Source organism: Flavisphingomonas formosensis (assembly GCF_009755815.1).
Lineage (GTDB): Bacteria > Pseudomonadota > Alphaproteobacteria > Sphingomonadales > Sphingomonadaceae > Flavisphingomonas > Flavisphingomonas formosensis.
The window spans coordinates 227246-457931 of the sequence record NZ_WRPK01000003.1 but is presented as its reverse complement, the minus strand read 5'-3'; the positions used below and the strand labels follow the sequence as shown (position 1 = coordinate 457931).

The 230686-nt window shown below is 65.0% G+C and carries 215 protein-coding genes, 2 tRNA genes and 1 pseudogene (2 of these 218 cut by a window edge); 118 read left to right on the top strand and 100 right to left on the bottom strand.

Annotation, left to right across the window (positions count from 1 at the left end):
* Positions 1-9, top strand: the end of a protein-coding gene (gene mazG, locus GQY20_RS11570; protein ID WP_269769732.1) for a nucleoside triphosphate pyrophosphohydrolase. Its footprint begins 723 nt before the window's first position; 9 of the gene's 732 nt are visible here — the last part of the coding sequence; the start codon falls outside the window, past its left edge; its stop codon occupies positions 7-9.
* 27 nt (positions 10-36) lie between these two features.
* Here mazG and hflX read toward each other — a convergent pair whose 3' ends face one another.
* The 8 genes from hflX to GQY20_RS11530 form a co-directional block, all read right to left on the bottom strand.
* Positions 37-1344, bottom strand: a complete 1308-nt coding sequence (gene hflX, locus GQY20_RS11565; protein WP_157217215.1) for a GTPase HflX — start codon at positions 1342-1344, stop codon at positions 37-39.
* Entirely contained in the window at positions 1341-1826 is a 486-nt protein-coding gene (hfq, locus tag GQY20_RS11560; protein ID WP_157217214.1) for an RNA chaperone Hfq, read from the bottom strand. The genes hflX and hfq overlap by 4 nt, the downstream gene beginning before the upstream one ends.
* Positions 1827-1950: 124 nt before the next feature.
* The gene (gene ntrX / locus GQY20_RS11555) at positions 1951-3342 is read right to left on the bottom strand and encodes a nitrogen assimilation response regulator NtrX (protein WP_157217213.1); all 1392 of its coding nucleotides are present in this window, start codon (positions 3340-3342) and stop codon (positions 1951-1953) included.
* A 7-nt stretch (positions 3343-3349) separates the two neighbouring features.
* Positions 3350-5611: a sensor histidine kinase gene (locus GQY20_RS11550; RefSeq protein ID WP_198350922.1), complete on the bottom strand. Its 2262-nt coding sequence runs from the start codon at positions 5609-5611 to the stop codon at positions 3350-3352.
* Positions 5612-5706: 95 nt separating this feature from the next.
* Complete coding sequence (gene ntrC, locus GQY20_RS11545) at positions 5707-7152, bottom strand: nitrogen regulation protein NR(I) (RefSeq protein ID WP_157217212.1); 1446 nt, start codon at positions 7150-7152, stop codon at positions 5707-5709.
* Complete coding sequence (locus tag GQY20_RS11540; RefSeq protein ID WP_157217211.1) at positions 7149-8270, bottom strand: two-component system sensor histidine kinase NtrB; 1122 nt, start codon at positions 8268-8270, stop codon at positions 7149-7151. The genes ntrC and GQY20_RS11540 overlap by 4 nt, the downstream gene beginning before the upstream one ends.
* The gene (gene dusB, locus GQY20_RS11535) at positions 8246-9244 is read right to left on the bottom strand and encodes a tRNA dihydrouridine synthase DusB (RefSeq protein ID WP_157217210.1); all 999 of its coding nucleotides are present in this window, start codon (positions 9242-9244) and stop codon (positions 8246-8248) included. Before dusB ends, GQY20_RS11540 begins: the two co-directional genes overlap by 25 nt.
* Positions 9245-9597: 353 nt before the next feature.
* Positions 9598-10326, bottom strand: coding sequence for a nitroreductase family protein (locus tag GQY20_RS11530; protein WP_157217351.1), 729 nt, complete (start codon positions 10324-10326; stop codon positions 9598-9600).
* Between the two features lie 153 nt (positions 10327-10479).
* Between GQY20_RS11530 and GQY20_RS11525 the strand changes: the two genes are divergently transcribed.
* Positions 10480-11217, top strand: coding sequence for a dienelactone hydrolase family protein (locus tag GQY20_RS11525; protein ID WP_157217209.1), 738 nt, complete (start codon positions 10480-10482; stop codon positions 11215-11217).
* A gap of 19 nt (positions 11218-11236) precedes the next feature.
* On the opposite strand, the gene GQY20_RS11520 is transcribed toward GQY20_RS11525, so the two are convergent.
* From GQY20_RS11520 to GQY20_RS11510, 3 genes are all read right to left on the bottom strand, one after another.
* On the bottom strand, positions 11237-11392 hold the full coding sequence (locus tag GQY20_RS11520; protein WP_157217208.1) for a peptide ABC transporter permease: 156 nt from the start codon (positions 11390-11392) through the stop codon (positions 11237-11239).
* Positions 11385-11777: a SpoIIAA family protein gene (locus tag GQY20_RS11515; RefSeq protein ID WP_157217207.1), complete on the bottom strand. Its 393-nt coding sequence runs from the start codon at positions 11775-11777 to the stop codon at positions 11385-11387. Before GQY20_RS11515 ends, GQY20_RS11520 begins: the two co-directional genes overlap by 8 nt.
* Before the next feature lie 77 nt (positions 11778-11854).
* Positions 11855-12466: a 3'-5' exonuclease family protein gene (locus GQY20_RS11510; protein WP_198350920.1), complete on the bottom strand. Its 612-nt coding sequence runs from the start codon at positions 12464-12466 to the stop codon at positions 11855-11857.
* Positions 12467-12815: 349 nt separating this feature from the next.
* On the opposite strand from GQY20_RS11510, the gene GQY20_RS11505 reads away from it, so the two are divergent.
* Together GQY20_RS11505 and GQY20_RS11500 are read left to right on the top strand one after the other, a co-directional pair.
* A complete protein-coding gene (locus tag GQY20_RS11505) occupies positions 12816-13739 on the top strand; it encodes a DNA-methyltransferase (RefSeq protein WP_232476002.1) in 924 nt (307 codons plus the stop codon).
* A 61-nt stretch (positions 13740-13800) separates the two neighbouring features.
* The gene (locus GQY20_RS11500; RefSeq protein ID WP_232476001.1) at positions 13801-14745 is read left to right on the top strand and encodes a cation diffusion facilitator family transporter; all 945 of its coding nucleotides are present in this window, start codon (positions 13801-13803) and stop codon (positions 14743-14745) included.
* A gap of 9 nt (positions 14746-14754) precedes the next feature.
* Here GQY20_RS11500 and GQY20_RS11495 read toward each other — a convergent pair whose 3' ends face one another.
* Both GQY20_RS11495 and GQY20_RS11490 read right to left on the bottom strand, forming a co-directional pair.
* Positions 14755-15342: a hypothetical protein gene (locus GQY20_RS11495; RefSeq protein ID WP_157217206.1), complete on the bottom strand. Its 588-nt coding sequence runs from the start codon at positions 15340-15342 to the stop codon at positions 14755-14757.
* Between the two features lie 321 nt (positions 15343-15663).
* The gene (locus GQY20_RS11490; RefSeq protein ID WP_232476000.1) at positions 15664-16122 is read right to left on the bottom strand and encodes a MarR family winged helix-turn-helix transcriptional regulator; all 459 of its coding nucleotides are present in this window, start codon (positions 16120-16122) and stop codon (positions 15664-15666) included.
* A gap of 104 nt (positions 16123-16226) precedes the next feature.
* Here GQY20_RS11490 and GQY20_RS11485 point away from each other — a divergent pair, with 104 nt between their 5' ends.
* Genes GQY20_RS11485 through GQY20_RS11475 form a run of 3 tightly spaced genes read left to right on the top strand, consistent with a single transcriptional unit; the run spans position 16227 to position 20388 of the window.
* Complete coding sequence (locus tag GQY20_RS11485) at positions 16227-17372, top strand: HlyD family secretion protein (RefSeq protein WP_157217204.1); 1146 nt, start codon at positions 16227-16229, stop codon at positions 17370-17372.
* Positions 17369-18925, top strand: coding sequence for an MDR family MFS transporter (locus tag GQY20_RS11480; RefSeq protein WP_198350919.1), 1557 nt, complete (start codon positions 17369-17371; stop codon positions 18923-18925). Before GQY20_RS11485 ends, GQY20_RS11480 begins: the two co-directional genes overlap by 4 nt.
* 8 nt (positions 18926-18933) lie before the next feature.
* Positions 18934-20388, top strand: a complete 1455-nt coding sequence (locus tag GQY20_RS11475) for an efflux transporter outer membrane subunit (protein WP_157217203.1) — start codon at positions 18934-18936, stop codon at positions 20386-20388.
* 70 nt (positions 20389-20458) lie between these two features.
* Here the strand turns inward: GQY20_RS11475 and GQY20_RS11470 are convergent, their stop codons facing one another.
* The 3 genes from GQY20_RS11470 to GQY20_RS11460 form a co-directional block, all read right to left on the bottom strand.
* Positions 20459-21034, bottom strand: a complete 576-nt coding sequence (locus GQY20_RS11470) for a DUF2076 domain-containing protein (protein ID WP_157217202.1) — start codon at positions 21032-21034, stop codon at positions 20459-20461.
* 77 nt (positions 21035-21111) lie between these two features.
* A complete protein-coding gene (locus tag GQY20_RS11465) occupies positions 21112-21441 on the bottom strand; it encodes a hypothetical protein (RefSeq protein WP_157217201.1) in 330 nt (109 codons plus the stop codon).
* 244 nt (positions 21442-21685) lie between these two features.
* Positions 21686-21762 (bottom strand) — tRNA-Arg (locus GQY20_RS11460).
* A gap of 82 nt (positions 21763-21844) precedes the next feature.
* Between GQY20_RS11460 and GQY20_RS11455 the strand changes: the two genes are divergently transcribed.
* Positions 21845-22354, top strand: coding sequence for a hypothetical protein (locus GQY20_RS11455; protein ID WP_157217200.1), 510 nt, complete (start codon positions 21845-21847; stop codon positions 22352-22354).
* 51 nt (positions 22355-22405) lie between these two features.
* On the opposite strand, the gene GQY20_RS11450 is transcribed toward GQY20_RS11455, so the two are convergent.
* The 4 genes from GQY20_RS11450 to GQY20_RS11435 form a co-directional block, all read right to left on the bottom strand.
* Positions 22406-24664 (bottom strand): TonB-dependent receptor, encoded by a 2259-nt coding sequence (locus GQY20_RS11450; RefSeq protein WP_232475999.1) that lies wholly within the window; start codon positions 24662-24664, stop codon positions 22406-22408.
* Positions 24665-24973: 309 nt separating this feature from the next.
* Positions 24974-25969 (bottom strand): porphobilinogen synthase, encoded by a 996-nt coding sequence (gene hemB, locus GQY20_RS11445; protein WP_157217198.1) that lies wholly within the window; start codon positions 25967-25969, stop codon positions 24974-24976.
* A gap of 71 nt (positions 25970-26040) precedes the next feature.
* Positions 26041-26889, bottom strand: coding sequence for an S-formylglutathione hydrolase (gene fghA / locus GQY20_RS11440; protein ID WP_157217197.1), 849 nt, complete (start codon positions 26887-26889; stop codon positions 26041-26043).
* A 109-nt stretch (positions 26890-26998) separates the two neighbouring features.
* Positions 26999-28111 (bottom strand): S-(hydroxymethyl)glutathione dehydrogenase/class III alcohol dehydrogenase, encoded by a 1113-nt coding sequence (locus tag GQY20_RS11435; RefSeq protein WP_157217196.1) that lies wholly within the window; start codon positions 28109-28111, stop codon positions 26999-27001.
* Positions 28112-28217: 106 nt separating this feature from the next.
* Between GQY20_RS11435 and GQY20_RS11430 the strand changes: the two genes are divergently transcribed.
* The 4 genes from GQY20_RS11430 to GQY20_RS11415 all read left to right on the top strand — a co-directional run bounded on the left by GQY20_RS11430 (position 28218) and on the right by GQY20_RS11415 (position 33154).
* Positions 28218-28736 carry a MarR family winged helix-turn-helix transcriptional regulator gene (locus tag GQY20_RS11430; protein WP_157217195.1) on the top strand — a complete coding sequence of 173 codons (519 nt, stop codon included), beginning with the start codon at positions 28218-28220 and terminating at the stop codon, positions 28734-28736.
* A gap of 73 nt (positions 28737-28809) precedes the next feature.
* On the top strand, positions 28810-29706 hold the full coding sequence (locus GQY20_RS11425) for a diacylglycerol/lipid kinase family protein (RefSeq protein ID WP_157217194.1): 897 nt from the start codon (positions 28810-28812) through the stop codon (positions 29704-29706).
* 307 nt (positions 29707-30013) lie between these two features.
* On the top strand, positions 30014-32356 hold the full coding sequence (locus GQY20_RS11420; protein ID WP_198350918.1) for a TonB-dependent receptor: 2343 nt from the start codon (positions 30014-30016) through the stop codon (positions 32354-32356).
* A 111-nt stretch (positions 32357-32467) separates the two neighbouring features.
* A complete protein-coding gene (locus tag GQY20_RS11415) occupies positions 32468-33154 on the top strand; it encodes a GNAT family N-acetyltransferase (protein WP_157217192.1) in 687 nt (228 codons plus the stop codon).
* A gap of 305 nt (positions 33155-33459) precedes the next feature.
* Here GQY20_RS11415 and GQY20_RS11410 read toward each other — a convergent pair whose 3' ends face one another.
* The gene (locus GQY20_RS11410) at positions 33460-36054 is read right to left on the bottom strand and encodes a DEAD/DEAH box helicase (RefSeq protein WP_157217191.1); all 2595 of its coding nucleotides are present in this window, start codon (positions 36052-36054) and stop codon (positions 33460-33462) included.
* Positions 36055-36292: 238 nt separating this feature from the next.
* Here GQY20_RS11410 and GQY20_RS11405 point away from each other — a divergent pair, with 238 nt between their 5' ends.
* The 4 genes from GQY20_RS11405 to GQY20_RS11390 all read left to right on the top strand — a co-directional run bounded on the left by GQY20_RS11405 (position 36293) and on the right by GQY20_RS11390 (position 42081).
* Entirely contained in the window at positions 36293-37585 is a 1293-nt protein-coding gene (locus tag GQY20_RS11405; RefSeq protein ID WP_157217190.1) for an ABC-three component system protein, read from the top strand.
* A gap of 2 nt (positions 37586-37587) precedes the next feature.
* On the top strand, positions 37588-38073 hold the full coding sequence (locus GQY20_RS11400; protein WP_198350917.1) for a three component ABC system middle component: 486 nt from the start codon (positions 37588-37590) through the stop codon (positions 38071-38073).
* The gene (locus GQY20_RS11395; protein WP_157217188.1) at positions 38073-40043 is read left to right on the top strand and encodes a DUF3732 domain-containing protein; all 1971 of its coding nucleotides are present in this window, start codon (positions 38073-38075) and stop codon (positions 40041-40043) included. The genes GQY20_RS11400 and GQY20_RS11395 overlap by 1 nt, the downstream gene beginning before the upstream one ends.
* Before the next feature lie 1111 nt (positions 40044-41154).
* Complete coding sequence (locus GQY20_RS11390; protein ID WP_157217187.1) at positions 41155-42081, top strand: hypothetical protein; 927 nt, start codon at positions 41155-41157, stop codon at positions 42079-42081.
* Here the strand turns inward: GQY20_RS11390 and GQY20_RS11385 are convergent.
* The 7 genes from GQY20_RS11385 to tpiA form a co-directional block, all read right to left on the bottom strand.
* On the bottom strand, positions 42059-42349 hold the full coding sequence (locus tag GQY20_RS11385; protein WP_157217186.1) for a PqqD family protein: 291 nt from the start codon (positions 42347-42349) through the stop codon (positions 42059-42061). The two genes, GQY20_RS11390 and GQY20_RS11385, sit on opposite strands and share 23 nt — an antisense overlap.
* A gap of 20 nt (positions 42350-42369) precedes the next feature.
* Positions 42370-44241, bottom strand: a complete 1872-nt coding sequence (locus GQY20_RS11380; RefSeq protein ID WP_198350916.1) for an asparagine synthetase B family protein — start codon at positions 44239-44241, stop codon at positions 42370-42372.
* A gap of 25 nt (positions 44242-44266) precedes the next feature.
* Complete coding sequence (locus GQY20_RS11375; protein ID WP_157217184.1) at positions 44267-44791, bottom strand: lasso peptide biosynthesis B2 protein; 525 nt, start codon at positions 44789-44791, stop codon at positions 44267-44269.
* 127 nt (positions 44792-44918) lie between these two features.
* Entirely contained in the window at positions 44919-46553 is a 1635-nt protein-coding gene (locus GQY20_RS11370; protein ID WP_157217183.1) for a CTP synthase, read from the bottom strand.
* A 100-nt stretch (positions 46554-46653) separates the two neighbouring features.
* Positions 46654-47031: a preprotein translocase subunit SecG gene (gene secG / locus GQY20_RS11365; RefSeq protein WP_157217182.1), complete on the bottom strand. Its 378-nt coding sequence runs from the start codon at positions 47029-47031 to the stop codon at positions 46654-46656.
* Positions 47032-47144: 113 nt separating this feature from the next.
* On the bottom strand, positions 47145-48431 hold the full coding sequence (locus GQY20_RS11360; RefSeq protein WP_157217181.1) for a hypothetical protein: 1287 nt from the start codon (positions 48429-48431) through the stop codon (positions 47145-47147).
* A 19-nt stretch (positions 48432-48450) separates the two neighbouring features.
* Complete coding sequence (gene tpiA / locus GQY20_RS11355; RefSeq protein WP_157217180.1) at positions 48451-49200, bottom strand: triose-phosphate isomerase; 750 nt, start codon at positions 49198-49200, stop codon at positions 48451-48453.
* A 125-nt stretch (positions 49201-49325) separates the two neighbouring features.
* Between tpiA and GQY20_RS11350 the strand changes: the two genes are divergently transcribed.
* From GQY20_RS11350 to GQY20_RS11300, 11 genes are all read left to right on the top strand, one after another.
* Positions 49326-51269 carry a peptidylprolyl isomerase gene (locus GQY20_RS11350; protein ID WP_198350915.1) on the top strand — a complete coding sequence of 648 codons (1944 nt, stop codon included), beginning with the start codon at positions 49326-49328 and terminating at the stop codon, positions 51267-51269.
* Positions 51266-52774 (top strand): anthranilate synthase component I family protein, encoded by a 1509-nt coding sequence (locus GQY20_RS11345; protein ID WP_157217178.1) that lies wholly within the window; start codon positions 51266-51268, stop codon positions 52772-52774. The genes GQY20_RS11350 and GQY20_RS11345 overlap by 4 nt, the downstream gene beginning before the upstream one ends.
* Before the next feature lie 151 nt (positions 52775-52925).
* Complete coding sequence (locus tag GQY20_RS11340; RefSeq protein WP_198350914.1) at positions 52926-53861, top strand: AEC family transporter; 936 nt, start codon at positions 52926-52928, stop codon at positions 53859-53861.
* Between the two features lie 146 nt (positions 53862-54007).
* The gene (locus tag GQY20_RS11335) at positions 54008-54778 is read left to right on the top strand and encodes a bestrophin-like domain (protein ID WP_157217177.1); all 771 of its coding nucleotides are present in this window, start codon (positions 54008-54010) and stop codon (positions 54776-54778) included.
* 121 nt (positions 54779-54899) lie between these two features.
* Positions 54900-55487, top strand: a complete 588-nt coding sequence (locus GQY20_RS11330) for an anthranilate synthase component II (RefSeq protein ID WP_157217176.1) — start codon at positions 54900-54902, stop codon at positions 55485-55487.
* A gap of 5 nt (positions 55488-55492) precedes the next feature.
* Positions 55493-56479: an anthranilate phosphoribosyltransferase gene (gene trpD / locus GQY20_RS11325; protein ID WP_408641086.1), complete on the top strand. Its 987-nt coding sequence runs from the start codon at positions 55493-55495 to the stop codon at positions 56477-56479.
* Between the two features lie 51 nt (positions 56480-56530).
* Entirely contained in the window at positions 56531-57325 is a 795-nt protein-coding gene (trpC, locus tag GQY20_RS11320; protein ID WP_157217175.1) for an indole-3-glycerol phosphate synthase TrpC, read from the top strand.
* Entirely contained in the window at positions 57322-57792 is a 471-nt protein-coding gene (moaC, locus tag GQY20_RS11315; protein ID WP_157217174.1) for a cyclic pyranopterin monophosphate synthase MoaC, read from the top strand. Before trpC ends, moaC begins: the two co-directional genes overlap by 4 nt.
* Positions 57789-58973: a molybdopterin molybdotransferase MoeA gene (locus GQY20_RS11310; protein WP_157217173.1), complete on the top strand. Its 1185-nt coding sequence runs from the start codon at positions 57789-57791 to the stop codon at positions 58971-58973. The genes moaC and GQY20_RS11310 overlap by 4 nt, the downstream gene beginning before the upstream one ends.
* Positions 58974-59029: 56 nt before the next feature.
* Entirely contained in the window at positions 59030-59719 is a 690-nt protein-coding gene (gene lexA, locus GQY20_RS11305) for a transcriptional repressor LexA (protein ID WP_157217172.1), read from the top strand.
* 56 nt (positions 59720-59775) lie between these two features.
* Positions 59776-60285, top strand: a complete 510-nt coding sequence (locus tag GQY20_RS11300) for a GNAT family N-acetyltransferase (RefSeq protein ID WP_157217345.1) — start codon at positions 59776-59778, stop codon at positions 60283-60285.
* Here the strand turns inward: GQY20_RS11300 and GQY20_RS11295 are convergent.
* Entirely contained in the window at positions 60266-62488 is a 2223-nt protein-coding gene (locus GQY20_RS11295; RefSeq protein ID WP_157217171.1) for a ComEC/Rec2 family competence protein, read from the bottom strand. The genes GQY20_RS11300 and GQY20_RS11295 overlap by 20 nt on opposite strands.
* Before the next feature lie 55 nt (positions 62489-62543).
* On the opposite strand from GQY20_RS11295, the gene gltX reads away from it, so the two are divergent.
* From gltX to GQY20_RS11280, 3 genes are all read left to right on the top strand, one after another.
* Positions 62544-63983 (top strand): glutamate--tRNA ligase, encoded by a 1440-nt coding sequence (gene gltX / locus GQY20_RS11290; RefSeq protein ID WP_408641081.1) that lies wholly within the window; start codon positions 62544-62546, stop codon positions 63981-63983.
* A gap of 23 nt (positions 63984-64006) precedes the next feature.
* Complete coding sequence (locus GQY20_RS11285) at positions 64007-65293, top strand: citrate synthase (RefSeq protein WP_157217169.1); 1287 nt, start codon at positions 64007-64009, stop codon at positions 65291-65293.
* A 102-nt stretch (positions 65294-65395) separates the two neighbouring features.
* Positions 65396-65707, top strand: a complete 312-nt coding sequence (locus GQY20_RS11280) for a GIY-YIG nuclease family protein (protein WP_157217168.1) — start codon at positions 65396-65398, stop codon at positions 65705-65707.
* 81 nt (positions 65708-65788) lie between these two features.
* On the opposite strand, the gene msrA is transcribed toward GQY20_RS11280, so the two are convergent.
* Together msrA and msrB are read right to left on the bottom strand one after the other, a co-directional pair.
* Positions 65789-66295, bottom strand: coding sequence for a peptide-methionine (S)-S-oxide reductase MsrA (msrA, locus tag GQY20_RS11275; protein ID WP_157217167.1), 507 nt, complete (start codon positions 66293-66295; stop codon positions 65789-65791).
* A complete protein-coding gene (msrB, locus tag GQY20_RS11270) occupies positions 66292-66741 on the bottom strand; it encodes a peptide-methionine (R)-S-oxide reductase MsrB (RefSeq protein WP_157217166.1) in 450 nt (149 codons plus the stop codon). Before msrB ends, msrA begins: the two co-directional genes overlap by 4 nt.
* Positions 66742-66949: 208 nt before the next feature.
* Here msrB and GQY20_RS11265 point away from each other — a divergent pair, with 208 nt between their 5' ends.
* Positions 66950-67999, top strand: coding sequence for an aldo/keto reductase (locus tag GQY20_RS11265; protein WP_157217165.1), 1050 nt, complete (start codon positions 66950-66952; stop codon positions 67997-67999).
* Positions 68000-68138: 139 nt separating this feature from the next.
* Here the strand turns inward: GQY20_RS11265 and GQY20_RS11260 are convergent, their stop codons facing one another.
* The 3 genes from GQY20_RS11260 to GQY20_RS11250 all read right to left on the bottom strand — a co-directional run bounded on the left by GQY20_RS11260 (position 68139) and on the right by GQY20_RS11250 (position 71765).
* On the bottom strand, positions 68139-68921 hold the full coding sequence (locus GQY20_RS11260) for an enoyl-CoA hydratase-related protein (RefSeq protein ID WP_157217164.1): 783 nt from the start codon (positions 68919-68921) through the stop codon (positions 68139-68141).
* 298 nt (positions 68922-69219) lie between these two features.
* The gene (locus GQY20_RS11255; protein WP_157217163.1) at positions 69220-70629 is read right to left on the bottom strand and encodes a sensor histidine kinase; all 1410 of its coding nucleotides are present in this window, start codon (positions 70627-70629) and stop codon (positions 69220-69222) included.
* A complete protein-coding gene (locus tag GQY20_RS11250; protein WP_157217162.1) occupies positions 70626-71765 on the bottom strand; it encodes a DUF2336 domain-containing protein in 1140 nt (379 codons plus the stop codon). Before GQY20_RS11250 ends, GQY20_RS11255 begins: the two co-directional genes overlap by 4 nt.
* A gap of 282 nt (positions 71766-72047) precedes the next feature.
* Here GQY20_RS11250 and GQY20_RS11245 point away from each other — a divergent pair, with 282 nt between their 5' ends.
* On the top strand, positions 72048-72440 hold the full coding sequence (locus tag GQY20_RS11245) for a response regulator (protein WP_157217161.1): 393 nt from the start codon (positions 72048-72050) through the stop codon (positions 72438-72440).
* A 73-nt stretch (positions 72441-72513) separates the two neighbouring features.
* A complete protein-coding gene (locus tag GQY20_RS11240; protein WP_157217160.1) occupies positions 72514-72816 on the top strand; it encodes a hypothetical protein in 303 nt (100 codons plus the stop codon).
* A gap of 40 nt (positions 72817-72856) precedes the next feature.
* On the opposite strand, the gene GQY20_RS11235 is transcribed toward GQY20_RS11240, so the two are convergent.
* From GQY20_RS11235 to GQY20_RS11220, 4 genes are all read right to left on the bottom strand, one after another.
* Positions 72857-73132, bottom strand: coding sequence for a hypothetical protein (locus GQY20_RS11235; RefSeq protein WP_157217159.1), 276 nt, complete (start codon positions 73130-73132; stop codon positions 72857-72859).
* Between the two features lie 70 nt (positions 73133-73202).
* Positions 73203-75110 carry a hybrid sensor histidine kinase/response regulator gene (locus GQY20_RS11230; protein ID WP_157217158.1) on the bottom strand — a complete coding sequence of 636 codons (1908 nt, stop codon included), beginning with the start codon at positions 75108-75110 and terminating at the stop codon, positions 73203-73205.
* Between the two features lie 158 nt (positions 75111-75268).
* Complete coding sequence (locus tag GQY20_RS11225; RefSeq protein WP_157217157.1) at positions 75269-75598, bottom strand: DUF2218 domain-containing protein; 330 nt, start codon at positions 75596-75598, stop codon at positions 75269-75271.
* A 72-nt stretch (positions 75599-75670) separates the two neighbouring features.
* Complete coding sequence (locus GQY20_RS11220) at positions 75671-76249, bottom strand: PadR family transcriptional regulator (RefSeq protein ID WP_157217156.1); 579 nt, start codon at positions 76247-76249, stop codon at positions 75671-75673.
* Positions 76250-76369: 120 nt separating this feature from the next.
* On the opposite strand from GQY20_RS11220, the gene GQY20_RS11215 reads away from it, so the two are divergent.
* The 4 genes from GQY20_RS11215 (at position 76370) to GQY20_RS11200 (ending at position 79038) form a co-directional block, all read left to right on the top strand.
* Positions 76370-77683: a replication-associated recombination protein A gene (locus tag GQY20_RS11215; protein WP_157217155.1), complete on the top strand. Its 1314-nt coding sequence runs from the start codon at positions 76370-76372 to the stop codon at positions 77681-77683.
* A complete protein-coding gene (locus GQY20_RS11210) occupies positions 77680-78021 on the top strand; it encodes an MmcQ/YjbR family DNA-binding protein (protein ID WP_157217154.1) in 342 nt (113 codons plus the stop codon). Before GQY20_RS11215 ends, GQY20_RS11210 begins: the two co-directional genes overlap by 4 nt.
* On the top strand, positions 78018-78899 hold the full coding sequence (locus GQY20_RS11205; protein WP_157217153.1) for a hypothetical protein: 882 nt from the start codon (positions 78018-78020) through the stop codon (positions 78897-78899). Before GQY20_RS11210 ends, GQY20_RS11205 begins: the two co-directional genes overlap by 4 nt.
* 63 nt (positions 78900-78962) lie before the next feature.
* A tRNA-Thr gene (locus GQY20_RS11200) sits at positions 78963-79038 on the top strand.
* A 73-nt stretch (positions 79039-79111) separates the two neighbouring features.
* Here the strand turns inward: GQY20_RS11200 and GQY20_RS11195 are convergent.
* From GQY20_RS11195 to GQY20_RS11185, 3 genes are all read right to left on the bottom strand, one after another.
* The gene (locus GQY20_RS11195) at positions 79112-79495 is read right to left on the bottom strand and encodes a type II toxin-antitoxin system VapC family toxin (protein WP_157217152.1); all 384 of its coding nucleotides are present in this window, start codon (positions 79493-79495) and stop codon (positions 79112-79114) included.
* Positions 79492-79737, bottom strand: coding sequence for a type II toxin-antitoxin system Phd/YefM family antitoxin (locus tag GQY20_RS11190; RefSeq protein ID WP_232475997.1), 246 nt, complete (start codon positions 79735-79737; stop codon positions 79492-79494). The genes GQY20_RS11195 and GQY20_RS11190 overlap by 4 nt, the downstream gene beginning before the upstream one ends.
* A gap of 119 nt (positions 79738-79856) precedes the next feature.
* The gene (locus tag GQY20_RS11185) at positions 79857-80633 is read right to left on the bottom strand and encodes a ferredoxin--NADP reductase (protein ID WP_157217150.1); all 777 of its coding nucleotides are present in this window, start codon (positions 80631-80633) and stop codon (positions 79857-79859) included.
* A 91-nt stretch (positions 80634-80724) separates the two neighbouring features.
* Between GQY20_RS11185 and GQY20_RS11180 the strand changes: the two genes are divergently transcribed.
* Positions 80725-81624, top strand: a complete 900-nt coding sequence (locus GQY20_RS11180; protein ID WP_198350913.1) for a LysR substrate-binding domain-containing protein — start codon at positions 80725-80727, stop codon at positions 81622-81624.
* A gap of 199 nt (positions 81625-81823) precedes the next feature.
* Positions 81824-82636 (top strand): mechanosensitive ion channel family protein, encoded by an 813-nt coding sequence (locus tag GQY20_RS11175; protein ID WP_157217148.1) that lies wholly within the window; start codon positions 81824-81826, stop codon positions 82634-82636.
* A 101-nt stretch (positions 82637-82737) separates the two neighbouring features.
* Here the strand turns inward: GQY20_RS11175 and GQY20_RS11170 are convergent, their stop codons facing one another.
* From GQY20_RS11170 to GQY20_RS11160, 3 genes are all read right to left on the bottom strand, one after another.
* On the bottom strand, positions 82738-85677 hold the full coding sequence (locus GQY20_RS11170) for a M10 family metallopeptidase C-terminal domain-containing protein (RefSeq protein ID WP_198350912.1): 2940 nt from the start codon (positions 85675-85677) through the stop codon (positions 82738-82740).
* A gap of 350 nt (positions 85678-86027) precedes the next feature.
* Positions 86028-86399, bottom strand: coding sequence for a helix-turn-helix domain-containing protein (locus GQY20_RS11165; RefSeq protein ID WP_157217146.1), 372 nt, complete (start codon positions 86397-86399; stop codon positions 86028-86030).
* A 144-nt stretch (positions 86400-86543) separates the two neighbouring features.
* A complete protein-coding gene (locus GQY20_RS11160; protein WP_157217145.1) occupies positions 86544-87644 on the bottom strand; it encodes a calcium:proton antiporter in 1101 nt (366 codons plus the stop codon).
* A 274-nt stretch (positions 87645-87918) separates the two neighbouring features.
* Here GQY20_RS11160 and GQY20_RS11155 point away from each other — a divergent pair, with 274 nt between their 5' ends.
* The gene (locus GQY20_RS11155) at positions 87919-88152 is read left to right on the top strand and encodes a YdcH family protein (RefSeq protein ID WP_232475996.1); all 234 of its coding nucleotides are present in this window, start codon (positions 87919-87921) and stop codon (positions 88150-88152) included.
* A 2-nt stretch (positions 88153-88154) separates the two neighbouring features.
* Entirely contained in the window at positions 88155-88865 is a 711-nt protein-coding gene (locus GQY20_RS11150) for a Bax inhibitor-1/YccA family protein (protein ID WP_157217143.1), read from the top strand.
* 102 nt (positions 88866-88967) lie between these two features.
* Here GQY20_RS11150 and GQY20_RS11145 read toward each other — a convergent pair whose 3' ends face one another.
* Positions 88968-91037 (bottom strand): PAS domain-containing hybrid sensor histidine kinase/response regulator, encoded by a 2070-nt coding sequence (locus tag GQY20_RS11145; protein ID WP_198350911.1) that lies wholly within the window; start codon positions 91035-91037, stop codon positions 88968-88970.
* 151 nt (positions 91038-91188) lie between these two features.
* On the opposite strand from GQY20_RS11145, the gene tam reads away from it, so the two are divergent.
* Positions 91189-91965, top strand: a complete 777-nt coding sequence (gene tam / locus GQY20_RS11140) for a trans-aconitate 2-methyltransferase (protein WP_157217142.1) — start codon at positions 91189-91191, stop codon at positions 91963-91965.
* Between the two features lie 17 nt (positions 91966-91982).
* Here tam and rtcR read toward each other — a convergent pair whose 3' ends face one another.
* Positions 91983-93581, bottom strand: a complete 1599-nt coding sequence (gene rtcR / locus GQY20_RS11135) for an RNA repair transcriptional activator RtcR (RefSeq protein WP_157217141.1) — start codon at positions 93579-93581, stop codon at positions 91983-91985.
* Positions 93582-94090: 509 nt separating this feature from the next.
* Between rtcR and GQY20_RS11130 the strand changes: the two genes are divergently transcribed.
* The 6 genes from GQY20_RS11130 (at position 94091) to GQY20_RS11105 (ending at position 100576) form a co-directional block, all read left to right on the top strand.
* Positions 94091-95317 (top strand): RtcB family protein, encoded by a 1227-nt coding sequence (locus tag GQY20_RS11130; RefSeq protein ID WP_157217343.1) that lies wholly within the window; start codon positions 94091-94093, stop codon positions 95315-95317.
* Positions 95318-95416: 99 nt separating this feature from the next.
* Positions 95417-96214, top strand: coding sequence for a nucleotidyltransferase domain-containing protein (locus GQY20_RS11125; protein ID WP_157217140.1), 798 nt, complete (start codon positions 95417-95419; stop codon positions 96212-96214).
* Positions 96211-97227, top strand: a complete 1017-nt coding sequence (gene rtcA / locus GQY20_RS11120) for an RNA 3'-terminal phosphate cyclase (protein WP_157217139.1) — start codon at positions 96211-96213, stop codon at positions 97225-97227. The genes GQY20_RS11125 and rtcA overlap by 4 nt, the downstream gene beginning before the upstream one ends.
* A gap of 84 nt (positions 97228-97311) precedes the next feature.
* The gene (locus tag GQY20_RS11115; RefSeq protein WP_157217138.1) at positions 97312-99117 is read left to right on the top strand and encodes a diguanylate cyclase; all 1806 of its coding nucleotides are present in this window, start codon (positions 97312-97314) and stop codon (positions 99115-99117) included.
* 86 nt (positions 99118-99203) lie between these two features.
* Positions 99204-100127, top strand: coding sequence for a DUF808 domain-containing protein (locus tag GQY20_RS11110; protein ID WP_157217137.1), 924 nt, complete (start codon positions 99204-99206; stop codon positions 100125-100127).
* 188 nt (positions 100128-100315) lie between these two features.
* Complete coding sequence (locus tag GQY20_RS11105; protein ID WP_157217136.1) at positions 100316-100576, top strand: hypothetical protein; 261 nt, start codon at positions 100316-100318, stop codon at positions 100574-100576.
* A 3-nt stretch (positions 100577-100579) separates the two neighbouring features.
* Here GQY20_RS11105 and GQY20_RS11100 read toward each other — a convergent pair whose 3' ends face one another.
* Both GQY20_RS11100 and GQY20_RS11095 read right to left on the bottom strand, forming a co-directional pair.
* Positions 100580-101785 (bottom strand): MFS transporter, encoded by a 1206-nt coding sequence (locus GQY20_RS11100; RefSeq protein ID WP_157217135.1) that lies wholly within the window; start codon positions 101783-101785, stop codon positions 100580-100582.
* Between the two features lie 122 nt (positions 101786-101907).
* Positions 101908-102699, bottom strand: coding sequence for an SDR family NAD(P)-dependent oxidoreductase (locus GQY20_RS11095; RefSeq protein WP_157217134.1), 792 nt, complete (start codon positions 102697-102699; stop codon positions 101908-101910).
* A 188-nt stretch (positions 102700-102887) separates the two neighbouring features.
* Between GQY20_RS11095 and GQY20_RS11090 the strand changes: the two genes are divergently transcribed.
* Positions 102888-103736 (top strand): helix-turn-helix transcriptional regulator, encoded by an 849-nt coding sequence (locus GQY20_RS11090; protein WP_157217133.1) that lies wholly within the window; start codon positions 102888-102890, stop codon positions 103734-103736.
* A 217-nt stretch (positions 103737-103953) separates the two neighbouring features.
* Here GQY20_RS11090 and GQY20_RS11085 read toward each other — a convergent pair whose 3' ends face one another.
* Both GQY20_RS11085 and GQY20_RS11080 read right to left on the bottom strand, forming a co-directional pair.
* Positions 103954-105444: a DHA2 family efflux MFS transporter permease subunit gene (locus tag GQY20_RS11085; RefSeq protein ID WP_198350910.1), complete on the bottom strand. Its 1491-nt coding sequence runs from the start codon at positions 105442-105444 to the stop codon at positions 103954-103956.
* Positions 105441-105866 (bottom strand): MarR family winged helix-turn-helix transcriptional regulator, encoded by a 426-nt coding sequence (locus tag GQY20_RS11080; RefSeq protein WP_157217132.1) that lies wholly within the window; start codon positions 105864-105866, stop codon positions 105441-105443. Before GQY20_RS11080 ends, GQY20_RS11085 begins: the two co-directional genes overlap by 4 nt.
* Before the next feature lie 188 nt (positions 105867-106054).
* Between GQY20_RS11080 and GQY20_RS11075 the strand changes: the two genes are divergently transcribed.
* From GQY20_RS11075 to GQY20_RS11065, 3 genes are all read left to right on the top strand, one after another.
* Positions 106055-106903: an SDR family NAD(P)-dependent oxidoreductase gene (locus GQY20_RS11075; protein ID WP_157217131.1), complete on the top strand. Its 849-nt coding sequence runs from the start codon at positions 106055-106057 to the stop codon at positions 106901-106903.
* On the top strand, positions 106900-107766 hold the full coding sequence (locus GQY20_RS11070) for an SDR family NAD(P)-dependent oxidoreductase (RefSeq protein ID WP_157217130.1): 867 nt from the start codon (positions 106900-106902) through the stop codon (positions 107764-107766). Before GQY20_RS11075 ends, GQY20_RS11070 begins: the two co-directional genes overlap by 4 nt.
* Before the next feature lie 71 nt (positions 107767-107837).
* Complete coding sequence (locus GQY20_RS11065) at positions 107838-108464, top strand: murein L,D-transpeptidase catalytic domain family protein (RefSeq protein WP_332836087.1); 627 nt, start codon at positions 107838-107840, stop codon at positions 108462-108464.
* Positions 108465-108621: 157 nt separating this feature from the next.
* On the opposite strand, the gene glpK is transcribed toward GQY20_RS11065, so the two are convergent.
* From glpK to GQY20_RS11045, 4 genes are all read right to left on the bottom strand, one after another.
* Complete coding sequence (gene glpK, locus GQY20_RS11060) at positions 108622-110079, bottom strand: glycerol kinase GlpK (protein ID WP_157217129.1); 1458 nt, start codon at positions 110077-110079, stop codon at positions 108622-108624.
* Positions 110076-111518: a glycerol-3-phosphate dehydrogenase gene (gene glpD / locus GQY20_RS11055; protein WP_157217128.1), complete on the bottom strand. Its 1443-nt coding sequence runs from the start codon at positions 111516-111518 to the stop codon at positions 110076-110078. Before glpD ends, glpK begins: the two co-directional genes overlap by 4 nt.
* Before the next feature lie 42 nt (positions 111519-111560).
* Positions 111561-113342, bottom strand: a complete 1782-nt coding sequence (locus GQY20_RS11050; protein ID WP_332836090.1) for an AsmA family protein — start codon at positions 113340-113342, stop codon at positions 111561-111563.
* Positions 113343-113454: 112 nt separating this feature from the next.
* Entirely contained in the window at positions 113455-113610 is a 156-nt protein-coding gene (locus GQY20_RS11045) for a DUF3309 family protein (RefSeq protein WP_157217126.1), read from the bottom strand.
* 126 nt (positions 113611-113736) lie between these two features.
* Here GQY20_RS11045 and GQY20_RS11040 point away from each other — a divergent pair, with 126 nt between their 5' ends.
* The 5 genes from GQY20_RS11040 (at position 113737) to GQY20_RS11020 (ending at position 117704) form a co-directional block, all read left to right on the top strand.
* On the top strand, positions 113737-114039 hold the full coding sequence (locus GQY20_RS11040) for a polyhydroxyalkanoic acid system family protein (RefSeq protein ID WP_157217125.1): 303 nt from the start codon (positions 113737-113739) through the stop codon (positions 114037-114039).
* A gap of 118 nt (positions 114040-114157) precedes the next feature.
* Positions 114158-115162: an LLM class flavin-dependent oxidoreductase gene (locus tag GQY20_RS11035; protein ID WP_157217124.1), complete on the top strand. Its 1005-nt coding sequence runs from the start codon at positions 114158-114160 to the stop codon at positions 115160-115162.
* A 98-nt stretch (positions 115163-115260) separates the two neighbouring features.
* On the top strand, positions 115261-115686 hold the full coding sequence (locus GQY20_RS11030; RefSeq protein ID WP_157217123.1) for a GFA family protein: 426 nt from the start codon (positions 115261-115263) through the stop codon (positions 115684-115686).
* Positions 115687-115809: 123 nt separating this feature from the next.
* A complete protein-coding gene (locus GQY20_RS11025; RefSeq protein ID WP_157217122.1) occupies positions 115810-116373 on the top strand; it encodes a DUF4337 domain-containing protein in 564 nt (187 codons plus the stop codon).
* Positions 116374-116438: 65 nt separating this feature from the next.
* A complete protein-coding gene (locus GQY20_RS11020; RefSeq protein WP_157217121.1) occupies positions 116439-117704 on the top strand; it encodes a DUF763 domain-containing protein in 1266 nt (421 codons plus the stop codon).
* 11 nt (positions 117705-117715) lie between these two features.
* Here GQY20_RS11020 and GQY20_RS11015 read toward each other — a convergent pair whose 3' ends face one another.
* Positions 117716-118354 (bottom strand): cation transporter, encoded by a 639-nt coding sequence (locus GQY20_RS11015; RefSeq protein WP_157217120.1) that lies wholly within the window; start codon positions 118352-118354, stop codon positions 117716-117718.
* Positions 118355-118580: 226 nt separating this feature from the next.
* On the opposite strand from GQY20_RS11015, the gene GQY20_RS11010 reads away from it, so the two are divergent.
* Together GQY20_RS11010 and GQY20_RS11005 are read left to right on the top strand one after the other, a co-directional pair.
* Complete coding sequence (locus GQY20_RS11010) at positions 118581-119072, top strand: flavodoxin family protein (RefSeq protein WP_157217119.1); 492 nt, start codon at positions 118581-118583, stop codon at positions 119070-119072.
* A gap of 25 nt (positions 119073-119097) precedes the next feature.
* A complete protein-coding gene (locus tag GQY20_RS11005; protein ID WP_157217118.1) occupies positions 119098-119580 on the top strand; it encodes an SRPBCC domain-containing protein in 483 nt (160 codons plus the stop codon).
* Positions 119581-119601: 21 nt separating this feature from the next.
* Here GQY20_RS11005 and GQY20_RS11000 read toward each other — a convergent pair whose 3' ends face one another.
* The 5 genes from GQY20_RS11000 to GQY20_RS10980 form a co-directional block, all read right to left on the bottom strand.
* Positions 119602-121026: an ArnT family glycosyltransferase gene (locus GQY20_RS11000; protein ID WP_232475995.1), complete on the bottom strand. Its 1425-nt coding sequence runs from the start codon at positions 121024-121026 to the stop codon at positions 119602-119604.
* Positions 121027-121196: 170 nt separating this feature from the next.
* Positions 121197-126041 (bottom strand): response regulator, encoded by a 4845-nt coding sequence (locus GQY20_RS10995; protein ID WP_157217117.1) that lies wholly within the window; start codon positions 126039-126041, stop codon positions 121197-121199.
* A gap of 259 nt (positions 126042-126300) precedes the next feature.
* Positions 126301-126675 carry a hypothetical protein gene (locus tag GQY20_RS10990; protein WP_408641084.1) on the bottom strand — a complete coding sequence of 125 codons (375 nt, stop codon included), beginning with the start codon at positions 126673-126675 and terminating at the stop codon, positions 126301-126303.
* Positions 126676-126827: 152 nt separating this feature from the next.
* Positions 126828-127106, bottom strand: a complete 279-nt coding sequence (locus GQY20_RS10985; protein WP_157217115.1) for a hypothetical protein — start codon at positions 127104-127106, stop codon at positions 126828-126830.
* Positions 127107-127225: 119 nt separating this feature from the next.
* A complete protein-coding gene (locus GQY20_RS10980) occupies positions 127226-128461 on the bottom strand; it encodes a cytochrome P450 (protein WP_157217114.1) in 1236 nt (411 codons plus the stop codon).
* 218 nt (positions 128462-128679) lie between these two features.
* Here GQY20_RS10980 and GQY20_RS10975 point away from each other — a divergent pair, with 218 nt between their 5' ends.
* Genes GQY20_RS10975 through chrA form a run of 3 tightly spaced genes read left to right on the top strand, consistent with a single transcriptional unit; the run spans position 128680 to position 132325 of the window.
* Positions 128680-130419, top strand: coding sequence for a chloride channel protein (locus tag GQY20_RS10975; RefSeq protein ID WP_157217113.1), 1740 nt, complete (start codon positions 128680-128682; stop codon positions 130417-130419).
* 58 nt (positions 130420-130477) lie between these two features.
* Positions 130478-131080, top strand: coding sequence for a hypothetical protein (locus GQY20_RS10970; protein ID WP_157217112.1), 603 nt, complete (start codon positions 130478-130480; stop codon positions 131078-131080).
* 39 nt (positions 131081-131119) lie between these two features.
* Entirely contained in the window at positions 131120-132325 is a 1206-nt protein-coding gene (gene chrA, locus GQY20_RS10965) for a chromate efflux transporter (protein WP_157217111.1), read from the top strand.
* A 145-nt stretch (positions 132326-132470) separates the two neighbouring features.
* Here chrA and GQY20_RS10960 read toward each other — a convergent pair whose 3' ends face one another.
* On the bottom strand, positions 132471-132911 hold the full coding sequence (locus tag GQY20_RS10960) for a hypothetical protein (protein WP_157217110.1): 441 nt from the start codon (positions 132909-132911) through the stop codon (positions 132471-132473).
* A 522-nt stretch (positions 132912-133433) separates the two neighbouring features.
* On the opposite strand from GQY20_RS10960, the gene GQY20_RS10955 reads away from it, so the two are divergent.
* Positions 133434-133610 carry a hypothetical protein gene (locus tag GQY20_RS10955; RefSeq protein WP_157217109.1) on the top strand — a complete coding sequence of 59 codons (177 nt, stop codon included), beginning with the start codon at positions 133434-133436 and terminating at the stop codon, positions 133608-133610.
* A gap of 77 nt (positions 133611-133687) precedes the next feature.
* On the opposite strand, the gene GQY20_RS10950 is transcribed toward GQY20_RS10955, so the two are convergent.
* On the bottom strand, positions 133688-134203 hold the full coding sequence (locus GQY20_RS10950) for a MarR family winged helix-turn-helix transcriptional regulator (RefSeq protein WP_157217108.1): 516 nt from the start codon (positions 134201-134203) through the stop codon (positions 133688-133690).
* Positions 134204-134637: 434 nt separating this feature from the next.
* On the opposite strand from GQY20_RS10950, the gene GQY20_RS10945 reads away from it, so the two are divergent.
* The 3 genes from GQY20_RS10945 (at position 134638) to GQY20_RS10935 (ending at position 136272) form a co-directional block, all read left to right on the top strand.
* Positions 134638-134799 (top strand): hypothetical protein, encoded by a 162-nt coding sequence (locus GQY20_RS10945; protein WP_157217107.1) that lies wholly within the window; start codon positions 134638-134640, stop codon positions 134797-134799.
* Between the two features lie 155 nt (positions 134800-134954).
* Positions 134955-135452: a protein-tyrosine phosphatase family protein gene (locus GQY20_RS10940; RefSeq protein WP_157217106.1), complete on the top strand. Its 498-nt coding sequence runs from the start codon at positions 134955-134957 to the stop codon at positions 135450-135452.
* 70 nt (positions 135453-135522) lie between these two features.
* On the top strand, positions 135523-136272 hold the full coding sequence (locus GQY20_RS10935) for a phosphodiester glycosidase family protein (RefSeq protein ID WP_157217105.1): 750 nt from the start codon (positions 135523-135525) through the stop codon (positions 136270-136272).
* Between the two features lie 9 nt (positions 136273-136281).
* Here GQY20_RS10935 and GQY20_RS10930 read toward each other — a convergent pair whose 3' ends face one another.
* Complete coding sequence (locus GQY20_RS10930) at positions 136282-136962, bottom strand: SGNH/GDSL hydrolase family protein (protein ID WP_198350909.1); 681 nt, start codon at positions 136960-136962, stop codon at positions 136282-136284.
* Between the two features lie 239 nt (positions 136963-137201).
* Between GQY20_RS10930 and GQY20_RS10925 the strand changes: the two genes are divergently transcribed.
* From GQY20_RS10925 to GQY20_RS10915, 3 genes are all read left to right on the top strand, one after another.
* Complete coding sequence (locus GQY20_RS10925) at positions 137202-138941, top strand: ABC transporter permease (protein ID WP_232476018.1); 1740 nt, start codon at positions 137202-137204, stop codon at positions 138939-138941.
* An 11-nt stretch (positions 138942-138952) separates the two neighbouring features.
* The gene (locus GQY20_RS10920) at positions 138953-140260 is read left to right on the top strand and encodes an ABC transporter ATP-binding protein (protein ID WP_157217102.1); all 1308 of its coding nucleotides are present in this window, start codon (positions 138953-138955) and stop codon (positions 140258-140260) included.
* A gap of 205 nt (positions 140261-140465) precedes the next feature.
* The gene (locus GQY20_RS10915; RefSeq protein WP_157217101.1) at positions 140466-140846 is read left to right on the top strand and encodes a hypothetical protein; all 381 of its coding nucleotides are present in this window, start codon (positions 140466-140468) and stop codon (positions 140844-140846) included.
* Between the two features lie 46 nt (positions 140847-140892).
* Here GQY20_RS10915 and GQY20_RS10910 read toward each other — a convergent pair whose 3' ends face one another.
* Entirely contained in the window at positions 140893-141411 is a 519-nt protein-coding gene (locus tag GQY20_RS10910; RefSeq protein WP_157217339.1) for a glycine zipper 2TM domain-containing protein, read from the bottom strand.
* 279 nt (positions 141412-141690) lie between these two features.
* Between GQY20_RS10910 and GQY20_RS10905 the strand changes: the two genes are divergently transcribed.
* Both GQY20_RS10905 and GQY20_RS10900 read left to right on the top strand, forming a co-directional pair.
* Positions 141691-142482 carry an SDR family NAD(P)-dependent oxidoreductase gene (locus GQY20_RS10905; RefSeq protein ID WP_157217100.1) on the top strand — a complete coding sequence of 264 codons (792 nt, stop codon included), beginning with the start codon at positions 141691-141693 and terminating at the stop codon, positions 142480-142482.
* 2 nt (positions 142483-142484) lie between these two features.
* A complete protein-coding gene (locus tag GQY20_RS10900; RefSeq protein ID WP_157217099.1) occupies positions 142485-143297 on the top strand; it encodes a sugar phosphate isomerase/epimerase family protein in 813 nt (270 codons plus the stop codon).
* A gap of 20 nt (positions 143298-143317) precedes the next feature.
* Here the strand turns inward: GQY20_RS10900 and GQY20_RS10895 are convergent, their stop codons facing one another.
* The 5 genes from GQY20_RS10895 to GQY20_RS10875 all read right to left on the bottom strand — a co-directional run bounded on the left by GQY20_RS10895 (position 143318) and on the right by GQY20_RS10875 (position 146871).
* Complete coding sequence (locus tag GQY20_RS10895; RefSeq protein WP_157217098.1) at positions 143318-143764, bottom strand: hypothetical protein; 447 nt, start codon at positions 143762-143764, stop codon at positions 143318-143320.
* 139 nt (positions 143765-143903) lie between these two features.
* On the bottom strand, positions 143904-144635 hold the full coding sequence (locus GQY20_RS32535) for a L,D-transpeptidase family protein (RefSeq protein WP_157217097.1): 732 nt from the start codon (positions 144633-144635) through the stop codon (positions 143904-143906).
* A 424-nt stretch (positions 144636-145059) separates the two neighbouring features.
* Entirely contained in the window at positions 145060-145758 is a 699-nt protein-coding gene (locus tag GQY20_RS10885) for a hypothetical protein (protein ID WP_157217096.1), read from the bottom strand.
* Between the two features lie 116 nt (positions 145759-145874).
* The gene (locus GQY20_RS10880; protein ID WP_157217095.1) at positions 145875-146078 is read right to left on the bottom strand and encodes a hypothetical protein; all 204 of its coding nucleotides are present in this window, start codon (positions 146076-146078) and stop codon (positions 145875-145877) included.
* Positions 146079-146169: 91 nt separating this feature from the next.
* Positions 146170-146871 (bottom strand): DUF2490 domain-containing protein, encoded by a 702-nt coding sequence (locus GQY20_RS10875; protein ID WP_157217094.1) that lies wholly within the window; start codon positions 146869-146871, stop codon positions 146170-146172.
* A gap of 319 nt (positions 146872-147190) precedes the next feature.
* On the opposite strand from GQY20_RS10875, the gene GQY20_RS10870 reads away from it, so the two are divergent.
* Complete coding sequence (locus tag GQY20_RS10870; RefSeq protein ID WP_157217338.1) at positions 147191-147451, top strand: GlsB/YeaQ/YmgE family stress response membrane protein; 261 nt, start codon at positions 147191-147193, stop codon at positions 147449-147451.
* A gap of 83 nt (positions 147452-147534) precedes the next feature.
* Here GQY20_RS10870 and GQY20_RS10865 read toward each other — a convergent pair whose 3' ends face one another.
* Positions 147535-148299, bottom strand: coding sequence for a class I SAM-dependent methyltransferase (locus GQY20_RS10865; RefSeq protein WP_157217093.1), 765 nt, complete (start codon positions 148297-148299; stop codon positions 147535-147537).
* Positions 148300-148437: 138 nt separating this feature from the next.
* On the opposite strand from GQY20_RS10865, the gene GQY20_RS10860 reads away from it, so the two are divergent.
* From GQY20_RS10860 to GQY20_RS10850, 3 genes are all read left to right on the top strand, one after another.
* A complete protein-coding gene (locus GQY20_RS10860; RefSeq protein WP_232475994.1) occupies positions 148438-149202 on the top strand; it encodes an AraC family transcriptional regulator in 765 nt (254 codons plus the stop codon).
* Between the two features lie 56 nt (positions 149203-149258).
* On the top strand, positions 149259-150221 hold the full coding sequence (locus tag GQY20_RS10855) for an arginase family protein (RefSeq protein ID WP_157217091.1): 963 nt from the start codon (positions 149259-149261) through the stop codon (positions 150219-150221).
* A gap of 104 nt (positions 150222-150325) precedes the next feature.
* The gene (locus tag GQY20_RS10850) at positions 150326-151735 is read left to right on the top strand and encodes a B12-binding domain-containing radical SAM protein (protein ID WP_157217090.1); all 1410 of its coding nucleotides are present in this window, start codon (positions 150326-150328) and stop codon (positions 151733-151735) included.
* Positions 151736-151738: 3 nt separating this feature from the next.
* Here the strand turns inward: GQY20_RS10850 and GQY20_RS10845 are convergent, their stop codons facing one another.
* Positions 151739-152815, bottom strand: a complete 1077-nt coding sequence (locus GQY20_RS10845; protein WP_157217089.1) for a helix-turn-helix domain-containing protein — start codon at positions 152813-152815, stop codon at positions 151739-151741.
* Positions 152816-153009: 194 nt separating this feature from the next.
* The gene (locus tag GQY20_RS10840; RefSeq protein WP_198350908.1) at positions 153010-154305 is read right to left on the bottom strand and encodes a sulfotransferase family protein; all 1296 of its coding nucleotides are present in this window, start codon (positions 154303-154305) and stop codon (positions 153010-153012) included.
* Between the two features lie 379 nt (positions 154306-154684).
* Between GQY20_RS10840 and GQY20_RS10835 the strand changes: the two genes are divergently transcribed.
* The 4 genes from GQY20_RS10835 (at position 154685) to GQY20_RS10820 (ending at position 159514) form a co-directional block, all read left to right on the top strand.
* The gene (locus GQY20_RS10835) at positions 154685-156847 is read left to right on the top strand and encodes a TonB-dependent receptor (protein ID WP_198350907.1); all 2163 of its coding nucleotides are present in this window, start codon (positions 154685-154687) and stop codon (positions 156845-156847) included.
* Between the two features lie 16 nt (positions 156848-156863).
* On the top strand, positions 156864-158117 hold the full coding sequence (locus tag GQY20_RS10830; protein WP_157217086.1) for a hypothetical protein: 1254 nt from the start codon (positions 156864-156866) through the stop codon (positions 158115-158117).
* 145 nt (positions 158118-158262) lie between these two features.
* Entirely contained in the window at positions 158263-158643 is a 381-nt protein-coding gene (locus GQY20_RS10825) for a VOC family protein (RefSeq protein WP_157217085.1), read from the top strand.
* Positions 158644-158653: 10 nt separating this feature from the next.
* On the top strand, positions 158654-159514 hold the full coding sequence (locus GQY20_RS10820; protein ID WP_157217084.1) for an ion channel: 861 nt from the start codon (positions 158654-158656) through the stop codon (positions 159512-159514).
* Between the two features lie 3 nt (positions 159515-159517).
* Here GQY20_RS10820 and GQY20_RS10815 read toward each other — a convergent pair whose 3' ends face one another.
* From GQY20_RS10815 to GQY20_RS10805, 3 genes are read right to left on the bottom strand one after another with little or no spacing between them, the layout of a single operon-like run.
* On the bottom strand, positions 159518-160990 hold the full coding sequence (locus GQY20_RS10815; RefSeq protein ID WP_232475993.1) for an efflux transporter outer membrane subunit: 1473 nt from the start codon (positions 160988-160990) through the stop codon (positions 159518-159520).
* A gap of 2 nt (positions 160991-160992) precedes the next feature.
* Positions 160993-162519 carry a DHA2 family efflux MFS transporter permease subunit gene (locus GQY20_RS10810; RefSeq protein ID WP_157217083.1) on the bottom strand — a complete coding sequence of 509 codons (1527 nt, stop codon included), beginning with the start codon at positions 162517-162519 and terminating at the stop codon, positions 160993-160995.
* A complete protein-coding gene (locus tag GQY20_RS10805) occupies positions 162516-163610 on the bottom strand; it encodes an HlyD family secretion protein (RefSeq protein ID WP_232476017.1) in 1095 nt (364 codons plus the stop codon). Before GQY20_RS10805 ends, GQY20_RS10810 begins: the two co-directional genes overlap by 4 nt.
* A gap of 179 nt (positions 163611-163789) precedes the next feature.
* Here GQY20_RS10805 and GQY20_RS10800 point away from each other — a divergent pair, with 179 nt between their 5' ends.
* The 9 genes from GQY20_RS10800 (at position 163790) to GQY20_RS10760 (ending at position 174177) form a co-directional block, all read left to right on the top strand.
* On the top strand, positions 163790-164731 hold the full coding sequence (locus GQY20_RS10800) for a LysR family transcriptional regulator (protein ID WP_157217081.1): 942 nt from the start codon (positions 163790-163792) through the stop codon (positions 164729-164731).
* Positions 164732-165314: 583 nt separating this feature from the next.
* Entirely contained in the window at positions 165315-165668 is a 354-nt protein-coding gene (locus tag GQY20_RS10795; RefSeq protein WP_232475992.1) for a MarR family winged helix-turn-helix transcriptional regulator, read from the top strand.
* Positions 165665-167704, top strand: coding sequence for an FUSC family protein (locus GQY20_RS10790; RefSeq protein ID WP_157217080.1), 2040 nt, complete (start codon positions 165665-165667; stop codon positions 167702-167704). The genes GQY20_RS10795 and GQY20_RS10790 overlap by 4 nt, the downstream gene beginning before the upstream one ends.
* Positions 167701-167919 carry a DUF1656 domain-containing protein gene (locus GQY20_RS10785; RefSeq protein WP_157217079.1) on the top strand — a complete coding sequence of 73 codons (219 nt, stop codon included), beginning with the start codon at positions 167701-167703 and terminating at the stop codon, positions 167917-167919. Before GQY20_RS10790 ends, GQY20_RS10785 begins: the two co-directional genes overlap by 4 nt.
* Positions 167916-168797 (top strand): efflux RND transporter periplasmic adaptor subunit, encoded by an 882-nt coding sequence (locus GQY20_RS10780; protein WP_157217078.1) that lies wholly within the window; start codon positions 167916-167918, stop codon positions 168795-168797. Before GQY20_RS10785 ends, GQY20_RS10780 begins: the two co-directional genes overlap by 4 nt.
* Positions 168794-170200 carry an efflux transporter outer membrane subunit gene (locus GQY20_RS10775; RefSeq protein ID WP_157217077.1) on the top strand — a complete coding sequence of 469 codons (1407 nt, stop codon included), beginning with the start codon at positions 168794-168796 and terminating at the stop codon, positions 170198-170200. Before GQY20_RS10780 ends, GQY20_RS10775 begins: the two co-directional genes overlap by 4 nt.
* 118 nt (positions 170201-170318) lie before the next feature.
* Entirely contained in the window at positions 170319-171833 is a 1515-nt protein-coding gene (locus GQY20_RS10770; RefSeq protein WP_157217076.1) for a DUF4153 domain-containing protein, read from the top strand.
* A 71-nt stretch (positions 171834-171904) separates the two neighbouring features.
* Positions 171905-172612 carry a response regulator transcription factor gene (locus GQY20_RS10765; RefSeq protein ID WP_232475991.1) on the top strand — a complete coding sequence of 236 codons (708 nt, stop codon included), beginning with the start codon at positions 171905-171907 and terminating at the stop codon, positions 172610-172612.
* The gene (locus tag GQY20_RS10760; RefSeq protein WP_157217075.1) at positions 172609-174177 is read left to right on the top strand and encodes a sensor histidine kinase; all 1569 of its coding nucleotides are present in this window, start codon (positions 172609-172611) and stop codon (positions 174175-174177) included. The genes GQY20_RS10765 and GQY20_RS10760 overlap by 4 nt, the downstream gene beginning before the upstream one ends.
* 19 nt (positions 174178-174196) lie before the next feature.
* On the opposite strand, the gene GQY20_RS10755 is transcribed toward GQY20_RS10760, so the two are convergent.
* Positions 174197-175003: a SirB1 family protein gene (locus GQY20_RS10755; RefSeq protein ID WP_157217074.1), complete on the bottom strand. Its 807-nt coding sequence runs from the start codon at positions 175001-175003 to the stop codon at positions 174197-174199.
* An 83-nt stretch (positions 175004-175086) separates the two neighbouring features.
* Complete coding sequence (locus GQY20_RS10750) at positions 175087-175383, bottom strand: plasmid stabilization protein (protein ID WP_157217073.1); 297 nt, start codon at positions 175381-175383, stop codon at positions 175087-175089.
* 76 nt (positions 175384-175459) lie between these two features.
* On the opposite strand from GQY20_RS10750, the gene GQY20_RS10745 reads away from it, so the two are divergent.
* Entirely contained in the window at positions 175460-176167 is a 708-nt protein-coding gene (locus GQY20_RS10745; protein ID WP_198350906.1) for a class I SAM-dependent methyltransferase, read from the top strand.
* Here GQY20_RS10745 and GQY20_RS10740 read toward each other — a convergent pair.
* The 6 genes and pseudogenes from GQY20_RS10740 to GQY20_RS10710 all read right to left on the bottom strand — a co-directional run bounded on the left by GQY20_RS10740 (position 176136) and on the right by GQY20_RS10710 (position 183928).
* Complete coding sequence (locus GQY20_RS10740) at positions 176136-178256, bottom strand: calcium-binding protein (RefSeq protein WP_157217072.1); 2121 nt, start codon at positions 178254-178256, stop codon at positions 176136-176138. The two genes, GQY20_RS10745 and GQY20_RS10740, sit on opposite strands and share 32 nt — an antisense overlap.
* 196 nt (positions 178257-178452) lie before the next feature.
* A complete protein-coding gene (locus tag GQY20_RS10735) occupies positions 178453-179235 on the bottom strand; it encodes an SDR family oxidoreductase (protein WP_157217071.1) in 783 nt (260 codons plus the stop codon).
* A complete protein-coding gene (locus GQY20_RS10730) occupies positions 179222-180085 on the bottom strand; it encodes a sugar phosphate isomerase/epimerase family protein (RefSeq protein WP_157217070.1) in 864 nt (287 codons plus the stop codon). The genes GQY20_RS10735 and GQY20_RS10730 overlap by 14 nt, the downstream gene beginning before the upstream one ends.
* A gap of 23 nt (positions 180086-180108) precedes the next feature.
* Positions 180109-180648: a TetR/AcrR family transcriptional regulator gene (locus GQY20_RS10725; RefSeq protein WP_198350905.1), complete on the bottom strand. Its 540-nt coding sequence runs from the start codon at positions 180646-180648 to the stop codon at positions 180109-180111.
* Positions 180649-180791: 143 nt separating this feature from the next.
* Positions 180792-182171, bottom strand: a pseudogene (locus GQY20_RS32530) (APC family permease).
* Positions 182172-182305: 134 nt separating this feature from the next.
* Positions 182306-183928, bottom strand: a complete 1623-nt coding sequence (locus GQY20_RS10710) for a phytoene desaturase family protein (RefSeq protein ID WP_157217066.1) — start codon at positions 183926-183928, stop codon at positions 182306-182308.
* A gap of 89 nt (positions 183929-184017) precedes the next feature.
* Here GQY20_RS10710 and GQY20_RS10705 point away from each other — a divergent pair, with 89 nt between their 5' ends.
* From GQY20_RS10705 to GQY20_RS10685, 5 genes are all read left to right on the top strand, one after another.
* Positions 184018-185148 carry an aromatic ring-hydroxylating oxygenase subunit alpha gene (locus GQY20_RS10705; RefSeq protein WP_198350904.1) on the top strand — a complete coding sequence of 377 codons (1131 nt, stop codon included), beginning with the start codon at positions 184018-184020 and terminating at the stop codon, positions 185146-185148.
* Positions 185145-186404, top strand: a complete 1260-nt coding sequence (locus GQY20_RS10700) for a sarcosine oxidase subunit beta family protein (protein ID WP_157217065.1) — start codon at positions 185145-185147, stop codon at positions 186402-186404. The genes GQY20_RS10705 and GQY20_RS10700 overlap by 4 nt, the downstream gene beginning before the upstream one ends.
* Before the next feature lie 175 nt (positions 186405-186579).
* Entirely contained in the window at positions 186580-186861 is a 282-nt protein-coding gene (locus GQY20_RS10695; protein WP_157217064.1) for a sarcosine oxidase subunit delta, read from the top strand.
* Positions 186858-189575: a 2Fe-2S iron-sulfur cluster-binding protein gene (locus tag GQY20_RS10690; RefSeq protein ID WP_157217063.1), complete on the top strand. Its 2718-nt coding sequence runs from the start codon at positions 186858-186860 to the stop codon at positions 189573-189575. The genes GQY20_RS10695 and GQY20_RS10690 overlap by 4 nt, the downstream gene beginning before the upstream one ends.
* A complete protein-coding gene (locus GQY20_RS10685; RefSeq protein WP_157217062.1) occupies positions 189568-190068 on the top strand; it encodes a hypothetical protein in 501 nt (166 codons plus the stop codon). Before GQY20_RS10690 ends, GQY20_RS10685 begins: the two co-directional genes overlap by 8 nt.
* Before the next feature lie 247 nt (positions 190069-190315).
* On the opposite strand, the gene GQY20_RS10680 is transcribed toward GQY20_RS10685, so the two are convergent.
* Together GQY20_RS10680 and GQY20_RS10675 are read right to left on the bottom strand one after the other, a co-directional pair.
* Positions 190316-190879 (bottom strand): aromatic-ring-hydroxylating dioxygenase subunit beta, encoded by a 564-nt coding sequence (locus GQY20_RS10680; protein ID WP_157217061.1) that lies wholly within the window; start codon positions 190877-190879, stop codon positions 190316-190318.
* A complete protein-coding gene (locus GQY20_RS10675) occupies positions 190876-192207 on the bottom strand; it encodes an aromatic ring-hydroxylating oxygenase subunit alpha (protein WP_157217060.1) in 1332 nt (443 codons plus the stop codon). The genes GQY20_RS10680 and GQY20_RS10675 overlap by 4 nt, the downstream gene beginning before the upstream one ends.
* A 217-nt stretch (positions 192208-192424) precedes the next feature.
* On the opposite strand from GQY20_RS10675, the gene GQY20_RS10670 reads away from it, so the two are divergent.
* On the top strand, positions 192425-193582 hold the full coding sequence (locus GQY20_RS10670) for a bifunctional 2-C-methyl-D-erythritol 4-phosphate cytidylyltransferase/2-C-methyl-D-erythritol 2,4-cyclodiphosphate synthase (RefSeq protein ID WP_157217059.1): 1158 nt from the start codon (positions 192425-192427) through the stop codon (positions 193580-193582).
* Positions 193583-193640: 58 nt separating this feature from the next.
* Positions 193641-194171 carry a CinA family protein gene (locus tag GQY20_RS10665; RefSeq protein WP_157217058.1) on the top strand — a complete coding sequence of 177 codons (531 nt, stop codon included), beginning with the start codon at positions 193641-193643 and terminating at the stop codon, positions 194169-194171.
* On the opposite strand, the gene GQY20_RS10660 is transcribed toward GQY20_RS10665, so the two are convergent.
* Complete coding sequence (locus tag GQY20_RS10660) at positions 194105-194593, bottom strand: type II toxin-antitoxin system RatA family toxin (RefSeq protein ID WP_157217057.1); 489 nt, start codon at positions 194591-194593, stop codon at positions 194105-194107. The genes GQY20_RS10665 and GQY20_RS10660 overlap by 67 nt on opposite strands.
* A gap of 16 nt (positions 194594-194609) precedes the next feature.
* The gene (gene lipA, locus GQY20_RS10655; RefSeq protein ID WP_157217056.1) at positions 194610-195536 is read right to left on the bottom strand and encodes a lipoyl synthase; all 927 of its coding nucleotides are present in this window, start codon (positions 195534-195536) and stop codon (positions 194610-194612) included.
* 66 nt (positions 195537-195602) lie between these two features.
* Here lipA and GQY20_RS10650 point away from each other — a divergent pair, with 66 nt between their 5' ends.
* The 4 genes from GQY20_RS10650 (at position 195603) to GQY20_RS10635 (ending at position 197709) form a co-directional block, all read left to right on the top strand.
* Positions 195603-196235 (top strand): carbonic anhydrase, encoded by a 633-nt coding sequence (locus tag GQY20_RS10650; RefSeq protein ID WP_157217055.1) that lies wholly within the window; start codon positions 195603-195605, stop codon positions 196233-196235.
* A 69-nt stretch (positions 196236-196304) separates the two neighbouring features.
* Positions 196305-196676 carry a hypothetical protein gene (locus GQY20_RS10645; protein WP_157217054.1) on the top strand — a complete coding sequence of 124 codons (372 nt, stop codon included), beginning with the start codon at positions 196305-196307 and terminating at the stop codon, positions 196674-196676.
* A gap of 144 nt (positions 196677-196820) precedes the next feature.
* Positions 196821-197111, top strand: a complete 291-nt coding sequence (locus tag GQY20_RS10640; RefSeq protein ID WP_157217053.1) for a PRC-barrel domain-containing protein — start codon at positions 196821-196823, stop codon at positions 197109-197111.
* A gap of 292 nt (positions 197112-197403) precedes the next feature.
* A complete protein-coding gene (locus GQY20_RS10635) occupies positions 197404-197709 on the top strand; it encodes a hypothetical protein (protein ID WP_157217052.1) in 306 nt (101 codons plus the stop codon).
* 326 nt (positions 197710-198035) lie between these two features.
* Here GQY20_RS10635 and ettA read toward each other — a convergent pair whose 3' ends face one another.
* Complete coding sequence (gene ettA, locus GQY20_RS10630; RefSeq protein WP_157217051.1) at positions 198036-199715, bottom strand: energy-dependent translational throttle protein EttA; 1680 nt, start codon at positions 199713-199715, stop codon at positions 198036-198038.
* 131 nt (positions 199716-199846) lie between these two features.
* On the opposite strand from ettA, the gene GQY20_RS10625 reads away from it, so the two are divergent.
* Complete coding sequence (locus GQY20_RS10625; protein WP_157217050.1) at positions 199847-201199, top strand: M20/M25/M40 family metallo-hydrolase; 1353 nt, start codon at positions 199847-199849, stop codon at positions 201197-201199.
* A 9-nt stretch (positions 201200-201208) separates the two neighbouring features.
* Here the strand turns inward: GQY20_RS10625 and GQY20_RS10620 are convergent, their stop codons facing one another.
* Together GQY20_RS10620 and GQY20_RS10615 are read right to left on the bottom strand one after the other, a co-directional pair.
* Positions 201209-202486, bottom strand: coding sequence for a glycoside hydrolase family 130 protein (locus GQY20_RS10620; protein WP_157217049.1), 1278 nt, complete (start codon positions 202484-202486; stop codon positions 201209-201211).
* A gap of 32 nt (positions 202487-202518) precedes the next feature.
* A complete protein-coding gene (locus tag GQY20_RS10615; protein WP_157217048.1) occupies positions 202519-204780 on the bottom strand; it encodes a glycosyltransferase family 4 protein in 2262 nt (753 codons plus the stop codon).
* A 274-nt stretch (positions 204781-205054) separates the two neighbouring features.
* On the opposite strand from GQY20_RS10615, the gene GQY20_RS32080 reads away from it, so the two are divergent.
* Positions 205055-205225, top strand: a complete 171-nt coding sequence (locus GQY20_RS32080) for a hypothetical protein (protein ID WP_198350903.1) — start codon at positions 205055-205057, stop codon at positions 205223-205225.
* 303 nt (positions 205226-205528) lie between these two features.
* On the opposite strand, the gene GQY20_RS10610 is transcribed toward GQY20_RS32080, so the two are convergent.
* Positions 205529-205990 (bottom strand): DUF1465 family protein, encoded by a 462-nt coding sequence (locus GQY20_RS10610; protein ID WP_157217047.1) that lies wholly within the window; start codon positions 205988-205990, stop codon positions 205529-205531.
* A 242-nt stretch (positions 205991-206232) separates the two neighbouring features.
* Between GQY20_RS10610 and GQY20_RS10605 the strand changes: the two genes are divergently transcribed.
* Entirely contained in the window at positions 206233-206703 is a 471-nt protein-coding gene (locus GQY20_RS10605) for an Hsp20 family protein (protein ID WP_157217046.1), read from the top strand.
* A 54-nt stretch (positions 206704-206757) separates the two neighbouring features.
* Here GQY20_RS10605 and GQY20_RS10600 read toward each other — a convergent pair whose 3' ends face one another.
* On the bottom strand, positions 206758-206955 hold the full coding sequence (locus GQY20_RS10600) for a YdcH family protein (RefSeq protein ID WP_157217045.1): 198 nt from the start codon (positions 206953-206955) through the stop codon (positions 206758-206760).
* Positions 206956-207189: 234 nt separating this feature from the next.
* Between GQY20_RS10600 and GQY20_RS10595 the strand changes: the two genes are divergently transcribed.
* On the top strand, positions 207190-207354 hold the full coding sequence (locus tag GQY20_RS10595) for a DUF465 domain-containing protein (protein WP_157217044.1): 165 nt from the start codon (positions 207190-207192) through the stop codon (positions 207352-207354).
* Between the two features lie 81 nt (positions 207355-207435).
* Here GQY20_RS10595 and GQY20_RS10590 read toward each other — a convergent pair whose 3' ends face one another.
* The 4 genes from GQY20_RS10590 to GQY20_RS10575 all read right to left on the bottom strand — a co-directional run bounded on the left by GQY20_RS10590 (position 207436) and on the right by GQY20_RS10575 (position 210392).
* On the bottom strand, positions 207436-207831 hold the full coding sequence (locus GQY20_RS10590) for a PilZ domain-containing protein (RefSeq protein WP_232475990.1): 396 nt from the start codon (positions 207829-207831) through the stop codon (positions 207436-207438).
* Positions 207832-207950: 119 nt separating this feature from the next.
* Positions 207951-208316, bottom strand: coding sequence for an RNA polymerase-binding protein DksA (gene dksA / locus GQY20_RS10585; RefSeq protein ID WP_408641077.1), 366 nt, complete (start codon positions 208314-208316; stop codon positions 207951-207953).
* Positions 208317-208867: 551 nt separating this feature from the next.
* Positions 208868-209632, bottom strand: coding sequence for a hypothetical protein (locus tag GQY20_RS10580; protein WP_198350902.1), 765 nt, complete (start codon positions 209630-209632; stop codon positions 208868-208870).
* Between the two features lie 178 nt (positions 209633-209810).
* Positions 209811-210392, bottom strand: a complete 582-nt coding sequence (locus GQY20_RS10575; protein ID WP_157217042.1) for a hypothetical protein — start codon at positions 210390-210392, stop codon at positions 209811-209813.
* A 159-nt stretch (positions 210393-210551) separates the two neighbouring features.
* On the opposite strand from GQY20_RS10575, the gene serS reads away from it, so the two are divergent.
* From serS to GQY20_RS10505, 14 genes are all read left to right on the top strand, one after another.
* Positions 210552-211829: a serine--tRNA ligase gene (gene serS, locus GQY20_RS10570; RefSeq protein WP_157217041.1), complete on the top strand. Its 1278-nt coding sequence runs from the start codon at positions 210552-210554 to the stop codon at positions 211827-211829.
* The gene (surE, locus tag GQY20_RS10565) at positions 211829-212593 is read left to right on the top strand and encodes a 5'/3'-nucleotidase SurE (protein WP_157217040.1); all 765 of its coding nucleotides are present in this window, start codon (positions 211829-211831) and stop codon (positions 212591-212593) included. The genes serS and surE overlap by 1 nt, the downstream gene beginning before the upstream one ends.
* Positions 212594-212632: 39 nt before the next feature.
* Positions 212633-213697, top strand: coding sequence for a peptidoglycan DD-metalloendopeptidase family protein (locus GQY20_RS10560; RefSeq protein ID WP_157217039.1), 1065 nt, complete (start codon positions 212633-212635; stop codon positions 213695-213697).
* Positions 213698-213758: 61 nt separating this feature from the next.
* On the top strand, positions 213759-214073 hold the full coding sequence (locus GQY20_RS10555) for a hypothetical protein (protein ID WP_157217038.1): 315 nt from the start codon (positions 213759-213761) through the stop codon (positions 214071-214073).
* A 66-nt stretch (positions 214074-214139) separates the two neighbouring features.
* Positions 214140-215474 (top strand): 30S ribosomal protein S12 methylthiotransferase RimO, encoded by a 1335-nt coding sequence (rimO, locus tag GQY20_RS10550; RefSeq protein ID WP_157217037.1) that lies wholly within the window; start codon positions 214140-214142, stop codon positions 215472-215474.
* 76 nt (positions 215475-215550) lie between these two features.
* A complete protein-coding gene (locus GQY20_RS10545; protein WP_157217036.1) occupies positions 215551-216546 on the top strand; it encodes an alpha/beta hydrolase in 996 nt (331 codons plus the stop codon).
* A 90-nt stretch (positions 216547-216636) separates the two neighbouring features.
* Positions 216637-219468: a TonB-dependent receptor gene (locus GQY20_RS10540; protein WP_157217035.1), complete on the top strand. Its 2832-nt coding sequence runs from the start codon at positions 216637-216639 to the stop codon at positions 219466-219468.
* Positions 219468-220538 carry a phytase gene (locus tag GQY20_RS10535; protein WP_157217034.1) on the top strand — a complete coding sequence of 357 codons (1071 nt, stop codon included), beginning with the start codon at positions 219468-219470 and terminating at the stop codon, positions 220536-220538. Before GQY20_RS10540 ends, GQY20_RS10535 begins: the two co-directional genes overlap by 1 nt.
* Before the next feature lie 54 nt (positions 220539-220592).
* Positions 220593-221138 carry an AAA family ATPase gene (locus GQY20_RS10530; RefSeq protein ID WP_157217033.1) on the top strand — a complete coding sequence of 182 codons (546 nt, stop codon included), beginning with the start codon at positions 220593-220595 and terminating at the stop codon, positions 221136-221138.
* A gap of 60 nt (positions 221139-221198) precedes the next feature.
* Positions 221199-222581, top strand: coding sequence for a leucyl aminopeptidase family protein (locus GQY20_RS10525; protein WP_157217032.1), 1383 nt, complete (start codon positions 221199-221201; stop codon positions 222579-222581).
* Between the two features lie 191 nt (positions 222582-222772).
* Positions 222773-223111, top strand: coding sequence for a MarR family transcriptional regulator (locus GQY20_RS10520; RefSeq protein WP_157217331.1), 339 nt, complete (start codon positions 222773-222775; stop codon positions 223109-223111).
* Between the two features lie 43 nt (positions 223112-223154).
* Positions 223155-223961 (top strand): C40 family peptidase, encoded by an 807-nt coding sequence (locus tag GQY20_RS10515; protein WP_332836089.1) that lies wholly within the window; start codon positions 223155-223157, stop codon positions 223959-223961.
* Positions 223958-224899, top strand: coding sequence for an N-acetyl-gamma-glutamyl-phosphate reductase (argC, locus tag GQY20_RS10510; protein WP_157217031.1), 942 nt, complete (start codon positions 223958-223960; stop codon positions 224897-224899). Before GQY20_RS10515 ends, argC begins: the two co-directional genes overlap by 4 nt.
* Before the next feature lie 187 nt (positions 224900-225086).
* Entirely contained in the window at positions 225087-225314 is a 228-nt protein-coding gene (locus tag GQY20_RS10505) for a DUF4170 domain-containing protein (RefSeq protein WP_157217030.1), read from the top strand.
* Positions 225315-225380: 66 nt separating this feature from the next.
* On the opposite strand, the gene GQY20_RS10500 is transcribed toward GQY20_RS10505, so the two are convergent.
* From GQY20_RS10500 to carA, 4 genes are all read right to left on the bottom strand, one after another.
* A complete protein-coding gene (locus GQY20_RS10500; RefSeq protein WP_157217029.1) occupies positions 225381-226007 on the bottom strand; it encodes a rhomboid family intramembrane serine protease in 627 nt (208 codons plus the stop codon).
* Positions 226008-226019: 12 nt separating this feature from the next.
* The gene (gene greA, locus GQY20_RS10495; RefSeq protein WP_157217028.1) at positions 226020-226496 is read right to left on the bottom strand and encodes a transcription elongation factor GreA; all 477 of its coding nucleotides are present in this window, start codon (positions 226494-226496) and stop codon (positions 226020-226022) included.
* A 78-nt stretch (positions 226497-226574) separates the two neighbouring features.
* Entirely contained in the window at positions 226575-229910 is a 3336-nt protein-coding gene (gene carB, locus GQY20_RS10490; protein ID WP_157217027.1) for a carbamoyl-phosphate synthase large subunit, read from the bottom strand.
* A gap of 88 nt (positions 229911-229998) precedes the next feature.
* On the bottom strand, positions 229999-230686 hold the 3' portion of the coding sequence (carA, locus tag GQY20_RS10485) for a glutamine-hydrolyzing carbamoyl-phosphate synthase small subunit (RefSeq protein ID WP_157217026.1). The gene runs 488 nt beyond the window's last position; only the last 688 of its 1176 coding nucleotides appear in the window; its start codon lies beyond the right edge, outside the window; the stop codon is at positions 229999-230001.

Sequence of the window (230686 nt, the reverse complement as noted above, 5' to 3'; positions counted from 1 at the left end):
CGCAGCTGACCCACCCCGCCCCGACTCGCCTGTTCCCTATCCGTTCTGCGGCCAGCGCGCTTCGAAGCGTGCCCAATCCTTTTCGGACAGACGGACATTCATCGCGACATGTTCGCCCTCGGCCTCTTGGTCCAGCACCTCGCCATTGGCATGCAGCCACGCCAGCGCTGCTCCATCCGAGGCTGGCAGCATGATCGTATGGATCCGGCTGCCATGGTTCAGCCGCGCCGAGACGCCCTGACGCAGCGCATCCAGCCCCTCTCCGGTCAGCGCTGATACGATCATGACGTCGTCGCGCCGCGCTGCCTCTGCAACAACGTGCGCCGCGGCCTCGGCGTCGAGCTTGTCGATCTTGTTCCAGATCTCGATCATGGGGGCGCCCCCTTCGCCGATCGCGCCGATCTCGGCCAGCACATGCTCGACATCGCTGCGCTGTGCATCGGTATCGGGGTGAGCAATGTCGCGGACATGCAGGATCAGATCCGCCGACGTCACCTCCTCTAGCGTCGCGCGAAATGCGGCGACGAGCTGAGTCGGCAGGTTGGATACGAAACCCACCGTGTCGGAAAGGATCGCTTTGTCGATGCCCGGCAGCGAGATTTGCCGCATGGTCGGATCCAGCGTTGCGAACAACAGGTCCTCGGCCGTCACGTCCGCGCCGGTCATCCGGTTGAACAGGGTCGATTTGCCGGCATTGGTGTAGCCGACCAGCGCGATCACCGGCCAGGGCGCGCGCTGGCGCCGCGCACGATGCAGGCCGCGCGTGCGGGTGATCTGCGCGAGATCGCGGCGCAGCTTGGCCATCCGGTCGCGGATCATGCGACGGTCGGCCTCGATCTGGGTTTCGCCGGGACCGCCCAGGAAGCCGAAACCGCCGCGCTGCCGCTCCAGGTGGGTCCAGCTCCGCACCAGGCGGCCTTGCTGATAATCGAGATGGGCGAGCTCGACCTGCAGCCGGCCCTCGGCCGTGGCGGCGCGTTCCCCGAAGATTTCGAGAATCAGGCCGGTCCGGTCGATGACCTTGGCTTCGAGCGCCTTTTCGAGATTGCGCTGCTGGATGGGGGTGATCGCGGCATCGACGATCACCAACTCCGCCTCCGCCATGCGCGCGGCGGTCGCGAGATTGTCCACCTGCCCGGAGCCGAACAGCGTCGCAGGCCTGGGCTCACGCAGACGAAAGGCGAGCTTTTCCACCACGTCGACGCCGATGGCTTCGGCGAGGCCGGCGGCTTCATCCAGCCGGGCCTCGACGGTCCGTTCGCCATTGCCGCGATCCGGGAGCGCCACGATCGCCTTGGCGCCCCGGCTCAGCCCATCTTCGTCAGCTCTTCCGAATCCGCTCAATCGTCCTCCGCATCGTCAACCCCGGCGAGGTTCAGCGGCTTGAGCGGCTGAACGGTCGAGATTGCGTGCTTGTAGACGAGCTGGCTCAGGCCGTCACGGCGTAGCAGCATGCAGAACAGGTCGAAGGCAGCGATCTCGCCCTGAAGCATCACGCCGTTGACGAGGAACATCGTGACCGGGTCGCGCGACTTGCGCACGGCCGTTAGGAATATCTCCTGAAGCAGAGTCGCCTTGCGCTCCTCGGTAAAGGCTTTCTCGATTTCCGACAGGTCGAGCGGATGTGCCGGCATGACCGTTGAAATCGCATGTTTGTAGATAAGCTGCGACTGTCCGTCGCGGCGCAACAGAACGGAAAAATTGTCGAACCAGGTGATGATGCCCTGGAGCTTGACGCCCTTGACCAGGAACATGGTCACGGGAGTCTTCGACTTACGCAACGAATTCAGGAAAATATCCTGTAAGTTATTGACCTTATCGGCCATGTGCCGGTCTCCGGTCTTGGCGGGTCATGGCCCGCTTGAGCGCCGTTGCAGGCGTCGTGCTGCCCCACCGCGTGTGGAGCGAGATCGATTTCTACCGCAGGTGCGAACGAACGTCTACCGCCATTCACTCCTCGCCCGCATCATCCTTCGTATCGGCAAGGCCCAATGTTTTCAGTTTGCGGTGAAGCGCCGAGCGTTCCATGCCGATGAAGCTCGCAGTACGGGAGATGTTTCCGGAAAAGCGCCGAATCTGGACCCGTAAATATTCGCGTTCGAAAGTTTCGCGCGCCTCGCGCAGCGGCGTGCCCATGATCGAGCGCGCAGCCTCTCCGGGCGCGAGCCGCGCCTGATCGGACAGCACCTCCGGCGGCAGCATGTCGGCATCGATGCGGCCGATACGATCGCCCGGCGCCAGGATGATCGTGCGTTCCACCACATTACGAAGCTGCCGGACATTGCCCGGCCATTCATAGGCCTGGAGCGCGGCGATCGCCTCTTCCGAAACCGGCGGCGTCGCAACGCGCCGTTCCGCGGCGAAGCGGGCGATAAAGTGGTCGACCAGCGACGGAATGTCCTCCCGCCGCTCAGACAAGGCAGGAAGATTTACCGGTACGACATTGAGTCGATAATAAAGATCCTCCCGGAAGCGGCCGGCGCTGATCTCGTCGGGAAGCTGCCTCGACGTGGCGGAGACGACGCGGACGTCGACCTTCACCATCCGCGTGCCGCCGATGCGGGTGAAGCTCTGGTCGGTCAGCACCCGCAGGATGCGCGCCTGCGTGGTGAGCGGCATGTCGGCTATCTCGTCGAGAAACAGGGTGCCGCCATGCGCCTGTTCGAGCAATCCGGGACGGGCGAGTTCTCCTCCCTCCTCCACGCCGAACAATTCCTCCTCGACGCGCTCAGGCGTCATCCGTGCCGCGCTCACGACGACGAAAGGAGAGTTGGCGCGAGGGCTCCACAAATGGAGCAGGCGGGCCGCCACCTCCTTGCCGACCCCCGCCGGACCGCTGATCAGCACGCGGCTTCCGGTCGCGGCGACGCGCTTCAGCGTGGCGCGGACGGTGTTGATCGCTGCCGAATTGCCGGTGAGTTCCTCTTCCTGGCCGATCTGGGCGCGCAACGAGGCGTTCTCGCGGCGCAGCCTCTCCGTTTCGGTCGCCCGTGCGACGAGCAGGAGCAGCTTCTCCGCCTGGAAGGGCTTTTCGATGAAGTCGACCGCGCCCCGGCGGATCGCTGCCACCGCCGTATCGATATTGCCGTGGCCCGAGATGACGAGCACTGGCAGCGAAGGATCGCGCCGCTTGATCTCATCGAGCAGATCGAGCCCGTCGAGCCGCGAGCCCTGCAGCCATACGTCGAGCAGGACGAGCGACGGGCGACGCTCCGCCAGCGCCGCCAGAGCAGCATCGGAATCCGCGGCGGTGCGTGCCTGATAGCCTTCATCCTCGAGCACGCCCGCGACCAGCTCGCGAATATCCAGTTCATCATCGACGATCAGTATTTCTAGCGCCATGGATCGATCAACCGTTCATACGTGTGAGTTCGGACGGGCGAACATCCTGAATGTCGCCGGTTGCCTCGCCGAAGCCGGCGAGTGGAGTGAGGGCGTCGGCATCGAAAGCCAGGCGGACGATTGTGCCCCCGCCTTCCCTGTCGAAGAAGGCAATGGTGCCGAAATGGCCTTCGACGATGTTCTTGACGATTGCGAGGCCAAGCCCGGTGCCGCGCGTGCGCGTCGTCATATAGGGTTCGGTCAATCGCTCCCGCTCGGGCGGCAGCCCGATGCCGGTGTCGGAAACCTCGAAGATGATGCGACCTTCCTGTTCGCTGATCGCCATGTCGATCTGGCCAGTTTCGCCCTTTTGCTCAATCGCCTCCACAGCATTCTTGACGATGTTCAGCAGCGCCTGGCCAAGCTGCCGGCGATCGCAGACCATGACAGGCGAAGGCTCGGGCGCTTCCAGACCGAAGCGGATCTGTGGGTGCGCGACCTCGTGCAGGAACAGAGCCTGGCGCGCAATGTCAACGATGGCTTCCTCGCGGAACACCGGCTTGGGCATGCGGGCGAACGAGGAGAACTCGTCGACCATGCGGCGCAGATCCCCCACCTGGCGAACGATCGTACCCGTCAGCCGTTCGAAGGTGAAAGGATCGCTGGCGATCTCGCGGCCATATCGCCGTTGGAGCCGTTCGGCCGCGAGCTGAATCGGCGTCAGCGGGTTCTTGATCTCATGCGCGATCCGGCGTGCCACGTCGGACCAGGCGGCGCGGCGCTGGTCGCTGAGCTGCTGGGTGATGTCGTCGAAGGTCAGCACCTCGCCATTTTCGGTGCGGACCAGCTTGGCGGCCAGGGTGCGGGGATCGCCACCGGCCGAGAATTGCACGATCGCCTCACGATCCTGGCCGTCGAGCATCCGGGCGAGTTCGGGCGCGACTTCGGCGAGAGGGGTGCCGACGAGGCTTCCCTGCTCGGTCTTCAGCATGGCCTCCGCCGAGCGGTTGATCAGGCGTATGCGCCGTTCGCCATCGAGCGAGACGACCCCGGCGGTCACGCCGGAAAGCACGGCTTCCATGAAGGCCCGGCGCGTGTCCAGCAGGCTGTTGGCCGAGACCAAGGCCCCCGTCTGTTCCTCAAGTTTGCGGGTCATCCGGTTGAAGGCATTGGCCAAAGTGCCGACCTCATCCCGCGCGCGGGGAGCGGAAACGCGTGCCGACAGGTCTCCCGCCTCGATCTTGCGCGCCGCGTCGACGAGATCCCCTACCGGCCGCACGAGACGATCGGCGACGGTCAACGCAATCCAGATCGCGGCGCCGACGATCAGCAGCGAGACGATCAGCAGCGCGGCGTTGAATTGCAGTTGGAGCGAACGGGATCGCGTGATGAAGCTGTTATAGTCGCTCAGCGCCGAGGTGACGCGGGCCGCCTGCTTGAGAACCTGCGGATCGACGAAGCGTGCGGCATAGAGATAGGTATTGCTCGGCTTGTCGAGCAGGATCAATGCCTCCACGCGATCGCCCGAGGTCGTGAAGGCGACCGGATCGCCATTCCGGAGCTGTGGGATCATCGGTTCCGGCACACGCTGATCGAGCGGTCGTCGATCCAGATTGGCGCCGCCGATCAGCCGGCGCGCGCCATCCTTGCCCACGGTGATGATCGCAGCCTGGTTCAACGTCCGATATGCCACCTGCCGGGCGAAATAGGGCGCGAATATGGGATCGTCGGTCGAGATCTTGCTCAGCGCGTCGCGAAGGTCGCCTGCCATCGGTTTGATCTCGAGATTGAGGCGCTCCTTGTTGTCGTCGACATAGGCCTGGGCGACATGGTCCGCATTTTCGAGGACGATACGGGCGCGATCCGAAAACCAGAATTGCACGCCATATTGAAAGAGCAGCGACGCGAAGATCACCACCAGCAGCGTCGGCACCGCAGCGATGACAGAGAACAGCGCAACCAGCCGCACATGCAGGCGCCCCCTGCCCCCGATCGCGGATCGCTTGGCGCGCCCCATCGCCACGCGGCGGGCGACGAGCACCATCAGCGCCATCACCGGCACAAGGATCGCGACCAGCAGCAGCGCGACGAGCGGCGGCGAAAGGAGATGGGCGTTGCCGCCGCCTTGGCTGGTGATGATGAAATAGGCGCCGGCCGCGACGCCGATCGCCACCAGAAAAGTCACGATCTCAACCAGTGGCATCAGCTTCGTGCCGCGTCGCAAAGCATAGGCCCAGCGACGCCGCCAGCGTGGTGCATCCGGCATTAACTGTGCGACCTTGTCGTTCATCGTGGCGAGCCTACCACAGCAGCGTTGCGTTCAAAACACAGTTTGCAACTGTGCAGATTATGCAACGCAGCAGCTGCCCGCCATGGCGACCCGGATCAGCCGCCGCGCCGGATGTCGCGACTGTCGATGCCGCGTTCCGTCAGCTTCTTGCGCAGCGTGTTGCGGTTGATGCCGAGCAGCTTGGCGGCCTTGAGCTGATTTCCGCGCACGGCCGCCAAGGTGAGGCGCAGCAGCGGCCGCTCCACTTCGGCGAGGATGCGGTCGAAAAGGCCGTCCGGCGGCAGATCCTTGCCAAAGGTCGAGAAATAGCGCGCTAGATGCAGCTCGATCGAATCGGCCAGGCCGCCGGTCGGCGCCATGGCGGGTGGTCCTTCCGGCTGCGCCCCGCCGAGTTGCTGTTCCACCACATTGGCGGTGATCACCTCTTCGCGGCTGAGCGCGGCGAGCCGCCGCATCAGATTTTCCAGCTCGCGCACATTGCCAGGCCAGGAGTGGAGCGAGAGCCGTCCAATCGCTGCCGGATCAAGCTGCTTGCGCGGAAGCCCGTCCTGTGCCGCGCGATCGAGGAAATGTCGGGCCAGCTCGCCGATATCCTCGGCTCGCTGCCGTAATGCCGGCAACCGCATCGGGACGACGTTGATCCGATAATAAAGGTCTTCACGAAACGCATTTTCGGAGATCAGCCGCGGCAGATCCTTGTGGGTGGCGGCGATGATGCGGACATCGGCGCGGATCGAGCGCGCGCCGCCGACGGTCGTGAATTCGCCGGCCTGGAGCACGCGCAACAGGCGTGTCTGCGCCTCCATCGGCATGTCGCCGATCTCGTCGAGGAACAGCGTTCCGCCCTGCGCCTGCTCGAAGCGGCCGGCGGTGCGGGCAGCCGCCCCCGTAAAGGCACCCCGCTCGTGGCCGAAAAGCTCGGATTCGATGAGCTCGCGAGGGATGGCCGCCATGTTGATCGCGACGAACGGCTTGTGCGCCCGCGGCCCGAGATCGTGGATGGCACGGGCGACCAGCTCCTTGCCGGTACCGGATTCGCCGAGGATCAGCACGGTAAGGTCATTGGCGACGACGCGCGCGATCGTCCGGTACACCTCCTGCATCGGCGCCGATCGGCCGATCAGCGGAAGATCCTCGGTCGAGCCGCCCGGCGCCGCGCTGGCGCTGGCCGCCGCACTCGCCGCCAGGGCATCCGCTACGGCGCGCGCCAGCTCGCCGAGGTCGAACGGCTTGGGCAGATATTCGAACGCGCCCTGTTCGGTTGCGCGGACGGCGGTCGTCAGCGTGTTCTGTGCCGAAAGCACGATCACCGGCATGCGTGGATTTTCGGCCAGCAGCTCGGGCACGACGTCGAGACCGTTGCCATCGGGCAGCACTACGTCCGTCACCAGCACCTGTGGCTGGAAACTCTTCATCAGCCGCCGCTGCTCGGCGACGGAGGCTGCGACCTCGACGATATGACCTTCGCGACGCAGCGCCTCGCGCACCACGGTGCGGATCGCAGCGTCATCGTCGGTGACGAGAATGCGCCCGCCGCTCATTGGGCGGTCCGCGCACGGGGCAGGAGAAGCCGGAAGACGGTTCGCGGCGGAAAGCCCTCGCGGGCATATTCGACCATGCCGCCTTGGTCGGCGATCAATTTGTCGACGAGGGCAAGGCCCAGCCCCCCGCCCGAGCGCTTGGAGGTGACGAAAGGATCGAACAGATGCTCCGCAATCCCTTCGGGCGCGCCGGGACCGTCGTCGATCACGCACACCTCGATCGGCAGCGCCTGCCGGCCGTCGCCATCGTGGGTGAGCAGGGACACGCCATGGCGATAGGCGGTCGTCAAAGTGATCGTCGAACCGCCATGCTCCCGCATGGCTTCGGCGGCATTCTTCATAAGATTTATGAGCACCTGGATGAGCGCGTCGCGATGCCCGAGCACCGCCGGCAACGAAGGATCGTAGATTTCCCTGATCGAGAATTCGCTGGCGAAGCCGCGTCCCGCCACGTCCCGGGCGTGGGCGAGGATGGCGTGGATGTTTTGCGGACTGCGATCGAGCGGTCGCGTATCGGTGAAGCCCTCCATGCGATCGATCAGCGCCGCGACGCGATCGACCTCGTCGCGGATCAGCCGCGTCAGGTCGCGGGCCGAGGCATCGGCAGTGGATTCGAGCAGCTGTGCCGCGCCGCGTATGCCCGACAGAGGGTTTTTGATCTCGTGCGCCAGCATCGCGGCCGCGCCGACCGCGGTCAAACTGCCGCCCTCCCGTCCGGCCCGGCGCGACACGAGGTGGGTGGGCGGCGGCCCGTGAATGGTGATGACCCGCCATCCCGGCCGGTCGCTGAGCGGCGCCGCCATCAGATCCGCGCGCTGCCGGCGATTGCCCGGCAGCTTGAGGTCCAGCGCATAGGCCGCGAAAGGGGCATCCTTCGGCACCGACGTGAGCGTGTGGCCGATCACTTCCTCGACGGGCGTGCCGATCATAGCCGATCGGCTGACGTTGAGCAGCGTCTCGCACGACACATTGGCGTCGCGGACGCGGCCCTCCGGATCGACGACGAGGACGGGTGTGGGCAATGCGGCGAAAAGTTCGGCATGCCCCGGCGTGGGGCCGCTGCCGGGGGACTTTTCCCGCCGGGCGAAACGGATCAAGCCGCCGCCCGGGAGAGCCATGGGCCGTAAAATTCGGCGAGCATCGCACGCACCGTGGCAGGATCAGGTTGCTGGTTGACGACGTTGCGGAACTCCGCCGACCCGGGCAGCCCTTTGGTATACCAGCCGAGGTGCTTGCGCGCCATGTTGACGCCAACGTCCCTGCCGTAGAGGCTGAGCATATCCTCATAATGCTCTAAGATCGTATGATATTGTTCCTCCAGCGACGGCGAGTCCAGCTGCCCGCCGGTCTGCAGGAAATGCATCACCTGCGCGAGCAGCCAGGGCCGGCCATATGCGCCACGGCCGATCATCAGGCCATCTGCTCCCGACTGGTCGAGCGCGGTGACGGCATCCTCGATGCTGCAAATATCGCCGTTGACGATGACCGGGATGGAGACGGCGTCCTTCACCCGCCTCACAAAGGCCCAATCGGCGCTGCCCTTGTACATCTGGCAGCGTGTCCGGCCGTGCACCGTGATCATCTTGATGCCGATATCCTCGGCTATACGGGCGAGTTCTGGAGCGTTGAGGCTGTTATGGTCCCAGCCCATCCGCATCTTGAGCGTGACGGGCACGGATACGGCCTTCACCGTGGCGCGAATGATGTCGGCGGCAAGATCCGGCTTGGCCATGAGCGCGGAACCAGCGTCCCCGTTCACCACCTTGCGCACCGGGCAGCCCATGTTGATGTCGACGATCGCAGCGCCTTTGCCTTCCGCAACCTTGGCGGCCTCGCCCATCTCATAAGGTGCGCAACCGACGAGCTGCATCGATACGGGCTCCTCGCTGGCGTCCCACAGCGCCTTCTGCTCGGATTGCCGCGTAGCGCGGATCGCGGCCTGGCTGGCGATCATCTCGGTCACGTTGAGACCTGATCCGAAACGACGGACCATGCGTCGGAACGGCAGATCGGACACGCCGGTCATGGGTGCCAATATCACCGGCGTATCGATCCGGACAGGACCGACCTGGATAGGAGACAGCTTGGACATGAAGCAACTTTGCCTAAAAATCAGGCAGCAGCCCATAGCGGCAAAGCGGTTCGCGGGCAAGGTCGCCACAGCAAGGGCCGCGCGGGCAAAGCGATCCCTGCTATCGGCAAACGGGGCACATCTTCCCGAACCTGGGTCCCCTTGAAGCCGGGATTCGTCGTCCCATATTCAAATCATTGTTCAACAACGGAAAGGAGGTGGTCCAATGTCTCATTGTCAGATGCCATTCGCGGTGACGCAGGGCTTGGCCTTCCTCGCGGAGTTGCCCCGCGCCTGACATCGTCGCCCGCAGGGCTGACAATGGAAAGGCCGCCTCGAAAGAGGCGGCCTTTTGCATAGGTGCGAAACACGGTTCAGGAGATGAAGGTCGCGACGTCGGCTATGTTCGCCCGCCGCGTCGAAAAGCTGTTGGCGGGATGGTTCTTGTCGGCATAGCCGAAGGACAGCCCGCAGACGATGCGACGATGTTCGGGAATTTGGAAATAGTCGCGAATGAAGACAGAGCAGCGCGCCAGCGCTGCCTGGGCGATCGTAGCGACGCCGAGGCTCTGCGCGGCGAGCATGAGATTGGCCAGGTAGGAGCCGCAGTCGACCGCGCCATAGACGCCGAGGTCGGCCTCGGCCGTTAAGATCATCGCATGCGGCGCTCCGAACAGGCGGAAATTCTCCATCGCCTGCTTGGCCGAAGCTTCGCGGTCGCCGCGGCGGATGCCGACACTTTCATAGAGCGCCCAGCCAGTTTCGCGACGCCGGTCGAGATAGATGCCGGCATAGCGCGCGGGAAAGGGGAAATCGCTCTTCGGGCCGAGGCCGTTGAGCTCGTCGAAATCCTGATCCTGCACATAGGCGTAGAGAGCCTCGCGGAACCGATCGGTCGCATCACCCTCCGTGACAATGAGTTGCCAGGGCTGAGCGTTGCACCAGGACGCCGCGCCTTGCGCAATGGCGAGCATCTCCTCGATCGTCGCCCGCGGAACCGGAGTGGGGAGGAAGGCGCGGCAACTCCGGCGTGCGGCGATCAGCGAGCGGAGCATTTCGGCCTCCGGCGGCTTTTCGATCGCTTCGTCCGTTACGCCGTTCATCATCCCATATCTCCATCGCCGCAGTGTCTCGCTCTCCCCGGAACAGACCAGCGCCGTGATTTGCGCTCGCCATGCGACCGGGCGGACGACTATGGCACGGATGGGTAGCAATGGGCCACTGATCGGGTGATCCAGCAAGACGAGGAGCTTAGCGTGAGCCGAGAGACAGTTTCGATACGCACTACGGACGGAGAATGCCCCACCTACGTCCTCACTCCCGGAGGAACGGGCCCATGGCCGGCGGTGATCTTCTACATGGACGCCCTCGCCATCCGGCCGGCCTTGGTGGACATGGCGCAGAAGCTCGCCGATGGCGGCTATCTCGTCCTGCTGCCGGATCTGTTCTACCGCGCCGGCGCCTATGAGCCGATCGATCCCAAAGTGGCGTTTGCCGGCGATCTGCGCGTGGTGATCGGGCCGCTGATGGCGACCACCAACGCCCAGAAAGCAGCCGAGGACACCGGCGCCCTGCTCACCTATCTCGACACGCGGAGCGACGTGAAGGGCCGTAAGGTCGGCGTGACCGGCTATTGCATGGGCGGCGGCATCGCCCTCACCGTCGCCGGCACCTATCCGGATCGTATCGCTGCGGCGGCCAGCTTCCACGGCGGCAATCTCGCGACCGACGCGGATCTCAGCCCGCATCGCATGGCTCCGTCGATCAAGGGCAGAGTCTATGTCGCCGGCGCGGACAAGGACGCCCATTATCCGCCGGAAATGGAGGCGCGGCTGGACGAAGCGCTGACGCAGGCAGGCGTCGACCATCGCTGCGAGATTTACGAGGGTGCCCTCCATGGTTGGACGATGAGCGACTTTCCCGTCTACAATACCGATGCGGCTGATCGGCATTGGCACGAACTGTTCGCCCTGTTCGGGGAAACGCTGGACTAATCCTGTCCGGCGGCCTGGTTCAGACCATCTCGAGCAGCGACATTATCAGTGCGAACAGGATCGCCGCAGCCAGGCCGCCGACGAACATGTAACGCTGCCGCGGCTTGCGCAGTTCGATCTCCCCGCCGCGAACCGCATCGGCGGAATAGACCGGGCCTTCGTCACGCTCAGCCATGAGGACGTAGTCCCGGATCGATGTCGCCAGCCCAGGCGACGGCCGCTTCGCTTTCGTCCGGCTGGAAGACACGGATCTGGACGAAGGGAATGACCGGATTGGCCCATTCCACCATCGTCCGGATCCAATGACGATCCGCGATCAGCGCTTCCCGAGGGAAACGCTTCAACTCCAGCATCTTGCCGAACGAATATCGCAAATCCTTCCAGCCCGCACGAACGGTAATGTCGCGAAACCCTGTCAGGTCAGCAACGATGCCGATGCGATCGAAGCGATTTAGCCGCGCCTCGATGTCGGCAATGACGCGATCATAATCCTCTTCGGTCAGGACGCCCTCCAGCTTGTAGGCGCCGACATGGTCCGGTGCTGCCAGTATCTGCAACATGGCCCATTCTCCTCTGCCGAGAGAACAAGCGAGGCCTGCAATCGATCCGAGGCGGCACACGGCCGCGCCGGACCCGCTCAGAAGGAATGGGAGACGGGTAGCGAAACGGAGGCCATCGCCGGCGGCATCCCTATGGGCTGCTCGCTCGACGGCCAATGGAACAGCGGCCTGGCCAGGCCGCTCACCGTTGCGCCGGCACGGCAGCGCAATTCCTCGATCAGCGCGTAGAGGCGGCGCGCGTCCTCCCCTGCCCTGTGCCGGCCGAAAGCAAGCGTCTCCAGCGCAGCATCCGCTTCAGCGACGTCGCGAGCCGAAGCGCCGAGCGCAACCAATATCTCTTCGATATGGCCAACGGATGCAGGGACGGGAGTGCGTGCCGCGGCGGCCAGCGTCTTCATCCATTCGGCATCGAGATAGCTGTCCGCGAAGACGCGCGCGCCACGCAGCACCTCGCGCAGTTCCGCGACCACGCGTTCGACCGGCAATCCTTCGACGAGCAACCGATCATGGCTGATCCCGTGCATCGCCTCCGCTTCTTCCGTCCAGCTCCACCCGATCCAGTCCTGATGCGGACGGATCAGCCAGGATCGCGCTGCCCAGCCATTGGTCGCTATGCCGACCTCGATCGGAAAGGACCGGCCGTGAACGGGCAGGCACGAGGCCTCGAAATCTATCGTAACGATTTGCATGGAAACACACTCGGGTGGCAGCGGACAGGGCTGAGCAGCCATGGCGCGAGCCTGACTGACGCAGCATGAACGAAGCTTCGGTCAGCTTGGTTTCGGGATCGTTCGCCGGATAGTCCCCACCGGCCGTCGCGCCGGGCAACCGCATCTCAACTCACTATGGGCCATTCTCTGTTTATGGGCCACGTCGCATCTCTCCTAGACTCGCCCCCGCGAGGATCGAGTGGACCCTTGCTATGACATCGCAGTGACAGCGCCAGTGCGTTGAGGCGGAGCGAGCAGGGGATGCGAGGAAGTGAACCTATATGGCAAAAACTGGCGGGCCGCCGACTTGCGCCCTAAGCAAGGGCCGATGACGCCGCAGCCGCTCCCCGATCCGCCTTCCCCCACCATCCAGGCCGCGGACGCGATGGACGGGATCGACTGGCATGGCGGCAACCGGATCATCAACGGCGATGCCGCTACGGTGATGGATCGGATGCCGGACGGCCTTGCGCATATGGCGGTCACCAGCCCGCCCTATTTCGGCCAGCGCGATTATGGCTCGCAGGCGCAGATCGGCACCGAGCCGACACCCCGCGCCTATGTCGACCGGCTCGTGGCGACGATGCGCTCGCTCCGCCGCGTGCTGCGGGAGGACGGTACGCTGTGGCTGAACCTGGGAGACAAATATGCCGCGGGAGCGCTGCTCGGCATGCCTTGGCGGGTGGCGCTGGCGATGATCGATGATGGCTGGATCCTGCGTTCCGACATCATATGGCACAAGCCCAATGCCATGCCGCATTCCGCAAAGACGCGGCCTACCCATGATCACGAATATCTCTTCCTGTTCAGCCGGTCGGCCGCTTACCGTTATGATGCGGATGCGATCCGCGAGCCGCACCGCACCTTTTCCACGGAGAGCCGGATGAAAGGTGGCCGTGGCCATTTCGGTCTCCGGAACGGCACGCCGGAGGCAGGCAAGAACAAGGGCAACGGCAATCTCCATGACGGCCGCTGGGATCAGGCCTTCCATCCGCTCGGCCGCAACAAGCGCACGGTCTGGTCCGTCCCGCTCGGCAAATATCGCGATGCCCATTTCGCCGTCTTCCCGCCGGCGCTCGTCGAGCCCTGCATCCTGGCCGGCAGTCCTTCAGGCGGCATGGTTCTCGATCCGTTCTTCGGATCCGGGACGACCGGCCTGGTGGCACGCGCGCATGGCCGCCGTTTCATTGGTATTGAGCTCAATCCTGACTATTGCAGCATGGCGTGTACCCGGCTCGAGAACCTCCGCTAGAAGCAGCAGCCGGCGGCACGTCGTATCATGGCTAGGCCATTATCCGGAGACCGAAGCGAGCATGGCTGATCATCATCCCCATGACCATGCCCATCACGGCCACGATCATGGCCATGGCGGCCATGGCCACAACCATGCCGCTGGCGCAAGCGAGAGGATGCTCACCCTCTCGCTGATCCTCACGGCCACCTATCTCGTCGCCGAGGTGATCGGCGCCTTCCTGTTCAACAGCCTCGCCCTGCTTTCCGATGCCGGCCACATGCTCACCGACGTGGCTGCGCTGGTGATCGCGCTGATGGCGATCCGCATCGGCCAGCGGGCGCCGGACGACCGGCGCACGTTCGGCTATCGCCGGCTGGAGATATTGGCGGCCGCCTTCAATGCGGTGATGCTGTTCGTCGTCGCGCTCTACGTACTGATCGAAGCCATAGGCCGCTTCCGCACACCCGAGCCCGTCCAGTCGGGCGGCATGCTCGCGATCGCCACCGTCGGCCTCGTGGTGAACCTTGTCGCCATGCGGCTTCTGATGGCCGGCAAGGACGCCAGCCTCAACGTCAAAGGTGCCTATCTCGAGGTCTGGGCAGACATGCTGGGATCGATCGGCGTCATCGCCGGCGCTCTTGCCATTCGTTTCACCGGCTGGACCTGGATCGACCCCATCGTCGCGATCGGCATCGGCCTATGGGTGCTGCCGCGCACCTGGATGCTGCTCAAGGATACCACCAACGTGCTGCTTGAAGGCGTGCCGGGCGCGCTGAGCCTTACTGACGTGCGGACCGCGATCGGCGACGTGCCGGGCGTGAGCGGCGTGCACGATCTCCACATCTGGTCCATGTCGACCAATGACGTCAGCCTCACCGCGCATGTCGAGATCGAGGATCCGGCGGGGAGCGATGCGGTGCGCAGCGCGGTGCAGACGATGCTGGACGATCGCTTCGGCATCACCCATTGCACGATCCAAACCGAGGCCGAACCCTGCCAGGCAGACCCGCATCCGCACCCCTGAGCGGGAAACTCAGCTGATCTTGCGGGCGATCGCCATCATCATCGCCTTCGGATCGCGATCCGCGGGCGGATCGGTGATGTCGATCGCCACGAAGCGCCGATCGTCGAGGAAAAGCTGCAGCGTGTTGCGATCGCCCGACCAGAGAGCGGCGCGGCCGAGCCCGGAGATCCTGTCCCAGGGCGGCGTGGTACCATCGCCGAGCCGCGCTTCCTCGATCACCGCGTCGGTCAGCGATGGACGTGGCATCTCCCGCGTCAACAGGGCGACCGAAGATCCGTTGGCCAGGGTGTAGAGGCACGTCGATGCCGCGCTTCGCCGGCGGGTCGGGTAGGTGACGTCGGTCAATTCGGTGGTCTGCACCCACGCGCGAACGGCATTCGCCACCTCCTGCCGGTCGATCACCGAACAGGCGGCGGTGGCAAGCCAGCGGCCTTGCATGGGCTTGGCCACATAATCGTCGGAATCGCCTGCCGGGACCGAGGTGCCATGCGCATGCGCGGCGGCGTCAGCGCTCGGCTGGGGCGCGGTGCCACATCCGGCGAGCAGCAGAGGAAGGCCGACTAGGGTCAGCCACAGCCTCCTGCGTGATCCAACCATTGCAAAATGCCTCCACGCGGAAATCGTGCCACGCGATTGGCCTCGCACCTGGCCGTTCGCAAGCCCCGAATGGAGCATCACGGCAAGCGGGAACAAAAACCAGCCGATGGGCACTTTATGGGCACTATTGCAAAGATTCTCGAGGGTGATAGGCTCCCAACCGGTCATCGAAGAATGACGACGAGGAGAGTGGTGATGGAGCGAGTCGAACCGTCACTGTGCCATCTGGGCTTCAGCATGCTCTGCATGATGAGCGGAGCATCTGGCGCGATCGCTGGCTTGGTGATCTTGCTGCTCGTTTGAGCGGCGTACACTGACCGATCATGCGGGATCGGGCTCCTGCCCGCTCTCTCGCTCGAGCATATCCAGGCGATCCGTCAGCCGCCCGAGCAAGGAAGCCAGTCTGACTTGTTCTTCATTGTCGAGGGCGCTGAACACCTGCTCGAAGAAGCGCTGAACCACAGGTTCCGCCCAGGCGACCACCTCGCCGCCCGCCGGCGTGATCGAGATGCGTTTCGCACGGCGATCCTTGGGATCCGGATCCCGCCTGACCAGCCCGTCCCGCTCCAGCGCGTCGATCGCCTCCGTCACGGTCCGGGGTGCGAGGCCGAAAGCGTCGGCAAGGTCTGTCGAGCGCAAAGGGCCGTGTGAACTGATGAAAAGCAGCCACTTGGTCCGCGTGTAGGAAGAGCCTTCGCCCGCAAGCAGTCGATCGACCGCCTTTCGCGATCGCATGACGAGGGTGCGCAACGCCTCACCGAGAGCGGCCGTTTCAGCCACGGAAAAAAAGCTGAGGTTCCATACCATATGGTCTTGCCATATCGGTCGCGACTTGCCAACTGTGCAGCCGCACAATTTGAGAATCTGGGCTCGGGAACACAAAGATGGCGGACGAATCGGAAGCCGGCTCCGGTCCGGCGGATCGCAACGGGCGATTTCGAAGCCCTGCATTCCGCCGCGGCCTTCTCATCGCCGCTGTGGTGGTAATCGTCGCGCTGGTCATCTGGTTGGTTCACTACGAACTGCGCGGCAAATATGTCGAAAGCACCAACGACGCCTATATTCGCGCCGACTCGGTGACGGTCGGCCCAAAAATTTCGGGCTATGTCGAACAGGTCTTCGTGACCGACAATCAGGCGGTGAAGGCCGGCCAGCCGCTCGTCCGGATCGATCCGCGCGACTATCGCGCGCAAACCGCCCAATACCAGGCCCAGATCGACGTCGCGACCGCCAATGCCGACAATGTTCGGGCCACCATCCGCGAACAGGAGGCGGCGATCGCCCAAGCCCGCGCCCAACTGGGCGTAGCCAATAGCGACGCCCAGTTCGCCGCGAACGAAGTGGCCCGCTATACACCGCTTGCCGAAAGCGGAGCCGAAACGCGCGAGAAGCTGTCGTCGCTACGCAACCAGGCGGCCCAGGCCGCGAATACCGCCGCGGCCCAGCGTGCCGCACTCGAAAGCGCGGAGCGCCGCATCGGTTCGCTCCGCGCCCAGGTACGCCAGGCGCAGGCGCAGGGTGAGGCTGCCCAGGCTCAGCTTTCGGCTGCCAACGTGAATCTTTCCTCGACGATCATACGGGCCAGCGTCGACGGCAGCATCGGCGACAAGAGCGTCCGCGTCGGGCAATTCGTCCAGGCGGGCACGCGGATGATGTCGGTGGTTCCGCTCGGCGCCATCTACATCGTCGCCAATTTCAAGGAGACGCAGATCGGCCGCATGCGCCCGGGGCAACCGGCGACGATCCATGTCGACGCTCTGCCCGGCATCGATCTGCGCGGCCATGTCGAGAGCACGTCGCCAGGCACCGGCGCCGAATTCTCCCTGATTCCGCCGCAGAACGCGACCGGCAACTTCACCAAGATCGTGCAGCGCGTCCCGGTCCGCATCGCGATCGATGCCGGCGCGGAGGCGCGCAAGGTGCTGGTGCCGGGACTGTCCGTGACGGTGAAGGTGGACACCATCTCCGCCAAGGGTATCGAAGACGGCATTCGCGACCAGGAGGAGGCGCGTAGCCGCGCACGGCCGTGAGCAGCACAGCCGCCACGACCAGCCCGCATGAGGAGCATGCCGACGCCACCGCCTGGCTCGCCGTCGCGGCCGGCACGCTCGGCGCGCTGATGGCAACGCTCGACGTCTCCATCGTGAACTCTTCCCTGCCGACCATCCAGGGTGAGATCGGCGCGAGCGGAACGGAGGGAACCTGGCTCGCCACCGCCTATCTCGTGGCCGAGATCGTCATCATTCCGCTTTCGGGCTGGCTGGAACGGGTGTTCGGCCTTCGTACCTTCCTGCTCGCCGCCGTCACCCTGTTCATCGGCTTTTCTATGGTGTGCGGCTTTTCCAATTCGCTGCCGATGATGATCATCGGACGCGTCGGCCAGGGTTTCACCGGCGGTGCGCTGATCCCGACGGCGCAGACCATCATCGCGACGCGATTGCCGCGCTCCCAGCAGCCGATCGGGAGCGCCCTGTTCGGATCGACCGCGATCCTCGGTCCGGTCGTCGGGCCGATCACCGGCGGCTGGCTCACGGAGAATGTGAGCTGGCATTATGCCTTCTTTCTCAATCTTCCGATCGGCATCGCGCTGATTGCGCTGCTGCTGGTCGGGATGCCGCACCAGAAGGCGCGGCTGGACCAGCTGCTCCAGGCCGACTGGCTCGGGATCCTCGGACTGATGTTCGGTCTCGGCGGGCTCACCGTGGTTCTGGAAGAGGGCGAGCGCGAGCAGTGGTTCTCCTCCCCGACGATCATCTGGCTCACCATCATGTCCGCGGCCGGCTTCCTCTGCCTGTTCGCCGGGCAATATCTTGCCAAGAGGCCGGTGATACGCCTGTCGTTGCTCCGCGACCGGCAGTTCGGCAGCGTGGTGATGATGGCCACGGCGGTCGGCATGGCGATCTACGGAACATCCTATACGATCCCGCAATTTCTTGCTGCAATCTCCGGCTACAATTCACTCCAGTCGGGCATGATCGTGCTGCTGTCCGGCGTGCCGATCATCCTGATGATGCCGTTCACGCCCTGGCTGATCCGCTCGCTAGACATTCGCGCTGCCGTCGCCTTCGGGTTGAGCGTCCTGGCGATCAGCGCCTGGCTGGAAACCGACCTCACGCCGCTGTCGACCGGCGGGGCATTCGTGGACTCCCAGCTGATGCGCGGCGTCGGCTCCATCTTCGCGATGATGTTCCTCAACCAGGCAGCGATCCGGTCTGTCTCACGCGAGTTGGCGAGCGACGCCGCCGGTCTCCTCAACGGCGCGCGTAACCTCGGCGGATCACTCGCATTGGCGGGCATCGCCGTCGTGCAGGATCAGCGCTTGTGGTTGCACAGCCGCCGGATCGAAGAGTCGATGTCCGCCAACAACGTCGGCGTGCAGGATTATATGGCCGGGCAAGCCCAGGCGCTGGGCGGATATCCCTCGGCCTATCGCGCACTGGAGGGATCGATCCAGACGCAAGCCCTGACCATGACCTATATCGATCTGTTCTGGCTTTTGTCGGTCGGCATCCTGTTCGTCATCCCGCTCGTCCTCTTCCTGCGGCCGCTGCCCAAGGGCGGTGAGCCGGTCGCTATGCATTGAGATCCGCCATGCGCACTCGTTCGCTTTTTCTCCTCTTTGCGCTGGCCGGCTGCACCGTCGGCCCCAATTATTCGGGACCGCCCACAATAGCCCCCAATGCGGCAGCCGGGCATGCCTTCGTTCGCGCGGGCGACATTCCGGTCGACAGCCGGGCGCCGGCTTCGCGCTGGTGGGCCAGCCTCGGCGATCCCCTGCTCGACCAGCTCGTCGACCGGGCAGTCGCGAACAATCCCGATCTGGAGGCCGTGCGTGCGCGGCTTCAGCAAGCGCGTGCCTCGCTCCGCAGCGAGCAAGCCAATCTCCTGCCCAAGGCTGACGCCACCGCACTCTATGCCCATGCCCGTATTCCGGGCGTCGATCTGAATCAGTCCAACGGCTCGAGCGGAGACGGAACGGACAGCTCCGGCAATTCCAGTGGATCCGGCGGCGCCTCCGCGCTCAACCTCTACAATGTCGGCTTCGACGCCAGCTGGGAGGTCGATCTGTTCGGCGGGCAGCGCCGCAAGGTCGAGGCCGCCCGCGCCAGCACGGAGGCGGCCCAGGCGAATATCGACGATGCCATCGTCAGCCTGACCTCCGAAGTGGTGCAGGCCTACGTCAATCTGCGCGATCGCCAGCGCCGCATCGGGCTCAATGCGGAGTCGGTCGCCAAACAGGAGCAGATGCTGAGCTTGACCCGGCAGCGCTTTGACCGCGGCACGGCCTCGCGGCTGGACGTCTCCCGCCTCCAGACCCAATTGGACAATAGTCGCGCAGACAATGTGCCGCTGAAGGCCGAGATGGAAGCCTATCTCAACGCCCTCGCGACGCTGGTGGGTGAAGAGCCCGGCGCGCTCGACGATCAGCTTCGTACCCCGGCCGCCGTTCCCCTGCCCCCCGCGCAGGTCGCGATCGGCGATCCGGCACTGCTCCTGCGCCATCGGCCCGACATTCGCGCTGCCGAGCGGACGCTTGCGGCGGACACAGCCAAGATCGGCACGGCCGAGGCGGCCCGTTTTCCGCGGCTCAGCATCATGGGTATCATCGGCGTCGGCGGTACCAGACCCTCGGATCTCACCAAGCTCGACGACTTCACGCTGCTCGCAGCGCCGCAGCTGAGCTGGAGCTTCCTGGATTTCGGCCGGACCAAGGCGCAAGTCGATCAGGCCAAAGGCGTACGCGCCGAAGCGGAAGCGCAATATCGCTCCAAGGTGCTGGGCGCGCTGCGCGATGCGGAAGATGCGCTGGCCCGCTTCCGCTATCGGCGGGTGACTGTCGCGACGCTGGCCCGGGCGAAGGCCTCAGCCGATCAGGCGGCAGCATTGAGCGCCGATCGCTACAAGGCCGGCACCACGACACTCATTGATCTGCTCGATACCCAGCGCCAGCAGATCGCTGCCGAGCAAAGCCTCTCGGTGGCCGAGGCGGGCCTGACCACCGACTTCGTATCGATCCAGAAGGCCCTCGGCCTCGGCTGGAACTAAAACCGGAGGGGCCACGATGGCCGATGAGGCGTTTACGCCTTTTCGGTGAGGATGGTTTGGATCTTGGCGGCTACCAGTCGCTCCGGTCGTCTAAATCACCGCCATCGGAAAAGCCGTCGCCATAATTGTTGACGACGACTTCCTCGGGGCGATCCAGAAAACCCTGGCCGCCACCGAACATGCTGCCGCCCTGATGGCGTCCGAACAGGCCGGAAAGCCCGCTGAACAGCATTTCTCCACCTGCTACGCCAGCCGCCATCGTGCCGGCACTGCGCAGAAAACTGCCCAGTCCGCCTCCACCTGAGAAAATTCCGGGCCGTGGCTCGGCTGCATAATCCTGGGGATAGCTTTGATAGGGTTGCGGCGGGCGGCTGTCCCACGGTCCCGGCGTTTGCGGTGGAAGGAAGCTTGCCGAGGACACCGCCGGAGGCTGAAGCTGCCGCTCCAGATCGGCGATACGATCCTGTGCGGTATGGAGCGCCTGATCGGCCAGAATAGCATGTTGGACGAGCAGATAAGCCGCATCCGGGTTGGCAGCGAGTGCCTGATGGATGAGATTGTCGGCCTCTCCATCTTTTGGTCCGCCGCGCGCGGCGACCAAATCGTCCAGAAAATGGGAAAGCAAGATGCGTTCGTCTGGCGTCATCGGAACCTCGATATCATGCCCGCGCTCTTAGCGTTCGGCAGAGGGCGCACGTCTGGCGGAAGGTAATGGATTGGGGGCTACCAGCAGCGACGCGTGCGGACATACCGTCCGGCCCAACCGTCCCAGCGATCGAACACACGGCAATGTTCGACATAGTCATAAGCATAAGCGGGCGGCGGTGGCGGGGCATAATAAACGACGCGTGGCGGCGGGGGCGGCGCGTAGCCCTCATAATAATAATGCCGATGGGGATGATCCGATGCGATCGCCGCGCCCAGGCCTGCGCCGACGAGGCCGGCGACGACTGCTGCTCCGGCGTCGCCATGCGCTTCGGCGGGAGCCACCGTTCCCACACCCAACAGGGCGACCAGCGCGCCTGCCACTACCACCTTTGACACTCGACTCATGGAAGCCTCCAGTTCCAACGTCTCTTGGATGGTGGCGGACATGCCTGAACCGGCTTGAATGGAATGAAAACGCTATCGCCAGCCGATATTCATGAACATTGCAGCGCCGTAATCACCGTGTCGCAATGCCGACAGGTGAAGGCATCGCCAAGCGATCGGCGCAGGCCAGTCAGCGTCGAATGTCCGGAATGTGAAGCAGCTGAAGAGCAAGAACCCCTGCCGATCCTGAGGATCGCGGAGATAATGGCGCGCCCGGAACGATTCGAACGTCCGACCCTCAGATTCGTAGTCTGATGCTCTATCCAGCTGAGCTACGGGCGCGTTGGAAGCGCGCTCATAGAAGGGGTTCGCGCAGGACGCAAGCCCGTTGCGGACATTGAACGACGATCTTAGAGCAGAATCCATGTCTCACCGCCTCCGGTCCCTGCTGCTGCTCCCATCGACGCTGCTTCTGCTCGGCGGCTGCACATTGTCCTCCAAATATCCCTCCCTCGCGCCCCGGCCGATCGAGCAGGTCGGCTTCGACACCCCACCTCCACCTCGACCGGTTCCGGCCCGCGAAACGGATTCGGCGCTTGAGGCACAGGTAGCGGACCTGATCGGCGAGGCTCGTCGCGGCGATCGTCTGTTTCAGGACGCGCTTCCTTCGACGCGCGAGGCGGTAAGCCGGGCCGGCGGCGCCGGCAGTGATCCTTGGCTGGATGCGCAGCAAAGGCTTACGGCACTAGAAAGCCTTCGTAATCCGGTGACGGCGTCGCTGGATCAGCTCAACACCCTGCTCAGCGAAAAGCAGAAGCTCGACACGCCGCCGGACACCGACTCCCTCGAAGCCGCGATCGTGGAAGCCGGAAAGCTCGATGCAGCCGAGCAGGCCGAGGTGCAGCGGCTCGCGGGCATGCTGCCGCAGCCCTGATCAAGCCCGCGGCCCTTCGCGACGCGGGCCGCGGTCGGCGCGCGACCCAGTTCAGAGCCGATACGCGACCGTGAGGCCCATGGTCCGCGGAGTCCAGCTGCGCTGCATGAACAGCAAGGCTTCGGTATCGAAGCGAGTGCGCGACAGCAGCGGCGCATTGTCCAGCAAATTGTCCACGAACAGCGAAACGTCCGCCGGCCCCATGCGCACGCCGGCCCGCGCGCTCAGGAAATGCGTGGCGCTCGGCGCCACATTGGCGGAATCATAGACCTCGGTTTCCGGATCCCGATCGGGCGTGAGCCAATGGTTGCGGCTCGAATAATCATAGTCCGCGCGGACATAATAGCGCCGCTCGACAGGTCCGAACTCATATTCGGCGCCCAGGCTCAGCGTCCAGGGATGCCCCTCTATGGCATCGCCCTTCGCAGCGATGATGCCGCCGCTCCCGCTGCTGCCGGCGTGCGCCGTAGTCACATAGCGCGCGTCCGTATAGCCGACCGCCGCGGTCAGGGTCAGGCCATCGACTGGCCGAAAACTCGCCTGCAGGTCGAAACCCTTGGCATGCACGGTACCGAGATTGTCGGTATATTGGATCGAGCAACTCGGCAGCAGCACCGATTGCTGGATGTTGTTCCAGCGGATGAAGAAGGCGCTCGCCTCGACATGGAGCCGGCCTCCGAAAAGGCGGTTCTTGGTGCCCAATTCGAAGCTGCTGACCGTGTCGCTTTTATAGCTGGAGGGCGGGTTTTCGATGCCGAAGTCGACAAGGCTCTGCGCGCAGATGTCGAGCGGCACCGGCGGGCTCGCGCCGCCGACCCGATAGCCCTTCGCCCAAGTGGCATAGAGCATGTTGTTCCGGTTCGGCTGCCACGTCAAGCCAACTTTCGGGGTTAAGGGATGTTCGGTGGTGGCGCCCGATGCGCTGGAAAAGCCGCCATTTTGCGGACCGTCCGCGAAGTTGGAGAAGGAGAAGCGCGTCCTTGCATAGCGCAGCCCGCCGTTGATCTTCAGCGTATCGGTAATGCGCCAGCCAATATCGAAATAGCCTGCAATCTGGCTGTCACGCCCATGGGTCTGGTTGGTATAGCTGTCGACGCCCTGATAGAGCGGCGCTCCGAAATAATCCTCGATGCTCGTTCCGAACAGCAGCGGGAAGATGTCGTTGGCCATCGGATCGCGCAGATGCTCCTCGCTGCGCTGGCGATTGACCTGATAGAAGAAACCCACCGTCCAGTTCACACGCGCATTGGGATTGCTCGACTGCAGGCGGACTTCCTGGGTGAAGTTGCGTTGCTTGTTGGTGACGAGGCCCTGCGCGGCATAGAATGGCAGCGCCTTGTTGATCCCCGTCGAAGTCAGCAGCGGCGGGGAATCTGCCGGCAGCAGGCTCTGATAGAAAGTGAGATTGAGAACTGTGGCGTCATAGCCGCTCAGATTGTCGCGGCGGAACCAGGAGGTGTTGCTGATCAGTTGGACGCCGCCCAGATCATATTCGATCTTGAGCGAGGGAAGCCAGAAACGGTCCGGCATATGCTGGAGTTCGGGCGTCCCGATCTTGAAGACGCCCTTTCCCGGATCCGAAATTCCCGGCCAGAAGATGCCGCTGTCATTTTGCACGCGTCGCTGAAAATGAACCGAGGGCGTGATCGATAGTTCGGATGTGGGTTGCCAGCCGAGCGCGGCATGGATGACGGTGACATCGCTGCTATTGGTGTTGCGGCTCGTGATCGCACCGGTCGCGTTGTCGACATGGTCCACATAACCGCCATCACGGCGATGCCAGGCGCTGATCCGGAAACCGAGCTTGTCCCTGATGATAGGGCCCCCGATTGCCGCGCCGCCTTCATAGTTGAGGCCGCCGTGCTGAATGCCGGCGATCTCGGCTCGGGCATAGCCATGCCAGTTGTTGAGGCTGGGCGCCGGCGTGATGTAGCGAACCGTCCCGCCCTCCGATCCGGCGCCGAACAGCGTGCCTTGCGGCCCACGCAATACCTCTACCCGCTCCAGATCGAAGATCACGGGCAAGGCATTGTCGGAATCGAAGCCCAGCGTACGAACCTGGATCGGCGTATCGTCGATGTAGATGCCGGTCGTTCCGGCGCCCGCTGCCGACGCGATACCGCGGATGGCGACATTGTTGCCGTCCTGCTGATAGGCCACGCCGGGCGTGAAGCGCGCAATGTCCGCGATCGACTTGACGCCCCGTTCGTCCATCGATTGCTGGGAATAGGCGCTGACGCTCAGCGGTACCCGCGCCAGCGGCAGAGCCTGGCGGGTCGCGGTCACCACGATCTCGTCAATCGCTCCCACACGGCTGTCCGCGGTCCGCGGTTGAGCTGCCGTCTGTGTCGCAGCGCTGATCGCCAATAAGGAACCCGTGAGTCCGAGAGCCACCCTTTTCACACCTGATCACCCGAGCTTGCCCGACAATAAACGGGTGATGATCGGCGGCTCATACCGCTCGTCCCACCTCATTACCCGGCAAGGCCTAGGAGAACTTATCTACAATTTGGTTAATAGGTTTTCAGTTTGGGGGAAATGGCACACCTATTCAGCGCAGGTCGAAGACCGCGCCAATCGCTATCCAACTACCTCGTTTTCCTGGATTTTAATTGCCGTTCAGGCGCCGAGGAGGCGTGCCGCATGCACGGCATGATAGGTTAGCACGCCCGAGCAGCCGGCACGCTTGAACGCCATCAGTGTTTCGAGAACGAGCGCATCGCGATCGCCGGCACCGGCTGCCACCGCAGCTTCGAGCATCGCATATTCGCCCGACACCTGATAGGCGAAGACGGGAACCTGGAAACGCTCCTTCACCCGACGGCAAATGTCGAGATAGGGCAGGCCCGGTTTCACCATCACACTATCCGCTCCCTCGGCGAGATCGAGCGCGACTTCGCGCAGCGCCTCTTCGCCATTGGCCGGATCGAGCTGATAACTCTTCTTGTCGCCCTTCAATATGCCGCGCGACCCCACCGCATCGCGGAACGGCCCATAGAAGGCGCTCGCATATTTGGCGGCGTAGGCCATGATCTGGACGTTATGGTGGCCGCTTTCCTCCAACTCACGCCGGATCGCGCCCACACGCCCGTCCATCATGTCGGACGGTGCGATGATATCGGCGCCGGCTTGCGCCTGGACGAGCGCCTGCTCGACCAGCACGGCCATCGTCTCGTCGTTGAGCACATAACCTTCTTCATCGACGATGCCGTCCTGGCCATGCGACGTATAGGGATCCAGCGCCACGTCGGTCAGCACGCCGATGCCCGGCACGGCGTCCTTGATCGCCTTGATTGCCCGGCACATCAGATTGTCGGGATTGAGCGCTTCGCCGCCGTCTTCGCTGCGAAGGTCCACCGGCGTATGCGGAAAAAGCGCGAGGCACGGGATGCCGAGCGCATATGCCTCCTTCGCCCTGGTGGCGATGAGATCGACCGACCAGCGCGAGACGCCAGGCAGAGTGGTGATCGGCGTCTCCACGGCGCGCCCTTCGGTGACGAACAACGGCCAGATCAGATCGGCCGGAGTCAACACGTTTTCCGCGTGGAGGGCCCGGCTCCAGGTGGAAGCGCGCGCGCGCCGCATGCGGAGGGCGGGATAGGAAGCGGTGGTCATATGCGGGCTTTTTAAATCGGTTTCTTGCGTCCGTCATGATGGAACTTGCCGATCCACACGGCAAGACGGCATCAGCCTTTCAGGCGCTTCGCGTGCCAGCGCAGATGATCGTCCATGAAGGTCGAGATAAAATAATAGCTGTGATCGTAACCCGGCTGCAACCGAAGGGTCAGCGGAATTCCCGCTTTCTCGGCAGCCTCAGCCAGCAATTCTGGCTTGAGCTGTCCTGTGAGGAACGTGTCGGCATCGCCCTGATCAACGAGGATGTCCGGCACGCGCGCGCCATCTTCGATCAACGCCGTGGCGTCATAGGCGCGCCAGGCCGTTCGGTCCGGACCGACATAGCCGGTCAGCGCCTTCTCCCCCCAAGGGCAGCGTAGCGGGGAAGCGATTGGCGCGAAGGCCGATACCGATCGGAAACGGGCCGGATTTTTGAGCGCGATTGTCAGCGCGCCATGCCCGCCCATGGAATGGCCGGTGATAGCCTGAGCGCTCATATCGACAGGGAAATGGGCTGCGATCAGATCGGGCAATTCCTCGACTATATAGGAATACATCCGGTAATTGGCCGCATAAGGCTCCTCGGTCGCATCGACGTAGAAGCCGGCGCCGAGCCCGAAATCATAGGCGCCATTGGGATCATCCGGCACGCCCTCGCCGCGCGGTGAGGTGTCGGGCGCAACGAAGATGAGGCCGAGTTCCGCACAGGCGCGACGGAACTCGCCTTTCTCCGTCACATTGGCATGTGTGCAGGTCAGGCCCGACAGATACCAGACGACCGGCATTGTCTTTCCGGCTTCGGCCTCCGGCGGCACGAAGACGGAAAAGGTCATGTCCGTCCCGGTGGCCGCGGAGGCATGCTTGTAGACACCCTGGATGCCGCCGAAGCTGCGATTGGTGGAAAGCGTCTCGATGGTCATGCGCGTCTCCGCCGGCGGCGGAAACGCGCCGCCGGTTCTATCTGAACACGAAGCGATAGAGCAGGATGGAAATGGCGATCGGCGGGGAGAGGCAAAGGACTTCGATCGTTCAGTAAATCACCACCGATCGGATGGACTCGCCCGCATGCATCAGATCGAAGGCACGGTTGATGTCCTGCAGCGGCATGGTGTGCGTGATCAGATCGTCGATGTTGATCTTACCGTCCATGTACCAGTCTACGATCTTCGGCACGTCCGTGCGTCCGCGTGCGCCGCCGAAGGCCGAGCCTTTCCAGACGCGGCCGGTGACGAGCTGGAACGGGCGTGTCGCGATCTCCTGCCCCGCTTCGGCGACGCCGATGATGATCGATTGGCCCCAGCCGCGATGACAGCATTCGAGGGCCTGGCGCATCACCTTCACATTGCCGGTGCAGTCGAACGAATAGTCCGCACCGCCGCCCGTCACGTCGAGGATCGCCTGGACGACCTTGTCCATCCCCACTTCGTTCGGGTTGATGAAGTGGGTCATGCCGAAACGCTCGGCCATGGCGCGCTTGCCGGGGTTGATGTCGACGCCGATGATCTTGTCCGCGCCGACCATGCGGGCGCCCTGGATGACGTTGAGGCCGATGCCGCCGAGGCCGAAGACGACGACATTGGCGCCGGGCTCCACCTTGGCGGTGTAGATCACGGCGCCCACGCCCGTGGTGACGCCGCAGCCGATGTAGCAGATCTTGTCGAAGGGCGCGTCCTCGCGGACCTTGGCGACGGCGATCTCGGGCATCACCGTGAAGTTCGAGAAGGTCGAGCAGCCCATATAATGGTAGATGGTCTCCGAGCCGAGCTTGAAGCGGCTGGTCCCGTCCGGCATCAGCCCCTGGCCCTGGGTCGAACGGATCGAGGTGCAGAGGTTGGATTTCTGGCTGAGGCAGGTTTTGCACTGCCTGCATTCCGGCGTGTAGAGCGGGATCACATGATCGCCGACCTTCACCGACGTGACCCCCGCCCCGACCTCGCGCACGATGCCCGCGCCCTCATGGCCGAGGATCGAGGGGAAGATGCCCTCCGAATCCTTGCCTTCCAGCGTGTAGGCGTCGGTGTGGCAGACGCCCGTCGCCATGATCTCGACCAGCACCTCGCCCGGCCGGGGGCCGTCGAGATCGACCTCATGGATTTCCAGCGGCTTGTTGGGCGCGACGGCGATCGCGGCACGGGTCTTCATCGGGGCGTCTCCGAGATGGACTTTTGCTTCACCCCAGGTGCGGGGCGCCGCCTGACCTATCCGTTCCATATTTGACAAGTCAACTGAGTCGGGAAACAGTGCCGCCATGCCCTTCGACCGTCCCGGTGCGCTTCCTCCGCTCGACCTGCCCGCGCTGGATGCGCCGAAGCTGGATTTCGACGCGTTCGTGCCGTTCACGCTGATCGCGATCGCCAACCGCATCGCGCGCAGCGCCTCGCGCGCCTATCTCGGCCAGTTCGGCATCGGCCTGAACGAATGGCGGCTGATGGCCTATCTGCGCGTCCACCCGGGCATCACCGCGAACCAGATCTGCGACGCCTCCGAACTCGACAAGGCGGCGGTCAGCCGGTCGCTGCGCCAGCTCGAGCTGCGCAAGCTGGTCGCGGTCGGCCGCGGCGCCGGCGATCCGCGCGGGCGGGCCCTGCGGCTGACCGCGGCGGGCGACACGCTGCACGACCGGCTGGTGCGCGTCGCGCTGGCCCGCGAGACGATGCTGCTCGCCGGCTTCAGCGCCGAGGAGCAGGCCCAGCTGCGAAGCTTCCTGTCGCGCCTGCGAACCAATGCACGGCTGCTGCGCGACGGCGGAGAGTTGGAAGACGTGTGAGGGAGGCGCCGCGGCGCCTTGTCCCCGCGCGGCCGATGCATCCGAATGGCGTTTCGACCGTTACGGCTCTGTGATGAGCCAGCCCCTGCCAACCCGCGCCGCCCTGATCGTGAACGCGAAGTCCCGCAAGGGCCGGAAACTGTTCCGCCATGCCTGCCAGCTGCTGAGCAAGGCCGGCGTCACGCTCAGCGAAGCACATGCGGTCCGCAAGCCCGACCGGATGGGCGAGACGGTGAAGACCGCGATCGCGTCGGGCGTGCCGATGGTGATCGTCGGCGGCGGCGACGGGTCGCTCTCCGGAGTGGTCGACCATTTCGTCGGCCACGACACGGTATTCGCGCTGCTGCCGCTCGGCACCGCGAACAGCTTCGCACGATCGCTGGCCATCCCGCTCGACCTGCCCGGAGCCGTGGAAGTGATCGCCAAGGGCCAGCGCCGACGCATCGATCTCGGCATGATCGACGACGATTATTATGTGAACTGCGCCTCGATCGGCATCGCGCCGCTGATCGCCGAAACCGTGCCCGACGGCCTCAAGCGCGTCCTCGGCCGCGCCGGCTACCTCTCCTGGGCAGCGTGGAAGTTCACGCGCTTCCGCCCGTTCCGGCTGATCGTCGACGACGGCAGGCAGCGCCACATGATCGACGCGGTCGAGGTGCGCATCGCCAATGGCGGCTATCATGGCGGCACCGAACTGGTCGACGAGGCCGAGGTCGATTCCGGGGAAATCGTCGTCCAGGCCGTGATCGGCAACGCCCGCCACCGGCTGCTGTGGAGCTGGACCGCCAGCCTGATGAAGCTGCGCCTGCGCAAGCGCACGACCCGCGAATTCCGCGGCAAGGCCCTGCGCATCGAGACCGAGCCGCCCCTGCCCATCTCGATCGACGGCGAAGTGCTGGCCCATACGCCCGCAGCCGCGAAGATCGCCGCGGGCGTCATCGAAGTCGCCGCGCCGCACCTGCCGGATTAGCCGGAATTTGGGATTCGGTCATTATGCGGCAGCGCAGCACCGCAAATCAGAAGATTTTGGCCGGAACCCTGCCTTAAACGTGCGTTTCTGACACACCTCGCTACGAATCGCGTTAGCCGATGTTGACTGTCCGGCATCGGCTGTGCTTTGCCATGTCCAGACGGCAACAGCCGCGCGAAAGGGGACGGGGTGCATGAGCGCCTGGGGCCGGCATATGCCTGGCTCTCGGGCAACAGGGCAGTTCTTCCTCTCAACGGTTCAACGCGACCGGCGCCGCGGGGATCGCCGGCAGTGGAGGGAGATTGGCATGTTCTTGAAAAATCGGCGCAACGCGGCCCTGTTCGGCGCGGTCGCAGCCGTCATCTCGGCACCGGGCATCGCATCGGCGCAGACCGAGGCCGCCGCGCAGCAGGGCGAGGCCGTGGGCGGCGGACCGACGGGCGAAATCATCGTGACGGCGCAGCGGCGCGAGCAGACGCTGCAGAAGGTGCCGGTCGCGGTTTCGACGATCAGTGCCGGCCAGATCGAGGCGCGCCGCCTCAACAATATCGACCAGCTTTCCGGCATCGCGCCGAACCTGGTGATCACGACGGGCAACACGTCCTCCTCCTCGACGCAGATCTCGATCCGCGGCTCGGTGACGACCAACAACACGATCACCTATGATCCGGCGGTCGGCCTCTATCTGGACGGCGTCTATGTCGGCAAAGCCTATGGATCGGTGTTCGACATCGGCGACTTGGAGCGCGTCGAGGTGCTGCGCGGCCCGCAGGGCACGCTGTTCGGCCGCAACACGCTGGCCGGCGCGGTCAGCTTCGTGACGCGCAAGCCTTCCGACAAGCTGCGCATCGAGGGCGAGGCGAGCTACGGCAATTACAACTACATGTCGTTCCGCGGGCTCGTGAACGTGCCGGTGACGGACAATCTGTTCGTGAAGGTGGCCGGCATCATCCAGAAGCGCGACGGCTTCACCAAGCTGGTGCCCGATCCCTACGGCGTCGCCCAGGCCTTCGGCGAACCGACGGCGGTCGGCGATCTGGACGACAAGGACCGCTACAGCCTGCTCGCGCAGGTGCGCTGGAAGCCGACCGACCGGATCACCTTCGACTATACCTATGACCGCTCGGAGACCCGCGAACATCCGTTCACGAGCCTCTATGCCATCGGCAAGGGCAATTTCCTCGATCCGGATTCGCCCTTCTACATCGGCATCCCGGTCTATCTCTATGTGGTGCCGAACGACAACCGGCCCAAGACGACGTCGAACAATCTGCGCTCGCGCGATTTCTCGACCGTCTATGGTCATTCGTTGACGGGCACTTTCGATCTCGGCCCGGCGACGCTCAAGTCGATCACCGCCTATCGCAAGGTGAAGGTCGATCAGGCGCCGCTCGGCAACGACATCGACGGCACGCCCCTTTCGATGGCGCTCGGCGGCTTCGACAATCGCTACACCCAGTTCAGCCAGGAAGTTCAGCTGACCGGCAATCTGTTCGACGACAGGCTGAGCTATGTGGTCGGCGGCTATTATTACAAGGACAATGCCCAGGGCGACGATCCGCAATATTATTTCCTCGGCGGATCGCAGCTCGAGACGGTGCTCGGCATCCGCTCCAAGGCATGGGCAGCCTATGGCCAGGCGGACTTCAAGGTCACCGACAAGCTGACCGTGACGGGCGGCCTGCGCTGGACCAGCGAACGCAAGCAGGTCAACCGCTTCTTCCAGGACCTGCTGTCCGGTACCGTCGTCGTCGACATCACCAAGGCGGACAATGTCCACAAGACATTCTCCAACGTCAGCCCGACCGGTATCGTCGCCTATCAGTTCACCGACAATCTGAACGTCTATGCCAAATATTCGGTCGGCTTCCGCTCGGGCAACTTCAATTCCGACGCGGGCACCGATGCCGACGTTCGCATCCCCTACAAGCCGGAGGAAAACCGGTCGTTCGAACTCGGCATCAAGAGCCGCTTCTTCGATCGCCGCCTGACACTGAACATCGCGGGCTTCTACAACACCGAAATCAACAAGCAGGTGGCATCCTTCCTGCCGCAGAACGGGGCCTCGACCACGATCAACCGCAACGCCGGCAAGGCGCGCGTGAAGGGCGTGGAGATCGAGTTCGACGCGCGGCCGATCGACAGCCTGCACCTGTACGGCTCCGTCGGCCTGCTGCGTACCAAGTTCCTGAAATATCTGGACACCAACGCGTCCGGCGACACGGAGGACGTGGCGAACAACCGCTATTTCCCGAAGGCACCGCGGACCACCTTGCAGGGCGGCGTCGATTTCCGGCTTTGGGACGGCGATCGGGACGGCAAGCTGACCCTGTCCGGCGACGTGCAGTATCAGAGCCACACCTTCGCCCTGCCGGGGCAGAAGACCTACGATCCGAACTTCCCGCTGGTCGCGACGGCGGCGAGCTACTTCATCCCCTCGACCACGATCGCCAATGCACGCCTGCGCTGGGACGAGATCGCGCTCGGACACAGCGGCCTCAAGGGCTATGCGATGCTGTGGGTGAAGAATTTCACCAACGACCGCAAGGTGATCAACAAGATCGACTTCGGCCCGAATTTCGGCGGCCTGGTCGACGCCAACTATCTGGATCCGCGGACCTACGGCGTCACGCTCGGCTTCAAATACTGAGCAGCCGTCCGCGGCAATCCAAGCCCTCTCCCGTCACACGGGAGGGGGCTTTTTTTAAGGTGGCGGCTGCGGCGCATCCCCCTTCCCCGCGCGATGCCCTATGAGCCGTGCATGACCCCTGCTCATCCTCTCGACCTGCCGGTCCTCTCCGCCCTCCAGGGACGCCATTCCCCCTTCGCGCTCGTGCAGGGCGCAGCCCGCAGATATCATCCGGACTATGGGGTCTTCGCGGCGGTCATGGACCGGTCGGACGAGAGCCTTGCCAGCCTCGGCGCGCTCGTGGCCGAACAGGGTGACGTGGCATTGCTGGAGGCCGATCCGCCGACCGATGCGCCCGGCGTGGCGATCGTGTCGCAGGACGCCGGCGTCCAGATGACGGCCCAGAGCCTCGCGCCCGGACGGCCGGCCGATTTCGAAATCGTCGCCCTCGGCGACGCAGATGGGCCGGACATGCTGGCGCTCGCTACGCTCACCCAGCCCGGGCCCTTCTTCGCCCTCACACATCGGCTGGGCGACTTCTTGGGCGTGAGAGCGGAGGGGCGGTTGGTGGCGATGGCCGGCGAGCGCATGAAACCCGACGGCTTCACCGAAGTCAGCGGCGTCTGCACGCATCCGGACCATCGCGGCCGCGGCTATGCGGGCGCCCTGATGCGGCTGGTGTCCCAGCGTATCCTGGATCGGGGCGAAATGCCGTTTCTCCACGCCTATGCGAGCAATAGCGGAGCGATCGCGCTCTACAAGAGCCTCGGCTTCAGCGTGCGGCGGGAGGTGCTGATGACGAGGCTCACCCGCGGCTGAGTCATCGAAGTGACGGCTAAGCCTGGGTTCTCAGAAGATGACCGAAGCCATATAGCCAATGACGCAATACGCCGGCAAAGGCGACATTCAACGATGCCTTGCTTGGCCTTGAAACCTGCCGTTCATTCACGCCGCTGGTTACGGCGCCACCTGGGCCGGTTGGGGACTGGCAGCTTTAAGCCTTTTCTGTGTGAAAGCGGACGCTGCGGATCTGCACATTGAAGCGATCAGCAAGCCACTAGCGGGTTGGCGGTGCCTATTGGCGAGGCTGCGATCGGCGCCCCTTCCGCGCTAAACGTCAGAATCTACTTGCTTGCGAACTGCATCGCGTCAGAGGCGGTCTTGAGCCGGCCGATGATGGTCACTTGAGTCAGACCGGCCTTATGAAGCCGTTCTTTGGCCTCATCCTTCCAAAACAGGTCGCTATGCGGGGGAAGTTTCGCCTTTAGCTCCCTGACCAAGTTCAAGGCGTCTTTTGCCCGTGCCTGAAAGTCATCCAGGGGCCAGTAGAGAACCTTTTTCAGCGCTGGCTTAGCACCAATGCCGGCCTTGGTGCAGGGCGTGACGAGTATCGCCGTTATAGCAAGTTCGTCGGCACCAGGTACATTGTCCCTGACCCAGTCAGGATGCATCGCCGCCTGTTTGGCCTTCTCGGCACCGAAAATGGTCGTTGCACTGCCGGCAGCATGATCTTCGAACACGATGCCCTTGGTTTCACCCAACCACCACGGATCGGGGGCTGCGTCGGTTTCCCCGTTCCCAACCGCGAAACCGAGAAGCTCGCCTAGTTCGCGCTGCCCCTCCTCGAAAGTCGCAGGCACGGCAAGGTTCTTCAAAATGCGCTTGGCCTTCTTCTCGAATGCGCGATCGTTTGCGGTTCCCATCCCGAGCAGGACCGCTTCGAGGCGCTCGACCTGAGCAATGGCGTCCTGATCGACGATATCGGATTCCGCTGCTTCCGCAGCCGACTCTGCCTTGGCGAGCCGAGATAGCCAGCCAACATTTGGGGCCGCTTTCATCGCCTCCACGAATTGCTCGCGCGCGGCTTTCTGGTGCGCGTCGTTGGGCGCTTTCGACATCGACCAGGCGGCGGCACCGGCGAGATAGTGCCACAGAGCGCGATAGCCGCGCAGCTCCGGCGCGGTCAGCTCGGCCGTGATCGCGCGCGCCTCTACCAGGGCCGTGTCGGCGTCGCCCATCCAAAGAGCCTTCTGGTACCGGATTTCCCGAGCGACCACCTTCTCAAGAAGGTCCATCGCCGGATACGGCGTCTGCGTATAGTTTTCGGCATCGTCGAGAATTGCGGTATTTGCCTCCGCCCAATCATCTTTATTGGCGAGGAAGCTTTTAAAGTTAGCGATGAGTTCACCGGATTCTACGCCACGCGACTGCTCGACACCGAAGGCGAGCTCGGCCTGAAGCTCGGGGTGAAAGTGCGCCCAATTACGGTCGTCGGCGAGATATTCCAGCAACTCATGGCCGGTCACGAAGACCGCAGAGCGATCCTGCAGCGCCCGCGTACAGCGCCCTGCAGCCTGCAGCACGCGCGTCTGGAGACGCTCGTTGAAGAGCGCACTGGCACTCATCTTGGTCATCAGGAAGCGCTCTTGCGCGTTAGTCGCTTTGGGCAAGCCATCGAGACACAACAGACGGCATTCGTCGTTGGGGAAGTCGATGCCGTCGAAGCGGCCGGCCATAATCGCGGCGGCCTTATCAGCATGGATGAAGGCATCCTTCGAATCTTCGATGTCGGCGGCATTGAAAATTTCGAAGCCATCCAACTCCTCGACCTGCACTCGAATGGCCGCGGCAGCCTGCTCGTTGGCCGTCAGAACGACGGAGCGGCCGGCGAGCTTCTGCATCCGCAGGCGTAGCTTTTCGCCCTCGGCCGGCTCGAGCGAGAGGCCGGGAAAGATAAAGAAACGGCGCCCGACGCCGGTCGATCGGAAGCCTTCGGGGGCAGGCAGGCGCGCGATCGATGCAGTCCCGGTCAGCCGTTCAAGATCGCCACCGGCGCCGAGCGTCGCCGACATGTAGATGCGCTGCTTCGCGCTGGCGAAGGATCTGTGAGTCCAGACAGGTGGAATCAGTGGCCGGATGAGGATTTCTCGGGACGCCAGATACACATGGCAGGCAGTCAGATGATCGCGTAGCAGTCTCCAGCGGAAGGTCACGTCGTCACTGGCGTCGGAATTGGCATCGAGGATCGCGGTGAGCTGTGGTGCGATTTCCTGAAGCACCGTCGAGGGCAGCTTATCGACCCAATTCGCGTCGGAGGGATCCTTCCATTCGCCGGTCAGGCGCGCATAGGATTGGCTGGTGAGATAGGGGCGCAACAAGCCACTGACTGCGGCATGGAGCGGGGCATGATCCTCCTCGCCGGCGCGGATTTCCAGCGACCACATCTTGGCGATGTAATTTTCAGCGGCATGCGCATCGTCGATGATGACAACGTCGGGATTGGTGAAAAACGGACCGACGTTGAAAAGGCTGGAATAGGTCGTGACGGCGATCTTGCTACCGGTCGTATAATCGGACTTCGCCGCGGCAGGATAGTTATGCTTGGAGCCGGTGAAGCCGACCGCATCTATACCGTAGCGGTTCTGGGCTTGGTCAACGGTCTGGTTGACGAGCTGCCGTGTTGGGCAAAGATAGACGACGCGTTCCTTGAACTTGCGCCGACGCCATTCCGCGATCAGCAGGCCGACCAGCGTTTTCCCGCTGCCGGTGGGAAGTTGAAGAGCGACATCCGCCTCATCGACCATCTGCTCGCCATAGGCGCTGAGCATGTCGCGCTGATGGGTCATGACATCCGGCAGCTTGCGCCGGGTTAGAGTCTGGAAAAGCTTGGCAGGAGAATCCGGTGCGCTGAGTGTCGGTGTATTCTTCTTAAAGGCCATGCAACGAACCCGTTCAAAGATGTCATTTAATTTGTACTATAGATCGTTTCGACACCTCGCAATTCGATTTGCCAGCATGGCTCGCCAACATGCGTCGCCAGAGCACCGTAGCTACTGGGTATGGAGAGAACGGTTTTCCGCGGATGCGCTAGACGACGCCGCTGCGCGCCCGAATAGCCGGCAGAAAATGTTCATCGATTCAGCTACTCACGTGTTCCGCCATCAGCTCCGTGAGTAAATGGAAGGAATTCTCTCTTCCATCTTCCGCTTGATTTTTGACGCATCTACCGAAACGATGCGTGTGGTTCGCGACCGGGTTGCGGCATCGTGGGGACACGCGCGAACGACGGGGGCGTGCGACAGCGTCATGGCGACGGCGATTGTAACTAGGGCCAAGAGTTCGGCGCCCGGCCAGTATCTGGGGTACGGACTGCAAGACGTTCGCCTGTGCCGGCATCTGCTGCGCGCCGGGTCGGGCAGCAAGGTTTCGCTCGAGTTTATCGAAGATACCGCCATCCATCGGCCGGATGGTACATTGTGGCTCGAGCAGTCGAAAAGCGCGCTCAGCGGAAACCCGATTGCCGACGGTTCGGTGGAGCTTTGGAAGAGCTTCGCCAATTGGGCGAGCCTGTGCATCGATGGCAAAATCAACCCGGCGATGACGGCCTTCCGTCTATATGTAAGCCCGTTGAAGGACGGGCCGATCGTAATGCAGCTCCACGAGGCGTCGAGCGACGCCGAGGCAAAGGCCTTGCTCGCGACGATCGCGAAGAAAGTCACGCCGTCGACCAAGCTCAAGGGCTGCAATCCCAAGATCAGCGATTTTCTGGCAGCGGGCGAAGCTAACTGCATACAGATCATCCAGAACTTCCGGTTGATCAGCGCCGATGATCCTGTCGAGCCGATCCGCGAACTTCTGCGCTTCGCGGTGCTTGAGGAGGCGCTCGACGACTTTTGCGCCCATGCGATCGGCATGGCCAAGAATCGGATCGCGGCGCTTCTGCGCGATGGCAAAAAGCCGCTGCTCGATGCCGAAGCGTTCCGGCGGGATGTACGCGATTTCATCCGGCGCCACGGTGCGCTCGGTTTGCTGGTTCCGACGACGGGCAGTCCAACCCCTGCCGAGGTCGATGCTGTGCTTGCGACGACTCCGATGTTCGTCCAGCAACTACTGAAGGTGCAGATGCCGACCGAGGATGTCGTGCGTGCAGTCAGCGATTACTTGCGTTCGGATGCGGATCGGACCTTGTGGGCGGCCGAGGGCCGTATTGTCGCCGAGAGCCTCGATGCGCTGCACGATACGCTTGAGGCGCATTTCAGGATCATACGGGGTGAGATCGACGATCTGCTGACCGACAAGGATGAGGAGACGCGCGGCCGCACCGTGTATCGGCGCTGCGTCTCGCACCAAGCACCGCTCGATGGTCGCAATGTGCCGGGCTACTTCATTCCCGGCACCTTCAACATGCTCGCCGACGATGTCCGGGTCGGCTGGCATCCGCACTTTGCCGACTATTTTTCGGGGACATGATGTTGAGGCAGCAGGTCACATCGGTCGAGGCCGTCCAGAATTCCGCGCTCGGGTCAGTGCTCCTGTGGTCGTTCGGCCGAGGCTATCAGGAGGAAGTGTTGGGCCGTCTCCCGGTCCTGCCGCTGGCGTTCCTGTGCCTCCCCTTGGTGCTTCACCGACCGACGCTCGAAGTGGTTACCGGCACGTTTCCATCGTCCGGGCTCGGCAAGTTCATCGAAAAATTCGAGCGGCATCGCGAGGATCTGATGGCAGTGCATGACCGTGCGCTGGCAATGCGGCGGCTGACGCTCGAGGCGCTGTCGACGGGAAGTGCTGCTGGCTTATTGTCGATTATGTACGAGGATGCGCAACTACGCGCCAATGAGGTGAAGCTGCGCAAGCCGAGCGAGCGTATCCGCCCGTATACCGCCGCCGCTGACAAGCTCGGCCGCTGGTTTGCGCGTGTACCCCCGCCAAACGTGTTTTCTTTGCTGCGAGTGACGCCCTGATGCATCTGCAGATCCTCAAGCTCATTCTTTGGTCGAAGGACGGTCATCTGCCGCGGATCGTGTCATTCGAGCCGGGCATGGCCAATGTCATCAGCGGGGCCTCCAAGACCGGCAAATCAGCGGTTATCCCGATCATCGACTATTGCCTCGCCTCTACCAAGTGCACCATCCCAGTGGGGACGATCCGCAAGGCCTGTTCCTGGTTCGGCATCGTTATCCAGACGATTGAGGGGCAGAAGTTGCTCGCCCGCCGGGAGCCCGGCGATCTCAAACAGACTGGTGACATGATGCTGCTTGAGTCTGAGGGCGAAATCGATGTGCCTTTGGAGAGCCCAGTCAAGAACAGCACGGCCGATGGCGTGAAGCGGATCCTCGACCGGTTGTCGGCCCTATCGAACCTGGACCTCGAGCCGACGGCGGAACCGGGCTTCAATTCGCGGGTCAGTTTCCGCGACCTGACCGCATTCATGTTCCAACCACAATATATCGTCGCCAACCCCGCCGTGCTGTTCTTCAACGCTGACACAACCGAGCATCGCGAGAAGCTCAAGGCGATCTTCCCGTATGTCGTCGGCGCACTCACCGCCGACATGCTTGCGGCCAAGTGGGAAATCGACAAACTACAGCGGCAGTTGCGGCGCAAGGAAGCCGAACTAAACGCGATGCGCTCGTCGGTGCGCACCTGGCAGGTCGAGGCGCGGGGCTGGATCAGGCAGGCGATCGAACTTGGCCTCTTTGCGCCCAACACGGTCATTCCCGACAATTGGCCAGACATGCTCGAAATGCTGCGCACGATCGCTCAGGGCAGTAGCCGATCGGCGCAGCCGAGCGTAGGATCGATCGAGGCGACGCTCGTTGAGCTCCAGCGCCTGCGCGAGGAGGAACGGCAGATCGCCGCTATGCTCGCCGAGCGCCGGCAAAGGCTCAATGAGATCCAGCGGCTGATCGATAGTAGCCTTTCCTATGGCTCGGCGATGCAGATCCAGCGCGAGCGACTCGACGTCTCGACCTGGCTCGGCGAAGTAGTGGAGCGGTCGGACGATCCGATCGTCGCGCTCGGCGGCGGCGGGCGCGATAGGATCGAGATGTTGCGCGAGGCGCTTGCCGGCGTCGAACTGCAATTGCGGTCGCAGCCTTCGCTGTCCGACGCCTTCGACCGGGAACGTGTGCGGTTACGTGGCGCGGTGGAAGAAGGCACCGCGGCTTTGAGCGCGATCCGGCGCGAGATGGCGCTGCTGGAGCGCCGATCGGAGCAGGTACGCCAGGCGACTTTTCGCTCGGACCGGATCGAGCGCTTTCTCGGCCGGCTCGAACAGGTCATCCAGCTGTATGAGCGGACAGGTGAGGACGCCAAATTGCCGGCGGAGATCGACGTGATCCGCACACGGATCGCGGATTATCGGAAGATCTATTCGGAAAATCAGGTCAAGCAAAAGCAGATCGCTGCGCTCAAGATCATCGAGACCTATGCGTCGCGGATCGTCCCAACGCTCGATGCCGAATGGCCCAATGCGCCGATCGAACTTTCGGTCGATGATTTGACAGTGCGCGTCGTTCATCCCGATCGTACTGACTATCTCTGGGAGATTGGCAGCGGTGCGAACTGGTTGGCGTATCATGTCGCGGTGATGACCGCGCTGCAGCGGCTCTTCCTGACCGACATCGGCCATCCGGTGCCGGGGCTGCTCGTATTCGACCAGCCGAGCCAGGTCTATTTTCCGCGCGGGTTCGAGGGCCCGCATGTCAGCGAGTTGGGCCGCACGCGCGACGAGGATGTGCGGGCGATCCGCTGGGTGTTCGAAGCACTCGGGAGCGAAGTGCTGCAGGCAAACGGCCGCTTGCAGATCATCGTCCTCGACCATGCCGGCCCCGAGGTGTGGGGCGAGATCGAGGGAGTTACGCTGGTCGAGGAATGGCGCGGCGACAAGAAGTTGGTACCTGTCGCATGGGGCGAAGCCGCTGCCTCATAGCCGTGCATCCGGACCTCGTTTGGGCCGCGGCAACCTTGGGTCGCGCGGTGGCGTTTCCGGACTAGACCAGCGATGATTTCTTCGCCTTGGCGTTTTCGTCCAAATCTGCCGATTAGCGCCAGAACAATTAGCGGCGGCCTTCAGGATCGATGAGGCTGAGCTCAAACGCAGCCAATATGGGGCGCGAAGCCGACGCGGTGCTTCGTCGCCCGGAGTGTCCGCTATCCGAGAATCACGCCCCAGACTTGCCGTTCCGGATCGTCCCAATGACAGCCGCTAAGCGGCGCCAGCGCGTACGGGAGTTGGGTAAATAGCTGTAGGCCGCGCTATAGCGCAGGAAGGCTGCATTCCCGCCGCTGATCCCCACCAGGCGTCTCAACACTCAGCTGTGGGCGCGAGCCTCGCGGTCGCGGCCTCCCCTGTCTTCGCCGTCGGGGCGTGGAAATGCAAGAGGAGGTCGCGGGTTCGTCAGATGTGAAATCACAGGCCGACCGCAACTCCTCCAGACGCTTTTCGCACATGGTCCGAATGGCAGCTCCCAATTCAAAGCAATAGCGATTTGCCTATGGGAGTGAGGCTGCGATGGATCGGCAGCAGCGCATCTCCTTTCAATCACGGATCAATCGCTCGCCTAGAGCCGCAGGGAAAAAATATGATCCGTTTCGGGGTGAATTCCCGTTCCTCGATTCGCTTCGAATATCGACAGAAGAAAGGCGATCGGTCGAACGGACGCCAAATAGCGGGTTAATCCGGCATTTATTTCGGGGCTCCCAGGCTATGCAACCGCAGTAAAATATCATCGTAGCGATAATAGCTCGGCGAACGGAGGCATGGACGACACGGCTCATCATGATTATGAAGAGGCCACCTTCAACCTATGAGGTGACCTGTGCAGATGAATAGCCATGCAAAGGCCGAGTCGACGTCCGAGACCATCAAGGACGAATGGGTGAGGCCCGAGATCGTATCGGTTACACCCATCACCGATACACGCGGAAATGGCGGAGCTGGCTTCGATTTTGCGTCCGAAGCATCCAACTGACTTTCGCGCTGCGTGCATCGATATCGGTTCGGCGGTCTCCATCTTGCATCGGAGACGCCGTTAGCGGGCGTGCGAGATGTCGATAGCGCCTGCCCGGCCGATGTTCGGATCGCGCTTGGCGAGCGGCGGCCATTCCTGGCCGAAGAAGCTGTCTACCAATGGGGCGGCGGCTATGCGCTTCGGCTCGGGAAGATCGGGGACTGTTGGTCGTTCGGATCCCGCTTCGAAGAGACGATCCTCGTCGCGGCGGACGGTCGCTCCGTCACGCTCGTCGGCGGCGCACATTCTCCTTCCGACGGCGTGGTGGACGTGTTGGCCCGCCGCATCCTCCCGCGCGTGGCGACGCTGTTCGGCGCGACGGCGCTGCACGGTGCGTCGCTTGCCAAGGGCGACGCGGGGATCTTGCTGCTGGGCGCGTCGGGGGCCGGCAAATCGACCACGACCGGCGCTCTGGCGATGGCCGGATGGAGCATATTGAGCGACGATGTTTCGATCGTGCGGAACGAGGGCGAGGCCCTGCTCGAACCCTGCACGACGGGCTTCTGCATCTGGACGGACTCGCTCGCCGCACTGCGGCTGGACGAGCGTGCCTGCGTGCGCATGGCCGGCTATGACGGCAAGCTGCGTCACGATCCCGAAACCGAACACAGGCTTTCGCCGGCGCGCTTGAGCGCCTGCGTGGTCCTGACGCGATCGCCGGACGCGCGCGCCATTCATGTCGAGCGCCTAGGCCAGGCCGAAGCGCTGATGGCCGCCATTCGGCAGCTGGTGGTGTTCAATCCCGTCGCCTCGCACGAGGACCAGGCGATGGAGGTGAACCGGCTCAACGCCGTCATGGCGAAAACGCCCGCCTTCCGCCTCACCTATCCGGACGGCTATTCCCATCTTCCCGCGATCGAAGAGGCATTGAGCGGCCTGCTCAATCGACAGGCGTCTCCGGCGGCGGGAACGGCCAGCCCGTGGGAACGGACGGTCAGCCCTGCTCGACCAGGATGAGATTGCGCTCCCGCATTTCCGCCGTCCATTCGGCGATCTGCGCGGCGCAGAGTTCCGGCGTCACGTCGTAGCGATCGAGCACGAGCGCGCACAGGCCGGACACCGTGTTCGGCGTATCGAGCAATTCCCAGATGCGCGCCGCGGTCCGGTTGAGCTCGACGAAATCGCCGCTCGCTATGTCCATGATGATCGCGCCATCATCCAGGGGCGCGGTGATCAGTTCCGGCGCGCGGCGAATGCGTGCCGTCCGGCGATCCCTCTCATCCATCTGCCGCCCTTCCCGTGACTCTATGGCCGGAGCTTAAAAGCGTTTTCGAGCCACATGTCCACCGCGACGCAGAACCAGATGCCGTTGAGAAACGGATTGGGGGCAGGCCCGGCGAGGCCGCTGCTGCGCCAATTGCGATGCGCGTCGAACAGGCCCTCGATGACGGCGCCGTCGATCCAGCCCATTTTCGCCGCGATCAGATCCGTGGGCGGCCGCTGCCCGAAATAGGCAGCGATCGCATCGATGACGGGAGCGGCGAAGCCGGCCTTGTCCTGCCGTGTCCTGACGGGCTCGGGCAAGGTGGCCCGCATCGCCTCGCGCAACAGATATTTCCGCTGGCCATTGCGGAAGAGCATGGCTCCAGACGCGCCCATGAAGAAGCGGATGAGCCGCAGATCGTGAAACGGATGCCGAAGCTCGACGCCATGGCGCGAGACGCTGGCGAGGATCGGATCGAAGACCAGCTCCCGATGGGCGGGCGCCATCGCGGCATATCGCCGCTTCTGGGCGAAGCCCGGAAGGTCCGCCGGACGCGACGCCTCTCGCCAGCGCGCCGCCAGATCGATCCGCCCGGCCCAATCCGGCTTTATCCACGGCGGCAAGGGAGCGGCAGGATCGCCGAATGGCCAGACCGCGCTCCGCCGCCTACGCGCGCTGACGATCGGGCCGATGCTCAAGCCGAGAAAATGGCGCAGGTCGGCGACGGAGCAACCCTGCAATCCGGCAGGAAAGGCCTCGCGCAGCAAAGGGCCGAAGCGGCCGGACAGGACAAGGTCGGGCCAATGGGCGCGCGAGCCGTTCATCCAGTCGTCGCCGCCCTCGCCGGTGAGCAACACCCGCTCGCCCAGAGTTTCCATGAGCCGGCATGCCGATCGGGTCGGCCCGAGCGCGTTCGGGCGGATGGGAAGGTGCAGCGTGTCGGCGCACCATTGGCGACTCTCGTCGATATCGTAGCGGGCGTCTGCGACGACGCGCGCCGCGATGCCGAGATGCTGCTCGACCATCCGGCTCCACCGCGTCTCGTCATGCGGCTCGCCGGGATAACGGGCGCTGATCGCGCCGACCGGGCGATCGATCCGTCCGGCGCGATGCAGTTCGGTTGCCCGGCACAGGATGGAGGAGGAATCCAGCCCGCCGGACAGATGCGCCGCGGTCGGCCGTTCGCTTCTCAGGCAGGAAATCAGCGCCTGATCGAACAGGGCGTTGAAGCGCTCGACATGCTCGCCATCGGAGAGGCTCGACAGATCCTCGTAGCGTTCCTCATACCAGCGCCACGTCCGGACATGACCGCGATCGATAGACAGGGCGCCGCCGGGCGCGAGGCGGAATATATCCTGCCAGGGCGTTTCGGTGCGGCTCAGGACGCGTGCCGCGAGAATTTCGCCGAGAAATCCCTGATTGAGCGTGGGGGGTCGATCGATCGCCGCAAGCAGGGCGCGCGGCTCGCTGGCAAAGAGGAGCCAGGAGCCGTCGTGCGCCCAGAACAGCGGCTTCCACCCTGTCGCGGAGCGCGCGCAGAGCAGGCGCCGCTCCCGCTGCCGCCAGATCGCCATGGCGAAGTCGCCGACGAGCGCGCTCAGAAACCCCTCGCCCAGCCTAATGAAGAGAGCGAGCGCGATGTCCGCATCCGGCGCCGAGCGGAGCACTGGCGCGGGTTCCCCCAGCAGGTCGAGCAGCTGATCGCGATTGTCGAGGCGGCCATCGAACGCGATCCGATAGCCGCCCTCCTCCGCTTCCGGCCAGTGCGCGCCGTTTCGCGCCGCGGCGACCAGGCCGGCCGGACCGTCCTGCCAGAACTGGAGGCCATCACGGCCGGGCAGGGTTTCGGCCATCGCTCTCAGCAGCGCCGGATCGACCGTGCTGCCATCGGCGCGGATGACGCCTGCTATCAACCCCGTCGGCCCGGCATTGGCCGCATCAGGGTTGCGCCGGTGCGGACGCCGCCGCCAGCGCACGCCACAGCGCGGGGGAAATGAAGCAGCCGACCGGGCCATAGTGCAGGAAGCTCGCATTGCCGCCGCTGATCGCCACGGGGCCGCTCACCACCCAGGCGTGGGCGGCAAGCCCTGCCGTCGCGGCCTCCCCGGCCCGCGCTTTGCGCACGCCGAAATGCATGGCGAAAGGCAGCCGAAACAGGCGGCAGAGCGCCTGCGCCACGAGCGCCTGGGGAAAACAGTTCGACCGGAAAGGCGCATAGCGGGCGGCAAGCTCGATCGTCCGCCGCAGCTCGTCCGCGCGGCGCCGGCGGGCGGGCGGGAGCAGCGGCACGAAGCCGACCGCGCCGATCCCGCGCCCGAACAGGGGCGCCAGCCGCCGGACGGGAACGAGACGCAAAGCGAGCGCGGCCAGCCCCATCATGATCCATACCGGCAGCAGCCAGGCGAGCACGAAGGCGGGAAGCCGCACCAGGCTCATCAATTTGCGACGCAGGACGACGATCATAGACGCCGCCGTCTGTACAGCAGCATGGCCGCCATGGCCAACGGCAGAAGCCGTCGCCGACCGCCGGCGGATCCGACGCCCCGGCCGCTCATCGCGCCGCGGGATGCTGTATCCCGCGGCGCGACGATCAGACCAGGCGGCTCTGCTTGATCGCCGCCTGAATGAAGCTGGCGAAGAGCGGGTGCGGATCGAAGGGCTTGCTCTTGAGCTCCGGGTGGAACTGCACGCCGATGAACCAGGGATGGTCGGGCCGCTCGACGATCTCGGGCAATTCGCCGTCGGGCGACATGCCGGAGAAGACGAGGCCGCCTTTTTCCAGCGGCTCGCGATAATGGACGTTCACCTCGTAGCGGTGACGGTGGCGCTCGGAAATGTCGGTGCGGCCGTAGATGGAGGCGACGTGGCTGTTGCCGGCCAGCTTCGCCTCATAGGCGCCGAGCCGCATCGTGCCGCCGAGATCCCCGCCCGCCTCGCGCTTTTCGAGGCCGGCGGCGGTCATCCACTCGGTGATCATGCCGACGACGGGCTCCTCGGTCGGGCCGAACTCGGTGGTTGATGCCTGCGCGATGCCGGCGGTGTTGCGGGCGCCCTCGATGCAGGCCATCTGCATGCCGAGGCAGATGCCGAAGAAGGGCACGCCCCGCTCGCGCGCGAAACGGACCGAGCTGATCTTGCCTTCCGATCCGCGCTCGCCGAAGCCGCCGGGCACGAGGATGCCGTGCATCGGCTCCAGCTGGGCGGCGATATCGGATTCCGCGCCCTCGAACAGCTCGGCATCGAGCCAGCGGACATGCACCTTCACGCGGTTGGCGATGCCGCCATGGACCAGCGCCTCGTGCAGCGACTTGTACGCATCCGGCAGGCCGACATATTTGCCGACCACGCCGATCGTCACCTCGCCCTCGAAATTTTCCAGCCGGTCGATGATGTCGTCCCAGCGGCGCAGCTCGGGCCGCGGCGCGCCATCGATGCCGAAGGCGGCGAGGACGGCGTCGTCCAGCCCCTCGGCATGATATTGCAAGGGCACGCCATAGATGGTCGAGGCGTCGAGCGCCGGGATCACCGCTTCCTTGGGCACGTTGCAGAACAGCGCGATCTTCGCGCGCTCGCCTTCCGGCAGCGGCCGTTCGGCCCGGCAGACCAGCACGTCGGGCTGGATGCCGAGCGAGGTCAGCTCGCGCACGCTGTGCTGGGTCGGCTTGGTCTTGAGCTCGCCGGCGGCCGCGATGAACGGCACCAGCGTGACGTGGACGAACACCGCATTGGCGCGGCCGACGTCGTTGCGCAGTTGGCGGATCGCCTCGATGAACGGCAGCGATTCGATATCGCCGACGGTGCCGCCGATCTCGCACAGCACGAAATCGAGATCGTCGGTCTCCGCCCGGGCGAATTCCTTGATCGCATCGGTGACGTGCGGGATCACCTGGACGGTGGCGCCGAGATAATCGCCCCGCCGCTCCTTGGCGATGATCTGCTGATAGATCCGCCCCGAGGTGACATTGTCCGATTGCCGGGAAGCGACGCCGGTGAACCGCTCATAATGACCGAGGTCGAGATCGGTCTCGGCCCCGTCGTCGGTCACATAGACTTCGCCATGCTGATAGGGCGACATGGTGCCCGGATCGACATTCAGATAGGGATCGAACTTGCGGATGCGGACGCGAAAACCCCGCGCCTGCAGCAGAGCCGCGAGGCTCGCCGCCATAAGACCCTTGCCGAGCGAGGACACCACGCCGCCGGTAATGAAGATAAACCGCGCCATGGGAGAAAAGGCTTACCCGTGCGTGACGTGAAAGAGCAAGGCGGCGAATCCGCCTCGCTTCAGAAAATTGTGGATGGATGCCCGAAACCGGGCAGGCCGGTTATTTCTGCAGCGGAACCGCGCCGTTGTCCGCCGGCTGCTGCGCCGGGGCGGGCGCGGCCGGCGTCGCCGTGTTGCCGGCCGGCTGCGCGAAGGGATCCGGCGCCTGCGAACCCGACTGCCGGGCGAGCGAGGTGTCGATCGTGCCGGGCGAACGGCCGACCGTCGCCATCACGGCGAGGCCGATGCTCATCAGCACGAACAGCGTCGCGAGGATCGTCGTCGCGCGGGTGAGGAAATCCGCGGCGCCGCGCGCGCTCATCAGCCCGGTGGGGCTGCCGCCCATGCCGAGACCGCCGCCTTCCGAACGCTGCATCAGGATGACGCCGACAAGGGCAGCGGCAATGAGGGCCTGGACGACGAGGAGGAAGGTGAACATCGCAACACTTTCGCATGTGAATGGGCGCACCCGCGCCTGCTTGGCGGCGCCTCTAGCCTAGCTGGGGTGAGGCAGCAACCGTTACAATCCCGGGAGGGCCGCCGCCGCGGCGCTCAACGGGCGAGTTCGGCCGGGACGGTGGGGCCGCCGATGATATGCTCCATCGCCTTCCAGCGCGCCGCGGGATCGCGCCCTGCCCGCTCGACATAGGCCTGGGCCATGTCCTGGCCGAGGCCGTAGTTGATCACATAGCTGCGATAACGTTCGGCGAAGCTGATCGACTGATCGGCGCGGGCTTTCGACATGAGCTGATATTTGCGGGCGAGCTCGACGGCCTGGTCGCGGCCGATCTTGCCGTCGAGATAGAGGGCGTCGATCGTCAGCCGCGCACCGGACAGCGCGCGCATCGCCTGGCCCAGCTCGAAATAGGCGCGCGCGGCCGCCGGATCGAGGCCGGCGAGGGGATAGAGCGTCTTTGCCTCGAAGCGCAGCCGCTCCTCGCCGGGAAAGGCGAGGTCGATGCCGTAATTGGCGGTGCCCTCGGCGATGAAGGATTGCGGGCTGAACAGCGGGTAGACGGTGAACTCCACCCAGCCGCGGCGCTTCGCCAGGTTCCGCTCGAGCAGCATGTTCAGCACATGGTGACCCGGATAACCCTCGTGGCAGCCGAGATCGACCGCGCGGCTGAGGAAGATCGGCAGATCGGTGTTCACCTGGATGAGGCTGTGCGCGTCGCCCTTGTACCAGTTGTAGCCGGACCAGGGCTGCCGGGTGACGAATTCGAGATCGAAGCGCTCGTTCGACGGCAGTGCGATGTGGGCGAGCGTGCGGGCGCGGCACTCCGCGATCGCGGCGCGCATCACTGCGTCGAGCCGGTCGGGCGGGATGCGATAGCGCATGTTGAAGGCGTCGACCCGGTCCGAAAGCGCGCCCTCGCCCGGCACGAGCGCGTCGATCTTCGCCAGGATCGGATCATAGGCGGCGAGCGGCTTCAGCGTCGGACGGACCGAGAAGAGGCCCTCCGCCTCGTCCTCGAAGGAGAGCTTCTTACCCTGCAGCATCGCGAGGCGCGTCTGCATCGCCCTGATCTGGCCGTGCAGGAAGGCGATTCGCCGGCGCACCAGCGAGGGCGCCTTGCGGTTCGCGCGGTCCGCCGCGGAGAGATCGGCGGCGAGCGACGTGGCATCGGCGGCCAGCGCGGAGAGCGGGCGCTTGTCGGCCTTCGCCGAGGCCTGCCAGGCGGGCGGACCGTAATAGGCGTCGATATAGCCGTCCTCATGCGTGCCGACGACGAGCGAGAGCTTCACATAATGTTCGGCAACCGCGTCGAGCGTGGGCGCGCGCGCGACGGCCGGGGCCGCGAGCAGGAGCGCCGCGAGAAGGGAGAATATCCTGGTCATGCGGCGCTCCTTTTTTAGTTCAGCCGAGGCTTGCCGCGGCGGCGATGATCGGTACGAACTGGGCCGCGGTGAGGCTGGCGCCGCCGACCAGCGCGCCGTCCACGTCGGCGACGCCGAGCAGCTCGACCGCATTGTCCGGCTTCACCGAGCCGCCGTAGAGAATACGGACCTTCGCGCCTTCCTCGCCGAGCAGCGCAGCCAGCTTCGCGCGAATCGCGGCGTGCATCTCCGCGACGTCGGCGACGGACGGGGTGCGGCCGGTGCCGATCGCCCAGACCGGCTCATAGGCGATCACCAGCGTGTCGCCGGTGCCGGCGGGCGGCACCGATCCGTCGAGCTGCCCCTCGACGATCGCCAGCGCCTGGCCGGCATCGCGCTGCGCCTCGGTCTCGCCGACGCAGACGATCGCGGTGAGCCCCGCGCCGATCGCGGCTTCGGCCTTCGCGCGGACTTCGGCATCGGTTTCGTGCTGATCGGCCCGCCGCTCGCTGTGGCCAACGATGGTCAGCCGCGCGCCGGCTTCCTTCAGCATCGCGGCGGAGATGCAGCCGGTGTGGGCGCCCTTGGCGTTCTGGTGGCAGTCCTGCGCGCCGATCGGCAGGCCGGGTGCGCGGTCGGCCGCCGGCGCGATCAGCGTGAAGGGCGGACATACCGCAACGTCGACGCCGCCATGATCGACCGCGGCCGCAGCGATCGCATCCAGCTCGGCCAGAGCCGCGCGATCGCCGTTCATCTTCCAATTACCTGCCACCAGCTTGCGCAATGCCATAGATCGTCCCCTCAGTGTTGCGCCGCGGCGATAGCAAGCTGCCGCCGCTCCGCCAACCGGGCCGCTTGAAGCAGGCGCACGCCCCCTCTATGGCGGCACATTCTGATCGGCATAACGGGAATTCGATGCTCTCTCTCTTCCGCAAGGGCCTTGCCTCCAAGCTGGTGCTGGGCATCCTCGGTATCGTCGCCGTCGCGATGGTCGTGACTGGAATCGAACGCAATCCGTTCGCCGGCGGGACCGGCGGCGCGATGGGCGGCGACAGCGTGATCCGCGCGGGCAGCAACTCGATCGGCTCCGCCGAACTGCGGCGGCGCATCCAGCTCAGCCTGGAAAATGCGAAGCAGCAGAATCCGGCGCTCGACATGGCGACGTTCGTGGCGACCGGCGGCGTCGACCAGACCGTGGAAGCCACCGCGAACGAACTCGCGCTCATCGAATATGGCCGCCAGCAGGGCATCGGAACGAGCAAGAAGCTGATCGATGGCGAGATCGCCAGCCAGCCCGCCTTCGCGGGGCTGGACGGCAAGTTCGACGAGCAGAAGTTCCGCGCGCTGATCGCGCAGCAGCGCACCAGCGAGGCGACGATCCGTTCGGAGATCGCGACCAGCCTCATGGCACGGCAGCTGCTCGTGCCGCTGACGGGCGCGATCCAGGTGCCCGCATCCTACGCCAAGCCCTACGCCACCTCGCTGCTCGAAACGCGCGAGGGCATGATCGGCGTGATCCCCACCCAGGCAATCCCCGCAGGCCCGGCGCCGAGCGAGGCCGAGGTGAAGGCCTTTTATCAGAAGAACATCGCCGGCTTCACCATGCCGGAGCGCCGCGTGCTGCGTTATGCGCTGTTCGGTGCCGACAGCGTGGCCGCCCAGGCCAAACCGACCGACGCGGAGATCGCCGCCTTCTACAAGGCCAATGCGGCATCCTATGCGCCGCGCGAAACGCGCGAGCTGAGCCAGGTGATCGTCGACAGCGAGGCCAAGGCCAAGGCGCTGGCCGACAAGGTGAAGGCGGGAACGCCCTTCGCCGCGGCGGCAGCCAGCGCCGGCGGGGCACTGAAGGTCGGCGACAAGAGCCAGGCCGAGTTCGCGCAGGCTTTCTCGCAGCCGGTCGCCGCCGCAGCCTGGGCGGCGCCCGAGGGCGGCATCAGCGCACCGGCGAAATCCGATTTCGGCTGGCACGTCGTGCATATCGACTCGATCAAGCGCACCCCCGCCAGGACGCTGGAGCAGGCGCGCGCGGAGATCGCAACGAGCCTGGAGAAGCAGAAGGCCGACGAGGCGCTCTCGAAGCTGGACGGCGACATGCAGACCGCGCTCTCGAACGGCGCGACCTTCGACGAGGTGGCCAAGAAATATGGCCTCACCGTCGTCACCACCCCGCCGGTCACCGCCAATGGCCAGGCGCCGAAGAATCCGGACTGGAAACCGGCGCCGGAACTGCCGCTGCTGCTGAAAGCCGCCTTCCAGGCGCAGCAGGGCGACGCACCGACCGTAGAGACGATCGGCGCGGGCCAGAAATATGCGCTGCTGGCGCTGTCGCAGATCGTGCCGCAGCAGCCCGTGCCCTTTGCGGAAGCCCGCGACGCGGCGACCAAGGGCCTGATCGCGGAGAAGGCGCTCGCCCGCAGCAAGGCGATCGCCGAAGCCGTCGCCGCCAAGGTCAACAAGGGCATGCCGCTCGACAAGGCGTTGGCCGAGGCGGGCGTCCCGCTGCCGCCGGCGCAGAAGGTGAAGGCACGCCGTATCGATCTGTCGCGTCAGCAGCAGAATGCGCCGCCGCCGCTGGTGATGCTGTTCAGCATGGTGAAGGGCAAGGCGCAGACGCTGCCGGCACCCAACGACCAGGGCACGTTCGTCGTCGAGCTGACCGGCAGCACGCCGGCGGATCCCGAGGCGGTGAAGGGCCTGGTTCCGCAGGTTCAGGAAGGTTTCGGCAGCGCCGTGCAGAACGAATATGTCGAACAGTTCGTCAAGGCAGCGCGCGCGGCGGTGAAAGTGACGATCGACGCCAAGGCGGTCTCGGCGTTGAAGGCGGATCTGATCGGCGGCGGCGCGAACCAGCAATGAGCCCCGCCGACGACGCAGCCGCCCTCGCCGCGCTCGAAGCCGGACGGCCGGCGCTGCTCTGGCGGCGCCAGATCGCCGACGTCGACACGCCGATCGCCGCCGCGCTCAAGCTCATCGAGCACGGACGGGGCGACTTCCTGCTGGAATCGGTGGAAGGCGGCGCGGCGCGGGGGCGCTACACGCTGCTCGGCCTCGCCCCCGACCTCGTGTTCCGTGCTGCCGGCAACGCGGCCGAAATCAATCCGCGCTGGCTGACCGACCGCGACGCGTTCGAACCGCTGGCGGGCGACGCCCTGGCGGCACTGCGCGATCTGGTCGCACGGTGCCGCATGGACGTGCCGGCCGGCCTGCCCCCCGCCCTTGCCTGCCTCGTCGGCTATTTCGCTTATGAGACGGTCGGCCTCGTCGAGAAACTGCCACGGCCGGCGGCCAATCCGATGGCGCTGCCCGACATGCTGTTCGTCCGGCCGACGCTGATCCTGGTCTTCGACCGTCTTGCCGACCTGCTCTATCTCGTCGCACCGATCTGGCCGGAAGGCGGCGCGGCGCAGGCACAGATCGAGACCGCGAAAGAGCGGATCGAGACAGCCGCCGCGCGTCTGGCCGGCCCCCTGCCCGCCGAGGCGCGCTTTCCTGCCGATCTGCCCGAAGTCACGCCCGAGCCGCAGCTTCCGCCCGGCCGCTATCGCGAGATGGTATTGGCCGCGAAGGACTATATCGCTGCGGGCGACATCTTCCAGGTCGTGCTGGCGCAGCGCTTCACCACGCCCTTCCCGCTGCCGCCTTTCGATCTCTATCGCGCCCTGCGACGGATCAACCCATCCCCTTTCCTCTATCATCTCGACATGCCGGGCTTCGCCATCATCGGCTCGAGCCCCGAGATATTGGTGCGCGCGCGCGATGGCGAAGTGACCATCCGGCCGATCGCCGGCACGCGGCCACGCGGAAAGACCGGCGAGGAAGATGCCGCCAACCGGGATTCACTGCTGGCGGATCCCAAGGAACGGGCGGAACATCTGATGTTGCTCGATCTCGGCCGCAACGACGTCGGGCGTGTCGCGGCACAGGGCACGGTGAAGGTGACGGACAGCTATACCGTCGAGTTCTACAGCCATGTGATGCACATCGTCTCGAACGTGGTCGGCCGGCTGGCCCCGGGCAAGGACGCCCTCGACGCGCTGTTCGCGGGCTTTCCCGCCGGCACCGTTTCCGGCGCACCCAAGGTCCGCGCGTGCGAGATCATCGCCGAGCTGGAGCCGGAAACGCGCGGCGCCTATGCCGGCGGCGTCGGCTATTTCTCGCCGGACGGATCGATGGACAGCTGCATCGTGCTGCGCACCGCGGTGGTGAAGGACGGCGTGATGCATGTCCAGGCCGGAGCAGGCATCGTCGCCGATTCGGATCCGGCCTATGAGCAACGCGAATGCGAAGCCAAGTCCGGCGCATTGTTCGCGGCCGCGCGCGAAGCCGTCACGCGCGCCGGAGACGCCCGCTTCGGACAATGATCTGCCGCGGTGGGGCATGATCGCATGACGCGTGTCGCGATCGCGGACCCGCAGTCCGCCGAAGCCGGACGATAGTGTCGATGGTTTGGCGGATCGGGCTTCCGATAAAAGCGGTTGCTTTTGCCGGATATGATCCACTAGCGGACCGCCCGTGCGTTTTCTCCTCATTCTCGGCATCGTCGCCCCACTGTTCGGCCTCATCCTGCTCGGCTGGGCCGCCGGTCGGAGGAACTGGCTGCCCAGGGGATCGACGCAGGCGCTGAACAGCTTCGTCGTGAAACTGGCGCTGCCCGCCCTGCTCTTCCGCATCATCGCGGAAGCACAATGGTCGACGCTCTGGCACCCCGGTTTCATCGCCGCGTTCAGCGCCGGCATGGTGATCACTTCCCTGATCGGCATGGCGTTCACGCGCGGCCGCCCCCTGGCCGAACGCAGCCTCGAGGCGCTGACCGGCGCCTATTCCAATACCGCCTTCATCGGCATTCCGCTGTGCCTGGCAGCCTTCGGGTCACAGGCCGGCCCGCCGCCGGTCATCGCCTCGGTGCTCACGGTTTCGGTGCTGTTCGCCTTGGCGATCCTGCTGGTCGAATTCGACATCCATCGCGGACGACGCATCTCCTCCACCCTCGCCGGGATCGGCGCGGCACTGATCCGCAATCCGTTACTGGTCGCACCGGCGGCAGGCGCCGCGTGGATGGCGACGGGGTGGACGCTGCCCGGTCCGGTGCACGACATGACGTCGCTGGTCGGCGCAGCCTCAACGCCCTGTGCACTCGTGACGATCGGCCTGTTCCTTTCGGAACGAACCCATGAGGAGCCTGTAGGAAATGCGACGATCCCGCTGCTCCTGAAGCTGGCGGTGCAACCGGCGGTGACGGCCGTCGTAGCACTATGGATCTTCCGTATGCCGACCCTCTGGGCCAATGCCGCAATCCTTCTGGGTGCTCTGCCGACCGGCACGGGCCCCTTCATGCTGGCCGAGCTCTACAATCGCGACACCGGCGTCTCGGCCCGTGCGATATTATGGTCGACCGCATTGTCGGTGGTCACGATCACGGTGCTGCTCACGGTGCTGCCCACCGCGTGAAGCTGGCCGGGCTCTTGGTCGGCGCTGCCAATGCTGGAGTTTCGCCGCAGGCCGAGGCAAGGCGCCGCGTCGCGGTTGATCGTCCGTCAGAACGTCTCACAGCCTTGCCGCTGGCGCTGCTCGTTGCGTTGCCATAACGTCATCGCATGGATCCCGACCGCCTGTTCCAGTCCGCGCCGCTCTGGTTGATCGGCTTCGCGATGCTGCTGCTGTTCGTGCTGCTTTGCGAGGCGGGTATCCGCCTGCGCGCGCTGAGGCCGGCACGCAGCCAGAAGAGCGATGCCGAAGGCTATCTGCTGTCTGCCGCGCTGGCCTTGCTCGGCCTCCTTATCGGCTTCACCTTCTCGATGGCGCTGGGCCGCTATGACGTACGCCGCGAGCATGTGATAACGGAGGCCAATGCGATCGGCACGGCATGGCTGCGCGCTGGCCTGATCGAAGGCGAAGCGGGGCGCCATCTTCAGGCTTCGATCGCGCGTTATGCCGACGTGCGGCTGCGGCTAGTCGCGCCCGACGCCCCTGAAACTGCGATAGCGGAACGCGAGACGGGAGCGGCGCAGACAGCTCTGTGGAGCGAGATGACCCCTCTGGTGCGCGCGACGCCAACGCCGCTTGCGGCATCGCTGGTCGGAGCGATGAACGATATGTTCGACGCGGCCAGCGCGCGCCGCGCCGAGCGCGATGCCCGCGTTCCGGCCAGGGTGCTAGAGGTACTGATCCTCTATTCCAGCGTCTCCGCGCTGTTCGTCGGCTTCGTGCTGGGCCCGACGCTCCGCATCCATCGCGTGCTGGCAGCCATATTGTTCGCGCTGCTCGCGCTCGCGCTGGTGATGATCCTCGATCTCGACCGGCCGCAGGGCGGCAGCATCATCGTATCGCAGGCGCCGATGCAGGCCGCGCGCGCGGCGATGCGCTGAGACTCCGTTTCGCAGCCCGCTGAAGAGCGCGTTGCGAGACGACATTCGCTGAAGCCCTATTCCAAACAGGCGCTGACTTCCCCGCTGTTCCTTTACGTCAAGCCCCGCTAAAGCGCCCGGCATGATCCTGGTCATCGACAATTACGACAGCTTCACCTGGAACCTCGTCCATTATCTGATGGAGCTGGGTGCGGACGTCCGCGTCGAGCGCAACGATGCGCTCGGCGTCGGCCAGGCGATGTCGAGCGGAGCGGACGCCTTCCTGATCTCGCCGGGGCCCTGCACGCCCAATGAGGCCGGGATCAGCCTGGATCTCGTCGGAGCCTGCGCGGCCGAGAAAAGGCCTTTGCTGGGCGTGTGCCTCGGCCATCAGGCGATCGGCCAGTATTTCGGCGGCAAGGTGATCCGCGCGCAATCGCTGATGCACGGCAAGACGAGCCCGGTGGAGCATGACGGCACCGGCCTGTTCGACGGCCTGCCCTCCCCCTTCACCGCCACGCGCTACCATTCGCTGATCGTCGACGAGATTCCGGACGAGATCCTCGTCAATGCGCGCACCGCCGACGGCACGGTGATGGGCTTCCGCCATCGCGACCTGCCCATCCATGGCGTGCAATTCCATCCCGAAAGCATCGCGACCGAACATGGCCATGCCATGCTCGCCAATTTCCTGCGCATCGCCGGGCTGCCGGTGAAGGAGCGCGCGTGACCGCGCTGTCGCTGCTGCCGGACAGCGCCACTCCGCTCGACCACATGACGGCCTATGCCGCATTCACCGATATTTTCGACGGCAGGACGGACGCGGAAGAGACGGCCCGTTTCCTGGTGACGATGGCCGCACGCGACGAGACCAGCGTCGAGATCGCGGCCGCCGCGATGGCGATGCGCGAGCGGATGATTCCGGTGCGGGCGCCGCAGGGCGCGATCGACGTATGCGGCACGGGCGGCGACGGCGCGCACAGCCTGAACGTTTCGACCGCCGTCGCGATCGTCGTCGCGGCGACGGGCGTACCCGTCGCCAAGCATGGCAATCGTGCGGCATCCAGCAAGGCGGGAGCCGCCGATACGCTGGAGGCGCTCGGCCTCGATCTCGATCGCGCATCGGCACGCGCGGAGGAGAGCCTGACGGAGCTCGGCATCGCTTTCCTCTTCGCGCAGAAGCATCATCCTGCGCTCGGCAAGCTGGCCGGCGTGCGCCGCGCGATCGGCCGGCGCACCATCCTCAACCTGCTCGGCCCGATCGCCAATCCCGCGGCCGTCAGCCGCCAGCTGATCGGCGTCGCCCGGCCGGATTATGTGCCGGTCTATGCCGAGGCGCTGCGGCTGCTCGGCACCGATGCCGCGATGCTCGTCTCCGGCGACGAGCCACTGGACGAATTGTCGATCGCAGGGCCGAGCACCGCCTGGCGGCTGGGGGCGTGCGGCGACGGCGCGCTGCGGCTGGTGCCCGAGGACGCCGGATTGAGCCGCCACCCGCTGGAGGCGCTGCGCGGCGGCGACGCGGCCTATAATGCCGCGGCGCTGCGCGCGCTGCTGCAGGGTGAGACCGGCGCCTATCGCGATGCCGTGCTGCTGAACGCAGCGGCCGCGCTGATCGTGGCTGGCGCCGCGGCGGATTGGCACGAAGGCGTGGAAGAGGCCGCCGAGACCATCGACAAGGGCCTCGCCAATACGCTGCTGGATTGCTGGATCCGCTTCTGATCCCGATAAGTTCGGCATGACGAAGCGGATTTCGCATCCTATAGCCCCGGCATGGCCGACAAGCTCATCGAAATCTGCGATCGCAAGCGCCTTCACGTGGCGGAGCGCAAGCGCGCAATAAGCCTCGCGGAACTGGAAGCCAGGGCCGCCAATCAATCCGGGCCGCGGGGCTTTCGGGCCGCGCTGGACAGCAAGGTCGCCGCCGGCGGTTTCGGGCTGATCGCGGAGATCAAAAAGGCATCGCCCTCCAAAGGGCTGATCCGGCCGGATTTCGATCCGCCTGCCCATGCGCGCGCCTATCAGGAGGGCGGTGCCGCCTGCCTGTCGGTGCTGACCGATGAACCTTTCTTCCAAGGATCCGACACCTATCTCGAAGCCGCGCGCGCGGCCGTGGCGCTACCCTGCCTGCGCAAGGATTTCATGGTCGATCCCTGGCAAGTGACGGAGGCCCGCGCGCTGGGCGCGGACGCGATCCTGATCATCGTGGCGGCGCTCGACGACGGACAGATGGCCGAGATCGAGGCGGCGGCGATCGCGCGTGGCATGGACGCGCTGATCGAAGTGCACGATGCCAGCGAACTCGACCGCGCCTTGAAGCTGCAATCGCGCCTGATCGGCGTGAACAACCGCAATCTCAAGGATTTCACGGTCGATCTGGCACGTACCGAGGAGCTGGCCGGGCGCGCGCCGGCGGGCTGCACCTTCGTCGCCGAAAGCGGCCTGGGTTCGAAGGCCGACCTCGACCGCCTCTCGGCGCATGGCGTCAACTGCTTCCTGGTCGGCGAATCGCTGATGCGGCAAAGCGACGTCACAGCGGCGACCCGGCGCCTGCTGACCGGCGCATGAGCGGGCTCACCCATATCGACGAAAGCGGCGCGGCGCGGATGGTCGACGTCACGGCCAAGGCGGAAACCGCGCGCGAGGCTGTCGCCACCGGCCGGATCGCGATGTCCGCCGAAGCCGCGGCCGCGATCCGCGGCGGCACGATGAAGAAAGGCGACGTGCTGGCGGTTGCGCGCATCGCCGGCATCATGGCGGCCAAGAAGACCTCCGAGCTCATTCCGCTGTGCCATCCGATCCCGATCACCGGCGTGACGCTGGACCTTACCGCCGACGAAGCCGGCGTGACGGCGACCGCGACGGTGAAGACCGCCGGGCAGACCGGCGTCGAGATGGAAGCGCTGACCGCGGTTTCTACCGCGCTGCTCACCGTCTACGACATGGCCAAGGCGATGGATCGGGGCATGACCATCGACGGCATCAGGCTGCTGGCCAAATCGGGCGGGCGCTCGGAGGATTGGCGGGCGGCATGAGCCTGCTCTCCGTCGCCGAGGCGCAGGCGCGCATCCTGGCGCTGGCTCCCGTGCTGGCGACGGAAATGGTGCCACTCGCCGCGGCAGCGGGACGCTGGGCCATCGAGCCGATCGAGGCGAACCGCACCCAGCCCGCGGCCGACCTGTCGGCGATGGACGGCTATGCGATCCGGTTCGGCGAGCTGCCCGGCCCGTGGACGCTGGCCGAGGGCGAATCCACCCCCGGCACGGCGGCGGCAACGCCGCTCAAGCCTGGACAAGCACTGCGCATCTTCACCGGCGCGCCGCTGCCGCCCGAAGCCGACACGATCCTGGTGCAGGAAGATGCCGCACGCGAGGGCGAGCGGCTCCGCCTGAGCGGTGACGGGCCGCCGCGCCGGCACGCCCATGTCCGCCCGCTGGGCAGCGATTTCCGATCGGGCGACCGGCTGATCGAGGCGGGCGAAAGGCTGACTCCGGCGCGGATCGGGCTGGCCGCGGTCGGCGGGCACGGCGTGCTGCAGGTACGGCGGCGGCCGCGCATCGCCCTGATCTCGACGGGTGACGAACTGGTGCCGCCGGGCACGCCGACGCACGGCGTTCAGCTGCCCTCCTCCAACGCGCCGATGCTCGCCGCCCTGCTCGCCGCCCTACCGGTCGAGATCGAGGATCTCGGCATCGTGCGCGACGATCTCGATGCGATTGCGACCGCCTTCGCGGGTGCGCGTGCCGACATCATCGTCACCACCGGCGGTGCATCGGTGGGCGATCACGATCTCGTGCGGCCGGCACTCGAACGGGCAGGCGCCTCGCTGGATTTCTGGAGAGCCGCGATGAAGCCAGGCAAGCCGATCATGGGGGGCAGGCTCGGCGACGCAACGGTGCTCGGCCTGCCGGGCAATCCCGTCTCGGCCTTCGTGACCGCCACGCTGTTCCTGCTGCCGTTGATCCGCTCCGCGCTCGGCGCAGCGGCGCCGATCCCGGCACCGCGCCTCGTGCCCCTCGGCGGAACCGTGGCCGCGACGGATAAGCGCGCCGAATATCTGCGCGCGCGGATCGCCGACGGGCGCGCCTTCCCGCTCTCGGGACAGGACAGTGCGGCGCTGGCGATGCTTGCCGAAGCACAAGCGCTGATCGTGCGGCCGCCCTATGCGCCGGCGCGGGATGAGGGCGAAACCGTGGAAATCCTCGACATCGCTTGACATCGCGCCGTTCGTTTCCTAGACGTTCCCCGTTCGTTCCTTAAGGGGATTGCGCCATGCTCACGCGCAAGCAGCATGAACTGCTCTGCTTCATCCATGACCGTCTTGCCGAGACGGGTGTGTCTCCTTCCTTCGAGGAGATGAAAGAGGCGCTCGACCTCAAATCCAAGTCGGGGGTGCACAGGCTGATCAGCGCGTTGGAGGAACGCGCCTTCCTCCGCCGCCTGCCCAACCGCGCCCGCGCGCTCGAAATCCTGCGCATGCCGGAACGGACCAAGGCCGATGCCCCCGCAGCGCCGGCCGCGGAAGACACGGTGGTGCCGTTCAAGGCGCCGCAGCGGCCGCAGGCGCCGGCTGCGGCGAACGACGTGCTCGAAATTCCGCTCCACGGCCGGATCGCGGCCGGCTTGCCGATCGAGGCGATGGAGGGCCAGAACAGCCTGTCGGTCCCGGCCGCGCTGCTCGGGCCGGGCGAGCATTATGCGCTGGAGGTCTCCGGCGACTCGATGGTCGAAGCCGGCATCCTCGATGGCGACTATGCGCTGATCCGCCGCACCGATACCGCGCGGGACGGTGAGATCATCGTCGCCCTGATCGACGAGAGCGAAGCGACGCTCAAATATTTCCGCCGCGAAGGCTCGATGGTCCGACTCGATCCGGCCAATCGCGCCTATGATGCGCAGCGTTATGCGCCGGATCAGGTCCGCGTCCAGGGCCGCCTCGCCGGGTTGTTGCGCCGCTACTGACGTGCTGCATGCCGCAACCCGTTGCATTGCGGCGCGGTTGCGGCAATTTGCGCAGCATGTCTGGAGCCGATCTCATCGTTCGCCCGGCGATCGCAGGGCGCGACGCCCTCGCGATATCGCAAATCTATTCGCACCATGTGCTGCACGGCACCGGCACCTTCGAAGAGGAACCGCCGAGCGCCGGCGCGATCGCCGATCGCATGGAGGCGGTGATCGCGAGGGGCTGGCCCTGGCTGGTCGCCGAGGCGGATCATGTCATCGCCGGCTACGCTTATTGCGCACAATTTCGCGATCGGGCGGCCTATCGCTACGCGTGCGAGGATTCCGTCTATGTGCGGGAGGACTGGTTCGGCCGCGGCGTCGGGCGGGCGTTGCTCGGCGCGCTGATCGTTTCCGCCGGAGATCACGGCTTTCGCCGGATGTTCGCGGTGATCGGCGATTCCGCCAATCGCGGATCGATCGCGCTGCACGAGAGGCTGGGCTTCAGCCATGCCGGCATATTGCACGATGCGGGCCACAAGTTCGGCCGCGATCTCGACGTGGTGTTCATGGAGCGTGCGGTCTGAACTCCCGGCTGCGCCGGTCGGACCAGCGATAGCGCGGCCCGCCGCCGGCCCGGCTCGCTGACCCATGCGGCATGGACGCGGACGGGGCGCGCCAGGGCCAGGCGTCCCCTGCCCCGCGCACCGTACGCAGCCGGGACCGGCCGAGCGTGAGGGCGAGGCCGCCGGTCTGCGCCAGCAGCGCGCGATCGGCCTTGAGCCAGCGCGGACGGCAGCTGCGCGGCAGGCGCCGGTCGCTCAGGACGATATCGGCTTCGGCACAGGCGCGGTTCATCGCCGCGATCGGCAGCTGATAGGGGCTGCGTGTCGCGAGCAGACCCCAGCGGCGGCCGCCACGCACCAACTCGACCGCGCACAGATCCGCGCCGCAGCGGGCCCCGGGCAGATCGTCGAGCGCGCCACCCTCCTCCGCTACGCCGGCATTTTCGCCGAGCATGCCGCGCACATAATCGCCGGCGCGCGGACGCAGCAGAGCGAGCGTTCCCTCCGGCGTGCGTACCGCCATGTGGCGCCCATCGCCGGTGATCAGCAGATCAGGCGCCGGTTCGGCCAGCGCCCAGAGCGCGCCGATGGCGAAGGGCAGCAAGCCGGCGAAGCGCAGCCGCGTGCGCCACAGCATCAGCCAGAGTGCGCCGGCCATCAGCAGCGCATAGGCGCCGGCGGGCATGCCCGGAAGCATGGCGACCGAGCCCGGCGCCGCGCCGACGCTGTGCGCGATCCAAAGCAGCAGCGCGATCGCCTTGCCCGCCAGCCACCAGAAAGGCAGGCCGATGCCGGCAATGTCGAAGACCAGCCCCAGCCCTTCCAACGGCATGATCACGAAGGTGGTGAGCGGAATGGCGACGATGTTGGCGAGTGCGCCGTACAGCCCCTGCTGGTGGAAATGATAGAGGGCTATCGGCGCCAGCGCCGCCTCCACGGCAAGGCCGGTGAGCAGCAGCGAGGCGAGCGAGCGTGCGAGCCGGGCCGGCCAGCCTTCGTCCCGGGGCGCGAAGAAGGCGCGGATGCCGGCATGCTCGTGCATCGCCACGATCGCCGTCACCGCCGCGAAGCTGAGCTGGAAGCTCGGCCCTGCCAGCGCCTCCGGCCGGAAGCAGAGCACCACCAGCGCGGCGGTGGCGACGAGGCGGAGCGTGATCGCCTCGCGGCCAAGCGCGATGCCGACGAGGACGAAGACGGCCGCGAGCCAGGAGCGGACGGTGGGCACTTCCGCGCCGCTCAGCACCGTGTAGGCGCCGCCCGCGAGCGCACCCGCCGCGGCCGCGACGAGCAGCAGCGGCGCGTGCAGGGCAAGGCGCGGGCTGAGCGCGAGCAGGCGCAGCGTCAGCCACATGGTGACGCTGATCACCGCCGTCACGTGCAGGCCGCTGATCGAGAGCAGATGGGCGAGACCGGAGCGGCGCATCGCATCCGCATCCTCCTCCGGTATCGCGCCTTCGTCGCCCGTCACGAAGGCGGCGGCGATCCCGCCTTGGGCGCCGGCCAGCCGGTCGTGAATGTGGCCGGTCAGGCGTTCGCGCATGCCGGCCAGCGCGCGCGAGGCGCTCCAGCCCTGCGGACGAGAGAGGATGCGGACCGGGCCGAGCGCCTTGCCCGTCGCGCCGAGCTGCTGAAACCAGGCGATCCGGGCGAAATCATAGGCGCCGGGCACGGCGGGCTCCGCGGGCGGCATCAGCCGCGCCTTGAGCGCGACGCGCATGCCGGGTGCGAGATCCTTCGGCGCGTCCGCGACGGCGACGTTGACGCGCACGTGCGGCGGCAGGCCCGCGGCCCGGTCGGGCGCGACCAGCAGGCGGACGATGCCGCGCGCCTGGAGCTGGTCGACCGATTCGATTTCGCCTGAGAACTCGGCGATGGCGGGACGATCGAGACGTGGCGCGGCAAGCCACTCGGCCCGCCCCCAGATCAGTGCCATGCCGAGCGCCGCCACCCCGGCGAAGAGCGCGATGCCGCGGCCGAGGCGAGTCGCCCGCCAGCCGATCGCCGCGACGCAGACGAGCCCGGCGGCGCCCAGCAGGAACGCGATCCAGTCCGCCTGCCGGGGAAGCGCGAACCAGGCCGCGATGCCGAGCCCGAAACCGACGGGAAGCCAGAGCGGCAGCTGCTCGCGCTCGGCTTCCAGGCCCGTTTCGATACGGTTCAGACTTGCGCGCAGCCGCGCCCGCCACCACATGCCGGGCGCGGTTTGAAGCAGGCCGGAAGCCATGCTAGGGGCCGTGCCGAATTCCGTGGCCATGCGCCCGATAGTGGAGAAAATACGCGTGGGCGCAAGCACCGGCACATCCCCGATCGTTACCCGTTTCGCACCGTCCCCGACCGGATTCCTGCACATCGGCGGCGCCCGCACCGCGCTGTTCAACTGGCTCTATGCGCGTCACACCGGCGGCACCTTCCTGCTGCGGATCGAGGATACAGACCGGGTCCGCTCGACGCAGCCGGCGATAGAGGCGATTCTCGACGGGTTGAAATGGCTGGGGATCGATTGGGACGGCGAGGCCGTGTTCCAGTTCGCCCGGGCGGAACGCCATGCCGAGGTTGCACACGAACTGCTGGCGCGGGGCCATGCCTATAAATGCTTCGCCACCGCCGAGGAGCTGGAGGCGATGCGGGCCGAGCAGAAGGCCAAAGGGCTGCCGCTGCGCTATGACGGGCGCTGGCGCGATCGCGATCCTTCCGAGGCGCCGGAGGGCGCGCCGTTCGTCGTCAGGCTGAAGGCGCCGCGCGAGGGGGCGGTGACGATCGAGGACCAGGTGCAGGGTGCCGTCACCGTGCAGAATGCCGAACTCGACGACATGGTGCTGCTCCGCTCGGACGGGACGCCGACCTATATGCTCGCCGTGGTGGTGGACGATCACGACATGGGCGTCACCCATGTCATCCGCGGCGACGATCATCTCAACAATGCCTTCCGCCAGCTCGCCCTGATCCGGGCGATGGGCTGGCCAGAGCCGGTCTATGCGCATGTGCCGCTGATCCATGGGGCGGACGGCGCGAAGCTCTCGAAACGGCACGGCGCGCTCGGGGTCGAGGCCTATCGCGACGAGATGGGGCTGTTGCCCGAGGCGGTGTGCAACTATCTGCTGCGCCTCGGCTGGGGCCATGGCGATGCCGAGATCATCAGCCGCGAACAAGCCATCGAATGGTTCGACCTCGCCGGCATCGGCCGCTCGCCCTCGCGCTTCGATTTCAAGAAGCTCGAGAACCTCAACGGGCACTATATGCGCGAGACGGACGATGCCCGTCTGGCCGAGTTAGCGCGCCCCCGAGTCGAGCCGCTCCTGGGCCGCGACCTGAGCGTTGGGGAAAGCGATTTGCTGCTCCGCAGCATGCCCTTCATCAAGCCACGGGCCAAGGATTTGCTTGAGTTGGCCGATGGTGCGCTTTTCCTGTTTCGCACCCGCCCCATAATCATGGACGAGAAGGCCGCTTCCTTGCTAGAGGGGCATGCTCTCGATCTTCTGGCCGCCGCGCACCGAGCTTTGGCAGCGGTCGGAAGCTGGGACGCGGCGTCTCTCGAAGCCGCCGTGCGTGACGTAGCTGACGCGTCCGGCGTCGGTCTCGGCAAGGTGGCGCAGCCGCTGCGTGCAGCGCTGACCGGCCGCACGACCTCGCCGGGAATATTCGATGTGCTCGCGCTGCTCGGGCGTGAGGAAAGCCTAGGGCGGCTCACCGACCGGCTTCAGCCGGCCGCAGCCGAATAAGTCGTGAACGGAAGGAAGATTCTATGGGGGATACGAGCGTGAAGCTGGCAATCGGCGACAACAGCTTCGATTATCCGGTGCTTTCCGGTTCGGTCGGTCCCGACGTGATCGACATTCGCAAGCTGTACGGCCAGGCCGATGTCTTCACCTACGATCCGGGTTTCACCTCGACCGCCAGTTGCCGATCGAAGCTGACCTACATCGATGGCGATGCAGGCGTGCTGCTTCACCGCGGCTATCCGATCGGACAGCTCGCCGAGAATTCGAGCTTCATGGAGGTCGCCTATCTGCTGCTGAACGGCGAATTGCCGGTGCAGCAGGATCTCGACAAGTTCATCTACACGATCAGCCGCCACACCATGCTGCACGAGCAGCTGGCGACCTTCTACCGCGGCTTCCGCCGCGACGCGCACCCGATGGCGATCATGTGCGGCGTGGTCGGCGCCCTCTCCGCCTTCTATCATGACTCGACCGACATCGACGATCCGCAGCAGCGCATGATCGCCAGCCACCGGCTGATCGCAAAGATGCCGACGATCGCCGCGATGGCCTATAAATATTCCATCGGCCAGCCCTTCCTCTATCCGAAGAACGAGCTGTCCTATACCGGCAACTTTCTGCGCATGACCTTCGGCGTCCCGGCCGAACCCTATGAAGTCGATCCGGTGATCGAGGCGGCGATGGACAAGATCTTCATCCTGCACGCCGATCATGAGCAGAACGCGTCGACCTCGACCGTGCGCCTCGCCGGCTCGTCGGGCGCCAATCCCTTCGCCTGCATCGCGGCGGGCATCGCCTGCCTGTGGGGCCCGGCGCATGGCGGCGCGAACGAAGCGGCACTCAACATGCTGCGCGAGATCGGCCATCCGGACCGCATCCCGGAATATATCGCCCGCGCCAAGAACAAGGACGATCCGTTCCGCCTGATGGGCTTCGGCCACCGCGTCTACAAGAATTACGATCCGCGCGCGACCGTGATGCAGAAGACCGCGACCGAAGTGCTCGACAAGCTGGGCGTCACCGATCCGGTGTTCGACGTCGCCCGCGAGCTGGAGCAGATCGCGCTCAACGATCCCTATTTCATCGAGAAGAAGCTCTATCCGAATGTCGACTTCTACTCGGGCGTGATCCTCTCGGCGATCGGCTTCCCGACCACGATGTTCACCGCCCTCTTCGCCCTCGCCCGCACCGTCGGCTGGGTGGCGCAGTGGAACGAGATGATCTCGGATCCCGAGCAGAAGATCGGCCGCCCGCGTCAGCTCTACACGGGCCCGACGCAGCGCGACTACATCCCGGTCGACAAGCGCTGATCCCGAAGCGCCCCGCCTGCAAAGGCGGGGCGTTTTTCTATCTGTCATGCTGAACTTGTTTCAGCATCCACCGCGCAGCAAGCGGTGTGCTATCGGTCGATAATGGGCCGCCAGCCTTCCGTGTACATTCTCGCCAGCAACCGGAACGGGACGCTGTATATCGGCGTCACGTCCAATCTGACGGCCCGCCTACATCAACATCGAACCTCAGACAGACGCGGCTTCACAGCCCGGTACGACGTGAAGCATGTCGTCCATTTCGAAATATTTGAGGACATGACATGCGCCAGAGCACGCGAAAAGCAGCTGAAGCACTGGCGACGCGAATGGAAGCTGACCCTTATCGAACAGGAGAATCCCGATTGGCAGGATCTCGCCGTAGCGTTGGGGTTTGAACCGATAGCGGGCGACTGACGACCGGTGGATGCTGAAACAAGTTCAGCATGACGGATGGGGTCTGGCCGGGCGCCTTCGACCCGGCCAGATCCCTTTTCCTCACGCCGCGGCGCGCCTCGGCAGCTTCCAGTTGGGACGCGGGAAGTGGCAGGTGTAGCCGTTGGGGATGCGCTCCAGATAATCCTGGTGCTCGGGCTCGGCTTCCCAGAAATCGCCCACCGGCTCGACCTCGGTGACCACCTTGCCTGGCCACAGGCCGGATGCATCGACGTCCGCGATCGTCTCTTGGGCGATGCGCTTCTGCTCCTCGCTCGTATAATAGATCGCCGAACGATAGCTCATGCCGATGTCATTGCCCTGGCGGTTGCGCGTCGTCGGATCATGGATCTGGAAGAAATATTCCAGGATCGCCCGATAGTCCGTCACCGCAGGATCGAAGAGGATCTCGATCGCCTCGGCATGGGTGCCATGGTTGCGATAGGTGGCGTTGGGCACGTCGCCACCGCTATAGCCGACGCGGGTCGATATCACGCCGGGCTGCCGCCGGATCAGATCCTGCATGCCCCAGAAGCATCCCCCGGCCAGGACGGCACGTTCCACGCTCATTCCACATCCTCCACTTGGTCGAGATAGGCGCCGTAGCCTTCGGCCTCCATAGCATCCCGGGGCACGAAACGCAGCGACGCGGAATTGATGCAATAGCGCAGGCCGCCGCGATCGGGCGGGCCGTCGGGAAAGACATGGCCTAGATGGCTGTCGCCGTTGGACGAACGCACCTCGATACGGATCATGCCGTGCGAGGTGTCGCGCAGTTCGGCGACGTTGGCCGGCTCGATCGGCTTGGTGAAGCTCGGCCAGCCGCAGCCCGATTCATATTTGTCGGACGAGGCGAACAGCGGTTCACCGGAGACCACATCCACATAGATGCCGGCCTGCTTGTTGTAGAGATATTCGCCGGTGCCCGGCCGCTCGGTACCGCTCTGCTGGGTGACGCGATACTGTTCCGGCGTCAGGCGCGATAGGGCCTCCTCTGTCTTGCGATACTGGGTCATGCATTCCTCCAGACGGGACCGTCCCCGGGGGACGGCCGCTCGGGCGATAAGTGGCGTCTCCCCGCCCAAATTGCCAGCCCCGCGACGCGACTTGCAAAAGCTGGCCCGATCGCCGTCATCGGCCGGCAATCGACACCGGTCATGCTTGCCGAGGAGCGGGCCGGGCGTAGCGTCACCGGTCGGTGAACATGGCAAAATGGGTGTCCGCATGCGTTACAGGCTGCACGGCAAATCGGGATTGCGGGTTTCGGAACTGTGCCTGGGGGCGATGACGTTCGGCTCCGATTGGGGCTGGGGCGGAGACGACGCGGCGAGCCGGGCGATGTTCGATGCCTTCGCGGAGGCGGGCGGCAATTTCATCGATACCGCGCATGTCTATACCGAAGGCGCGAGCGAGCGCCTGGTCGGCGACTGCGTCCGTGCCGATCGCGACCATTTCGTCGTCGCGACCAAATATACGCCGCACACCGGCACGGACATCTCCAAGTCCGGCAACAGCCGCAAGAACATGCGTCATTGCGTGGAGGAGTCGCTGCGCCGCCTCGGCACCGATTATATCGATCTCTATCTTCTGCATTTCTGGGACTACACCACGCCGGCCGAAGAGATCATGCGCGGGCTCGACGATCTCGTCTCGGCGGGCAAGATCCTCTATGTCGCGGTATCCGACGTGCCCGCCTGGCAGATCGCGCGGGCCAATACGATCGCGGAGTTGCGGGGCTGGTCCCCTTTCATCGGCATGCAGGTGGAATATAGCCTCACCGAACGCACTGCGGAACGCGAGCTGATCCCGATGGCCGAGGAACTCGATCTCGGCGTCACGGCCTGGTCGCCGCTGGCGCAGGGCATACTCTCGGGCAAGTTCCTCGGCAACGGAACCGACCAGCCGACCCGCCAGCAGCGCGATCAGATCCCGCAGCGCAGCCAGGAGATCGCGCAGCTCGTGGTCGACATCGCTAAGCAGGTCGGTCGCTCGCCCTCACAGGTGGCGCTGGCCGCGATCATGCAGCTCCGTCCCGAGGCCGGGGTGATCCCGATCATCGCCGGGCGAAACGCCGATCAACTCAAGGACAATCTCGGCTGCCTGGATCTCAAGCTCGATCCCGAGCATCTCGCGATGCTGGATGCGAAGACGGCGATCGAGCCAGGTTTCCCTTACACGATGCTCGGGGCGGATTTTGTAAAGGATATGGCCTTCGGCCGCGGCAACGCAGCGCTGCTGGACAATCATCGCATGCGGCGTATCGGCCGGCGCTGAGCGCCGGAGGTTAGCGGCTGGCGAACGGTAGGCCGAACGCCGCATCCGCTTCGGCGAAGAAATAGGCGCGCGGCATCACGCCGCGAGCGCGGGCCGGCTCGCGCCGACGGGCCGAGACCGCGCTGAACGGGTTAGGCGATCAGCGTCCGCTCCAGCGGGGCGTGCGCTTTTCGGAGAAAGCGAGCGGGCCTTCCATCAGATCGGGCGAAACCAGCATGGCCGCGACGGCCGGCGCCTCGTTCTGCAGGACATAGGCTCGGGACAAGGGCTCGTCGGCAGCAAGCCGGCCTGCCACTTCCTTGGACGCACGGATGGCGGCGGGGCTCGCCTGGCAGATGCTGGCCGCGATCTCCATCGCTCGCTCCATCAGCCGCTCGCGCGGGACGACATCGGCGACGAAGCCGAGCGCCCGCCCCTCTTCGGCGCTCACGCGGCGGCAGGTGAGGATGATCTCCATCGCCCTCTTCTCGCCGATCGCGCGCGGCAGCCGCAGCAGGCCACCGGCCATCGCGGCGAGGCCGACGCGCGGCTCCGGCAGTGCGAACTGCGCATCGTCCGACGCGACGATGATGTCGCAGGCCAGCGCCGTCTCGAAACCGCCGCCGAAGGCGAAACCGTTCACCGCGGCGATCACCGGCTTGACCATGTCGAAGCGCGCCGTGATGCCGGCGAAGCCGCCGGGCGGAAGCTCGACGCCGGCATCGGCGACGGACTTCAGGGCGTAACCCGCGCAGAAGGCGCGATCGCCGGCGCCGGTGACGATCGCGACCCACTGGTCCGGATCCTCGGCAAAGAGCCGGAATATGCCGTCCAGCTCGCGATTGGCGGGCCCGTGCAATGCATTCAGCACCTCGGGACGATTGAGCGTGATCACGGTGACGTGATCGTGCCGATCGACTTTCGCATAGCTGTAGGATGTCACGCGCCGCCTCTCCTTATCCGCAACAGTTTGTCGCGTCTTAGCTTGCGGACGGGCGCTGACAAGGCCGCCGGCCGTGTTCCAGGATATCGGCCGGCAGCAAAGCCGATCGCTGCGCGTGTTCACCTTGCCGCCCCACCGCCGCCATTTCACTCACGCCCGCTCGACCCTGTCCGCATCCTTGTCACGCAACTGCCCGCCATAAGCGGCTGCGACGCTTGCAATAAAGGCGCCGATAAGCATGGAAAGTGCGGTGAAAAAGCCCAGCGCCGATGACGCCTTGCGCGCCTTGTCGAACGACCTATTCGGGATCGTCGCGGGCAGGCAGGGTGAAGATGAAACGGGCGCCCTGGCCCGGTGCGCTATCCACCACGATGTCTCCGCCCATCGCGCGGGCCAATCGGCGCGCGATATAGAGACCGAGACCGGTGCCGCCCGGCTCGTTGGGATCCACGCGCTCGAACTTCTCGAAGATCCGTTCCTGGTCCTCCGGCGCGATGCCCTTGCCCTGATCGGCGACGACCACCGCAGCAGCAGCTCCTTCCCGCTCCGCCCGGATCCAGACAGAGGCGCCGGGCGGCGAATAGCGCACCGCATTGCCGATCAGATTGACGAGAATCTGCAGCGCGCGCCTGAACTCCCCGAGCGCGGCCAGAGTATGATCGGGCGCAGGGCGATCGATCGATACGGACCGATCGGCGGCGCGCACGGCCAGCAGCCCGGCCGCGCGGCGCGCGACATCCGCAAGGTCGACATCCTCGACCAGCGGCTGGAAGTCCGCTCGCTCGATAGCCTGGAGATCGACGAGATCGTCGATCAACGCCAAGAGGTGGCGACCGGCTCTCGCAATGTCCGCGGCATATTCGGCATAGTCGCTGCGCAGCGGCCCATCCGCCTGGGCTCGAATCGTATCGGCACTGGCGATGATCCGGTCGAGCGGCGTGCGCAGCGCCTTGTCCAGCCGCTCGCCGAAGGCACCGCTTTCGGACGAGGATTCGGTCTCTTCGGATTCCGTCTCCGCCGGCGCCGGTGGGGCCTTTCCGTCCACCAGCGAGGCGACGCTGCCGCTGAAACCGGAAAATTCGCCATTGCCGTTGATAAGCGGCACGCCAGTCAGCCGCACGCGGGCGCCGCCTTCGCGCAACTCTGCAAGCTGATCGTCGAAGCGGCGCTGTCCGGCGGCGGCGGAGAGAATCGGTAGATCGCCTTCCTCATCCTCGATCAGACGGAACAAGCGGGTCAGGGGTTGGCCGAGCGCGGTGGCCGACTGGCCGCCCAGCGCCGTAGCGGCCGAAGAGGAGAGCGCAGTAATGCGTAGCGCCTCATCCGTTTCCCAGAGCCAGTCGGCGGGGGCGCGCAGGAAATCATGGGTGCGCTCCACCTCGGGCGCCGGATAAGGCGCACGCGCCGGGCGCACATTCCAGCCGGCGACGGAGAGCGAGATGGAATCGCCATCGGGCTGCGCACGGACCCAGAGATCGAGATCATTGTCGCCATCGGCCGCGATCACGCCGCGGGAGATGACAATGCCGAGACGCCGCGCCAGCCGGACCAACGCGGCGATCTGCGGCACGGCGATCGGGCCACCAAGCTCGCCGCCGGCACGCAGATGCAGATCGGCGAGCGCAGGCTCGGCCTCGACCAGCCGGCCATCGCGGTCGACACGGCCGCGCACCGGAGCGGTCGAAGAGATGACGCCGGGCGCGTTCATCGTATCGCCTCGCGCCGTGCGAGCGCACGCGACAGGTCGGCGATCGCCTTGCGATAGAAGGTGTCGAGCTTCCAGGGACGGATCGCCTCCTGCGCGCGCGGCCATTCGAGCGCGTCAAAGGCGACGGCGAACGCGGCGAGCCTGTCCTGCGATTCCTTGTCCTCGTGCAGGGCCAGCAGCACGGAGATCGCCGGTCCGCGGCGCATGCCGACGGCACGCAGCAATATGGTCAGGCGCGCGGGATCGGCTGCCATTTCCCAGGCGGAGACGAAATCGATGCCAGCGCGCACGGCGAGCCCGGCAATGGCCAGCATCAGACGGGCATCGCCGATCGCGTCGACGATCAACGCGTCGTCGAGCTTGTCGTGCCGGGCGAGCAGGCGCGCGAGTTGTGTGGCGCGACTCTCCAGCGCCTCGCTCTCGTCATGCGCGGCCAAAGCCTCGCTCGCCGCCGCGGTCAGCGCACGATCGACGAAGGCGGCACCCACGACATGATTGCGATTGATATGGTCGCGTAGCGCGGCGACCGACCACCAGACCAGCCGATGCTGGATCTCGGCAGGCAGATCGGTGCGAGCCAACAGCGGTTCCTGAAAGCGATCATAACGGCGGCTCTCGGCGATCAGCAGCGCCATCGCTCCCTCGGCGAGCCCGGCCTCTCCGCTCTCCAGCAGCCGATCCAGCAGCGGCGCGGCCGGGGCGGGCTGAACCTCGCCGGCATCGTTCACCGCCTTCAGCCTGAGCGCGCTGACCAGGCGATGCTCCTCCGTGCGGCGCAGCAGCAGCGCGACAAGCTCGGAATCCTGAAGCAGGCCCGAGCGGAATAGGATGGGCGACGCGATTTCGACCTGATCGGACGCGATGGCGGCAAGCAGATCGCTCGGCGCGCCGCTCTGCACATGGCCGATCAGGCGCCGGCGCAGATCCTGCTCGATCGCCTGGACGAGCTTCGCCAGCAACTGGTCCATCGTGCCGCGCTGCTGATCGCTGAGCCGCGCATCGGCGGGCAGGAACAGATCGGTGGCCGCCACCGATGCACGTGCGCCGACGCCATCCGCCGCCTGCGCTGCCTCGCTGAGCAGACGTTCGGCGTCCATCGTCGTGCCATTCGCTTGCTCGAGATCCATCGCGTGCATGGCCGTCCCTAGCCCGTGCGTCGTTAAAGCGATATTACCCTCAATGAGAGAGTTGTCGCATTCGTTTCGCCAAATGCATAACACCGCTGCTATGCGCGATCCTGCCATGCGATGCACGATGACAGCGCCGTTTCGTGCAAGGCTTTCCGAACTCTGTCCCATATCGGGATCGTCACGTCATCCTTACCGAACGTTTCGGCGCGCGCTGCCCTTGCAGCGGGGCCGGCCGCCCCTAGTTCTGCTCCGTCGATCGGCCGAGCAAGCGCAAGGAAATAAAAGATAATGAGTCTGCTGAGCGACAGCCGGATCCTGCTGGTCGAAGACGAGTTCCTGCTCGCAACGGATCTGGCGCAGGCTCTTGCCGCGCAGGGAGCTGAAGTGCTGGGCCCCATCGCCACCCTGGCCGAGGCCCAGCAGATGCTCGCCGGCGAACCGGTCGACTGCGCGATCGTCGATATCAATCTCCAGGGCACCATGGCATTCCCGCTGCTCGCCGCACTGCGCGACGAGGGGGTGCCCGCGCTCGTCATCTCGGCCTATCCAGTAGACGTACTTCCGCCGGAACATCGCGGCGTGAGCTTCCTCGCCAAGCCGTCGCCGATCGCCCTCACCCTACAGATGGTTGAACTGCTGCTGCGCGGCGAGGTTCACGAGCGGATGCCGCAAGACGGGTGATCCCCGCGGTCGGCCGCGAAACCCTCTCCGTCACCCGCGCGTTTGGGGCGTGTGGCATTTCGGAGAGAGGATCATGACTACCAAATCCACCCATCCCACCCGGCGCAGTACTCAGGGCCGGGAAATGCTGACCAGCATCAAGCGCGAAGCAACCACTCCGCGCCTTGCCGCAGCGGCTGGCGTGCTCGCAGTCGGCGCGGCAGCTTTAGCGCTATGGCGCAAATCGGAATGGCGAGACGAGGCGATGAGCTTCGGACGATCCATGGCGGACCGCGCGCAATCGCTGGCCAGCCGAGCGAAGGATGGCGCCAAGGCTTTGGCGGACAGCGACCCGGCCTCGGCGTCAGAGCGCCAGCCACTCACCGTAGTCGCCTGACGGCGACGACGGCGAGCAGATGTCAAAATGCGTCGGCCTATCAGGCCGGCGCATTTTTCTTGGGAGCAACGCGACCGCCGCCGCCCTGGGGATCGGCGTCATAATCTTCGGAAGCCCCGCTGCCGCCCGCCGCCGCGCCGCTTCCGACAACTGCGCCGCTGCCCTGAGAGGGCGCAAGTGTCCCCCGGTTCTCGCGCGCGCTGAGGCCCTGTTCGATCGGGGCGGGACCGCGAAGATCTTCCGGATGCGGGGTCTGGTCGCCATGATAGACAGGCGGCAGATAGTCGCGCTTGTCCTGGTCCTTGTCTCGGGTCATTGGTGTCATCCTCTCGCCAAAGCAGGAAAACGTCCCGCGGCGACGAGAGGTTGCCGCCCGCCCGCCGGCATCAGGCCCGACGTTCGGCAGACGCGGCGAGTGCCCGCGCGATCGCCGCGCTCAGGCTTTCCGCGCCATAAGGTTTCTTGACGATCTGAAAACCGGCGGCCTCGCCGCTCGACACCTCCTTGCTGTAGCCGGTGGCGAGCAGCACGGCCTGTCCCGGCATGGTGGCGCGAAGCTGACGCGCGAATTCGAGGCCGGTCATTCCCGGCATCACGATGTCCGAAAAGACGAGGTCGAAGCGGCCTGCGCGCAAGAGGCGCCCTGCTTCTTCGGCGGAACAGGCTTCGGTTACGGTGACGCGCAACTCCTCAAGCAGCGAGCGCGCGAAGGTGCGTACGATATCGCTGTCCTCGACGAGGAGTATGTCGAGCCTGTCCCATTTCGCAGGCGCCGCTCCGGCAAGCGAGATCGCGACCGGGCTCGCATGGGCGCGCGGCAGGATGATGCTGACCGTGGTTCCCTTGCCGGGCTGCGACGCAAGCTCCGCCCGACCGCCCGCCTGCGCCGCGAAACCGTGGATCTGGCTCAGGCCCAGGCCGGTTCCCTTGCCGACCGGCTTGGTCGTAAAGAAAGGCTCGAACACGCGCGCCATCAGTTCGTCGGCAATGCCTTCGCCATTGTCGGACACGGCGAGCCGCACGCATTGGTCGTGCGGCTGATTGATGGCGGTGATCCGCAGCTCGCCGCCGGACGGCATGGCATCGCGCGCATTAAAGGCCGCGTTGAGCAAGGCCGTCTCCAGCTCCGCAACATCGACCTCGATCGGCCATATGTCTCGATCGACGTCGACGCGGACCGCGATCCGGCTGCCCAGGGTGCGGGCGAGCACTTCGCCCAAGGCGTCGAGGCGGACGCCGGGATCGATCACCTCGGGTTCCACCGCCTGTCTGCGGCCGAAGCTGAGCAGGCGGCCGGTGAGAGTCGTCGCGCGATCCGCCGTCTCCAGGATCGAACGAACGTAGCGGGCGCGTTTTTCCGGGCTCAGCGTCTCGTTCTGGAGAAGCTCGGCAGAGCCGCGGATCACGGTCATGAGATTGTTGAAATCATGGGCGATGCCCCCGGTCAGCTCGCCCAGTGCCTGAAGCTTCTGCGCCTGGAACAGGGCAGCACGCGCTTCTTCCAATTCTTCCTGCGCCCGCCTTTTCTCGGTGACGTCGCGCGTGACCTTGGCGTAGCCGATGAGCCGGCCCTGTTCGTTGCGGATCGGATGGATCACCACATGCGCCCAGAAGCGCGAGCCGTCCTTGCGCAGCCGCTCGGCCTCGCGTTCGTAGCGGCCCTCTTCCAGAGCAGTGCGCAATGCCCGCTCGGGCTCGCCATTGGCGCGATCTTCCTCGGTATAGAAACGGGAGAAATGCTGGCCGACGATCTCGTCGGCCGTATAGCCCTTGATCGTCTGCGCGCCGGCGTTCCAGTTGGTCACGCAGCCATTCAGATCGAGCATGTATATCGCATAGTCGCGTACGCCCTGAACGAGCATGCGGAAACGTTGCTCGCTGTCGTAAAGCGCGCGATCGGCCTCGCGGCGCGCGGTGATGTCGCGGGTGATCTTGGCATAGCCGAGCAGCTCACCATCCTCGCCGCGGATCGGATCAACGACGACATGAACCCAGATGTGGCTGCCATCCTTGCGGACGCGCCAGCCCTCCTGCTCGAACCGGCCTTCCTCGTCCGCGGTGCGCAATATCCTTTCGGGCAGGCCGGCCGCCCGATCCTCCGGCGTGAAGAAGCAGGAGAAATGCGCACCGACGATCTCGTCGGCGGTATAGCCCTTGAAACGATAGGCACCCGGATTCCAGGTTGCGATGCAGCCGTTGGGATCGAGCATGTAGATGGCGTAATCGGTGACCGCATTGACCAGCAGCTTGAAGCGCTGCTCCGTTTCGCTGTCGAATGCAGATCGTTGCGCCATCCGCCCTGCCTATCACCGGCTCGACCGCCGGCCTACGCTTATATCGGTCCGCGGCTGTGACCTGGAGCCGCCGGGCGCACCGTTTATCCTGCCTTCGAGGGAATGTGCCGATTTTTTCCCAATTCACGGTCCTCGCCACGAAAGGCGGTCGGGGCGGATCATCCCGGCCGATCATCCTGCCAATCGAAACGCAGAGGCGCTTCGCGGAAGGCGAAGCGATCGAGGTGCCGGGCGAGCGCGCCCTTGAGCCCGTCGAGCTGGCCGGCGGCGCTCGCTTCGATGCGGCATTCGAGCGTGTCGTCATGCGCGATCATCGTCACCAGTCCGTCGCCCGGCCAATCCGCCCCGCGCGCATCGCGCGGAAAGACGATCCTGCCCTGTTCCGCGGTGAAATCCACCGCGAGATTATGGCTCCAGTGCTTGCATAGCTGCTGGAGATATTTGCTGGCATTGTCCGTCGGGACGAGAGCTGTGCTGCTGTTCTGCATGGGGAATCCTGTTCTGTTGAGGGGCGCCGGCGAGCCCGAGCCGCCGGCGCAGAAGTGCGAGCCGTGTCGCCTTCACAGGCGCTCGATCCGCTGGGCGGCCTCGTCGAGAATGGCCGCGACCGCGTGCTGCGTCTCGCTGCTCACATCCTCGCGCCCCAGCCGATGCATCAGCACGGCACGGAGATTGCCCATCGCCCGCCGGATCGGCGCGCCATCGGTGCGTTCGCGCAGCGCCGCCAGCTCCGCGAGCCGGGAGAAGAGCGCTTCGACCTCGTCCTGCTTTTCGGCGAGGTGCGCCGTGCCTTCCTCGGTGATCGAGAAGGCCTTGCGAGTCCCTTCCGTCTTCGCTTCCTCGATATGGCCCATGTCCTGCAGCAGAGTGAGCGTGGGATAGACCACACCCGGGCTGGGGACATAGCTGCCGCCGGTCAGTTCCTCGATCGCGCGGATGAGGTCGTAGCCGTGGCGGGATTGATCGGCGATCAGCTTGAGCAGAACGAGCCGCAGCTCGCCCGAATCGAAGACGCGGCGACGGCCCCGTCCCTCCCGTTCGCCGTCCCAGTGACGGCCGAAACCACCCTGACCGAAGCCGCGTGGCCCGAAGTGGCGTCCATGCGGCCCGTGGCCGCGTCCTTGGTGAAAAAATCGCATCTGTTGCTTTCCTGTATGTTTCAGCATGTCTAAGATATATCTTGAGTCGTCATAAATGCAAGGCTCCTTTGTGGTGGTGGATGATTTTTCCGGCGTCGGCGCCTATATCCGGGCCCAATCATGGCTGATCTCTTCGCTTCCGAAACCGCTGCCGCCGTTCCCGCCGACGTCGGGCCGCTGGCAGACCGCCTTCGCCCACGCCGGCTCGACGAGGTGGTCGGCCAGGATCATCTTACCGGCCCGGAAGGTGCGATCGGACGGATGGTCGCCGCCGGCCGGCTCTCCTCCATGATCCTGTGGGGACCGCCGGGCACCGGCAAGACGACCATCGCCCGCCTGCTTGCCGATGCGGTCGGGCTGCGCTTTGCCGCCATCTCCGCGGTCTTCTCCGGCGTCGCCGACCTGAAGAAGGTCTTCGCCGAAGCGCGCGAGCATGCACGCATGGCGACCCGCACGCTGCTGTTCGTGGACGAGATCCACCGTTTCAATCGCGCGCAGCAGGACGGCTTCCTGCCCTATGTCGAGGACGGCACCGTGATCCTCGTCGGCGCGACGACGGAGAATCCGAGCTTCGAGCTCAACGCCGCCTTGCTGAGCCGCGCGCAGGTACTGATCCTCAATCGTCTCGATGCCGCAGCCCTCGGTCAGCTGCTCGACCGGGCGGAAGCCGAGGAGCAACGCCCGCTGCCCTTGACGCCGGCCGCGCGCGAGGCGCTGATCGCCAGCGCGGACGGTGACGGGCGCTTCCTGCTCAATCAGGCCGAGACGCTGTTTTCCGTCGAACTGGAGGAGGCGCTCGATCCCGCCGGGCTCGCCGCGCTGCTGCACCGGCGGGTCGCGGTCTACGACAAGGATCGCGAGGGCCATTACAACCTGATTTCCGCGCTCCACAAATCGCTGCGCGGATCGGATCCGCAGGCGGCGCTCTATTATCTCGCGCGCATGCTGGTTGCCGGGGAGGAGCCGCTCTACGTGCTGCGCCGGATGGTTCGTTTCGCATCCGAGGATATCGGCCTCGCCGATCCCCAGGCGCTGGTGCAGTGCCTCGCCGCCAAGGACGCCTATGATTTCCTGGGTTCGCCGGAAGGCGAGCTCGCCATAGTCCAAGCCTGCCTCTATCTGGCGACCGCACCCAAATCCAATGCCGCCTATGTCGCGCAGAAGCGGGCTTGGTCGTCCGCGAAGCAGACCGGATCGCTGATGCCGCCCAAGAACATCCTCAACGCGCCGACCCGGCTGATGAAGGATATCGGCTATGGCAAGGACTATGCCTATGACCATGACGCGGCCGACGGCTTTTCGGGCGATGATTACTGGCCGGAGGAGATGACCGCGCAGCATTTCTACGCCCCCTCCCCGCGCGGCTTCGAAGCCAAGATCGCCGAGCGGCTGGCCTATTGGGACCGGCTGCGCGAGGATCGCCAGAAGCCATGAGCCTGGATTGGGACGGGATCGTCGCCCATGCGCTGTCGCTCGCCGGCACCGAAGCGGGCAGCAGCTACGGCCAGCCCGCAGTGAAGGCGAACGGCCACACGATGATCTCGCCGGGACGAGAGGCCGGATCTTTCTGCCTCCACATCGATCGCGACACGGTGGAGATGCTCAAGGAAACCGATCCGGAGACCTTCTGGCAGACTCCCCATTATGAAGGATGGCCGTCGGTGCTGGTGCGCTTCGACAGCCCCGATCCCGATCGGGTCTACGCGATGATCGAACGCTCGCGCGACTGGTGCCTGACACGGCCAAAGGCGCGGCCGCGCAAGAAGGGATGATCCGCCGCTTCACGCGCTTCGCCTGCATCGATTGGTCGGGTGCGAAGGGCCCCTGGCAGAAAGGCATCGCGCTCGCCTGCTGCGACACGGGTACCGCCGCACCGGCGCTGATCTTTCCGGCGGAGGCGCGCTGGTCCCGCCAGGCCGTGCTCGACTGGCTGCTGGAACGGGCCGCCATGGGGGCGGACATGCTGGTCGGTGTCGATTTCTCGGCCGCCTTGCCCTTCGCCGATACCGGCGCCTATTTCCCGGATCTGGCCGGCTCGCCCGCCGACGCCCGCGCGCTATGGCGCCACGTCGATGCGATCAGCGAGGACGATCCGCATCTCGCCGCCTCGCGCTACGTCGCGCATCCCGAGATCATGCCCTATTTCCGCGTCGGCGCGGCCACCGGGCCGCGCTTCGCCAGCGCCGATCGCAACGGCAGGCTGCGCGCGGTGGAGCGGCTTGCGGCATCGGGGCGGCCGACCTCCTGCTTCAACCTCGTCGGCGCCAGCCAGGTGGGGCTTTCCAGCCTCACCGGCATGCGCGTGCTCCATCGCCTAGCCGGCCGGATCCCGGTCTGGCCCTTCGATCCCGTGCCGCAGAGCGGCCCGCTGATCGTCGAAATCTACACCAGCATAGCAGCGATCGCCGCCGGACGCCCGCGCAACGCAACCAAGATGACGAACTACGAGGCGCTGAACGACGCCCTCGCCCTGCTGGGCAGCGATCCCGTGGCCGGCCGTGGCCCGATCGACGATCACAGCAGCGACGCGCTGTTGACCGCCGCCTGGCTCCGCCGCCGCTCCGCCGATCCGGCCCTCTGGGATCCGCAAGGCCTCAAGGCCGACCCGACGCTGGCGCACACGGAGGGGTGGACGTTCGGCGTCGCCTGAGGCAAAGGCCCGCAACGCAGAGACTGGACCTGAGCGCCGCTCTGACGCATGGGAACACATGCTGCCGGGTTAGCTCAGCTGGTAGAGCAACCGCCTTGTAAGCGGTAGGTCGTCGGTTCGAGTCCGACACCCGGCACCATTTTGTAGGGCTTCAGGCGCCGACGGCGACGTCCGTCGCCTTGGCCATCCTCGCATAAGTTCGGACAATCGCTTCAGAGACACCCCTCGACGTCCGTTCGTGCGAAATCCTCGCCCACATACAACAGCCCGCATCCGTGCTCCTTTGCCACCACATAAGCGAAGCAATCGCCGAAATTGAGAGCTGCCGGATGAATGCCCTTCCCCCATTTTTCATAAGCCTCGGCGACACGGCGCGCGGATGCGGACGTGACGCTGATGATCTCGAAACCCAGCCCGTCGATCAGGCGCGCAATCTCTTCGCCCAGATTGCGGCGTCCGGCGACGATCAGCGCTTCGGCGACGGTGCCGGCTGAAATCAGCAGTCGATCCTGAGTTTCGAGTAGGGCGGCGCATCCGTCCGCCTCCGGTTCGCCTAAAAGGATCGCCATCAACGCAGACGTATCGACGGCGATCATTCCGGAAGGCCATCCTCACCATAGAGGAAGTCCTGGCTGCGCGCCGCGACTCGACGATCCGCAACCTTCGCAGCAGCGGACGATCGGACAGAGGCGAGCAGCGCCTTGCGCGATGCGGCATTGCCGACCGGATTGACAGGGACCAACCGAACGGCGGCGTGACCGTGGCGGGTGAGAATGACCTCGTCCCCTGCTTCGGCCCGACGGACGAGATCGGTGAGTTGTCCCTTTGCCTCCGTCACCGATATTTGCACGGGACACGCCCTCCACCAATCCACCCCGACAATATGGACTACTTAATAGTCCATATCAATGGCGGCCCCAGTGGATTTCCTCGGACAATCTTGCCCGCGCTGCAAATTCACCGTTCGACGAAGGCGCGCTCGATCACATAGTCGCCGAGTTCGCCGACGCCGGGCGACAGCTGGAAGCCGCGTTCGTCGAGCAGCGCCGACATATCGTTCAGCATCGCCGCGCTGCCGCAGATCATCGCCCGGTCGACCGCGGGGTCGAGATCCGGAAGGCCGAGATCGGCGGCGAGCTTGCCCGAGCCCAGCAGGGCGGTCAGCCGGCCCCGGTTCCGGAACTCCTCGCGCGTGACCGTCGGATAGTAGAGCAGCTTCGCGGCAATCTCCTCGCCGAGATAGGGATCGCGCGGCAGCTCCTCGGTGATGAAGTCGGCATAGGCCAGTTCCTGGCGCGTGCGCACGCCGTGCGCGAGCACCACATGATCGAATTTCTCGTAGGTTTCCGGATCCTGGATGATGCTCATGAAGGGCGCCAGCCCGGTGCCGGTTGCCAGGAGATAGAGCGTCCGTCCCGGCCGGAGATCGCGCACGACGAGCGTGCCGACCGGCTTGTTGCTGACGATCAGGTCCTGACCCGGCTCGATATTCTGGAGCCGGGAAGTCAGCGGACCGTCCGGCACCTTGATGCTGAGGAATTCCAGCTCCTCACCGTGATTGGGGCTGGCGATGCTGAACGCGCGCAGCAGGGGCTTTCCGCCGAGATCGATGCCGAGCATGACGAAATGGCCGTTTTCGAACCTGAAGGACGGATCGCGCGTCGTCCTGAAGCTGAACAGCCGATCGCTCCAGTGATTCACGCTGAGGATACGTTCGGTACGCAGGCTTGCCATGTCGATGCTCCAGATGATGGAGCCGGTGATACCCGCCTTCTCGAAATTCAAAAAACTAGTAATATCGGTAAAAATCATCGATAAATCAGATATGCGTTTCAGCCTGCGTCACTTGCAGATATTTGCCGCCACGGCCCGCCATGAGACGATTTCGGCAGCCGCGGAGGAACTCGGCATGTCTCAATCGGCGGCGAGCGCGGCGCTGATCGAGCTGGAAAGGCGCTATGACCGGCCCTTGTTCGATCGGGCCGGCAAGCGGCTGAAGATCAACGAAACCGGCCGGTCGCTGCTCCCTGCGGCCCGCGATCTCCTGGACCGGGCCGAGGAAATCGATGCACTGCTGGCAGGCCGGCTCGGCCCCGCCTCCTTCAGGCTGGGCGCCACGCAGACGATCGGCAGCCATGTCGCGCCATTGCTGATGGAGACATATGTCCAGCGCCATCCCGGGCGGCCATTGACGCTGGAGATCAACAATACGGCGGCGATCGCGGGCAAGATCGCCGATTTCTCCCTCGATCTTGCGCTGGTGGAAGGCGAATATGCCCATCCCGACCTGCTGATGACGCAATGGCTCGGCGACGAGCTGGTGCTGATTTGCAATCCGTCCCATCCACTGGCGAGCAGATCCCCCTGCCCGGTGGATGCGCTGCTCGCGGAGCGCTGGGTCGTGCGCGAAAAGGGGTCCGGCACGCGCCAGACGCTCGATCGGGCGATGCATCCCTATTGGAGCGAGTGGCAGATCGGCATGGAATTGCAGCAGATCGAGGCGATCATCGAGATGGTCGCGGTCAGTTCGCTCGTCGGCTGCGTGTCCCACCTTGCCGCGCGCCAATCGCTGGAACAGGGACGCATCGTGCAATTGCAGGTGCCCGAGATCGACCTGCGGCGCCCGTTCTTCATCCTGTCCCATCGGGAAAAATACATCACGCCCGGCATTCGCGCCTTTCTCGAGATCTGCAAGACCACGCCGTCACTCGACCCGCGCGCCTGACCCGGGCGGCACCCGATGGATCTGACCGGCCCGGCTGATGGACCGGGGCCCAGCGCGGGCAAGGCCGTTTCGCACGGCGGCGGAAGCAATTTCGATTGACAGCCGTAACGAAAGGCCCAGCATCCCGCCGACCGACCGGTCCCCAACGAAGACGTGCGATTGAAGAGTTAGTTCACGCAGATTTTGGGAGGAGAGGGTCATGAACGAACTGCAAAGCTGGTCGCTCGGCGTCGTCCCCTTGATCACCGCCGTGGTGCTCAAGATCATCGGCGCCATCATCCTCTACATGATCGGACGCTGGCTGATCAGCCTCGCGATCCGCCTGCTCGACACGGCGCTCACCCGGCGCAATTTCGACGCGACGCTCCAGCATTATATCGCGAGCGTCCTCGCCATCGCGCTCAACATCATTCTCGTAATCTCGATCCTCGGCTATTTCGGCGTCGAGACGACGAGCTTCGCAGCCTTGATCGCGGCGATCGGCATAGCGGTCGGTGCAGCCTGGTCCGGGCTGCTCTCCAATTTCGCGGCGGGCGCTTTCCTGATCATCTTCCGCCCCTTCAAGGTCGGTGATTTCGTCACGGCGGGCGGCGTCACCGGCACGGTCACGCGGATCGGCATGTTCGCCACCACCATTACCGCGCCCGACAATGTCGAGACGATCGTCGGCAACAGCAAGATCAGCGGCGACACGATCCAGAACTACTCGACCCATGCCTATCGGCGTGTCGAGCGGACCGCGCAGCTCGCCTTCGGAGTCGATCCGTTGGACGCGATCGCGCGGCTGAAGGCGGAACTGGCGGCCATCCCCAATGTGATCGCCGATCCCGCGCCCGAGGTGACGATACTCGATTTCAACGAGCGCGGGACGCAGCTCGCGGTGCGCCCTTTCTGCCACACCGATCATTATTGGCAGGTCTATTTCGATACCAACGCGCTGATCGCCCGCGTATTCGGCGCGGCGGGCTTTCCCGGCCCGTTTACGCGGCACGACATCACCAACCGTAGCTGACCGGCTGCGGCGCCGGGCGAAGACGACGGCCCGGTGCCGCCTCGGCCGGGGCATCGTGCGGAAAGTGGGGACCTGTTTTCCCTACGATAAGACCGCAAAGGCTATAGCAGCCAGGTGGAGGTCAGCGTCGTGACGTTGCCGGTGAAGAGTATCTGCATGTCGGCCGCCGCGTCGCCATTGGTATCGAACAGGGCGGTAGTGGTATTCGTCCCAGCATCGTAGCTGAGCGTGAATTCGGCGGCGGTGTGATCGAAGGCGCCGACGAGATGGAAGGCCTGGTCGCCCGACACCTTGGTATTGGCGTCGATTGCGGACACGTCGAGAATGTCGCCTTTGGCGAAATCGGTGATCCGATCCGAAGCCGCCAGCGTGCTGTCTCCCACCGCGAGATAGCTGAACGTATCGTTCTGCGTGCCGCCGGTCAGCGTGTCCGCACCGCCGCCGCCAATCAGCGTGTCGGCGCCGACATTGCCGATGAGCGTGTCGTCCCCCGCTGCGCCCTTCAATATGTCGTTGCCATAACCGCCGTCGACGGTGTCGTTCGATGAGCCAGCGTCGATGGTATCGTTGCCGTTGCCGCCGTAAATTATGTTCACCTGCGCCGAGCCGGTGATCGTGTCGTCATAGGCGGAGCCGGTGATGTTCTCGATGAACAGCAGCGTGTCGGTTCCCGCGCCATGCGTGTCCTGCGCGGTAGTGAGCGACAGGTTGATCGTGATGCCGACGGTGGCGTTCGCATAACTCGCCGTGTCGCTCCCCGCGCCGCCGTTGAGCGTATCGTTGCCGAGGCCGCCGACGAGGATGTCGTTGCCGGCATTGTCGATGAGGACGTTGTTGCCGTCGTCACCGGTCAGCTGGTCGTCATAGCCGCCGCCGGTGAGGTTCTCGATGCCGGAGAGCGTGTCGACGCCGGCGGAAATGGTCGATTGCGCGGCGGTGATCGCCAGGCTGACGCGGATGGCGCCGGCGGCGGTCGCATAGCTGGCGGTGTCGATGCCATCGCCGCCGTAGAGCAGATCATTACCCAGTCCGCCGCTCAACACGTCGTCGCCCAGCGATCCGATCAGCGTGTTGGCGAACTCGTTGCCGGTCAGCGTGTCGTTATAATCGGATCCGTAGATCTGCTCGATATTGTGCAGCGCCTCGATGCCGCCACCGCCGGTATTCTGATAGCTGGTGCTGACCAGGTTCACGGTGACGCCGGAGAGGGCGTGATTATAATAGACCGCGTCGATACCCGCGCCGCCGTCGAGATAATCGGTACCACCGCGGCCATCCAGCACGTCGTTGCCAGCCCCGCCATAGAGGCTGTTCGTCCCGCCATCACCGGACAGATAATCCGCGAAATCGGTTCCGATCAGGCCCTCGATGCTGGTGAAGGTGACATTGCCGGCGCCGCCGCTGGCGTGGACGCCGTCGTCGACGGTGATGCTCACCCCCGCAGCGAGGCCGGCGAAGGACGCGATGTCGAAACCCGCCCCACCATCCAGGATAGCGCCATCGGTCGAAACCGTATTGAGCACGTCGTCGCCGTCGCCGCCATAAAGCGTATCGGCACCGGCCTTGCCAGACAGCATGTCGTTTCCAGCAAGGCCATAGAGGATGTTGGCCCCGCCATCTCCGGTCAGAATGTCATTATAGTTGGTGCCGATCAGATTTTCGAAGCCGGATATGGTATCCGTTCCACCACCGCCCGTTGCCTGCGCCGTGGTGATCGACAGATTGACCGTCACCCGCGAGGTCGCATCGACATAGGTCAGCGTGTCGATGCCATCACCGCCGTAGAGATAGTCGGTGCCCGCTCCGCCCTCGATCAGATCGTCGCCGGCCCCGCCATAGAGGCTGTCATTGCCGTCGCCGCCGTAGAGCGTGTCGGCGGCGCTGCCCGCGGCGATATAGTCGTTGCCCGCCAACCCGTAGAGATGGTTGGCGTAGACACCGTCGCCGAAGATGGTGTTGGCGAGGCTATTGCCCTGGCCGGTGAGGCCGTCGCCATAAAGCTGGAGCTGCTCGACATTCGCGGCGAGGGTATAATCCGAGAAAGCGAGGACGACGTCGGTGCCGCCGTTGGACGCTTCCACGACGCTGTCGAGCGGATCGTCCACCATATAGGTGTCGTTGCCGGCGCCGCCCGTCATCACGTCGTGGCCGGGGCCGCCCGAGAGGAGATCGTTGCCCGCCCCGCCGAAGAGCTGATCGTCGCCGTTCAGACCAAACAGCCAGTCGTCGCCATCGAGGCCGCTGACGATATCGGTAACGGACGTGCCGCGGATCGTGTCCGCACCGGCATGACCCGCCTCGGTCAACGTCTCCGTGGTCGCATTCCAGCTCCAGGACGAGACCACCGAATTGGAGCCCGACGCGTCGGAAGTGACGACCCCTCCGGTGCCGGCCGAGCCGTAGATGAAGGCGGCGGCATCCTTGTCGAGCTGAAGCAGGTGCGAGGCGCCGCCGACCGTGGCCATGATGGTGCGCGATGGATCGTCCGATGCCAGCACCTGATCGTGCACCACATCCGGATCGGCGGCATAGTCGGTCACCGCCTCGGTCGGATGCTTGAGGCCTATCGCATGACCGATCTCGTGCAGCAGCGTGCCATAATTGACCGTGCCGCCGCTGACAAATTGGCTGTTCATGACCACGTCGCCCGAGGCGTCGAGATCGCTCTGGAAGCTCGGCGTGGTGAAATAATTCCAGTCGCCGAAGGGATAGAAGCCGATGCCGCCCGCCCCCGAATAGCTGCTGGTGTTCAGATCTGCCAATTGGAAGTTGATGTCGCCCTTACCCGGCGCCACCTCGACGAAAGTGATGCCGGACGCGCTCGCCCATTCTGCCAGCGCCGCTCGCGCCTGATCCTGTTCGGCAGGCGTGAAGGCCTGGAAGCTCGCCGTCGTCGCCGCAGTAAAACCATCGATCGAGGAGAAATAGTCAGGAGCGCTCGTGGGAAAGGAGTAAGTGACGATCACGGGTTTTCCCGTGGCCTCGATTCCGTTCCAGTATGAACCGCTCAACAGCGCAGTGTAATCGGAAACGACGGTCATGGACGCTCTCCCCCGGGACTCTGGCCGACCTGTGCCGTTTACCATCGTCCAAGTCAGCTCGGGAGTGAATTCGTGAGCTCCTGTTTATATCGGATGGGTTATGGCGCTTAAATATTTGAAATATTCATACGGGTTCAGGAGGAGGCGATCGTATATCCGAACCCATATGGCAAATCTTGCCGGATTGCTGGACAACAAGCCTCGATCGTGGAGGGGTATGAAGGCCCGATCGAAAAATGCGCTCCGGCGATACCGATCCTCTGTCGTCCGGAGGCGCTTTTTCTCACGCTATTCCGCCAACCGCGTCAATAAGGACGATTTTCCATCCGAGGGACGGCCGCGGCTCCGGATCAGCAACTGCCCCGATCGGGCAAACGAATGACGCCCGCCGTCAGCACATGGCCTACCTTCGCCTCGCACAGCCGCTGCGCCTGCGCGCGCGCCTCGGCCTCGGTCTGCCAGATACCGATCCAGGCCGCCTCCTCCGCATTGGCTTCCATCGGCGGGATGCGGAGCACGCCGAAGCGCCCGTCACTTACCTCGACCACCGCGATGCGGCGGGTCAGTTCATGGAAGAACAGGGTTCGCGTCTGGAAATCGATCGGTTTTTCGCCGCGCTCCATCTCACCGATGAAATTCTCGGACAAGCCGACGATTCCTGCCAGCTGCTCCAGACTGAACCCTGCCGCCTTACGCAACGCACGCAATTCCTGCCCCGTCATATTCCTCCCTGCCTCCATACCGTTGGTGCAAGGATAGTAGTCGTGCGATCCTTTCATTCGGAATGTCGGGAAGGCCGAATCACTCCGCTTCGGAGAGGAAAACGGCGTCAGGCGCAGCGCAGAGATAGCGGGGAAACGCAATCATCAGGGGCTGAACACCAGCACCATGAAAACGCTGAACAGCGACAGGTGGATAGCCCCCTCCAGCATCGTGGTCCGTGTGCCGGAAAAGGTGTGCATCGTCAGCAGCAGCGTGACGGCGAGAAGCACCATGTTGGAGGCAGAGACACCCAATATCACCGGCTGTCCGGTTGCGAGGCCGATCACGAGCACCGCTGGCACGGTAAGCCCCAGCGTCGAGGTCGCCGCGCCCAGACAGAGGTTGATCGCACGCGTAAGCTGATCCGCGCGGACAGCACGCAGCGCAGAAATGCCTTCCGGCGCGAACACGATCATCGCGATGATGATGCCGCCCAGCGAAGCCGGCGCGCCGAGAGAGGCGATACCCTTGTCGAGCAGCTTGGCGAGGCTCTTGGAAAGGATAACGATCGGCAGGATGTTCGCCAGCAGCAGCAGGACGTGTCTGCCGTTCGATCCCGCAGCGGAAACCGGATGCGGCAAAGGCCGGCAATCCTCGCCCGGCACACCATTGCCGGCGGCCGCGAAGAAACCGCGGTGGCGGCCGGTCTGCAGCCATAGGAAGATGCCGTAGAGCGCGATGGTGAACAGCGAGAAGAAAACCGCCTGCATCAGGGAGAGCGTGCCGGCCGAGGTGGACGTGGTAAAATTCGGCAGGACGAGCGCGATCGTCGAGAGCGGGATGATCACACCCAGATAGGCATTGGCGCCCTGCAGATTGTAGCTTTGCTGATGATAGCGCAGGCCGCCGATCAGCAGGCCCAGGCCGACGACGCCGTTGAGCACGATCATGAGCACCGAGAACATGGTGTCGCGGCCCAATGTCGGCACGCCCTTGGCATCCAGCATCACTGCCGCGATGAGCGCCACTTCGATGATGACGATCGACAAGGTCAGCACCAGAGTGCCGAGCGGCTCGCCGAGCCGCTCGGCCAGTTCCTCCGCCTCGTGCACCACGCCAAAGGCCGACCAAAGGATGATCGCGATCAGCCACGCGAACAGCGCAGCGGAAATCAGAGAATGGCCGATGCCGAGCATCGCCGGCCCGAATGCAAGGAAGAGCGCAACGGTGAGCCACGAGGCGGCTAGGCGGAGAGGAAGCTTCATCGCATGCTGCTTAGCAAGCGGGACAGGCTTTGTCCTGCCGTCCGAAGCTCCACTTTCATCGCGATCCTGCAGACCATGTCGCACCGAACCTTGACGAACGAGATATCTTCTCTACCTTGAGGGTGCGGGACCGGGCCCCTCTGGCGGCGGCTTTCCTGAAAGCCCCGTGATGTCGGACCGCATCGAGCGCGCTCGGTGCAGGTTCGGATGACTTGGTCTCCCCCTCCCGGCGCCTCGATCGAAGTCACTTCGATGGAGGACCAGAATGACCAGTTTGATCGAACGGCTGATCGCCGCGCATCGCCTGCTGAACCGAGAGATTCAGCGCGAATTGGCGCGTCGCGTGCCGGACTCCTTCCGCCTGATGCACCTCAAGAAACGGCGCCTGGCCGTGAAGGATCAGCTTTATCGCCACCATCCCGGCGGGATGGCCCTCAAAAACGCCGCCCGGCAGGTACTGACGCGCCTCGGCGGCTCGAAGCCGGCGCTCGGCCGGACGGAGAGTTGATCATGGAACGCATCTATCAGCATCCCGCGGCCGGCAGCGCTGCCAGCCAGTTCGACGCCGGCCTGCGGCGGCACATGCTCGGCATCTATCGCTATATGGGCATCGGCCTGCTGATCACGGCGGCCGTATCCATGGGCGTCGCCAGCTCTCCCGCGCTGGTCGCCGCGATTTTCGGCACGCCGCTCAAATGGGTGGCCATGCTGGCGCCGCTCGCTTTCGTGTTCTTCTTCAGCTTCCGTATCGATCGGATGACGACGGCATCGGCACGCACCGCCTTCTTTGCCTTCTCGGCGGTGATGGGCGTTTCGATGGCGAGCATCTTCCTGGTGTTCACCGGGACGAGCATCGCCTCGACCTTCCTGATCGCGGCCATCATGTTCGGCGGCGTCAGCCTGTGGGGTTATACGACCAATCGAGATCTCTCGCGCTGGTCGACTTTCCTGGTGATGGGCCTGATCGGCGTCATAGCCGTGTCGCTGGTCAATATCTTCCTGGGATCCACGATCCTGCAGACCGCGATCTCGGTGATCGGGGTCGGCGTGTTCATCGGTCTCACCGCTTGGGACACGCAGCGGGCGAAATCGGAATATCTGAGCTTCGCGGGCACGGAACAGGCCGAAAAACTGGCCGTAATGAGCGCCCTCGGCCTCTATCTGAACCTCATCAACATATTCCAGCTGCTCCTCTCGCTCACGGGCGAGCGCGACGGCTGATCGACGGAGCGGGCGGCAAACGCCGCCCGCTTTCCGCTGCGAAACCCATTGCCGGCAATGGATCGATTCACCTCGACGGTGACATAGCGGAAGCGACACCGATCAGGGGAAACGGGGCCTCTTCATGATCGCGGCCAGGCTCTGGGCGAGATCGGTTTGCCGGAAAGGCTTTTCCAGGCGCGCCAGCCCAGGTGAAATGCCGATCGCATCGGAATAGCCCGATACGACGAGCACGCGAAGATCCGGACGGCGGACGCTTGCCACAGCGGCCAGCTCCGTTCCGGTCATTTCCGGCATCAGATGATCCGTTACCAAGAGATCGATGTCGGGATATCGATCGAGCATCGCAAGCGCTTCCATCCCCGACGCAGCCTCGACCACATCGAAACCCAACTCGGCCAGCATGTCCGCCGTCGCGACACGCACGAGATCCTCGTCGTCGACGACGAGCGCCATGCCCCAGCGCTCGGGGATCGCATTGTCGTCGACCGTGGTCACGAGGATCGGTTCGGATGTCGTAGGAAGCCACAGCTCGATCACCGTGCCGACGCCCGGCTCGCTCGCCACACTGAGAGCCCCACCGAGCTGCGCGACCACGCCATGCACCATGGAGAGGCCGAGACCGGTCCCCTGGCCAATGCCTTTGGTCGAGAAAAAGGGCTCGATCGAGCGGCGCCGCGTCTCCTCGTCCATGCCCTTGCCGGTATCGACCACCGCCAGGCGGACATAGGATCCCGGAATCAGCCCGGCCGCATGCCCTTCGCCCACCATGACGTGACGCGCTTCTATGCGCAGCGTTCCGCTTTCCTCCATCGCATCGCGCGCATTCATCGCGAGGTTGAGCAGCGCCGTCTCGATCTGGGTCGCATCGATCCACGCCAGCGGCAGATCCTCCTGCAGATCCAGCACGAGCTCGACCTGCGCGCCGACGGTGGTTCCGATCAGCGGCGTCAGATCGAGGATCAGCGCGGCGAGATCCACCGCCGACGCCTTGAGCGGCTGACGCCGGGCGAAGGCGAGCAGACGCTGGACCAGCGTCTTGGCCCGGTCCGCGGATTGCAGCGCCCCGTCGATCAGCCGCTGCTCGCGCGCGTCGCCAATGCCGCGCCGCTTGAGCAGATCCAGGCTGCCGAGAATTGGGGTGAGCAGATTGTTGAAATCATGCGCGACGCCGCCGGTGAGCTGACCCATTGCCTCCAGCCGTTGCGACTGGCGCAAAGCATCCTGCGTGCGGACGAGCTGGCGGGTGCGATCGACCACCCTCTCCTCCAGCGTGGTGGCGAAATCGCGCAGTTGCGCCTCCAGCCGGCGCCGATCAGACACGTCGATGGAAACACCCGATACGGACATGGGCTCGCCTTCGGCGCTGAAGCTCGGCTGACCGCGAAACTCGATCCACCGCTCCTCCCCGCCGGGCGTCAGGATGCGATATTCAATGTCGTAATCGGCACCGGAGGTCAGCGTCTCGTGCATGGCGCGCGACAGGCGGTCGCGATCGTCGGGATGCGTCGCCGACTGCATGTCCCCATAGGTGAAGGGCTCGGCGGGATCGCGTCCGAACGCCGTCTTGCAGAGGTCCGACGCCTCCAGCACGCCGGTCGTGACCTCGATCCGCCAGACGCCCATGCGGCCGGCATTCAAGGCGATGCGCCGCTGCCGTTCGCTATCCTGCAGCGATTCGATCAGCCGGGCATTCTCGATCGCCAGCGCGGCGGCGCGAGCGAGCGCCTCGAGGCGGGCGATCGTCTCGCGATCATGGTTGCGCAAGTCCTGCCAATAGGCGCCGATCGCCGCCGTCGGATTGGGCAGCCCGATCGGTGCCATCACGAGGCTGCGTACGAAGGTCGGCTCATAGAGATGCCGGGGAATGCGGGGATCGGACAGCACGTCCCGAATCACCGCGGTCTTGCGGTTGATCATCGACCAACCGGAAATGCAGCTCTCCGCGGGAAAGCGGCTGCCCGCCCAGAGCGGGCTGATCGCGTCCTCCCCGGCATAATAGCAATGATCGTCCTGTCTCAGCACCACGCAGATGCCGTCGGCCCCCACGACGTCGCGTGCCGTCTCCCGCAGGATTTCCACGACGGCATCGATCGATCGCGACGAAGCCATCCTCTCGCTCGCTGCGATCAGCCGGATCCACGGATCCTCCGCTTCGCGCCGTTCCCGCATAGCCTTCACTCAAAGAAATGCATCAGCCACCTACGTCTAACAGCTTTGGCAGTCCCTTGTGAACAGAGCGTTAGCAATGCGCCACGGCAGTTACCGTGATTGCAAATTTCCCCCGTTTCGGACATTTCGCGGCGCTTCAGGAGTGAAGCCGATGAGCTGGTCTGCCGCGCAATATCGCAAGTTCGAGGATGAACGAAACCGGCCGATCCTCGATCTCCTCGCCCATGTGCCCACCGCGACTGTGGCCCATGCGATCGATATCGGCTGTGGGCCCGGCAACTCGACCGAATTGATGCGAAACCGCTATCCCGAGGCCCGCATCAGCGGCCTGGACAGTTCCGACGACATGATCGCGGCTGCGCGCCGCCGCATGCCGGACGTCGACTTTTCGGTCGCGGACATCGCCGGCTGGAGCCCGGCCGAACGCTACGACCTGATCCTCGCCAACGCCGTCCTGCAATGGCTGCCGGATCATGCGGCGCTGTTTCCGCGCCTTTTCGGGAAACTCGCGCCGGACGGCACGCTGGCCGTGCAGATGCCGGACAATCTCGACGAGCCGGCACACCGCCTGATGCGCGAGGTGGCGGCCGATGGCCCATGGTCGGCCAAGCTGGCCACCGCGTGGCAGAGCCGCGCACCCCGTCATGAAGCGGATTATTATTTCCGCCTGCTGCATGGCCGGGCGCAGCGGCTGGACGTGTGGCGCACCGTCTACCATCATCCGTTGCCCGATGGCGCGGCCGGCATCGTCGAATGGTTCAAGGGCAGCGGTTTGCGGCCCTATCTCGATCCGCTGGACGCGGAAGAGCGCGATGCCTATCTCGCCCGCTACGAGGCGGCCGTCGCCGACGCCTATCCCGCGCTGGCGGACGGCACGGTCTTGCTGCCCTTCCCGCGCCTGTTCCTGCTCGCGCAGCGACCCGGGTAAGGGGCCGGCAACCGAATTCAGACCGTCTGCAGCGCCGGCCAGTCGAGATCGAACCGCGCGAGATATTTTCTGAGCCGATCGGCGTCGTTGGCGCTGGTGCGCCGCGCAAGCGAAACGGCGAACAGCGCGCGCCCCGCCTCGGACAGCGAACGGCTGGCCCGGCAGACGCGAATGGTTTCGGCCAGCTGGACACGATCGAACGGGTCGATGGCAGCGAGCCGCTCCGCGCCCAGCACCGCATCCAGCAACGCCGCATCGCCGTCCACGCCCGCACTGGCCGACCAAAGCCGCCTCAGCCGGGCGATCTCCGCCTCGACGCAATCGACATCGATCCGCCCAGTCGGCGAAAGCGTCGCCATGCGCGTGACGCTGGCGGCGAGATCGCGGAAATTGCCGAGCCAGCTCGCCTCCGGCGACGTAGCGAAGCCGAGATAGCGCTGCCGCGCCTCCTTGTTGAAACCGACCCGAAGGCCTTCCCGTTCGGCGAAGCGGTCCAGCTCATAATCGAGGTTCGGCGCCACATCCTCACGCCGTTCGGCAAGACCCGGCAGGGCGAAGGTCCACAGATTGAGCCGGGCATAGAGATCGTCGCGAAAGGCGCCCGCAGCCACCGCCGTTCCGAGATCCCGGTTGGTGCCGGCGATCAGCTGGAAATCGGACGCCGCCTCCTGATCCGCGCCCACGGGCAGGAAGCGCTTGTCCTCGATGGCGCGCAGGATCATCGCCTGTTCGTCGATGCCGAGCTCCCCGATCTCGTCGAGGAACAGCATGCCGCCATCGGCCGCGCGCAGCAGGCCCGGGCGATCCGCAATCGCGCCGGTGAAGGCGCCCCTGCGATGGCCGAACAGCGCGGACATCGCGCCATCGCCCTTCAAGGTCGCGCAATTGACCTCGACGAACGGTCCCTTGATCTGATGCTTCAGCCGCTTGAGCTCATAGATGCGCCGCGCGAGCTGGCTCTTGCCGGCGCCGGTCGGTCCCATCAGCAGCATCGGCGCGCGCGAGCGGAGCGCGACCTGCTCGATCTCGTCGATCATGCGGTTGAAGGCGGAATTGCGCGTCTCGATCCCGGATTTGAGGAAGGAAGTGCTCTCCGCGCTCGCCGCGGCGAAGCGCGTCGCGATGCTGTCGTAGCGCGAAAGGTCGAGGTCGATGGTCGTCCAAACGCCTGCCCCGTCGCTGGTACCGCGCCGCGGCTGCGTCTGGAGCAGACGCCCGGGCAAATAGCGTGCCTCGGTCAAAAGGAAGAGGCATATCTGCGCGACGTGCGTGCCGGTGGTGATGTGGATCAGATAATCCTCGGCCTCGGGATCGAAAGGATAGCTGCGCGCAAAATCGAGCAGCTTGCCATAGACCTCCTCGAAGTCCCACGGATCGACGAGGTCGAGCACGCGCAGGTCCATCCGCGTCTCCGGCGAGACGTCGGCGATGTCGGCCGCGACATAGTCGGCGAGCCGTTTGTGTGCCGTTCCGTGCAGCATCACGAAGCGGTCGACGCGCAGATCCTCATGCATCGTCAGCCCGACCGAAGGGCGCCACTTGCTCCAGCGCGTGGGGCCGAACTTGCTGGCATCCAGCGTGGAGCCCAGGAAGCCGATGACGGTGAGGGGTTTCATGATATGCCTCAATTAATCGCAAGTGCTGCGTCGTGAACATATCCTATAGGATAAACTTGTATCGTTTCAGATAGGAAATCGCCCAGACCAGATTTTTACCCGATCTGCAGCCTGAACGATAAAATTCAGCGAAATAAATGGCTTGTCGTTTTTTAAGACCGCTTTTTCTGATTGGCACGCATCCTGCTGAATAGGAGACGTCCGGCACGGCGATTTTCCGCCCAACCGGACAAGCGGAGCCGAGGGGCGGCCGGAATGGGCCGGCCGCCCCGATCACGAAGGAGTTGGACGATGGCCAACAAAGATCTTTTCGCATCCGCGGCAGCCCCCCTCAGGGGGGGTGATATGGAATGACAAAAACCGGCGAATGCTGGCGGGACTACATCGGTAATCTGACGGTCGCCGGTTCGACTCCGGCCGGGCTTCGGCCCGTAGCTCGGTGGATAGAGCATCAGGAACGTCTCGCCACACCCTCGTCGCCGGTACGATGGAAATCAAAGGAGGTCATGATGACCGAGACGACTTATGATGTGCAGCATGTCGAGGGCGGCGTGCCGGTGAAGATGTGGACGCGCGGCGTGCCGGTCGACGACAAGGCGCGCGGCCAGCTCGCCCGCGCGGCGAAGATGCCTTTCGTGTTCAAGCATGTCGCGGCGATGCCGGACGTGCATGTCGGGATCGGCGCGACCGTCGGCTCGGTGATCCCGACCAAGGGCGCGGTGATCCCGGCGGCGGTGGGCGTCGACATCGGCTGCGGCATGATGGCGGCGCGCACCTCGCTCACCGCGAACGATCTTCCGGATACGCTAGAGGGCATCCGCGCGGCGATCGAGCAGGCGGTGCCGCATGGCCGCACCGTCGGCCGCGGCAAGCGCGACACCGGCTCCTGGGGCGATCCGCCGCCGGCGATCGTCGAGGCATGGGCGACGCTCGCCGAGCGGTTCCAGCGCATTACCGACAAGCATCCGCGGCTGAAGAACACGAACAACCTCGTGCATCTCGGCACGCTCGGCACGGGCAACCACTTCATCGAGCTTTGCCTCGACGAGGAGGCGCGTGTCTGGGTGATGCTCCATTCGGGCTCGCGCGGCGTCGGCAATGCGATCGGCAGCTTCTTCATCGAGTTGGCGAAACAGGACATGCGCAAATGGTTCATCAACCTGCCGGATGACGACCTCGCCTATTTCCCGGAAGGGACCGATCATTTCGACGACTATGTCGAGGCGGTCGGCTGGGCGCAGGACTATGCGGCGTTGAACCGGCGGATGATGATGACCAACGTCATCCGTGCCTTGCGTCGCGAGATCGCCAAGCCGTTCGATGCGGAGCTGGAGGCGGTGAACTGCCATCACAATTATGTGACGCGCGAGAACCACTTCGGCGAGAATGTGCTCGTCACCCGCAAGGGCGCGGTGCGCGCGGCACGGGGCGTGATGGGCATCATTCCGGGCTCGATGGGGGCGAAGAGCTTCATCGTGCGTGGGCTCGGCAATGCCGAGGCGTTCGACAGCTGCAGCCATGGCGCGGGGCGCGTGATGTCGCGCAACGAGGCCAAGCGGCAGGTGACGCTCGACGAGCATATCGCCGACACCGCAGGCGTGGAATGCCGCAAGGATGCGGGCGTCATCGACGAGACGCCCAGAGCCTATAAGCCGATCGAGGCGGTGATGGCCGCGCAGGCCGACCTCGTCGAGATCGTCCACACGCTGAAGCAAGTGGTGTGCGTGAAGGGCTGAACGGGGTGGCATCGCGGGGCGATGCCGCCCCGCTCATCGGCGGCGCAAGCGGCCGTGGGATCACATCCCCGACGCACATAATCACAACGGAAACAGGTCATGACTACGAATCTTCAACACACCATCGATCCCGCCGTGCAGCGGGAGATCGAAGCACGCCTTGCCACTATCGAGGCGAAGCACGGCATACGCATCCTGATGGCGGTGGAATCGGGTTCGCGGGCATGGGGCTTTCCATCGCCCGACAGCGACTATGACGTCCGTTTTCTCTATGTACGGCCACGCGACTGGTATCTTTCGCTCGAACCGGGCCGCGATGTCATCGAGATGCCGATCGAGGACGAGATCGACCTCAACGGCTGGGACGTCCGCAAGGCGCTCGGCCTTTTGCTTAAGTCGAACGCGATCGTCGGCGAGTGGATCGGATCTCCGATCCGCTATCGCGAGGACGATCCGATCGTCACGGCGCTGACCGTGCTCGCGGACGAAATCCACAATCCGCGGGCGATCGCGCATCATTATGCGCGATTGGGCCGGAATGCCGTCGAACGCTGGCCGGAGGATGGCTCGCCAGTGCCGGTGAAGCGTTATTTCTACGCGCTTCGCCCCGCACTGGCGATCCGTAGCCTGCGGTTCGATCCAATGGCCCGGCCGCCGATGAACCTGCAGCAACTCGTTTCGGCGAGCTATCTCAGTGGCGAGATCGCATCGGCGATCGAGGCGCTCGTCGATGCCAAACGGTCGAGCAACGAGCTTTCGAACACAACTCGGCTGCCCGTGCTTGACGAACTCGTTCTCGACGAACTGGCGCGGGCGGACGAACTGCCGATAGGACAATCCAGCGATCGTCCTGCCGCGCAAGCAAACGACCTTTTTCTGAGACTGGTAAACACATGATCATCATCGACGGATCGGAAGGCGAAGGAGGCGGACAGGTCGTGCGCAACGCGTGCGCGCTGTCGCTCGTCACCGGACAGCCCTTCCGCATCGCCAATGTGCGCGGCAAGCGCGAGAAGCCGGGGCTGATGCGCCAGCATGTCACCGCGATCGAGGCCGCGTGCGCGATCGGCGGGGCGGAGTGCGAAGGCGTCACCGTCGGCTCGTCCGAGATCCTGTTCCGGCCGGGTTCGGTCCGGCCGGGCGAGCATCGCTTCGCGGTCGGCACCGCGGGCAGCACCAATCTCGTGCTGCAGACGATCCTGCCGCCGCTGATTCTGGCGGATGCGCCGTCGCGCATCGTGCTGGAAGGCGGCACGCACAATATGCTGGCGCCGCCGTTCGACTTCATCGCGAAAGCGTTCCTGCCGCTCGTCAACCGGATGGGGCCGCGCGTGGAGGCCCGCCTCGTGCGCCACGGCTTCTATCCCCGCGGCGGCGGCCGCATCGAAGTGGAGATCATGCCGGCCCCGCTCCGGCCGATCGAGTGCATCGATCGCGGCGCACTCCTGTCCGTTTCGGCCAGCGCGCTGTTTGCCGGACTCCCCTTGGAGATCGCCGAGAGAGAATTGAAGACAGCCCGCAAGTTCCTCGATTGGCCGGAGGAAGCCTTCGCCGCGCGCGAGCTTCCGGCCGATCGCGGCCCGGGCAACGCGCTGCTTCTCGAAGCGGCTTTCGAGCATGGCACGGAGATCGTTACCGGCTTCGGCAAGCTCGGCGTCTCAGCGGAATCGCTGGCCAAGACGGCGGCGCAGCGCATGGCCGGCTTCCTGGCTTCGGCGGCCTTTGCCGGCCCCTATCTGGCCGACCAGCTGCTCCTGCCGTTCGCGCTCGCGGGCGGTGGCCGCTTCACCACCGTGAAGCCGAGCCAGCATGCCCGCACCGCGGCCGACATCATCGCCCTGTTCACCGGCCGCCGCTTCGTCTTCCGGCCGATCGAGGATGGAACGCATATGGTGGAATGTACGACCTGACACAGAAGTGCCGGCCGGATGGGCTTCGGTTGACGTGGGCAAAGGCTTAACCCCGTTTCAATCGACCGCTCCTAGGATGACGTGATGCGGATCAGCACGATCACCAACTTGGCCTATGGCATCACCCTTCTGCTCACCGGCATATCCGGGACGAGCTTCATCCTGGCAGCCGACGCGGCGAAGCAGGAGCGCGCCGCCGTCGAGCAGCATCGCCTGCTCGACGATCTGATCGAACAGCTTCAGATCGGCGCGGAGATGCGGACAGACGAAGCCCGGCTCTATGTGATGCGTGGCGCGGCACGTCATCTTGCGGCCTTCCGCAGCGAAGAGCGGGTCGAACACAGCCGCGAACAAGCCTTCCGGACGCTGCGAACGAAAATGCTGACGCCGAAGGAGGCTGCCGCGCTGGACGAAGCCGAAGCGCATCTCGACGCGCTCGATCGGATCGAGCTTGCTGCCGTCGCGGCGATGGAACGCGGCGACCAGGCTGCCGCCCAGCAGGCGATGTTCGGGCCTGAGCATGAGAGCGCGCAGGCAGCGATCCTCGGCCCGGTCGATCGCTTTGCGGATCTGGTCGCAGAACGGAGCGACGCGGTGCTGAACGATGCGCAGCGGCGCGCCGATTGGCTGGCGGGCATCGCGCATACCATGCTGGCACTCACGGCGCTCCTGTTCCTGGCCGTGCTCTATTTCGTCCTGCGCCGCCGCGTCGCATTGCCGCTCATCCGGATGACCGGCATTGTCAACCGCCTCGCCAGACAGGATTATGACGTGGACGTGCCCCTGGACGCGCGCCGCGATGAGATCGGCGACATGACACAGGCGATCCATATCTTCCGCAGCAACAGCATCGAGCGGGATCGCCTCGATCAGGAGCGCGCGGCCGACCAGCGTGTCAAGGACCGGATCCTGCAGATGATGCACCGGCTGCAGGCCTGCGCCAACCAGGACGAGCTGGCGGAAGTGGTCACCTGCTTCGCGCCGCAGATCTTTCCGGGCATGGCCGGCCATCTCTACGTCGTCGCCGATCATGGCGCTTCCCTGACGCTTGCCGGAAGCTGGCTCGAGCCGGGCCCGGCACCGCTTTCATTCCCGGTCGGCGCCTGCTGGGGGTTGCGCCGGGGCCGTCCGCACGTCAGCAACCGCGACGAGACCGATATCGCCTGCCCGCATATCAGCGACGATGCGGCACCAAGCCTGTGCGCCCCGCTCACCGCGCAGGGAGATACGATCGGCCTCCTCCACTTCGAGGAAAAGCCGGATGCGGCACTATTCGGCGAAGCTTCGCGGCTCTATCTCGAAATGATCGCAGAAAATATCGGGCTCGCTCTTGCCAATCTGCGCCTGCGGGACCGGCTGACCAGCCTTGCGGTGCGCGATCCGCTGACCGGCCTGCTCAACCGCCGCTGCCTGGACGAAGCGTTGAACCGCCATGCGCGCGAGCCCGCGACAAGGCTGGCCTGCCTGATGATCGACATCGATCATTTCAAGCGCTTCAACGACGAATATGGCCATGATGCCGGAGACGCGGTGATGATCCATGTCGCCCGGAGCATCGTGGAGGAGATCGGCGAAAGCGGAAGCGTCTACCGGTTCGGCGGCGAGGAATTCACCGTATTGCTGCCCGGCGAAAGCGAAATGGCGGCGTTCGAAAGAGCCGAGCAGTTGCGGGAGCGGATCGGGACCGCCTCGCTTGCCCATCGCGGCGAAATACTCGGCAGCATTTCCGTGAGCATCGGCGTGGCCGATGCGCCGGATCATGGCCCAGTGACCAGCCTCCTGCCCCGCGCCGACGCCGCCCTGATCGACGGCAAGCGCAAAGGGCGCGATCGCACGGTGCGCGCGTCCATGCTGGGAGTTCCGGGACAGGATGGCTCGGCGGCTGCCTGACGAGCCGCGATCCGAGCGACACTTCTCCTTGAGCGCGAACCGCGCCGCCCCTACGGAAGATCTTCCGCAACCGCCCCAGGACCCACATGGCCTCCGGACTCGTCGCCCTACTCGATGACATTGCCAGCATCACCAAGCTCGCCGCAGCCTCGCTCGATGACGTCGGCGCGGCTGCCGGCAAGGCGAGCAGCAAGGCCGTCGGCGTCGTCGTGGACGATGCGGCAGTCACGCCGCGCTATGTCGCGGGGCTCAGCCCTGAGCGCGAACTGCCGATCATCGCCAAGATCGCGGCCGGATCGCTCCGCAACAAGCTCCTGATCCTGCTTCCTGCGGCACTTCTGCTCAGCGCCTTCCTGCCCTGGGCGATCACACCGCTGCTGATGCTGGGTGGCGCCTTTCTCTGCTTCGAAGGCGCGGAGAAGCTGATCGAGGCGTTCAGCGGAAAAAGCCATGAAGACGATTCCCCTGCGACCGGGGACGCCGGGGCGCTGGAAGACGCCAAGGTCAGCGGCGCGATCCGCACCGACCTGATCCTTTCGGCCGAGATCATGGCGATCGCACTTTCAAGCGTGGCGGATACCGTCTTCCTCACGCGGGCGATCGTGCTCGTCATAGTCGCCATCGCCATCACCGCCGGCGTCTACGGCGTCGTCGGCCTGATCGTGAAGATGGACGATATCGGCCTGCATCTCGCCAAAGGGAAACGCCCGGCGATGCAGGCGATCGGCAGAGGCCTCGTAAAAGCGATGCCGATCGTCATGAGCGCGCTCGCCAAGATCGGTACGGCGGCAATGCTGTGGGTCGGCGGCGGCATCCTTCTGCACGGCGCCGAAGTGTTGGGTTTAGCGATGCCGGCGGAAGTGGTGCATCATGCTGCCGAAGCCGCGGGCCATGCCGTTTCCTTCGCCTCCGGAACCGTGGCTTGGCTGGTCACGGCGCTCTGCTCGGGGATCGTCGGCCTGGGCGTCGGCGGCATCATCGCCGCCGCCTTGCACGCGGTGCATCGCTGAGCAAATCGCGCACCAAGCTCAATTCTGCTCCAGAATAGTACAAATTGGCATTTTGTCACTTGAGATTGATCGCGTCCTGCTCATAGTCGCGATGCGGGGAGCACCGCCGGCCAAACCACTGTCCTGGTCTGGCCGGTCGCTCCACGGGGCCCGCTTTCCATCAATGGACGCACGAGAAGGAAGTGCGCATGGCGGTTGCTCCGCCCCGACAGATGATGCAGGCGAAGCGAGCCCACGACGCTTTGCTGGAAGCCCAGACGCTGCTCGAAGAGCAGGGCCAGCATGACATAGCCGCGATGCTGTTTCACGCGCTCGGTATGATCGAGGAGCGTTTCGGCTTCACCTTTCCCGATCAGGCAGCCGTACTGAGCAGCCAGGGCAGCAAGGACAATGCGGGAGGAACGGGTAGCCATAGCCGCTTTGGCGAGGAGGAGGGCGGGACGGCCTGAGCCTCAATCACTGCGCAGCGCCGGTTTGCCAAAGCTCTGCGCGCAGCCAAGCAGCCCTGCGATCGCGGCCAGCCCAATGAGCCCCGCCGAAGCGCCGACACGTTGCACGAGCGGTTCCAATATCAGCTGTGCGGCGAAAGGGCCGGCAAAAAAGGCCCCGTAAATCACGCCCACGGTCCGCGCCCGATCGGCATCACGGCCGAAATTGGCTGCCATCGCGAACAGGTTCGGCGTGATGACGCCCGTTCCGAAGCCCGAGATCGCCGTTCCCAGCATGAGCACGCCGAACAGAGGCACTGTCCCAACCACGAGGAAGGCGCTTGCGATCGTCGCGAAGGCGAACAGGAAAGTCGCGCGCTGGGACAGATGCTGGCGGATCCGGCCGAAGCAGAAGGCCGTGACGGCCGCACCCGCCACCTGCGGCAACAGCAGGAGCGCGATGGTGCGCGGATCGTGCACGCCGGTCTCGGCGGCGCGGAAAGGCAGGAACAGCGGTCCGCCCCCGGTCAAACAGCCGCAACTCGTGGCAAAGAGGATGAGCCCGAGCGGAACCCGGCTGCCGTTCACTGAACCGACCCCGGCGACATGCCGCCTCGCGGTCTCGGCATCGCGTGGGAGCGCCAGGAAGAACAGCACAGCGAGCGGAAAGGCGATGAGGTGCATCGCGAAGGGCGCGCGCCAGTTGATCGCGCCGAGCCAGCCCGACAAGGGGATGATGATCATTACCGCGATCGTGCCGGTCAGGCTGTAATAGCCGAGCCAGCGATGGCGCATCGGATCCTGGAAATGGAGCGTGATGATGGTCGTGATCATCGTGCCGATCGTCGCCATGGCGAGGCCGAGCGCGATGCGGCTGACGGCCAGGGCGGGCAGGCTGCCGAGCAGCAGGCCGGCCGATCCGGCAATGCCGAACAGCAACGTCGCCGCGATCAGCACAGGCCGCCGCCCCACATGGCTGCCGAGCCGGCCAGCGAGCGGCGCACCGAACACCATGCTGAGCCCGATCGCGGTCGCCAGGAAACGGGTGAGGGTCGCCGCGAAAGGCTCGCCGGCAAAGGCCTGTTCGATCCTCGGCAGAACGGGCGCCAGCCCGGTCTGCGCAAGGCCGGAAAGCGCCGCCGGCAGCACCAGCGCGGCTCCGGTCGCAAGTCCCGTCCGCGTTACGTCCGTGGCAGGCGCCTGCCGCACCTCCACTCCGCTCGATGCCATGCCCCCTCCCCCTTCCTTCCCCCGACCGCCCATCGCATTCGCCGATGCCGTGCCGATAGCCGCCCGGCTTCCGAGCAGACCCTTCTTGGCCCGAAAGGCGAAAGCGGCCCGCTAGCATCGGTTCAGGCGCCGCGGACCAGATCGGCGACATTCGGCGCGCGGCGCAGCTCGTTGCCGCCATCCACCGCGATGCTCTGTCCCGTGAGCCATTTGGATTCCGGCCCGGCGAGGAAGCGGATCGCCTCGGCCTGATCCATTGGCTCGCCGCTATGGCCGAGCGGGATCTGCTCCAGGAAGCGCTGATGCATCGCATCGAAGTCGACCATCGGCCTAGTCGAGGCGGACAGCGTCAGCCCGGGGCGCACCGCGTTGACGCGAATGCCATATTCGCCGAGCTCCTCGGCTGCGACGCGCACGAACTGGTCCAGCGCCGCCTTGCCCGCGCAATAGGCGGTGAGCATGTCGAAGGCGAGAATCGCGGCCGTTGACGATACGCAGACGATCGAACCGCCATGAGCCTTCATCAGCGGCGCAGCATAGCGGACGGCGAGAAAGTCCGGATAGAGGTTGATCTCGAAATCGCGCCGGAAACTATCGAGGTCATAGTCGAGCAGCTTGGACATGCCACCGCCGCCGATGGTCGCGATCACGATGTCGAGCCGGCCAGCGACGTCATGCGCCACCTGAACGCCCGCCTTCACGCCCTCCTCGCTGGCCGTGTCGCCGGCATGGCCGACGATCCGCGCACCGGGCACGGCGGCTTCGATATTGGCCTTCACCGCATCCACCGCCTCCTGCCGGCGCGCCATCGCCACCACGGTGGCGCCGTCTCGCGCGAGCAGCGTCGCGGCCGCTTCGGCGATCATGCCGTTCGCGCCGATCACCAGTGCCGTCTTTCCGTCGAGCTTTCCCATCGCATCCTCCTCCTTCCGATCCGACGCCGACCTGTTGGACCCGGGATGCCCGCCCCGGCGAGCGGTGGCGGCATATGCGGACGTGCGAAGATGCATGCCGAAGGGCGTGCGCGCGATTTCGACCAAGCCGACCGACGGCTTGGCCGGGCCATCCCGCCGCGCTAGCGTAGTCGACGGGAGGAACGGTCTTGGGCTATACGCTGACGCAGAGCATGAACGTGCCGGGGATCGGCATCGAGCTTCGATCCTACAATAATCCGCGGCCGATGCGCGAGCTGCTGCGCCAGAGCCGCTATACGATCGGCCTCAACGTCCGGCGCACGCGCTTCGAGGGACGCTATCCCGGCAAGCCCGGCGCCGAGCAGTTCACCGCGCTCGGCGAACTGGTGCTGCGACCGCCTGATATCGACCTCGAAGTCACCGTGCCGAAATCCTCCACCCGCGTCACGCTGTGCGTTCTGGAACCCAGTCGCTTCGAGGCGGTTGCCGGCGATGCGATCCGCAACTGGTCGCCTGCCATGCTCCGCCGCGGACTGGACGTGCGCAGCCGGCTGGTCGGCGAGGGGTTGCGCGCCCTGCGCCAGGAGGCGCTGACACCCGGACTGATGAGCCGTGCCTTCATCGACCGGACGGTCGACGCGATGATCATGCATGTCGTCCGCCATCTCGCCGAAGCCCCGGCAAGCGACGATTGCTACGGCCTGACCGAGACAGAGCTGCAGCGGATCGATGCACATCTCCACGGCATCTGGGAACGCTACCCGCGCATCGCCGACGTCGCAGGTCTGTTCAGCTTCTCCAGCCGCGCGCTGCGCGATCGCTTCCGCCAGGCGACCGGGCGCACGCTGAGCAGCCGTATCGCCACCATCCAGTTCGAGAAGGCGGCGTGCCTGCTGCGCTCGACGGACCTGCCGCTCAAGGAGATCAGCTTCCGCCTCGGCTTTGCCCATGTGGGCAATTTCAGCGCCGCCTTCCAGCGTGAGTTCGACGTTCCGCCGTCGCACTATCGGCGCGCGACGACGGAACGGCCGGGCTGACTCTGCGCGGCGCGATCAACGGCTTGCCGAAAGAAAGACCGGCGGGCCCCCTGTCATGCCCGCCGGTCCCTCCCGCTGCGCATTACCGCGCGAGAGCGACCACCCGATGCATCAGCACGCGCGACAAGGGAAGCGGCTGCGTCCGTTTCGACGCCAAGTTCACCGTAAATCACCGTATCGGCGCTGATTTCCGCTGTGGCAGCTGCTCGAACATTGCTCAGCGTTTTCCGGAAACTTCCGCTCCCGCATCGCGAGGCAGCGGAACGAAGAAGAACAAGGAAAAGAGCGACACGAGGGCGACGATCGCGAAGGCAGGCGCTATATCGGCGGCGCGCAGCGTGTGACTGCCATGCCAGGCCACCGTATAATGGATGAGCACGGCGGCCAAGCCGACGCCGAAGCTCTGCGCAAGTTGCTGGAACATGCTCGACAGGCTCGACGCCCGGCTCATCGATTCGGCCGGCACGTCGGCATAGCCCAGCGCATTGAGCGCGGTGAATTGAAGCGAGCGGAAGAAACCGCCGATCAGCAGCGTTACAAGCAGCAGCCAGTGCGGCGTCGAGACCCGGAACAGCGCATAGCAGCCGGAGGTCATCGCCACCGCCAAGGCATTGACGATCAGCACCGAACGAAAGCCGAAGCGCCGGATGATCGGCAAAGCCGTCGTCTTCATCAGCAGCGCGCCGACCGCTCCGGCGAAGGTGAGCATGCCTGCCTGGAAGGCGCTGAGGCCGAAACCGAGCTGCAGCAGCAGCGCCAGCAGGAACGGGCTCGCGCCGATCACCAGCCGAGAGAACATGCCGCCCACGGTCGATGCGCGAAAGCTCCGCAGCCGCAGCAGCGACAGATCGAGAATCGCATGCGGCGTGCGCCGGGCATGCGGCACGTAGAGCCATGCGCAGATCAGACCGCCCAAAAGCATCCCGACGATCGCGGCGGCCGGCAGTGCGCTGCGGCCGAGATTGTCGAATCCGTAGACCAGCCCGGCGAGGCCGCAGCCGGTGAGGATGAAGCCGCGGACATCCAGCTTCTCCTTCACCTCCTCACGCACGTCCGGAATGAACAGTGTCGCGAGCACCACGCCGATGATGCCCATCGGCACGTTGATGAAGAAGATCCAGCGCCAGGACCAGTAAGTGACGATGAAGCCTCCGATCGGCGGCCCCAGTATCGGGCCGAGCAGAGCCGGCATGGTCAAATAGGACATGGCGCGCACCAGCTCCGATTTCGGAACGCTGCGCAGCAATACGAGGCGCCCCACCGGGAGCATCATCGCCCCGGCAATGCCCTGCAGCATGCGCGCGGCAACCAGCGCGGCGAGGCTTTGCGAAAGGCCGCAGAGCAGAGAGCTCAACGCGAAAGCGACGATCGAAACGCGGAATACGGTCTTGGCCCCGAAGCGATCGGCGACCCAGGCCGAAATCGGCAGGAACACCGCGGCGGCAAGTAGATAGGCCGTGATTGCGAGATTGAGCGTCACCGCATCCTCGCCCAGGGATCGCGCCATGGTGGGCAGCGCGTTCGAGATCACGGTAGAATCCAGCGTCTGCATGAACAGCGCGGCGCCGATGATCATCGGCAGCACGGGGCTGCTGCGTCCTTCTGCGGCAGCCACTGTCGGCGGGGCGAGCACCGCCTCGGCCACAGCTTCGCCGGAAACCGGCTCCATCATCGCATCCGTGGCCGGCGATCCGTGTTCCAGGCTCACCCCCTCACCTCCACCAGCCGGACGAGCGAACCGAGCGCGGCATCGAGCGCGGCAAACTCCTCGGCGCTGAGCTGGCCGAGCCGTGCCTCGAGCCAATCGTTGCGTGTGCGGCGGATCGCCTCCAGCGCACGCTTCCCCTCCGGACTGAGCACGAGGCGCACACGCCGGCGGTCCCCGTCCGGATCTTCCGCCTCGCGCATCAGCCAACCCGCTTCCTCGAGCCGTTTGACATGGGCGCTCATCGTCGGACGGCTCATATGCTCGATATCGGCCAGCTCCGAGATGCCGAGGCCCGGCTTGCGCTTGATGATACCGAGGAGCTGCGCGTCGAGATCCGAGATGCCGACCTTCAGCGCCTCGCGCCGAAGATGGCGGCTGAGCTTGAGCATCACCGGCCGAAGCTGATCGGCGAGTCCCGCCACGTCACGGGAGGGACACCTGCCCTCGGATTGAATCATCATGCCGGCGATATATTAGTTAGGCTACCTAACTACAAGAGCGAAGACGATCATAAACGCTGTCACATTATGCTCTCGACGGGAGGCCGTCCGTCGTCACAGCCTGTCGGGAGTCGGAGCGATACCGGCCGAGAGAGGAGCCTCAGCAGTCCATGCCGCTTGCCCGTCCCGACCTGTCAGGGCGTACCGCCTTCGTCACCGGCGGCCGCCGCGGCATCGGCCGCGCCATCGCCCGGCGTCTGGCGGCCCATGGCGCATCGATCGTGATCGGCATGCTCCATCGTGGCGAGGACCGGCTCGAGGAGACGATCGACCTGTTCGCTCGCGCCGGCCATCCGCTCGCCATCGTCGAATGCGACCTCGCCGATCCCGTGGCGCGCGGCGACCTGATCGCCCGTGCGGCGGCGGCGTTCGGCCCGATCGACATCCTCATCAACAACGCAGCCGGCAATCCGCGCAAGCCGCCATCGGCAATGACCCTCGCCGATCGCCGTGCCATGTTCGAACTCAATCTCCATGCCCCCGTCGATCTCGCCCAGCAGGCATTGCCGGCGATGCGCGAACGTGGTTGGGGCCGGATCCTCAATCTCCTGAGCGACAGTATGCATCAGCCCCCCATTCCCTATGGAGGGCCAGCGGACCATGTACACGGCACCGTGATCTACGGCGCCTCCAAATCCGCCCTGGCACGCTATACGCAGGGCCTCGCCGCCGAGCTTCAGGGGAGCGGGATCGCGGTAAACGGCCTCTATCCGCACAAGGTTTGCGTCACGGAGGAAAATTCGGAAGTCGCGCGAACGGCTTTGCGCGCCCATCCCGAAATGGCCGAGAGTGTCGAGATGATGGCGGAGGCGGCGCTGCTCCTCATCTGCGGACCGTTGACCGGTATGACAGCGAGCAGCCGCAGTCTTCTTCACAGTTTCCAGCAGCCGCTCCATGCGCTCGACGGCGTGGACGCGATCGGTGACTTCAACAGCATCCCGGAGCTGGGTCGACCATGACCGCCTCTCCTTCTCTTGCCGGCCATGTCGCTCTCGTCACCGGCGCCAATCGCGACGGCATCGGCCGCGCCATAGCTCGACGCCTCGCCGCCCATGGCGCCGATCTCGTGCTCCATGCCTCGGGCCCCGCTTCGCGCGAAGGGCTGGAACGCAGTCGCACCCTGATCCGACAGGCGGGAGCGCGTGCCGAATGCATCGAGGCGGATCTCGCCGACGGCGATGCGCGCGCCGATCTGATCGATCGCGCCGCCCATTTCTTCGGGCCGGTAGACATATTGGTGAACAATGCGGCGAAGAACGTCTTCGCACCTCCCAGCAAGATCGACCTGCCTGCCCGCCACGCCATTTTCGAGATTAATTTCCAGGCACCGGTCGATCTCGTCCAGCAGGCGCTCCCCGCAATGCGGGCGCGAGGCTGGGGCCGTATCATCAACATCACCAGCGAGTCGGTGAAGCCACCCAACCTCCCCTATCTCGGCCCAGCCAAGTTCATCCACGCGCTTTCTCTCTACGGCGCGTCCAAGCTCGCGCTCGACCGCTATACCCGGGGCCTCGCAGCCGAGCTGCACGGCACGGGCATCACCGTCAACGCCACCAAGCCTTATGCCGTCGCCTGGACCGGCGGCGCCGATCAGCTGGCCCGCCAGATGCTCGCGACCAATTCCGCGATGGTGGAGACGCTGGAATTACTGGCCGAGGCGGCGTTGCTGCTCGTCACGCGCGGCACCACCGGCCTCGTGCTCAACAGCCGCGAGATCCTGCAGCTTCATCAGGCGCCGCTCCACGCTCTCGACGGCCAGACCGTGATCGGCGACGCCACGACCCTGATAAGCGAGCAAAGTCCGCTCCGTCCGCCGTCCTGACCATTGCAGGCAAATATTTCCTTCCGCTGGATAATCGCTCTAATCTTGGCGGAGTGAGCATACAGCGCCCCTTGCCAACCCGCCGCGAAGCGATCGCCGCCGGCGCTGCGGCAATCGCCCTGGCCCGCCCTGCCCTCGCCCATGTCCAGGCCGGCCTCGCCGCCGCCGCGTCGCCGGCAGTGAACCGTACGCTCGTGCGACGCGCGCTCGATGCCCTGGCGCGGCACAACCGCCTGATCTGGTCGCGCGACGTCATCGCGATCGTCGATTTCGGGCTTCCTTCCGCCGAACCGCGCTTCCACATCGTCGACATCCTCGCCGGCACAACGACCAGCCTGCGCGTCACGCATGGCAGAGGATCCGATCCCGATCATACCGGCTTGCTGCAAAGCTTCTCCGACGTGCCCGGATCGGCCGCGAGTTCGTCCGGTGCCTATCTCACCGGTCCCGAATATGTCGGCATCCATGGTCTTTCGCGCCGCCTTGTCGGGCTCGATCCCAGCAATGCCCATGCCGAGGATCGTGCGATCGTGATCCACTCCGCCTGGTATGCGGATGCTGCGGTCGCAGAGCAGCAGGGCAAGCTCGGCCGCAGCGACGGCTGCTTCGCCTTCGGCGAGCAGGATATCGCCCAGGTGCTCGCGCGTCTGCGTCGGGGACGAATGATCTTTGCCGGGCGTGCGGACGATCCCGCTTGAGTTTCGCATCGACACGACAGCGCAGGCAGCGGCCGATCAGCAGATTCTTTTCTCTCCAATCCTCGGCCGCGGGAACGTCCATAATTCGCGGATGTAATTGATCGCGATAGGCCGCGCGGTCCGACTCTCACAGTCACGGGATCGCCATGACAGCGACTTATCGCGACGCCGCGGCAACTGCACTCGCCCACGCAGCGCGCAGGCCCCGTCGATCTGGAAGGGCGGCGGGTGCGAAATCCTTTCTGTTAGCATTGGTGCCGACAGGCAGATCCGAAAGGCCGGACCAGAAGCCGATCCCCAATCCCGCCAGGCACGCCGCGCCGAGGGCGGTCGCCTCATGATTGACGGGCCGCTCGATGCCGAGCTGGAGCAGGTCGGCAAGGAACTGCGCCAGCCAGTCGTTGCGCGCCATGCCGCCGTCGATGCGCAGCAGGCGAGGCTCCAGGCCGGTGTCCTGGATGATGGTATCGATGAGGTCGGCAGTCTGGAAGGCGGCGGCTTCCAGCGCGGCGCGGATGAAATGGGCCGGGCCGGTGCGCGGGCCGATGCCTATGATCATGCCGCGTGCCTCCGGGATCCAATAGGGCGCGCCAAGGCCGCCAAAGGCTGGGACGAAATGGACGCCATGGTCGTAGGGCAGTGTCGCGGCGATCTCGGCACTGCGCTGCACGTCATCGAGGATGCCGAGTCCGTCGCGCAGCCATTTGACCGCCGCGCCCGCGACGAAGATCGACCCTTCCAGCGCATAGGCGGTCTTCCCGCCGATGCGATAGGCAGGCGTGGTCAGCAGCCTGTGGGTGGAGAAGCGCGGGGTTTCGCCGACATGGGCGAGCAGGAAGCAACCGGTTCCGTAAGTGGACTTGATCATGCCCGGCGCGAAGCAGCCCTGGCCGACCATCGCCGCATGCTGATCGCCCGCCATGCCGGCGATCGGCAGCACATGGCCGAGCACGGCCGGATCGGTCTCGCCGAACAGGTGGACATTGTCGTGCACAGCCGGCAGCAGCGCCGCGGGAATATCGAGGAGCGCAAGCAGATCCTGGTCCCAGCGATGCGCGGAGATGTCGTAGAGCATCGTGCGGGCCGCGTTGGTCGTATCGGTGGCATGGACGCGGCCGCCGGTAAGGCGCCAGAGCAGGAAGCAGTCCACCGTGCCGGCCGCCAACTCGCCGCGTTCCGCGCGGGCACGGGCACCAGGAATGCGATCGAGCATCCAGCGCAGCTTCGTTCCCGAAAAATAGGCGTCGGCAAGCAGACCGGTCTTCGTCTGGATCATCGGCTCGAGTCCGTCGGCGGCGAGGCCCGCGCAATAATCCGCGGTACGGCGATCCTGCCAGACGATCGCGCGGTGGAGCGGCGTGCCGGTAGCACGATCCCAGAGCAGGATCGTCTCGCGCTGATTGGTGATGCCGATGGCTTCGACGCCATCGTCGATCACCTCGCGCAGCACAGCGAGCGTGTCGCGCCAGATATGCTCCGGATCATGCTCCACCCAGCCGGGCTCGGGATAATGCTGCTGGAGTTCACGTGACGCGATCGCCTGCACCTGGCCAACCCGATCGACACGCAGGGCGCGGGTCGACGTGGTGCCCTGATCGATCGCAACGATGCTCATGCTTCGAGCTCCCTCAGATGGCCGTCGAGACGCGCGGCTTCCTCTGCGGTGAAGCGCAGGCCGAGCTTGGTGCGCCGCCAGAGAATATCTTCCGCGTTCCGCGCCCATTCGACGCGATGGAGATAGGTTACTTCACGCTCGAACAGGCCGTGGCCGAAATCGTGGCCGAGATCGCCGATCGTGACGGCATCGCCGAGCAAGGTGGAGGTGCGTGAGCCATAAGCGTGGGCCATCCGCCTGACCGTCCCCGCCGGCAGGAAAGGCCATCGCGTTTCGCAGGCGGCGGCGAAGGCGACGGCCGGTCCGCACTCACCGCCCGGCAAGGGATGGGCGGCAGTGTCGCCGGGTGCGAGGCCGAGCCGGTCCAGCACCTCGTCCGCCAGATGGCGTGCAGTCGTCACCTTGCCACCGAAGACGGAGAGAAGAGGCGGATCCCCGGACAACTCCAGATGATAGTCACGGGTGACCTTGCTGGGATTCGCGGATCCGTCGTCATAAAGCGCGCGAACCCCGCCGAAGCGCCAGACGATGCTTATCTCGCCATAGTGGCTGCCGAGATAGGCGTTGGCGGCGCCCAGCAGATAGGCGATTTCGGCAGGCGTCGGTTCGCTGTCGCCCGGTTCCACCGCCGGGATGTCCGTCGTCCCGACGAGGGTGAAATCATCCTGATACGGGATCAGGAAGACGATGCGCCCATCCTTCTGCTGCAGCAGGCGGGCCCGTTCGTCGGGATAGAGCCGAGGAAGGACGATGTGGCTGCCCCGGACGAGGCGCAGGCTGGAGCGACCGGCAGCGCCGAACACATCGTTCAGCGTTTCGCTCACCCATGGTCCTGCGGCGTTGACGATCGCGGCGGCCACCACTTCGCTCGCGCCGCCGGAGCAATCGGCCAATTGTGCAACCCAGCCGGCGCTGTCCCGCCTCGCGCGCGTCAGGCGGGTGCGCGTCCGGACGGCGCCGCCATGCTCCGCGGCGTCGAGCGCGTTGAGCACCACCAGCCGGGCGTCGTCGACCCGAGCGTCCCAGTAGGACAGAGCGCGGACCGAGCGTCCCCCGCCGGCATCCGCTCGGACGGCACGGGACCGGGGAAGCGCGCCCCCGACCGCGAGAAGGTCATAGAGCAGCAAGCCCGCGCGCAGCATCGGCCAGGGCCGCAGCGTCGCGTCATAGGGGATCAGAAATTCCAGCGGGCTCACGAGGTGGGGAGCGATGCGCAGCATCACCGCGCGCTCCTTCAGCGATTCACGCACGAGCTTGAATTCGAACTGCTCCAGATAGCGCAGCCCGCCATGAATCAGCTTGGTGGACGCGGAAGAGGTCGCATGGCCGAGATCGCCCTGCTCCACGAGCAGCACGCGATGGCCGCCCAGTGCCGCCGCCCGTGCGATCGCTGCGCCGTTGATGCCGCCGCCGACGACGAGCAAATCGAACCTCTCCATGGAAAGCAACTTGCCGGACGCAAAGGGGAGACGTCCAGTCGTTCAACGCGAGGCAAGCGCGCGGGCGATGAGCGCCGGGCAATTCACCTCGGGCGCCAGCGGCCCCTGCCGGCCGGTGATGGCACGCCCGAGCATTTTGAGCAGTGCGCCGGCGGATTTGCCCTTCTGCGGCACGTCGAGATGCGGGTCACTCAGAGTGCCGCCGAGCGTGGCGTTGCCCGGGAAACGAAGCAGGCTGTCCTGCTTAGGTGCACCGGAAAGGCGGATTGCGATCTTCTCGGTGGCGAGGCTGACCGTACCCTCGCCGCGGGTTTGCCCCCGGCTGGTATCGACGACGAGCGGATCGGCCGTGCCGACGCCGCTTCGCACGCCCAGGCGGAAGACGGCGCAGTTGAGCCGGGACTGTTTGTCGGCGTCGGTTGTGATGCCTCTGCCAACGTCGAAGCCCAGCAGCGAGGCGAGTCTCGCAGGCAGCATGCCCTCTTGGGCAGCAATGGCGATGGTGCCGTTCGATCGGCCGACGGCATCACGTATCGTGCGGCCGCTGCCGACGAGACGTATCCGGCCACGCAGGCCGCTATGGACGGGGGTACGGCCAGCGAGCGCGTCGAGCGTCGCGCCACCGAGGGTGAGATCGACGGTCATCAGCGGGATCGTGCGACTGCGCTGATCGACAGTGACGGTGCCTTCGACAGTGCCCCGGCTGAGCCCGAAGCGGATCGGTTTCAAGGTGATCAGGCTGTGATCGAGGGTCAGCGTGCCCGTCGCCGACGTGAAGGGTGGATTTGCACTGCCGGTGAGACCGCGCAGGCGGAAACGGATGGTGCCGTCGGTGTGGCCGAGCTTGTCGAGCGCGATGCGAGTGCCGGGCAGAATGCGTTTGCCGATTTGCCGCTCAATCGCCCTGGCCTGCGCGATACCCGCATCGGAGGCGAGATCGTCGAAGGAAAAGGGGCCGCCGTTCACTTCGCCGTCGAGACGCGTGCGACCATCCTGACGGCGCACGGTGACCGCACCAGCAATGTGCGAGCCCCCGATCGTTCCGGCGAGGCCCGTGACCATCCAGTTCGGCGCATCGTGGCGGACATGGGCTTTCAAGTCGATCGGTTGCGTACCGAACAGTCCCGCCTCGATCAGTGCGTCGAGCATCTTGAGGTCGCTGCCCCGCGCCGTCATATCGGCGGTCATCTGCGCCATGTCGAGCGGGCGGGCCATCGTTCCACTGGCGTTGAAATCCAGGTCTTTTCCTTCGATGCGAATATGGAACGGCCAGGGACGCCCATCGCTCTTGGTGCCTCCGCCGTCCGCGGCGAGATGGACGGCGGATCCACGGATTTTGCCGGTCCCGAGCAGCCGGACACCGTGGGTGGGATCGGCTGTGAGGATCGCATCGAAACTCCGTGCCTGTTTCGCGTCGCGATAGCGAACACGGGAATTGGCGACGGTCACCCCCTCCAGCGAGAAGGCGCCCGCAGAGGCGCCGGTGCCACCGCGAGTCCAGTTCTTCCGGCCATCCGCTCTGCGGATCATGTCCAGCGACAGCCCATCCAGAATGAGCATTTGGGTATGGAAGCGACCCTGCAGCAACGGCAGCAGCGCAAGCCGCATGCGTGCGGATCTCAGCGTGACAAATTGGCCAGTGCCGGCCCAGGCCGGCTGGCCGATGGCGAGGCCCTGGATTTCGATGACGGGATGGAGCGAGAAGCGATCGAGCCGATTTATGCGCACGATCGTGGCAGGGGCCTCGTAGCGCCGCTGGATCCAGCGTTCGATCTGCGGCTTGAACCATGCAACGGGAAATGCGGCCAGGATGAGCATAGCGATCAGCGCAACGGCGCCGATCGTGCCCGCCGCCCAAAGGACGAGCCGGCGGGCGTGGCCGGTCTCACCGCGCGCTGCGAACGTCAGCCACGGGCGCGCGATGAGACCGGCCGGGTCATATCCTGCCGAGCAGAACCAGGATGATCAGAATGATGACGATCAGCCCAAGACCGCCCGAGGGGCCATAACCCCAGCTGCGGCTGTATCCCCAGTTGGGCAGCGCGCCCACCAGCATCAAAATCAATATGATGATTAAGATCGTGCCCAACATGAGGTTCTCCTGAGTCTCTTGCAGCAACGAAACGTCTTTGCATTTGCGCCGGTTCCCAAGGCATGAGGAATGCAACGCGGCCGGAGCGTCACGCGTTCAGGGCCGCAGCAGACAAGAAGGACCGATATGAGCCAGCCCATTACCGTCGACATTCCGCACAGCATGGGCCGGGATGCGGCGCGCGCGAAGATCGAGAGCGGGCTCGGTAAATTCGCGTCGATCCTCCCCGGAAGCGCTATCACCGAACATCAGTGGCAGGGGGACGCGCTCGCCTTTACCGTCGAGGCGCTAGGCCAGCGCGTGGCGAGTCGCGTGGAAGTGATGGAGGACAAGGTTCACATGGTCCTCGATCTGCCGCCGGCGCTGGCTCTGTTCGCGGGCAAAATCCGCCAGAAGCTGCGCGAGGAAGGCCCCAAGCTGCTCAAATAGCCCGCGGCGAGGTCCGGATCGGACAAAAAGCGGGTCGCTTTCAGTCACCGCGCGGGACGGATTTGCCGTTCCTCCGATGCTAGGTCTCGGTGGCCAGCAAAGGGAGGAAGAACGGTCCATGCCGCGCCTGATCATGCGTTTCGATCTCCGCAACGTCGCGCAGGAACGCAACGCGGAACTCTACCGCACGGCTCTGGACATGGCGGCCTGGGCCGAGGATCGCGGCTTCGATGGAGTTCAGCTTGCCGAGCATCATGGCAGCGACGACGGCTATGTGCCCTCGCCGCTGGTCTTCGGCGGCGCGCTTGCGGCACGCACCAAGCGGATGAAGCTGCGCTTCGTACTGGTGCTGCCGCTGTACGATCCGGTGCGGCTGGCCGAGGATCTCGCGGTGCTGGACGTGATCAGCGACGGGCGTGTGATTCCCATCCTGGCAGCGGGCTATGCGCCGCACGAGTTCGCGATGTTCGGCGTCGCGCTCGGCGATCGGCCGGCGCTCATGACGGAAGGCGTCGCTGCGCTACGCAAGGCATGGACCGGAAAGCCTTTTTTGCATCGCGGCCGGCCCGCGCGGGTGATGCCGCGGCCGATCCAGGGCGATGCGATGCCGATCTGGATGGGCGGATCTTCTCCGGCCGGCGCACGCCGCGCGGCGGAGCTGGCCGAACGCTTCTATTCCAACGACACCGCGTTGTGGGACATATTCCGTGCGCGCAAGCGGGCGCTCGGCACCGATCCCGGGCCGGCGCCGAATATCGGCCAGGGCTTCCTGGTGGTTTCCGAAGATCCCGATCGCGAATGGAAGCGAATGGGGCCGTGGATCGCGGCGGAGCTGGATGCCTATTCGAAGTTCGGCGCATCGGCGCGGCAGCTGATGGGCGATGTGATGGATGCGGAAGAAGGATCGGCCAAGCCGCCGATGGCGGTCGACTTGACGGCGATCCGGGCGATGAACGCCTATCCGATCCTGACCCCGGAAGAGACGGCGTCTTATGTCCGCGGCCTCGGCCCCGAGGACGAACTGGCCATCCATCCGTTGATCAGCGGCCTGCCCGCCGAAATCGCCTGGGAGCAGCTCGAAGCCTTCGAGCGGCACGCTCTGCCGCTGGTGCGCGACGGCTGAGCGGATCCTGGCGGGTTCGAGCGCGGGACGAGCAAGGCCGGGCTTGCTCCGGCTCCGTCCTTTTCGGACAATCGACGCTCGGGAGAAGGAGCTGCAGGATGGGCGAGGCCAAACGCTACAGCGGCGGATGTCTGTGCGGGGCATTGCGATGGGAGGCGGAGGCCGAGCCGCTTTATCAGGGCCATTGCTATTGCGCGGATTGCCGCAAGGCATCGGGATCGGGCTTCGTGCCCTATATGGGCTTCGCGGCGCAGGCGGTGACGATCACCGGTGATGCGCTGAGCTACGGCTCGCCGGCCGCCAATGGCAACATCGCGCTGCGCAACAGCTGCCCGACATGCGGCGGCCTCGTCTTCGGCGGCGAGCGCGGCAAGAGCGAGGAGTTCACCATCTACGCGGGCTCTCTGGACGATCCCTCGCAATTTCGGCCCAATGCCGCGATCTTCACGCAAGGCCGGCCCGATTGGGCGGCGATACCGACGCATTTCACGATCTTCGAACGGATGCCGCCCGACGCCGGATGAACTGCCTGTAGGCAGCCGTTCCGCCGCCGTTCATGACGAAAGGTGCATCCGCGGCGGCGAACCGTTGACGGCAGGCGGCGAGCGCGGGCCGCGTGGCGTCCGGGGTGAGGAAGCCCGGCATTCATGGAAATCGAAGTCAGCGCGGAAGCGAAGAACAAGCGGCTCAACAAGGCCGTGGCGATCACGGTCGTCATCCTCTCGGTCTTCACGGGCCTCTGCAACATCAAGGACGAGAATATCGTCCAGGCGATGCAGCAGGCAAAGGCGGATTCGGTCGATCGCTGGGGAGAATATCAGGCGACGCGCACGAAATTACACATCGCCGAGACGGCCCGTACCCAGATCCAGGTGATCGGTGCGGACAAGCCCAGCGAGGCTGCGAACGCCGCACTGCGGACGATAGACGAAGAAATCGCCAAATATCGGAAGGAAACGCCGAAACTGGCTGCGGACGCGAAAGGCTATGCCGATCAGTATGACGCGCTCAACGTGCACGACGATCAGTTCGATGCCAGCGATGCTCTGATCTCCACCGCCATATCCATGGCCGCGGTGGCGGCGCTGGTGGAAAGTCTCGGATTGCTGTCCGGTGCCTGGCTGTTCGGCGCGTTCGGCATCTTCATGGGGGTGTGCGGCTTTGCCGGCCTAGCCTTCCATCCCGACATTCTGAGCAACTTCCTGGGCTAGCCGCCGGCTTTGCATCGGCGCGCTCGATCCTCTAGGATGTTCATATTTCGTTCCAGGGAGGTGTCGTGGTCCAGCGTTCGGGAAGCGCCGATCTGCCGCTGCATGGCGGTCGCGTGCCGGCATGGCTGGCGCAGCGCATGGCCCGGCTCGGCGCGGTGATGGCGCAGGCGATCGTCCATCATTATGGGCGGGACGAGTTGCTGCGGCGGCTGGCGCAGCCCTTCTGGTTCCAGTCGTTCGGCGCCGTGATGGGCATGGACTGGCATTCCTCGGGGATCACGACAAGCGTGCTCGGCGCGCTGAAGCGGGGCCTCAATCCGATGGCCGGCGAGCTCGGTGTCCATGTCTGCGGCGGCCGCGGCAAGACATCGCGGCAGACGCCGGCGGAGCTGATTGCGGCGGGCGAGCGCAGCGGCATCGACGGCGATGCTCTCGCGCGCACCAGCCGGCTGGTCGCCAAGGTGGACAGCGCGGCGCTGCAGGACGGGTTCGATCTGTATCTCCACGGCTTCATCGTCACGGATGACGGCCATTGGACCGTCGTGCAGCAGGGGATGAACGACGAGAGCCGACGCGCACGGCGCTATCACTGGTTGTCCGAGGGACTCGAAAGCTTCGTCGACACGCCGCACACCGCCATCGAGGGGCGGACGGAGGGCCGGATCGTCAATCTGGCCGACCGGCGCGCCGCTTCCTCCCGGCAAGCGCAGCTCGATCTGCTGGCGGACTGGGGCCCGGACCGGCTGGCGCGCGAGGCTGCGGCGATCGAGCGGGGCAACAAGGCGCCCGCACTGCCCCCGGACGCCGCGCCGATGCTGCCGCACCTGTTCCTGCCCGGCCATCACGACGTGCGCGAGAGCGACGTGATCCTGCGCCGCCTTCATGGCACGCTCGCCGCGGCCGCAGAGCAGGGCCCGAAGGATTTTCCGGAGCTGCTGCTGGTGCCGGGCATCGGAGCGCGCACGGTGCGTTCGCTGGCGATGGTGGCCGAGGTGATTCATGGCGCGCCATGCCGTTTCGCCGATCCGGCACGCTTCTCGCTCGCCCATGGCGGCAAGGACAGGCATCCTTATCCGGTGCCCACCAAGGTCTTCGACGAAACCATCACCGTACTGAAACAGGCGGTGTCGAGCGCAAAGCTGGGCCAGGAGGAGAAGCTAGATGCCATCCGCCGGCTCGATGCGCAGGCACGGCGGTTGGAGCGGGATGCGACCGGCCCGTCGTTGCCGGCGTTCATCGCCGAGGAACGCCGGCGTTCCTTCGACTATGGCGGCCGATCGGTATTCGGCTGGGAACCTCCGGCGAGGGAGGATGACCGCCGATCTTCGTGACGGCGAGAAGGCTAGGCCACCGACACCCGCTCGGTATGGCGGAGTTCCGAACGGGCATGGCGAATGATCTGCCAGCCGCCGCTGAGGCCGAGCATGGCCATGATGGTGGCAACGATCAGGTCGGGCCAGGCGGTTCCGGTGCCGAACACGCCCGCGGCCGCAGCGAGCACGGCGAGATTGCCGATCGCATCGTTGCGTGAGCAGATCCATACGGAGCGCATGTTCGCATCGCCCGTGCGGAAGCTGTACAGCATCACGGCGACGCCGGCATTGGCGACCAGCGCCATGATGCCGATGACGCCCATCGTCTCCGCCTTCGGCACCCCGCCGCTCAGCGCATAGGCGACTGTCGACAAAACCACGCCGGCACCGAGCAGCGCCAACGACCAGCCCTTGAGCAGCGCGGCGCGCGCCCGCCAGGCCAGAGTCATGCCCGCGACGCCGAGGCTGATCGCGTAATTTGCCGAATCTCCCAGGAAATCGAGCGCGTCCGCCTGGAGCGATGCCGATCCCGCCGCGACGCCGGCCACAATCTCGGCGAGGAACATCGCCGCGTTTACGGACAGCGCGATCCAGAGAGCCCGGCGCCAACGGGGAGTGTTGCTATCCGGCGTGGAGGAACATCCATGATCATGGCAGCATCCGGCCATGTCTTCGTCCTGTCGATAAAGCCTGCGGCCCTTATGCACTGCATTGCTGCGATTTTCCTATACCGAATGCGCACGCTCCTTCGATTGAGCATGGACCGTTTACCGATATCGGGCTGATCCGCAGCGCGGACGGCGCGGCATCGGTACGTCGAAACCGCGCACTGAGCATGTCGCGTCCGCTGCTTTCGTGCCAAAGCGTCGGCGCAGGCGTACTGAAGGACAGCGAATGAGCGAATTGTTGATCGTGTTTCATTCGCTGACCGGCGGAACGCGCCAGATGGCCGAGGCCGCCGCCGCGGGGGCGCGGGAGGAGGTAGGCATCGCCGTTCGCCTGCTGGCCGCCGCCCGGGCCGGGCCGGAGGATGTGCTGGCGGCGAGGGGCTATATCTTCGCGACCCCGGAAAATCTGGCGGCTATGGCTGGTATGATGAAGGACTTCTTCGATCGCAGCTATTATCCGGTGCTCGATCGGGTCGCGGGCCGCCCCTATGGCACACTGGTCTGCGCCGGGAGCGATGGCGAGAATGCGGTGCGCCAGATTGCGCGCATCGCGACGGGCTGGCGGCTGCGGCCGGTGGCCGACCCGGTCATTGTCCGCACTCGTGCCCAGACGGCCGAAGCCATCATGGCGCCGAAGATCATCCCGCCGGACGGATTGGCGAAATGCCGTGAACTCGGCCTTTCGATCGCGACGGGATTGGCGATGGGAATATTCTGACGAGGATCGCGAACGGAGGAGGAAAATGACCGGTGCCTTGCCCGCCCGATCGACGCGGACCTCGCAGTTCATCCGCGCGACGCCCGAGCGCATTTATTCGGCGTTCGTCGATCCCGCCCTCCTCGTCGCGTGGCTGCCGCCCGCCGAAATGACCGGCCGCATCCACGCCTTCGATGCGCGCGAAGGCGGCGGTTATGTAATGTCGCTCTTCTATCCGCCCGAAGAGACCGTGTTTCGCGGCAAGACGGCGGAACGCGAGGATCGGGTCGAGATACGCTTCGTCACGCTCGATCCGCCGCGCCGCATCGTGGAGGCGGTGCATTTCGTCTCGGACGATCCCGCCTTTCAAGGGGAGGTGACGCAGAGCATCCTGATCACGCCAGGCGAAGGAGGCGCCGAGGTGACGCTGAGCTTCGACAACCTGCCGCCCGGAATCCGTGCGACGGACAATGACGAAGGCGCGAGACTGAGCCTTGCCCAGCTCGCTCATCTGCTCGAAGAACGCTGATCGGTCTATCTCTGCGACTGCTCAGGTCGATCGGCGAGGTGGCGCGAAGGCGCAGCAGATCGTCAACAGCAGAAGCGGCGTCAGGAATTCGCGATGCCGCTCGGCGAATTCGAACCAGACGCCGAACAGCAGCAGCTGAAGCAATCCTGCCAGCACGAGCAACAGCAGCACGCGGACCGGCGGCGTCGTCCGAAAGGCCGCTGCCGCGCCGCTGGCGAGCAACATGATGTGCGACAGCTGCGCGACCGGAAACAGTAAAGCGAGCGCGCGCGGTGCCGGTGCCGGGGTCATCCCCGACAACCGGCTGACGCCGAACTGGCCGACGCCCATCGCGCGGACGAACTTGGTCACCGTCAGGCGGACGAAATCGGCAGGATGGGTCGTTATCCACTGTTTCGCCATCGCGCCGATAGCACGGCCATATTCCAGCTCCGGCAAGCCACGCAGCGCCGCCGGCGGCGCCATCCAGTTCCCCGTGGCCGCCGGATTGTTCCCGATCCATAAGCCGATCGGCGCCGTCGTGGTAAGCGGTACGAAAGCGCCCAGCACCAGCCAGTTGCGTACCCACCAGGGCAGCATGACGAGTATCGCGACGGGCAGAGCCGACAGGCCGACCGCCATCATCCTGCGAAGCGGCACGAAGCGTACCAGTACGACACCGAACAACAAGGCGAGCGGTGCCAGCCCCGGCTGCGTCAGTGCAAGCAGCGCCGCGGTGACGCCGATGGACAGTGCCGCACGCAGGGTGCTGCCTCCCCGCTTCGTCGCAACCAGCCACTCATGCGCAAGCACCAGCACGAGGAGCGTGCACATTCCCTCCTTCTGGGCAAGAGGGGCCGAGAGCAGCACCGAGGGCCAGAGCAGGTATAGCCATGCAGCGGCCCGGCCCGCGCCTTCGCGATCCAGCAGCTTTCCGATACGCCAGATCATGAAGGCCGCCGCTGCGTCGATCAACGCATTCAGCGCCATGAGCGAGACGATCGCCGATCCGAAGCAGCCGATCCATCCCGCCAACAGCAGCGCATAAGCCGGTGGATACAGCGCATGCAGGGTAGATCCGATATAGGGCTCGTAGACTTCCAGCCCCCGCCCCGCGAGCACGCTGCCGGACAGCCGCAGATAATAGAGCGCGTCCCCGGCAGGAGCCCGCCCCGCGAAGAGGATGGCCACGAAGATGCGCGCGACGCCTTGCACCAGCGTCAGCTCGATCAGCCGCGGCTTGGACTGCGATCGTTCGGCTATCGGAAAAGCGAGCCATGCCGCGATAAGCCAGATGAGAACGAGGCCCCAGCCGAGCGGTGACGCTCCCCACCGACTGATGAGCCCGGGCGTCGAGGCTACTCCGTAGCCGGCCAGCACGGACAGAAGGAAGGCGATCGCGTAGCCGAGCCAACGATCGGCCGCCGGCTCCCGCGCGGGACGTCCATCTTCGGACATGGTGGTCATTCGCCGACCCGCGGCCGTGTGTCGACGGAAGCGGCGGCACAGTCGGTTGATCGGCGTCTTTTCGGCACAATCGCTACCCGTCGCGTATCGGTCGCTCCTCGCCCAGATTGCTGATGCACGGCGAGTCTGTCCAGACCGCCGCATGGCCGCTGATGGCTAAACCAGGACAATTAAAGGGACGTATCCGATCGATCCCGACATCGCACTCCCAATGCCCGCAAAGCCTCGACCAGCGTCTCGGCTGCGAACGGACGTGCGAGCGTTGCCGTGCGGCGGTCACCGTCGAAGCGCGGCGCGATCGGGACCACCGGTCTAGCCACGATCAGCATCGGCAAGTCCTGACGCATGGCTCGTATTTCCTCAGCCAGCGCCAGACCGCGCCCGTCGTCGAGTTCTCCGTCGAGGATCAGCGCACTGTAGGAACCGGCAGAAGCCCGCAGCTTGTTCAGCGCCTCCGCCGCGGTCACCGCCTCGTCGACCGCGAGACCGGCCCCGCTGAGCGCCTCGCTCACCATCATCCTGGTCCGGGGATCGCTTTCCACGATCAGGACGCGCCCGCTCGCCCCCGCGTCGAGGATGTCGCGCACCCGCGCCGACAGTGCCTGATAAGTGAAGGGTTTCGCAATCATCTCGACACCCGCGTCGAGCCGGCCGTTATGGACGATCGCGTTGCGCGTATAGCCGCTGGTGTACAACACCTTCAGATCCGGCCGGATCTCCCGCGCCCGCTCGACAAGTTCGCGGCCGGACATATGAGGCATCACGACGTCGGTGAAGAGCAGATCGATCGCCAGATCCTCCCGGGCGATCAAGCGCAACGCCGCAGCCCCGTCATGAGCGGCGAGCACCTGATAGCCAAGCTCGCGCAGTATCTCGATCGTATAGGCCCGGACATCGTCATCGTCCTCGGCGACGAGGATCGTCTCGGACTGCCCCTGGCCGGGTGCCGCGACGTCCGTCGGCTCCTCCTCCCCCGCGGCTTCGCGCATCAGCCGGGGCAGATAGATCTTGATCGTCGTCCCCGCCCCTTCTTCCGAATAGATTTTCACATGGCCGCCGGACTGTTTGACGAAACCATAGACCATCGACAGCCCGAGCCCGGTACCGCGGCCGACCTCCTTGGTGGTGAAGAAAGGTTCGAAGACGCGCGACAGTGTTTCCCGCGACATGCCCATGCCGGTGTCCGAAACGGCGATCACGACGTAATTTCCGGGCGCCACCTCGGCATGGGCTGCCGAATAGCTTTCATCGAGCCGGGCATTCGCGGTCTCGATCGTCAGCTTGCCGCCGTCCGGCATCGCATCGCGTGCGTTGACCGCGAGGTTGAGCAGACAATTTTCGAGCTGGTTGGGATCAGCCTCGATCCGCCACAGCCCCGGCGTCGTCACGATTTCCAGGCGGATCGTTTCTCCCAGCGCGCGATTGAGCAGATCCGACATGTTCGAGACCAGGCGATCGACATCGATCGGCTTGGGCGCAAGCGGCTGCCTTCGCGAAAATGCGAGCAGCCGCTGGGTCAGCGAGGCGGCACGTTCCGCACCCTTTTGCGCATTGTCGATCGCGCGCCGCACACGCTCTTCGTCGCCCCGGTCGAGGCTACGGCGCACCATGTCCATATTGCCGGTGATGATCGTCAGCAGATTGTTGAAATCGTGCGCGACGCCGCCGGTGAGCTGCCCCACCACCTCCATCTTCTGCGCCTGGCGGAGAGCCTCGGCCGCGATCTCGCGTTCGGCGACTGCTTCGGCAACGCGGCGCTCCAGCGTGTCGTTGAGCTCGCGCAGCTCCTCCTCGGCTCGCCGCCGTTCGTCGATCTCACGCTTGCCCGCCTCATACAGCCGGGTGTTGTCGATCGCGATCGATGCCTGCGCCGCGATGCCTACCATCAGCCGCTCGTGCCGCGCATCGAAGCGCCCCGGCTCGGGGTGGCCGAAGAACAACCCGCCCAGCACATCGCCGTTGCGCGAGGCGACCGGCACCGCAAGATAGCTGCGGACAGGCAGATGCCCCTCCGGCATCCCCCGCCACGGTGCATTGCGGCCATAGCGCGGGTCCTCGAGAATGTCGTCCGACCGCACCACCTCCGTTCCCTCGAAAGTCGGCGCGAATACCGCCGTGTTGCGCGGCATCGGAAAATCCCTGAATGCCTCGCGATCGACCCCGGACAAGGTGTAAAGCATGTAGCTGCCCCCCTGCCCGTCCGGAACATTGTAGAAGAAGGCGCCAAATCCAGCGCCGGTCAGCTCGACACCAGCGTCGGTGACCATCTGCACGATGCGCTCGACATCGAGTTCGCCAGCCAGCGAAGCGCCGCTGCGGTTGAGCGTATCGAGCGTCCGGCTTTCCTCGCGCAAAGCCGACTCGGCCCGCATCCTTTCCGATACGTCGGAACCCTCCACGAAAATGCCGGTCACCGCTCCGCTTTTGTCGCGAACGGGCTCATAGATGAAATCGAGCACGAAATCCCGTATCCGCCCGCTGTCCGGATCCTTCAGCCGCAGCGGCATACCCTCGGCAACAAAGCGCTCACCCGTCGCAAAGACCTGGTCGAGCTTTTCGAAGAAGCCTTGCCCCGCCGCGTCCGGCAGTACCTCGCGCACCGGCCGCCCCACGAAGTTACGCTTGCCGAATAGAGCCATATAGCTCGCATTGGCGAATTCGAAGACATGCTCCGGCCCGTTGAGTATGGCGACGAAGCCTGGCGCCTGCTCGAACAGTCCGCGGAGCCGGAGTTCGCTCCCCCTGATTTCCTCCGCCATCTGCCGTCGCAGCCGGGCCGCGGTCAGGTTCGAACTGACCCGCGCGACGAGCTCGCGCCCCGCGAACGGCTTGGTCAGATAATCGTCAGCACCCGCCTCCAAGCCTTCGATGCGGGATTCTTCGCCAGCGCGCGCGGAAAGCAGAATGACGGGCAGGTCCCGCAAGTCCCGATCGTCGCGGATCGCGGCGAGCAAGCCGAAGCCGTCGAGCCGCGGCATCATCACATCACTCAACACGAGTTCCGGCCGCTCGCGCCGGATGGCTGCCAACGCAGCCTCGCCATCCGCTACCAGCTCCAGGCGATGACCGAGCGGCGTCAGCAGGCGGCGAACATAATCCCGCATGTCGGCATTGTCGTCCGCGACGACGATACGCCCGCCTTCCCGCATAGCCTCCCGATCGAGGGTCGCTGCCTCTTGCGCATAATCGCCCGCGGCCTCCGGCAGCCAGCGCATCGCTTCCTCGACGAAGGCCCGGGGACGGATCGCCTGGTCGGACGGGGAGGCTCCCTCCATGATACGGTCGGCGGGCAGATGCGCCGCACCGATCGGCAACTGCACCGTGAAGCTCGAGCCGCGGCCGACCTCGCTCTCCACCGTGATTGTGCCACCGTGGAGTCGCACCAGTTCATGCACCAGCGCAAGACCGATACCGCTGCCCTCCTGGGTACGCCCACGCTGGCCTTCGATGCGATGAAAGCGGTCGAACAGCCGTGGCAACTCCTCGGCCGGTATACCGACGCCGCTATCCTCCACCTTCAGCACTATCTCGTGCTGTGACCGCGCAGACAGCGCGACCCGAATGCCGCCCGCCAGCGTATATTTGAAAGCATTTGACAGAAGGTTGAGGACGATCTTTTCCCACATGTCGCGATCGACATAGGAGGGCACGCCAAGCGATGGACAATCGACATCGAGCGACAGCCCCGCGCGGTCGCAGGCCGCGCGAAAATTGCTCGCGAGGTCGGCGGTGAGCGCGGCAAGATCGACGGGCTCGAACCGCGCCTCCACGCGTCCTGCCTCTAGCCGTGCGAAGTCCAGCAGGCTGTTGACCAGGCGCAGCAGCCTCAGGCCGTTGCGATGGGCTACCTCGGCCAAGGCGCGGGATTCCGCATCCAGTGGCGTGTCCTCCTGCGCCAGCTCCTCGAGCGGGCCGAGCATCAGCGTCAGCGGCGTACGGAACTCGTGGCTCACATTGGAGAAGAACATGGTCTTGGCGCGATCGATTTCGGCAAGCGCCTCCGCGCGACTCCGCTCCCTCTCATAGGCTTCTGCGGTCGCGATCGCCGTGCCGATCTGGCCTGCCACAAGGGAGAGGAAATCGCGATAATCCGCATTGAGCAACCGCACCGGGCTGAGCCCGACCAGCAGCATGCCGACACCGCCCGACGCCGGTATCGGCAACAACGCCGCCGAACTGGGCTGCCGATCCCAGGCGCCGCTGGGAACGTCCAGCGCGCCCTGCCCATGCAGATCCAGCAGTTGGGGATGATCGAAGCCAGCGGACATGTCCGGCCACAGCATGTCGCCCGGGCCAATCCGGTCCGGCGCCAGTCTGTGCCCCGCGTCGATTCCGCTGGTTGCTGCCAGGCGCAGCGCGTCGGAGCCTTCCTCGCCCATATAGATCGCCGCGAAGGGCACATCGCGCGGATTGGCTCCGATCGCCTCGGCGCTCAGGCGGCAGGCATCATGCCGGCTTTGCGCACCCGCCGTCTTGGCCGCGATATCCCGCAGCAGCGCAAGCTGCCGCTCGCCGAACACACGCTGGGTATCTTCTGTATTGGCGCAGATGATCCCGCCGGGCGTACCATCATCGTCCGGAATCGGGCTGTAGGAAAAGGTGTAATAGGTCTCTTCGGGATAGCCGTTGCGCTCCATGATGAGGAGCTGCTCCTCCACATAGGTGCCTTCAGTGCCACCCATGGCAGAATCGAGCATTGGCCCGATATCGTGCCAGATCTCGCTCCACACATCCGACGTGGGCTTTCCCAGCGCCCAGGGATGCTTTCCGCCGATGATCGAGCGATAGGCGTCATTATAAAGGAAAGTGAGCTCGCGGCCCCAGCCGATCCAGATCGGCTGGCGAGACGTCAGCATGATGCGTACGGCCGTCTTGAGGCTCTGTGGCCAGCGATCCGGTCTGCCCAGCGGGGTTGATGTCCAGTCGAACCCGCGCATCAACCCTGCGAGCTCGCCCGGTCCGGCCATCACGTCCTGCGCGCCCCTCGCCAGCCGTGGTGTCGGAGCGCCGATCATGGGCGCAATTCTGCCATGGCATGCCTGACGTGCGAACCGTTGCACCGCAATAGTGGCTTTTCACGCTCGACGAATGCAACAAGCTGCTGCATCTGATCGGAAAATGCTGCAGCCATTACCCCCAACCTTCGTCTCGTGCCGTGAGGGCACGCGAACGCTTCGCGAAGAAGGAAAGTTCCCTCTCGCGAGCAATGGGTTACGGCGGAATGAGCGGCGTAGGTTATCGGCGCCGGGTCAGCTCCCGACGACGCGGTGAAAATCAGCTTGGCCGCGGTTTGCGATTCGGGCGACCGTCGCCCCGCGGCGGCCGGCGATTATCGTCACCGTCACGTTTCATTGGCGGACGCCCCTGGAAAGGCGGCCGCCCCGCCGCATCGCGCGGCCCGGTGCTGCCGCGCGCGGGCAGACCGCCGGCTTGACCGCTGGAAATCGAGTAGCCTTCCTTGAGCAGGCGCGAGAATGCCGCTCGCACGCTGGCCGTGATCGCGGCCTGCAGCTCGGGCGGAAGGTCTGCAAAGGTGGTGTTGGCATGGATCGCATTGAGATCGCGCAGCAATGTGTTGGGCAGCCCCTTCGAGGCCGTCTTGAGTGCTGCGATGGAATCCATGACTGCGGAGAACATGATCTCCTGCATCACGTCGGTTGCTGACTTGACCATGGCCCCCTGTAGCGGCGCTCTACGTCTTTGTCGCGTCTCGCTTCGATGACTTGCGAGAAAGTTTTCCACCCCGCGAGTTCATGTGCAAGAAGGGGAGGCGGCGCGCGCCCGCCTCCCCATTCAGGCCGTCATCGACAGATGCGCACGCGATGGTGATGGCGCCATTCCCACCAGCAACGGCGGTGATGGCCGTACCAGCGTCGATCCCAGCCATGATGTCGACCGCGATCCCAACCTCCGTGCCATCTCCGGTCGTGTCGATAGTCGCTGCGATAATGGCCGCCGTCATGCCAGCGGCCGCCGCGATCATGATGCCGGCCTGGATGATAATCGGCCTGGGCAGCGGTGGCTCCGCCAATCGTCGCAAATGCCAGTCCCGCCGCCGCGATGAGGGTTTTGAGTGTCATCAGGGTCATCCTTTCTCGCCCTGTCATCGGGCAAGGCGCATGGTAAGCGCGCCCGTTAATCGCAACGCTGAACGCGATTGTTGGCTCCGGTTAATATATTCCGCAGCGGTCGCGAGGTTTTAGCGGACGATGATCGGCAAACGGACCCAGCCGATCTGGAACTCGGAAATCGCGCGCTCTCCCGCCTCCATGTCCAGCTCATAATCGGGAAAGCGGCGCAGCAGCTCCTCGACGATCAACCGCCCTTCCAGGCGGGCGATATGGATGCCGATGCAAAAATGTGGACCCATGCCGAAGGCAACGACACGGCGCATGGAGCGATCCCAACGAAAGCGGTCCGGATCGTCGAACTCGCGATCGTCGCGATTGGCCGAAGCGGTGAGCAGCAGCACCCGCTCCCCAGCCCGCATTGCCTGTCCGGAAATCTCCCCATCGATCTTCAGGGTGCGGCCGAACCATTGCGCCGGCGCGCAAAAACGAATCATCTCCTCGAACGCGCGTCCGGCGTTGGCGGCGGGGTCTGCCGCCACGGCGGCGCGCTGGTCCTTGGCCAGCCACAGTTCGATCAGGCCGCCCGACACCACCTTCGGCAGCGATTCGGTACCGCCGATCAGGATGGAGATGAGTTGCTGCCCGATCTCCTGGTCGCTGAGCGGCCCACGCCCCGGCAGGCGCGCAGCGATCAGCCCGTCGATCATGCGCGGATCGCCGGTGAGCCCGCCAGCGCGCCGTCTCGCTACCGCCGCCGTCAATATCGCGTTGAGTTCGCCGACGGCCGCCCATCCGTCCTCGGACATGCCAGGTTCGCCTGGCTTGCGCGCCACGGATCGGTTCACGAGTGCGATCAGCTCGGGGATGTCCTCGGCCGGCAGGCCGACGATGTGACAGGCGGCTCCGGCCGAGACATGGCTGGCGAGATCGAGATTGGCATCGAGCCGTCCCTGCTCCTCCAGCAGATCGAGTCGCCTGTTCACGATCGCGCGGAGCATCGGCTCGAACTTGTTCACCGACCCAGGCATCAGCGATGCGCCCATCGCGCGGCGGACGTCGCCGTGCACCGGCGGGTCCAGATTGTTGAAGATCGCCAGCGGCTCGATGCTGGCCACCGGAACCGTCCCTGCCGTCGGCGCCAGCAGCAGCTCGCGCGCGAACACCTGCCCTTCCGCCTCGGTGAACCGCTCGCGGTCGAGGAACAGCGACCACACGTCGGCAAAGCGCGCTATCGCCCAGCTACGATATTGCGGCAACGGATAGACGGGCCACGCGTCGCGCAGCTGCCGATACAAAGGCTGCGGATCGGTCATCGCCTCGATCGAGAAGGGGTCATAGGTGAATTCGGGGCGGACGGATGCCATGCCATTCATGCCTTATGTGTCCTTCCCCCCGATCGTGCCATGCGCGATCTGCTGCATCCTAGGCTCCTCACCGGCCGAACGGGAGGGGCGTGACTATTGGCAGCGTGCGGACTTTCGCAATCCGCCCACGAAAGGACCAACGCCGCTACGCTCGGAAAGAGGGGTAGACCCGGCCGAGCTATGGCCGCTAGGTGGCGATCCGTCCGAGTATTTGCCGCATGCGCCGTTCCATCGCCCTCCTCACCTGGTTCCAGCGCCGGGTTCGCGCCAGCGACGCGATGTTCATACTGCTCGCGGTCGCGATCGGTTCGGCGGCAGGATTGCTCAGCATCCTGCAAGGGGCCCTGGCGCGCACCATGCAGCATTTCCTCTTCTGGCTGCCCAGCGACACCCGGCTCAGCGCAGCGCCCGCCCTGTCGGTACCCATATTGCTGGCCTTACCGGTCGGCGGATTGCTGCTCGCCGGCTTTTCAACGCTGGTCCGCGCGCGGCGGCGGCGGCTGGTCGACGCGGTGGAGGCCAATGCGCTGCACGGCGGGCGGATGTCGCTCGGCGACAGCCTCGTCATCTCCGGCCAGACGATCCTGTCCAATGGCTTCGGAGCCTCGGTCGGGCTCGAAGCCGCTTATGCCCAGCTCGGCTCGGCGACGGCATCGATCGCCGGTACGGCGCTGCGACTTCGGCGGGCGGATCTGCGTCATCTCGTCGGGGCGGGCGCAGGCGCCGCCATCGGCGCTGCTTTCGGTGCGCCGCTCGCCGGCGCCTTCTACGCCTTCGAGATCGTGATCGGGGCCTACACACCTTCCGCTCTGGCACCGGTCGCTGCCGCGGCACTCAGCGGCACGCTGGTCGCGCAGCTGGTCGGCGCCCAGCCCTATCTCATAAACACCGCAGCCGGCGCGCCGATCGAAACGCATCACTACCTGATCTACGCCGCGCTCGGTGCGGTATGTGCGCTGATCGGCATCGCGCTCATGCAGGCCGTGACACTCGTCGAAAACGCGTCGCGACGGCTGCCCACGCCGGATTGGATGCGCCCGGCGATCGGCGGCCTCCTGCTGATGCCGATCGCGCTCGTCTCGCCTCAGGTGCTCTCGGCCGGCCATGGCGCGCTCCATTCCGACCTGGCGCTGGGCGTGCCGATCACCTTCATCACGACCATCTTCCTCGCCAAATCGCTCGCATCGATCATTTCCCTCGGCTTTGGCTTTCGCGGCGGCCTGTTCTTCGCATCCCTCTTCCTCGGTACGCTGATCGGTCACATCTTCGCGGACAGCCTCGCTCTCGTCGTCGGCAGCACGGTGATAGACCCCCGCAATGCTGCGCTGGTCGGCATGGCGGCGCTGTCGGTGGCGGTGATCGGCGGACCGATGACGATGGCCATGCTCGTGCTGGAAGCGACGCACAGCTTTTCGCTCACCGGCGCGGTGATCGCAGCCTCGCTGGTATCGACCAGCCTGGTGCGCGAGCTGTTCGGTTACTCCTTCTCCACCTGGCGCCTGCATCTGCGAGGCGAAGCCGTGAAGAGCGCACGCGACGTCGGCTGGATCCGCACTCTCACCGCCGGCAGCATGATGCGCCGTGAAACCGCTGCCACGCCAGCCGACATGAGCATTGCCGAGTTCCGCCGCCGCTTTCCGCTGGGCTCCACAAGCCGGGTCGTGCTGGTCGACGGTCAAGGTCACTATGCCGGCATCGCCATTCCGCCGATGGCTTTTGCCGAACATCTCGATGTGGAGGCGCCCATTGCCAGCATCGCGATCGCGCGGGAGACTTCACTGGCTCCCGAGATGAACGTCGTCGAGGTGATGCACGCTTTCGACGCGACCGGCGCCGACGAGCTGGCAGTCCTGAAGCCGGACGGCAGCGTGCTCGGCCTGCTCTCCGAAAAATATGTCCGCCGGCGCTATGCCGAGGAAATGGAGAAAGCCCAGCGCGAACTCTTTGGCGAAACCTGACGGCGCGCGAGGGTCGCAAAGGGTATACGCCGCTGCAACCAACGGCTAGGTTCCATCCATGGACCCGCAAGCGCCCAGGCTGCCGGTACGCGCATCGCGGCAGCGTTCCGTCGTCCGCGACAGCCTCATCGGAGCGGCTGTCGGCGGTCTCGTCGGCCTCGTCATAGGCCTTGCCCTCGTCTGGAAGACGCTGGCTCCCGGCACGTCCGCGGGCTCGCGCGACCTGCTCGGCATCATTCTCGTCGCGGCAGCGGCAGCCCTCATCGTGCTCACCGTCACCGAAGCCCGCGCGCGGACACGCGAAAAGGCCGAAGAAGACAAGCGGCGCAGCTTCTATCGCAACGCGCTACGCGAGATCATGACTACGCTCGACGAATTCGAGGATGCGCCGGACGCAAGGAAGCGCCCCCTGTTCGATACGCTCACCCGCTCGATCGGAGAGCTTGAGGAACATCGCGCCTATCTGCCGCCGCGCACGGGCGAGGAGAACGCCGCCATCTTTCGCATCGGCCGGGTCTGGAACCACGCGCTCGGGGCCGCCCGCCTGGACGATCCCGCGCTGACCGACCGCGATCGCCTCATCGGCAACAATGCCCTGCGCGAAGCCTTCGTCGCCACGCGCACCCAGCTTACCCGCAGCCTTTCCGTTTTTCAGCGCTGAGGCGTGCCTTCCGCTGTCATGCCGCTGCGCTAAGTCGGCATGATGGGGGCAGATGATTCGAACCGGCGCAGCGGCACACCCGGCGAAGTATTTACGGCGTTCCTGCGCCTCGGCCTGACCTGCTTCGGCGGGCCGATAGCCCATCTCGGCTATTTCAGCAGCGAGTTCGTCCTGCGGCGGCAATGGATCGACGAGGCCGGCTATGCCGAGTTGGTCGCGCTCTGCCAGTTCCTGCCCGGGCCGGCATCCAGCCAGACCGGCTTCCTGCTCGGTTGGCGGCGGGCCGGCGCATTCGGCGCGCTGGCCGCGTGGACAGGCTTCACCCTGCCTTCGGCGCTCGTCATGCTGGCACTCGGCTTCGGCGTCACGCATCTCGACGGGCCGATCGCGATCCATGCCATCCACGGTCTCAAGCTCGTCGCGATCGTCGTCGTCGCCCACGCCATATGGGGCATGGCGCGGACGCTGACCCCGGACGCACGACGCCGCGCCATCGCCCTTGCCGCGCTGCTGATCGTTGCGCTGTCGGGCAGCAGCTTCGCCCAGCTTGCCGCGATCGCACTCGGTGCCGTGCTCGGCCCTGTGCTTTGTCGCAATTCTGCCGTCCCGCCGGCCGATAGTCTCCCCCCGCCGCTCAACCGCCAGGCCGGCACCGTCCTGCTCGCGCTGTTCGCCATTCTCCTGATCGGCGCCATCGCCTTCGCCGGGATCGCCGATCGGTCCCCTCCCGGCCTGTTCGCGCTCTTCTACCGCTGCGGTGCGCTCGTCTTCGGCGGTGGCCACGTCGTGCTGCCGTTGCTTCGCACCGAGCTGGTGCCGAACGGCCTCGTCAGCGAGGGCGACTTCCTCGCCGGCTACGGCGCGGCGCAGGCTCTGCCGGGGCCGCTGTTCACGCTTGCCGCCTATCTCGGTGCCGTCGCAGGCGGGTCGGCGCTCGCTGCCGGCGCGGCTCTGCTCGGTATCTTCGCGCCCGGCCTGTTGCTTGTTTCGGGCGCCTTGCCGTTCTGGGCGACGCTTCGGACCAGCCTCCTGTCACGATCCATCGTAGCCGGCGTGAATGCCGCCGTCGTCGGCATTCTCGCCTGGGCGCTGTACGACCCGCTCTGGACCACGGGCATCGCATCGGTAGGCGACGTGGCACTGGTAGCAATCGGCCTCACGCTGCTGCTGCGATGGCGCGCGCCACCCATCCTCATCGTCGTCCTGCTTGCCGTCGGCTCGATCCTGCTCGGCACGGCCCCTTAGTCAGCGGTCACTGCGGTCATCGCAAAGCGCACCGATCGCCTGGGATCGGCCACCCACCAGAGCAGGCTCGCAACCGCCCGGCCGCATCGAGAAGCGATAGGAGCCTTCATATCCAGCACATATCGATCGAGCAGCGCATCCCACATCAAGGGCAGTCCCGCGGCGGCGCGCGTTCGAACCGGATCATCTGGCCATCGCTTGCCGGAACGGCGATCGCCTCCATTTCGGCCGGCTGGCGAACGCTATGCCACTGCCCGTTGCCGTACCGTTGCAGCGGAAAGAGCCCGGGCGGGCTCGACGACGCGAGCCGGAACCGATAGCCCGCCTGCTCGTGCATCAGCCGCACGGCCCGGCGTGGCGCAATTGCAAGACCGCCGAGCCGCGCCATCGAGAAATCATAAGCGATCGGCGCCAGGCTCTCCTGGCCGAAGCGGATACGCTGTCCGTCCAGCGCCATCGCAGGCGCGGCTTGCGCGATATAGCAGCCGACAACGGCGGACGTTGACGGGCCTGTGCCCTTATAATGAACGATCATGGATCCGAATGCGCCGATCGGCAATGCCAGCAGGCCCAGCACCAGCGGCACGGGTATTTCGAAATCCGCACCGCCGCCCGATCATCTCACAGCCTCAATCCGCCACCACGCTGCATTCCCGCACCCAATTCGCGCCGTCCCTTGTAGCGCCCGGCAGGCCAGCCGACCAGCAACGGCGGCGTGCTGCCGGAAACGCCAGAGATGCCGCCGACCCTTCATGGTCGAAGGCGCGCACAGGCGCATCTCCGCAATGGTTTCGGGAGCACGCAATATAGTGGCAGAGACCATTTATGCTGCGCAACATGAAGATCCGAGGTCCGCACAATGAGCGGTTGACGCGTTTCGAAACGGGTTTAAGAGCAGGCCGTTAGCGTAATCCGTCGGCATCGACCGGCGACCCGATCGGAATTTAAAGCCCGATGTGACGGTCGCCACAGTCGATGCGATCGGTGTTGACCATTTCTACGCGCGTGGGCTTTGCTTCCGCGGGGTAGTGACGGGCGTCAACAGGTCGTCGCTCGAGATCACGAGGGGGGCAAACCACCCGTGCAGGACTTAGGACGAGGGTTGGAGATGTTCGACGAGATCGATTTGGCCTTTTACGAAAGACGCGCCCGCGAAGAGCGCGAGCGGGAACGTTCGACGAAGGATCGCGCCTCACAAAAAGTGCATCGCGAACTGGCCGAAGAATATGAATGCAAGGCACGCGCGCTGAGCCGAAACACGCGCTTCCCCGCCGCCACGGATTGATCGGCGCTTCGCGGGAGCCAGGCTCGCGGATGCCAGGCTCCTGCCGTCGACCGACAGGCATTCGCATGCGTCCGCGCTCAGGCCTTATTCGCCTGCACGTCGGGGAGGAAATGGTCGGCAAACCGCGCCATCAGCGGGCGCGCACCTCCCGTGAGTGCCAACAGCTTGCGCCTGGAATCGCGCGGATCACCACAGCGCACCAGCATGCCGCTCGCGATCAGCCGATCGATCGAACGCAGTGCCGACGTAAAGGGAACCCGGGCTGCAATGCACGCATCGCCCACGGATACAGATCGTCCCAAATACTCGTTGATGTAAAGGTCCGCCATGATTGCAAGTTCCGGCGCATGGGTCGGCGCGAGTTCCGCCCACCATTGCTGGGCGAGGTCCAGGAAACGCAACATTCGCTGCATCGCAAGCCGCCGCTCCGCATTGCAGAAATCAGCGGACGTGCGTCCTTCCTGATTGGCTCCGGTCGCCACATTGTCCTGACAGCGACCGTGAACGGGTAAATCGACGGTTTGAATGAAGACGGGATGCTGCAATGCCCGCCGATACGCAATCGCTGAACGATTTGATAGCGCCCCCTCCATAAAACTCCCCTTTCAATCGGGCTACCTTATGCAGCCAATTCAAAGGCGAAACGATCAAGAGTTGAGCATGATCCTGCCTTATCCCGATGATTTTGCTCCACTTTGAAGGGATAGTGTCAGTAAATACATTATCCCTCCAAAATGGATATTTGGCTTTCCTTGAAAAGACTTTATTAGCCATTCCGATCGCAGTCGGTGCAGTCAGCTTCCCATCTCGATAAAACGCGGATCATGAAGCGCACGATCCCTAAGCTAGGAAACGGGAGAGAGCATCCGCCGGACAACATCAGTAAGTTTAGGAAATATCGAATGTTACTGGAAATTAGCTAAAATAAATTACAGGATGTCTGCCACCGTCACGCAATCGTGCGGAAAGTATGGACTTTCTGATGCGGGCATGATGTTATGCATCTCCCATTACAAGGGGAAAAGCAGTGAAAGAACAGGACGATCAGGACAGCACCGTTCCAGACGTTGATGAGCGTCGTCGCGAATCTCTCAAGAGTCTCGGAAAGTTTGGTGCTGTCACCGGCCTTGCATTGCTCGGCATGATGAGCGCAACCAAGGCTCCGGCGGCGAGCCCCCCACCTCCGTGATCGGAAAACCCTTCTATTCTCCGTTTTATCTTCTCTCTTCTCATGAACGGCTGCAGCGGGCCGGCGCACGATGGCAACGCCCGTCTCTGGTGCTTTGCTGCGCAATAATCCGCTGCAGCCGTCGTTCATCGCCCGCATAGACGGGCGTAAGCATCATGCTCACACGTATTTTCTGGATCGCTGCGGCCGCCCCCTGGCGTCTCGCGATCGCGGCGCGCCCGCGTGGTGGGGATTGGCTGGCAGAAGAAATCGCGGGCTGGAAATCCGCGGGTATCGATCAAGTGGTGAGCCTGCTCGAGTTCGAAGAAGCCGAGTTGCTCGACCTCGATGCCGAGCCGGACACCTGCCGGCGCCTTGGCATCGGCTTCACCGCTTATCCGATCGCCGACGCCGATGTCCCGCCCTCCTTCGAGGAGGTGCGGTCGCTCGCATCCCGGATTGCGGATGGCTGCGCAGCTGGCGAGGCGATAGCGATCCATTGCCGTGCCGGGATCGGCCGATCTTCGGTCATTGCCGCGACCGCGCTGATCATTGGGGGCTTCGAGACGCAGGCGGCGCTCGACGCCATCGGCACTGCCCGCGGGGTGCAGGTCCCGGACACGCGCGAGCAGAGGGATTGGCTCTTCGGGTTCGAACGCCGCATCCGCGGATGAACGAGCGCTCCTCGACATCAGGCTTGCGCCGCACGCGTCGCAGTTCGATATGGCGGCGACGGAGACGGATATGCGCCGCATCTTGAGCCTCGGACTCATCCTCATCGGGGCGATGTCGGCCGCGGCCAGCAGCCGTACCGATCATCCCACCCCCGCATGTTCGCGCGTCTTCTTCGAAGCGGACAGCTTCCTCGTCTGCCGCTACGATCCGCAAGCCGATGCAATGCGCCTGATGCGGCGCGGTGCCGACGGGCGACCCGGCAGCCTGCCCGAGGTCGCAGCAGCGCTAGGCGCAGAGGCTGCCCATGTCCGCTTCGCCATGAACGCAGGCATGTATCATCCGGATCACAGTCCCGTCGGCCTCTATGTCGCCGCAGGGCGCGAGGAGCATCCGATCGAACGGGCGGAGGGTGTCGGCAATTTCTACATGCGTCCGAACGGCGTGTTCTGGACGGATGGCGCGGGTACTCCGCATGTCGACGAGACCGAGGCCTATGCTGCCCGCTTGCCGGACGCGGCCTGGGCAACCCAATCGGGCCCGTTGCTGCTCGCCGACGGCGCGCTCCATCCGGCGATCAGCGCCAATGGCCCCTCCCGCCTCATCCGCAACGCGGTCGGCATCGCAGGGACCAAGGCGTTTTTCGTGATCAGCGAGACGCCGGTCTCCTTCGGACGGCTCGCGCGCTTCTTCCGAGACCATCTCGGCTGTCGCGATGCACTCTACCTCTACGGCACCGTCTCCAGCCTATGGTCGACCGATCTCGCTCGACAGGACAAGCGCAGCGATCTCGGCACTTTCCTCGTCGTGCTTCGGCGATAGTCGTCACCATCAGGCGGATGGCGGACAGCCGCCTTGCGAAAGCGCCGCAAGCCAATTCCTCGATCCGGCCGGCGTGGGATGGATGCCATCTTCCGTCTCCACCCCACCAGCAAGCGGCACGAAACGAGCGCCGTGCTGCGTCGCAATGCCCTGGATCACGCGGTTCTCAGCCCGTACCGCGGCCGCGTCGAGGCTGCCGCCATGTCCGTCATGGGCGACATCGAAGGGCATCACGCCGACCAAGGTCAGCGACACCGGGCCGATCGCGTCGACCAGCTTTTTGTAAGCGGCTTCGAAATCGCCGATCGGCGTCGTGCGGCCGTTACGCGCATCATTGGTACCAAGCGCGACGAACACATGCGCGGGCCGCAGGAGCCGCACCAGCGTCACCGCCGGGCCGATCATCTCCTGCACGCGCGCCGCCGAGATGCCGCCATTGAACGTCGGGCGTCCGCACAGCGGCGGCAGCCATGCGAATTCGGTGATGCTGTCTCCGATCAGCAGTACCTGACCGTGCGGCGCCTTCATCGCCACCTCGCGCAGTGCGTAGCCGCGATTGTCGAAATAGATGCGATGCGTTACGCTTTGCGATGGCCGTAGCCGTGCCTGCCAGACGCGCCCAACCGCGATGCCGGCGATAAGGCAAATTGTGGCCGAAACCAATGTGATCAATGCCTTGCGCATGGTCATTCGGGTCCTTTCTCCGGCGCCTCCCAATCGCCTTTTCCGCCTGCTTGACAATGCTGCAGTGCGGGAGCAATCGCGGTTCGTCAGCCGACTCGCTGACGATCAGGAAAGCCATCCCAACCATGCCAAGCGACAGTAGTCGATTGTCTTCGCCGCTGGCGGCTACCGGCCGAGCCTGATCCTGCTCAGTCTCACACGGATGCCGGCGGCGGCATCCGACGAGGTGAGATCTTATGAGCAAAATGCCCCCCGCTGCACGGGGCCTGCGTTCCTTTTCGCGTCTCCTACGTATCGCGCCGCCCAATCGCGCGGACATGATCGCCTTTCTGCTGCTTGCAGCGGCGGCTGTCCTGCTGGTCCGGGGCGCACAGGGCATCGTCCAACCTCTCTCGCAGCTCAGAATTCAGCCGGTCGCGCTCGATCCATGGAATCTGCCCGGCTATGCGCTGCGCACCACGCTGCGCATGTTCGCCGCCCTCGGCGCCAGCATCGTCTTCACGCTCGTCGTGGCGACGCTCGCGGCACGCAGCCGTCGTGCCGGCCAGATCATCGTGCCCGCGCTGGACATTCTCCAGTCCGTGCCGATCCTCGGTTTCCTCACCTTCACCGTCACCTTCTTCATGGGCCTGTTCCCGGGGCGGCAGCTCGGCGTCGAGCTCGCCGCCATCTTCGCCATCTTCACCAGCCAGGCGTGGAACATGGCGTTCAGCTTCTATCAGTCGCTGCGCTCCGTCCCGTCGGATCTGGAGGAGGTGTCGCGCGGCTTCGCCCTCTCTCCGGTACGCCGCTTCCTGCGGCTCGACCTGCCCTTTGGAACGCCTGCGCTGGTCTGGAACGCGATGATGTCGATGTCCGGCGGTTGGTTCTTCGTGGTCGCGTCGGAGGCGATCACCGTGGGCAACACCACGGTGAACCTGCCCGGCATCGGTTCCTGGCTGGCAATCGCGATCGAGCATCGCGACTTCACGGCCGTTGGTTGGGCGGTCGCGGCGATGGCAGTGGTGATCCTGCTCTACGATCAGCTCGTCTTCCGTCCCGTCGTCGCCTGGGCGGACCGCTTCCGCTTCGAGCAGACGGCCAGCAACGACCGGCCGCGTTCCTGGGCCTATGACCTGTTCCGCCGCACCCGCCTGCTACCCCTGCTGTTCGCGCCCGTCACTGGCCTCGGGCGGCTGTTGCTGGCACTGGATCGCCCCCGGGCACGCAGCGCCTCCCCGCGGCGCGCACTGCTCGGTCCCCGCGCCGTCGACCTCCTGTGGACGGGGCTGATCAGCGCCGCGGTGCTGTTCGCGGTGTGGACGATCCTCACCTATGTCTCGCACACGCTGAACTGGCACGACGCGCTCCACGTGCTGGGGCTTGCCTGCCTCACCATGGTGCGCGTGCTGGTGCTCATCGCGCTCGCCAGCCTCGTCTGGGTTCCGATCGGCGTGTGGATCGGCTTGCGCCCGAAATGGGCCGAGCGGCTCCAGCCGGTGGCGCAATTCCTCGCGGCCTTCCCCGCCAATGTGCTGTTCCCCTTCGCGGTGATGGCGATCGTCCATTGGGATCTCAGCCCAGGCATCTGGCTGTCGCCTTTGATGATCCTCGGCACTCAATGGTATATCCTGTTCAACGTGATCGCCGGGGCCAGCGCGATCCCGACGGACCTGCGCGAGGCGGCCGGCATGTTCGGAGTGCGCGGCTTCCAATGGTGGCGCCGCGTCGCCCTGCCCGGCGTCTTTCCTTATTATGTGACCGGCGCGCTGACCGCCTCCGGCGGCTCATGGAATGCGAGCATCGTCGCGGAGGCGGTGTCCTGGGGCCATGAGCGGCTGCGTGCGCCCGGCCTCGGCGCCTTCATCGCCGATGCCACCGCAGCGGGCGATTATCCCCGCGTCGCGCTGGGCATCGCCACCATGTCGCTGTTCGTGATCCTGTTCAATCGCCTGCTCTGGAAGCCGCTCTATGGCTTTGCGGAGCGCCGCCTGCGTCTCGCCTGAGGAGAAACCCCATGGCCACCACCGTCGCCCGCCGCCCGCTCGTCCAGGTCGATGCGCTCCGCCACTATTACGGCGCCGCCGCCCGCCGCGGCAAACCGGTGATCGAGGATGTGAACCTCACCCTCTACGAGGGCGAGATCGTCGGCCTGCTCGGCCGCTCCGGATCCGGCAAGTCCACGCTGCTGCGATCCATCGCCGGCTTGATCACGCCGGACGAAGGCGATGTGCGCTTCGTCTCCGATCCCGATCGCGACACGCCGGACATCGCGATGGTCTTCCAGACTTTCGCGCTCTTCCCCTGGCTCACCGTGCTCCAGAATGTCGAACTGGGGCTCGAAGCGCGCAAGGTTCCAGCGCAGGAGCGGCGGGATCGCGCGCTGGCCGCGATCGACCTGATCGGCCTCGACGGCTTCGAAAATGCCTATCCCAAGGAGCTGTCGGGTGGCATGCGCCAGCGTGTCGGCCTCGCCCGCGCGATCGTCGTCGATCCCGCGCTGCTGCTGCTCGACGAGCCCTTCTCCGCGCTCGACGTGCTGACCGCCGAAACACTGCGCACCGATCTGCTCGATCTCTGGTTCGAAGGGCGCATGCCGATCAAGTCGATGCTGATCGTCACCCACAATATCGAGGAGGCGGTGCTGATGTGCGATCGCATCCTCGTCTTCTCGTCCAATCCGGGCCGCGTCGCCGCGGAAATCCGGGTCGACCTGCCGCAGCCGCGCGACAGGCTGGATCCCGCCTTCCGCGCGATGGTGGACGATATCTATGCGCGCATGACCGCCCGTCCCTCGCCCGTGCCGGTGCGCGAAGGTCTGTTCCCCGGGCTCGGCATCGCGATGGTGCTGCCGCGCGTCTCGACCAACAGCCTCGCGGGCCTGATGGAGGAGGTCGACGCCAGCGCGTTCGACGGCAAGGCCAGCCTCGCCGATCTCGCCGACGAGCTCCAACTGGAGGTGGACGAGCTATTGCCCATGGCCGAGACGTTGCAGCTGTTGCGCTTCGCCGATCTCGGCGGCGCCGACCTGAAGCTGACGCCGGCCGCGCGTCGCTATGCCTCCGCCGACGTGGATGCGCGCAAGGCGCTGTTTGCCCAGGCGCTGCTCGCCCATGTGCCGCTGGCGCAGCATATCCGGCGTATCCTGGACGAACGGGCGAGTCACATCGCCCCCGCTCGCCGCTTCCGCGACGAGCTGGAAGATCATATGTCGCCCGAATATGCCGACGAAACGCTGCGCACCGTGATCCTATGGGGCCGCTACGCCGAGATCTTCGCCTATGACGAGGATAGCGACCAGTTCAGCCTGGAAGATCCCGCCTGAGGTGAAGCCGGCCCCCGTCGCCTTTCGTCCCGCTATCGCGCGGCATCGTTGCGGACTGGAGCGAGCTGCGCGATATATCAATAGCGCAGCTTGCTCCAAGCTTTTGTGGTCGCATCGTTTGCGCGGAAAACCGGTACCCACTTTTCCGCACGATGCTCTAAGGGCCCGGCAATAGTCTGCACCCGGTTCGGATCAGAGGCCATTGATGCACATCGTCTTCCTGGGTGCGATCGCTACGACGCTGGTAGTCGTCGTGCTGCTGATATCCAATCGCAACCAGGATATCGCCGTGATCGCGTCGCACTGCAGCGCCCACGGCGTGGAGCGTTCGCGCCGTAGCATCGCCGACGCGATCGACCGCAATCGCGCCTATCGCTTCTGCTGGCTCCTGATCCTGATGGCGGTGGTAACGGGCAATATGGGATCGGGCGCCTATGTGCTCGGCCGCCCGCATATAATGGTCGCATGCCTTGCCCTCACCCTGCTGCTCGCCATTGCCGGGCTGTTCGCCATGGCGCGGGGCTGCCGCACGGTAATGCAGGCCTGTGCCGCCGGCCCCGCCGATCGGGATGCACCCGGCATCTGATCGGCTCGGCCCGCCGACACGCCGAGACGCGCCGGCGGTCTCCGGCTTATTGGCAGGTGATCGGCTTGTTCGACTGGTCGATCGAACGCCCGGCGAGCGCACCGAGCGCACCGCCCAGAAGCGTGCCGACCGCACGCGAATGGCCGCCGTCGATCACGTTGCCCAGGATCGCGCCGCCCGCCGCACCGACGATCAGGCCGGTCGTGCCGTCGTTGCGCTTGCAATAATAACGTCCGTCCGACCCGCGATAGACGCGGTCGTCGGACGATAACACGCGCGGCTGATAGCTCGGCCCCGAACGATAATAGCGCGAAGGATCGTATCCGCCCTCATAGCGATCGTCCTGATAGGCACCCGGCGGCGGAGGCGGCGGATAGGGCCGCGAATCGCGATCGCGCGCGGCGAGGTAGCGATCATATTCGGATTGGAAGATCCTGAGCTCGTTCTGGAAACGCTGCTGCGCGTCCTGGAAACGCTGCTCATCTGCGCGGCTCTGCGCATGGGCCTGTCCCGCCACGGCGAGAGAGGCTGCCAGCGCGAGAGCGGCGGGGAAGAAGCGGTTCATCATGCTCTCCTGACGATGGTGAAGCGTCCGCCGAACGAACGGAATTCGGGAATGTTGCGTGCCGGTAACGTCGGCCAGCCCCCATCCCTTCATTTTCCCCCCGACAACGGCCACTGACCATGATGATGTGCCCTTTCGCGCCTGAACCGGGGATTGCCCGCCAAAAGACCGACGCGTTGACCCCTTTTTCCGTCCGCCCTATCGATCGGGAAACGAAATCAAGCGGGTGGGGAGGATGGCCGTGCACAGCCAAGCTTCGTTTTCAAGGATCGTCCGCGCATGAGCGGCCGGCTCGCAAGCAAGCGCGCACTCATTCTCGGCGCAGCGCCGGGGAATATCGGCGCGGCGATCGCGGCCCGCTATGCCGAGGAAGGCGCTGCTGTGGTCGTTGCGGGCCGCCGGCCGGAGGCGGTCGCGCAAGTTGCCGAGGCACTCGGCGCGCAGGCTCTGCCCTGTGACATCACCGACTCTGCTTCGGTCGCAAACCTCGTCGCGACGGCGAACTCCAAGCTAGGTGGCCTCGATATCGGCATCAACGCCACCGGCTGGGGCCTGCTCAAGCCGTTCGGCGAGCATAGCCGCGAAGATCTCGACCATATGACGGCGCTGCAGTTCACCGGCCCGTTCCAGTTCTTCCAGGCGCTGATCGCCGCGATGCCGCAGGGCGGATCGATCATCCAGATCTCCTCCGTCACCGCCACCATCATGATGGATCACCATGCCGCCTATATGGGCACCAAGGCCGGCATCGATCACGTCATCCGCTGCATAGCGCATGAATTCGGCGGCCAGGGAATCCGCGCCAATTCGATCGCGCCTGGCGGCACTGCGGACGCGCCGATGTCCGGTGGTGGCCTCGGCCTCCCCGCCGTGCAGGCCCTGTATCATCGCGAGATTCCGCTCGGACGCGCCGGCGTCGCTGCCGATGTCGCCAATGCAGCGCTGTGGCTGGCCAGCGACGACGCCAGTTTCGTCACCGGCCAGGTGATACATGTCAGCGGCGGCCAGACGCTCCGGCGAAATCCGTCTATCGGAGAGGTCTACGCCGCTTTCCAGCATTCGGCGCAATAGCCGTGCCGGGCCTCTCGCTCGATTGCCTGACGCTGCTCGATCAGCCGGGCCCCGATCTGGTGCGCATCGCCGGCCATTGCGACTTTAAGTGCGTCAGCCTCTGGGTCCAGGCGCCGGTGCTGCCCTTCGGCACGCTCACCACGCCGGATCAGGAAACCGGTCTGCGCCGCGCCCTCGCCGACACCGGGGTCACCGTAGCCAATCTGGAGGTGTTCAACCTCGCCGCGGATCATCCCATCGAGCAGTTTCGGCCCGCACTCGCCCTGGGAGCCAGCCTGGGCGCCGCGACCGCGACTGCCATCGACTATGGCGAGCGTGGCGCGGACGAAATTGCCGACCGGCTCGCTGCCTTCTGCCGGCTTGCCGGAGAATATGGGCTAGGCGTGAACGTCGAACCCATATCGATGGGCGCCACGGCGACGATCACGGATGCGGCAGCGCTGATCCGCAAGGCCGGAGCCCCCGATTGCGGCATCGTACTGGACATGGTTCACTTCGTGCGCACCGGAGGCACAGCAGCCGATATCGCCACGCTGGATCGCGGCGCGATCCGTTATGTCCAGCTGTGCGACGGCCCCGTTCCCGTCGCACCGGACTGGATCGGCGTGGAGGCGATGGAGGAACGGATGGCTCCCGGCGAAGGCGATTTTCCGCTCGCCGCCATTCTCGCGGCGCTCCCCGAAGACGTGCAACTAGCCGCGGAGGTGCCGGGCTTCCGTCGGCGCCGCGATCGGAGGATCGGTGCAGCGCTCCATGCCCAGCAGGTCTTCCACGCGACACGGACGCTGCTGAATTCGTGCGGCAGGCCGGTCTGAATGGTCGGAGCGGCCCTTCGCTATTCGCCCCTGACGTCCAGCCGATCCACCGCCGTCGCATAGAGCATCGTGCCGGAGGCGCACTTGCCGGTTCCCGACAGACGATCGCGGACCCGATAATATTTGACGCTCGGCGTCGCATAATAGGCGTAGGCAAAACCGCGCACGCGAGCAGTGCCCTTATCGTGCATCGAGCGGCGTTGCGACCTGCTGAGCGCCACGGCGAAGCAGCCCGACGCGGTATCGACCCGCGCCGCCTTGATGCCGCGCCGCTGGGACAGCCGCACCGCGCCCTCCACCAGGCACTCATCGCCCGCCCGGCAGTCGGGCGCGCCGGCCAGGGACGTGCGCTGGACAGGCGGCGCCGATGCTTCGGCAGCTATCACATCGCCTTCGGCCGCCAGCACTGACCCCTGTGGGAGGGCTGCCGACAGGAGCAGAACAACCGCAATCCGACGTATCACCATGTCGCCCCCTCCCGTCCGTTTCCTGTCGCCAGCACGGCCGACGCCGGAACATCATGATACAGAAGAGCGACCATCACAATCAGCGCCGGACAGTGCACCGCCTGATCCGGCACATCGCCGAACCCTATCGTAAAGCCGATCAGGGCGCATTGTTCGCGATCGTCATCGGTTGCCCGGCCTCGGCACCGCCGGAAGAGGCACCGCCCGTATCAGGCTGATCCGAAGCGAACTCCGGCGAGGCGGCTTGCTCGATCGGTGCTGCCGGGAGCGTACCCAATGCCATGACCAGCGCATCGGCGTTCGACACGGGGGCCTGGGCCGTGATCACTACCGTCGCGCCGAGGCTGGTCGCCTTGTAGAGCAGCGGCGCGAAGGCGCTCGGCAAACGCACGCAGCCGTGCGATGCAGGCTGTCCGCTGATCTGGCCGGCATGTAGCGCGATGCCATCCCAGGTCAGCCGCTGCATGTAAGGCATCGGCGCCGAATTGTAGAGATTCGACCGATGCATCACCGCTTTCTGCAGGATGGAGAAGGATCCGGTCGGCGTTTCGTGTCCGACCTTGCCGGTCGACACGGTGGTGACACCGATCTGCGTGCCGCCACGATAGACCCAGGCCAGCTGCAGCGGAATGCTCACCAGCACCGTGACGTCGCCACCGGCCGGCGCGGCATCGGGCGTCCAGATATAGTCACCGGGCTTGAGATCGGGGATGACGGCGGCATCCATCGCCGGAGGCGCCATATCGGCAGCCGCGACGGCGTCGCGCGCATCGGGTAGATGGCTGTTGGCCGCCAGCGCAGCCTGCGAGCCGGAGACGAGCAAAAGGGCGAGCGCGAGGCCGCGCACGCAACGCACGGGAGCGTGAACCATGGTTTTCCTCTTGGAATTCGGGTCTGGCGCGGCGTCGGCTCCACCTCGGCCGCGGCACGCGAGGAGGAGCGCGATGCTCTGTCCCCGAAACGTGCGGAATGTTGAGACGTTCCTGTCTTTGGTCGGCGATTTGAAAAATCGCGGCGTGATCGATGGGTTAAGCCGGAGAGATCACTCCACCGCTGAGGTGCGGTTCCGAGGCTAGGCCCCGACCGCTACCGCTCTCGATCCCAAGACCGAAGCGCCGACCTCGCTTCGCCGTTCAGACCGGCTCGGCCTGAAACGATCGAGATCTTCTGTCGTGCGAGAACATTGTCCTGGTCCTGCAACATCGCCACCGCGGGCGACTCGTGGCAGCATAATGCGCGGAGTCGTTCACCGCTCATGTGTCGGCGGTCACACCGGCACGGCGGATTTCCTGCGCTCAGGCCTCGGCCGCGAAACGCTCCGCCACCGCCCGTCCGGCCTCGGCCGCCTGACGCGGCGTGAATACATAATCGAGTTCGATCGTGTGCCCGAAGGTGAACAGGCTTCCCGCCATCAGGTCGGTCCGCAGGAAAGCCTGCACGCCATAATCGACGAAGCAGCTTCGCTGCGCCGACGCAAAGACCGGCGACGCATCCATTCGCGCGTCGATCGCTTCCTCGACACCGCGCTTGGCGCGCAACAGATGAATCTGAACCCGCCGGCCGAACCCCGGATCGCGGCGGCATTCCGCCTGCACCGCCTCCACCGCAGCCTCCATCGCTTCCAGCGAGTCATAGCGCATGCCGAAATGCGTGCCGATCAGTTCGGGCTCGGCGTCGCGATCGGCGCGATATTGCGCCACCGCGGGATCCTCCCGATCGGTGCCGATGCCCAGCGCCTTTTCCACCGCTACCTCGAATGCCATCTGCTGCGGCGCGGCCACGCCCAGAAAGAGTATGCTGTCCGAAGGATTGGGCGCCTGATCGTCGATCCGGATCACATAGAATGGATTTCCATCGACGAGCATCCCGGTATCCGTCACCTGGCATCCGATCAGCTCGAACAGCCGCGCCGCGCGTGGGCCGTCGCCCGCACGATAGTTGAGCGCGACATGGCCGAGCGTCTTTGCCGGATAGAGCTGGGCCCCTTGCCCCATGGCGTCTTCTCCTCCCCATTTTAGGGGATGTATCGCATCGCCCGACGGCACCGTCCATCCCGGCGCGGCGTCAGTTGATCGGCCAGCGTCCTCGCGCGCGCCTGCTCCCTGGTCGATCACCCTTCGCTCACATCCTTGCGCCGGCTATGATAGAGTCGCCCATCAGGCTCTCGACAATTGGCACGCTCGACGAGAGGCTGCCGGTGCTCGGGCTCCGGCGCGTCTACGCGCTTCATCCGGCGCCACAGCCAGAGCATGGCCGCGCCATGGGCGCTTAGAATAGCGACGACGATCGTCGTTGCGATGATCGTATCCCGCATATGGGCCCTTCATCTGCAATTGCGGGCCAACGCAAGATCGTTCCGTAAAAGATATGATCCGAAACGGACGGACCGGTGCTGCGCCAGCAGATCAGGGCCGGATAAAGAGGCTGAACGAGGCGGCGTGGTTCACCCGGTGGCGTCCGCCACCGCGATCGATATATTGATTGAGATAGCCGAGTTCGATGGTCGACTTGCCGGGCAGCGCGATTTCCACGCCGGCAAAGCTGCGGAGCTGATCGAAACCGGCCCGCGCGCCCCAATCGGTGTCGTTGAACGCGACGAACGCTTCGCCATGGCCGAGCAGGTTGAGTCCCCTCTCCGCCACCAGCGGCCGTTCGTAGCGGAGCATCTGCCTCAGCCGCCAGCCGATGTCGGATCCGTCCGATCGCCAGCGCTGCTCCAGCCGGGTCCGCGATGAGAGTTCGCCCTTCGCCGGATGGCCGATTATCCAGTTCAATTGCTGGAAGCCGCGATTCTCCACGATGTCCCGCCCACCCTTCACCGGGGAGACGATATGGCCATAGCCCTGATAGAGGGACAGGGACGAACTGAGCTTCCAGCCGATCGCGCCGCGAAAGATGGCGGTGCCGATGCGTGAGCCGTTCTCGTCGAAACGCGGTTGCACCTCGCCGAAATAAAGCAGCGGACCGGAAAGCGAACCCATCACCGTCAGGTTGACCCAGGCCTGCCCGTCATGCTCGGTCTCGGCCCGCGCCGGGCCGGGAAGCGCGAGCAGCGAGGAAAGGACGAGAGCAGGCAGAAGGAGACGAGTCGATCGGGCTAAGGTCATCGCGCCCCAATCGCGGGATCCTGTTTCCCGATCTTTTCCGGCCCGTAATTTATGCTGTCCAGAGCGCAGCGCCGTTCACTCTGCATAAAGGCCGATCGCGCGCATATGCTCGCGTCCCAAGAGAAGGCACAGTCATTCTCAACGTTCGCCTTGCCTGCAGTCAGCATTCGTCCAGGCCATCGCCTGGGCATAACTGCCAGTCTGCCGTGGCGTGCGCGATGCTGGAGCAGAAGAAGAACGACAGGGTGATCGATCGTTACTGCGGCAACCGCCGCGATCCTCAGCGCGACCTTTTCCTTGCATCTAAAGGAGTGGCATGATGTTGCACATCCTGCGCATGCTCGTCGTCGGCCTGATCATTGGGATATTGGCACGCTTCTTCTATCCCGGCACCGTTCATATCAACTGGCTGTGGAGCGCACTGCTCGGCATCGCCGGCTCCTTCGTCGGCGGCCTCATGGCGCGAGCCTTCACCAACGAAGCGTCGGATCAGCCGATCCAGCCCGCAGGCTGCCTCATGTCGATCATCGGCGCGATGGTGCTGATCTTCATCTGCCGTTCGCTGCTCCACATCATCTGAGCGCGCCGTTTGGGCCGAGTTCGTCAAAACCGCCATTCTTCGACGATTCGGCCCGAAGGATGGGCTCCTGCCGAGACGGGATTTCACTCCCGTCGCCAGGCGATGATCGAAACCGGGAAGCGGAAGCGGATGCCGTCCCCGGCCCGCCACGCGCCGACGCCGATGCGATCCTGGCCGCCGCTGATATCCTCGTCGAACATCGCCTCCAGGGCGGCCATATCCCGCGCATCCGCCAGGGTCGCCAGTTGCGCCTCGAGCGCATAATGATCGATCACCGCCTCGACGAGGCCGGTCTCTCGCCCGATCCCGCGCAGTTGCTCCAAGGTCAGCGCGCTGGTGTGCGACGGATCGCGCAACGTCTCCATACGATCGTAAGCGACCTGCGTATCCGCCGCGGGAGTCGCGTCGATCACCACGACGCGCCCGCCCGCCCGGCACACCCGCCGCATCTCGCGCAGCGCCGCGACCGGCTCGGGCAGATGATGGAAGCTGTAGCGCGTCACCACGCGGTCGAACGTTTCGTCCGCGAAGGGCAAGGCCGTCGCATCGCCCACCTGCCAATCGAGGCCGGCAAGCCCCTCGGCGCTCTGCCGCGCCTTCGCTTCGGCGATCATCGCCGGGGTGAGATCGATGCCCGTCACGCGCGCTCCCTGCGCCGCCAGCGCGCAGGCGACTATGCCCGGCCCGCAGGCGACGTCGAGGACCCTATCACCTGGCTGCGCGTCCACCGCCGAGAGCGTCCGCGCCATGCCATCCGCTTCGGCATGCACCGGCAGCGCCGCGAAAGGCGCGGCCCAGCGAGTGAATTGCGTGATGATGCGTTGGTCGTGGGCAGTATCGCTCGTCATGTCCCGGCTCCTTTGTCGGGCGACGGGATAGCCATTGACCGGTTGGCCGGCTAACGTTCATCGGTCAAAAATAAGCGATGAACGGCCATGCGCTACCTCGACCCAAACGAAACCGCGGCAGCCCTGAGGCAATATGGGTTGGATCGCCCCTTGGGCACCGGTTTCGCCTTCCGCGATCCGGCCCGCGACACCGTCTATGACTGGCACGCCCACAGCTATCACCAACTGCTCTACGCCATAGCCGGCACCACCCAGATCGAAACGGCGCACGCCCATTATCTGCTGCCCGCCGGGCGCGCCTCCTGGATTCCGGCCGGCGTCCGCCATCGCACCACCGTTACCGACGAGGCGCATGCCTCCCTCTATTTCGCACCCGAGACGGTGACAGCGGCCGGCGATCAGGTCCGCATCCTCGTTGCGACACCGATGATGCGCGAGATGATCCTGCACGCCATGCGCTGGCCACAAGGCGCCGCGGAGGCCGATCCTCTTGCGCAGAGCTTCTTCGCGACGCTCGCGCTCCTGTGCAATGAATGGCTGGAAAGCGAGCTGCCGCTGAGCCTGCCGCGCAGCGATCATCCCGGCCTCGCCCGCGCGATGGACTATGCCCTGACCGATCCAGGCGGCGCCACCCAGGCCGGCGCTTGCCATGCCGCCGCAATGTCCGAGCGCAGCTTTCGTCGCCGCTTCGCCGAGGAAACCGGCATGGGCTGGCAGCCGTGGCTCGCCCAGGCCCGGATCCTCACCGCGATGCGCGCCCTCGCCGCCGGCGCCCGCGTCACCGATGTCGCGGCCGACATCGGCTATGCCTCGCTCAGCGCCTTCGCCAAGGCATTTTCGCGGCTGACGGGGGAAAGCCCGGCCGAATATCGGCGCCGCATGACTCGACGGGGCGGTGGATGACCCCATCTCGATCAATCGGCGTTCTTCCGCCCTCATCGATCGATTATGAGCTCCGTATGCCCGATTCCTTCACTCTCGCGCCTGTGCGGCCCTTCCTCGATTGGCCGATCATCACCGACCCGGACGGCTGGGCGGATGCGGAGGTCGCGCTCATCGGACTGCCGCACAGCGAACCCTATCCCCACGACCCGTTCCCGAACGATCAATCCCGTGCGCCGAACGCGATCCGTGCGCTCTCGCACCAGATTTCAGACGGGCCGGATCATTGGGATTTCGATCTTGGCGCCCCGTTGGGGGAGACTGCGCCGCGCTGCATCGACGGCGGCAACGTCCCCTTCGAAGGCGGGCCCTACGATCACCATGCCGCGCGCGTCACCGCCCTCGCCGCGCGGCTTATCGCGCAAGGCACGCAACTTTTCGTCCTCGGGGGCGATCATGGCGTGACCATTCCGGTGATCGACGCTCTGGAGGCCGCGCGCCAGCCGATCCACATCGTCCACGTCGATGCCCATCTCGACTGGCGACCGGAGGTCGCCGGCGTGCGGCGCGGCTATAGCAGCCCACTCTACTGGGCCAGCCGCCGGCCCTGGATCGCCGGGATGGTGCAGATCGGCCTGCGCGGCACGGGCAGCGCCCGCCGCGCGGAGGTGGAGGCCGCCCATGCCTGGGGCTCGCGCCTCGTCACCGCCGCCGAAGTCCATGCACGGGGGCTGGAACAAGCCATTGCCGGAATTCCCGAGAACAGTCCGGTCTACGTCACGATCGACGCGGACGGCATCGATCCGGCCGAGATGCCGGGCGTCATGGCCCCGTCGCCCGGAGGAGTCGCGATGCGGCAACTCCTTCCCTTGCTCCGCATCCTTGGCCGCCGCAATCGCGTGATCGGACTCGACATCGTCGAGATCGCACCATCCTTCGATTTCACCAACGGCCTCAGCTGCATCAACGCAGGCCGAATGATCGTCAATATGCTGGGAGCCTCCTGGCAGGCGGATGGCGCCTTCCGAAGGGCAGCGTGACGGCTTTGCCGCATCCGCACCATTTCTTCATCGACCGCCCATCGTATCTGCTCCGGCCGCGGCTAAGCCACATCCGCTTCGCCAATCAGACGAAAGGCTGGATTATGAAGGTCAAGTTCATCCTGCCCGCGCTGACCGAGGCCAAGAGCCCATTTTGGCGCCCGATCAAATATTCGCTCTTCCCTCCACTCGGCCTCGCAACACTCGCCGCGTATCTCGCGCCCGACGACGAGGCGGAACTGGTAGACGATCATGTCGAGCCGCTGCGTACCGACGACAGACCGGACCTCGTGGTGATCCAGGTTTATATAACCAACGCTTATCGCGCTTATGCCCTCGCCGATCTCTATCGGGCCAAGGGATGCTTTGTCGCACTTGGCGGACTCCATGTGACTGCCCTGCCGGACGAAGCCGCCGCCCACGCCGACGCCATCTTCATCGGCCCTGGCGAACAGACCTTCCCGCAATTTCTGCGCGATCTACGCGCGCGCCAACCGCAGCGTCGCTATGCCTCGACCGTGGGCCGTTCGATCGAGGGCATTCCGCCCGTGCGCCGCGATTTGATCAAGCGCAGCCGCTATCTGGTGCCCAACTCGATCGTCGTCACGCGCGGCTGCCCGCAGCATTGCGATTTCTGCTACAAGGACGCCTTCTTCGCTGGCGGCCGGAGCTTCTATACACAGCGGATCGACGAGGCGCTGGCCGAGATCGATCGCCTGCCCGGTCGCCACCTCTATTTCCTCGACGATCACCTGCTCGGCGACCGCCGTTTCGCCACCGGGTTGTTCGAGGGGATGCGCGGCATGGGGCGGCTGTTCCAGGGCGCGGCGACAGTGGATTCGGTGCTCCGTGGCGATCTGATCGAACGCGCCGCCGAGGCCGGCCTGCGCAGCCTGTTCGTCGGCTTCGAGACGTTCAGCCCCGAAAATCTGCGCGCCAGCAACAAGAAGCAGAATCTCGCCCGCAATTATGAGGCGGTGGCGCGCCGGCTCAGCGACCTCGGCATCATGATCAACGGATCTTTCGTGTTCGGCATGGACGAAGATGGACCGGACGTGTTCGATCGCACCGTCGATTGGGCAGTGCGCAACGGCATCACCACTGCCACCTTCCACATCCAGACACCCTATCCAGGCACCCGCCTGCACCAGATGCTGGCAGCGGCCGGCCGAATCACCAGCAGCGACTGGGACCGCTACGACACGCGGCACGTCGTCTACCGACCAGCGCGGCTGACACCGGAAGCGCTTGAGACAGGCTACCATCGCGCCTATCGCGATTTCTACGCTTGGCGATCGATCGCGCGGGGCGCATTGGTTCATGACAGCCTCAAGCATCGGGCCAAGCATTTCTTCTATGCCGCCGGTTGGAAGAAATTCGAGCCGCTCTGGGACCTCGTGATCAAGACCCAACGGCTTGCCCACATGACGCCCCTGCTCGAGGCGATATTGTCCCGCGTCACTGCACGGGGCAGCGAAGATGGTGCGCCCTTGGAGGCAGTCGCCGCTGCCTGATCCTCAATGCTGCATGACAGGTTGGTTGCTGCTCTCGCAAGCCCGGCGATAGAAAGCCGGCGTCACCCCCGTCCAGCCGCGGAATGCCCGCGTAAAGGCCTTTGCCCCACTGAACCCCAGCGTGCTCGCGACGTCGCCGACCGGCAGATAATCGTTCGACAGAAACTCGCGGGCCAGCGCCGCGCGCACCTCGTCCTTGATCACCCGGATCGAAACGCCCTCGGCGTCCAGCCGCCGGCGCAGCGTGGCATTGGCGATGCCGAGCTGCCGGGAAAGCCCGGCGATCGTCGGAAGCGGTTGATGGTTGAGGATCGCATGGCGATAGAGCGCCCCGATCCGGCTGGACAGGTCGGTCGAGGTCTCCATCGACACCACCGCGTCGAAAGGGAAGCGTCGGAGGAATTCGCGCAGGTCCGCGGGCGTGCGCACGACGGCGCGATCGAGCAGCCTCGCCGGGAAGATCATCTGGTGCGCAGGTGCACGAAAGGTGCAGCGATTGCCGAAGATCGCCGCGATCGCCCTATTCTCCGGATCGCGCGGACAGGATGTCAGATAGCTCATCTCGATGGGCTCACCCACCGCCCACTCGATCAGCCGCGAGAAGACCGAGAAGGCATTCATCACGAAGAAGAATTCCCACTGCCCTTCCGCCGGCCCGAGATGGATCTCGAAGGTGGCGCGATCGTCCGCGACGCTCAGCGTCGACCAGCCGTCGCGCCGGCCACCGATCTCGAAGAAGCGGGACTGCCGTTCCAACATCTCGTGCAAGGTCGTGCTGGTGATCAGGCTATGGCACATGAAATCGAAATCGTCGCGCGACATGCCGGCATAATGGGACGGGGCGATGCGCTGCCGGATCTCGATCAGGCAGGCATGGCGCACCCGCGCGAAATCCGCGATCGGAACGCGCGAGACGCGGCCGGCGCACAGATCGTCGAGATTGTAGGACAGGCGGCACCGGCGGAGCAGCCGGGTCGACGAAAGTCCGATGCTCTCCGCCTTTTCCAGCAGCAGGCGAACATGATCGACAGGCACATGGCGCGGATCGGCAAGCCAGTCGCCCGGCGACATCGATGCCATGACGGCGCTCCTCCTCCAGCAAACGCTGCTTTGCGCAGTCTCGGCGGAAGAATAGCCACCGATTTTCAACCGTCAAACACCGGCGATACAGTAGAGATTGGCATGGCGCCGCCGCGGAGGCGGGGGCCAACTTTCGGGATCATTTCTTCGTCATCCTGACTTTCGTCAGGATGACGGTGTCGGAACGGTGCTCCTCAAATCTCGTCCGGCACCCCGAAATAGCTCTGATAGCGCTGATAGCGGCGCCGCTCCTCCATCGTGCGCGGATCGGCGCTCTTCGATTTCTCGTAGGTCGAGCTGTTGCCATGCGCCCCCCCGTGCCGGCTCTGGAGGAAGGTGAGCATCCGCTCGAGCGCGGTGGGCGTCAGCTCCAAGCCGAGATCGCGATAGATGCCGACGATCGCCGTGCGCGGATCGCGCATGAATTCGGCATAGATGGAATTGGCGAAATAGCCCGGCCGCACCCGGCCGGCCTCGATCCAGTCGATCACATCGTCCCAGATCTTCACGCGCGGGCCGATGTCCACCCAGGCGGCGGCGCTATGGTCATAGGCATAGGGTTCGTCGGTGCGCCAATGGAAGATCGTGCCACTGACGTTGACCACCGAATCCGCCGACACGATCGGATCGCGATGCGGGAAGATGATCTTCGCATCGGGATAGGTGTCGAGCAGATAGGGAATCCGCTCCATATGGGTCGGATTCTTCAAGAGCCAGTGCGGCTTGCGATATTTCGACTGGAGCAGCTTCAGGAAGCGCTTGTGCCAGTAGAAATGATATTGCGGCCCCACCTTGTTGAAATAGGCATCGTAGCTCGGAATCTGGAAGGCGTTCACCCACACTTCGGAGAAGAAGGTGAGATAGGTGAACTCGATATCCTCCACCGGAATCTCCGCGCCCCAGGCATGCATCGCCTCGAATTCGGGACAGAGCGTGTGCACCAGGTCGACCCGCCCCGCCGCCTTGGCGATGCGCGGATCCGTCTCATAGGTCGCTTCTTCGGGCGCAGGCGTCGGGAACAGCGCCTCCCAGCGGCGAACGGAACGGAACTGCGGATCCTGCGACAGCGTCTCGTGGAGGATCGTCGTGCCCGACCGCCCGAGGCCGAGGATGAAGACCGGCTCGGTGATGACCTCCGCGTCGATCTCCGGATTGCGCTTATAGGCCTCGGTGATCGTCAGCCGTGCCTCGAGATAGGTGATGAAATCCGACCGGGTGAGGATCCGGCCGTAGAAATTGACCCGCCCTTCCTCCTCGATCGCTTTCAGGAGCACGCGGAAATGATCGCGCCAGCCATCCTCGTCGAAATCGCTGAGCCCGGTGTTGCGCATCGCCGCATCGCACAGCGACTGCTCGTCCAGCGGCACCACGGCCTTCATGTCCAGCTTGGTACCCAACTCGTTGAGCTGCCGGGCCCATTCGGGGCGTGCCTGGGGTTTCCAGGCCGTGCGGCGATCGACCGTCGCTCCGCCATTTTCGCTATCGCTCATCATCCCCTCCGATCCGTTGTTCCTGTCTTTCGCATGAAATGCTGCGCGACATTTTCCCCGTCCAGTCGGCGCTCGGGCACAAAAATGCTCAAAACGGAGCGCATGATTGCTCATTGCTCGGGGCGGAACCCCGCAACGCCGTTCCTTCGAACCAAGCGCTGAGCAATTCTGGGCATCCAATCGAGCAGATCGGTTCCCGTGCGGCGATTGTCACAGTCGGGCGCGCTTGCGATCCAGCATCCGTCTGCCGCCGGTAGGTGGCATGCGGGGATAGCGCGAAGCCGGGTCAACCAGCTCGCAGCCACCCCGCCCAGAGGGAGAGGGACCAATGCCGAACGATCGGATCAGACCCGCACGTCTGCTCATGGGAGCGGTGGCCATGCTGCCGGCGACCGCGCACGCACAGACTTCGGAGAGCACCGCCGCCGTGCCCGGTGCCGGCATCCAGGACATCGTCGTCACCGCGCAGCGTCGCGGCGAGAATCTGCAGAAGGTGCCGATCGCCATCGCCACCTTGTCCGGCGAAGCCATGCAGGCGAAGGGGATCAATACCGTCCAGGGTCTCGTCCAGGCGACACCGACCCTTTATCAGGCCGCCTATTCGACGACGAGCACCACCCTCTTCTTCTTCATGCGCGGCATGGGCCTCGGCGATCCGATCCAGATCACCAAGGACGGTGCGATCGGCGTCTATGAGAATGGCGTCTACAATGCCCGCCCGCAGACCGTGATCTTCGACCTGGCCGATGTCGAGCGCGTCGAGGTGCTGCGCGGGCCGCAGGGCACGCTCTATGGACGCAACACCACGGGCGGCGCGATCAACATCATCAGCCGCGCGCCGAGCGGCGAGTTCGGCGTCCGCCAGCTCGCCTCCTACGCCTCACGCAACCAGTATCGCAGCATCACCAATGTCGACCTGCCCGAATTCGCAAACATCGCGATCAAGGGCACGCTGGCGGTTGGCGGCGACGACGGTTTCGGCAAGAACCAGCATGATCCGAGCGTGCCCGACACGAACAACTACAACACCGAACGGCATGTCGGCGGCCGCATCGCCGCACGCTGGCGCCCGGACAGCGATTTCACCGCCGACTACAGCTTCGAGGTGGCCCGCATCACCGCGACACCGATGCTGCTGGAAAGCCCGGCGCTGGACGGCTTGGAAATCTATCCGGGCCTGATCTACGAGGCCCGCCGCGATCATGCCTATCGGCCGGCGACGCTCCACAAATCCCATGTCAATATTCGCGACCATGCGATGACTCTGGACTGGAAGGCGATGCCCAACCTCACCCTGCGTTCGATTACCGGCATCCGCTACTTCCATTCCTATTCCTATCAGGACACGCTGGAAGTCTATCTGACGCCACTCAACTCGACGAACGACATACTCAGCAAGCAATTCTCGCAGGAATTGCAGGCGGTCGGTTCCGCCTGGGACGATCGCATCAAATATACGTTCGGGCTATATTACTACCGAGAGAAGGCCCGTCATGATCAGGAGTTCAACCTGGCGCTCGGCAATATCGTCAGCGACTATGCGATCCGCGCCCGATCCATTTCCAAAGCCGCCTATGCCCAACTCACCTTCACGCCGCCGATCCTCGGCGACCGGCTCGATCTCACCGCCGGCGCGCGTGTTACCGGGGACAAGCGCAGCGCCAGTCGGGATCAGTATTTCAACGGTCTCATAGTCGAGATCGGCACGCGCAACGATCAGAAGTTCACCCGCTTCAACCCGTCCTTCACCGCCAGCTATCGCTGGAGCGACAAGGTCAACAGCTACGCCAAGGTCTCGACCGGCTATCGCGCGGGCGGCTCCAGCGAGACGACGCCGGATTTCACGAAAACCTATGGTCCGGAGACGCTGACGAGCTTCGAGATCGGTTTGAAGACCGAGTTGTTCGACCGTCGCCTGCGCGCCAATTTCGCGGCTTTCTACAACAAATATAAGGATATCCAGCTCGATCTCACGCTCGATCCGACCAATCCCACGATCACCGCGACACTGAATGCCGGCCGCGCGACGCTGAAGGGGCTGGAGGCCGAATTGTCGGCTGCACCGACACGCGATCTGCGGCTGGACGCCTCCTACGCCTTCCTCGATACCAAGGTGAACCGCGTGACCGCGCCTGACGGCAGCAATGTGGCGCCGCTCTTCCGCATCCCCTATGCGCCGAAGCACAGCATCAACCTGTCGGCCGATTACACGGTGGTGCGGTCCGATTTCGGCAATCTCAGCGTGCGCGCCGATTACAGCTACAAGGCGAAAGTCTGGAACACGGCCGGCGCCGGCCCAGCCGTGGCCGGCAATCTATTCTATCGAACCAAGGGCTTCTCGAACCTCGACGGCCGCATCACGCTGCATCGCGACCTGTTCGGCAAGCCGGCGGACCTGTCGCTGTTCAGCAAGAACGTCCTGAACAGCCGCCACGTCGTCTATTCGACGGCACCCGGTTCGCAGATTTCGGGTTTCCTCTCGCCCGCTTATGCCTATGCCGCACCGCGCACGATCGGTGTGGAACTGTCTTTCGCCTTTTGAATCCAGGGAGCATGCGATGAAGCCGTCCGAGCCCCGACCCTTTCTCGCTACCGAGGATCAGGAGGCAGTGGAACGGATCGCCGCCCGCCTGCGTACCGATCCCCGCACTGCCGCGGCGGTCGATCGAGTGGCGCGGCATTGGATCGACGAGATGAAGCCCAACGCCGAGCATCAGGCCCGCTTCGACTTCGAATATGAACAGGCCGCCTTCTGCGGGTTCATGAATGCCGCCAACGACGATCCGCTCTATCCCCGCCTCCATGCCTTCGCCCGCTTCGCGCATGAGACCGACGGCAGCGCCATCCCGGCGACCAAGAGCGCGCACCCCAATCCCGACTATATCTACCGCTTCGTGCCGATCGACGGAGAATCCTATTATCTGCTCCACGGGCAGGTGCCGGAGAAAGGGCCGCTGGTCTGCGAATATGCGATGCTGACCGCGGACCAGGTCTATCAGAAGAACGTCTCGCTGACGGATCTCCAGATCGCCCCGGACGGCAGCTTCACGATCAGCGTCGATCCCGATCCCGCGGACGGGCGACCCAATCATTTCCAGACAAACGGCGAAAGTTTCCAGCTGCTGCTGCGCGACGTGATCGGTGATGCCGCGACGGAGGCCCCCGTCGCTCTGCGGATCGAGCGCGTCGGCCCTTCCCCCTCGCGGCCGCCCCGTTCCTTCGAGGACATGCTCGGCACTGTGGAACGGCATATCCGGAAACATGTGGACGATCTGATCTTCGTCACCCGCAATTTCGTGCTGAAGAATCCGGTCAACGTCTTCGCCCCGCCGCGCGTCCAGTCGCACAGCATGTATTCGGTCGCGCAGGCCTATTCCCCGGGCCATTATCGCATCGCCGACGACGAGGCGCTGGTCGTCTCGCTCACCCTCGCCGGAGCCGCCTATGCTACGGTGCCGGTCAGCGATCTGTGGGGCGGTCTCGGCGATATTCTCGGCCATCAGGTCAATCTCGGTACGCCCTGGTCCGCGCCCAATCCCGACGGCAGCTATACTTTCGTGCTCTCGACCCGGGACCCGGGCATCGTCAACTGGATCGACCCGAACGGGTTGCACGAAGGCGTGATGTTCATTCGCTGGATCGGCCTTCCGCCACAGAAGGAAGGCGCCGAGTCGCCAAAGCTGAACGTACGCCTCGTTTCCTTCGATACGCTCGAGACGGCGATACCGTCCGGCACTCCGCGGGCGACAGAACTCTTCCGACGGCAACAACTCGCCGCTCGCCGCGCAGCCTATCTGCGCGTCATGGCATAGCCGGACCGGCAATCGGACGGCTGCGGATCATTCCGGACGACCCGGATTTCGCGTTGGATCGCGATCTTCCTTCGGCCCCGTTCATCATCCCATTCGGCCGCGCCATGCGTTATGGGTACCGCTTCGTCAGGATCGAGGCGTAATCATGGCCACCGAACTCAACCACATCATCATATGGTGCAACGATCAGCCGGCCACCGCCGCTTTCTTCGCCGGCGTCCTCGGCCGCCCTGCGCCGCGCACCTTCGCCCATTTCCATGTCGTCGACATGGACAATGGCGTTTCACTCGATTTCATGGAGAAGCACGGCACCGTCTCGCCGCAACATTATGCCTTCCTGATCGACGAAGAGGATTTCGACACCGCCTTTGCCCGGATATCCGCTGCCGGGCTCGACTATTGGGCCGATCCCGCCTGTACGCGCCGCGGCGAGATCAATCATAATGACGGCGGCCGCGGCCTTTATTTTCAAGATCCCAATCGGCATCTGCTGGAGATCATCACCCGGCCCTATGGCGCGCGCTGACCGGCGAGCCATGTCGCAGCGCCCTCGTCGTCAGACCGTAGATTTCCGTGGCTTCCGCGCGGTCAAGATCGGCGCGCCTTCCGCACTCAGCGATCTCTATTACAGCATCATGGAAATGAGCTGGCCGGCCTTCGCGCTGCTCACGACACTCGTCTTCCTGCTGATCAACCTATTCTTCGGCACGGTCTATGCGATGCTGCCCGGGGCGATCCGCAACGTCGCACCCGGCTCGCTGCTGGACGGCTTCTTCTTCTCGGTCGAGACGCTGGGCACCGTCGGCTACGGCGACATGACGCCCGCCACCGCGCTCGGCCACGGCATCGCTGCCCTTGAGATTCTTGCCGGCCTGTTCTTCTCGGCGACGATGACGGGGCTGATCTTCGCGCGCTTCGCCCGCCCGCGCGGCAGCATATTGTTCAGCCGCATCGCCGTTATCGGCCGGCATGACGGCATGCCCGCGCTCATGGTGCGCGTCGCTTCCACCCGCGCCCGCCCGCTGGCGGACGTGAGCGCCCAGGTTTCCTGGCTCGAGCAGCAGGAGGGCCCGGATGGGCGTATCCAGCGCCGGCTGGTCGAGCTGCCGCTCGTCCGGCCGCACAATCCGATGCTCGGCCTCGCGTGGACACTGATCCATTTACTGGACGAGGATTCGCCGATGGCCGCCGCGCTGCAGGACATGCGGCGATTCAATCTTACCGTCACCGTGATCGGCGTCGACACGCTGCTCGCCACCCAGTCGATCGGCAGCCAGCTCTATCGCCGGGAAGACATATTGCCCGATCACGAGTTCGTCGATGCGATTGGGGATGTAGACGGCGTGGTGCAGCTCGATCTCACCAAGCTGCACCATGCGCGGCCGATCGCCGGCTGATCCTCAGTTGGCGGCGGCCGCCTTCTCCACGGTACCGCCGGTCCAGCCACCCGCGGTTGCGACATAGAGGCGCGCGACGTTCAGATATTGCCGCGCCCGGGCCTGGACGAGGCCGGACGTCGCCCGCTGGTACAGCCGCTCGGAATCGAGCACCTGCAATATGCCCGAATTGCCCACCTCGAAGCTACGCCGCGAAAGATGCAGCGATCGCTGCGCGACAGCCACCGACTCCCGCTGGTTAGACACCGAGCGCGCGTCGCTCTGGATCGCGGCGAGCAGATCCGCCACCTGCCCGAATGCCCTCAGCACCGTCTGCTGATAGGTGGCCGAGGCTGCTCTCGCTTCGTTCACAGCGGCGTCGCGCTCCGCCTTCAGCGTGCCGCCATGGAAGATCGGCGCGGTCAGACCTGCGAACAGATCATATCCGCGAAACGCATCCTTGAAGAGATTGCCTGTCGTCGGCGATCCTTGGCTCAGCGTCGCGCCAAGCGAGATGTCGGGATAGAGCCGTGCCGTCGCGACGCCGATCGCCGCCGTCGCGCCGTGGAGATCCGCCTCGGCCTGCAATATGTCCGGCCGGCGATGCACCAGCTCTGAGGGGAGCGACACCGGCACGCTCGCCGGCAGGCGTAACCGATCGAGATCGAAGTCGGTCGGGCCCAGCGCGGCCGGGTCCATGCCGACGAGAATGGCCAGCATATGCCGCGCCTCGATCAGCTGCTGGTGCAGCTGCGGTATCTCGCCGCGGTCCGCGGTGAACTGGCTCTGCGCATTGAGCACCTCGACGAGCGTGCCCTCACCGGCGCGCCGCCGTTTCTCGGTCAGATCCACATTGCGTTGATCTTCGGCGAGCAGCGCATCGGCAGTGGCGATCTGGGCGCGGATTGCGGCGATGGTCAGGACTTGGTTCACCACCTGTCCGGCGATGGCGAGATGCGCCGCTTGGGTTTGGCGCTGCTGCGCCTCCGCCTGTGCCGCGCTGCGCTCGGTCTGCCGCTTCAGCCCGCCGAACAAGTCGAGATCATAGCTGATTCCGCCTCCGACCGAATAGAGATGGAATTCCGGATTGCCTCCAGGAAAGGCCGATCCCGCCCCCGAAAAGCCGAATGCGGCGAGGTTTACCTGCTCTTGCTCGATCCGTGTATTGGCGTCCACTTGCGGAAGCTGCCGGCCCGCCGTCGCACGCACCCGGTCCAGCGCGGCGGCCAGGGTCGCATTGCTTGCCTTCAGCGACTGGTTGCCGGCCATGGCCCGGTCGACGAGGGCATTGAGTTCGGGCGATCCGAACGCTTCCCACCAGCGCACGCCCGGCCCACTTGCAACCGGCGTCTGCGGAGCGCCTTCTACCGGCGGGCGCGTGTCGGCCGGCGCCAGATAGCCCGCAGCAGCCGGAGCCGCGGGACGCTCGTAATCCGGACCGACCATACAGCCGGCAAGCGCGGCGGTGGACAGGAGGAGAAGGGCGAGACGGGTCACGGTCAATCCATGTGCAGGAGGATGTCGTCGGTCGAGGCGTGCCGCGGCTTGCGCATCAGCAGCAGCATCGGCGTCACCGCGACGGTCAGCACGAACAGCAGCCAGAAGGCGTCGATATAGGACACCATCAATGCCTGCCGTGTGATCTCGGCATTCATCCGCGCCACCACCCAAGGCAAAGCGAAATCGAAATCCGGCACGCGCGTCGCCAGCACCGGATTGTCCGGCCGTACCGCCTCGACGAGCCGGGCGTGCACCGTCGCGCCGTTGCGAATGGTCATCGCCTGCAGCACGGAGATGCCGACCGCCGAGCCGATGTTACGGATCAGCGTGAACATCGCCGATCCCTCATTGCGATAGCGCGTGTCGAGCGTCGCGAAGGACAGCGTCGCCAGCGGGACGAACACCAGCCCCGTGCCCAGCCCCTGGATGAAGCCGGAGGTGATCACCAGCCTCTCGTCCATACCGAGCGAAAAGCCGCTCATCCGGTACATGGAATAGGCCGCCAGCGAGAAGCCGACCAGGATCAGCAGCCGCGCATCGATCTTGCCGACCAGCCGGCCGACCAGCCACATTGACAGCAGGGTACCAAGCCCGCGCGGCGCTGTGACAAGACCGGTCAGCACCACGGGATAGCCCATCAGCGTCTCCAGCATCGGCGGCAGCAGCGCGAGCACGCCGAACAGCAGCACGCCGAGGAAGAAACCCATCAGCGATCCGAACAGGAAGTTGCGATCCTTGAACATCGCGATATCGACGAACGGCGCCTTCGCGGTCAGCGTATGCACGGTGAGCAAATAGGCGAAAAAAGCGGCCGCAGCCGCCTCGATGCAGATTTCCGCCGAGCTGAACCAGTCCTTGGTCTGGCCGCGGTCCAGCATCAGCTGGAAGCAGCCGATCGCCAGCGCGAGCGTCGCGAAGCCGAACAGGTCCAGCCGCGCGCCCTGCCCCTCCTGCTTCTCGGAGAAGAAGAAATAGAGGCCGGCAAAGGCGATTGCGCCGATCGGCAGGTTGATGAAGAATACCCAGCGCCAGCTGAGATTGTCAGTCAGCCAGCCGCCAAGAGCCGGCCCGATGATAGGCCCCAGTATCGCGCCCATGCCCCAGACCGCCATGGCCGGCCCATGCTGCTCGGGCGGATTGATATCGAGCAGGATCGCCTGGCTCATCGGCACCAGCGCCGCGCCGAACACGCCCTGGAGCAGGCGGAACAGCACCAGCTCGTCCAGGTTGGTGGCAACTCCGCAAAGGCCCGAGACGATGGTGAAGCCGACGATCGACCAGAGCATCAGGCGCTTGCGCCCGATATTGCTGCCCAGCCAGCCTGTCAGCGGCGTGAAGATCGCCGCCGCGACGATATAGGAGGTGAGCACCCAGGTGATCTCGTCGGCCGACGCCGCCACGCTGCCCTGAATATGAGGCAGCGCCACGTTCGCGATGGTGCTGTCCAGCGAATTCATCACCGTCGCCGCCATCACCGATGCCGTGATGAGGCGCCGCGATGCCGGCTCCGGATAGGCTGGGGTCATCGCGCCGGCTGGCTGGCCTGCGGTGTCACGGGTGGCGTGTCGGCGCCGAACAAGCGGCGGCGATGGCCGGTATCGACTGTTGCCTCGACGCTCAACCCGGCATGCAGCGGTATGTCCGCCGGCACGGCATCGATGCGGATCTCCACCGGCAGGCGTTGCACCACCTTCACCCAGTTGCCGGTCGCATTCTCCGGCGGCAGCAGCGCGAAACTGTTGCCCGTGCCGGGGCTGAAGCTCTCCACCCGGCCAGTCAGCTTCAGGTCCGGAAAGGCATCGACCTTGATCGCCACAGGCTGACCCAGCCGCATGTAGCGCAGCTGATTTTCCTTGAAATTCGCTTCTACCCACAGCCGGCGCCCGGCCAGCGTGAAGACCGGCTTGGACGCCGACACATAGTCGCCCACCTGCAGCTGGTTCACCTTGGTGACGATGCCGTCCTGCGACGCGCGGATCTCGGTATAGCCGAGGTTGAGCCGCGCCCGGTCCAGCGCCGCCTGCGCCTTCTTGACCGCCGGCTGCTGCTCGGCGGGAAGAGCGACATTGCCGGACAGCGAGGCCGCGACGCTCGCATTCTGCTGCTGGGTGGTCTGGATCGTCTGCCGTGCGGTCTGCACCGCCAGGATCGCGCGATCATATTGCGCCTGGGAAGAGATGCCCTCCGCCAGCAGCTCCTTCTGCCGCGCCGCCTCGCGCACCGCATAAGCGAGATTGTCGCGCGCGGTCTGCAATTGCGCCTCGCCCTGCCGATAATTCGCCTGCAGCGCGGAGATCTGGGTATGTGCGTCGGCAAGCTGCGCCGCCGCCTCGTCGACCGCTGCCTGATAGGGCGAGGGATCGATGCGAAACAGCAGTTGCCCCGCCTTCACCAGCTGGTTCTCGCGTACGGTGACGGCCACCACCGGGCCGCTCACATTGGCGCTTACCGAGACCAGGCCGGACTGCAGATAGGCATTGTCCGTCGATTCATATCGGCCGCCATGCAGATAGACGAACAGAGCGGCAAGCAACGCGACGATCGGCGCCGCTATCAGCAGAGGCCCGCGCAGCCGCGCGCGCGCCGAAATTTCTTCCCCATCAGCGTCGACCGAAATCTCCTTATAGTGAGTTGCGTTCGAAACTCGGTCATTCGCTTCGAGAACTGTGGAATCATCTGCCAAATTTTAGGCCCTTGCGTAGCACGGCGCGCAACGGCGCCCTCAATATCCCGTAATGCGATCCTGGATATAAATCCAATGACAAGCCATCAAATCTGATATGAACAAGGTTCATCATGGACCTCGATCTCAATCTCCTGCGCATATTCGACACGCTGATGGAGCAGCGTAACGCAACCCGCGCCGCCGAACGGCTTAGCCTGACTCAATCTGCGATAAGCCACGCGCTCGGCCGGTTGCGCCGCCAACTCGACGATCCGCTCTTCGTGCGCTCGCCGCACGGCCTCCAGCCCACCGCTCGGGCGATCGAGATCGCCGGTGGCGTGCGCGAAGGGCTCGTCCGGCTGCAGAACGCGCTGGCTCCTTCCCTGTTCGATCCGGCTCATGCCGTTCGCCGCTTCACGCTCTCGGCGGGCACCTATTTCTGCAGTCTTCTCGTGCCCCCGCTGGTCGAACGGCTGCGCACCACCGCGCCCGGCATCTCACTACGCGTCTTTCCAATCAGCGACGATCTGGTTGCCGCACTGGATGGCAATGCAATCGACATAGCGCTCGGCGCATTCTCGAACATGCCGGGCCGGCTGATCGTCGAACCCCTCTTCGAAGAAGAGATGGTATGGATCGCCGCCCGCTCCAGCCCGCTCGTCGGCCGCACCGTCAGCGCGGAGGAAATCGCCCTGCACCGCCAGGTCGTTATCGTCACAGGCGGCGTGCGCACCGAGCTCGGCGTGTTCACTCCGATCGGCGATACCTTCCGCAGCAGCGCCTCGCAGGCCGTCACCGAGGCCCTTCACGGCGGCGAGAGCGCTATGGCCGTCTACGACTCCCGCACGGCGATCGCCACCGTCGCGCGGACCGATCTCATCGCTCTGGTCGCACGCCGCGCGGTCCAGCAATATGCCGAGGCCGACCAGATTGCGATCTTGCGCACTGCTACGGCCCCCACCCAAGTCTCGCTCTCCATGCTGTGGCACGCCACCCAGCGCGAGGATCCGGGCCTCGCCTGGCTGCGCACAGCAATCGGCGAGATCGCCAACGATACGGCGGCGAACATCTGATCGAACATCGTGGCGATAAGGGGAGTTGCTGCGCGATACCGCGCCAAGGCAAGAAGTCCGCACCCTCGACTGCTTGGGGCTTGATCAACAGGGGGTGATCTGAACGAGGGTGCGGACCCGAGACACGCTCGGTACGCCTTTCTTAGGCCAGCCCCGCCCAGGACACATCTGAAATCGCTGTCACGCGCAGGTGATCTCGTCTTAATCCTGCCACCACCCTGCCGCCGCGGGCCATAAGTTTGCGCGCACGGGCACCCGGTTGGCCGCTTAGACGCCGCCGCATTTTCGAACCGCAGATACTCCATCACGCACATAAATGGACGTGGCAAGAGTAATTATATAATTATTTCAATTAATTAATGATGTCACTCTTCCCGCTGTTCAGTCGCGAAAGCTACCCCGACGGCAAACGGACATGGCTCGTCCCTGTGCGCTCGCCCTCTTGCAAATAACCACAACTGATATCATTAGCATGCTAATGGTTTTCCATCGTGCAACAGCAGAGGCGCAGTTCGCGCGGCGGTTATTGCCGATCGCGCGTCGCTGGCGTGCGGCTGCGGATGCTGCATTGAGCAGGTTAGGCATGTCCAATGCCGCAGGATGGGTGGTGCTGCAGGTCGCGCGCATGGGGGACGGCGTGCGGCAGGGCGCGCTTGCGGAAGAACTCGATATCAGCGGCGCCTCTCTCGTGCGGCAGCTGGATCAACTGGAGGCGAACGCGCTGGTGCTCCGCACGCCGGATGCCGCCGATCGCCGTACCAACCGCCTGTCGCTGACACCCGCCGGCCAGGCGCTCGCTGCCGAGATCGAGCAAGCTTTTGCCGCGCTTCGTGCTACTCTTTTGGCCGATGTGAGCGACACCGATCTGACGGCGGTGAACGCCGTGCTCGATCGGATCGACGCCCGCATCGCAGGACAGCGGGAGAGCCGGCGATGAAGATCGCGGATGGTGAGGCAGCTCTTTTCGCCGTCAAGTGCTTCATGGCGGCGATGCTGGCCTACTGGATCGCGCTGCGCATCGGGCTCACGCGGCCCTATTGGGCTGTCACCACCTCCTATATCATCGCCCAGCCGCTGGCCGGTGCCGTTCTCTCCAAGGCAGTCTATCGGCTGATCGGCACTATGCTCGGCGCCACGGCCGCGGTCGCACTCGTCCCCACGTTCGTCAACGAGCCGGCCGTGCTCAGCTTTGCGCTGGCGCTCTGGCTCGGCCTCTGCCTTTACGTCTCGCTGCTCGATCGCACGCCGCGCGCATATATCTTCCTGCTCGCCGGCTATACTGCGAGCATCATCGGTTTTCCGAGCGTCGCGGCGCCGGGCAGCATCTTCAACACCGCGATCCTGCGCGTCCAAGAAATCACCATCGGCATATTGTGCGGCAGCCTGGTCCACGGTGTCGTCTTCCCGCGCACCGTCGCGGACCGGCTGCTTGCGCGGATCGAGGCGATCCTCGCCGATGGCGAACGCTGGTCGCGCGATGCATTGAGCGGCGCACGCGATGCGATCCTGGATCGCGAACGCCGCCGTCTCGCCATCGACATCAGCGAACTGCACCTGCTTTCGACCCATCTTCCCTTCGATACCGCCCGTTTCCTGCCGCGCGTGCGTTCGGTGCGGGCACTGCAGGACCAAATCTCCCTGTTGCTGCCGCTCGCCAGCGTGGTCGAGGATCGGCTGGCGGAGCTCAAGGCGAGATGTGGCGGCGTACCGGACGCGGTGCAGGCGCTGGTCGACCGCACCTGCACCTGGCTCGGCGACGGCGTCCGCCACGCGGATCGCACCGAAACCGCCGCCGACTTGATCGCCGAAGCCCGCACGCTCGAACCTGAGATAGAGCAGGGCTGGGTCTGGCGGGACATGCTACTCCTCAACCTGCTGTCGCGCCTCGCCGAGCTCGTCGAAACGCATCGCGACGCGCGCCAGCTCGGCGACCAGATCCGCTCGCCCACCTCGCGCGCGCTCACTCCGGAAGTGGCCATGCTGCTCGCCAACGCCAGCGGCCGCGCGCTGCACCGCGATCGCGGCATCGCGATCCGCGCGGCACTCGGCACCATCGCAACCATCGTGCTCGGCAGCGCCTTCTGGATCGGCGCAGCGTGGCCGGACGGCGCGGGTGCGGTTCTGATCGCGGGGGTCTGCTGCGCGCTGTTCGGCAGCGCCGACGATCCCGGCGGCGCGATCGGCGCCTTCCTGCTGGGATCGGTGATCGGCATCGCGACGGCAGCCGTCTATGCCTATGCGATCCTGCCGCGCGTCACCGATTTCGTGACGCTCGCCGCCGTGCTCGCGCCCGCCCTGCTGCTGCTCGGATCGATGCTGGCCCGTCCGCCCCTCACATTGATCACATTGGGAGCGCTGCTCGGATTCCTCAATTCCGTCGGGTTGAACGCTACCTACGAGGCAGGCTTCGCTCCCTTCATCAACGGATCGATCGCACAGATCATCGGCACCGCCTTCGCGGTCATCACCGTCGGCCTGTTCCAGACGCTCGGCGCCGATCAGGCCGTTGCCCGACTGCTGCGGGCGGGTTTCCGCGATGTCGCACGTCGCGCTGAAGGCCGGTCGGCCGACAAGGCTCGCTGGGGCAGCCGCATGCTCGATCGCGTCGGCCTGCTCGCGCCGCGCATGAAGGCGGCGGAAGAGGATCCCGGTAAGCCGTTGCTCGATGCGCTCAACGATCTGCGCACCGGCGTGGTCGCCGGCGACCTCGATACGCTCAGCAAGATCGCCACCCCCGAGGAACGGGCCCTGATCAGCGCCTCCCTTGCCGGCGTCGGCCGGCATTATCGCACCCTCGATCCGCTGGCACCGATACCGCCGGAAGAAAGCCTGCTCGCCGACATCGATCGCGCGGTCGATGCCTTCGCCCGCGATACCGAGCCCGAACGGCGGCGCCAGGGCCTCGTCCTCCTCACCAGCCTGCGCCGCAATCTGTTTCCGGCGGCGCCAGCCTATGCGGGAGCGCCGGCATGACCGGAGAAATCTCTATCGCCGGCGTCTATGTGCCGGCTCTCCTGCTCCTTGCACTGCTTGCGCTCATCCTCACCGGCTTTGTCACCCGCCTGCTGGCGTTGCTGAGCGCGTATCGCTTCGTCGCCTATCGGCCGCTCGTCGACATCACCTTGTTCGTTTTCCTTCTCGGCCTGCTCGTCCTTCTCAGCGCGCCTTACGGACCTCCCACGCCATGAACCGCTATCTGCCTCTTCTCGCCCGCTGGGCAGCCACGCTCCTGCTCGTCATCCTTGCGCTGTTCGTCGCGCTCTGGCTGTGGCGGCGCTACGAAACCGATCCCTGGACACGCGACGGCCATGTGCGCGCCGATGTCGTGCGAGTGGCGCCGGACGTCGGCGGACTCGTCACCTCGGTTGCCGTCAAGGACAACCAGACGGTGCACAAGGGCGATCTGCTCTTCGTGGTCGACATGCCTCGCTATGCCGACGCGTTGGGAACGGCCGATGCGAACATCGCCAGCGCGCGGGCCAAGCTCGCTCAGGCGCAGAAGGTCGCCCGGCGCGACCTGGCGCTCGGCGATCTGGTCGCCACAGAAACGCACGAGCAGAATGTCGCCCTGGTGCAGACCGCCCAGGCTGCACTCGAAGCTGCAGTGGCTGCGAAGCAGACCGCCGAGCTCAACGTGCGCCGCACCGCGGTCAAGGCATCGGTCAACGGTATCGTCACCAATCTCGATCTGCATCCCGGCGACTTTGTGGGCGCGGGATCGCAGGCGATGGCGCTGATCGATACCGATTCGATCCGTATCGAAGGCTATTTCGAGGAAACGAAGCTGCACCACATCCGGGTAGGCGACAAGGCGCGCATCCGCCTGATGGGCGACGAGCATGACCTTGACGGCCATGTCGACAGCATCGCGGCCGGCATTGCCGACGATCAGAGCAGCAATACCGCCAATCAGTTGCGCGCCGTCGATCCGACCTTCTCCTGGGTGCGCCTCGCTCAGCGCATTCCCGTGCGCATCCATGTCGACCGGATGCCGCCAGGAACACAGCTGATCGCCGGCCGCACCGCCACCGTGACCATCCTGCCTGCGCAGGGCGTCCGTCGATGAGGATCGCCTCCACCGTCGGGCTTGCCGCACTGATGCTCGCGGGTTGCACTGCTGGGCCTGACTATCATGTGCCGGAGAAGGCGATGGTGAAGGCGCCGGCTGCAAACGGCGCCTTCGTCGCGGGGCAGGACAAGGCGTTCGATCCCTCCCCGCTGCCCGATCACTGGTGGCGGCTCTATGCCGATCCCCGGCTCGATGCCTATGTGCAGGAGGCGCTTGCCGCCAACACCAATCTGCGCGCCGCGGACGCCAATCTTCGCCGCGCCAGCGAGGTGGTGCGCCAGGTCGAGGCCGGGCGCACGGTGCAGACCCGGATCGATGGCGGCGCCTTCGCGGCGCGGGTGGGCGGCTATACGCTGACGGTGCCGCTCGACCTGCCATATACCGCCGAGCTCGGCGCCGAGATTTCCTACCCCCTCGATCTGGCCGGCGGCATCAAGCGCGGCATCGAGGCGGCACGCGACGATGCCGAGGCCGTGCAGGCCGCGCGCGACCAGGTCCGCGTCACCGTCGCGGCTGCTGTCACACGCAGCTACGCAGGGGTTTGCACGGCGAATGTGACGCTCGCGGCGACCCAGCGCGTGCTCGATATCCAGAACCGCACCCTCTCCTCCATGACCCGCCTTTTCAAAGGCGGGCGCGGCACCTCCTTCGACGTCACCCGCGCGCGGGCCGCGGCAGACAAGAGCGCTGCGGCGATCCCCGAGATACTGGCCCAAAGACAGGCATCGCTGTTCGAACTCGCGGCACTGATGGGCCGCGCGCCGGCGGACTATCCTCGCGAGCTGGAAAGTTGCGCCGCCCCGCCGACGCTGCGTCAGCCGATCCCGGTCGGCGATGGCGCCGCCTTGCTGCGGCGGCGTCCGGATATTCGCGCTTCCGAACGCCGATTGGCTGCCGCCACCGCCGGCATCGGCGTCGAAACCGCGAAGCTCTATCCGCAGGTGACGCTCTCCGGCTCGGCCGGCTTCGCCAACTCGATCGCCAATTTCGCGACCGGCGCGAGCTTCGGGGCCTTTGCGGGGCCGCTTATCTCCTGGGCATTTCCCAACCGCAAGCTGCTTCATGCGCAGATCGCCGCAGCGGGCGACGTTGCCGACGCTTCGCTCGCGCAGTTCGACGGCACGGTGATCGAGGCACTGCGGCAGACCGAAACCGCCTTGTCCGCCTATGCCCGCGAGATCGACCGCGACGAAGCACTGGAAAAGGCGCGGGACGACGCCGCCCATTCCACCGACCAGGCCAACCGGCTGTTCCGCTACGGCCGGACAGATGTCCTGAGCGTGCTGACGGTCGAGGCCCAGCTGGCCGAGGCGGAAGCGACGCTGGCATCGTCGCGTGCCGCACTGGTCGATCGCCAGATCAACGTGTTCCTCGCACTCGGCGGCGGCTGGGAGAAATAGCGGCGACGTCGGTGCCTGCACCGGATCTGCACGATCTTCTCGCTGCAATCACAAGCCGCTCGCAGCGGTGCCTCCACCACGCGCCCGCATCTCCCATCGGAAACGGTGGGAGACCGCAATGTTCCGAATATCCTACAGCTTCTGGCGAAAGGCAGCCGGCGCGATCCTGCTCGCCATAGTCGCCGATATCCTGTTTCTCTGGCAAGGCAGCGGATCGACGATCGGTCTGTTCGGCCTCCTCCATATCCTCGTTCTGATCCTCGCGTTGCCGGCTGCGCGGGGTGATCGCGGCTCGCAAATCGCCTTTCTCGTCGCGCTGCTGATGTCCGCAGCGCAGATCGAGGAGCCGACGCTGCTCGGCTGCCTGATCGGGATCGTGGCCGGTACGCTGGCCGTGCTGATGCCGCGGCAGCGCTTCGACGATGCGTTTCTCTGGATGCAGCGCCTGTTTTGCCATGTCGCGCTCGGGATTCCGCACCTGTTCCGGGACGTGCATCGGTTGCTCCATTTGCCTCGGCTCAACGGCCGGTTCAGCGCCAGGGCTGCGACCAGTCTGCTCGCCCTTCCGATCCTGGGCGGGTTTCTGTTCGTGCTGCTCTTCGCCGACGCGAACCCGATCATCGGGCAGGCCATCGCCACTGTTCCCACGCCCTCGGCGCCGAGCATATTGACCCATGTCTGTTTCTGCCTGGCCGTCCTCTTGCTGATCTGGCCGAGCCTGCGTCCGCATCCGCGAGTGACCGGCCTGTTCACCGACATCGCCCGACCGGACCTCGCCTGGCTGCAGGTGCCGGTCCCCTCGCTGCTGCTCTCGCTCGTCACCTTCAACCTGATCTTCGCAATCCAGAATGCGCTGGATCTCCTCTTCCTGTGGAGCGGTGCGCCACTGCCGGGTACGATCACGCTGGCCGGCTATGCGCATCGCGGCGCCTACACGCTGATCTGCACCGTGCTGCTCGCCGCATTGTTCGTGCTCGCGCTCCTCCGGCCCGATACCAAGGCCGCGCGCAATCCTGCGATCCGCTCCCTCCTCGTCTTGTGGATCGGGCAGAATCTGCTGCTCGTCGCGTCGAGCATCCTGCGCACCTGGGATTATGTGCAGTCCTTCTCGCTCACCCTCTTCCGTATCTCCGCATTGCTGTGGATGGCGCTGGTCGCGATCGGCCTTCTGCTCGTCTGCTGGCGGCTGCTGGCCGGACATAGTGCACGCTGGCTGATCAATGCCAACGCGCTTGCCGCCGCGATCGTCCTCACCGGCTTCAGCCTCGCCGACGTCGACGCAATCTCGGCGCGCTGGAACGTGGGCCATGCCCGCGAGATGGGTGGCAGGGGGCAGCCGCTCGATCTCTGCTATCTGCGTGACCTCGGCGCTTCCGCACTGCTTCCGTTGATCGATGTCGAACGGCACGCACCACAGACGGAACTGCGCGACCGCGCGGCCGCGATCCGCGTGGATCTGCTCGCCGGGCTCGCCGCGCGCCAGGCCGACTGGCATCAGTGGACCTGGCGAGGCGCCCGCCGGCTCGCCGCGGCGCGCGCGGCGCTCGGCCCCCATCCGCTCGTACCACGCGCCGCGCCTTATGGCCGCGACTGTGACGGATCCATCGTCCGCGCCGACGGTGAGGACGCGTGAACGCCATGACCAAGCCCCATAGATCGCATCGCGCCGTTGACGCGCGCGCCGCAACAATGGTCCAATGCCCCATGCCGCGCACCATCCTGGTCGTCGACGACGATCCTCACATCCGCCAGCTTCTCGTCTTCGCTCTGGGCAAGGCCGGCCTCGACGCCATTGAAGCCGAGGATGGCGAAGCGGCGATCGCTGCGGTTGCCGCGCATGAGCCCGATCTCGTCATACTCGACATCAACATGCCGAAGATGGATGGGCTGGAGGTCTGCCGCCAGCTTCGCCGTGACGGCGACATGCCGATCCTGTTCCTTTCTTCGCGCGACGACGAGATCGATCGGGTCATCGGCATCGAGCTCGGCGCCGACGACTATGTGGTGAAGCCCTTTTCCCCGCGCGAGGTGGTCGCGCGCGTGATGGCGATCCTGCGGCGGACGGCCGCCCACCCGCCGGCGACAGATCAGGCCACCAGCGTCATCCGGCACGGGCAGCTGCTGCTCGATCTGGACGGCTGGCGAGCCACCTGGTCCGGCGACGAAATCCCCCTCACCGTCACCGAATTCTCGATCCTGCGCACCCTCGCTTCGATGCCGGCCAAGGTGTTCAGCCGTGACGCGATCATCGATCGGCTGCACGGCCCCGGCTTTGCGATCACGGATCGCACGATCGACAGCCACGTCCGCAATCTGCGCGCGAAATTCGCGGAGGCCGGCGGCGGCGATCTCATCGAGACGCGGGCGGGCATCGGCTACCGGCTCGGCACCTGCACCGGCAAGGCGGGGTGATCGCGCGCTGCAAGGCGTGGGTGAAGCGGCATTGGCCGCCGCTCCACCTGCGCACCATCCTGTTTCTCAGCTTGTTCTTCGTCGCAGCGCTTCCAGGGGTCAGCGCGGTCTTCCTGCGTGTCTACGAGAATACGCTGGTGCGGCAGACCGAGGCGGAACTGGTTGCGCAAGGCGCAGCGCTCGCCTCCGCGGCGCAACTGCTCTGGCCAGGTGCCCCGCCGCCAGCCCTGGTCGGCCGCTACGACGTCCGCCCGGAGCCGCCGCGGATCGATCTGAATGCGACGCCTATCCTTCCCCCGCGGCCAAGCCCCGCCGTAGTGCCCGGCCTCGCGGATGCCGTCGCGCTGGGCGCTGGGCAACAGCTCGCGCCAATATTCGCGGCGACGCGGCGCACCACGCTCGCCGCGATCGTCCTCCTCGATGGCAGCGGCCGGGTCGTCACCGGAATGGAGAGTGGTAAAAGCTATGCCGCCCTTCCGGAGGTGCGTGCCGCCCTCGCCGGCCGTCCCGATACCGTGCTTCGCCGCAACGAATCCTATCGCGCGCGCTATCCGTTCGAATGGCTGTCTCGCGCGGCGGCGATACGGGTCCACCATGCGCGGCCAATAGTGGTCGAAGGCCACGTCGTCGGCGTGCTGCTGCTGTCGCGCTCCGCCCGTGCGCTCTTCAAGGGCATCTATGAGGATCGGGGCAAGATACTGCTCGGCATGGCCGCGATCCTCCTGATCCTGGTGCTGCTGAGCGGCGTGCTTTCCCGCGGCATCGCCAAGCCGATCGAGGCGCTCGGTGCCGCGACGCGAGAGGTGGCGACCGGACGCGGCCAGGTGCCCGATCCGCCGCAGACCGCCGCGATCGAGATACAGGGGCTCTATCTCGACTTTGCGGCGATGGCCGAGGCGATCGAGCATCGCTCCCGTTACCTGCGCGATTTCGCGCATGCCATGAGCCACGAGTTCAAGACCCCGCTTGCCGGGATCCGTGGCGTCATCGAACTGCTGCAGGATCATGATGCCGCGATGGCGCCGGAGGAGCGCAGGCGCTTTCTCGCCAATGCCGATGCGGACGCCGAACGGCTCGCAACGCTCGTCACCCGCCTGCTCGAGCTGGCGCGGGCGGACATGGCGCGGGTGGGATCGGATGCGCGCGCCGATCTGCCTACCATTCTCGCCAAAGTCGCAGATGCGCTGGCGGCCGGGAATTTTTCGATCGACGTGGATGCTTCCGGAGACGTTCCACTCGTGGCCGTGCCGGAAGCCATGCTGGAGGCGATCCTGGTCACGCTCGTCCAGAACAGCCGCCAGGCCGGCGCGCGTCACGCGCTGCTGGAGGCCCGCGCCGAAGACGAGGCGGTCCGACTTCGAATCAGCGATGACGGCCCCGGCATCGCAGCCGGCGACCGTGCACGCATCTTCGAGCCCTTCTTCACCACGCGTCGGGCACAGGGAGGAAGCGGTCTCGGTCTCGCCATCGTCCGGTCCTTGCTGGATGCCGCGAACGGATCGATCCACCTGGTCGACAACGGGGCCGGCGCGACATTCGACGTGATGCTGCCGCGCCGAACCTGACTCTCCCGCGGCAGCGCAATCAGCCGACGTTGCCGATCCTGCCGAGCACCATCGCCACGCGTTCCCGGACACGCGGATCGCGGGTGATCTCGAGAATCGCGGCCAGGCTCTGCCGCGCACGCTCCGTCTCGCCGATGCCGAGCGCCAGGCGCGCCAATTCCCACCAACCCTGGACATTGTCGGGCGCGATGGTGGTGATGCGATCGAACAATTCGATCGCACGAACGGAATCCCCACTCGCCTCTGCCCGCGTCGCCTGGTTGAGCAGGAGTCGGGTGAGCACGGCGCGGTTGGACATGGGTTGGAGATGGTGCGGAGCAACCGCGATACCGGGTGCGAGCGCGGGTGCCAGAACCTCTGCCAGACGCTTTACCCCGACGATCGCGCCGCCATCGAACGGGTCGGCAAGGACCGGCTCCGTCTCGCCCCCGATCCGGACCAGCACATGGCCCGGGCTGTTGAGCGCATAGGCTTCCCAGCCCATGCGGCGTGCCGCCCCGACATAGAGGATGGAAAGCGAGACCGGCAGGCCCCGTCGCCGATCGATGACCTGGATCAGATCGGCATTGGCCGGATCGTCATAGCTTTCCCGATCGCCGGAAAAGCCGAATTCCTGCCCGATCACGCGTGACAGCGCCGTCGCATGCGACTCGCTGGACAGCGTTTCGGCGGCCATGGAGAGCCTTTCCTCGATCGCCTCGATCGTCTCGCCATAAGGCGCAAGATCGACGTCCGGATGATCGAGCGCGGCGAGTTCGAGCGCTGCCGTGTCCAACGCGATCGCATCGTCTTCGATCAGCCCGAGATAGCTAATGCTGTCACTCATTCGACATAAATGGGCCAAAGCAGGCGATCCTCCAAGAGCAGATCCGCTCCGGACAGGAATTGATCGACTGGCGCGGCCGAAGTTCAACCCTTGGCCGCATTTTTGCGCCGCGTCACCCAGCCCTTGCGTGCCGCGGCGGACCTCTGCTCCGCCGATCCCGACTTGTGCGCCCGTCCACCGCGGGCGGAAGAGACATGCGTGTCCTTCCGGCCACGGCCCGAGCCGGACTTGTTGCCGCCGCCGCTTTCCTTGTTCACCGTCGCCCAGGCCCGCCTTTCGGCCTCCTTCGCGGGAACGCCGCGATCCTCATACCCTTCCCCGATATGCTCGGCCTTGCGTTTCTGCTTGTCGGTATAGCTGCTCTTGTCGCCACGGGGCATCGTCCATCTCCTGCTGTACGTCCCCCACCCGTCCTGCCTGCACAAACGGTTCTGACACGCTATTGTTCAGCGGATCATGCCGACCGCCGCGGGATCCGATATCGCCCTCGCCGACTTCATTCGCGCGAGATTGCCACTGCTGCCCGTACCGGGCATCGGCGAGATCCATCTGCACAAGGCCGTCCCTACCAGCGGCCTCAGCCGCTTCCTTGCGCAGCAACCCGATGCGAGAAACCAGGAAGCTCCCTATTGGGCGCATCACTGGGGCGGCGGACTTGCACTCGCCCGCCACGTCCTCGATCATTCTACCCTCGTCAGCGGACGACGGATCCTCGATCTCGGGGCAGGATCCGGCCTCGTCGCCATCGCCGCCTGCCAGGCCGGTGCCGCCGCAGTCACGGCGGCGGAGACGGATCGCAATGCGATCGTCGCAATGCGGCTCAATTTGGCCGCCAACCGCGCGCAGGCGAACATTCTGCACGCGGACATACTCGACGACCGCCCCCTGCCGGTGGATGTGGTGCTCGTGGGCGACCTCTTCTACGAAGCGGCGCTTGCCATGCGCGTGATCTCCTATCTCGACCGTTGTCTCGACGCTGGCATCGATGTGCTGATCGGCGATCCGTACCGGACGTCCCTGCCCTTGCAGCGCCTGATGCACGTCGCCGACCATAGGATCGCCGAAACAGCCAATGCGTGCAAAGCCGCGGGCGTGTTCCGGATCCGTCCGCGGCTTTTTTGTCAGGATCGGGTCACAACAGGATATTGGCCGTCAACGCAGTGATATCGCCTTTGAAGACGATGCCGAAATCGCCATAACCGTCGCCGTCCGTATCGCCAGCCAGGGTAGTGCTGTTCGTGGCCGCGTCATAGCTGAGAGCAATTTCACCCGCGGCCCCGGTGAACGCGGAAACGATGTGAAAGGCCTCGTTGGTGCCGCTCGCAGGATCGCCGTCGTCCACCGTGCTGCTATCGGCATCGATCGCGGTGAGATCGAGAATGTCGTTGGCCGAGAAATCGGTGACCAGATCGGTTCCGAAGCAGCCGCAAACGGTACTGTCAAATTCGGTCTGATAGACGAAGGTGTCGGCGCCGCCGCCGCCGGTCAGGATATCGGAGCCCAAAGAACCGGCCAGATGATTGTCTCCCGCATCACCGGTGAGCCGATCGTCGAAAATGGTGCCGACCAGATTCTCGATGCCGACCAGCGTATCATAACCGGCACTCACGGTATTTTGCTGAGTGGTGATCGAAAGATCGACCACCGCGCGGCCGCCCATCATCAAATAGCTGACCGTATCGCTGCCATCGCCGCCGAAAAGCTGGTCATTGCCGGAGTATCCGGCCAGCACGTCGTCGCCGTCGCCGCCGTAGAGGAGGTCATTGCCGATGTTGCCGAACAGCACATCATCACCGGCATCCCCGTACAGCGCGTCATTGCCGCCCGCGCCGTCGACCAGATCCTGTCCGCCGCCACCATGGATGACGTTCGCAACGGTGTTACCGCTGAGATAATCCTCATAATCGGTGCCCACGATATTCTCGAATCCACGGAATGTGTCGTACCCCGCGCCAGTATCCTGCTGTGTGATAAGGCTGAGATCGACGATCGCCGAAGTCGGGTTGGAAGCGAAGCTGAGCGTGTCGATGCCTGCGCCGCCATCCAGCACGTCATCGCCCAGCCCGGCGTCGATCCAGTCGCTGCCCGCGCCGCCGACCAGATGATTGGCGTCGGCGTTGCCCGTGATGACATCGTCGAAGGCCGTACCGGTAACATTCTCGATCGAGACCAGCGTATCCGTATGGCCGCCCGTCACGGCCCCATTGACGAGATCGACGACGACGCCCGATGCGGCCGTGGCGAACTGGACGGTGTCATAGCCGATGCCCCCGTCGAGCAAGTTGGTGCCCAGGCCGCCGTCGAGAATATCGTCGCCCATGCCGCCGTAGAGGCTGTTGTCATGGACATCGCCGGTGATCCTGTCGGCATAGTCGCCACCGATCACATTCTCGACATTGGTGATCGCATCATTGCCGTTGGAGGCGCTGATCCGCTGCGAAACGGTGATCGAAAGATCAACGCGCATCGCATCGGCGCTGCCGCTATAATCGATGGTATCGATACCGGCGCCGCCGTCGATAACGTCGTTGCTGCCGCCGCCGTTCAACAGATCGTCGCCATCGCCGCCGAACAGCGAGTTCGCACCGGCGCTGCCGGTCAGGACGTCGTCGTGCGACGAACCGATGAGCGACTCGATGCCGACCAGCTTGTCGCTCTCGCCGAGCTGCACCTGCTGGAAGTCGGCAAGCGAGAGATCCACGGTCACGCCGCCGAGTGCGTAGGCATAGTCTGCGGTGTCTACGCCGCTGCCGCCGATCAGCGTGTCGTTGCCGAGGCCACCCGACACCGTGTCCCGGCCGGCCGCACCGCCATCGATGATATTGTCCCCGTCGTCACCGGTCAGGACATCATCGAACAGCGAACCGGTAAGATTCTCGATATGGACCAGCGTATCGACGCCGGCGCCATGCGTATCCTGCGGGCCGCCGATCGCCAGGCTCACGCTCACTGCGCTTGCCGAATTCGCGTAGAAGGCTGTGTCGTTGCCGTTGCCGCCATCGAGATAATCGTCACCGAGCACACCGGTGAGAATATTGTCGCCGGCATCGCCGATCAGCGTATCGTCGAAGGCGGAACCGCTGATGTTCGCGAAATTGGTCAGCGTATCGATACCGCCGCCGATCGTATCCTGCGGATCGCCCTGCAGCAGCAGTCTGACCGTCACGCCTGCCGTCGCATTCACATAGGAAATCGTATCGACACCGTTGCCGTCCAACACGTCGTTGCCGGTGCTCCCGATGACCGTCGCCATATCCTGCCCCCCCCCCCTGCCGGACGGTTCGCGACGAACCGCCTCTGCCCAGCTCGTTACCGCCGCCCGCCGCGAACGATCGATGCAATAGGCAGCTGCTCGTCTACAGCGGGCCGGCAATACTCACAACATATATCAAGTTTTGCGCAAGAACTTCCTGTAATCGTTACTGTACATGTAACGAGGAAATTCTGCCTCAGGGCGTCATCCATTCGCCGCCATTCACATCCAGGCTGGCGCCGGTGATCGCGCCGGCGAGGTCCGAGAGGAGGAAAAGCACCGCATTGGCGCATTGCGCGTCGGTCGGGATGACGCCGAGCGGAAAGCTCCTCGCGACCTCATCGACGAGTTCCTCTGCCGGCCGCCCCTCCCGTTCCGAGCGCGTGCGGAAGAATCGTTCGATCGAAGGGCCCCACATATAGCCCATGCGCGTGCAGTTCACGCGGACGCCATGGCCACCGAGTTCCTTGGCGAGATAGCGGGTGAGGCCGCCCAGCGCCGTCTTGGCGGTCGCATAGTCCGCTTCACCCGGATAGGGACGAACCTGCGAGATGGTGCCGACATTGACGATCGAGCCGCCGCCTGCGGCCTTCATCGCCGGAAGCACCGCACGCGTCATGCGCAGGGCACCGAGACAGGTTACATCGTAATTGGCGCTCCAGGCCTCGATGGGAATATCCTCCAGCGACCTCATCGGGCCGCGCAGACGCGCGCTGTTCACGAGCCCGTCGATACGGCCGAAGGTGGACGAGGCCACCTCGGCCGCTGCCGCGCACTCTTCCTCCCGCGCTACGTCGACGCGGGCCGCAATGGCCTCGGCGCCTTCCGCACGAAGCTGCGCCGCCATGGCTTCGACCCGCTCGATCGAACGAGCGGCAAGCACCACCCGCGCGCCCTCCCGCACAGCGGCGCGGCCGAGCTGGATTCCGAGCCCGGGCCCGACACCCGAGACGAAGATCACCTTGTCACGCAACATCATGTGCAAGCTCCCGCGCGGCGGAAGCGAGCGCGGCCCGGCCGGTCCGCGCCATGCGCGCACCCGCGGCGCCCCAACCCATCGCCTTCAGCTCCTCGCTGAACACCTCCAGGCAAATATCGAGGCCCGGCGAGCTTTTCTCGATGAGCGCAAGCATCGTGGCCAGCGGCAATTCGCCTTCGCCCGGACACAGGCGACCGGCCATCGGCACATATGGCTCGCCGGGCGCTGGCGGGATACGGTCACTGATCTGCATGCCGCCGATCGCGTGCGGCGGCAGGGCGACGAGCTCATCCAGCGTGCCGTCCGATCGGGCGAAATGCCATGTATCGAACATGATGCCCGCATGCGGAATGTCGGCCACGATCGAAAGCGCCGTGGCCAGGTTCGGAACGCCGGTGCCCGGGATGAATTCAAGGGTCGTGGAGAAACCCGCATCCCGGTTGCGTCCTGCAATCTCGCCCACCTTGTCCTGCAGCGCGGCGGTCTCGATCGGACGGCCCAGAAAATGGGCGAGGTTGATCGTCGGAGCCTCGACTCCAGCCGCGGCACGGCGGCAATCCTCCTCGCTGTAGGTGAAGAAGCGGCGCATCGACGGATCGACCTCGCCGGGTGCTGGCGTGCCGGGCAGAACCCCGATCAGCGGATCGATGACGCTGACCCGGATGCCGAGATCGCTCAGGCGCGCGCGAATTTCGCCGTCGCCGAGCCCGGCTGCACGCGCGTCGATATAATGGCCAGGCGTGATGGTGATGCATGCGAAGCCGTTGGCGGCGCCGCTCGTCGCGATATCGATCAACGTGCCGCCGGGAACGCTGCCCCAGCACAGGCCCAGTTTCTGGCTATTCTCCATCGGCCCCCTCTCCCCTCGCTGCCTTATCCGGCGAAAAGCCTCCTTGCCGTGGCATTGCACAGCGCCACCGCCCGCTCACGCGGCGTTCGCACGGCCGAAAGGCAATATTCCAGCCAGAGCCCGTCCATCACCGCCGAGAGGATCGAAATCGCATCTGCCATCGACATGTCGCTCGGCGCGGGCAGCCGCCGCGCGGCTCGTTCGAGCACAAGCCGCAGGTCAGCGTTGAATCGGTCGCTAACCCGCGCGAACTCTCCACCGCTCGAGACGAGTCCCCAAAAGGCAGTCCAGGCGCCGAGTTGTTCGCTGCTCGCCCATTCCTCGGAAAAAGCGATGATGAAGAAGCGCTCCAGAGCCCGCCAGGGATCGGCCGGTTCGGGCAGAAGCTCGGTTTCGAAGCGATGAAGGAAATCATCGCAAAGCTGCTGATATGTCTCGAGCAACAGATTGTCGGGATTGTCGAAATAGTGGCGCAGCAAACCATGGGACACGCCGGCCTCGCGACATATCGCCCGCCCTGTCGTTCCGCGCGCACCATAGCGGGCAAGACATCGGACGGTCACGGCGACAAGATCCTGTCGACGCACCACCGGTGACTGACGCCGCGCCCGGGGACGCGGCTTTGCGATCAACTCTACATCCATGCCTTCTCCATAGCGGCCGGATGAGACTTGTCGAAGCCTTCTGCTTGTTCTTTTCGCCCTCGTTACGATGACCGGCGCTGTCGACGCGCCTGACGCGTGCCGAGGGTATAGACCAGCCAGCCGGTGCCGAGCAGCATTCCGGTGAGTCCGACGATCTTGATCACCGCCAGAAGCTTGTTGGGCTCGTCAGCCGCGGGGAAGCAAGCCAAGACGATACCGACGCAGGTGGTGGTCAGGCCGATACAGCCGATCAGTATCGACACCGGCTTGCCACCCGGCGGCCGCTGCACCTCCGGGCCGGCCGGCTTGCGCTGGACCGTGATGAGCGCCAGGAACACGCCGACGAAGGGCAGGAACAGGGCGATGATTCCCATGCTGACGAGCACGTCATAGGCGCCCTTCACGCCGGTGCCAGCCTGGCCGAGGATTACGAACAGCGCACCGAGCCCGCCCTGCAGCAAAAGCGCGATATAGGGCGAGCCCCATTTGGGATGCGTGCGGCCGAATGCGGCAGGCAGCATGCGATCGACGCCGACGACGAAGGGAATACGCGCGCACGCCGCGAGAAACCCGCTAGCCGCCCCGAGATTGCCGATCGTGATGAGCAGCGCCAGAGGAACGATCAGCCAGCCGGCGTGGAGCCGTTCGGCGGCAACGGCCCCGGCCTGCACCAGCCCCTGCAGTGTGTTCACCTGATTTGCCGGCATGGCCAAGAGCACCGCGATCGTGCCGAGCAGATAGCAGGCGACCACCACAGCACCGGCGATCGGCAGTGCGCGCGGGATGGTGCGTCACGCGTCCTTGATCTCTCCGGACATGAACGACGCGGCCTCCGGTCCCGAGAAGGCGAAGAACAGCGCCGACCAGAAGATCATGTGTCCCAGATCGAAATGCGGCGTCATCGTGTGCGCGCTGAACTCCGTCGCCGATCCGAAATGCCACCAGGACAGGCCGCCGAGGACGATCACGATCGCCGCCGGCAGCCACATGCCGATCGCCCCGATATTGTGCATCCACTTGCCCCATCTGAGGCCGACGATGTTGAGCGCGGTGATCCCCGCCAGCGCGACCAGCGCGAAGATCATGAAGAAGGCCGGGCTGTCGTGCAGATGCTGCCAGCGCTCGCCGCCGATGAAGAGGGCATTTCCGGCATCGAAATAGAAGACGCTGGGGAAATAGGGCAGGTTCGACGTGAAATAGCTCCAGCCTGCCATGAAGCCTGCAAAGGGCCCGAAGGCTTCACGCACCCAGACATAGAGGCCACCCTCCTGCGGATAGCGAGAGGACAGCTCCACCACTGCGAAGGTGAGCGGGAGATAGAAGAAAAAGAAGGCGCCGATCCAAATCAGGATCGAGCTCGGGCCTGCGGCAGCCGCCGTGGCGATCCAACGCAGGCTGACGCCGGTGACGATGTAGAAGAGCGCAAGATCCGCGACACCCATAACCTTGGGCGGATGAGCGGCATGTCCGCCGGCCATGATCTACTTCCAGCCTCTGGAGGGACGCACCAAGCCCAGGTAGCGCCTCCCCGCACGGACTGCTCCCTTCCAAGCGAGGAGTGATCTTCTGCCCACTCTCATCCCTTTCCCCGCTTGCGATCTTTCAGCACCTGCATAGCGGCATTATGCCCCGGCGCACCCGTCACGCCCCCTCCGGGATGCGCGCCGGCACCGCATAGATAAAGCCCGCTCACAGGCGTGCGATATTGAGAAAAGGCCGGCACGGGACGCATCGAGAAAAGCTGCCCGAGATGCAGATCGCCATGGAAGATATTGCCTTCCGTGAGCCCGTAGGTGCGCTCGAGATCGAGTGGGGTGAGCACCACCCGTCCCTCGATCAATTCGGGCAGGTCCGGCATATGGACGGCGATCTGTCTGACGATCGAATCGGCAAAGGCCTCCCGCTTCTCGTCCCACGTGCCCTCGCGAAGCGCATAAGGTACATATTGGATGAAGCAGGTCATCATCGCCTTGCCGGGCGGGCAGAGCGTGTCGTCGACCAGGCTGGGGATCACGCAATCGATCCAGAGCCTGTCCGGTATCTCCCCGAACCGCGCGATGTCGGCACAACGTTGCGCCTCTTCCAGAGTGGGCACGATGGTGAAGAGAGATCGCTCCTTCGCATCCGCGCCTGACGGGCGGCCGATCACCGTCGGCTCACGCGTCAACGCCAGATTGAGCTTGGCCGAAGGACCGGCCATCTTGATCGCCGCAATGTCGCGCCGGAAATCCTCGGGCAACACGGCCTGATCGACAAGGCTGAGGAAAGTGCGTTTGGGATCGGCGTTGGAGAGCACGACGTCTGCGGCGATCTCCCGCCCGTCGGCCAGCACGACCCCGCGCGCCTTGCCCGCCTCCACCTTGATAGAGGCGACCGGCATGTCGGCAACGATCTCCGCACCATGATCGCGCGCACTCGCTGCGAGCGCCTGCGTGATCGCACCCATGCCGCCGATGACATGGCCGGAATAGCCCTGCACGGCATCGTCGCCGCCGGATAGCAGGTGGAACAACAGGCCGACCGCAGAACCCGGCTCGTAAGGCCCGCCATGCTTGCCATAGACGTTGTTGGCCAGGAACATGCGCTTGACGCCATCGCTTTCGAAGTGCCGGTCGAGATATTCGCCGAGGCTGCCGGTCAGGAAGGTGACGAGTTGCGCAACCTCGCGCCCCCTTAGCCGGCGGAACCGCTTGATCAGGCGACCTGCCTCGCGGATCCGATCGAAGCCTCGCGCCGCGAGATCGGGCGGCGGTTCCAGAAAGAAGGGTTGGAGATAGGCAGCGAGCGCCTTCAACTCGCGATCGACGCGCAGAAATGCGTCCGCATCCCGCACGGACCATGTCCGTATCTCCGCTGCCGCACGTTCGGGGTCCGCCCACCAGCGGATGATCTCGCCCTTGCCCAGCGCAACCGTGATCAGCGGATCGCTGCCGACCATCCGCAGCCCATATTTCGCGAGCTCCAGATCCCGGATCACCGTCGGCATCAGCATCGAGGCGAAATAGGAGGTGAAGGACACGCGATGGCCGGGGATCACTTCCTCGGTCACGCAGGCACCGCCGATGATCTCGCGCCTTTCCAGCGTCAACACCTTGAGGCCGGCACGCGCGAGATAGGCCGTTGCGGTCAGCCCATTATGCCCGGCCCCGACGACGATCGCATCGTAGCGGGAAAGCGACGGCATCATCGTCTGGGTCATGCGTGGCTTATCCTCCGTCGATGCATCGAGCTTGCACGAATCATTCTTATGAGGCAAGTGTCCAATATCTGGCGGCAGGAGATCGAGCGATGACGGATCAGTCCCGCATGATGGAGGCGTCGCTGCCGAGCAGCGCCTATCTAGACGACGCCGCCTACGCGCTCGACAAGGCGACGATTTTCGAGCGCGAATGGTTCTGCGCGGGGCGCGAGGAGGATGTGCCGGAGGCGGGGGATCACGTCATCCTGAACGTCGCGGGTGAAAGCATACTGGTGGTGCGCGATCGGGCCGGAGCGCTTCACGCCCATTATAATGTCTGTCGCCACCGGGGCGCCCGCCTGTGCGACGCGCAGAACGATGCACGCTGGGGCGTGACACTGGATGCCGGCGTGGTGGCGCGCAACATGATCCGTTGTCCCTATCACGGCTGGTCCTACGGGCTGGACGGACGGCTGCTGGCGGCGCCGCATCTCCAGGAGGAGCCGGGTTTCGACAAGGGCGCCTATGGATTGCACAAGGCAGGTGTCGCGACCTGGGGCGGCTTTCTTTTCCTCAACCTCACCCCCGACGCCGCGCCGTCCTTCGAAGATGGGCTTCGCGATCCCGCGCGGCGGCTCGGCAACTATCCGCTGCACGCACTAAAGACCGGGCCGACGATCTCCTACGACATCGCCGCAAACTGGAAGGTGATGCTGGAGAATTACAACGAATGCTATCATTGCCCGGGCGTGCATCCCGAGTTGTGCGAGGTCGTTCCCGAATTCCGCAAGAATGGCGGCATTCATCTCGATTGGGAGGCCGGCATTCCGCATCGCGACGGCGCGGTAACCTACACCCGAAGCGGTACCACGACGCGCAGCCCCTTCCCCGGCCTCACCGCCGAGGAACAGGTACGTCACAAGGGCGAACTGATCTATCCCAACCTGATGCTGAGCGTATCGATGGATCATGCCGCGGCATTCATTCTCTGGCCGCAAGGGCCGGGCCGCACGCGGATCGATTGCCGCTTCCTCTTCCATCCTGACGAGATGACGAAGCCGGAGTTCGATCCGTCCGACGCGGTGGATTTCTGGGATTTGGTCAACCGTCAGGACTGGGCGGTGTGCGAGCGCGTCCAATCCGGCATGGCAGCACGCGTGCATGATCACGGCTATTATTCGCCGATGGAGGATTATAGCCTCGATATTCGCCGCTATGTCGCGGATCGGCACGGTCGGTGAGCGAACGCTACTCGGCCTTCGCCCTTGCCCGCCACGCGCTGACCGGCAATCGGGACTGGCCCCAGGCCTGGCGCTCGCCGGAACCAAAGGCCGCCTATGACGTGATCGTCATCGGCGGCGGCGGACATGGGCTCGCGACGGCCTATTATCTCGCCAAGAATCACGGCATCAGCAACGTGGCCGTGATCGAAAAGGGCTGGATCGGCGGCGGCAATTCTGGGCGCAACACCACGATCGTGCGATCGGACTATTATTATCCGGCCAGCGCGGCATTCTTCGACCGATCGGTGACGCTCTACGAGGGGCTTTCCCGCGCGCTCAACTTCAACATCATGTTCAGCCAGCGCGGCACGCTGACTGTGGCACACAGCCGGGGCGAGGTGGATTTCCAGCGCCGGCTGGTAAATGCCATGGCGCTGAACGGCATCGACATGCGCACGGTCAGCCGCGAGGAATGTTTTCGGCTCTGCCCGATCCTCAACTGCACACCGGATGCGCGCTATCCGATCCTCGGCGGCATGGTGCAGGATCGCGCCGGCACGGCGCGGCATGACGCCGTCGTCTGGGGCTACGCGCGCGCCGCCGACCGGCTGGGCGTCGACATCATCCAGAATTGCGCCGTCACCGGCATCCGCCGCGATCCGGTAACCGGCGCCGTGACCGGAGTGGAAACCGAGAAGGGGCTGATCACGGCGCCCAAGGTCGGCATCGCCGTCGCCGGCCACTCGACGGTGCTGGCCGACATGGCAGGATTCCGCCTGCCGCTGCGGAGCCTCGCGCTCCAGGCTTTCGTGTCCGAGCCGATGAAGCCGGTGATCGACATGGTCGTCTCTTCGGCGCTGCTCGGCGTCTATGTCAGCCAATCAGACAAAGGCGGCCTCGTCATCGGCGGCAATGCGGATGCCTATGCCTCTTATGCCCAGCGCGGCAATCTGCCCTCGATGGAGGCGACGCTGTCCGGCCTGATCGAGATGATCCCGAGCTTCGCGCGCGTGCGGCTGCTGCGCCAATGGGCGGGGATCGTCGACTATGCGCATGACAGTTCGCCGGTGCTCGGCCTGAGCCCGGTGCCCGGGCTTTTCCTCAACTGCGGGTGGGGCGGCGGTGGTTTCAAGGCGATACCGGCGGGTGGCGAAACGACGGCGCACACGATCGCGACGGGCCAGCCGCACCCGCTGATCGAAGCCTTCTCCCTGGGGCGCTTCCGGGAGCTGGCGATGGTGGATGAAGCGACGGCCGCGGGGATCGAGCATTGAAGGGGGCATTGTCATCCTCTCCCACAGGGGAAGGGGGACCATGCGAAGCACGGTGGAGGGGTTCCCCCACGCGTCATTCTCGCTGTCTGCGCTGCAGTGAGCAGAACCCCTCCACCACCCTGCGGGTGGTCCCCCTTCCCCATTGGGGAAGGATAAAGAACGAGAAGTCTCTCCCATGCTGCTGATCTCCTGCCCCTGGTGCGGCCCGCGCGATGAGGACGAGTTTCTCAATGGTGGCGAGGCGCATCTCGACCGGCCCGAACCCCCCGAGGCGATTTCGGACGAAGACTGGGCAGCCTATCTGTTCTTCCACCATAATCCGCGCGGCATGCTCGCCGAACGCTGGGCCCATAGCTATGGGTGCCGACGTTGGTTCCACGCGTTGCGCGATACCGTCACGCACAGGATCCACGCGACCTACAAACTCGACGAACCCCGCCCGGAGCTGCCCGAATGAGCGGCTTCCGTCTTAACCGGGGCGGCAGCGACATCGATCGCGGACGGCCGCTCGCTTTCCGCTTCAACGGCCGGCTGCTACATGGCTTTGCCGGCGACACGCTGGCATCCGCACTGATCGCCAATGGCGTCTCGATCGTCGCCCGCAGCTTCAAATATCATCGGCCGCGCGGCATCGTCGGCAGCGGCTTTGCGGAAACCAATGCGCTGGTCCAGCTCGGCTCCGGCGATCGGCTGGTGCCCAATATGCCCGCGACGCTCGTGCCGCTTGCCGAAGGGCTGGAAGCATCGAGCCCCAATAGCTGGCCTTCGGTCGACTTCGATCTCGGACGGGTCAACGACCGGGTGCGCGCACTACTCTCCGCAGGCTTCTACTATAAGAGCTTCATGTGGCCGGGTTGGCACCTGTTCGAAGGCTTCATCCGCCGAGCCGCCGGCATCGGCCGAGCCCCCGCCCTGCCCGATCCGGATCGCTACGAAGCGCGCGAGATCCGTGTCGACCGCCTGGTGATCGGCGCCGGCAGGGCTGGACGAGAGGCTGCCGAGCGGGCTGTCGCGGCAGGCGAGCATGTGCTGATCCTCGATGCCGCGCTCGATGGCTCCGTCGCTCACCTTGGCCGGCACCCGCTCGACACGGGGCATGAAGGCGGCTGCCTGGCGCTGGCGAGAACCACCGCGCTCGGCCTCTACGATCATGGCTTCGTAACCGCGGTCGAAGAGATCGAAGCAGCCGGTCTGCGCCAGCGGCTTTGGAAGATCCGGGCGCAGGCGATCACCCTGGCGACGGGCGCGTTCGAGCAACCGTTGATCTTCGCCAATAACGACCTGCCCGGGATCCTGCTGGCTTCTGCGTGGCAGGACTATCTGCAGCGCCATGCGGCGGCGCCGGGACGCACGCTGCTGGTCGCGACGACCACCGACAACGGCTATGCCGCAGCTTTCGCGGCGCAGGACGCAGGGCTGACCGTGCGCGCGATCGTAGACCGGCGGGAGGCGGCGACAGATGCCGCGCAGGAGGCCGAACGGCGGAGCATTGCCGTTCATCGCGGCGCGGCCGTGATCGCCGCTCACGGCTCGCGCCGGGTCCGCGCCGCGACGATCGCCACGCCGTCCGGCACGATCCGCATCGCCTGCCACAGCATCGCAATGTCCGGCGGATGGGCACCTGCACGGCAGCTCTTCAATCAGCCCGGCTGCATGCCCGAGCGGTGCGAGCTGGTGGGCATGGCAGCCGAAACAGTGTCGGCCGAACCGCTCGATCTTGCTTTGACCCGTGATCCGAAGACCAGCTTCATCGATTTCCAGACCGATGTCACGCTGGCCGACATGGCATTGGCGACGCGAGAGAATTATCGCTCGGTCGAGCATGTGAAGCGCTACACCGTCTGGGGCATGGGCACCGATCAGGGCAAGCTCAGCGCGGCCAATGGCGCGGCGGCGCTGGCCGCGCTTCAGGATAGCGCATCGCATAGGATCGGCGCGACCCGCAATCGTCCGCCATTCGCACCGGTCGCGATCGCAACCCTTGCCGCCTCGCGCCACAATGGCGCGCTGCATCGGCCCTGGCGCCATTTGCCGGCGCACGGCTGGCACGAAGCGCATGGCGCGGTGTTCGAGGATTTCGGATGGCTGCGCCCATCCCACTATCCGCTGCCTGGCGAGGATATCGCGGCAGCCGCCCGGCGCGAAGCCGCTGCCGTGCGCAATGGTGTCGGAATCATGGACAGCTCGTCGCTCGGCAAGATCGAGTTGAAGGGCCCGGATGCTGGCCGCTTCCTGGATCTCCTGTCGGCCGGGCGGCCGAGCACGATCGCCGTGGGCGACATCCGTTACAATCTGCTGCTCACCGAACTTGGCACCGTGCTCGACGACGGGGTCGTGACGCGTCTCGGCCCGGATCATTTCCTGCTCAACACCAGCAGCAGCCACACCGAGACGGTGATGCGCTGGATAGAGGATTGGCATCAGTGCCAATGGCCATTCGATTTCGTGACTCGCAACGTCACCGAGGAATGGGCGGCACTCACCATCGCGGGGCCGCAGGCGCGTGCGCTGCTCGCCAGTCTGCCAGGCACGATCGATCTCGCGCCTGAACGCTTTCCGCATCTGGCGGTGCGCGAGGGCGTACTGACCGATCATCCGGTCCGTATCATGCGGGTCAGCTTCACCGGAGAGCGCAGCTACGAGATCAACGTCCCCGCCCCACTGGCTGTGGAGATGGCGGATCGGCTGTGGCGCGCAGGCACGGATTTCGGCCTTGTTCCGTTCGGTCTCGACGCGCTCGAAATATTGCGCATCGAGAAGGGCTATATCGTCATAGGCACCGATACCGACGGAGAAAGCCAGCCCGGCGACATCGGCTTTCGCAAGATGGGACAGACCCCGGGCGATTTCCTCGGCAAGCGATCGTTAATGCGCGCGTCGGCGTCGGGCTCGGACCGGCAGCATCTGGTCGGACTTATGCCGAGCGACCCCGCGCATGTGCCGCTGGTCGGCGCTCACATCCTGCAGCAGGCCGGAGGCAAGGCACAGGGTTTCGTCACCAGTTCCTGTTTCAGCCCGACGCTCGGCCGCGGCATCGCGCTGGCGCTGATGAAAGGCGGTCAGCGGCGGCATGGCGAAAAGGTCACGCTCTGGTCAGAAGGGCTGAGCTGGCAGGCGGAAGTGACTATGCCACGCTTCGTCGATCCGAAAGGAGAGCGGCTGCATGGCTGAGGCGGCGACCATCCAGCGCGTTGCGGGCATCACCGTGCTCCGCCTCACTGCGAATCTGGAGGGGCACCCCGACCTGACGGAGCGGATCACGGCGGCGACCGGCCTTCCGCTCCCCAGCGCCGCAACACCGAGCGGCGTGGATCCGGTGATGATCTGGCAAGGGCCGAGCGATCTTCTGATCGCAGGCGGGAGCGCCGACATGATCGGGCTGCAACGCGCGCTGGATCGGTTGGCAGAAGACGAAGCGATATTGGCAGGCGACGCCTCGGCGGGCCTCGCCGTGTTCGATCTCACCGGCGACACGGTCTTGCCGCGCATCGTCGAATGGATGCATGGATCACAGGCACGGCGCGCCTCGACGGTGAGGAAGCTGGCGGGGCTGCGCGTGACCTTATTGTCGGAAACAGAGCCGGCTCCGCGCATCCGGCTATTCGTCGATCGATCCTACGCCGACTATTTTCGGCAATGGCTGGATGCGACGCTGGCGTCCTGAATCATCCTCGCCATGGTAACGCGTTATCCCAAAACAGGGAGATCCGCGATCGCTTCTCGGCATCGCTCGGTCATTCGCCGGGCGCTCGGCTCGCCACGCGTTCGGGACTGCGCGCACCGCCCGACGCCCCTCTTTCGGTTCGGCTCCACGGCCCAGTCCAGACTTACCAGCCTGAGCGATTCCTGAAGCTGGGTGAGCGCTCCAGCTGGGTACCTATGGCGGCGGCCCGGACGGCTTAGTCTCTGCGCTAGAAGAAAAGCGCCACCGACGGTCCGGTGATCGTGTCACCGTCCAATCTCACCTCGCGTTCGACGATCCGGAGATGGTCCCCGTACGTCTCCAGGCGGTCACGCCTCTGCGCGCTGAAGAGATGATCGGCGCGGCCCTGCTGGCTGTGGAAGAGGAGAAGGTTGCTCCAGGCCCGCACGCTTCCGCCGGCCAGGGGCTCGACTTCGACATTTGCGACGAAGCGCCGGATGCGCGGCGGCGGATTTTCCGCCCAGGCGTTGGGCTTGAGCGCGCGCTCCGCCCGCTGGGCCAGATGGGCAAAACCCTCTTCGCGCAGAGGCAGCGCCCTCGGCCCATAGCCCGACAATTCCTTGTCCGGTGCATGGATCGTCTCGGGATCCGCAGCCGAAGCACGGGCGAGCGGCACAAACCGGCCCGGCATCAGATAGAGTATCGCGGGCGAAAGCAGCTCAAGCCAGCTCAGGTAACGCCGCTCATCCAGCAGGCGCGCCTCGCGATAGTAGAATTGCTCCACCCGCCGCAGCCATTCGACGTCAAGCGCTGGCGCGAAGGCCTCGTTCACGCCCGTTCGTCCCGCAGCATGTCGGCCCGCCAACGCTGGTAGAAGGCACGCGCATAATATTCGTTGAACAGGCCACTCGCCATGCCCGGCAGTTCCGGGTGCGGGCGCTCCTGCCCGGCGCCGAGACCATAATGATATGGCCGATCTTGGGGATAGTCGGATCGCGAACCGATCCACTGCTGAGCCCAGGCCTCGCTATCCTCCTGCTCCACGATACCGCCCGGCCCGAGCACGTAATTATACTGCCCCCGCAGCGCCCGTCTTATCGAATCGGGTGCATCCTTGGGAAGCACGAGCCAGGTCCAGATCTCCGTTTCGTCCGGCCCGCAGGGATGGCTGACCCGCAAGGCGTGGTTGGACCACACGAAATTGAGGTTCGGATAGATACCGAGCGTCAGCCCCTTGATACGCGCGCGAAGGGGACCGAGCCGCCGTTCTGCCTCTGCCTGGACGGCCAGCAGATAACGCAGCAGCTCGGGATCCATTCCGGCCGACACGCCCTCTATGCCCCAGGCCCGCTCTTCGGCGGTCGACTCCTCCGGCATCAGGCGCAGGCTCGCCGAATGGCCGGCGCGCGGAACCATGGCAAAGCCGTGCGCCTCTGTTTCCCGGCCCGCATCATTGGTCGCGAACAGAGCGCCGTGAAGATAGGAGGCATGTCCGAGATCACCGAGCTGGTTCTCGTAGGGCAGTTTCCAGTTGGCGCGCAGACGCCATTTCTGCGGTGGCCCGACGAGCTCGATACCACCAGGAAAGCGATCCAGATAAGTGTCGAGATAGAAGCGCATGTCACCGAGATAGTCAGCAAGCGGCTCGATCTGCGCGTCCAGGCTGCCGAACAGGAAACCCCTGTAGGACTCGATGCGGGGCACCGCGGGAAGGCCGAGCGAAGATCGGTCTATCCGCCCGACCTTGCGTTCCTGCGGCACGGCGACGAGCGCGCCGTCGCCGTCATAGGTCCAGCCGTGATAGGGGCAGACGAAGCGATGGGCGTTGCCCAGATCGGCGCGGCAGACCGGGAGACCGCGATGACTGCAGCTATTGACATGCGCCCGGATCGCCCCGCCCCTGCTGCGGGTCACGATGACCGGCGTTTCGGCAAGGCGCGTGGTCAGGAAATCGCCGGGCTGCGGCAGTTGGCTCTCATGGCCGAGGAAGAGCCAGCTCCGCGCGAAGATCAGGTGCTTTTCCGCAGCATAGATGGCCGGGTCCACGAAAATACTGCGCGCCACATGGATACCGTCGGCACTGACCAGACTTGCCGCCGCCGATGGCTCGACCGTGCCCTGAGACGGCAGGGCCGGCGTTCGTTCGAGGGTGCTCCGCATGGCGCCTCTCCTCTCTCTTCCTCCGACAGATATCCGCAGCATCGCCGCGGGCCGCAATCGGGATTGTTTGTTCCAGCCGGCCCAAATTGCTGAACCCGTCGCTGGCAGGCGCTGCTGCCTCGTTCGGCCGGTCGTATCCGTGCCTTATCCGGACACATCCGGGCCGAGGCGGTTTGGTGGTTTCGCGGCGATCCAAATCGCTTTAAGGCGCGCCGCCATGGGTCGAACCAAGACAATCGCGGCACTGATCGTCGCTGCCGGGCGCGGAGAGCGCGCCGGTGGATCGGTGCCGAAACAATATGCCGTCATCGCCGGAAAGAGCGTGCTGGCGCACGCGATCGACGCACTGGCCTCGCATCCCGCAATCGACGCGGTGCAAGTGGTGATCGGCGCAGATCAGGACGCGCTCTACCGCGGCGCGATCGGCGATCGGAAATTGCCCGAACCGGTCACCGGCGGTGCCAGCCGGCGCGAATCGGTCATGGCCGGCCTCGCCGCCTGCGATGCCGACATCGTGCTGATCCATGACGCTGCCCGGCCGTTCCTGCCAGCCGCGGTGATCGATCGGCTGCTCGATGCGCTCAAAGCCGGGGAGGCGGCGGTACCGGTCCTGCCGGTAGCGGATACGCTCGCCCGCGCGGAGGGCGTGCTCGGCGACATCGTGCCGCGCGCCGGCGTCGTGCGCGTCCAGACCCCGCAGATCTTCCGCCGCGAGGCGATATTGGCGGCGCACGCCGCCTGGCCGACCGACAGCGAAGCCACCGACGATGCGCAGGTCGCCCGTGCGGCGGGCATCGCCGTGGCGACCGTTGCAGGAGACATCATGCTCGAAAAGCTCACCCATCCCGGCGATTTCGCCGCGGCGACCGCGCGGATCGCCCCGGCGCTGGTGTCGCGCACCGGCATGGGCTTCGACGTCCACGCCTTCGCCGACGGCGACCGACTTTGGCTGGGCGGGATCGAGATCCCGCACCATCGCGGCCTCGCCGGTCATTCCGATGCGGACGTCGCGCTGCACGCGCTCACCGATGCCCTGCTCGGCGCGATTGGCGACGGAGACATCGGCACGCATTTTCCGCCATCCGATCCGCAATGGCGTGGCGCGGCGTCCAGCCGCTTCCTAGAACATGCCTGCGATCTCGTCCGCGCCCAAGGCGGCATCATCGACCATGTCGACGTGACGATCATCTGCGAAGCACCTAAGGTGGGGCCGCATAGGGCACCGATGCGCGCGCGAATCGCACAGTTGCTCGGCGTTTCAGAGACATGCGTCAGCATCAAGGCAACCACTACCGAGAAGCTGGGTTTTACCGGCCGAAGCGAGGGGATTGCGGCTCAGGCGATCGCGACAATTCGCCTGCCCGACATTATATGAAGACTCGAAGGTGCGGATGGCCGGCCTTGCCGGCCGCAACCCGCTTGGAGCTGAATCAATGATGGATACCTGTTTGCCCGCGGAGATGGTGGATCTCGCGCGCCGCGTGATCGATGCGAACCGTGCGGCCGGTCTGCGCATTGCCCTGGCAGAAAGCTGCACCGGCGGGCTGGTCAGCGCCGCGCTGACCGAGATTCCAGGTTCGTCTGACGTGTTCGAGGCCGGCCTCGTCACCTACTCCAACGAGGCCAAGCTGGATCTGCTGGGGGTGAGCCTGGACGTGCTTGAGACCTTCGGCGCCGTCTCAATCGCCGTCGCCTGGGCGATGGCCCAGGGCGCGCTCAACAAGACGGGCGCCGATGTCGCCGTTGCCATCACCGGCATTGCCGGCCCCCATGGCGGCAGCGAGAAGAAGCCGGTCGGCACGGTGGTCTTCGCCCGTGCGCGCAAGGACGGCGATCCTAACGAGATCGTCGCCGATCTCAAGAATTTCGGCGATCAGGGCCGAGGCGGCGTGCGGCTTCAGGCGGCTCTGTGCGCGCTTGAACTGCTCATGCCGGACCCGCCGGTCGCCTCGCCCGCTCCGTAAAGGGCGGCGGCGCGATCGACGAAGGCGCCAGTCATCTTGCGAAGCGCCTTGTCGAAATATTGGCCCGCGAGCGCTTCGAAGATGCGCGACTTGAATTCGAAATCGACGCTGAAGTCGACATAGACGCCGCCTTCGCCGTCCGGCCGGAAGCTCCACTCGTTATGCAGATGCTTGAGCGGCCCGTCGACATAATCGACGTGGATGCGGTCCGGGCGATGCTTGTGCACGCGCGAGGTGAAATTTTCGCGCAGTGCCTTGAAGCCAACGACCAGATCGGCCGTCATCTCCTCGTCGCTGTCCGATCGCACGCGCACTGCGATCACCCAGGGCAGGAATTCCGAATAGTGCCGTACATCCGCGACCAGATCGAACATCTGCTCGGGTGTATAAGGCAGGTGCCGGGTTTCCGAATGGCGAGGCATGGTCCTTTCTCGTCGGTCAGGAAGCCGCCCTGGCCAGCTTCGCCTCGCGCGCCTCGCGCAGCTTCGCGAAATCATCGCCAGCGTGATAGCTGGACCGCGTCAGCGGGCTCGCTGCGACGAGCAGGAAACCCTTTGCCCGCGCGATCGCGGCATAGGCCTCGAACGCCTTGGGCGTGACGAAATCCGCCACCTTGGCATGGCGCGGCGTCGGCTGGAGATATTGGCCGATCGTCAGGAAATCGATGTCCGCCGAGCGCATGTCGTCCATCACCTGATGGATTTCCATCCGCTCCTCGCCGAGACCGACCATCACCCCGGACTTGGTGAAGATGGACGGATCGATCCGCTTGACCGTCTCCAGCAGGCGGAGCGAGGCATAGTAGCGCGCGCCGGGGCGGATGGTCGGATAGAGACGCGGCACGGTTTCCAGATTGTGATTGTAGACGTCCGGCCGCGCGCCCACGATCGATTCGACCGCGGCATCGGCCTTGTTGCGGAAGTCGGGCGTCAAGATCTCGATGGTGGTGTTCGGTGTGGTCCGGCGAAGCGCCTCGATCACCTTCACGAACTGGCTCGCACCACCATCCGGCAGATCGTCACGGTCCACCGAGGTAACGACGATATGCTCCAGCCCCAGTTCCGCTGCCGCATCGGCAACATGCTGGGGCTCCAGCGCGTCAACCGCCCGCGGCATGCCGGTCTTCACATTGCAGAAGGCGCAGGCCCGGGTGCAAGTGTCGCCGAGAATCATTACCGTCGCATGCTTCTTAGTCCAGCATTCCCCGATATTGGGGCACGCCGCCTCCTCGCACACGGTGGCGAGGTTGAGACGCCGCATCAGCGCCTTGGTGTTCGCAAATCCCGTGCTGGTCGGGGCTTTCACGCGAATCCAGTCGGGCTTGCGCTGGAAGGGCGGACGCGGGCTGGGCAGCGGTTCGTTCATGAAAGCGCAGATAGCGATTGCGAAGCGCGCTTGCCAGCCCTCCCTATCTGTCGCTACGGCAAGGCCATGACCGACTTTGATGGACTTATCGATGGCTACCGGCGCTTCCGCCGGGATGGGTGGGCCAACAGCCGTGCGCGCTGGGCGGAGCTTGCCGAGGGGCAGACGCCCAGGGTGATGGTGATCGCCTGTTCCGACAGTCGGGTAGATCCCACTCAGATCTTCGACACGTCGCCGGGCGAGATTTTCGTCGTGCGGAACATTGCCGGCCTCGTGCCGCCTTTCGAGACCGGGGGAGGACGGCACGGCGTCTCTGCGGCGCTCGAATTCGCGGTGACGCAGCTTCAGGTACCGGACATCGTCGTTCTCGGCCACGGCGCCTGCGGCGGCGTTTCGGCCGCGCTGAGCCGTCGCTTCGTGGGCGCCAAACCCGGCGAGGGCGGCTTCATCGCCCATTGGGTCGATCTGCTCGACGAAGCCCGCGATGGCGTCATTGCGGAACACGGCACCGGCGATCATGCCGCCCATGCGCTGGAACTCGCCTGCGTGCAGGTCAGCCTCAACAATATCCGCACTTTCCCCGGCATCATCGAGCGCGAAGCGGCAGGAACGCTGCGCCTGCACGGCGCCCATTTCGCGATCGCAGACGGCATCCTGCACGTACTGGACGAAAGAACCGGCGACTTCTCGCCCGCCTGAAACGGAACGCCAGCGTAGCTTCCTCGTTTGTACGTCCGCGGCGAGCGGGCGCAAAGAGGAGAATCTGTGATGCGTTCCATCGCGAAATGGGCCTTGGCATCGGCCCTTGCGGCAACGCCGCTCGCGCTTCATGCGCAAGATGCCCGGCATGCAGCGGTCGACGCCGTCGAAGCACCGATCACTGCAGATCTCAATGGGCGCGTGTCATCCAATCTGGGCACGATCCAGGATCAGAATGCACAGGCGGAAGCAGATTATGCCGCGCGCATGCAGGCCTATGAGAATGCGGACGCTGCGCACTCCCAGGCGCAGACGCGATACGCCTATCAGCGGCAGGCTTATGACCGCGCAATGCGAGACTGGCGTGCCCAGGTAGCCGCCTGTCAGGACGGCTACAGGAGCGCGTGCGACGCACCACCGCCCGATCCGGCGGATTATTGACCGGCAAAACACAGCCTGGTCGATTAGGATCATTTACCGATCCATCGGGTAGCATAGAAAGACACGTCCGCGAATCGACCATCTTGATTGTGCAGCTGCAATGGTGCAGTGCACACAAGGTCCATTTCAAAAGGAAACGTTTAAATGCGGATTGTGTCGGTTGTGGTTGCTGCTGCTCTTGCGCTCTCGGCTTCGGGCATGGCTTTCGCTCAGGGCGATGCGGACGGGTTCAAGTCCGGCGCGATGGTCGTCACCGCGGACGGCAAGCGCATCGGTCGCATTGAGCGCGTCGTTCAAGGCAACGATGGCAAGCCGGTTGCCGTCAAGCTGATCTACAACTCGGAATTCATCAGCATTCCGACCTCCACGATGAGCCCGAGCGATCGTGGCTATTCGACCACGCTCACGCGCGACGACCTGCGCAAGATGCAGTAAGCTTCGGCGACAGCAGCAAAGGGCGCGCTGCGGGCAAACCCGTGCAGCGCGCCCCTTTTTTTGTCCTTCTTCTCTGCCAACCTCCCCCATCATTCATCGAGATCGCGGCGTAAGTCGTGCTGATCTTTTCAAAAGATGACATGATGTTCATCTGTGTTCGAGCGCTCTACTTGCGCGGCCCGCCGGGCGACATTCTCTTGCCGTCGTGATGATGGTAGAAGCGAACATCCGGGATCGCCCGGATCGCCATGTCGATAGACGTCTTCGCGCGACAGCAGAGGAGTTCGCCAAAATGCGCCTTCTTGTAACCGCTTCGCTTCTTGCCGTGTCCCTGGTGTCCACCACCGCCTTCGCCGGTCCACGGGGCGGCGGGAAGGATGTCGATGCCCGGGGCTACAAGGTCGTCTCGTCTCCGGCCACGGCACCGGCCGGCGCCAACCAGCCCTTTACTCCCTCCCCTGGCGCTCAGATCGTCGTCGATCCCGCCAAGCAGGCGGCGGTTTTCACGCCTCAGCCTGCCGACGGGACCGCGCCGCCCTGCACCAAGACCGTCACCGATCGCTGCGTGCAGGACTATCGGGGCGGCGGCGGCAAATGATCCGCCCGGCCCTCCGCTGAATTGCCGGGCGGCAGTCAGTCGAGCCTTCATCAGCTGCGCGGCACCATCACCGCCCGCATATCGCCTGCCAGCGCGGCCCCGCCGTGGGCACCGCTCGGGCTGGCCATTCGGGCTGCCGGGCCTCTCGGCGGCTGACCGGACATGCCAAGTGGGGAACGGCCTTCAGAAAGCCGGAGCGGCCGATTTCGGTATTTTACGAGATTAGCGCATGCCTTCCATGCGCTAGCCGTCGCGGGTTTTTCATTGTCACCGCTTTGGGGATCGTTGCGGAAGGGATGGTTTTTTCCGACCCTTCCGCCAGCGTGTCAGCGTGTCAGCTTCTTATAGGCAAGCCGCGTCGGACGATCGGCCGCGTCACCCATCCGGCGCCGCTTATCCTCTTCATAAGATTCGAAATTGCCTTCGAACCATTCGACGTGGCTGTCGCCCTCAAAGGCGAGGATATGGGTCGCCAGGCGATCGAGGAAGAAACGATCGTGGCTGATCACCACGGCGCAGCCCGCGAAATTCTCCAGCGCCTCCTCGAGCGCGCGCAGCGTCTCGACGTCAAGGTCGTTGGTCGGCTCGTCGAGTAGCAGCACGTTGCCACCCTGCTTCAGCATCTTCGCCATGTGCACGCGATTGCGCTCACCGCCGGAGAGCTGGCCGACCTTCTTCTGCTGATCCTGCCCCTTGAAATTGAACGCGCCGACATAGGCGCGCGTCGACATCTCGAACTTGCCCACGGTCATCAGGTCGTGCCCGCCGGACACTTCCTCCCAGACATTCTTGTCCGCATCGAGCGCGTCGCGGCTCTGATCGACGAAACCGAGATGCACGGTCGGGCCGACGTCGATCTCGCCCGAATCGGGCTTCTCCTGTCCTGTGATCAGCCGGAACAGAGTGGACTTACCGGCGCCGTTGGGGCCGATCACGCCGACGATGCCACCCGGCGGCAGCGTGAAGCTCAGATCCTCGAACAGCAACTTGTCGCCATAGGCCTTGGTGAGGTTCTTCGCCTCGATGACCTTGCCGCCCAGGCGCTCGGGCGTCTGGATGACGATCTGAGCCTTGCCCGGAGCGCGGTTGTTCTGCTTTTCGACCAACTCGTCGAAGGCACGGATACGGGCCTTGGACTTGGTCTGGCGCGCCTTGGGGGATTGCCGGATCCACTCCAACTCTTCCTTGATCGCCTTCTGGCGCCCGGCCTCCTCGCGCTCTTCCTGCTCCATGCGCTTGGCCTTGGCTTCCAGCCACTTGGAGTAGTTGCCCTCGAACGGGATGCCGCGACCGCGATCGATCTCCAGCACCCAGCCGACGACATTGTCGAGGAAGTAACGATCGTGGGTGACGAGGATGACATTGCCCGGATAGTCGATCAGATGCTTTTCCAGCCACTGCACGCTCTCGGCGTCGAGATGGTTGGTCGGCTCGTCGAGCAACAGGATCTCGGGCTTTTCGAGCAGCAGGCGGCAGAGCGCGACGCGGCGTCGCTCACCGCCCGAAAGGTCGGTCACCGGCCAGTCGCCCGGGGGGCAGCGCAGCGCTTCCATGGCGATCTCGAGCTGGTTGTCGAGCGTCCAGCCGTCGACCGCGTCGATCTTTTCCTGCAGTTCGCCCATCTCCGCCAGCAGCGCATCGAAGTCGGCATCCTCAGGCGGATCGGCCATCAGGTTCGAGATTTCGTTGAAGCGATCGACGAGGTCCGCGACGGGGCGCACCCCGTCCATCACATTCTCCTTCACCGTCTTCTTCGGATCGAGCTGCGGCTCCTGCGGCAGATAGCCGACGCGGATGCCCTCGGCCGCCCAGGCCTCCCCCTGGAAATCGGTGTCGTAGCCCGCCATGATCTTCATCAGGGTGGACTTGCCGGCGCCGTTGACGCCGATGATCGCGATCTTGGTGCCGGGCAGAAACTGCAGGTGGATATTGTTGAGCACCGGCTTGGGCGCGCCGGGGAAGGTCTTGGTCAAACCCTTCATGACGAAGCTGTACTGCACGGCCATCGGGCGTGATCTCCGGGAAAACGATGCTGGAAAGTCGCCGCCGCCCCTAGCCGATGGTATCGGGGTTGGCAAACGGCAGCGAGGGGATAGAGGGTGTAGATCGGTATGGAGCGCCCGGGAGACAAGGCCTGATGAAGAAAGTGATTTTGCTCGCCGCCGCCGTCCCCATGCTCGTCCGTGGCGAGATCCCCGAAAAAGCCGCCGCACTGAGGGACTCGGCCCTGCAGGACGAGGTTGCCTGGTCGATCACCGAAGGCCTCACGACCGAGGTCGGCCAGCGCCTCGCCGCCACCGAGGCGGAGGCCCGCGCACGCGACTGGGCGGTCGCACGACTGAAGGCGCTTGGCTTCTCCAACGTGCGTATCGAGCCCTTCACCATGGACGGCTGGGTACGCGGCGAGGAGAAGGCCGAGATCATTTCACCCTTCCCGCAGCGGCTCATCGTCGCGGCGCTGGGCGGCAGCGCATCCACGGGTTCGGGCGGCATCACCGCCCAGATCGTCGGCTTTCCCTCGCTAGATGCCCTCAAGGCGGCGTCACCCGATGAGGTGAAAGGCAAGATCGTATTCGTCTGGCATCGCATGCAACCCACCCAGGACGGATCGGGCTACGGCATGTTCGGTCCGATCCGCTGGTATGGCGCTTCGGTCGCGTCGAAGAAGGGAGCGGCGGCGATCATCATCCGCTCGATCGGCACCGACCACCACCGCATCGCCCATGTCGGATCGACCAATTTCGAAGCCGGCGTGAAGCCGATCCCCGCGGGCGCGCTGAGCGTGCCGGATGCCGACAACCTCGAACGCATGCTCGCGCGCGGCAAGCCTGTCTCGATGCGCCTGACATTGACGCCGCAATTCACCGGCCCGCGCCAGTCCGGCAACGTTGTCGCGGAGGTGCCGGGCCGCGATCCCACACTGCCGATGATCCTGATCGGTGGCCATCTCGACAGCTGGGACCTGGGCACCGGAGCGATCGATGACGCCGCCGGCATCGCCATCACCACCGCAGCGGCGAAACGCATCATGGACGCCGGCCGGCCGTTGCGAACCATCCGCGTCGTCTGGTTCGGCGCCGAGGAGGAAGGTGGGCTGGGTGCCGAAGCCTATTTCAAGGCCCATGGCAGCGAAGCCCATGCGCTCGTCGGCGAATCGGATTTCGGCGCCGATCGGATCTGGCAGTTCAAGATGAACACCGGCGCCGGCGGCAATGTGGTGAAGGCCAGGATCGGTGCCCTGCTCGCGCCGTTAGGCATCGTCACCGGCAGCGGCGAGGCACATGCCGGAACCGACGTCGAACCGGTCGCCAATGCCGGTGCCGGCGTGCTCGGCCTTAATCAGGACGGCACGCATTATTTCGAGCTCCACCACACGCCGGACGACACGCTGGACAAGATCGATCCCGAAGCGCTGCGCCAGAATGTTGCGGCCTGGACCGCCGCACTGGCGGTAGCCGCCGACAGCCCAGACGATTTGCGAGCCAAGTAGCCCGGCACGTCAGATCATCGCGTCGATCATCTCGCGAATGCTGACGAAGGCGAAAGCAACTGAGCTGTCGGCGACGCCATAGGGAATGAAAAGCATCTCGCCATGTTTCAGGGCGCCGCACGTGTAGACGACGTTCGGCACATAACCCTCGCGATCCTCGTCCGCGGCCGACAGCAGAGGCTGAGTCATCCGACCGATGACGCGGGAGGGATCGTCCCGGTCGAGCAGCACCGCGCCGATCGAATATTTGCGCATCGCGCCGACGCCGTGGGTCAGAAGCAACCAGCCGGCATCCACCTCTATGGGAGATCCGCAATTTCCGATCTGCACCTGCTCCCATGGGAATTTGGGAGCGAGGAGCAGTTCGCCTTCCCCCCAATGATCGATCCTATTCGATCGGATCAGGAACAGGTTCTCGCCATCCTGTCGCCCGATCATCATATATTCGCCACCGATCTTGCGCGGGAACAGCGCCATACCCTTGTTGCGCGCGGCAGGGCCGGCCATCGGCGCCAGGGTGAAGGTGCGGAAATCGGATGTGCGCAGCAGTTCGGAACGGATTGCCGAGCCATTATAAGCCGTGTAGGTTCCGATCCATTCCACGCTGCCGTCGTCGTGGGTGAACTCGACGAGGCGAAGATCCTCCAGCCCGTTACGCTGCGCCTCGGTCATCGGGAAAAGCACCGTCCCCGAAAGCGAGCTGTCCTTGTTCCGGTGAACCTGAATCGCGCCGCCCGGCAGATCGATAGCCGTGTCGGCAGCCGTAGCGAAAGGCGGCTCGGGCATCAACTCGAACACCGGACCCGGTCCGACGATGCCTTCGCGGAACGATACCGACGAGATATGCCCCTCCCCCACCGCCCGGAGCGACATCGCGATGCGGACGGCACCGTTGGTAAGGCCGGTCTGATCCGGATGCGGGATGATGCTGGGGTTCATCAACGCCGCCGCCGCATAGCTATATTCATGACAGAAGAAGGCGCCGATAAGCTGCTGTTTCTCTTCGGGAATCGAATTACCGTCGAGCTTCAGCGCATTTTCGATCGCCGCGTAGCGTGATTTGAAGACATTGCGGGTCTGCCAGTGGCGGGCCTCGAAATCACGCAACACTAGCTCCAGCTCAGCGTGCGCCACATCCTCGTCCATAACCAGCACGGCGTTGACGATGCGGCGCACGCGCCCGGGGCCTCCGGTAGGCGCCGCATCGATCGGGATGTGAAACGGCCGAACCACGACGCGAGAGGCATCCGCCTGCAATCGAAGTGGGCAATGAATAACGTCAAACAAGTCCTGTCCGTCCCCCGCTCAAGCCAGCCCGATCAGGAGACCGTGCTAATGCTTCTTTCCAATCCGGGCGACTCCGTCGCTTTCGCCAGCTTTCGCATCGCACGGCAGGCAAACTGGAAGGACAGAATCGATTCCGCCCCTTGATTAAGATTAGCTCGGTCGCTCATCAATCCGTCAAAGCATCCGCCGTCCGCCGGCGTCGCGATAGGCACCCCGATGTCGTTCTCGCCCAGGAACCAGCGCCACGCGCGCCACGCCGACGCACGCCACCGCTCCTCGCCGGTCAACGCATGCGCAAGAATTGCGGCATCGATCGATGCCCAAGCCTCCAGCGGCTGTTGATCGAACGGCATGGGCGGTTCGAACCAACGGCCGAAGCTGTCGGTGCCCACCGCGCGGAACTGGCCATCGTGATTGGTCTGAATACCATCAAGCCAATCAAGCGCGGCCAGGCCAGCCGCTTCCAGCTCCGCATCGCCCAGCCGTCTGCCGGCGCGCATCAGGGCTTCCGGCACCCGGGCATTGTCATAGCCCAGCGTGGGTTCGAACCAGGTCCAGCCGCTGCGTTTCGTCCTGGCCAGCGCGTTGCGGAGCCGAGGCGCGAAATCGGTGACGATCGCGCGGGCGAGCGCATGGCCCGGATAAGCGGCGAGCAAGGCATCCGCGCCCAGAATTGCGAACGCCTGGCTACGCAAATAGCGCAGCTCGCGAACATGCGGCGCGACCTGATCGAATAGATGCACCGCCCAGCGCCGAAGATCATGGCTGCGCGCCTCGGCGGCCGTGACCGCGATCGACCAGAGCGAGCGGCCGAAGCTGTCTTCCGAGCCCTCCTCTTCCAGCCAGTTACGCTCGAAGCTCATGAAGTTACGGAAGCGTCCCTTGCCGCCGTTCCAGGCATGTTGAACGAAGGAGGCGTAGACGATCGCAAGCTGATCAGCTCTGGCCTCGCTTTCGCCCGAGACGCGATGCATCAGCATCAGCGCCCGGCAATTGTCATCAACGCAATAGCCGTGATCGCGATTGGGTACGCCGAAGATGCCATGCTGGAGCATTCCGCAACCGTCTGTAAGACGCTCCACCGCGTCGAGCCGCGCCGGCACTATATCGTCACGCGCCGCCTGACCGATAGCTAACCGGACCGGCCGGTTCTTCACGGCATCACGAAATATAGCTCCATAACCTTCGGCGAGCTTCGCCCAGGTCATGCTGCGGCCGACTTCCCAGGCCTGCTCGCGCATCGCCTGCAAACGGACAGGATCGCCCAGCATCGCGTTGATCGCCACGGCGAATGCATCGCTATCGTGAAAGGCAACGAGCATGCCGCCACTTGACGGCAGCAGTTCTGCGGCGTGCCAGTAGGGGGTCGACACGACGGGCTTTCCTATCCCCACGGCATAGGAAAGCGTGCCTGAAGTGATCTGCGCTTCATGCAGATAGGGCGTTACGTAGATGTCAGCTGCTGCGAGATAATCGAGCAGCAGTTCCTGCTCTACGAAGCCATCAATGAAACGGACGTGCTGGGCAACACCGAGCTCTGCCGCCAAGGCGATCAGACTTTCGCGATAGGCTTCGCCCTCGCGTGCCACCAGATGGGGGTGCGTCGCTCCGAGCACGACATAGAGCACATCGGGATGCGCCGCAGCGATACGCGCCAGCGCGCGAATCATCGTCTCTATGCCCTTGTTGGGCGACAGAAGGCCGAAGGTGAGAAGCACCCGCCGTCCCACGAAATCGAAGTGTGGCTTCACGGTTTCGGGATCGATCAGCGGACGATCGGGAACACCATGGGGAATCACGGCGATGCGGCGCGGATCAACGCCATGCGTACGCACCAATATCTCCCGTCCCTTTTCTGCCATCACGATGACGCGCGTCGCGCGGCGGACGAGAGCATCGAACACGATACGCTGCTCCGGCGTCGGATTTTCCAACACGGTATGGAGCGTGACAACGACCGGCGCCTCCACACGATCGAGAAGTTTCAGCAGGAACGCGCCTGCCGCACCACCGAAAATGCCATATTCATGTTGGACGAGGACGATGTCCGCCTTGCTCTCATTGATACGTTGCGCCGCCTCCTGATAATCGGAGAGACGATCCTGATCGATGGCGAAGGTGACATGCGGAGGGTAATCGCGCGTCGTACCTGCCTCGTTCATGGCGTATACGTCCACCGCAGTTTCCGGAAACGCATCGCGTAGCGCTGAGTAAACGTCAGCTGTGAAGGTCGCGATTCCACAGAGGCGGGGAGGATTGTTTCCCACCAGGGCGATCCTGCGTACAGCAGTCATGACTGGGCCATTTTGGGCAGCACCTTTCTCTAGCGACGCCAAGCCAACCCCCTTGGATTAAATGCTTTTAACCGCCTTTCCGGCAGCATGACCGATCAACGCGCAACGATCCTGAAAGTTGCGGCATTTCTTGTGCATCGCAACGAAAACGCGACAGCTCCGCGATGAGCCGACGCAAATTCCCCGTTGACGATGCACGCCCCGTCGCTAATGAACGCCCTTGGGGACGGCATTCGGGCCGGAACCGAAAAAGAATGCTATGGGAGCTGCTCGAATGAAGAAGCTTAGCTTTGTTCTCGCTGCCGCCGGCCTGATGACCCTGGCCGCGTGCAAGCCCGCTGAAACGCCGACCACGAACACTGCGGACAACACCGCGGACGTGCTCGACAACACCACCGACGTGTCGAACACCTCGGGCAATGCCATGGACGGCAACGCCATGTGATCGACGTTGGCCCTTTCGGGTCAACACGAGTTTCGAAACGGGCGTTCCCGGGGGGAGCGCCCGTTTTACTTTATGGTGATTGCCTTTCTGCTGATCCTCTTCATACAGACAAGTAGACGGCCTTTCTGTCGATACTGTCTCGCGTCGTTGAGAACGTTCTAGCAGAAGGGTGGACGCGCTCTGGATAGCGGCGAAACCTGTCCCGTCAGAGACGGGCAAGCTTCTTTCAAGCACTCTGACGCGAAACGATGCGTCTGCCGCGACAAAATTCCTCCCCGGGGCAATGCAACTGGAAGGGCGGAGCTAGAATACGCTTTCGAGCCTGTTCATCAGCATGCGCGCTGGACTATACGGCATCTGCTGGCGATCGATCTCGCCATCGAGACGGTGGATACGCGCGTAGAGATCGCAGCTGGCTTCGATGAGGGCACGCGCGGTTTCCGGAAGCTGGGCGAGCACGACGGGATCGCTATCCGCAGCGATACCAAGCCGCCGCGCGGGCTGACGCGCTTGCTCGCTGGTGATTTCTCCGGCCTCGAGGGCGCGGCGGGTGAGCAACCAGGCGATGACATGCATCAGGCGCGTCGTGACCTTGAGGGATTCGCAGGAGAAGGATACGCGCTGCATCGGCGGGAGCGCTTCGCGCTCCGCTCGGCCATAATGATCGAAATAGGCGCGCACCTCGTCCGCGAGCAGCATCGCTTCGGTGTAGAATGAATCGACGAGCCGAGACGTCAGCCGCCCCTGCGCGGTGGCCATATGCATGACCAATTCCCCTTTTGAACTCCGGCCTGCATGACATAGAGCCCCGGCGGCGGAAATGCGAAAAGAAGGTGAACGCGCCGGCCGGCATCGCTTCGGCGTGGGACGTCCCAGCGGGGGACACTTGAAGCCTTTCCGATCGCCCCTATCTCCACCCCTGCCGTCGTGTCTCAAAGGAGCGGCGGCGCTTCGCCCGGCGGATTTCCGCGGGCAGCTCAGACGCCTATTGGAAGGGAATGAGACTTATGCGTACTCTGGATTTTGCGCCTCTGCTGCGCTCCTCGATCGGTTTCGAGAATCTCAACCGTCTCGTTGATTTTGCCACGCGCGGCGAAGGCGACTCCTATCCCCCCTATAATATCGAGAAGCTCGGAGACGGCACCTACCGCATCTCGATGGCGGTAGCCGGCTTCGACCGCGACGAGCTCGATCTGACCGTGCAGGACAACGTCCTCGTCATCGTCGGCCGCGCCGATCAGCCCGCAGAGGGCGAGAAGCGCGAATTTCTCCATCGTGGCATTGCCAAGCGTGCCTTCGAGCGCCGTTTCCAACTCGCCGATACCATCAAGGTGACGGGCGCAAGCTATGACAACGGCCTGCTCAACGTCGATCTCGTTCGCGAGATTCCCGAGCATAAGAAGCCGCGCCGTATCGAGATCGGCCAGACCGCCTCGGGCGAACCCACCACGATCGAGCATCAGCGCGAAGCCGCCTGATCTACGACATTTGGTAGAAAAACGGAGGGGCCGGTTCGCCGGCCCCTTTTTTCATCAGGCGATGATGTCGGGGATCAGCTGGTCCTCCAGCTCGGCGATTTCATCGCGAAGACGCAGCTTGCGCTTCTTGAGACGCGCCACCTGAAGCTGGTCGGACATCGGCGCCAGCCTCAGCGCCTCGATGGCCGCATCGAGATCGCGATGCTCAAGCCGCAAAATGCCGAGACGCCGCTCAATCTCTTCCGCATCCATCGTGCGCCACCTCCGCCCGACACAGGCAGCCTAGAGTTGTATCCTGTTCCGCTGCGGCGACATGAACATGCCGGCTTCGCCGCGCCGAACCTGTCTTTAGCCTAGTGTCGAAGGCGCTGCCGCTCAAGGGTAACGAGCCACCTCTGCTAACTCACGATTCACCCAATTCGCGCGAGACAGGCAGCACGAATCATGCTCTACTCTCAGGTCCCGTCAATGCAGAGGAGGGATCGAATGCAGAAAGCACATGTTTCCGCGTTGATCGCCAAGCACGCAGGGCTGGATGCCCGAATCGAATGTGAGTTGGGCAGGCCCGCGCCAGATACCATTTTGGTTGCACAGCTCAAGAAGCAAAAGCTCAAGATCAAGGAAGAAATGCAGCTTCCTCACGCGACCTGATCGCGTCTCAGCCGGTCTCGGGGGCCATCAGGGCCCTCCGGGACCATCGGCGCACTGGATTGCGGCGCCGCCCTTTGCCTCCTACCCCTTATCCAGTTTCAATCCCGATCGCCGCTGACTCGATACGGGCTTCAACAGGCCGGTGTTGCTTTCTTTGGTTCCCACCTGCCTGCGGGCGAGCAGCGGATCTATGGCGAGATCGAAGGCAATGCCGATGCGCTGCGGTGCCGTCCACGCGATGCGGCCGCGAATCCGCCCGATACCGCGCAGCTCGATCTCCACGGCTTCCCCCGCTTCGAAGACCTCTGCCGTCTCGCCCATCAAGCCGCCTGCAGAAAGATTGCGCACCCTCAGCGTGATCGCATCGCCTCCCGCGCGCACGAGATTGGCAGCTAGGAACATGCTGTCCCTTGCTTCACCTCGCGTGTGACGCGTCATCGCACTGCGCGTCATGTTGAATTTCGCCAACTCGTCCACTTTGCCGTCCCATGCGATAGGCCGCCCGCTCGACCGCGGCTCGCTCCAGCACAGCACGGAATCATGGTAGATTTCGTTAATGATCGGTGCCGATCCGGCCGTCGCGATCCGACATTGGCCTATTCGTCGCGGGAGACTTTCTCGTTCCGCTCATGGCGCTCCTGCGCTTCGACCGTCATCGTAGCGATCGGTCGCGCTTCCAAACGGCCAAGCGAGATGGGCTCGCCCGTCACCTCGCAATAGCCATATTCGCCGTCCTCGATACGGCGAAGCGCGGCATCGATCTTGGAGATCAGCTTCCGCTGCCGGTCCCGGGTCCTCAGTTCGATAGACCAGTCGGTCTCGCTGGATGCCCGGTCGGTGATGTCGGGTTCGCGTAGGGAATCCGTCTGAAGCTGTGCCAGCGTCCCCTTGCTCTCGGCGAGGATGGAGTCCTTCCATGCCTGCAGCTTTTTGCGAAAATATTCGAGCTGGCGCTCGTTCATGAATGGTTCGTCCGGACTCGGCCGGTAGTCGATGTCAGCCAGAGTACCGTTCCTATCGTCGCCTGTACCCGATGCCGCCCCAAACGCAGTCGCCATCACGTCCCGCTCCCTTCGGAGGGCGCCGGCTTACCAGAACCGGCCAAATACGTCCGCCCTCCGCCAGCCGCGGCTAATAGCGGCGCGCCCGCTCCCGCACAAGCGGCGGAACCTCAACGATTTCGCGCGGTCGGCGCGAAAGTGGAAGCGCTCGTCGCCCGCGTTACCCGCTGAAGCCCCGCCAGGATCGATTTGACCGCCGGCCGATTCGGAACTCCTCTCCGTTAACCTCACCATCCGAGCCCACGCGGGCTCGACGGTTCTGAAGCCGCGGTCTGCAATCTGCCCCAATATCGTACGTTAACCATTATCGGTAACCATCATTGCGAAGAAACCATGCGACTCACGACGACAAAGAGAGTTAACGAACTTGCAATTAAATTCCTGTTCTGCATTTGCTTTCATATCAGGTCGGCAGTGGAGGCGGCCGGAAATTCCGGCCCACTCCCGCGGCGTTAGAAAAGAGTATGCGCGATGTCGGTACGGATGGCCTTGGCTAAATTATGTGCCTGCGCTTGTGGCGGAGCGATCATCGGTGGCGGCGCCGTGCATATCGCCGAGGCGCCGCGCACCGACATCAAGCGGCAATATATCAAGCATGCCAAGGCGCCCGTCCGCGTCGCCCAGCGTAAGGTGATCCGTCGCGTCAAGACGATAACCACGACACAGACTGCATGTGCGCCCGCAGCGATTACCGTAGCGAGCGCAGCCCCCGCGCCGGTGCCGATCGCGGCAGCGATGCCGGCGGGCGGCGGCGGCGGTGGCGGGGCTCCGGTCGTGGTCGGCGGAGGCGGCGGCGGCTTCGGAGGCGGCGGTTTCTGGGGCGGCGGCGGCTTCTGGGGCGGCGGCGGCGGATCCAGCGGCGGCTGGTTCATCTCCTCCACCTCCTCGAGCTCCGGCGGATCGACGAGCACAAGTGGTGGATCGACCTCCACATCATCGGGCGCTTCCAGCACCTCCACGTCCACCGGCGGATCGAGCACCTCGACCTCAACCGGCGGATCCAGCACGTCGACATCTTCGTCCACGTCCTCCTCGACGAGCAGTTCCACTTCTTCGTCGACATCTTCCTCCACCAGCACGAGCAGCGGCGCCACCGGCGGATCGAGCAGCTTTGGAAGCAGCCACGGCGGCAGTTCGCACGGCGGCAGCTCCCATGGCGGGAGCAGCCACGGCTCCAGCGGAGGCCCCAAGCCGGTTCCGGCGCCGCCGATGCTCATTCTGTTCGGCGCTGCCGCCGGCGCACTTGTCGCCCGCAAGAAGCTGGGCAGCGCGAAGGTCTGATCCGCGCCTCCGGCTTCCAAGGCGCACGGCGGGCGTGAGTTCGCAAAAGGAAGGGCTCCGATCGGGGGGATCGGAGCCCTTCTTCTTTTCATCCGGGCGCTGGCCCGGCTATCGTCAGTTGGACTGCGGCGCCTGTCCGCCGCCCGCGGCCGAAGCAGCCTGATCGAGCTGCGCAGCCGTCATCGCGATCACCGGACCATCCGTGCCGGCGCCGAAAGCCGTGATCGGCAGACGCACCTCCTTGTTGGCCGTGGCGATCAGCGCATATTGCGCATCCACCTCCTTAATGGTGCCGACGGTGCCGCCGGACGTATCCTTGACGGTCGCGCCGACTGTAACCAGCTTGGTGGGATCCTTCTGCATCGAGGCGCTCGCGCCCGACGCAGCGGCATCGATCTGATCCTTGGTCATTCCGATGATGAGGCCCTTGTCGCCTTTCGCGAATGAGGTCAGCGGCAGGCGGACCTTGCTCTTGTCTGTCGCGAGGACTGCGAACTGGCCTTCGACCGTGTCGATCTTGCCTACCGTTCCGCCTGTCTGATCAAAGACCGGGGCACCCGCAGTGACGGCGACCGACGTAGATCCTGCCGCGGCGGAAGAGGCCGTGGCGGTCGATTCCGGTGCGGTCTGGGCAAGCGCCGGAGCGCCGGTGAGAACCAGAGCTGCGGTCGCAAACAGTGCAAGTTTGGTCTTCACATCATACTCCCATCTGACGCTACACGCCGAGCGTAACGCGCAAATCCCGTTTCGGATGCCCACCGAAGGCAAGGTGGGTGGTTAAGACGACGAACCGTGCCGACACCATCGGCCTCTGCAGGGTTGTCTTGCGCCGCGCTGCCCGTCATAGGCCCGGCCATGCATGACATTCGCCTCGTCCGGGACAATCCGATCGCCTTCGATGCCGGCCTCGCCAGACGCGGGCTCGATGCCCCGTCGACCGCGCTGCTTGCGCTGGACGAGCAACGCCGGGCGCTGGTCACCGAATTGCAGACGCTTCAGGCGCGCCGGAACGAGGCGTCCAAGGCGATCGGCCAGGCCAAGGCCAAGCGCGACGAAGAGACCGCCCAGGCGCTGATGGCGGAAGTCGCCGCGATCAAGGAGAGGCTGCCCGCGCTGGAAGCCGAGGAGGCGGCCGCAGCAGCAGCGATCGAAGATGCGCTGGCGGCGCTGCCGAACATTCCTGCGGCGGATGTACCCGACGGCGCCGACGAAGAGGCGAATGTCGAAAAGGCTCGCTGGGGCCAGCCGGCCCAATTTGCCTTCGAACCGCGCGAGCATGCCGATTTCGCCCCGGCTCTGGGCCTCGACTTCGAAGCAGCGGCAGCGATTTCGGGCGCGCGCTTCGCTGCACTGCGTGGCGGAATGGCCCGCCTGCATCGCGCGCTCGGCCAATATATGCTCGATCTTCAGACAGCACGGCACGGCTACACCGAGGTGGCGCCACCGCTCCTGGTGCGCGATCAGGCCGTGTTCGGCACGGGCCAGCTCCCCAAGTTCGCCGAGGATCTCTTCCGCACCACGGATGGGCGCTGGCTGATCCCGACGGCCGAGGTGAGCCTCACCAATCTCGTGCGCGAGCAGATCCTCGACGAAAGCCAGCTGCCGCTGCGCTTCACGGCCCTCACCCCGTGTTTCCGTTCCGAGGCCGGTGCCGCTGGCCGCGATACGCGCGGCATGATCCGCCAACACCAGTTCGACAAGGTCGAGTTGGTGGCAATCGCCACGCCGGAACAGTCGGAAGCGGAGCATGATCACATGCTCGCGTCCGCCGAAGCAGTACTGCAGGGGCTGAACCTGCCCTATCGCCGCATGCTGCTCTGTGCCGGCGACATGGGCTTCACTGCGTTGCGCACCTTCGATCTGGAGGTCTGGCTCCCGGGCCAGGGCCGCTACCGCGAAATCAGCAGCGTCTCCAATTGCGGCGACTTTCAGGCGCGGCGCATGGCCGCCCGTTATCGCCCGGCCGGCGATGCAAAGGGCACGCGCTTCGTCCATACGCTGAACGGCTCTGGCCTCGCCGTCGGCCGCGCTCTCGTCGCGGTGCTCGAAAACTATCAACAGGCGGACGGCTCCGTACGCGTGCCGGACGTGCTGCGCCCCTATATGGGCGGCCTCGAAGTGCTGGAGCCCTGATGCGCATCCTGTTGACCAACGACGACGGTGTCCACGCGCCGGGTCTCGCCGTGCTGGAAACCATCGCGCGCACGCTGTCGGACGATATCTGGATCGTCGCGCCGAGCGAGGAACAGTCGGGCGCCGGCCATTCGCTGACACTCACCCGGCCGGTGCGGCTGCGGCGGCATGACGAGCGCCGCTTCAGCGTCACCGGCACGCCCACCGATTCGGTGATGATGGCGCTCGGCATGATCCTGAAGGACAATCCGCCGGACCTCATCCTATCGGGCGTCAACCGCGGCGGCAATCTTGGCGAGGACGTGACCTATTCGGGCACCGTCTCGGCCGCGATGGAAGGCGCGCTGGCGGGGGTGCGCTCGATCGCCCTCAGCCAGGATTATCCGCGCGAAGGCATGGGCGACAGCGTTCCTTTCTCCGCCGCCGAGGTCTGGGGCGCGAAAGTGCTCGCCCCGCTGCTCGAAGCCCCGCTCGCCCCGCGCACCCTTGTCAACGTCAACTTTCCCGCATTACCCGCAGCGGAGGTGCGCGGCATCCGCGTCGTCTCGCAGGGTCTGCGCGATTATGGCCGCGGAACGATCGTCAAGGGCACCGATCCGCGCGGCTACGACTATTATTGGTTCGGGCTCGGCCCGATGCTGCACACGCCCGCGCACTCGACGGACCTGGAAGCGATCGCCGACGGCTATGTTTCGGTGACGCCGCTTCACCTCGATCTCACCCACAGCCCGACGCTCGGGCTGCTCGCCGGCCTCTATCCATAAGCTATGGATCGTGGGGGCGATGCTGCTAAGGATCGGATCATGCGCCCTTATGCACGCCTCGCGCTGATCCTGCCGCTTTTCCTGGCGGCATGCATTCCCAACATGGATCGCCCGGCAAAGGCGCCGCGGCCCGGGAAGGGCCGGCCTCTCCCGACCGCGCCCGCGCCGCGGCTGGAAGTCGTAGCGCCGGACATTCCCGAAAGCATTCCTTCCTGGCGCGCGCAGGCGGTTGAACCCGACGCGGTCGAGATAGCGAGCTCCGTCTACACGGTGAAGGCCGGCGACAGCCTGCGCAGCATCTCGAACAAGACCGGAGCGGCATCCGAAGCGATCGCCCGGGTCAACAACATTCCGCCGCCATTCGTCATCCACACGGGGCAGAAGCTGAAGATCCCAGGCGGCCGCTATCACCTGGTTCGCGCCGGGCAGAGCGGCATCGCCATCGCGCGCGCCTATGGGGTGGACTGGTCCCAGGTCGCGACCATGAACCAGCTCGAGGAACCCTATATCCTGCGCACCGGCCAGCGCCTGCTGCTGCCGAGCAAGGCGGAAGTCTCGTCGATGACGGTGGAGCAGCGCGCCGCGGCCTTCCGCATCGATATCGACGATCTCATCACGGGCGGCGAGCCGGCGCTCGCATCGAACGAGAAGACCGTGAAGCCGGTCGAGACTCCCAAGCGCGTCCTCGCCCCGAGCGTGGCGGTCGGCGAGCCGCCCCGCTTCGCGGGCCAGTTCGTCTGGCCGCTCAACGGCAAGATCCTCACCAGCTTCGGCAGCAAGGGCAATGGCATCGTCAGCAACGGGCTGGATATCGCGGCGGATCGTGGTGCGCCGATCCGCGCCGCCGCCGACGGCATCGTCGCCTATGTCGGTACCGAAGTGGCCGGTCTCGGCGGCCTCGTCCTGATCCGCCACGGCGATGGCTGGATCACGGCCTATGGTCATGCCGATGCTATTGGCGTGTCGCGCGGGCAGGCCGTGAAACAGGGTCAGGTGATCGCGCGCGCCGGTGACGACGGCACCAGCGACACGCCCCGACTGCATTTCGAAATGCGGCAAAAGCGCCTGCCCGTCGATCCGATGAAATATCTGCCGCGCAGCTGATCGAACTGGCTTTTTCGCTCTCGATCGGTCTAGCTTGCCCCGGGGTTTTCGGGGGAACATCATGACGAAGATCGTCGGCATCGACGGCATGACGGTCGACGCGCTCAATGCGGAGTTGGAGCGCGGCGGCCGGTTCGTGCACTATCAATATTGCATCTCGATCCTGGTGATGAGCTTCAAGCGCTCGTCCAACATCTATTTCCTGCGCGCCGACGAAAAACATTGGCAGACCGCGACGCTGTTCAGCGTGATCTCGCTGCTGCTCGGCTGGTGGGGTATCCCGTGGGGCCCGATCTGGACGGTCGGCACAACCATCTCGAATTTGTCCGGCGGACGGGACGTCACGCCCGAGGTGCTCCAGCATCTGTCCGGCTGACAGATATTCTACTAGCGCGCCCTCTCGCAATTTCGTGCGCGATACACTATGTGGCGCGCCTTCATCATGGCGATAGAACTTCCCTCCCCGCCCAAAGTGGGCATGGTTTCGCTCGGCTGCCCCAAGGCGCTGGTCGATAGCGAACGGATCCTGACCCGGCTGCGCGCCGACGGCTACGGGCTTTCCGCCGATTATCACGGCGCCGACGTGGTGCTGGTCAACACATGCGGCTTCCTCGACTCCGCGAAGGAGGAAAGCCTCGAAGCGATCGGCGAGGCGATTGCGGAGAATGGCCGCGTGATCGTCACCGGCTGCATGGGCAACGAGGCCGAGACCATCCGCGCCCGTTTTCCGGACGTGCTCGCCGTCACCGGCCCGCACCAATATGAAGCCGTGGTCGGCGCGGTGCGCGAGGCGGCGCCTGTGCCCGCCTCCCCGTTCGTCGATCTGGTGCCCGAGGCGGGGCTGAAGCTCACGCCGCGCCACTACAGCTATCTGAAGATTTCCGAGGGCTGCAATCATCGCTGCGCCTTCTGCATCATCCCCTCGATCCGCGGCGATCTCGTCAGCCGGCGGCCCGATGCGGTGCTGCGCGAGGCCGAGAAGCTGATCGCTGCGGGAACCCGCGAATTGCTGGTGATCAGCCAGGACACCTCGGCCTATGGCGTGGATATCCGCCACAAGGCCTGGCCGTGGAAGGGCGGCGAGGTTCGTGCGCACATGACCGATCTTGCCCGCGAGTTGGGCAGGCTCGGCGCCTGGGTGCGCCTCCACTACGTCTATCCCTATCCGCACGTCGATCAGGTCATTCCGCTGATGGCCGAGGGCCTCGTGCTCCCCTATCTCGACATTCCGTTCCAGCATGCGAGCCCGAAGGTCCTGAAGGCAATGAAGCGCCCGGCCAACGAGGCCAAAGTGCTGGAGCGTATCGCGGATTGGCGTCGCCAGGCGCCGGACATCGCGATCCGCTCTTCCTTCGTCGTCGGCTTCCCCGGCGAGACGGAAGAGGATTTCCAATATCTGCTCGACTGGCTGGACGAAGCGCAGCTTGACCGCGTCGGCGCATTCCGGTTCGAGCCGGTGCAGGGCGCCGCCGCCAATACCCTGCCCGATCCGGTGCCCGAGGAGATCAAGGAAGAGCGCTACGCCCGGATCATGGAGAAGACGGCCGCCATCTCCGCCGCGAAGCTCCAGGCGAAGATCGGCCGCACCCTGGACGTGATCATCGACGTGGTGGACGAAGAAGGCGGCGCCACGGGGCGTTCCAAGGCGGACGCACCGGAGATCGATGGCGAGGTTCATCTGCGCGACGCCCCCGGCCTTGTGCCCGGCGACATCGTGACGGTCGCCATCGAGGATGCCGACGATCACGATCTGTTCGGGGTACCTGTCGCAAGCTGACGCCAACAATCCCCGATGCGCCAGGGCCGGCGGCGGATTATGCTCGCTTCCCAAAATAAAGACCGGGGAGAGAGACATGGCCCATCGCCGCATCGAAATGGGGATCAACGTGCCAGCGGCCGGCACCGGCACCAGTTGGGAAATCGCGGCCACCGTTCATCTGCCAGTGGATCCCGCGCCGGACCTGCCGGTGATCGTCGCATTGCCGGGCGGCGGCTATAATCGGCACTATTTCGACATTGCCGAACCAGGCTACAGCGAAGCCGCCGCGCACGCCGAGCGGGGCATTGCCACGATCGCAATCGATCATCTCGGTGCCGGCGACAGCAGCATTCCGCCGCCCGACGTCACCAGCCTCGAGACCGTCGCCGCGGCCAATCACGCCGCGCTCCAGAGCATTCTCACCCGGCTGCGTGACGGCACGCTGCGCCCTGGTATCGCGCCGCTGCGCCCTTCTGCGGTCGTCGGCATCGGCCAGTCGATGGGCGGTCATGCCTTGGTGGCGATGCAAGCCCATCATCGCAGCTTCGATGCGGTCGCGGTTCTCGGTTCGAGCATGGTCTGCACCACCATGCCGATGCGCCCCGGCGAAAAGCCGATCTTCATTCCGAAAGATGCGACGCCGGCCGAGGCCGCTGTGCTGACGATCGGAGGAACCGACTGGCCCTGGGTTTTCCACTGGGAGGACGTGCCGCCCGCGCTGGTCGATGCGGATGTGTCCGGAGGCATGCCGATCCGCGGGACCGCGCCGGCCTGGGGCAGCCTCACCACGCCCGGCTTTTCGACCACCCTGGTGCTGCCAGGCGTGGTCGCCGCCGAAGCCGCGGCGATCGATGTGCCGGTGCTCGTCGCGATGGGCGAACGCGACGTCTGCCGTCCACCGATCGAGGAACTGGCAGCCTTCTCCTCGGCAAGCGACCGAGCATTGTTCGTCGCGCCGCGCATGGCGCACATGCATAATTTCGCTGGAACACGGAGGCTTTTTTGGAACCGCATCGAGAATTTCGTGGATCAGGCCGTCTCGCTGCGTAAGGCATTGGGCTATTGCATCGTCACGAAACCGAAATTTTAGAGTTATCAAAGCGTCACCGGGACGTCACGCTACCGCAAAGCACAACTGACACTGGCCCTTCAGACATTACAAATCTGACAGGAACCGGTTATGAAATGCTTCGCGGGCGCGAGCCACGCCACCCTCGCTGCCGCTTGTGCGCTTGCGCTTCTCTTTCCTGCCACCGTCCAAGCCGGCGAGATCAGCGGCACGGTGACCGACGGCACGGGCACGCGTGCCCTGCAGAGTGCACAGTTGCGCATCGTCGAGCTCAATCGCTCGGCCGAGGCCGAGCGCGATGGCAGCTTTCGTTTCCCGGACGTACCTGCAGGCACCTACACGCTCGAAGCGCGCTATGTCGGTGCGCAGAGCGAGCGCCAAAGCATCACGGTGAATGCAGCGGGAATCACCACCGCGCGGATCGCGCTGGGTTCCACCCATGACAGCACCATCCTCGTGGTCGGCCAGATCGCCAATCAGGCGAGCGCCCTCTCCCGCCAGCGTGCTGCCGACGGCATCGAGAGCGTGCTGACCCGCGATGCGATCGGCCAGTTCCCGGATCAGAATGTCGCGGAATCGCTACGCCGCCTGCCTGGCGTGAACATTCTCAACGATCAGGGCGAAGGCCGCTTCGTCTCGGTACGCGGCCTCGATCCCGAGCTGAACGCCGCCTCGATCAACGGCGTGCGCCTGCCTGCGCCCGAGTCCGACGTCCGCTCGGTCGCGCTCGATGTCATCCCGAGCGAACTCATCGAATCCATCGAGGTCAAGAAATCGCTGACCCCGGACATGGACGGCGACACGATCGGCGCCTCCATAGAAATCAACACGACCAGCGCCTTCGATCGCAAGAAGGACCTGCTCGGCGTCAAGCTGGAAGGCAGCTACAACGACAAGACACAGTCGCTGACGCCCAAGGGCGGCTTCGACTTTTCGACCCGGGTGACGGACAATTTCGGCATTGCCGGCGGCTTTTCCTACTACAAGCGCCGCTTTGCGACCGATAATATGGAAATGGACGGCTGGGACATCGACGATCATGGCAATCCCTATGCCGATACCGTCGAATATCGCGACTATGACGTCACCCGCAAGCGGATCGGCGCGTCGCTCTCGCTCGACTATCGGCCGAGCGACACCACCAAGCTTTACGCCCGAGGCCTTTACAGCCAGTTCGACGATCAGGAATATCGCCGCCGCCTGACCTTCGAAATGGACGAGGCACCGTCGAGCACCGCCGGCAAGACCGCCACATTCGATTCCGCCGATGGCGAGATCAGCGTCCAGCGCGATCTCAAGGACCGCTTCGAACGTCAGCGCATCCGCTCGTTGACGCTCGGCGGCGAGACCGAGACCGGCCCCTGGAAGCTGACCTATATGGGAAGCTGGGCGAAATCGAGTGAGACCGAGCATGGCTCGCTCGACCCCGCCGTGTTCGAGCGCAAGTTCGACGACGGCGACGATTTCGGCGTCACCTTCGATTATTCCAAGCCGCGCTACACCGGCTACACGATCGACAGGGGCAATGCGGCCTTCCTCGATCCGTCGGGATATGAGTTCGACAAGCTCGAACGCACGACGCTCAGCAACTCGCAGGATCGCGAATGGTCGCTGAAGACCGATGTCGCCCGTGAATTCGCGATGACGGGCGGCACCTTCACGCTCCAGGCCGGCGCCAAGGCGCGCTGGCGCAAGAAAAGCTACGATGCCGATATCGACGTGTACGAATGGGACGGCGACGATGATCTGACCCTGGCGCAGAGCGGCCTCACCGGGAGCCAGGACTATGCCCTCGCGAACATCGAGCCGGCGATGGCACGCAGGGGCTTCCGTCGCTTCTTCAACGCCAACCTGTCCTCCTTCGCGATCGACCCGCTCGATACGGCGCAGTCCTCGGCGGAATCGGATTACAGCGTGCGGGAGGACATCACCGCCGCCTACCTGCTCGGCAGCTGGGAGAGCAGCACGCTGCGGGTGATCGGCGGTGTGCGCATGGAACGCACCCGCAATCGCCTGACAGGCAACACCGTCACGCTGCTGCCCGAAGTCGAGGACGACGACGGCAACGTGACCCAGGATGAGGCGGTAGTGGTCACGCCGCAGACGCTGAAACGCAGCTACACGGACTGGCTGCCGAGCCTCACCATTCGGTACGAACCGAGGCATAATCTGGTTCTGCGCGCTGGCGCCTATAAGAGCCTCGTGCGGCCAAAACTCTCGAAGCTCGCGCCGCGCGTGGTGATCGAGGATGATGAGGGCGAGTTCGGCAACCCCGCGCTGAAACCCTATCGCGCCTGGAATTTCGATCTTTCCGCAGAATATTATTTCGGCCGTAACGCATCGGTTTCCGGCGGCTTCTTCTACAAGGATGTGAAGAACTACGCCGTCGACGTGGTGATCGACGACTATGATTATAATGGCCAGACGCTGGAGGCGACGATCCCGCAGAACGGACGTAGTGCCAGGATCAAGGGTTTCGAGCTGAGCTACAACCAGGCCTTCGAATTCCTGCCGTCCCCCTTCGATGGACTGCTGCTTCAGGCGAACTACACCTATACCGATGCCAAGGGCACGGTGCCGACGGACGGCTCGCTCGCCGAAGCGCGCAAGATTGCCCTGCCCTCCTCTTCCAAACATACCTTCAACGTGGTGCTCGGATATGAGAAGGGACCGCTGTCGCTGCGAGCCGCAGGCACTTTTCGGGACAAATATCTCGACGAGCTCGGCGACACGGCATCGGAGGATCGCTACGTGGCCAAGCATTTCCAGCTCGATCTCAGTGCCAAATACCGCGTCATGAGGGGCGTACGCATCTTCGCAGAATGGGTAAACGTCACCGACGCGCCTTATTTCGCCTATCAGAATCTGGCGGGCAGCCGCCGCCTCCTGCAATATGAAGAATATAGCTGGACGGCGAAATTCGGCGTGCAGGCGAGCTTCTGATGCGCGGTCTCTGGATGCTCGGCGCAGTGGCCGCCGCAACGGCCGCCTGCGCTCCGGCGAAAAGGCCCGCAGCACCCGTCGCCGATCGGATCGCTGCCGCCACCCCTGCCAGAGAGGTACACGCCCGCGCGGAGACGGTGGCGGTCGCCACCGCCCATGCCGATGCGGCAGACGATCCGGCGATCTGGCGCAACCCGACGAACCCCGCCGCGAGCCTCGTCATCGGTACGGACAAGAAGGCCGGCATCTATGTCTACGGTCTCGACGGCGCGAAGAAGAGCTTCCTAGCCGCCGGGGACATCAACAATGCCGACCTGCGCGATGGCGTCACCGTCAACGGCGCGCCTGCCATATTGGTCGGTGCCAGCGACCGCACGGATCGAAACCAGGCCAAGCTCGCCCTCTTCACGCTCGATCCGCAAAGCGCGACGCTTACCCGTATCGGCACTCTGCCGGTCGGCGCGGGCGAGGCCTATGGTTTTTGCATGGGCAAGGTCGGCGCCGGCCTGCATGCCTTCGTCGTGATCAAGCCGGGGAAGATCGTCGATCTCGAGCTGGACGTCGCCGGGGCGCTGCCCAAGGCGCGTATCGTGCGGACCATGACCAACGTCACGTTGTCGGAAGGCTGCGTTGTCGACGATCGCACGAAACAGCTCTACGTGTCCGAGGAGGATGTCGCGATCTGGCGCTTCGATCTGGCCCAGCCGCAGCCGGCCCCCGTGCGCTTCGCCACCGTCGACGGCGAGACGCTGGTCGCTGACAGCGAAGGACTGGCGATCGCGCCGAAGGGCGCGGACGGCGGCTATCTGATCGCATCCAGCCAGGGCGACAACGCCTATACGCTTTACCGGCTGCCCGATGGCGCCTACGCTGGCCGCTTCCGGATCGCGTCCGGCGCGATCGACGGCGCCAGCGATACCGACGGCATCGAACTAGTGCTGGGCGATTTCGGGCCAAACTATCCCGGCGGTCTCTTCGTCGCACAGGATGGCGACAACAGGCCGGAGGCGCAGAATTTCAAGCTGCTCGCCTGGGACGACATCCGCTTGGCGCTGGGTCTGCCGGAATAATCCGCCGCATCCCATCGGCTGTGGCGGACAGGGCCGCAACCAATGGGAAAAGGCATGAATTACCCCGACAATCTGCACATCGTGACCGGCGGCCCAGGATCGGGCAAAAGCAGCCTGGTCGCAGCGCTCGGCCGCGAGGGGCTGCCGCATATGGCCGAAGCCGGCCGTGCGATCATCCGGGATCAGGTCGCGATCGGCGGCGACGCATTGCCCTGGGCGAATACGCTGGCTTTCGCCGAACAGATGCTCGGCTGGGAAATGCGCTCCTACCATATGGCCGGCGCGATCGATGGCCCGGTGCTGTTCGATCGCGGCGTGCCTGACGTGCTCGGTTATCTGCGCCTGATCGGGGCAGCAGTGCCGCGCCATGTTGAGGTTGCAGCCCACCGCTTCCGCTATGCTCGGCGCGTCTTCATCGCGCCCTGGTGGCCGCAGATCTACACCCATGACGACGAGCGCAAGCAATCGCCCGAAGAGGCAGAAGCCACCTTCCGCATGATCGCCCACGTCTATGCCGAGCTGGGCTATATGCTGGTTCCGCTTCCCTTGGCGCCGGTCGAGGAACGCGTGCGCTTCGTTCGGCAAATGATCGACGCCTGATCGGGACGATCCGGGAGGTAAGGTCTAGGTTGCGCCCGCCTTTGGCGATATGGCGGATTCATGACAGACTTCACCGCCCTCCTGCAGGCCGATCGTGGACAAGACGCCCATCTGATCCATCCCGTCAGCGCCCAGAGCTTCGATCAATGGCTGAAGCGGCAGCCCGAACGCGCGCGTACCGCAGTCGCGGCCGCGCGTTTCAAGGGCAAGGAAGGCAGTTTCGTGATCCTCCCCGGCGACAAGCCGTCCGACTGGTCGGCAGCGGTCGGCATGCCGGCCACGCCCGGTCCCTGGGATCTGGCCGGTGCCGCATCCAAGCTCCCGGAGGGCAGTTACCGTCTTTCCGAGGGCGAACCCGGCGTGGCGGCGCTCGGCTGGCTGCTGGCCCAGCATAGCTTCGACCGCTACAAGCATGAGGCGGATGCCGCCCCGCAGCGTGTGCTGCTGACGGGGGAACCGGCCCGGATCGATGAGACCGTCCGGCTTGCCGACGCGGTCGCGCTGGTACGCGATCTGGTCGATACACCGGCCGCGGACATGGGGCCCGCGGAGCTGCAAGCCGAAGTGGAGGCAATCGCCAAATCCTGCGCCGCAAAGGTCATCGTCACCAAGGGCGATGCGCTCGCCAAATCCTATCCGATGGTCGCCGCAGTCGGCCGTGCCGCGACGCAGGCTCGTGCGCCGCGCCTGATCGAACTGGAGTGGGGCGATCCCGCCCATCCGCGGATCGCCATCGTGGGCAAGGGCGTCTGCTTCGATTCGGGCGGGCTCGACATCAAGCCGGCATCGGGCATGTTGCTGATGAAGAAGGATATGGGAGGAGCCGCCCATGCCCTCGCTCTGGCCCGGCTGATCATGCTCTCCCGGCTTCCCGTGCGCCTGCATCTGCTGATCCCCGCCGTGGAGAATGCGGTTTCGGCCGAGGCTTTTCGTCCCGGCGACATATTGCGCAGCCGCGCCGGCCTATCGGTGGAGATAGGCAATACCGATGCCGAAGGCCGCCTGGTCCTCGGCGATGCGATCACCCGCGCCGGCGAGGACAAGCCCGCGCTGATCCTCGATTTCGCGACGTTGACCGGCGCCGCGCGCGTCGCGCTTGGCCCCGATCTCCCGGCGCTGTTCTCCAATGACGAGACGCTTGCCGCCGATCTGCTCTCCGCAGCGGACCGGGCGAGTGATCCGATCTGGCGCCTGCCGTTATGGAAACCCTATCTCGACATGCTCAAATCCGAATCGGCAGACATCAACAATGCCGGCAGCGGTGGTTTTGCCGGTGCCGTGACGGCGGCACTGTTTCTCGAAAAGTTCGTCCCCGCCGAAACCGCCTGGGCACATCTCGATACCTTTGCCTGGACGCCCGCCAGCAAGCCCGGACGCCCGAAGGGCGGGGAAGCGCTGGGCCTGCGCGCAGCGTGGGAGATGGTCAGGACACGTTTCGGCTGACGTTCGGCGCAACTGACACACGATTCCGCTGCGAATGAGACAGTTTCGCAATATTTTTGCCAAAAGCCTCGCGAAAGGGTGCAACCAGCCCGCTCGACCTTCGTTGTTTTCCGGAAATGATTCGCTCCGTCACGCCAGGGAGCACCGTTTTCGGGGAAGTGATCGTGTCCGATATCGCGTTGACCGGCTGGATGAAAACCTTGGTCGGCTATGTGCGCTCCGGCAACCCGGATCTCACCAACCGCCAGATGGCCCTGCTCATGGTGGTCTATTTGACCCCGGGGCCGCATACCGTTCGCGGCCTTGCGCAAATATTGGGCGTTTCGAAGCCGGTCGTCACTCGCGCCTTGAATACGCTTGGCACGCTCGGCTATTTGCGCCGCGAACGCGACGAGGCGGATCGCCGCAACATCTTCGTCGCGCGCACGCGCAACGGAACGGAATTCCTTGAAAGCTTCGGACACCTTATCGAACCTGACGCCAAGCCAGACGCCGGCATCAACGGCCGCGCCAGGGCCGCGCGCGGCTAGCCGCTTCCGTCTCGCCGGCCGATCGCGCCAGGTCGATCGGCGCATATGCGCGGTACGCCAGGACATCGCCGACCTCGAACTCGCCGATCGCATATTCGCGCCACACTATGCTCGTGCGGAGCGGCGCGGCTGTCTCATGCCCTTCGCCATGGTGCGCAGCGCAGGTGACGTTGGAGCGACCGCTGTGTCGCAGTTGCTGTTCGGCGAGGACTTCTATGTGCTCGATATTTCCGGCGGCTGGGCCTGGGGCTATTGCGGGCACGATCATTATGTCGGTTACATTCCCGCAGCTAGCCTCGACGTGGCGACGGAACCGAGCCACATCGTCTCGGCACTGTCCGCACCGATCTTCTCGCAACCGAGCATCAAGGCGCCAGCCATAGACGCGCTTCCGATGGGCGCGCGTGTCGCAGGCCAACGTGAGGGCGATTTCGTCGCCTGCCCGATCGGCTACGTCCATCATCGCCATCTGCGCGCTTTGGCTGACCACGATAGCGACCCTGTCGCCGTCGCCGAACGGCTGATCGGCACGCCCTATCTCTGGGGCGGCCGCACGAGCAACGGCATCGACTGCTCCGGTCTGGTTCAGCTCGCGCTCGGCCTGTGCGGTGTGACCAGCCCGCGTGACAGCGATCAGCAGCGGGCCATCGGTAAGGAAATAGACGGCGATCTGCGCCGCGGCGATCTGATCTTCTTTCCCGGACATGTCGGCCTGATGGTGGATGGCGCTCGCCTGATCCATGCCAACGCCTATTGGATGTCGGTCACGATCGAGCCACTCGGGGATGTCGTGACGCGGTTGCAACCCACATATGAGCGGCCGATCTTGGCTCGCAGGAGAATAGCGTGAGCGTCAATGTCTTCATCGATGGTGGTGCCGGTACGACGGGGATCGAGATCCGCGATCGACTGGCCGGCCATACGGACGTTGCCGTCATCGTGCTCGACGAGGCTCGTCGCAAGGATCCCGCCGCCCGTGCCGAGGCGTTGAACGATGCGGATGTCGTCATCCTCTGCCTGCCGGACGATGCGGCGCGTGAGGCGGTCTCGCTGATCCGCAACGATCGTACCAAGGTGATCGATGCCTCGACCGCCCATCGCGTCGATCCGACCTGGGCCTACGGCTTTGCTGAGCTCGAGCCCGACAGCAGGGAGAAGCTCACCGAAGCCATGCGGGTGTCCAATCCTGGCTGCTATCCGACTGGTTTCCTTGCGCTCGTCCGGCCACTGGTGCGCGCGGGCCTGCTGCCGGCCGACTGGCCGCTCAGCGTGAACGCCACCTCCGGCTATTCCGGCGGCGGCAAGGCTCTGATCGCGGCGTTCGAGGATCCCAATGCGCCCGACGCCACCGATACCGCGTTCCGGATCTATGGCCTGAACCTCGCCCACAAGCATGTGCCCGAGATGACCACCCATGCCGGCCTCTCGGTCGCGCCGATCTTCCTTCCTGCGGTCGCCCATACGCTGCGCGGTATGATCGTCGAAGTGCCGCTTCATCTCCACGCACTGCCCACCCGGCCGGACATCGCGGCGATCCGCGCTTTGCTTGCCGAAACCTATCAGGGCAGCACCCTCGTCCAGGTCGATCAGGACGAGCATGCGATACTCCGGATCGAGGATGTCGCCGGCACGGATCTTCTGAGGCTTTACGTGTTCGGTAACGAGAAGACCGGTCAGGGCCGGCTCGTCGCCTTGCTCGACAATCTCGGCAAGGGCGCATCGGGCGCCGCCGTCCAGAATCTGAACCTGATGGCCGGCCTCGGCGAAACCACCGGTCTGCAACTTTGAAACCCTGCAGCGGAAGCTCCTAACCGGGTCTCCGCTACGCCTTCTCGGTCTCAAGCGTCATGCTGGCTTCTGCAGGAGGACGGCGCGGCGATGGTTGCAAACCATGCAATCGCGACAGTGCGAAAAGCGAGACGATCGTTGTTACGTCCTGTGGCCAAAAGGTGGCCGCATTGCTATATCGCACCGCATGAGCAAACTTCATCTCGTTTTCGGGGGCAGGGTCCGCGATCCGCAGGGCTTGGATTTCGAGGATCCTTCCAAGCTGGATATCGTCGGCATCTTCGCCGATTATAAATCAGCGGAAAATGCTTGGCGGGACCGCGCACAGCGCAGCGTCGATGATGCCGAGATGCGCTATGTGGTGGTGCATCTCCACCGCCTGCTCGAGCCCGAGCTGGATCTCACGCAGAAATAAACGCCGCGATTTGCAGCATTGGCCGCGAAATCGATCGGGGCCGGTCGCTTTTGCGGAAGCAACGCCTCAGGCGTGCCTGTATCGCCACATCAGAAGTGGCCGGGTGAAGATCAGTCCCGCCATGAAGCCGCCGATATGCGCCCAGATCGCCACGAGCATTCCGCCACCGGAGGTCGCGATGCCAATGAGCAGTTGGAGCCCGACCCAGGCGGCGAGCAGCCATAAAAGATTGAGCACGCCCGAGACCCTGGCATTGCCGCCGATCAGCCGCCGGCGCCCGTAGAGCAGCGCATAGGCCCCGAAGACCGCGGAAATCGCACCGCTTGCGCCGATCATCGCAACCTGGCTGGCGGGATCATGCAGATATTGGCCCAGCGCCGCAGCATAAGCGCCGATCAGATAGAGCAGCACCAGTCCGGCCGATCCCAGCGCGAGTTCGACCTGTCTCCCACAATAGAAGAACATGACCAGGTTGAGCGTGAGATGCAGCAGGCCGCCATGCAGCAGCGTCGCAGTCAACGGCGTCAGCCAGAAGGGAATTGCCGCCGCACCGAGGGGCTCACCGACCCGCGCCGGCACGAATGCGCCCATGGTCCATGCCTGCTGTTGAAGGCCAAGCATGGCCACCGCCGCCCAGGCAAGGACGGTAACGCCGGCAATGGCATTGGTTGCGCGAACGCGCGGGCCCTGCATGGGCCACCTTCCTCAGATAAATTCGATTTTCGAGACCAGATAATAGCGGTCACCCGACGGGACGGTGACCTCGACCTCGTCATCCACCTTGCGACCGATCAAGGCGCGGCCGAGCGGCGAATTGTAAGAAATCTTTCCTGACTTCGCATCCGCCTCGGTCTGACCGACGATCTGGTATTTGATCGGCTTGTCGTCCTCGTCGAGCAGGGTCACCGTCGCGCCGAAGATCACCTTGTCGCCCGACAGCGTCTTGGGATCGATGATCACCGCACGGCTGAGCTTGTCCTCGATATCGGCGATCATCGCCTCAATCTGGCCCTGGCGCTCCTTAGCGGCATGATATTCAGCGTTTTCGGAGAGATCTCCGTGCGCCCGCGCCTCCTCGATCGCGTCGATCACAAGCGGACGTTCCGCCTTGAGACGCGCGGCTTCGTCGAGCAGCATCTTCTGCCCTTCAGCCAGCATCGGGAGCTTTTCCACCGTCGCCATGGCGTTTCCTTCGTCAAAAACTCGCTTCCAGACGGCCTTCGCCTCGAAGACCGGCCGCACCATCCAAAAATGTCGGGATCAAGCGTGCGAAGTCGAATAATATGATTGGAGAGGGCGCACTTCAAGGCTTCTCTCCCGCAATGCGGCAATTGCGCGTGCAGTAGCGACACTTGCCGCCGCGGTGGTGTAGCACGGCACCTTGGCGTGCAGGGCCGAAGCACGGATCAGCGAGGAGTCCTTCAACGACTGCCAACCCTCCGTGGTGTTGAACACCAGATCGACCTCACCGTCCTTGATCCGGTCGACGATGTGCGGCCGGCCCTGGGCCACCTTGTTCACCGTTTCGACGGTTAGCCCGTTCTCGCGGAGATAGTCCGCCGTGCCGCTGGTCGCGATGATACGGAAGCCGAGGTCGATCAGTTGCCGTACCGCCGGCAGAATGTGCGGCTTGTCGGTCGCCTTGACGGAGACGAAAGCGGTGCCGCTGCGCGGAAGAACGACGCCTCCGCCGAGCTGGGACTTGGCGAAGGCCGTTGCGAAATCGCTGTCTATGCCCATCACCTCGCCGGTCGACTTCATCTCCGGCGAGAGCACCGGATCGACGCCGGGGAAGCGCGCGAAGGGAAATACCGCTTCCTTCACAGCGATATGATCGACGTTGCGGTCGATCTTGGGGAAACTGGCGAGCTTCTCGCCCGCCATCACCCGGGACGCGATCTTTGCGATGGGCTGGCCGATCGCCTTGGCCACGAACGGCACCGTCCGACTGGCGCGCGGATTGACCTCGATCAGATAGACTTGGCCGTCCTTGACCGCGAACTGAATGTTCATCAGTCCCTTGACGCTCAGCGCCCGCGCCAGCGCGTCGGCCTGGCGCTCGATCTCCGCGACGATTTCCGCCGGCAGGCTGTAGGGCGGCAGCGAGCAGGCGCTGTCGCCCGAATGGACTCCCGCTTCCTCGATATGTTCCAGCACGCCCGCGACGGTGACGTCCGTGCCGTCCGCGATCGCATCGACGTCCACTTCCACCGCATCGCGCAGATACTGGTCGATCAGCACCGGCGAATCGCCGGAAACCTGCACTGCCGTCGCGATATAGGCATCCAGCTGTGCAGGTCCGTCGACGATCTCCATCGCTCGGCCGCCGAGCACGTAGGACGGACGGATGAGCACCGGATAACCGATCCGTTCGGCGACCGCGATCGCCTCGTCGCGGCTGCGGGCGATGCCGTTCGCAGGCTGCAGCAGGCCGAGCTTGCCGATCAGGTCGGCAAAACGCTCGCGGTCTTCCGCGAGGTCGATCGCATCCGGAGACGTGCCCAGGATCGGAATGCCGGCATTTTCCAGCTCCTGCGCCAGCTTCAGCGGCGTCTGCCCGCCGAACTGCACGATCACGCCGACGAGCGTTCCCTTCGATTTCTCGACATGCAGTATCTCCAGCACGTCCTCCGCGGTCAGCGGCTCGAAATAGAGGCGGTCCGAGGTGTCGTAGTCGGTCGACACCGTCTCCGGGTTGCAGTTGACCATGATCGTCTCATAGCCCGCTTCCGCCAGCGCGAAGCAGGCGTGGCAGCAGCAATAGTCGAACTCGATCCCCTGCCCGATCCGGTTCGGACCTCCGCCGAGGATGACGATCTTCTTCGCATCGCTCGGATTGGCCTCGCATTCGGGCTCGCCGAAAGCCGGCACCTCATATGTGGAATAGAGATAGGGTGTCTTGGCTTCAAACTCGGCGGCGCAGGTATCGATGCGCTTGAACACCGGACGCACGCCAAGGCGATGACGCAGCGCGCGTACCTCCTGTTCGGTCACGCCGCCGGTCATCGCGCTCACCGCGTCGCGGATCAGCCCGCCGCCACGCGCGACGGCACGGTCCATGCCACCGGGCACATTGGCCGACTGGAGCGCCAGGAAAGCCAGCCGCTTGTCGGAAAAGCCCATCGCCTTAAGCGTACGCAGCGCGGTCGCATCGCGGGGCAGGCCATTTTCGGCGACGTCCTTCTCCGCCGCGACGATCTCCGCCAGCCGCTCCAGAAACCAGGGATCATAATGGGCGATGCGATTGATCTGCGCGATCGTGAAGCCCTCGCGCAGCGCCTGCGCCGCCACCAGCAACCGGTCCGGCGTCGGCCGCGCGAGTTCCGCCTCGATCTCGGCCTGCGACGCACCTTGCAGCGCCTCGACATAGTTGAAGCCCGACAGGCCGGTTTCCAGCCCGCGCAGCGCCTTCTGCATGCTTTCGTGGATATTGCGGCCGATCGCCATCACCTCCCCGACCGACTTCATCGCGGTCGAAAGCAGCGGCTCCGCCCCCTTGAACTTCTCGAATGCGAAGCGCGGGATCTTGGTGACGACATAGTCGATCGTCGGCTCGAACGAGGCCGGCGTCGCGCCGGTGATGTCGTTCATGATCTCGTCGAGCGTATAGCCGACGGCGAGCTTGGCGGCGACCTTGGCGATCGGAAAACCCGTCGCCTTGGATGCGAGCGCCGAGGAGCGGCTGACGCGCGGGTTCATCTCGATCACGACCAGGCGGCCATCCTTCGGATTGACCGCGAACTGCACGTTGGAACCGCCTGTTTCCACGCCGATTTCACGCAGCACCGCGATGCTCGCGTTGCGCATGATCTGATATTCCTTGTCGGTCAGGGTCAGCGCCGGCGCGACGGTGATGGAGTCGCCGGTGTGGATACCCATCGGATCCACATTCTCGATCGAGCAGATGATGATGGCGTTGTCGTTGCGATCCCGCACGACCTCCATCTCATATTCCTTCCAGCCGAGCAGCGATTCCTCGATCAGCACCTCGGTGGTCGGCGAGGCGTCGAGGCCGCCGGTCACGATCTTGACGAACTCGTCCTTGTTATAGGCTACGCCACCGCCGGTCCCGCCGAGCGTGAAGCTCGGCCGGATGATCGCGGGCAGCCCGACATGGTCGAGCGCCGCCACCGCTTCCTCCAGCGTATGGGCGATACGCGAACGGGCGCTCTCCAGGCCGATCTTGTCCATGGCGTCGCGGAACTTCAGCCGATCCTCGGCCTTGTCGATCGCCTCGGCATCGGCGCCGATCATCTTGACGCCATATTTGTCGAGCGTGCCGTCATGGAACAGCGCCAGTGCCGTGTTGAGCGCCGTCTGCCCGCCCATTGTCGGCAGCACCGCGTCGGGGCGCTCGGCCGCGATGATCTTGGCCACGATCTCGGGCGTGATCGGCTCGCAATAGGTCGCATCGGCCAGATCCGGATCGGTCATGATCGTCGCCGGGTTCGAATTGACCAGGACGATGCGATAGCCTTCCTCGCGCAGCGCCTTGATCGCCTGGGTACCCGAATAGTCGAACTCGCAGGCCTGACCGATCACGATCGGACCGGCGCCGATGACGAGGATGGAGGAGATATCGGTGCGTTTGGGCATTATTGTTCGGTTCCGATCTGAGCGACGCATCCCCCGCCATCATATGCGAGGCAGAATGTCAGTTTGAGCGCTTCGTGGAGAAGAAGCGTCACGCCTCTTTCCTCAGAGCGCCCACGAATTTCTCGAAGAGATAGTGGCTGTCCTGCGGACCCGGACTCGCCTCGGGATGATATTGCACGCTGAAGGCCGGCTTGTCGGTCAGTTCCAGACCTGCCAGCGAACCGTCGAACAGGCTCACATGGGTGGCGCGCGCATTGGCCGGTAGCGTCTCCGTATCCACCGCGAAGCCATGGTTCATGCTGGTGATCTCGACGCGGCCGTCTTCGGTGCGCTTCACCGGATGGTTCGCGCCGCGATGGCCCTGATGCATCTTGTACGTCTTCGCGCCGACGGCAAGGCCCAGCATCTGGTGGCCGAGACAGATGCCGAACAGCGGCTTGCCGACCTCCAGCAGCTTGCGGATCACCGGCACCGCATATTCGCCGGTCGCGGCCGGATCGCCGGGGCCGTTGGAGAGGAACACGCCTTCCGGCTGATGGGCCATCACCTCCTCGAAAGTCGCCGTCGCCGGCACCACGGTGACACGCGCGCCCGCTGCAACGAGATTGCGCAGGATGTTGCGCTTCAGGCCGTAGTCGATGGCGACGACATGCGGGCCCTCGGGATTGGCGCTGTGCGTGGCATAGCCCTCCCCCAGCGTCCAAAGGCCATCGTCCCATTTGTAGCTCTGCGTGGACGAAACTTCCTTGGCGAGGTCCATGCCCTCCAGGCCGGGC

Bases quoted from the DNA above. Each gene is read 5' to 3' on its own strand.
- hfq (WP_157217214.1), bottom strand. From the start codon at position 1,826: ATGGCCGATAAGGTCAATAACTTACAGGATATTTTCCTGAATTCGTTG.
- ntrX (WP_157217213.1), bottom strand. From the start codon at position 3,342: ATGGCGCTAGAAATACTGATCGTCGATGATGAACTGGATATTCGCGAG.
- GQY20_RS11550 (WP_198350922.1), bottom strand. From the start codon at position 5,611: ATGAACGACAAGGTCGCACAGTTAATGCCGGATGCACCACGCTGGCGG.
- ntrC (WP_157217212.1), bottom strand. From the start codon at position 7,152: ATGAGCGGCGGGCGCATTCTCGTCACCGACGATGACGCTGCGATCCGC.
- GQY20_RS11540 (WP_157217211.1), bottom strand. From the start codon at position 8,270: ATGGCTCTCCCGGGCGGCGGCTTGATCCGTTTCGCCCGGCGGGAAAAG.
- dusB (WP_157217210.1), bottom strand. From the start codon at position 9,244: ATGTCCAAGCTGTCTCCTATCCAGGTCGGTCCTGTCCGGATCGATACG.
- GQY20_RS11530 (WP_157217351.1), bottom strand. From the start codon at position 10,326: ATGAACGGCGTAACGGACGAAGCGATCGAAAAGCCGCCGGAGGCCGAA.
- GQY20_RS11520 (WP_157217208.1), bottom strand. From the start codon at position 11,392: ATGGCTGAGCGTGACGAAGGCCCGGTCTATTCCGCCGATGCGGTTCGC.
- GQY20_RS11515 (WP_157217207.1), bottom strand. From the start codon at position 11,777: ATGTTGCAGATACTGGCAGCACCGGACCATGTCGGCGCCTACAAGCTG.
- GQY20_RS11510 (WP_198350920.1), bottom strand. From the start codon at position 12,466: ATGCAAATCGTTACGATAGATTTCGAGGCCTCGTGCCTGCCCGTTCAC.
- GQY20_RS11505 (WP_232476002.1), top strand. From the start codon at position 12,816: ATGACGCCGCAGCCGCTCCCCGATCCGCCTTCCCCCACCATCCAGGCC.
- GQY20_RS11500 (WP_232476001.1), top strand. From the start codon at position 13,801: ATGGCTGATCATCATCCCCATGACCATGCCCATCACGGCCACGATCAT.
- GQY20_RS11495 (WP_157217206.1), bottom strand. From the start codon at position 15,342: ATGGTTGGATCACGCAGGAGGCTGTGGCTGACCCTAGTCGGCCTTCCT.
- GQY20_RS11485 (WP_157217204.1), top strand. From the start codon at position 16,227: ATGGCGGACGAATCGGAAGCCGGCTCCGGTCCGGCGGATCGCAACGGG.
- GQY20_RS11475 (WP_157217203.1), top strand. From the start codon at position 18,934: ATGCGCACTCGTTCGCTTTTTCTCCTCTTTGCGCTGGCCGGCTGCACC.
- GQY20_RS11470 (WP_157217202.1), bottom strand. From the start codon at position 21,034: ATGACGCCAGACGAACGCATCTTGCTTTCCCATTTTCTGGACGATTTG.
- GQY20_RS11465 (WP_157217201.1), bottom strand. From the start codon at position 21,441: ATGAGTCGAGTGTCAAAGGTGGTAGTGGCAGGCGCGCTGGTCGCCCTG.
- GQY20_RS11455 (WP_157217200.1), top strand. From the start codon at position 21,845: ATGTCTCACCGCCTCCGGTCCCTGCTGCTGCTCCCATCGACGCTGCTT.
- hemB (WP_157217198.1), bottom strand. From the start codon at position 25,969: ATGACCACCGCTTCCTATCCCGCCCTCCGCATGCGGCGCGCGCGCGCT.
- fghA (WP_157217197.1), bottom strand. From the start codon at position 26,889: ATGACCATCGAGACGCTTTCCACCAATCGCAGCTTCGGCGGCATCCAG.
- GQY20_RS11435 (WP_157217196.1), bottom strand. From the start codon at position 28,111: ATGAAGACCCGTGCCGCGATCGCCGTCGCGCCCAACAAGCCGCTGGAA.
- GQY20_RS11430 (WP_157217195.1), top strand. From the start codon at position 28,218: ATGCCCTTCGACCGTCCCGGTGCGCTTCCTCCGCTCGACCTGCCCGCG.
- GQY20_RS11425 (WP_157217194.1), top strand. From the start codon at position 28,810: ATGAGCCAGCCCCTGCCAACCCGCGCCGCCCTGATCGTGAACGCGAAG.
- GQY20_RS11420 (WP_198350918.1), top strand. From the start codon at position 30,014: ATGTTCTTGAAAAATCGGCGCAACGCGGCCCTGTTCGGCGCGGTCGCA.
- GQY20_RS11415 (WP_157217192.1), top strand. From the start codon at position 32,468: ATGACCCCTGCTCATCCTCTCGACCTGCCGGTCCTCTCCGCCCTCCAG.
- GQY20_RS11410 (WP_157217191.1), bottom strand. From the start codon at position 36,054: ATGGCCTTTAAGAAGAATACACCGACACTCAGCGCACCGGATTCTCCT.
- GQY20_RS11405 (WP_157217190.1), top strand. From the start codon at position 36,293: ATGGAAGGAATTCTCTCTTCCATCTTCCGCTTGATTTTTGACGCATCT.
- GQY20_RS11395 (WP_157217188.1), top strand. From the start codon at position 38,073: ATGCATCTGCAGATCCTCAAGCTCATTCTTTGGTCGAAGGACGGTCAT.
- GQY20_RS11385 (WP_157217186.1), bottom strand. From the start codon at position 42,349: ATGGATGAGAGGGATCGCCGGACGGCACGCATTCGCCGCGCGCCGGAA.
- GQY20_RS11375 (WP_157217184.1), bottom strand. From the start codon at position 44,791: ATGATCGTCGTCCTGCGTCGCAAATTGATGAGCCTGGTGCGGCTTCCC.
- GQY20_RS11370 (WP_157217183.1), bottom strand. From the start codon at position 46,553: ATGGCGCGGTTTATCTTCATTACCGGCGGCGTGGTGTCCTCGCTCGGC.
- secG (WP_157217182.1), bottom strand. From the start codon at position 47,031: ATGTTCACCTTCCTCCTCGTCGTCCAGGCCCTCATTGCCGCTGCCCTT.
- GQY20_RS11360 (WP_157217181.1), bottom strand. From the start codon at position 48,431: ATGACCAGGATATTCTCCCTTCTCGCGGCGCTCCTGCTCGCGGCCCCG.
- tpiA (WP_157217180.1), bottom strand. From the start codon at position 49,200: ATGGCATTGCGCAAGCTGGTGGCAGGTAATTGGAAGATGAACGGCGAT.
- GQY20_RS11350 (WP_198350915.1), top strand. From the start codon at position 49,326: ATGCTCTCTCTCTTCCGCAAGGGCCTTGCCTCCAAGCTGGTGCTGGGC.
- GQY20_RS11345 (WP_157217178.1), top strand. From the start codon at position 51,266: ATGAGCCCCGCCGACGACGCAGCCGCCCTCGCCGCGCTCGAAGCCGGA.
- GQY20_RS11335 (WP_157217177.1), top strand. From the start codon at position 54,008: ATGGATCCCGACCGCCTGTTCCAGTCCGCGCCGCTCTGGTTGATCGGC.
- GQY20_RS11330 (WP_157217176.1), top strand. From the start codon at position 54,900: ATGATCCTGGTCATCGACAATTACGACAGCTTCACCTGGAACCTCGTC.
- trpC (WP_157217175.1), top strand. From the start codon at position 56,531: ATGGCCGACAAGCTCATCGAAATCTGCGATCGCAAGCGCCTTCACGTG.
- moaC (WP_157217174.1), top strand. From the start codon at position 57,322: ATGAGCGGGCTCACCCATATCGACGAAAGCGGCGCGGCGCGGATGGTC.
- GQY20_RS11310 (WP_157217173.1), top strand. From the start codon at position 57,789: ATGAGCCTGCTCTCCGTCGCCGAGGCGCAGGCGCGCATCCTGGCGCTG.
- lexA (WP_157217172.1), top strand. From the start codon at position 59,030: ATGCTCACGCGCAAGCAGCATGAACTGCTCTGCTTCATCCATGACCGT.
- GQY20_RS11300 (WP_157217345.1), top strand. From the start codon at position 59,776: ATGTCTGGAGCCGATCTCATCGTTCGCCCGGCGATCGCAGGGCGCGAC.
- GQY20_RS11295 (WP_157217171.1), bottom strand. From the start codon at position 62,488: ATGGCTTCCGGCCTGCTTCAAACCGCGCCCGGCATGTGGTGGCGGGCG.
- GQY20_RS11285 (WP_157217169.1), top strand. From the start codon at position 64,007: ATGGGGGATACGAGCGTGAAGCTGGCAATCGGCGACAACAGCTTCGAT.
- GQY20_RS11280 (WP_157217168.1), top strand. From the start codon at position 65,396: ATGGGCCGCCAGCCTTCCGTGTACATTCTCGCCAGCAACCGGAACGGG.
- msrA (WP_157217167.1), bottom strand. From the start codon at position 66,295: ATGAGCGTGGAACGTGCCGTCCTGGCCGGGGGATGCTTCTGGGGCATG.
- msrB (WP_157217166.1), bottom strand. From the start codon at position 66,741: ATGACCCAGTATCGCAAGACAGAGGAGGCCCTATCGCGCCTGACGCCG.
- GQY20_RS11265 (WP_157217165.1), top strand. From the start codon at position 66,950: ATGCGTTACAGGCTGCACGGCAAATCGGGATTGCGGGTTTCGGAACTG.
- GQY20_RS11255 (WP_157217163.1), bottom strand. From the start codon at position 70,629: ATGAACGCGCCCGGCGTCATCTCTTCGACCGCTCCGGTGCGCGGCCGT.
- GQY20_RS11250 (WP_157217162.1), bottom strand. From the start codon at position 71,765: ATGCACGCGATGGATCTCGAGCAAGCGAATGGCACGACGATGGACGCC.
- GQY20_RS11245 (WP_157217161.1), top strand. From the start codon at position 72,048: ATGAGTCTGCTGAGCGACAGCCGGATCCTGCTGGTCGAAGACGAGTTC.
- GQY20_RS11240 (WP_157217160.1), top strand. From the start codon at position 72,514: ATGACTACCAAATCCACCCATCCCACCCGGCGCAGTACTCAGGGCCGG.
- GQY20_RS11235 (WP_157217159.1), bottom strand. From the start codon at position 73,132: ATGACCCGAGACAAGGACCAGGACAAGCGCGACTATCTGCCGCCTGTC.
- GQY20_RS11230 (WP_157217158.1), bottom strand. From the start codon at position 75,110: ATGGCGCAACGATCTGCATTCGACAGCGAAACGGAGCAGCGCTTCAAG.
- GQY20_RS11225 (WP_157217157.1), bottom strand. From the start codon at position 75,598: ATGCAGAACAGCAGCACAGCTCTCGTCCCGACGGACAATGCCAGCAAA.
- GQY20_RS11220 (WP_157217156.1), bottom strand. From the start codon at position 76,249: ATGCGATTTTTTCACCAAGGACGCGGCCACGGGCCGCATGGACGCCAC.
- GQY20_RS11215 (WP_157217155.1), top strand. From the start codon at position 76,370: ATGGCTGATCTCTTCGCTTCCGAAACCGCTGCCGCCGTTCCCGCCGAC.
- GQY20_RS11210 (WP_157217154.1), top strand. From the start codon at position 77,680: ATGAGCCTGGATTGGGACGGGATCGTCGCCCATGCGCTGTCGCTCGCC.
- GQY20_RS11205 (WP_157217153.1), top strand. From the start codon at position 78,018: ATGATCCGCCGCTTCACGCGCTTCGCCTGCATCGATTGGTCGGGTGCG.
- GQY20_RS11195 (WP_157217152.1), bottom strand. From the start codon at position 79,495: ATGATCGCCGTCGATACGTCTGCGTTGATGGCGATCCTTTTAGGCGAA.
- GQY20_RS11185 (WP_157217150.1), bottom strand. From the start codon at position 80,633: ATGGCAAGCCTGCGTACCGAACGTATCCTCAGCGTGAATCACTGGAGC.
- GQY20_RS11180 (WP_198350913.1), top strand. From the start codon at position 80,725: ATGCGTTTCAGCCTGCGTCACTTGCAGATATTTGCCGCCACGGCCCGC.
- GQY20_RS11175 (WP_157217148.1), top strand. From the start codon at position 81,824: ATGAACGAACTGCAAAGCTGGTCGCTCGGCGTCGTCCCCTTGATCACC.
- GQY20_RS11170 (WP_198350912.1), bottom strand. From the start codon at position 85,677: ATGACCGTCGTTTCCGATTACACTGCGCTGTTGAGCGGTTCATACTGG.
- GQY20_RS11165 (WP_157217146.1), bottom strand. From the start codon at position 86,399: ATGACGGGGCAGGAATTGCGTGCGTTGCGTAAGGCGGCAGGGTTCAGT.
- GQY20_RS11160 (WP_157217145.1), bottom strand. From the start codon at position 87,644: ATGAAGCTTCCTCTCCGCCTAGCCGCCTCGTGGCTCACCGTTGCGCTC.
- GQY20_RS11150 (WP_157217143.1), top strand. From the start codon at position 88,155: ATGGAACGCATCTATCAGCATCCCGCGGCCGGCAGCGCTGCCAGCCAG.
- GQY20_RS11145 (WP_198350911.1), bottom strand. From the start codon at position 91,037: ATGCGGGAACGGCGCGAAGCGGAGGATCCGTGGATCCGGCTGATCGCA.
- tam (WP_157217142.1), top strand. From the start codon at position 91,189: ATGAGCTGGTCTGCCGCGCAATATCGCAAGTTCGAGGATGAACGAAAC.
- rtcR (WP_157217141.1), bottom strand. From the start codon at position 93,581: ATGAAACCCCTCACCGTCATCGGCTTCCTGGGCTCCACGCTGGATGCC.
- GQY20_RS11130 (WP_157217343.1), top strand. From the start codon at position 94,091: ATGACCGAGACGACTTATGATGTGCAGCATGTCGAGGGCGGCGTGCCG.
- GQY20_RS11125 (WP_157217140.1), top strand. From the start codon at position 95,417: ATGACTACGAATCTTCAACACACCATCGATCCCGCCGTGCAGCGGGAG.
- rtcA (WP_157217139.1), top strand. From the start codon at position 96,211: ATGATCATCATCGACGGATCGGAAGGCGAAGGAGGCGGACAGGTCGTG.
- GQY20_RS11115 (WP_157217138.1), top strand. From the start codon at position 97,312: ATGCGGATCAGCACGATCACCAACTTGGCCTATGGCATCACCCTTCTG.
- GQY20_RS11110 (WP_157217137.1), top strand. From the start codon at position 99,204: ATGGCCTCCGGACTCGTCGCCCTACTCGATGACATTGCCAGCATCACC.
- GQY20_RS11105 (WP_157217136.1), top strand. From the start codon at position 100,316: ATGGCGGTTGCTCCGCCCCGACAGATGATGCAGGCGAAGCGAGCCCAC.
- GQY20_RS11100 (WP_157217135.1), bottom strand. From the start codon at position 101,785: ATGGCATCGAGCGGAGTGGAGGTGCGGCAGGCGCCTGCCACGGACGTA.
- GQY20_RS11095 (WP_157217134.1), bottom strand. From the start codon at position 102,699: ATGGGAAAGCTCGACGGAAAGACGGCACTGGTGATCGGCGCGAACGGC.
- GQY20_RS11075 (WP_157217131.1), top strand. From the start codon at position 106,055: ATGCCGCTTGCCCGTCCCGACCTGTCAGGGCGTACCGCCTTCGTCACC.
- GQY20_RS11070 (WP_157217130.1), top strand. From the start codon at position 106,900: ATGACCGCCTCTCCTTCTCTTGCCGGCCATGTCGCTCTCGTCACCGGC.
- glpK (WP_157217129.1), bottom strand. From the start codon at position 110,079: ATGAGCATCGTTGCGATCGATCAGGGCACCACGTCGACCCGCGCCCTG.
- glpD (WP_157217128.1), bottom strand. From the start codon at position 111,518: ATGGAGAGGTTCGATTTGCTCGTCGTCGGCGGCGGCATCAACGGCGCA.
- GQY20_RS11045 (WP_157217126.1), bottom strand. From the start codon at position 113,610: ATGTTGGGCACGATCTTAATCATCATATTGATTTTGATGCTGGTGGGC.
- GQY20_RS11040 (WP_157217125.1), top strand. From the start codon at position 113,737: ATGAGCCAGCCCATTACCGTCGACATTCCGCACAGCATGGGCCGGGAT.
- GQY20_RS11035 (WP_157217124.1), top strand. From the start codon at position 114,158: ATGCCGCGCCTGATCATGCGTTTCGATCTCCGCAACGTCGCGCAGGAA.
- GQY20_RS11030 (WP_157217123.1), top strand. From the start codon at position 115,261: ATGGGCGAGGCCAAACGCTACAGCGGCGGATGTCTGTGCGGGGCATTG.
- GQY20_RS11025 (WP_157217122.1), top strand. From the start codon at position 115,810: ATGGAAATCGAAGTCAGCGCGGAAGCGAAGAACAAGCGGCTCAACAAG.
- GQY20_RS11015 (WP_157217120.1), bottom strand. From the start codon at position 118,354: ATGGCCGGATGCTGCCATGATCATGGATGTTCCTCCACGCCGGATAGC.
- GQY20_RS11010 (WP_157217119.1), top strand. From the start codon at position 118,581: ATGAGCGAATTGTTGATCGTGTTTCATTCGCTGACCGGCGGAACGCGC.
- GQY20_RS11005 (WP_157217118.1), top strand. From the start codon at position 119,098: ATGACCGGTGCCTTGCCCGCCCGATCGACGCGGACCTCGCAGTTCATC.
- GQY20_RS11000 (WP_232475995.1), bottom strand. From the start codon at position 121,026: ATGACCACCATGTCCGAAGATGGACGTCCCGCGCGGGAGCCGGCGGCC.
- GQY20_RS10995 (WP_157217117.1), bottom strand. From the start codon at position 126,041: ATGATCGGCGCTCCGACACCACGGCTGGCGAGGGGCGCGCAGGACGTG.
- GQY20_RS10990 (WP_408641084.1), bottom strand. From the start codon at position 126,675: ATGCAGGAGATCATGTTCTCCGCAGTCATGGATTCCATCGCAGCACTC.
- GQY20_RS10985 (WP_157217115.1), bottom strand. From the start codon at position 127,106: ATGACACTCAAAACCCTCATCGCGGCGGCGGGACTGGCATTTGCGACG.
- GQY20_RS10980 (WP_157217114.1), bottom strand. From the start codon at position 128,461: ATGGCATCCGTCCGCCCCGAATTCACCTATGACCCCTTCTCGATCGAG.
- GQY20_RS10975 (WP_157217113.1), top strand. From the start codon at position 128,680: ATGCGCCGTTCCATCGCCCTCCTCACCTGGTTCCAGCGCCGGGTTCGC.
- GQY20_RS10970 (WP_157217112.1), top strand. From the start codon at position 130,478: ATGGACCCGCAAGCGCCCAGGCTGCCGGTACGCGCATCGCGGCAGCGT.
- chrA (WP_157217111.1), top strand. From the start codon at position 131,120: ATGATGGGGGCAGATGATTCGAACCGGCGCAGCGGCACACCCGGCGAA.
- GQY20_RS10955 (WP_157217109.1), top strand. From the start codon at position 133,434: ATGTTCGACGAGATCGATTTGGCCTTTTACGAAAGACGCGCCCGCGAA.
- GQY20_RS10950 (WP_157217108.1), bottom strand. From the start codon at position 134,203: ATGGAGGGGGCGCTATCAAATCGTTCAGCGATTGCGTATCGGCGGGCA.
- GQY20_RS10940 (WP_157217106.1), top strand. From the start codon at position 134,955: ATGCTCACACGTATTTTCTGGATCGCTGCGGCCGCCCCCTGGCGTCTC.
- GQY20_RS10935 (WP_157217105.1), top strand. From the start codon at position 135,523: ATGCGCCGCATCTTGAGCCTCGGACTCATCCTCATCGGGGCGATGTCG.
- GQY20_RS10930 (WP_198350909.1), bottom strand. From the start codon at position 136,962: ATGACCATGCGCAAGGCATTGATCACATTGGTTTCGGCCACAATTTGC.
- GQY20_RS10925 (WP_232476018.1), top strand. From the start codon at position 137,202: ATGCCCCCCGCTGCACGGGGCCTGCGTTCCTTTTCGCGTCTCCTACGT.
- GQY20_RS10920 (WP_157217102.1), top strand. From the start codon at position 138,953: ATGGCCACCACCGTCGCCCGCCGCCCGCTCGTCCAGGTCGATGCGCTC.
- GQY20_RS10915 (WP_157217101.1), top strand. From the start codon at position 140,466: ATGCACATCGTCTTCCTGGGTGCGATCGCTACGACGCTGGTAGTCGTC.
- GQY20_RS10910 (WP_157217339.1), bottom strand. From the start codon at position 141,411: ATGAACCGCTTCTTCCCCGCCGCTCTCGCGCTGGCAGCCTCTCTCGCC.
- GQY20_RS10905 (WP_157217100.1), top strand. From the start codon at position 141,691: ATGAGCGGCCGGCTCGCAAGCAAGCGCGCACTCATTCTCGGCGCAGCG.
- GQY20_RS10895 (WP_157217098.1), bottom strand. From the start codon at position 143,764: ATGGTGATACGTCGGATTGCGGTTGTTCTGCTCCTGTCGGCAGCCCTC.
- GQY20_RS32535 (WP_157217097.1), bottom strand. From the start codon at position 144,635: ATGGTTCACGCTCCCGTGCGTTGCGTGCGCGGCCTCGCGCTCGCCCTT.
- GQY20_RS10885 (WP_157217096.1), bottom strand. From the start codon at position 145,758: ATGGGGCAAGGGGCCCAGCTCTATCCGGCAAAGACGCTCGGCCATGTC.
- GQY20_RS10880 (WP_157217095.1), bottom strand. From the start codon at position 146,078: ATGCGGGATACGATCATCGCAACGACGATCGTCGTCGCTATTCTAAGC.
- GQY20_RS10875 (WP_157217094.1), bottom strand. From the start codon at position 146,871: ATGACCTTAGCCCGATCGACTCGTCTCCTTCTGCCTGCTCTCGTCCTT.
- GQY20_RS10870 (WP_157217338.1), top strand. From the start codon at position 147,191: ATGTTGCACATCCTGCGCATGCTCGTCGTCGGCCTGATCATTGGGATA.
- GQY20_RS10865 (WP_157217093.1), bottom strand. From the start codon at position 148,299: ATGACGAGCGATACTGCCCACGACCAACGCATCATCACGCAATTCACT.
- GQY20_RS10855 (WP_157217091.1), top strand. From the start codon at position 149,259: ATGCCCGATTCCTTCACTCTCGCGCCTGTGCGGCCCTTCCTCGATTGG.
- GQY20_RS10850 (WP_157217090.1), top strand. From the start codon at position 150,326: ATGAAGGTCAAGTTCATCCTGCCCGCGCTGACCGAGGCCAAGAGCCCA.
- GQY20_RS10845 (WP_157217089.1), bottom strand. From the start codon at position 152,815: ATGGCATCGATGTCGCCGGGCGACTGGCTTGCCGATCCGCGCCATGTG.
- GQY20_RS10840 (WP_198350908.1), bottom strand. From the start codon at position 154,305: ATGAGCGATAGCGAAAATGGCGGAGCGACGGTCGATCGCCGCACGGCC.
- GQY20_RS10835 (WP_198350907.1), top strand. From the start codon at position 154,685: ATGCTGCCGGCGACCGCGCACGCACAGACTTCGGAGAGCACCGCCGCC.
- GQY20_RS10830 (WP_157217086.1), top strand. From the start codon at position 156,864: ATGAAGCCGTCCGAGCCCCGACCCTTTCTCGCTACCGAGGATCAGGAG.
- GQY20_RS10825 (WP_157217085.1), top strand. From the start codon at position 158,263: ATGGCCACCGAACTCAACCACATCATCATATGGTGCAACGATCAGCCG.
- GQY20_RS10820 (WP_157217084.1), top strand. From the start codon at position 158,654: ATGTCGCAGCGCCCTCGTCGTCAGACCGTAGATTTCCGTGGCTTCCGC.
- GQY20_RS10810 (WP_157217083.1), bottom strand. From the start codon at position 162,519: ATGACCCCAGCCTATCCGGAGCCGGCATCGCGGCGCCTCATCACGGCA.
- GQY20_RS10800 (WP_157217081.1), top strand. From the start codon at position 163,790: ATGGACCTCGATCTCAATCTCCTGCGCATATTCGACACGCTGATGGAG.
- GQY20_RS10795 (WP_232475992.1), top strand. From the start codon at position 165,315: ATGTCCAATGCCGCAGGATGGGTGGTGCTGCAGGTCGCGCGCATGGGG.
- GQY20_RS10790 (WP_157217080.1), top strand. From the start codon at position 165,665: ATGAAGATCGCGGATGGTGAGGCAGCTCTTTTCGCCGTCAAGTGCTTC.
- GQY20_RS10785 (WP_157217079.1), top strand. From the start codon at position 167,701: ATGACCGGAGAAATCTCTATCGCCGGCGTCTATGTGCCGGCTCTCCTG.
- GQY20_RS10780 (WP_157217078.1), top strand. From the start codon at position 167,916: ATGAACCGCTATCTGCCTCTTCTCGCCCGCTGGGCAGCCACGCTCCTG.
- GQY20_RS10775 (WP_157217077.1), top strand. From the start codon at position 168,794: ATGAGGATCGCCTCCACCGTCGGGCTTGCCGCACTGATGCTCGCGGGT.
- GQY20_RS10770 (WP_157217076.1), top strand. From the start codon at position 170,319: ATGTTCCGAATATCCTACAGCTTCTGGCGAAAGGCAGCCGGCGCGATC.
- GQY20_RS10765 (WP_232475991.1), top strand. From the start codon at position 171,905: ATGCCGCGCACCATCCTGGTCGTCGACGACGATCCTCACATCCGCCAG.
- GQY20_RS10755 (WP_157217074.1), bottom strand. From the start codon at position 175,003: ATGAGTGACAGCATTAGCTATCTCGGGCTGATCGAAGACGATGCGATC.
- GQY20_RS10750 (WP_157217073.1), bottom strand. From the start codon at position 175,383: ATGCCCCGTGGCGACAAGAGCAGCTATACCGACAAGCAGAAACGCAAG.
- GQY20_RS10745 (WP_198350906.1), top strand. From the start codon at position 175,460: ATGCCGACCGCCGCGGGATCCGATATCGCCCTCGCCGACTTCATTCGC.
- GQY20_RS10740 (WP_157217072.1), bottom strand. From the start codon at position 178,256: ATGGCGACGGTCATCGGGAGCACCGGCAACGACGTGTTGGACGGCAAC.
- GQY20_RS10735 (WP_157217071.1), bottom strand. From the start codon at position 179,235: ATGATGTTGCGTGACAAGGTGATCTTCGTCTCGGGTGTCGGGCCCGGG.
- GQY20_RS10730 (WP_157217070.1), bottom strand. From the start codon at position 180,085: ATGGAGAATAGCCAGAAACTGGGCCTGTGCTGGGGCAGCGTTCCCGGC.
- GQY20_RS10710 (WP_157217066.1), bottom strand. From the start codon at position 183,928: ATGACCCAGACGATGATGCCGTCGCTTTCCCGCTACGATGCGATCGTC.
- GQY20_RS10705 (WP_198350904.1), top strand. From the start codon at position 184,018: ATGACGGATCAGTCCCGCATGATGGAGGCGTCGCTGCCGAGCAGCGCC.
- GQY20_RS10695 (WP_157217064.1), top strand. From the start codon at position 186,580: ATGCTGCTGATCTCCTGCCCCTGGTGCGGCCCGCGCGATGAGGACGAG.
- GQY20_RS10690 (WP_157217063.1), top strand. From the start codon at position 186,858: ATGAGCGGCTTCCGTCTTAACCGGGGCGGCAGCGACATCGATCGCGGA.
- GQY20_RS10685 (WP_157217062.1), top strand. From the start codon at position 189,568: ATGGCTGAGGCGGCGACCATCCAGCGCGTTGCGGGCATCACCGTGCTC.
- GQY20_RS10675 (WP_157217060.1), bottom strand. From the start codon at position 192,207: ATGCGGAGCACCCTCGAACGAACGCCGGCCCTGCCGTCTCAGGGCACG.
- GQY20_RS10670 (WP_157217059.1), top strand. From the start codon at position 192,425: ATGGGTCGAACCAAGACAATCGCGGCACTGATCGTCGCTGCCGGGCGC.
- GQY20_RS10665 (WP_157217058.1), top strand. From the start codon at position 193,641: ATGATGGATACCTGTTTGCCCGCGGAGATGGTGGATCTCGCGCGCCGC.
- GQY20_RS10660 (WP_157217057.1), bottom strand. From the start codon at position 194,593: ATGCCTCGCCATTCGGAAACCCGGCACCTGCCTTATACACCCGAGCAG.
- lipA (WP_157217056.1), bottom strand. From the start codon at position 195,536: ATGAACGAACCGCTGCCCAGCCCGCGTCCGCCCTTCCAGCGCAAGCCC.
- GQY20_RS10650 (WP_157217055.1), top strand. From the start codon at position 195,603: ATGACCGACTTTGATGGACTTATCGATGGCTACCGGCGCTTCCGCCGG.
- GQY20_RS10645 (WP_157217054.1), top strand. From the start codon at position 196,305: ATGCGTTCCATCGCGAAATGGGCCTTGGCATCGGCCCTTGCGGCAACG.
- GQY20_RS10640 (WP_157217053.1), top strand. From the start codon at position 196,821: ATGCGGATTGTGTCGGTTGTGGTTGCTGCTGCTCTTGCGCTCTCGGCT.
- GQY20_RS10635 (WP_157217052.1), top strand. From the start codon at position 197,404: ATGCGCCTTCTTGTAACCGCTTCGCTTCTTGCCGTGTCCCTGGTGTCC.
- ettA (WP_157217051.1), bottom strand. From the start codon at position 199,715: ATGGCCGTGCAGTACAGCTTCGTCATGAAGGGTTTGACCAAGACCTTC.
- GQY20_RS10625 (WP_157217050.1), top strand. From the start codon at position 199,847: ATGAAGAAAGTGATTTTGCTCGCCGCCGCCGTCCCCATGCTCGTCCGT.
- GQY20_RS10615 (WP_157217048.1), bottom strand. From the start codon at position 204,780: ATGACTGCTGTACGCAGGATCGCCCTGGTGGGAAACAATCCTCCCCGC.
- GQY20_RS32080 (WP_198350903.1), top strand. From the start codon at position 205,055: ATGAAGAAGCTTAGCTTTGTTCTCGCTGCCGCCGGCCTGATGACCCTG.
- GQY20_RS10610 (WP_157217047.1), bottom strand. From the start codon at position 205,990: ATGCATATGGCCACCGCGCAGGGGCGGCTGACGTCTCGGCTCGTCGAT.
- GQY20_RS10605 (WP_157217046.1), top strand. From the start codon at position 206,233: ATGCGTACTCTGGATTTTGCGCCTCTGCTGCGCTCCTCGATCGGTTTC.
- GQY20_RS10600 (WP_157217045.1), bottom strand. From the start codon at position 206,955: ATGGATGCGGAAGAGATTGAGCGGCGTCTCGGCATTTTGCGGCTTGAG.
- GQY20_RS10595 (WP_157217044.1), top strand. From the start codon at position 207,190: ATGCAGAAAGCACATGTTTCCGCGTTGATCGCCAAGCACGCAGGGCTG.
- dksA (WP_408641077.1), bottom strand. From the start codon at position 208,316: ATGAACGAGCGCCAGCTCGAATATTTTCGCAAAAAGCTGCAGGCATGG.
- GQY20_RS10580 (WP_198350902.1), bottom strand. From the start codon at position 209,632: ATGAGCATCGGCGGCGCCGGAACCGGCTTGGGGCCTCCGCTGGAGCCG.
- serS (WP_157217041.1), top strand. From the start codon at position 210,552: ATGCATGACATTCGCCTCGTCCGGGACAATCCGATCGCCTTCGATGCC.
- surE (WP_157217040.1), top strand. From the start codon at position 211,829: ATGCGCATCCTGTTGACCAACGACGACGGTGTCCACGCGCCGGGTCTC.
- GQY20_RS10560 (WP_157217039.1), top strand. From the start codon at position 212,633: ATGCGCCCTTATGCACGCCTCGCGCTGATCCTGCCGCTTTTCCTGGCG.
- GQY20_RS10555 (WP_157217038.1), top strand. From the start codon at position 213,759: ATGACGAAGATCGTCGGCATCGACGGCATGACGGTCGACGCGCTCAAT.
- rimO (WP_157217037.1), top strand. From the start codon at position 214,140: ATGGCGATAGAACTTCCCTCCCCGCCCAAAGTGGGCATGGTTTCGCTC.
- GQY20_RS10545 (WP_157217036.1), top strand. From the start codon at position 215,551: ATGGCCCATCGCCGCATCGAAATGGGGATCAACGTGCCAGCGGCCGGC.
- GQY20_RS10540 (WP_157217035.1), top strand. From the start codon at position 216,637: ATGAAATGCTTCGCGGGCGCGAGCCACGCCACCCTCGCTGCCGCTTGT.
- GQY20_RS10535 (WP_157217034.1), top strand. From the start codon at position 219,468: ATGCGCGGTCTCTGGATGCTCGGCGCAGTGGCCGCCGCAACGGCCGCC.
- GQY20_RS10530 (WP_157217033.1), top strand. From the start codon at position 220,593: ATGAATTACCCCGACAATCTGCACATCGTGACCGGCGGCCCAGGATCG.
- GQY20_RS10525 (WP_157217032.1), top strand. From the start codon at position 221,199: ATGACAGACTTCACCGCCCTCCTGCAGGCCGATCGTGGACAAGACGCC.
- GQY20_RS10520 (WP_157217331.1), top strand. From the start codon at position 222,773: ATGAAAACCTTGGTCGGCTATGTGCGCTCCGGCAACCCGGATCTCACC.
- GQY20_RS10505 (WP_157217030.1), top strand. From the start codon at position 225,087: ATGAGCAAACTTCATCTCGTTTTCGGGGGCAGGGTCCGCGATCCGCAG.
- GQY20_RS10500 (WP_157217029.1), bottom strand. From the start codon at position 226,007: ATGCAGGGCCCGCGCGTTCGCGCAACCAATGCCATTGCCGGCGTTACC.
- greA (WP_157217028.1), bottom strand. From the start codon at position 226,496: ATGGCGACGGTGGAAAAGCTCCCGATGCTGGCTGAAGGGCAGAAGATG.
- carB (WP_157217027.1), bottom strand. From the start codon at position 229,910: ATGCCCAAACGCACCGATATCTCCTCCATCCTCGTCATCGGCGCCGGT.